General features: G+C 62.7%; 207 protein-coding genes, 3 tRNA genes and 8 pseudogenes (2 of these 218 only partly in view). 89 read left to right on the forward strand and 129 right to left on the reverse strand.

Going from position 1 to position 228,710, the window contains the following annotated elements; genetic code table 11:
* From pheT to rpmI, 5 genes are all read right to left on the reverse strand, one after another.
* Positions 1 to 797, reverse strand: the 5' end (the start) of a protein-coding gene (gene pheT, locus HCN58_RS07930; RefSeq protein WP_171578818.1) for a phenylalanine--tRNA ligase subunit beta. The gene continues 1,612 nt to the left of window position 1, outside the view; 797 of the gene's 2,409 nt are visible here — the first part of the coding sequence; it begins with the start codon at positions 795 to 797; its stop codon lies beyond the left edge, outside the window.
* Positions 798 to 918: 121 nt separating this feature from the next.
* Positions 919 to 1,323 (reverse strand): ASCH domain-containing protein, encoded by a 405-nt coding sequence (locus HCN58_RS07935; protein WP_171578819.1) that lies wholly within the window; start codon positions 1,321 to 1,323, stop codon positions 919 to 921.
* Positions 1,320 to 2,402: a phenylalanine--tRNA ligase subunit alpha gene (gene pheS / locus HCN58_RS07940; protein WP_171578820.1), complete on the reverse strand. Its 1,083-nt coding sequence runs from the start codon at positions 2,400 to 2,402 to the stop codon at positions 1,320 to 1,322. Before pheS ends, HCN58_RS07935 begins: the two co-directional genes overlap by 4 nt.
* A 193-nt stretch (positions 2,403 to 2,595) precedes the next feature.
* A complete protein-coding gene (gene rplT, locus HCN58_RS07945; RefSeq protein WP_171578821.1) occupies positions 2,596 to 2,955 on the reverse strand; it encodes a 50S ribosomal protein L20 in 360 nt (119 codons plus the stop codon).
* 76 nt (positions 2,956 to 3,031) lie between these two features.
* Entirely contained in the window at positions 3,032 to 3,232 is a 201-nt protein-coding gene (rpmI, locus tag HCN58_RS07950; RefSeq protein ID WP_008539890.1) for a 50S ribosomal protein L35, read from the reverse strand.
* 271 nt (positions 3,233 to 3,503) lie between these two features.
* Here rpmI and HCN58_RS07955 point away from each other — a divergent pair, with 271 nt between their 5' ends.
* A complete protein-coding gene (locus HCN58_RS07955) occupies positions 3,504 to 3,929 on the forward strand; it encodes a hypothetical protein (protein ID WP_171578822.1) in 426 nt (141 codons plus the stop codon).
* Positions 3,930 to 4,094: 165 nt separating this feature from the next.
* Here the strand turns inward: HCN58_RS07955 and infC are convergent, their stop codons facing one another.
* Positions 4,095 to 4,634, reverse strand: a complete 540-nt coding sequence (gene infC, locus HCN58_RS07960) for a translation initiation factor IF-3 (RefSeq protein WP_028347926.1) — start codon at positions 4,632 to 4,634, stop codon at positions 4,095 to 4,097.
* A 219-nt stretch (positions 4,635 to 4,853) separates the two neighbouring features.
* On the opposite strand from infC, the gene HCN58_RS07965 reads away from it, so the two are divergent.
* Positions 4,854 to 5,648 (forward strand): alpha/beta hydrolase, encoded by a 795-nt coding sequence (locus HCN58_RS07965; protein WP_171578823.1) that lies wholly within the window; start codon positions 4,854 to 4,856, stop codon positions 5,646 to 5,648.
* A gap of 143 nt (positions 5,649 to 5,791) precedes the next feature.
* Entirely contained in the window at positions 5,792 to 6,262 is a 471-nt protein-coding gene (locus HCN58_RS07970) for a nuclear transport factor 2 family protein (RefSeq protein ID WP_171578824.1), read from the forward strand.
* Positions 6,263 to 6,383: 121 nt separating this feature from the next.
* Here HCN58_RS07970 and HCN58_RS07975 read toward each other — a convergent pair whose 3' ends face one another.
* The 3 genes from HCN58_RS07975 to HCN58_RS07985 all read right to left on the reverse strand — a co-directional run bounded on the left by HCN58_RS07975 (position 6,384) and on the right by HCN58_RS07985 (position 9,185).
* Positions 6,384 to 7,190, reverse strand: a complete 807-nt coding sequence (locus HCN58_RS07975) for an acyl-CoA thioesterase domain-containing protein (RefSeq protein WP_171578825.1) — start codon at positions 7,188 to 7,190, stop codon at positions 6,384 to 6,386.
* A gap of 145 nt (positions 7,191 to 7,335) precedes the next feature.
* Complete coding sequence (gene queG, locus HCN58_RS07980) at positions 7,336 to 8,544, reverse strand: tRNA epoxyqueuosine(34) reductase QueG (protein ID WP_171578826.1); 1,209 nt, start codon at positions 8,542 to 8,544, stop codon at positions 7,336 to 7,338.
* Positions 8,493 to 9,185: a glutathione S-transferase family protein gene (locus tag HCN58_RS07985; protein WP_171578827.1), complete on the reverse strand. Its 693-nt coding sequence runs from the start codon at positions 9,183 to 9,185 to the stop codon at positions 8,493 to 8,495. The genes queG and HCN58_RS07985 overlap by 52 nt, the downstream gene beginning before the upstream one ends.
* Before the next feature lie 290 nt (positions 9,186 to 9,475).
* Between HCN58_RS07985 and HCN58_RS07990 the strand changes: the two genes are divergently transcribed.
* Entirely contained in the window at positions 9,476 to 10,282 is an 807-nt protein-coding gene (locus HCN58_RS07990; RefSeq protein ID WP_171578828.1) for an undecaprenyl-diphosphate phosphatase, read from the forward strand.
* 137 nt (positions 10,283 to 10,419) lie between these two features.
* On the opposite strand, the gene HCN58_RS07995 is transcribed toward HCN58_RS07990, so the two are convergent.
* Entirely contained in the window at positions 10,420 to 11,400 is a 981-nt protein-coding gene (locus tag HCN58_RS07995) for a complex I NDUFA9 subunit family protein (RefSeq protein WP_171578829.1), read from the reverse strand.
* A 149-nt stretch (positions 11,401 to 11,549) separates the two neighbouring features.
* On the opposite strand from HCN58_RS07995, the gene HCN58_RS08000 reads away from it, so the two are divergent.
* Positions 11,550 to 11,636: transfer RNA gene (locus tag HCN58_RS08000), tRNA-Leu, on the forward strand.
* A gap of 87 nt (positions 11,637 to 11,723) precedes the next feature.
* Here HCN58_RS08000 and HCN58_RS08005 read toward each other — a convergent pair.
* Positions 11,724 to 11,966 carry a hypothetical protein gene (locus tag HCN58_RS08005; protein ID WP_171578830.1) on the reverse strand — a complete coding sequence of 81 codons (243 nt, stop codon included), beginning with the start codon at positions 11,964 to 11,966 and terminating at the stop codon, positions 11,724 to 11,726.
* A gap of 169 nt (positions 11,967 to 12,135) precedes the next feature.
* On the opposite strand from HCN58_RS08005, the gene HCN58_RS08010 reads away from it, so the two are divergent.
* The 9 genes from HCN58_RS08010 (at position 12,136) to HCN58_RS08050 (ending at position 20,939) form a co-directional block, all read left to right on the forward strand.
* Positions 12,136 to 12,294 carry a hypothetical protein gene (locus HCN58_RS08010; protein ID WP_171578831.1) on the forward strand — a complete coding sequence of 53 codons (159 nt, stop codon included), beginning with the start codon at positions 12,136 to 12,138 and terminating at the stop codon, positions 12,292 to 12,294.
* Positions 12,295 to 12,490: 196 nt separating this feature from the next.
* Entirely contained in the window at positions 12,491 to 13,105 is a 615-nt protein-coding gene (locus HCN58_RS08015) for a ribonuclease D (protein WP_171578832.1), read from the forward strand.
* A 129-nt stretch (positions 13,106 to 13,234) separates the two neighbouring features.
* Positions 13,235 to 13,966: an LPS export ABC transporter periplasmic protein LptC gene (lptC, locus tag HCN58_RS08020; RefSeq protein WP_311966787.1), complete on the forward strand. Its 732-nt coding sequence runs from the start codon at positions 13,235 to 13,237 to the stop codon at positions 13,964 to 13,966.
* A gap of 5 nt (positions 13,967 to 13,971) precedes the next feature.
* Positions 13,972 to 14,646, forward strand: coding sequence for an LptA/OstA family protein (locus tag HCN58_RS08025; protein ID WP_235983485.1), 675 nt, complete (start codon positions 13,972 to 13,974; stop codon positions 14,644 to 14,646).
* A 195-nt stretch (positions 14,647 to 14,841) separates the two neighbouring features.
* The gene (lptB, locus tag HCN58_RS08030; RefSeq protein ID WP_171578834.1) at positions 14,842 to 15,852 is read left to right on the forward strand and encodes an LPS export ABC transporter ATP-binding protein; all 1,011 of its coding nucleotides are present in this window, start codon (positions 14,842 to 14,844) and stop codon (positions 15,850 to 15,852) included.
* A 206-nt stretch (positions 15,853 to 16,058) separates the two neighbouring features.
* Positions 16,059 to 17,708, forward strand: a complete 1,650-nt coding sequence (gene rpoN, locus HCN58_RS08035) for an RNA polymerase factor sigma-54 (protein ID WP_171578835.1) — start codon at positions 16,059 to 16,061, stop codon at positions 17,706 to 17,708.
* A 129-nt stretch (positions 17,709 to 17,837) separates the two neighbouring features.
* On the forward strand, positions 17,838 to 18,440 hold the full coding sequence (hpf, locus tag HCN58_RS08040; protein ID WP_171578836.1) for a ribosome hibernation-promoting factor, HPF/YfiA family: 603 nt from the start codon (positions 17,838 to 17,840) through the stop codon (positions 18,438 to 18,440).
* Between the two features lie 230 nt (positions 18,441 to 18,670).
* Positions 18,671 to 19,132 (forward strand): PTS IIA-like nitrogen regulatory protein PtsN, encoded by a 462-nt coding sequence (ptsN, locus tag HCN58_RS08045; RefSeq protein WP_028347914.1) that lies wholly within the window; start codon positions 18,671 to 18,673, stop codon positions 19,130 to 19,132.
* 118 nt (positions 19,133 to 19,250) lie between these two features.
* On the forward strand, positions 19,251 to 20,939 hold the full coding sequence (locus HCN58_RS08050) for a methyl-accepting chemotaxis protein (RefSeq protein WP_171578837.1): 1,689 nt from the start codon (positions 19,251 to 19,253) through the stop codon (positions 20,937 to 20,939).
* A 254-nt stretch (positions 20,940 to 21,193) separates the two neighbouring features.
* Here the strand turns inward: HCN58_RS08050 and HCN58_RS08055 are convergent, their stop codons facing one another.
* The 9 genes from HCN58_RS08055 to HCN58_RS08095 all read right to left on the reverse strand — a co-directional run bounded on the left by HCN58_RS08055 (position 21,194) and on the right by HCN58_RS08095 (position 29,399).
* Entirely contained in the window at positions 21,194 to 21,709 is a 516-nt protein-coding gene (locus tag HCN58_RS08055) for a GNAT family N-acetyltransferase (RefSeq protein ID WP_171578838.1), read from the reverse strand.
* Between the two features lie 193 nt (positions 21,710 to 21,902).
* Positions 21,903 to 22,169 (reverse strand): BQ00720 family protein, encoded by a 267-nt coding sequence (locus tag HCN58_RS08060; RefSeq protein WP_057844784.1) that lies wholly within the window; start codon positions 22,167 to 22,169, stop codon positions 21,903 to 21,905.
* Positions 22,170 to 22,221: 52 nt separating this feature from the next.
* Entirely contained in the window at positions 22,222 to 22,647 is a 426-nt protein-coding gene (locus tag HCN58_RS08065) for an Hsp20 family protein (RefSeq protein WP_171578839.1), read from the reverse strand.
* 262 nt (positions 22,648 to 22,909) lie between these two features.
* A complete protein-coding gene (locus HCN58_RS08070) occupies positions 22,910 to 23,992 on the reverse strand; it encodes a sn-glycerol-3-phosphate import ATP-binding protein UgpC (RefSeq protein WP_171578840.1) in 1,083 nt (360 codons plus the stop codon).
* Positions 23,993 to 24,117: 125 nt separating this feature from the next.
* Positions 24,118 to 24,966, reverse strand: a complete 849-nt coding sequence (gene ugpE / locus HCN58_RS08075; RefSeq protein ID WP_171578841.1) for a sn-glycerol-3-phosphate ABC transporter permease UgpE — start codon at positions 24,964 to 24,966, stop codon at positions 24,118 to 24,120.
* The gene (gene ugpA, locus HCN58_RS08080; RefSeq protein ID WP_171578842.1) at positions 24,966 to 25,847 is read right to left on the reverse strand and encodes a sn-glycerol-3-phosphate ABC transporter permease UgpA; all 882 of its coding nucleotides are present in this window, start codon (positions 25,845 to 25,847) and stop codon (positions 24,966 to 24,968) included. Before ugpA ends, ugpE begins: the two co-directional genes overlap by 1 nt.
* A gap of 145 nt (positions 25,848 to 25,992) precedes the next feature.
* On the reverse strand, positions 25,993 to 27,306 hold the full coding sequence (ugpB, locus tag HCN58_RS08085; RefSeq protein ID WP_171578843.1) for a sn-glycerol-3-phosphate ABC transporter substrate-binding protein UgpB: 1,314 nt from the start codon (positions 27,304 to 27,306) through the stop codon (positions 25,993 to 25,995).
* A gap of 297 nt (positions 27,307 to 27,603) precedes the next feature.
* The gene (locus HCN58_RS08090) at positions 27,604 to 28,800 is read right to left on the reverse strand and encodes a CaiB/BaiF CoA transferase family protein (RefSeq protein WP_235983486.1); all 1,197 of its coding nucleotides are present in this window, start codon (positions 28,798 to 28,800) and stop codon (positions 27,604 to 27,606) included.
* A 173-nt stretch (positions 28,801 to 28,973) separates the two neighbouring features.
* Positions 28,974 to 29,399: an organic hydroperoxide resistance protein gene (locus tag HCN58_RS08095; protein WP_171578844.1), complete on the reverse strand. Its 426-nt coding sequence runs from the start codon at positions 29,397 to 29,399 to the stop codon at positions 28,974 to 28,976.
* Between the two features lie 164 nt (positions 29,400 to 29,563).
* Between HCN58_RS08095 and HCN58_RS08100 the strand changes: the two genes are divergently transcribed.
* Entirely contained in the window at positions 29,564 to 30,022 is a 459-nt protein-coding gene (locus tag HCN58_RS08100; RefSeq protein ID WP_171578845.1) for a MarR family winged helix-turn-helix transcriptional regulator, read from the forward strand.
* Between the two features lie 7 nt (positions 30,023 to 30,029).
* On the opposite strand, the pseudogene HCN58_RS08105 reads toward HCN58_RS08100, so the two are convergent.
* From HCN58_RS08105 to HCN58_RS08115, 3 genes and pseudogenes are all read right to left on the reverse strand, one after another.
* Positions 30,030 to 30,268 (reverse strand): annotated as a pseudogene (locus HCN58_RS08105) (GIY-YIG nuclease family protein).
* A gap of 133 nt (positions 30,269 to 30,401) precedes the next feature.
* A tRNA-Ala gene (locus HCN58_RS08110) sits at positions 30,402 to 30,477 on the reverse strand.
* 90 nt (positions 30,478 to 30,567) lie between these two features.
* Positions 30,568 to 30,993 carry a TIGR02300 family protein gene (locus HCN58_RS08115; RefSeq protein WP_171578846.1) on the reverse strand — a complete coding sequence of 142 codons (426 nt, stop codon included), beginning with the start codon at positions 30,991 to 30,993 and terminating at the stop codon, positions 30,568 to 30,570.
* 143 nt (positions 30,994 to 31,136) lie between these two features.
* Here HCN58_RS08115 and aroA point away from each other — a divergent pair, with 143 nt between their 5' ends.
* The 12 genes from aroA (at position 31,137) to HCN58_RS08175 (ending at position 43,651) form a co-directional block, all read left to right on the forward strand.
* Positions 31,137 to 32,474, forward strand: a complete 1,338-nt coding sequence (aroA, locus tag HCN58_RS08120) for a 3-phosphoshikimate 1-carboxyvinyltransferase (protein ID WP_171578847.1) — start codon at positions 31,137 to 31,139, stop codon at positions 32,472 to 32,474.
* Entirely contained in the window at positions 32,471 to 33,103 is a 633-nt protein-coding gene (gene cmk / locus HCN58_RS08125; RefSeq protein ID WP_171578848.1) for a (d)CMP kinase, read from the forward strand. The genes aroA and cmk overlap by 4 nt, the downstream gene beginning before the upstream one ends.
* Before the next feature lie 373 nt (positions 33,104 to 33,476).
* Positions 33,477 to 35,180: a 30S ribosomal protein S1 gene (gene rpsA / locus HCN58_RS08130; RefSeq protein ID WP_171578849.1), complete on the forward strand. Its 1,704-nt coding sequence runs from the start codon at positions 33,477 to 33,479 to the stop codon at positions 35,178 to 35,180.
* 297 nt (positions 35,181 to 35,477) lie between these two features.
* Positions 35,478 to 36,458, forward strand: a complete 981-nt coding sequence (gene sppA / locus HCN58_RS08135; protein ID WP_171578850.1) for a signal peptide peptidase SppA — start codon at positions 35,478 to 35,480, stop codon at positions 36,456 to 36,458.
* 169 nt (positions 36,459 to 36,627) lie between these two features.
* Positions 36,628 to 36,933, forward strand: coding sequence for an integration host factor subunit beta (locus HCN58_RS08140; RefSeq protein WP_057844774.1), 306 nt, complete (start codon positions 36,628 to 36,630; stop codon positions 36,931 to 36,933).
* Between the two features lie 78 nt (positions 36,934 to 37,011).
* Entirely contained in the window at positions 37,012 to 37,404 is a 393-nt protein-coding gene (locus tag HCN58_RS08145) for a LapA family protein (protein ID WP_171578851.1), read from the forward strand.
* Positions 37,405 to 37,466: 62 nt separating this feature from the next.
* Positions 37,467 to 38,222, forward strand: a complete 756-nt coding sequence (locus HCN58_RS08150) for a phosphoribosylanthranilate isomerase (RefSeq protein ID WP_171578852.1) — start codon at positions 37,467 to 37,469, stop codon at positions 38,220 to 38,222.
* 7 nt (positions 38,223 to 38,229) lie between these two features.
* Positions 38,230 to 39,447 (forward strand): tryptophan synthase subunit beta, encoded by a 1,218-nt coding sequence (gene trpB / locus HCN58_RS08155; RefSeq protein WP_171578853.1) that lies wholly within the window; start codon positions 38,230 to 38,232, stop codon positions 39,445 to 39,447.
* Positions 39,444 to 40,280 (forward strand): tryptophan synthase subunit alpha, encoded by an 837-nt coding sequence (trpA, locus tag HCN58_RS08160; RefSeq protein ID WP_171578854.1) that lies wholly within the window; start codon positions 39,444 to 39,446, stop codon positions 40,278 to 40,280. Before trpB ends, trpA begins: the two co-directional genes overlap by 4 nt.
* Positions 40,281 to 40,382: 102 nt before the next feature.
* On the forward strand, positions 40,383 to 41,324 hold the full coding sequence (gene accD / locus HCN58_RS08165) for an acetyl-CoA carboxylase, carboxyltransferase subunit beta (RefSeq protein WP_171578855.1): 942 nt from the start codon (positions 40,383 to 40,385) through the stop codon (positions 41,322 to 41,324).
* Positions 41,321 to 42,661 carry a bifunctional folylpolyglutamate synthase/dihydrofolate synthase gene (locus tag HCN58_RS08170; RefSeq protein WP_171578856.1) on the forward strand — a complete coding sequence of 447 codons (1,341 nt, stop codon included), beginning with the start codon at positions 41,321 to 41,323 and terminating at the stop codon, positions 42,659 to 42,661. The genes accD and HCN58_RS08170 overlap by 4 nt, the downstream gene beginning before the upstream one ends.
* 249 nt (positions 42,662 to 42,910) lie before the next feature.
* Entirely contained in the window at positions 42,911 to 43,651 is a 741-nt protein-coding gene (locus HCN58_RS08175; protein ID WP_171578857.1) for a metallophosphoesterase family protein, read from the forward strand.
* Between the two features lie 135 nt (positions 43,652 to 43,786).
* Here the strand turns inward: HCN58_RS08175 and HCN58_RS08180 are convergent, their stop codons facing one another.
* The 13 genes and pseudogenes from HCN58_RS08180 to ubiE form a co-directional block, all read right to left on the reverse strand.
* Positions 43,787 to 44,248, reverse strand: a complete 462-nt coding sequence (locus HCN58_RS08180) for a DUF2231 domain-containing protein (RefSeq protein WP_171578858.1) — start codon at positions 44,246 to 44,248, stop codon at positions 43,787 to 43,789.
* A 150-nt stretch (positions 44,249 to 44,398) separates the two neighbouring features.
* Positions 44,399 to 45,481 (reverse strand): ATP-dependent DNA ligase, encoded by a 1,083-nt coding sequence (locus tag HCN58_RS08185; RefSeq protein ID WP_283814545.1) that lies wholly within the window; start codon positions 45,479 to 45,481, stop codon positions 44,399 to 44,401.
* A 67-nt stretch (positions 45,482 to 45,548) separates the two neighbouring features.
* Positions 45,549 to 45,869, reverse strand: coding sequence for a thioredoxin (gene trxA / locus HCN58_RS08190; protein WP_016847387.1), 321 nt, complete (start codon positions 45,867 to 45,869; stop codon positions 45,549 to 45,551).
* A 69-nt stretch (positions 45,870 to 45,938) separates the two neighbouring features.
* Positions 45,939 to 49,473, reverse strand: a pseudogene (addA, locus tag HCN58_RS08195) (double-strand break repair helicase AddA).
* The gene (gene addB / locus HCN58_RS08200) at positions 49,467 to 52,613 is read right to left on the reverse strand and encodes a double-strand break repair protein AddB (RefSeq protein ID WP_171578859.1); all 3,147 of its coding nucleotides are present in this window, start codon (positions 52,611 to 52,613) and stop codon (positions 49,467 to 49,469) included. The pseudogene addA and the gene addB overlap by 7 nt, the downstream one beginning before the upstream one ends.
* Positions 52,614 to 52,861: 248 nt before the next feature.
* The gene (locus HCN58_RS08205) at positions 52,862 to 53,584 is read right to left on the reverse strand and encodes a nucleotidyltransferase family protein (RefSeq protein ID WP_171578860.1); all 723 of its coding nucleotides are present in this window, start codon (positions 53,582 to 53,584) and stop codon (positions 52,862 to 52,864) included.
* Between the two features lie 129 nt (positions 53,585 to 53,713).
* A complete protein-coding gene (locus HCN58_RS08210) occupies positions 53,714 to 54,034 on the reverse strand; it encodes a PilZ domain-containing protein (protein WP_171578861.1) in 321 nt (106 codons plus the stop codon).
* Between the two features lie 87 nt (positions 54,035 to 54,121).
* Positions 54,122 to 55,642, reverse strand: coding sequence for a tRNA (adenosine(37)-N6)-threonylcarbamoyltransferase complex ATPase subunit type 1 TsaE (gene tsaE / locus HCN58_RS08215; RefSeq protein WP_171578862.1), 1,521 nt, complete (start codon positions 55,640 to 55,642; stop codon positions 54,122 to 54,124).
* Positions 55,639 to 58,158 carry a PAS domain-containing sensor histidine kinase gene (locus HCN58_RS08220; protein ID WP_171578863.1) on the reverse strand — a complete coding sequence of 840 codons (2,520 nt, stop codon included), beginning with the start codon at positions 58,156 to 58,158 and terminating at the stop codon, positions 55,639 to 55,641. The genes tsaE and HCN58_RS08220 overlap by 4 nt, the downstream gene beginning before the upstream one ends.
* 277 nt (positions 58,159 to 58,435) lie before the next feature.
* Entirely contained in the window at positions 58,436 to 58,894 is a 459-nt protein-coding gene (gene dut, locus HCN58_RS08225; protein WP_171578864.1) for a dUTP diphosphatase, read from the reverse strand.
* Positions 58,891 to 60,318 carry a bifunctional phosphopantothenoylcysteine decarboxylase/phosphopantothenate--cysteine ligase CoaBC gene (gene coaBC, locus HCN58_RS08230; protein WP_210265919.1) on the reverse strand — a complete coding sequence of 476 codons (1,428 nt, stop codon included), beginning with the start codon at positions 60,316 to 60,318 and terminating at the stop codon, positions 58,891 to 58,893. The genes dut and coaBC overlap by 4 nt, the downstream gene beginning before the upstream one ends.
* A 58-nt stretch (positions 60,319 to 60,376) precedes the next feature.
* Complete coding sequence (gene ubiB / locus HCN58_RS08235) at positions 60,377 to 61,951, reverse strand: 2-polyprenylphenol 6-hydroxylase (protein WP_171578865.1); 1,575 nt, start codon at positions 61,949 to 61,951, stop codon at positions 60,377 to 60,379.
* Complete coding sequence (gene ubiE / locus HCN58_RS08240; RefSeq protein ID WP_171578866.1) at positions 61,948 to 62,709, reverse strand: bifunctional demethylmenaquinone methyltransferase/2-methoxy-6-polyprenyl-1,4-benzoquinol methylase UbiE; 762 nt, start codon at positions 62,707 to 62,709, stop codon at positions 61,948 to 61,950. Before ubiE ends, ubiB begins: the two co-directional genes overlap by 4 nt.
* Positions 62,710 to 62,788: 79 nt before the next feature.
* Between ubiE and mutM the strand changes: the two genes are divergently transcribed.
* Together mutM and HCN58_RS08250 are read left to right on the forward strand one after the other, a co-directional pair.
* Entirely contained in the window at positions 62,789 to 63,670 is an 882-nt protein-coding gene (gene mutM, locus HCN58_RS08245; RefSeq protein WP_171578867.1) for a bifunctional DNA-formamidopyrimidine glycosylase/DNA-(apurinic or apyrimidinic site) lyase, read from the forward strand.
* A gap of 35 nt (positions 63,671 to 63,705) precedes the next feature.
* Entirely contained in the window at positions 63,706 to 64,224 is a 519-nt protein-coding gene (locus tag HCN58_RS08250; protein ID WP_235983487.1) for a GNAT family N-acetyltransferase, read from the forward strand.
* Positions 64,225 to 64,475: 251 nt separating this feature from the next.
* Here HCN58_RS08250 and HCN58_RS08255 read toward each other — a convergent pair.
* Positions 64,476 to 65,105: pseudogene (locus HCN58_RS08255) on the reverse strand (nucleotide-binding protein); the annotation flags it as partial.
* A 199-nt stretch (positions 65,106 to 65,304) separates the two neighbouring features.
* Positions 65,305 to 66,684: a serine protease gene (locus HCN58_RS08260; RefSeq protein WP_171578870.1), complete on the reverse strand. Its 1,380-nt coding sequence runs from the start codon at positions 66,682 to 66,684 to the stop codon at positions 65,305 to 65,307.
* Positions 66,685 to 66,923: 239 nt separating this feature from the next.
* On the opposite strand from HCN58_RS08260, the gene HCN58_RS08265 reads away from it, so the two are divergent.
* Positions 66,924 to 67,727: a HesA/MoeB/ThiF family protein gene (locus HCN58_RS08265; protein WP_171578871.1), complete on the forward strand. Its 804-nt coding sequence runs from the start codon at positions 66,924 to 66,926 to the stop codon at positions 67,725 to 67,727.
* 229 nt (positions 67,728 to 67,956) lie between these two features.
* On the opposite strand, the gene HCN58_RS08270 is transcribed toward HCN58_RS08265, so the two are convergent.
* Positions 67,957 to 68,958, reverse strand: a complete 1,002-nt coding sequence (locus tag HCN58_RS08270) for an aldo/keto reductase (protein WP_171578872.1) — start codon at positions 68,956 to 68,958, stop codon at positions 67,957 to 67,959.
* A 120-nt stretch (positions 68,959 to 69,078) separates the two neighbouring features.
* Between HCN58_RS08270 and HCN58_RS08275 the strand changes: the two genes are divergently transcribed.
* Positions 69,079 to 69,990 (forward strand): LysR family transcriptional regulator, encoded by a 912-nt coding sequence (locus tag HCN58_RS08275; protein WP_171578873.1) that lies wholly within the window; start codon positions 69,079 to 69,081, stop codon positions 69,988 to 69,990.
* A 104-nt stretch (positions 69,991 to 70,094) separates the two neighbouring features.
* On the opposite strand, the gene HCN58_RS08280 is transcribed toward HCN58_RS08275, so the two are convergent.
* A complete protein-coding gene (locus HCN58_RS08280) occupies positions 70,095 to 71,096 on the reverse strand; it encodes a 2-hydroxyacid dehydrogenase (protein ID WP_171578874.1) in 1,002 nt (333 codons plus the stop codon).
* Positions 71,097 to 71,443: 347 nt separating this feature from the next.
* Here HCN58_RS08280 and HCN58_RS08285 point away from each other — a divergent pair, with 347 nt between their 5' ends.
* The gene (locus HCN58_RS08285) at positions 71,444 to 71,971 is read left to right on the forward strand and encodes an SH3 domain-containing protein (RefSeq protein ID WP_171578875.1); all 528 of its coding nucleotides are present in this window, start codon (positions 71,444 to 71,446) and stop codon (positions 71,969 to 71,971) included.
* A 129-nt stretch (positions 71,972 to 72,100) separates the two neighbouring features.
* Here HCN58_RS08285 and irrA read toward each other — a convergent pair whose 3' ends face one another.
* The gene (irrA, locus tag HCN58_RS08290) at positions 72,101 to 72,592 is read right to left on the reverse strand and encodes an iron response transcriptional regulator IrrA (RefSeq protein ID WP_171578876.1); all 492 of its coding nucleotides are present in this window, start codon (positions 72,590 to 72,592) and stop codon (positions 72,101 to 72,103) included.
* 337 nt (positions 72,593 to 72,929) lie between these two features.
* Between irrA and fabA (HCN58_RS08295) the strand changes: the two genes are divergently transcribed.
* From fabA (HCN58_RS08295) to fabI, 3 genes are all read left to right on the forward strand, one after another.
* Positions 72,930 to 73,454: a 3-hydroxyacyl-[acyl-carrier-protein] dehydratase FabA gene (gene fabA, locus HCN58_RS08295; protein ID WP_171578877.1), complete on the forward strand. Its 525-nt coding sequence runs from the start codon at positions 72,930 to 72,932 to the stop codon at positions 73,452 to 73,454.
* Positions 73,455 to 73,517: 63 nt separating this feature from the next.
* Positions 73,518 to 74,741: a beta-ketoacyl-ACP synthase I gene (fabB, locus tag HCN58_RS08300; RefSeq protein ID WP_171578878.1), complete on the forward strand. Its 1,224-nt coding sequence runs from the start codon at positions 73,518 to 73,520 to the stop codon at positions 74,739 to 74,741.
* Positions 74,742 to 74,870: 129 nt separating this feature from the next.
* Positions 74,871 to 75,671, forward strand: a complete 801-nt coding sequence (gene fabI / locus HCN58_RS08305; RefSeq protein ID WP_171578879.1) for an enoyl-ACP reductase FabI — start codon at positions 74,871 to 74,873, stop codon at positions 75,669 to 75,671.
* Positions 75,672 to 75,796: 125 nt separating this feature from the next.
* On the opposite strand, the gene HCN58_RS08310 is transcribed toward fabI, so the two are convergent.
* The 4 genes from HCN58_RS08310 to HCN58_RS08325 all read right to left on the reverse strand — a co-directional run bounded on the left by HCN58_RS08310 (position 75,797) and on the right by HCN58_RS08325 (position 78,921).
* Positions 75,797 to 76,393: a glutathione S-transferase family protein gene (locus tag HCN58_RS08310; protein WP_171578880.1), complete on the reverse strand. Its 597-nt coding sequence runs from the start codon at positions 76,391 to 76,393 to the stop codon at positions 75,797 to 75,799.
* Positions 76,394 to 76,581: 188 nt separating this feature from the next.
* Positions 76,582 to 77,451, reverse strand: a complete 870-nt coding sequence (locus tag HCN58_RS08315; protein WP_235983488.1) for a hypothetical protein — start codon at positions 77,449 to 77,451, stop codon at positions 76,582 to 76,584.
* 46 nt (positions 77,452 to 77,497) lie between these two features.
* Positions 77,498 to 77,953 (reverse strand): GNAT family N-acetyltransferase, encoded by a 456-nt coding sequence (locus tag HCN58_RS08320; protein ID WP_171578881.1) that lies wholly within the window; start codon positions 77,951 to 77,953, stop codon positions 77,498 to 77,500.
* Between the two features lie 29 nt (positions 77,954 to 77,982).
* Positions 77,983 to 78,921, reverse strand: a complete 939-nt coding sequence (locus HCN58_RS08325) for a LysR substrate-binding domain-containing protein (RefSeq protein WP_171578882.1) — start codon at positions 78,919 to 78,921, stop codon at positions 77,983 to 77,985.
* 104 nt (positions 78,922 to 79,025) lie between these two features.
* On the opposite strand from HCN58_RS08325, the gene katG reads away from it, so the two are divergent.
* Entirely contained in the window at positions 79,026 to 81,179 is a 2,154-nt protein-coding gene (katG, locus tag HCN58_RS08330; RefSeq protein ID WP_171578883.1) for a catalase/peroxidase HPI, read from the forward strand.
* A 102-nt stretch (positions 81,180 to 81,281) separates the two neighbouring features.
* On the opposite strand, the gene HCN58_RS08335 is transcribed toward katG, so the two are convergent.
* From HCN58_RS08335 to rimP, 9 genes are all read right to left on the reverse strand, one after another.
* The gene (locus HCN58_RS08335) at positions 81,282 to 82,028 is read right to left on the reverse strand and encodes a superoxide dismutase (protein ID WP_171578884.1); all 747 of its coding nucleotides are present in this window, start codon (positions 82,026 to 82,028) and stop codon (positions 81,282 to 81,284) included.
* Positions 82,029 to 82,256: 228 nt separating this feature from the next.
* Positions 82,257 to 84,413, reverse strand: a complete 2,157-nt coding sequence (pnp, locus tag HCN58_RS08340; protein ID WP_171578885.1) for a polyribonucleotide nucleotidyltransferase — start codon at positions 84,411 to 84,413, stop codon at positions 82,257 to 82,259.
* A 319-nt stretch (positions 84,414 to 84,732) separates the two neighbouring features.
* Positions 84,733 to 85,002 carry a 30S ribosomal protein S15 gene (gene rpsO, locus HCN58_RS08345; RefSeq protein ID WP_057854808.1) on the reverse strand — a complete coding sequence of 90 codons (270 nt, stop codon included), beginning with the start codon at positions 85,000 to 85,002 and terminating at the stop codon, positions 84,733 to 84,735.
* Positions 85,003 to 85,004: 2 nt separating this feature from the next.
* Positions 85,005 to 86,141: a tRNA pseudouridine(55) synthase TruB gene (gene truB / locus HCN58_RS08350; protein WP_171578886.1), complete on the reverse strand. Its 1,137-nt coding sequence runs from the start codon at positions 86,139 to 86,141 to the stop codon at positions 85,005 to 85,007.
* Positions 86,141 to 86,554, reverse strand: a complete 414-nt coding sequence (gene rbfA, locus HCN58_RS08355; RefSeq protein WP_171578887.1) for a 30S ribosome-binding factor RbfA — start codon at positions 86,552 to 86,554, stop codon at positions 86,141 to 86,143. Before rbfA ends, truB begins: the two co-directional genes overlap by 1 nt.
* Before the next feature lie 159 nt (positions 86,555 to 86,713).
* Complete coding sequence (infB, locus tag HCN58_RS08360; RefSeq protein WP_171578888.1) at positions 86,714 to 89,365, reverse strand: translation initiation factor IF-2; 2,652 nt, start codon at positions 89,363 to 89,365, stop codon at positions 86,714 to 86,716.
* Positions 89,366 to 89,445: 80 nt separating this feature from the next.
* Complete coding sequence (locus HCN58_RS08365) at positions 89,446 to 90,126, reverse strand: RNA-binding protein (protein WP_171578889.1); 681 nt, start codon at positions 90,124 to 90,126, stop codon at positions 89,446 to 89,448.
* Positions 90,127 to 90,201: 75 nt separating this feature from the next.
* Positions 90,202 to 91,812 carry a transcription termination factor NusA gene (nusA, locus tag HCN58_RS08370; RefSeq protein ID WP_171578890.1) on the reverse strand — a complete coding sequence of 537 codons (1,611 nt, stop codon included), beginning with the start codon at positions 91,810 to 91,812 and terminating at the stop codon, positions 90,202 to 90,204.
* A gap of 3 nt (positions 91,813 to 91,815) precedes the next feature.
* A complete protein-coding gene (gene rimP / locus HCN58_RS08375) occupies positions 91,816 to 92,580 on the reverse strand; it encodes a ribosome maturation factor RimP (RefSeq protein WP_171578891.1) in 765 nt (254 codons plus the stop codon).
* Between the two features lie 335 nt (positions 92,581 to 92,915).
* Between rimP and HCN58_RS08380 the strand changes: the two genes are divergently transcribed.
* Complete coding sequence (locus HCN58_RS08380) at positions 92,916 to 93,986, forward strand: DUF2336 domain-containing protein (protein ID WP_171578892.1); 1,071 nt, start codon at positions 92,916 to 92,918, stop codon at positions 93,984 to 93,986.
* Between the two features lie 201 nt (positions 93,987 to 94,187).
* Positions 94,188 to 95,039, forward strand: coding sequence for a phytanoyl-CoA dioxygenase family protein (locus tag HCN58_RS08385; RefSeq protein WP_171578893.1), 852 nt, complete (start codon positions 94,188 to 94,190; stop codon positions 95,037 to 95,039).
* Between the two features lie 147 nt (positions 95,040 to 95,186).
* Here HCN58_RS08385 and HCN58_RS08390 read toward each other — a convergent pair whose 3' ends face one another.
* The 19 genes from HCN58_RS08390 to murJ form a co-directional block, all read right to left on the reverse strand.
* On the reverse strand, positions 95,187 to 96,947 hold the full coding sequence (locus tag HCN58_RS08390; protein ID WP_171578894.1) for an adenylate/guanylate cyclase domain-containing protein: 1,761 nt from the start codon (positions 96,945 to 96,947) through the stop codon (positions 95,187 to 95,189).
* Between the two features lie 191 nt (positions 96,948 to 97,138).
* Complete coding sequence (locus tag HCN58_RS08395; RefSeq protein ID WP_171578895.1) at positions 97,139 to 97,327, reverse strand: hypothetical protein; 189 nt, start codon at positions 97,325 to 97,327, stop codon at positions 97,139 to 97,141.
* A 153-nt stretch (positions 97,328 to 97,480) separates the two neighbouring features.
* Entirely contained in the window at positions 97,481 to 100,645 is a 3,165-nt protein-coding gene (locus HCN58_RS08400) for an AMP-binding protein (RefSeq protein WP_311966800.1), read from the reverse strand.
* 603 nt (positions 100,646 to 101,248) lie between these two features.
* Positions 101,249 to 102,031, reverse strand: coding sequence for a tRNA (guanosine(46)-N7)-methyltransferase TrmB (gene trmB / locus HCN58_RS08405; protein WP_171578897.1), 783 nt, complete (start codon positions 102,029 to 102,031; stop codon positions 101,249 to 101,251).
* Positions 102,028 to 103,155, reverse strand: a complete 1,128-nt coding sequence (locus HCN58_RS08410) for a M20 family metallopeptidase (RefSeq protein WP_171578898.1) — start codon at positions 103,153 to 103,155, stop codon at positions 102,028 to 102,030. Before HCN58_RS08410 ends, trmB begins: the two co-directional genes overlap by 4 nt.
* A 127-nt stretch (positions 103,156 to 103,282) precedes the next feature.
* Complete coding sequence (locus HCN58_RS08415; protein ID WP_065726270.1) at positions 103,283 to 103,699, reverse strand: helix-turn-helix domain-containing protein; 417 nt, start codon at positions 103,697 to 103,699, stop codon at positions 103,283 to 103,285.
* 248 nt (positions 103,700 to 103,947) lie between these two features.
* The gene (lnt, locus tag HCN58_RS08420) at positions 103,948 to 105,558 is read right to left on the reverse strand and encodes an apolipoprotein N-acyltransferase (RefSeq protein WP_171578899.1); all 1,611 of its coding nucleotides are present in this window, start codon (positions 105,556 to 105,558) and stop codon (positions 103,948 to 103,950) included.
* The gene (locus tag HCN58_RS08425) at positions 105,555 to 106,673 is read right to left on the reverse strand and encodes a hemolysin family protein (RefSeq protein WP_171578900.1); all 1,119 of its coding nucleotides are present in this window, start codon (positions 106,671 to 106,673) and stop codon (positions 105,555 to 105,557) included. The genes lnt and HCN58_RS08425 overlap by 4 nt, the downstream gene beginning before the upstream one ends.
* 1 nt (position 106,674) lies before the next feature.
* On the reverse strand, positions 106,675 to 107,199 hold the full coding sequence (gene ybeY, locus HCN58_RS08430; RefSeq protein ID WP_171578901.1) for an rRNA maturation RNase YbeY: 525 nt from the start codon (positions 107,197 to 107,199) through the stop codon (positions 106,675 to 106,677).
* A gap of 62 nt (positions 107,200 to 107,261) precedes the next feature.
* Positions 107,262 to 108,317, reverse strand: a complete 1,056-nt coding sequence (locus HCN58_RS08435) for a PhoH family protein (RefSeq protein ID WP_171578902.1) — start codon at positions 108,315 to 108,317, stop codon at positions 107,262 to 107,264.
* A 4-nt stretch (positions 108,318 to 108,321) separates the two neighbouring features.
* A complete protein-coding gene (gene miaB / locus HCN58_RS08440; RefSeq protein WP_171578903.1) occupies positions 108,322 to 109,716 on the reverse strand; it encodes a tRNA (N6-isopentenyl adenosine(37)-C2)-methylthiotransferase MiaB in 1,395 nt (464 codons plus the stop codon).
* A 909-nt stretch (positions 109,717 to 110,625) separates the two neighbouring features.
* Positions 110,626 to 111,315, reverse strand: a complete 690-nt coding sequence (locus HCN58_RS08445; protein ID WP_311966788.1) for an HAD family hydrolase — start codon at positions 111,313 to 111,315, stop codon at positions 110,626 to 110,628.
* 4 nt (positions 111,316 to 111,319) lie between these two features.
* Positions 111,320 to 111,769 carry a Fur family transcriptional regulator gene (locus tag HCN58_RS08450; RefSeq protein WP_171578904.1) on the reverse strand — a complete coding sequence of 150 codons (450 nt, stop codon included), beginning with the start codon at positions 111,767 to 111,769 and terminating at the stop codon, positions 111,320 to 111,322.
* A 51-nt stretch (positions 111,770 to 111,820) separates the two neighbouring features.
* On the reverse strand, positions 111,821 to 112,306 hold the full coding sequence (gene rimI, locus HCN58_RS08455; RefSeq protein ID WP_171578905.1) for a ribosomal protein S18-alanine N-acetyltransferase: 486 nt from the start codon (positions 112,304 to 112,306) through the stop codon (positions 111,821 to 111,823).
* The gene (gene tsaB, locus HCN58_RS08460; protein ID WP_171578906.1) at positions 112,303 to 113,001 is read right to left on the reverse strand and encodes a tRNA (adenosine(37)-N6)-threonylcarbamoyltransferase complex dimerization subunit type 1 TsaB; all 699 of its coding nucleotides are present in this window, start codon (positions 112,999 to 113,001) and stop codon (positions 112,303 to 112,305) included. The genes rimI and tsaB overlap by 4 nt, the downstream gene beginning before the upstream one ends.
* Positions 113,002 to 113,091: 90 nt before the next feature.
* Positions 113,092 to 113,661 carry a NifU family protein gene (locus HCN58_RS08465; RefSeq protein WP_171578907.1) on the reverse strand — a complete coding sequence of 190 codons (570 nt, stop codon included), beginning with the start codon at positions 113,659 to 113,661 and terminating at the stop codon, positions 113,092 to 113,094.
* Between the two features lie 115 nt (positions 113,662 to 113,776).
* Positions 113,777 to 114,271, reverse strand: coding sequence for a universal stress protein (locus tag HCN58_RS08470; protein ID WP_171578908.1), 495 nt, complete (start codon positions 114,269 to 114,271; stop codon positions 113,777 to 113,779).
* 92 nt (positions 114,272 to 114,363) lie between these two features.
* Positions 114,364 to 115,416: a tryptophan--tRNA ligase gene (trpS, locus tag HCN58_RS08475; RefSeq protein WP_171578909.1), complete on the reverse strand. Its 1,053-nt coding sequence runs from the start codon at positions 115,414 to 115,416 to the stop codon at positions 114,364 to 114,366.
* Positions 115,417 to 115,483: 67 nt separating this feature from the next.
* A complete protein-coding gene (gene murJ / locus HCN58_RS08480; RefSeq protein ID WP_171578910.1) occupies positions 115,484 to 117,028 on the reverse strand; it encodes a murein biosynthesis integral membrane protein MurJ in 1,545 nt (514 codons plus the stop codon).
* A 154-nt stretch (positions 117,029 to 117,182) separates the two neighbouring features.
* Between murJ and HCN58_RS08485 the strand changes: the two genes are divergently transcribed.
* Positions 117,183 to 118,184, forward strand: coding sequence for an adenosine kinase (locus tag HCN58_RS08485; protein ID WP_171578911.1), 1,002 nt, complete (start codon positions 117,183 to 117,185; stop codon positions 118,182 to 118,184).
* A 160-nt stretch (positions 118,185 to 118,344) separates the two neighbouring features.
* On the opposite strand, the gene HCN58_RS08490 is transcribed toward HCN58_RS08485, so the two are convergent.
* Positions 118,345 to 119,532, reverse strand: a complete 1,188-nt coding sequence (locus tag HCN58_RS08490; protein ID WP_171578912.1) for a serine hydrolase domain-containing protein — start codon at positions 119,530 to 119,532, stop codon at positions 118,345 to 118,347.
* Between the two features lie 338 nt (positions 119,533 to 119,870).
* Between HCN58_RS08490 and HCN58_RS08495 the strand changes: the two genes are divergently transcribed.
* Both HCN58_RS08495 and HCN58_RS08500 read left to right on the forward strand, forming a co-directional pair.
* Positions 119,871 to 120,191 (forward strand): hypothetical protein, encoded by a 321-nt coding sequence (locus tag HCN58_RS08495; RefSeq protein ID WP_171578913.1) that lies wholly within the window; start codon positions 119,871 to 119,873, stop codon positions 120,189 to 120,191.
* A gap of 272 nt (positions 120,192 to 120,463) precedes the next feature.
* The gene (locus HCN58_RS08500) at positions 120,464 to 121,957 is read left to right on the forward strand and encodes an NAD-dependent succinate-semialdehyde dehydrogenase (RefSeq protein ID WP_171578914.1); all 1,494 of its coding nucleotides are present in this window, start codon (positions 120,464 to 120,466) and stop codon (positions 121,955 to 121,957) included.
* Between the two features lie 134 nt (positions 121,958 to 122,091).
* On the opposite strand, the gene HCN58_RS08505 is transcribed toward HCN58_RS08500, so the two are convergent.
* The 3 genes from HCN58_RS08505 to HCN58_RS08515 form a co-directional block, all read right to left on the reverse strand.
* Positions 122,092 to 122,895 carry a crotonase/enoyl-CoA hydratase family protein gene (locus tag HCN58_RS08505; protein WP_171578915.1) on the reverse strand — a complete coding sequence of 268 codons (804 nt, stop codon included), beginning with the start codon at positions 122,893 to 122,895 and terminating at the stop codon, positions 122,092 to 122,094.
* Between the two features lie 334 nt (positions 122,896 to 123,229).
* Positions 123,230 to 124,144, reverse strand: coding sequence for a phosphoribosylaminoimidazolesuccinocarboxamide synthase (locus tag HCN58_RS08510; RefSeq protein WP_171578916.1), 915 nt, complete (start codon positions 124,142 to 124,144; stop codon positions 123,230 to 123,232).
* Positions 124,145 to 124,213: 69 nt separating this feature from the next.
* A complete protein-coding gene (locus tag HCN58_RS08515) occupies positions 124,214 to 125,131 on the reverse strand; it encodes a pirin family protein (RefSeq protein WP_171578917.1) in 918 nt (305 codons plus the stop codon).
* Positions 125,132 to 125,332: 201 nt separating this feature from the next.
* On the opposite strand from HCN58_RS08515, the gene HCN58_RS08520 reads away from it, so the two are divergent.
* From HCN58_RS08520 to HCN58_RS08530, 3 genes are all read left to right on the forward strand, one after another.
* The gene (locus HCN58_RS08520; protein ID WP_171578918.1) at positions 125,333 to 125,935 is read left to right on the forward strand and encodes a GNAT family N-acetyltransferase; all 603 of its coding nucleotides are present in this window, start codon (positions 125,333 to 125,335) and stop codon (positions 125,933 to 125,935) included.
* A 40-nt stretch (positions 125,936 to 125,975) separates the two neighbouring features.
* Positions 125,976 to 127,040, forward strand: coding sequence for a helix-turn-helix domain-containing protein (locus HCN58_RS08525; protein WP_171578919.1), 1,065 nt, complete (start codon positions 125,976 to 125,978; stop codon positions 127,038 to 127,040).
* Positions 127,041 to 127,188: 148 nt separating this feature from the next.
* Positions 127,189 to 128,619, forward strand: a complete 1,431-nt coding sequence (locus HCN58_RS08530) for a serine hydrolase domain-containing protein (RefSeq protein WP_171578920.1) — start codon at positions 127,189 to 127,191, stop codon at positions 128,617 to 128,619.
* A gap of 170 nt (positions 128,620 to 128,789) precedes the next feature.
* Here HCN58_RS08530 and HCN58_RS08535 read toward each other — a convergent pair whose 3' ends face one another.
* Positions 128,790 to 130,160 (reverse strand): MmgE/PrpD family protein, encoded by a 1,371-nt coding sequence (locus tag HCN58_RS08535; RefSeq protein WP_171578921.1) that lies wholly within the window; start codon positions 130,158 to 130,160, stop codon positions 128,790 to 128,792.
* Positions 130,161 to 130,292: 132 nt separating this feature from the next.
* Between HCN58_RS08535 and HCN58_RS08540 the strand changes: the two genes are divergently transcribed.
* Positions 130,293 to 131,408, forward strand: a complete 1,116-nt coding sequence (locus HCN58_RS08540) for an FUSC family protein (protein WP_171579519.1) — start codon at positions 130,293 to 130,295, stop codon at positions 131,406 to 131,408.
* 49 nt (positions 131,409 to 131,457) lie between these two features.
* On the opposite strand, the gene HCN58_RS08545 is transcribed toward HCN58_RS08540, so the two are convergent.
* The 3 genes from HCN58_RS08545 to murA are packed head-to-tail and all read right to left on the reverse strand — an operon-like array spanning position 131,458 to position 134,687.
* Positions 131,458 to 131,931, reverse strand: coding sequence for a DUF2867 domain-containing protein (locus HCN58_RS08545; protein ID WP_171578922.1), 474 nt, complete (start codon positions 131,929 to 131,931; stop codon positions 131,458 to 131,460).
* Positions 131,928 to 133,334 (reverse strand): MATE family efflux transporter, encoded by a 1,407-nt coding sequence (locus tag HCN58_RS08550; RefSeq protein ID WP_171578923.1) that lies wholly within the window; start codon positions 133,332 to 133,334, stop codon positions 131,928 to 131,930. The genes HCN58_RS08545 and HCN58_RS08550 overlap by 4 nt, the downstream gene beginning before the upstream one ends.
* A gap of 54 nt (positions 133,335 to 133,388) precedes the next feature.
* Positions 133,389 to 134,687, reverse strand: a complete 1,299-nt coding sequence (gene murA, locus HCN58_RS08555; protein ID WP_171579520.1) for a UDP-N-acetylglucosamine 1-carboxyvinyltransferase — start codon at positions 134,685 to 134,687, stop codon at positions 133,389 to 133,391.
* Positions 134,688 to 134,974: 287 nt separating this feature from the next.
* Here murA and HCN58_RS08560 point away from each other — a divergent pair, with 287 nt between their 5' ends.
* Entirely contained in the window at positions 134,975 to 135,922 is a 948-nt protein-coding gene (locus tag HCN58_RS08560) for an AEC family transporter (RefSeq protein ID WP_171578924.1), read from the forward strand.
* 191 nt (positions 135,923 to 136,113) lie between these two features.
* Here the strand turns inward: HCN58_RS08560 and gyrB are convergent, their stop codons facing one another.
* Positions 136,114 to 138,549 (reverse strand): DNA topoisomerase (ATP-hydrolyzing) subunit B, encoded by a 2,436-nt coding sequence (gene gyrB / locus HCN58_RS08565; protein WP_171578925.1) that lies wholly within the window; start codon positions 138,547 to 138,549, stop codon positions 136,114 to 136,116.
* Between the two features lie 335 nt (positions 138,550 to 138,884).
* Here gyrB and HCN58_RS08570 point away from each other — a divergent pair, with 335 nt between their 5' ends.
* Positions 138,885 to 140,771 carry an acyltransferase family protein gene (locus tag HCN58_RS08570; protein WP_171578926.1) on the forward strand — a complete coding sequence of 629 codons (1,887 nt, stop codon included), beginning with the start codon at positions 138,885 to 138,887 and terminating at the stop codon, positions 140,769 to 140,771.
* Between the two features lie 7 nt (positions 140,772 to 140,778).
* Here the strand turns inward: HCN58_RS08570 and recF are convergent, their stop codons facing one another.
* From recF to rpsT, 5 genes and pseudogenes are all read right to left on the reverse strand, one after another.
* Entirely contained in the window at positions 140,779 to 141,915 is a 1,137-nt protein-coding gene (recF, locus tag HCN58_RS08575) for a DNA replication/repair protein RecF (protein WP_171578927.1), read from the reverse strand.
* A 47-nt stretch (positions 141,916 to 141,962) separates the two neighbouring features.
* A pseudogene (locus HCN58_RS08580) lies at positions 141,963 to 142,258 on the reverse strand (GIY-YIG nuclease family protein).
* A gap of 37 nt (positions 142,259 to 142,295) precedes the next feature.
* Positions 142,296 to 143,414 (reverse strand): DNA polymerase III subunit beta, encoded by a 1,119-nt coding sequence (gene dnaN / locus HCN58_RS08585; RefSeq protein ID WP_171578928.1) that lies wholly within the window; start codon positions 143,412 to 143,414, stop codon positions 142,296 to 142,298.
* 392 nt (positions 143,415 to 143,806) lie between these two features.
* Positions 143,807 to 145,237: a chromosomal replication initiator protein DnaA gene (dnaA, locus tag HCN58_RS08590; protein ID WP_171578929.1), complete on the reverse strand. Its 1,431-nt coding sequence runs from the start codon at positions 145,235 to 145,237 to the stop codon at positions 143,807 to 143,809.
* Between the two features lie 1,329 nt (positions 145,238 to 146,566).
* A complete protein-coding gene (gene rpsT, locus HCN58_RS08595) occupies positions 146,567 to 146,833 on the reverse strand; it encodes a 30S ribosomal protein S20 (protein WP_171578930.1) in 267 nt (88 codons plus the stop codon).
* 373 nt (positions 146,834 to 147,206) lie between these two features.
* Here rpsT and HCN58_RS08600 point away from each other — a divergent pair, with 373 nt between their 5' ends.
* The 4 genes from HCN58_RS08600 to HCN58_RS08615 all read left to right on the forward strand — a co-directional run bounded on the left by HCN58_RS08600 (position 147,207) and on the right by HCN58_RS08615 (position 150,669).
* A complete protein-coding gene (locus HCN58_RS08600) occupies positions 147,207 to 147,524 on the forward strand; it encodes a hypothetical protein (RefSeq protein ID WP_171578931.1) in 318 nt (105 codons plus the stop codon).
* Positions 147,525 to 147,647: 123 nt separating this feature from the next.
* Positions 147,648 to 148,304 (forward strand): peptide-methionine (S)-S-oxide reductase MsrA, encoded by a 657-nt coding sequence (gene msrA, locus HCN58_RS08605; protein WP_171578932.1) that lies wholly within the window; start codon positions 147,648 to 147,650, stop codon positions 148,302 to 148,304.
* Positions 148,305 to 148,558: 254 nt separating this feature from the next.
* Positions 148,559 to 149,302, forward strand: coding sequence for a polysaccharide biosynthesis/export family protein (locus HCN58_RS08610; RefSeq protein WP_311966801.1), 744 nt, complete (start codon positions 148,559 to 148,561; stop codon positions 149,300 to 149,302).
* A 362-nt stretch (positions 149,303 to 149,664) separates the two neighbouring features.
* Positions 149,665 to 150,669: a Bug family tripartite tricarboxylate transporter substrate binding protein gene (locus tag HCN58_RS08615; protein ID WP_171578933.1), complete on the forward strand. Its 1,005-nt coding sequence runs from the start codon at positions 149,665 to 149,667 to the stop codon at positions 150,667 to 150,669.
* A 131-nt stretch (positions 150,670 to 150,800) separates the two neighbouring features.
* Here the strand turns inward: HCN58_RS08615 and HCN58_RS08620 are convergent, their stop codons facing one another.
* The 5 genes from HCN58_RS08620 to HCN58_RS08640 form a co-directional block, all read right to left on the reverse strand.
* Positions 150,801 to 151,475 (reverse strand): dienelactone hydrolase family protein, encoded by a 675-nt coding sequence (locus tag HCN58_RS08620; protein WP_171578934.1) that lies wholly within the window; start codon positions 151,473 to 151,475, stop codon positions 150,801 to 150,803.
* A 56-nt stretch (positions 151,476 to 151,531) separates the two neighbouring features.
* A complete protein-coding gene (locus HCN58_RS08625) occupies positions 151,532 to 151,876 on the reverse strand; it encodes a hypothetical protein (RefSeq protein ID WP_171578935.1) in 345 nt (114 codons plus the stop codon).
* A complete protein-coding gene (locus HCN58_RS08630) occupies positions 151,873 to 152,661 on the reverse strand; it encodes an alpha/beta fold hydrolase (protein WP_171578936.1) in 789 nt (262 codons plus the stop codon). The genes HCN58_RS08625 and HCN58_RS08630 overlap by 4 nt, the downstream gene beginning before the upstream one ends.
* 219 nt (positions 152,662 to 152,880) lie before the next feature.
* The gene (locus HCN58_RS08635) at positions 152,881 to 153,177 is read right to left on the reverse strand and encodes a YciI family protein (RefSeq protein WP_171578937.1); all 297 of its coding nucleotides are present in this window, start codon (positions 153,175 to 153,177) and stop codon (positions 152,881 to 152,883) included.
* Positions 153,174 to 153,785, reverse strand: coding sequence for a TetR/AcrR family transcriptional regulator (locus HCN58_RS08640; RefSeq protein WP_171578938.1), 612 nt, complete (start codon positions 153,783 to 153,785; stop codon positions 153,174 to 153,176). Before HCN58_RS08640 ends, HCN58_RS08635 begins: the two co-directional genes overlap by 4 nt.
* Positions 153,786 to 153,882: 97 nt before the next feature.
* Here HCN58_RS08640 and HCN58_RS08645 point away from each other — a divergent pair, with 97 nt between their 5' ends.
* The 4 genes from HCN58_RS08645 to HCN58_RS08660 all read left to right on the forward strand — a co-directional run bounded on the left by HCN58_RS08645 (position 153,883) and on the right by HCN58_RS08660 (position 159,179).
* Positions 153,883 to 154,695: an oxidoreductase gene (locus HCN58_RS08645; protein ID WP_235983492.1), complete on the forward strand. Its 813-nt coding sequence runs from the start codon at positions 153,883 to 153,885 to the stop codon at positions 154,693 to 154,695.
* 293 nt (positions 154,696 to 154,988) lie between these two features.
* Positions 154,989 to 155,480: a (2Fe-2S)-binding protein gene (locus HCN58_RS08650; protein ID WP_171578940.1), complete on the forward strand. Its 492-nt coding sequence runs from the start codon at positions 154,989 to 154,991 to the stop codon at positions 155,478 to 155,480.
* Positions 155,477 to 157,759 (forward strand): xanthine dehydrogenase family protein molybdopterin-binding subunit, encoded by a 2,283-nt coding sequence (locus tag HCN58_RS08655; protein WP_171578941.1) that lies wholly within the window; start codon positions 155,477 to 155,479, stop codon positions 157,757 to 157,759. The genes HCN58_RS08650 and HCN58_RS08655 overlap by 4 nt, the downstream gene beginning before the upstream one ends.
* A 322-nt stretch (positions 157,760 to 158,081) precedes the next feature.
* Positions 158,082 to 159,179 carry an HD-GYP domain-containing protein gene (locus tag HCN58_RS08660; protein WP_171578942.1) on the forward strand — a complete coding sequence of 366 codons (1,098 nt, stop codon included), beginning with the start codon at positions 158,082 to 158,084 and terminating at the stop codon, positions 159,177 to 159,179.
* Positions 159,180 to 159,329: 150 nt separating this feature from the next.
* Here HCN58_RS08660 and HCN58_RS08665 read toward each other — a convergent pair whose 3' ends face one another.
* From HCN58_RS08665 to HCN58_RS08675, 3 genes are all read right to left on the reverse strand, one after another.
* Positions 159,330 to 161,036: an amidohydrolase gene (locus tag HCN58_RS08665; RefSeq protein WP_171578943.1), complete on the reverse strand. Its 1,707-nt coding sequence runs from the start codon at positions 161,034 to 161,036 to the stop codon at positions 159,330 to 159,332.
* Between the two features lie 140 nt (positions 161,037 to 161,176).
* Positions 161,177 to 162,757, reverse strand: a complete 1,581-nt coding sequence (locus HCN58_RS08670; protein WP_171578944.1) for an AMP-binding protein — start codon at positions 162,755 to 162,757, stop codon at positions 161,177 to 161,179.
* 211 nt (positions 162,758 to 162,968) lie between these two features.
* Complete coding sequence (locus HCN58_RS08675; RefSeq protein ID WP_171578945.1) at positions 162,969 to 163,388, reverse strand: VOC family protein; 420 nt, start codon at positions 163,386 to 163,388, stop codon at positions 162,969 to 162,971.
* 150 nt (positions 163,389 to 163,538) lie between these two features.
* Between HCN58_RS08675 and HCN58_RS08680 the strand changes: the two genes are divergently transcribed.
* The 6 genes from HCN58_RS08680 (at position 163,539) to HCN58_RS08705 (ending at position 167,076) form a co-directional block, all read left to right on the forward strand.
* Positions 163,539 to 164,516: a Bug family tripartite tricarboxylate transporter substrate binding protein gene (locus HCN58_RS08680; RefSeq protein ID WP_171578946.1), complete on the forward strand. Its 978-nt coding sequence runs from the start codon at positions 163,539 to 163,541 to the stop codon at positions 164,514 to 164,516.
* An 80-nt stretch (positions 164,517 to 164,596) separates the two neighbouring features.
* On the forward strand, positions 164,597 to 164,851 hold the full coding sequence (locus HCN58_RS08685) for a DUF3551 domain-containing protein (RefSeq protein ID WP_171578947.1): 255 nt from the start codon (positions 164,597 to 164,599) through the stop codon (positions 164,849 to 164,851).
* 150 nt (positions 164,852 to 165,001) lie between these two features.
* Entirely contained in the window at positions 165,002 to 165,472 is a 471-nt protein-coding gene (locus HCN58_RS08690) for an ArsR/SmtB family transcription factor (RefSeq protein ID WP_171578949.1), read from the forward strand.
* Positions 165,472 to 165,813 carry an SRPBCC domain-containing protein gene (locus HCN58_RS08695; protein ID WP_311966789.1) on the forward strand — a complete coding sequence of 114 codons (342 nt, stop codon included), beginning with the start codon at positions 165,472 to 165,474 and terminating at the stop codon, positions 165,811 to 165,813. The genes HCN58_RS08690 and HCN58_RS08695 overlap by 1 nt, the downstream gene beginning before the upstream one ends.
* Positions 165,814 to 165,828: 15 nt before the next feature.
* On the forward strand, positions 165,829 to 166,563 hold the full coding sequence (locus HCN58_RS08700; RefSeq protein WP_171578950.1) for a DUF899 domain-containing protein: 735 nt from the start codon (positions 165,829 to 165,831) through the stop codon (positions 166,561 to 166,563).
* 150 nt (positions 166,564 to 166,713) lie between these two features.
* Positions 166,714 to 167,076 (forward strand): DUF1428 domain-containing protein, encoded by a 363-nt coding sequence (locus HCN58_RS08705; protein ID WP_171578951.1) that lies wholly within the window; start codon positions 166,714 to 166,716, stop codon positions 167,074 to 167,076.
* 172 nt (positions 167,077 to 167,248) lie between these two features.
* Here HCN58_RS08705 and HCN58_RS08710 read toward each other — a convergent pair whose 3' ends face one another.
* A complete protein-coding gene (locus HCN58_RS08710; protein ID WP_171578952.1) occupies positions 167,249 to 168,367 on the reverse strand; it encodes an amino acid ABC transporter permease in 1,119 nt (372 codons plus the stop codon).
* A gap of 4 nt (positions 168,368 to 168,371) precedes the next feature.
* Entirely contained in the window at positions 168,372 to 169,559 is a 1,188-nt protein-coding gene (locus HCN58_RS08715) for an amino acid ABC transporter permease (RefSeq protein ID WP_171578953.1), read from the reverse strand.
* 132 nt (positions 169,560 to 169,691) lie between these two features.
* Here HCN58_RS08715 and HCN58_RS08720 point away from each other — a divergent pair, with 132 nt between their 5' ends.
* The 4 genes from HCN58_RS08720 to HCN58_RS08735 are packed head-to-tail and all read left to right on the forward strand — an operon-like array spanning position 169,692 to position 173,636.
* A complete protein-coding gene (locus HCN58_RS08720) occupies positions 169,692 to 170,567 on the forward strand; it encodes a MurR/RpiR family transcriptional regulator (protein ID WP_171578954.1) in 876 nt (291 codons plus the stop codon).
* Positions 170,568 to 170,572: 5 nt separating this feature from the next.
* Positions 170,573 to 171,922, forward strand: coding sequence for an aspartate aminotransferase family protein (locus HCN58_RS08725; RefSeq protein WP_171578955.1), 1,350 nt, complete (start codon positions 170,573 to 170,575; stop codon positions 171,920 to 171,922).
* Between the two features lie 10 nt (positions 171,923 to 171,932).
* Positions 171,933 to 172,943, forward strand: coding sequence for an amino acid ABC transporter substrate-binding protein (locus tag HCN58_RS08730; RefSeq protein ID WP_171578956.1), 1,011 nt, complete (start codon positions 171,933 to 171,935; stop codon positions 172,941 to 172,943).
* 57 nt (positions 172,944 to 173,000) lie between these two features.
* The gene (locus tag HCN58_RS08735) at positions 173,001 to 173,636 is read left to right on the forward strand and encodes an aspartate/glutamate racemase family protein (RefSeq protein ID WP_171578957.1); all 636 of its coding nucleotides are present in this window, start codon (positions 173,001 to 173,003) and stop codon (positions 173,634 to 173,636) included.
* A 124-nt stretch (positions 173,637 to 173,760) separates the two neighbouring features.
* Here HCN58_RS08735 and HCN58_RS08740 read toward each other — a convergent pair whose 3' ends face one another.
* Entirely contained in the window at positions 173,761 to 174,165 is a 405-nt protein-coding gene (locus HCN58_RS08740; protein WP_171578958.1) for a hypothetical protein, read from the reverse strand.
* A gap of 66 nt (positions 174,166 to 174,231) precedes the next feature.
* On the reverse strand, positions 174,232 to 174,528 hold the full coding sequence (locus tag HCN58_RS08745; RefSeq protein ID WP_171578959.1) for a hypothetical protein: 297 nt from the start codon (positions 174,526 to 174,528) through the stop codon (positions 174,232 to 174,234).
* Positions 174,529 to 174,785: 257 nt separating this feature from the next.
* On the opposite strand from HCN58_RS08745, the gene HCN58_RS08750 reads away from it, so the two are divergent.
* Entirely contained in the window at positions 174,786 to 176,483 is a 1,698-nt protein-coding gene (locus HCN58_RS08750; RefSeq protein WP_171578960.1) for a methyl-accepting chemotaxis protein, read from the forward strand.
* A 132-nt stretch (positions 176,484 to 176,615) separates the two neighbouring features.
* On the opposite strand, the gene HCN58_RS08755 is transcribed toward HCN58_RS08750, so the two are convergent.
* On the reverse strand, positions 176,616 to 177,719 hold the full coding sequence (locus HCN58_RS08755) for a transporter (protein ID WP_171578962.1): 1,104 nt from the start codon (positions 177,717 to 177,719) through the stop codon (positions 176,616 to 176,618).
* A gap of 385 nt (positions 177,720 to 178,104) precedes the next feature.
* On the opposite strand from HCN58_RS08755, the gene HCN58_RS08760 reads away from it, so the two are divergent.
* Together HCN58_RS08760 and HCN58_RS08765 are read left to right on the forward strand one after the other, a co-directional pair.
* A complete protein-coding gene (locus HCN58_RS08760) occupies positions 178,105 to 178,623 on the forward strand; it encodes a copper chaperone PCu(A)C (RefSeq protein ID WP_235983494.1) in 519 nt (172 codons plus the stop codon).
* 622 nt (positions 178,624 to 179,245) lie between these two features.
* Positions 179,246 to 179,470, forward strand: a complete 225-nt coding sequence (locus HCN58_RS08765; protein WP_171578964.1) for a hypothetical protein — start codon at positions 179,246 to 179,248, stop codon at positions 179,468 to 179,470.
* A gap of 47 nt (positions 179,471 to 179,517) precedes the next feature.
* On the opposite strand, the gene fabA (HCN58_RS08770) is transcribed toward HCN58_RS08765, so the two are convergent.
* The 5 genes and pseudogenes from fabA (HCN58_RS08770) to HCN58_RS08785 all read right to left on the reverse strand — a co-directional run bounded on the left by fabA (HCN58_RS08770) (position 179,518) and on the right by HCN58_RS08785 (position 181,711).
* Complete coding sequence (gene fabA, locus HCN58_RS08770; RefSeq protein ID WP_171579523.1) at positions 179,518 to 180,048, reverse strand: bifunctional 3-hydroxydecanoyl-ACP dehydratase/trans-2-decenoyl-ACP isomerase; 531 nt, start codon at positions 180,046 to 180,048, stop codon at positions 179,518 to 179,520.
* Positions 180,049 to 180,055: 7 nt separating this feature from the next.
* Entirely contained in the window at positions 180,056 to 180,475 is a 420-nt protein-coding gene (locus HCN58_RS35600; protein ID WP_235983495.1) for a hypothetical protein, read from the reverse strand.
* A 115-nt stretch (positions 180,476 to 180,590) separates the two neighbouring features.
* Positions 180,591 to 180,698 (reverse strand): annotated as a pseudogene (locus HCN58_RS37385) (hypothetical protein); the annotation flags it as partial.
* A 185-nt stretch (positions 180,699 to 180,883) separates the two neighbouring features.
* Complete coding sequence (locus tag HCN58_RS08780) at positions 180,884 to 181,276, reverse strand: MAPEG family protein (RefSeq protein WP_171578967.1); 393 nt, start codon at positions 181,274 to 181,276, stop codon at positions 180,884 to 180,886.
* Between the two features lie 114 nt (positions 181,277 to 181,390).
* Positions 181,391 to 181,711: a VOC family protein gene (locus tag HCN58_RS08785; RefSeq protein ID WP_171578969.1), complete on the reverse strand. Its 321-nt coding sequence runs from the start codon at positions 181,709 to 181,711 to the stop codon at positions 181,391 to 181,393.
* A 90-nt stretch (positions 181,712 to 181,801) separates the two neighbouring features.
* On the opposite strand from HCN58_RS08785, the gene HCN58_RS08790 reads away from it, so the two are divergent.
* A complete protein-coding gene (locus HCN58_RS08790) occupies positions 181,802 to 182,647 on the forward strand; it encodes a TrmB family transcriptional regulator (protein WP_171578971.1) in 846 nt (281 codons plus the stop codon).
* 65 nt (positions 182,648 to 182,712) lie between these two features.
* On the opposite strand, the gene HCN58_RS08795 is transcribed toward HCN58_RS08790, so the two are convergent.
* A tRNA-Arg gene (locus HCN58_RS08795) sits at positions 182,713 to 182,789 on the reverse strand.
* A gap of 71 nt (positions 182,790 to 182,860) precedes the next feature.
* Positions 182,861 to 183,613, reverse strand: coding sequence for a GntR family transcriptional regulator (locus tag HCN58_RS08800; protein WP_171578972.1), 753 nt, complete (start codon positions 183,611 to 183,613; stop codon positions 182,861 to 182,863).
* Between the two features lie 148 nt (positions 183,614 to 183,761).
* Here HCN58_RS08800 and HCN58_RS08805 point away from each other — a divergent pair, with 148 nt between their 5' ends.
* The 4 genes from HCN58_RS08805 (at position 183,762) to HCN58_RS08820 (ending at position 187,374) form a co-directional block, all read left to right on the forward strand.
* The gene (locus tag HCN58_RS08805; RefSeq protein WP_171578973.1) at positions 183,762 to 184,769 is read left to right on the forward strand and encodes a TRAP transporter substrate-binding protein; all 1,008 of its coding nucleotides are present in this window, start codon (positions 183,762 to 183,764) and stop codon (positions 184,767 to 184,769) included.
* 73 nt (positions 184,770 to 184,842) lie between these two features.
* Positions 184,843 to 185,391 carry a TRAP transporter small permease gene (locus HCN58_RS08810; protein WP_171578974.1) on the forward strand — a complete coding sequence of 183 codons (549 nt, stop codon included), beginning with the start codon at positions 184,843 to 184,845 and terminating at the stop codon, positions 185,389 to 185,391.
* 26 nt (positions 185,392 to 185,417) lie between these two features.
* Complete coding sequence (locus HCN58_RS08815; RefSeq protein ID WP_171579524.1) at positions 185,418 to 186,728, forward strand: TRAP transporter large permease; 1,311 nt, start codon at positions 185,418 to 185,420, stop codon at positions 186,726 to 186,728.
* A 169-nt stretch (positions 186,729 to 186,897) separates the two neighbouring features.
* Positions 186,898 to 187,374 (forward strand): universal stress protein, encoded by a 477-nt coding sequence (locus tag HCN58_RS08820; protein WP_171578975.1) that lies wholly within the window; start codon positions 186,898 to 186,900, stop codon positions 187,372 to 187,374.
* 18 nt (positions 187,375 to 187,392) lie between these two features.
* Here HCN58_RS08820 and HCN58_RS08825 read toward each other — a convergent pair whose 3' ends face one another.
* A complete protein-coding gene (locus HCN58_RS08825; RefSeq protein WP_171578976.1) occupies positions 187,393 to 187,800 on the reverse strand; it encodes a YccF domain-containing protein in 408 nt (135 codons plus the stop codon).
* Between the two features lie 206 nt (positions 187,801 to 188,006).
* Between HCN58_RS08825 and HCN58_RS35610 the strand changes: the two genes are divergently transcribed.
* The 3 genes from HCN58_RS35610 to HCN58_RS08835 all read left to right on the forward strand — a co-directional run bounded on the left by HCN58_RS35610 (position 188,007) and on the right by HCN58_RS08835 (position 190,752).
* Positions 188,007 to 188,297, forward strand: a complete 291-nt coding sequence (locus HCN58_RS35610; protein WP_235983497.1) for an LLM class flavin-dependent oxidoreductase — start codon at positions 188,007 to 188,009, stop codon at positions 188,295 to 188,297.
* Positions 188,282 to 188,674: an LLM class oxidoreductase gene (locus HCN58_RS35615; protein WP_235983500.1), complete on the forward strand. Its 393-nt coding sequence runs from the start codon at positions 188,282 to 188,284 to the stop codon at positions 188,672 to 188,674. Before HCN58_RS35610 ends, HCN58_RS35615 begins: the two co-directional genes overlap by 16 nt.
* Positions 188,675 to 188,856: 182 nt before the next feature.
* The gene (locus HCN58_RS08835; protein ID WP_235983502.1) at positions 188,857 to 190,752 is read left to right on the forward strand and encodes a patatin-like phospholipase family protein; all 1,896 of its coding nucleotides are present in this window, start codon (positions 188,857 to 188,859) and stop codon (positions 190,750 to 190,752) included.
* On the opposite strand, the gene HCN58_RS08840 is transcribed toward HCN58_RS08835, so the two are convergent.
* From HCN58_RS08840 to HCN58_RS08850, 3 genes are all read right to left on the reverse strand, one after another.
* Complete coding sequence (locus HCN58_RS08840; protein ID WP_171578978.1) at positions 190,668 to 193,775, reverse strand: EAL domain-containing protein; 3,108 nt, start codon at positions 193,773 to 193,775, stop codon at positions 190,668 to 190,670. The genes HCN58_RS08835 and HCN58_RS08840 overlap by 85 nt on opposite strands.
* A gap of 181 nt (positions 193,776 to 193,956) precedes the next feature.
* Positions 193,957 to 195,732 (reverse strand): putative bifunctional diguanylate cyclase/phosphodiesterase, encoded by a 1,776-nt coding sequence (locus HCN58_RS08845; RefSeq protein WP_171579525.1) that lies wholly within the window; start codon positions 195,730 to 195,732, stop codon positions 193,957 to 193,959.
* A 428-nt stretch (positions 195,733 to 196,160) separates the two neighbouring features.
* The gene (locus HCN58_RS08850) at positions 196,161 to 197,123 is read right to left on the reverse strand and encodes a sensor histidine kinase (protein WP_171578979.1); all 963 of its coding nucleotides are present in this window, start codon (positions 197,121 to 197,123) and stop codon (positions 196,161 to 196,163) included.
* Between the two features lie 190 nt (positions 197,124 to 197,313).
* Here HCN58_RS08850 and HCN58_RS08855 point away from each other — a divergent pair, with 190 nt between their 5' ends.
* On the forward strand, positions 197,314 to 198,156 hold the full coding sequence (locus tag HCN58_RS08855) for an SDR family NAD(P)-dependent oxidoreductase (protein WP_171578980.1): 843 nt from the start codon (positions 197,314 to 197,316) through the stop codon (positions 198,154 to 198,156).
* A 113-nt stretch (positions 198,157 to 198,269) separates the two neighbouring features.
* Entirely contained in the window at positions 198,270 to 198,764 is a 495-nt protein-coding gene (locus tag HCN58_RS08860) for a cupin domain-containing protein (RefSeq protein ID WP_171578981.1), read from the forward strand.
* Between the two features lie 98 nt (positions 198,765 to 198,862).
* On the opposite strand, the gene HCN58_RS08865 is transcribed toward HCN58_RS08860, so the two are convergent.
* Together HCN58_RS08865 and HCN58_RS08870 are read right to left on the reverse strand one after the other, a co-directional pair.
* On the reverse strand, positions 198,863 to 200,239 hold the full coding sequence (locus tag HCN58_RS08865) for a cytochrome P450 (protein WP_171578982.1): 1,377 nt from the start codon (positions 200,237 to 200,239) through the stop codon (positions 198,863 to 198,865).
* Between the two features lie 355 nt (positions 200,240 to 200,594).
* Positions 200,595 to 201,836 carry an LLM class flavin-dependent oxidoreductase gene (locus HCN58_RS08870; protein ID WP_171578983.1) on the reverse strand — a complete coding sequence of 414 codons (1,242 nt, stop codon included), beginning with the start codon at positions 201,834 to 201,836 and terminating at the stop codon, positions 200,595 to 200,597.
* Between the two features lie 250 nt (positions 201,837 to 202,086).
* On the opposite strand from HCN58_RS08870, the pseudogene HCN58_RS08875 reads away from it, so the two are divergent.
* Together HCN58_RS08875 and HCN58_RS08880 are read left to right on the forward strand one after the other, a co-directional pair.
* A pseudogene (locus HCN58_RS08875) lies at positions 202,087 to 203,493 on the forward strand (MFS transporter).
* 126 nt (positions 203,494 to 203,619) lie between these two features.
* Positions 203,620 to 204,831, forward strand: coding sequence for an extracellular catalytic domain type 1 short-chain-length polyhydroxyalkanoate depolymerase (locus HCN58_RS08880; protein WP_171578984.1), 1,212 nt, complete (start codon positions 203,620 to 203,622; stop codon positions 204,829 to 204,831).
* A gap of 35 nt (positions 204,832 to 204,866) precedes the next feature.
* Here the strand turns inward: HCN58_RS08880 and HCN58_RS08885 are convergent, their stop codons facing one another.
* The gene (locus tag HCN58_RS08885) at positions 204,867 to 205,547 is read right to left on the reverse strand and encodes an MBL fold metallo-hydrolase (protein WP_171578985.1); all 681 of its coding nucleotides are present in this window, start codon (positions 205,545 to 205,547) and stop codon (positions 204,867 to 204,869) included.
* 184 nt (positions 205,548 to 205,731) lie between these two features.
* Here HCN58_RS08885 and HCN58_RS08890 point away from each other — a divergent pair, with 184 nt between their 5' ends.
* Complete coding sequence (locus HCN58_RS08890; protein ID WP_171578986.1) at positions 205,732 to 206,547, forward strand: RMD1 family protein; 816 nt, start codon at positions 205,732 to 205,734, stop codon at positions 206,545 to 206,547.
* A 122-nt stretch (positions 206,548 to 206,669) separates the two neighbouring features.
* On the opposite strand, the gene HCN58_RS37780 is transcribed toward HCN58_RS08890, so the two are convergent.
* The 3 genes from HCN58_RS37780 to HCN58_RS37790 are packed head-to-tail and all read right to left on the reverse strand — an operon-like array spanning position 206,670 to position 207,282.
* Positions 206,670 to 206,822, reverse strand: a complete 153-nt coding sequence (locus HCN58_RS37780; RefSeq protein WP_235983503.1) for a hypothetical protein — start codon at positions 206,820 to 206,822, stop codon at positions 206,670 to 206,672.
* Positions 206,819 to 207,136 carry a hypothetical protein gene (locus tag HCN58_RS37785; RefSeq protein WP_235983504.1) on the reverse strand — a complete coding sequence of 106 codons (318 nt, stop codon included), beginning with the start codon at positions 207,134 to 207,136 and terminating at the stop codon, positions 206,819 to 206,821. The genes HCN58_RS37780 and HCN58_RS37785 overlap by 4 nt, the downstream gene beginning before the upstream one ends.
* Entirely contained in the window at positions 207,133 to 207,282 is a 150-nt protein-coding gene (locus HCN58_RS37790; RefSeq protein ID WP_235983505.1) for a hypothetical protein, read from the reverse strand. Before HCN58_RS37790 ends, HCN58_RS37785 begins: the two co-directional genes overlap by 4 nt.
* A gap of 257 nt (positions 207,283 to 207,539) precedes the next feature.
* On the opposite strand from HCN58_RS37790, the gene HCN58_RS08900 reads away from it, so the two are divergent.
* Positions 207,540 to 208,025 (forward strand): MmcB family DNA repair protein, encoded by a 486-nt coding sequence (locus tag HCN58_RS08900; protein ID WP_171578987.1) that lies wholly within the window; start codon positions 207,540 to 207,542, stop codon positions 208,023 to 208,025.
* Positions 208,026 to 208,125: 100 nt separating this feature from the next.
* Here HCN58_RS08900 and HCN58_RS08905 read toward each other — a convergent pair whose 3' ends face one another.
* Together HCN58_RS08905 and HCN58_RS08910 are read right to left on the reverse strand one after the other, a co-directional pair.
* Positions 208,126 to 208,680, reverse strand: coding sequence for an ActR/PrrA/RegA family redox response regulator transcription factor (locus HCN58_RS08905; RefSeq protein WP_057852373.1), 555 nt, complete (start codon positions 208,678 to 208,680; stop codon positions 208,126 to 208,128).
* Between the two features lie 81 nt (positions 208,681 to 208,761).
* The gene (locus tag HCN58_RS08910) at positions 208,762 to 210,096 is read right to left on the reverse strand and encodes an ActS/PrrB/RegB family redox-sensitive histidine kinase (protein WP_171578988.1); all 1,335 of its coding nucleotides are present in this window, start codon (positions 210,094 to 210,096) and stop codon (positions 208,762 to 208,764) included.
* Positions 210,097 to 210,353: 257 nt separating this feature from the next.
* On the opposite strand from HCN58_RS08910, the gene HCN58_RS08915 reads away from it, so the two are divergent.
* From HCN58_RS08915 to HCN58_RS08930, 4 genes are all read left to right on the forward strand, one after another.
* Positions 210,354 to 211,148, forward strand: a complete 795-nt coding sequence (locus tag HCN58_RS08915) for an ABC transporter ATP-binding protein (protein ID WP_171578989.1) — start codon at positions 210,354 to 210,356, stop codon at positions 211,146 to 211,148.
* Positions 211,145 to 211,975 carry an ABC transporter permease gene (locus HCN58_RS08920; RefSeq protein ID WP_235983506.1) on the forward strand — a complete coding sequence of 277 codons (831 nt, stop codon included), beginning with the start codon at positions 211,145 to 211,147 and terminating at the stop codon, positions 211,973 to 211,975. The genes HCN58_RS08915 and HCN58_RS08920 overlap by 4 nt, the downstream gene beginning before the upstream one ends.
* Before the next feature lie 127 nt (positions 211,976 to 212,102).
* Positions 212,103 to 213,431 carry a polyhydroxyalkanoate depolymerase gene (locus HCN58_RS08925; protein ID WP_171578990.1) on the forward strand — a complete coding sequence of 443 codons (1,329 nt, stop codon included), beginning with the start codon at positions 212,103 to 212,105 and terminating at the stop codon, positions 213,429 to 213,431.
* 196 nt (positions 213,432 to 213,627) lie between these two features.
* A complete protein-coding gene (locus tag HCN58_RS08930; protein WP_171578991.1) occupies positions 213,628 to 214,467 on the forward strand; it encodes a M48 family metallopeptidase in 840 nt (279 codons plus the stop codon).
* A gap of 151 nt (positions 214,468 to 214,618) precedes the next feature.
* On the opposite strand, the gene HCN58_RS08935 is transcribed toward HCN58_RS08930, so the two are convergent.
* The gene (locus HCN58_RS08935; RefSeq protein ID WP_171578992.1) at positions 214,619 to 216,841 is read right to left on the reverse strand and encodes a transglycosylase domain-containing protein; all 2,223 of its coding nucleotides are present in this window, start codon (positions 216,839 to 216,841) and stop codon (positions 214,619 to 214,621) included.
* A 144-nt stretch (positions 216,842 to 216,985) separates the two neighbouring features.
* Here HCN58_RS08935 and HCN58_RS08940 point away from each other — a divergent pair, with 144 nt between their 5' ends.
* Positions 216,986 to 217,411 (forward strand): DUF1330 domain-containing protein, encoded by a 426-nt coding sequence (locus tag HCN58_RS08940; protein WP_171578993.1) that lies wholly within the window; start codon positions 216,986 to 216,988, stop codon positions 217,409 to 217,411.
* 216 nt (positions 217,412 to 217,627) lie between these two features.
* Here the strand turns inward: HCN58_RS08940 and HCN58_RS08945 are convergent, their stop codons facing one another.
* From HCN58_RS08945 to HCN58_RS08955, 3 genes and pseudogenes are all read right to left on the reverse strand, one after another.
* Entirely contained in the window at positions 217,628 to 218,854 is a 1,227-nt protein-coding gene (locus HCN58_RS08945; RefSeq protein ID WP_171578994.1) for an ABC transporter substrate-binding protein, read from the reverse strand.
* Positions 218,855 to 219,168: 314 nt separating this feature from the next.
* Positions 219,169 to 220,385, reverse strand: a pseudogene (locus HCN58_RS36725) (ABC transporter substrate-binding protein).
* Between the two features lie 246 nt (positions 220,386 to 220,631).
* Positions 220,632 to 220,993, reverse strand: a pseudogene (locus HCN58_RS08955) (DUF1304 domain-containing protein).
* 90 nt (positions 220,994 to 221,083) lie between these two features.
* Between HCN58_RS08955 and HCN58_RS08960 the strand changes: the two are divergent.
* The gene (locus tag HCN58_RS08960; RefSeq protein ID WP_171578995.1) at positions 221,084 to 221,599 is read left to right on the forward strand and encodes a methylated-DNA--[protein]-cysteine S-methyltransferase; all 516 of its coding nucleotides are present in this window, start codon (positions 221,084 to 221,086) and stop codon (positions 221,597 to 221,599) included.
* Positions 221,600 to 221,940: 341 nt separating this feature from the next.
* Here HCN58_RS08960 and HCN58_RS08965 read toward each other — a convergent pair whose 3' ends face one another.
* From HCN58_RS08965 to HCN58_RS08985, 5 genes are all read right to left on the reverse strand, one after another.
* On the reverse strand, positions 221,941 to 222,138 hold the full coding sequence (locus HCN58_RS08965; protein ID WP_171578996.1) for a hypothetical protein: 198 nt from the start codon (positions 222,136 to 222,138) through the stop codon (positions 221,941 to 221,943).
* Positions 222,135 to 222,299 carry a hypothetical protein gene (locus HCN58_RS08970; protein ID WP_171578997.1) on the reverse strand — a complete coding sequence of 55 codons (165 nt, stop codon included), beginning with the start codon at positions 222,297 to 222,299 and terminating at the stop codon, positions 222,135 to 222,137. The genes HCN58_RS08965 and HCN58_RS08970 overlap by 4 nt, the downstream gene beginning before the upstream one ends.
* A 175-nt stretch (positions 222,300 to 222,474) precedes the next feature.
* On the reverse strand, positions 222,475 to 222,861 hold the full coding sequence (locus HCN58_RS08975) for a response regulator transcription factor (protein WP_171578998.1): 387 nt from the start codon (positions 222,859 to 222,861) through the stop codon (positions 222,475 to 222,477).
* A 93-nt stretch (positions 222,862 to 222,954) separates the two neighbouring features.
* Entirely contained in the window at positions 222,955 to 223,623 is a 669-nt protein-coding gene (locus tag HCN58_RS08980; RefSeq protein WP_171578999.1) for a response regulator transcription factor, read from the reverse strand.
* Entirely contained in the window at positions 223,620 to 225,374 is a 1,755-nt protein-coding gene (locus tag HCN58_RS08985) for a PAS domain-containing sensor histidine kinase (protein ID WP_235983553.1), read from the reverse strand. Before HCN58_RS08985 ends, HCN58_RS08980 begins: the two co-directional genes overlap by 4 nt.
* A gap of 429 nt (positions 225,375 to 225,803) precedes the next feature.
* Between HCN58_RS08985 and HCN58_RS08990 the strand changes: the two genes are divergently transcribed.
* A complete protein-coding gene (locus tag HCN58_RS08990) occupies positions 225,804 to 226,067 on the forward strand; it encodes a hypothetical protein (protein WP_171579000.1) in 264 nt (87 codons plus the stop codon).
* A gap of 984 nt (positions 226,068 to 227,051) precedes the next feature.
* Here the strand turns inward: HCN58_RS08990 and HCN58_RS08995 are convergent.
* On the reverse strand, positions 227,052 to 228,710 hold the 3' portion of the coding sequence (locus HCN58_RS08995; RefSeq protein ID WP_171579528.1) for a [protein-PII] uridylyltransferase. The gene runs 1,140 nt beyond the window's last position; only the last 1,659 of its 2,799 coding nucleotides appear in the window; its start codon lies beyond the right edge, outside the window; the stop codon is at positions 227,052 to 227,054.

Consider the following 228,710-nt stretch of genomic DNA (forward strand, 5'->3'; position numbering starts at 1 on the left):
TGCAGCGGCCGGGCGCGATCGTAGGTCATGAAGTTGGTGATGTCGACCAGCGCGTTGATGGGGCGCAGCCCGATCGAGGTCAGGCGCGTCTGCAGCCATTCCGGCGAGGGACCGTTCTTGACGCCGCGCACCAGCCGCAGGGCAAAGCCCGGACACAGCGTGGCGTCCTCGACGGTTACTTTCACCGGGCAGGGGAATTCGCCCTTGATCTGCTTGATGCCGGGATCGATGAACTTGCCCATATCGGCAGCAGAGAGATCGCGCGCGATGCCGTGCACGCCGGTGCAGTCCTGACGGTTCGGCGTCAAATTGATTTCGAGCACGGGATCGCCAAGCCCGGCCCATTCGGCGTAGCCCTTGCCAATAGGCGCATCGGCTGGCAACTCCATGATGCCGTCATGGTCGTCGGAAATCTGCAGCTCCGCCGCCGAGCACAGCATGCCGCGGCTCTCGACGCCTCTGATGGTGCCGACGCCGAGCGTGATGTTCTTGCCCGGGATGAACGTGCCGGGCGGCGAGAACACGCTGACGAGCCCAGCGCGCGCATTCGGCGCGCCGCAGACCACCTGCACCGGCGCAGCCCCATTGCCGGTATCGACCAGGCAGACCCGCAGGCGATCGGCATTGGGATGCTGCTCGGCCGAAATGACCCGCGCGATCGAAAACGGCGCCAAGGCCTTGGCTTTGTCCTCGATGCTCTCGACCTCGAGCCCGATCATGGTGAGCTTGTCGGCGAGCTTTTCCAAGGACTCGTCGGTGTCGAGATGTTCCTTCAGCCAGGAGAGCGTGAATTTCATGACGATGGTTTCTCTTGTCCCCTCTCCCGCTTGCGGGGAAGGGTTAGGGTGGGGGCTCTCTCCGCAACGGCGGTCGAGAGAGGGGGCGCAACGGTGTCTGATGCTATCTCACAGAGCCCACTCATGACGTCTGCTCTTCCCGCGCAAAAACCTCGACCAGCCGAAACCGTTCGCACATCAGCATCATGTCTTCGCTGAACCGGCCCAGCCGGCCGAAATAAATGCGGTGCGCCTGCCGCCAGTATTGGAGGCTGCGATCGCCTTCGCCTTCCTCGTAGGCAAAGGCGGTATCGACGTCGTTGTAGCGGCGGTAGCTCACTTCGGTGGTTTCAATCACGCAACGCGGTGTGCCGCGGCCGTCGCGCACGATCCAGCGCTCGCCCGGCGTCGACGTGTTCGGCTCATCCTCGGTCGAACAGGTCGCGGTCTTGATGCCCCTGATCACGAGGTCGAGCAATTCGTCAGCCAGTTTCGGGCTGTCGCCGAAGGCGAACGACCGCTGATATTTCGCAGGGACCGCACTCACGTGCTCAATCCTCCCGCCAGCGTCGGGATGTCGAGCGGCTTGAAGCCGTAATGCGACAACCAGCGCACGTCGCTTTCGAACAACTGGCGGAGATCGGCGATGCCGTATTTCAGCATCGCGATGCGGTCGATGCCCATGCCCCAGGCAAAGCCCTGGTAAACATCAGGATTGATGTCGCAGGCGCGCAGCACGTTCGGATGCACCATGCCGCAGCCGAGAATTTCGAGCCAGTCCTCGCCTTCGCCGAAGCGGATCTCGCCCTTGTCGCGGCGGCACTGAATGTCGACCTCAAGCGAAGGCTCGGTGAAGGGGAAGAACGACGGGCGGAACCGCATGTTGATGTGGTCGACCTCGAAGAACGCCTTGCAGAACTCGTGCAGGATCCATTTGAGGTGACCGAGATGCGAGCCCTTGTCGATCACGAGGCCCTCGACCTGGTGGAATTGCGGCGTATGGGTCGCGTCGGAATCGATGCGATAGGTGCGGCCCGGGCAGACCACGCGGATCGGCGGCTTCTGCGACAACATCGTGCGAACCTGCACCGGCGACGTGTGCGTGCGCAACAGCATGCGCGAACCGTCTTCCTTCGGGTTGAAGAAGAACGTGTCGTGCATCTCCCGCGCCGGATGGCCCTCGGGGAAATTCAACTTGGTGAAGTTGTAGTCGTCGGTTTCGATGTCGGGACCTTCGGCGATCGAAAATCCCATGTCGGCGAAGATTGTGTTGACCTCTTCGAAGACCTGGCTCAGCGGATGGATGCGGCCCTGCTCGGCAGCCGTCTCGCGCAACGGCAGCGTGACGTCGATGGTCTCGGAAGCAAGCCGGGCATCGAGCGCAGCAGACTTCAGAACGTCGCGGCGCGCCGAGAGCGCCTGGGTGACCTTGTCCTTGGTGAGGTTGATCGCGGCGCCTTGCGTCTTCCGCTCGTCCGGCGACATCTTGCCCAGCGTAGCGAGCAGCGCGGAGATCGAGCCTTTCTTGCCGAGTGCTGCGACGCGCACCGCTTCGAGAGCGGCCTCGTCAGCAGCGGCTGCGATATCGGCGAGGATCTGGGATTCGAGTTGAGCGAGATCGGACATGGCGACGGGTACCTCTGGGGAACGCGCGCTCGCAGCCCATACGGGGTTGTCATCATCCGCGAGAGCGGATGATCCAGTAACCCCCGGGGTCAAGACGTCGGTCGGTGGTTACTGGATGCCCCGCCCCGGTGCGCAATTGCGCACAAGGCGGGGCATGACACCGGAATTGCAAGACGCCGCAGCGATTGCGAACTTACGCCGCCAGTGCGGCCTTGGCTTTCTCTGCGATCGCCTGGAAGGCCGCCGGCTCGTGGATGGCGAGATCCGACAGCACCTTGCGGTCCACCGTGATGCCCGACTTCGACAGGCCGTTGATAAAGACGCTGTACGTCATGCCGAACGGGCGAACCGCAGCATTGAGACGCTGGATCCAGAGCGCGCGGAAGGTGCGCTTCTTGCGCTTGCGATCGCGGAAGGCATATTGGCCGGCCTTCTCGACGGCGGCTTTAGCGGCGCGGATGGTGTTCTTGCGGCGGCCGTAAAAGCCCTTGGCAGCTTTGTAGACTTTCTTGTGCTTGGCGTGAGCGGTCACACCGCGTTTGACGCGAGACATGACTGATATCCTTGATCAGAAATAAGATGACGGGATCGCCGCGCGGGGCGGCTCGACTGTAATGGCGTGAACGCGATCAGGCGTTCGGCAAGAAATACTTCTTGACGTTGTCGCCGTCGGTCTTGAACAGCACGCGGGTGCCGCGGAGCTGACGAATCTGCTTCTTCGTCCGCTTGATCATGCCGTGGCGCTTGCCGCGCTGCGCGTGCATCACTTTGCCGGTGGCAGTCACCTTGAAGCGCTTTTTAGCGCCTGACTTGGTCTTCAGCTTGGGCATTTGGCTCTCCTGTGGCCGCAACACGACAACGCCCGTGAAGGCGTCCGGCCGGCAAAAATGCTCGTTAGAGCGTTGAAAGTGCTCAGATTTTCCTCAAAAGGAGGCAATCCGCACGGACATCGACACGGCAGCCCTTGATCAGCCGGGCGATGAAGGTCGGGCTTATGGCAGAGGAAACGCCAAATGGCAACGATGAACCGCGAAGATGGCGCAGCTACCTATCGCTGATATCATGAACACCTGAAACATCTGAGCCCGGAACAGGAAGAAAATGACCCGCTTTCATCGACAGATTGCGCCCTTTCCCGCTCTTCCCGGTCGGCGTACCCTGCACTGGTTCCCGATCCTTGCCGTAATCGCCGCGATAGCGGTGCCGCCTTCGGCCGACGCTGCGACCCGCCGCAGGGTCGGGGCCTATGACGGCACCTGGAACGTGGTGTTCGTCACCACCAGGGGCAATTGCAGTTCCGGCTACCGTGTCCCCTTCACCGTGTTCGGCGGCCGCGTTTCATCGGCCGGCGGCGGCAGAGTTTCGGGAGCGGTCAGTCGCGCCGGTGCGGTTGCGGTCAGTGTTTCGGTCGGCGCATCCCACGCGAGCGGCGGCGGCCGGCTTGTGGGCAACTACGGCGCGGGCGCTTGGCGCGGCATCATCACCGGCGATCGCTGCAGCGGCACCTGGCAGGCTACGCGAAGCTGAGCGCGTAGCCTATAGCAGCGCAGCCCGGGTGGAGCGAAGCGAGACCCGGGAGATCTGAGTCCACGGATCGATCTACCCCGGATTGCGCCGCGCTCCATCCGGGTTACAAAAGAAAACGGCCCGCCGGATCGTCCGACGGGCCGCTCTCGATTCCACTAACTCACATCAGCGCGGCGCCAGCACCATCACGACCTGGCGGCCTTCGAATCTGGCGTCCTGCTCGACCTTGGCGAATTCGGCGACGTCGGCCTTCACCTTGTCCAAGAGCTTGGTGCCGATTTCCTGGTGCGCCATTTCGCGGCCCCGGTAGCGCAAGGTGATCTTGACCTTGTCGCCCTCCTCGAAGAACCGCTGCATCGCGCGCATCTTCACGTCGTAATCGTGATCGTCGATCATCGGCCGCAGCTTGATCTCCTTGATCTCGACGATCTTCTGCTTCTTGCGTGCCTCGGCGGCTTTCTTCTGTGCCGAATACTTGAACTTCCCGTAGTCCATGATCTTACAGACGGGAGGATTGTTGTTCGGCGAAATCTCGACAAGATCCATGCCCGCCTCGAGGGCCATCTTGATGGCGACCACGGTCTCGACCGTTCCGTGGTTGGTGCCGTTCTGATCGATCAGCTGGATCTGCGCGTTGCGGATATCATCGTTGGTGCGCGGCCCGTCTTTGGTTGCAGCGGGCGGGGCTCTGTTGGGACGGCGAATGGGTAACTCTCCAAAGTTGTGAAAGAAGGCTCGTAGTTTGAAGCAATACGCTCAAGACAGCAAGCGAACTCGCGGTCTGCGCCCGAAAACCGTCAAATGCGAGGCATTTCGGTCACGTCCGGCAAATATAGCGCGGCGGCCTGATCCGCAAGCGCGGCGGTCGCGCTTGACCGATAGAGTGCGCTCGCGGACAAAGCGGCGGGCGAGAGTGACCGATCCATGACTAATTCAGCAACAATCGACCAGGAACCGGCGTTTATCGAGGTGGGAGAGGGCGATGGCCGTCGCCGAATCGCCGTGCGTGCCCGTGCGGGCAGCGGGCCCGGACTGTTCTGGCTCGGCGGATTCAATTCCGATATGCGGGGCACCAAGGCTCTCGCGCTGGACGCCTGGGCCGCGGAACACGGCCGCGCCTGTATTAGATTCGATTATTCCGGCCACGGTGAATCGGGCGGCGCTTTCATCGATGGCACCATCGGGCGCTGGCTGGAAGATGCCATCGCGGTATTCGAGCAATTCTGCCAGGGTCCGCAGGTCGTGATCGGCTCGTCGATGGGCGGCTGGATGGCGCTCTTGCTGGCGCGCGCCATTGCCAAACACGAGGCGGCAGGCGCGACGTTCGCCGGCCTCGTGCTGATCGCGCCGGCGCCCGATTTCACCGAGCAATTGATGTGGAACAGCTTCTCCGATGAGGTCCGCGAAGAGATCAGGACCAAGGGCGTGTGGATGCGGCCGTCGGAGTATGGCGACGGCACGCCCTATCCGATCACGCGCGCTCTGATCGAGGAGGGCCGGAATCACCTGCTGCTCGGCAGCGCCATCGAGGTCGGATGCCCGGTCCGCATCCTGCAGGGCGCGCAGGATCCCGACGTGCCCTGGCAGCACGCCTTCGCGCTGGCGCACCGACTGCCGGCCGAAGACGTGGTTTTGACCATGATCCAGGACGGCGACCACCGTCTGTCCCGCCCGCAGGACATCGCGCGGATTCTCGCGGCGGTGGCGGAGATGGGGTGAACCCTCACCACTGCTCTCGATATCATCATCCGCGAAAGCGGATGATCCAGTACGCCGCGGCCTATCGATTTATCTGACGCTCTCTGGAATACTGGATGCCCCGCCTTCGCGGGGCATGACAAAGAAAGTCGGGAGGCAGCACCGTGAACACTACTGCCCTGCTTCGCGCTTTCTGCGATGCCGTCGAGCAGCGCAACGGCAAGGCTTTCTCGGAACTGTTCACCGAGGACGGCGTCTACCGCGACGTGTTCTACGGCGCGTTCGTGGGCCGTGCCAAAATCGCTACCATGATCGACGACTGGTTCTATCGCACGGCGACCGATTTTCGCTGGGACATGCATGACCCCGTCAACGACGGCCGCACGCTCTATGCGCGGTATACCTTCAGCTACCGCTCGACGCTGCCGGAAGCGGAAGGCGCGCGGGCGATGTTCGAGGGCGTCGCCATCATGCGGCTGCGCGACGGCAAGATCACCGAGTATCACGAGGTCGCCAACACCGCGCCGGCCTTCGTCGATCTCAAATTTGCGCCGGAGCGGATTGCCAAGATTGTCGCCAAGCAGGGCGCGGCACTGAAGGCGCGGCCGGAAATGAAGCGGCATTTGGAGAAATGATGGCGCCTTGTTGTCATCGTCGGCGAAGGCGGACGATCCAGTACGCCGCGGCTTCTCGATTCTACTTCGCGCCCTACGGAATACTGGATGCCCCGCTTTCGCGGGGCATGACGGGTTTGGGTCACGGCGGCGGCACGTTTGTCATCGACTTGCGTTGCGCCAACGCCGCCACAGTGGACGTCCCGATCGGACCCTGCTCGTCATAGAGCCAGCATTCGCCGATCGCCACGCCGTCGGTGGCATGATGGTTCACCACCTCGAAGCCGATCCATGGCGTCACCGGAAGGCGGTGCAGATACAGCGTGACGTCGCTGTTGATGTAGCCGAGGCCCTGATCGCCGGCATTGGCGAAGGGGCTGGCGAAATCGGCACCTGTGGCGACATGCACGAAGGGCGACATCGGCACGCCCTCGACGAGTTCGCGCACCTCGCGCATCCAAAGACGCCGAGGCCCGAGCGAACCCATGTGGCCGACGATCGGCCGCGTCGTCCATTTGCCGTTCATGCCGAGCCGGGGATCGGTCGGCTTTGGAATCTCTGACGGCTTCGGCGCATCCCAGTTCGGCGGCGACCAGACATTGCCCAGCGCGTTTTCCGTCTTGCGCAATAACTGGCAAGAAGCGCGCGCCATGCTGGTGCCGCCGGAAAAGAACTCGGCTTCGACGACCTTGATGCGCAGGCCGTCGCGCACGAGTTTTGTGGCGACCGCGATCGGTGTGGTGATGTTCGGCAGGCGGAACATGTCGACTGTCAGCCGCGCCGGCACGAACTCGCTGGAGCCGTGGCGCTGCTCGATGACGTGCGCAAGCAGGCCGATGACGACGCGGCCGTGCAGGGAATTGGGGTCCCACGGGCCGTTCGAAACCGGCGTGGGCATGAAGGTGTCGTCGCGGCGATCGTGCGTGAAGAAGGGCTGGTTTTTTGCCATGGCGCGCGACCATGGCGGATTCGCCTGCGCGAAATCAAGGGCCGGAGCCGTGCAGATTCCTCATGGTCAGGAGGCGCTCTTGCGCCGTCTCGAACCATGAGGCCCGGCTGGTGGCCTCGATCCTTCGAGACGCGCTTCGCGCTCCTCAGGATGAGGGTCTTGCAGGGGTGCTCGCGACACGCCACTCCGCTCGAACATCTTCATCCGTCTCCGCGTCGATCGCCTTCGCAGCCAGAGCTTCAAACTTCTCGCGCTTCAACAACTGCGACAGCGCCCATACCGCCGAGCCGCGTACCAGGGGGCTTGCATCGTCCAGCAATCGCTCTGCTTCAACCGCCAGCGCCGCATCGTCCGCATTGCCGATCGCGATCAGCACGTTGCGGACAAAGCGGTCGCGGCCGATGCGCTTGACCGGCGATTTCGAAAACAGCGCACGAAATGCGGCATCGTCGAGCCGCGCCAACTCTCCTAACGAGGGCGCGCGCAACTCCGCGCGCGCGGCCAGTTTGGTTTCGCGGCCTTCTTGCGCGAATTTGTTCCACGGACACACGGCGAGGCAATCGTCGCAGCCATAGATCCGGTTGCCGATGCTTTTGCGGAATTCACGCGGGATCGGGCCCTTGTTCTCGATCGTTAGGTACGAAATGCAGCGGCGGGCGTCGAGCTTATAGGGCGCGGGGAAGGCCGCGGTCGGGCAGATCTCCTGGCAGGCGTTGCAGGAGCCGCAATGATCGGTGTCGGCCGCGTCGCGCGGCAGCTCGGCTGCGGTGAAGATCGCGCCGAGAAACAGCCATGAGCCGAATTCGCGCGAGACGAGATTGGTGTGCTTGCCTTGCCAGCCGAGGCCGGCTGCCTGCCCAAGCGGCTTTTCCATCACCGCGGCGGTATCGATGAACACTTTCACTTCCTCGCCTGATGCCGCGACGAGCCACCGCGCCAACGTCTTCAGGCGCTTCTTGATGACGTCATGATAATCGTCGCCCTGCGCGTAGGCGGAGATCGCGCCGCGCGTGCGCTGCGCAAGAAGCGAGAGTGGATTTTCACGGGGTCCATAGTTGACGCCGAGCATGATGATCGAGCGGACGCCAGGCCACAGCACGCGCGGATCTATCCGCCGCTCGGGCTGCGCCGCGAGCCAGTCCATGTCGCCATGCGCGCCGGAATCGAGAAATTCGCGGAAATATTTTCCGGCGTTGCCGATCGCCTCGGGATCAGTGACGCCGATGCAGTCGAAACCGAGCATCGCCGCTTCGCGCACCAGCGCGGCCTTCAGATCGGCAGCGGAGAGCTTGACGGCCCGGTTCAGAAGTCGAGGTCCACGTAGGTCCGCGACGCCGGCACGCCGGCCAGCCATTCGCTGAGCAGCGGGCGGAACGACGGGCGGGATTTCACCCGTGCGTACCACATCTTTGCCGCTTCGTCCTCGCTCCATGGCACATCGCCCAGATAATCGATCGCCGAAAGGTGTGCCGCGGCGGCGAGATCCGCGTAGGTCAGCCGGTCGCCGGCGAGGAAATTCCGCGTCTGCGCCAGCCAGCCGATATAGGCCAGATGATAGCGCACATTGGCCTTGGCTGCGCGGATCACGTCGGCCGCCGGCGCGCCACCGCCATTCTCCTCGCTCATGAAACGCTTGTAGATGCGCTCGGTTACCAGCGGGTTCGAGGCCTCCTCGAAGAATTTTTCGTTGAACCACGCCATCAGCCGGCGCACCTCAACACGCTCGGCCATCGAGGCCGGCAACAGCCGCCGCTCGCCCGCTTCCAGGCCGTGCGTCTCATCCAGATATTCGGCGATGATTCCCGCGCCGGGGATCGGCGGAAGGCCGTCCGCCATCAATACCGGCGTGGTGCCCGCGGGATTGAGCACGAGAAACCCTTCACGCCGCTCCCAGGCTCGCTCTTCCACCAGGCGCAGGTCGAGGCCGTGTTCGCCCAGCACCAGGCGAATGAAGCGCGAATGCGGACAGAACGGATGATGATAGAGCGTGTACATGAAATCCTTGAACAATTCGCGGCGACGCTCAAGGAACCCGAGCGGTCGAGCCGCGTCATGCGAATCGCGACACTAGAGCCTATTCGGTTCTGCCTGAAATCAGAACCGCAGAGGCTTTAGCCTTTGTTTTGACGCGTTTTGTTTGCGCGAACCGGGATTCAGTTCGCTCGAAAACGCTATAGCCAAGCCGGCGCAAGAGGCAACCTGTCTTTGGCGTTTTTTTGCGATTGCGGCATCGGGATGAATAGGCGAGAAGGACGCGGTTTTTCCAGTCAAAACGGACCCACATCATGATGTCGGATGTAGTGAAGGCGGTGGTTCTCGGCATCATCGAGGGCATCACGGAATTCCTGCCGGTTTCGTCGACAGGCCATATGCTGGTGGCGCAACGATTCTTTGGCCTCGGCGAGGGCGCATTCTGGCAGAGCTTTGTCGTGCTGATTCAACTCGGCGCGATCCTCGCCATCGTGATGCTCTATTTCGCCAAATTGTGGCGCGTCGCGCTCGGCATGTTCACCAACCCCGACGACCGGCGTTTCGTGATCGGTGTATTGCTGGCGTTTCTGCCCGCGGTGGTCATCGGCCTGGTTGCTGGCAAGTACATCAAGGAATTTCTCTTCAATCCGTGGGTGGTGTGCTTCACGCTGATCGTCGGCGGCGCAATTCTGTTGTGGGTCGATCAACTCTATCTCAAGCCGACACAGCATGACGCCACGCGCTATCCGCTATTGATGTATCTGTGGATCGGCATCGCGCAATGCGTGGCGATGATCCCCGGCGTGTCGCGCTCCGGCGCCAGCATCGTGGCGGCGATGCTGCTCGGCGGTGACAAGCGATCAGCCGCGGAGTTTTCGTTCTTTCTCGCCATCCCGACCATGATCGGCGCGTTCGCCTATGATTTCTACAAGAACCGTGCGGAGATGACGACCGATCATATCGGCATCATCGCGATCGGCTTCGTGGTCTCGTTCATCACCGCGATGATCGTGGTGAAGACGTTCCTAACCTACGTCACCCGCCACGGATTCACGTTCTTTGCGTGGTGGCGTGTCCTCATCGGCACGCTCGGCCTGATCGCGCTGGCGCTGGGGAGGTAGGCTCTCTCCGTCGTCCCCACGCACGCGGGGACCCATAACCACCAGTGCACGCGGTGATGCCGAGGTGGAGCTCCAGCGGGTTTAAACAATCATCAATGGTGGTTATGGGTCCCTGCGTTCGCAGGGACGACGAAAAACTACGCGCTCTTCCTTTGAAACTGCCCGGCGGCGCGGAAGCGCCAGAGATATTGCGGGGCGATCGCTTCCATCGCTTCCGGCACAATGCCGAGCCCTTCCAGCGTCAGACCAGCCGACCTGGCGGCGTCCGACACGACATTGTCGACCTTTAGCATCGCCACTTGGTCCGGCGTCAGCTTCAGCGGACCCGGCGCGAATTGAAGAAACAGCGCCTGCAGCTTCGCCAGTCCCCATGGCAGCGAAACCAGCATGCGCTTGCGCTCGGTGATCTTGAGGATGATTTCCATGATCTCGCGCATGGTCAGCACATCAGGCCCGCCAAGCTCGTAGGTCGCGCCCGGTTTGGTCTTGCCATCGGCGGCGTCGGCGACCGCGTTGGCAACGTCGGCGACATAGGCCGGCTGCACCCGCGTCACGCCGCCGCCGATCAGCGGCAGGAAGGGCGATATCCGGGCGAGCGCCGCAAAACGATTGGTGAATTGATCCTCGGGCCCGAACAGCAGCGACGGCCGCATGATCGTGGCCGACGGCGCCGCCGCCAGCACGGCCTTCTCGCCAGCCGCCTTGGAGCGGAAGTAGGCCGACGGCGAATTCTCGTCGGCGGCGATCGCCGACACGTGCACCATCTGCGCGCCGATGGCGCTAGCGGCCCTGGCGATGGTCTCGGCGCCTTTAGTCTGCACCGCGTCGAAGGTCTGCGCGCCACTTTCGGCCAGGGTTCCGACCAGGTTGATAGCGACGCTGCAATCCCGCATCACTGCCTCTACTGAGGCCGGATAGCGTAGATTGGCCTGTACAGCGTGGATCTGGCCGACCCGGCCGAGCGGTTGCAGGTGCCCCGCCAGTTCGGGCCGCCGCACCGCGACCCGAATCCGATAGCCGCGCTTGGCCAGCGCCCGAACCACGTTTCGCCCCAGGAAGCCCGATCCGCCAAAGACCGTGATGAGCGTTTCCAGGTTCGATGCCGCGTGCAATGCCATCGGAGTCAATTCCTGCCGGTCAAATTCGAAGATATCGGTGGGATTTAGCGGATTCGCGATACGCCAACGCGGCTTCGCTGTACAGCGTATTTCGGATGGCACTGAAGCGATTTGACAAGCGCGTGACCGATCCTTACTAACCCGCCCGGGCCCAGGTGGCGGAATTGGTAGACGCGCTGGCTTCAGGTGCCAGTGGCTTCACGGCCGTGAAGGTTCGAGTCCTTTCCTGGGCACCATTGCCCATGCCCAAAGCGAGTTGGGATGCCGGCTGGCGCCAAGCCCGGCAGTGAACCCCACCTGCAGCGGCGATCCATTTGCTGATCTTATGCCGTCGGATCCGAATCGGAGGCCGTCGTGTGTCCGTCCGGACCACGGCTGAACACGCCGTAATTGCTCGACTTCGCCCCGTCGCCATCGGCGGCAGGCGCCGTCAGCCCAAGTTTCAGGAGCTCGCGAACGGCTGCTGCTCGCGTCGGCATTCGGTGTTTGAAGCGGAAATCGTCGATTGCCGTCAGTTCATCCGGCGAAAGCATGACCTGCAATCGTTCATCGCGGCTATCGGACATCGTGTGACCCGGAGTGGATTGAGTAATTTACTCAATGCGCATGGTTGGCGTCGGTTCCGGTAATCGAGACTCAGGCGGCAAATTAGCTAAATACATCAGTAAAAACAAAGTGTTACAGGTTGATTTCGGCGTCTCCGCGGGTGCATAATATTGGGATGGAGCACCACCCATGACCGAGAATATCAAGCTGCCACGCAAGCTGTCCGAAGAGCGGGAGCAGCCGCCACCCCGCCGGCCGAGCCATGCGAACGTCATTGAAAATCTCGACCGCTGGGCCAACAGTCCGGAGCTTCAGCCGCCGAAATCATCCGACGAGAAGACGGCCTGATCGGCGTTGCCTTTTGCCAGCAGGGCGCAGAGGGCAGGTTCGTCTCGCGCGAAGCGGGGAGATGGCCTGATTAGCGGACAAAATCACGGCGAATTCCGCAATTCCCACCCTATAAGCCGTGCCCAGCCGCTCGCCACCCGCGGCTCCGGGCGCTAGTGTTTCAGTCGAATCGACCTGAGACACGAGGCTTTCCTTCATGACCATCCGCCTGCATCGCGGCGATCTGCCCGATCTGTCCCGCTACACGGATTCGGTGGCGATCGATACCGAGACCATGGGGCTCAATCCGCATCGCGACCGGCTCTGCGTGGTGCAGATGTCGAACGGCGACGGCAGTGCCGATGTCATCCAGATCCCGAAGGGCCATACCGACGCGCCGAAACTGAAGGCGCTGCTGGCCAATCCGGCCATCACGAAGATCTTTCACTTCGCCCGCTTCGATGTCGCCGTGCTCTACAACACCTTCGGCGTAATGCCGCAGCCGGTCTATTGCACCAAGATCGCCTCGCGGCTGACCCGCACCTATACCGACCGGCATGGCCTGAAGGATCTGGTGCGCGAGGTGCTCAACATCGATCTGTCGAAGCAGCAGCAGTCGAGCGACTGGGGTTCAGCGAGTCTGAGCGAGGCGCAGCTCGCCTATGCCGCCTCCGACGTGCTGCATCTGCACGCCTTGCGCGAGCGGCTCGATGCCATGCTGACGCGCGAGGGCCGCACGGCGATGGCGCAGGCCTGCTTCGACTTCCTGCCGACCCGGGCAAAGCTCGATCTCGGCGGCTGGGAGGCCGAGGACATCTTCGCGCACTCGTGACCGAGAACCATTTGAAGCTGGGCTAACCTCCTCCGCCCCGTTTCGGACACACTCATCGCGAGTGTCCGGGCTGCATAATCCCGCGATTGCGGGTAGGATGACGCTCTCTTGGGCGTCTTTGGAGCGGCGGTGAACTCGATACAGAACCCAGCCTTTGCCACCGGAATGGAGGCCCGCTTTGCCGCGGCCTCCCGTCACAGCCGGATGGTGCGGGTGCTGCGGGTCGCGGTTCCGGCAGCCGTGCTGCTGGCCATGGCCGGTATCGTCGCGGTCTCGGTCTTCAACCCGTTCCGCATCACGGGGCTCTCGAAGCTGCCGGTCGACATGGGCAATCTCGTCGTATCAGGCACCAAGATCACGATGGAAACGCCGCACCTTGCCGGCTTCTCCACCGACCAGCGCCCTTACGAATTGTGGGCCAAGGCGGCGATCCAGGATCTGTCTGCTCCCGATAACGTCGAACTTCAGACGCTGCGGGCCAAGGTCATGATGGAGGACAAGAGCACGGTAACGATGGATGCCCGCACCGGGTATTTCGACAGCAAGCAGCAGATGCTCGACCTGCGCAAGGATATCTTCCTGCAATCCTCCACCGGCTATGAGGCGAAGCTGTCGCAGGCCTATGTCGACATTAACAAGGGAACGGTGACGTCGGACGAGCATGTCGACGTCAAATTATTGAACGGTACGCTCACCGCCGATCGGCTCAGGATCGTCAACAGCGGCGAGATCGTGCGCTTCGAAGGCAATGTCGTGATGAACCTGATCATGGAAAGCCCTCCGGCACCCGAGCCCGAGCCTGAGCCGCCGCCACAGCCGAAGACGCGGTCCGTCAGCGGCAAGTCCGCCAACACGAAATGATCTCTATGATGCAGTTCTTCTCGCGCAGTCTTGCGGCAGCAGCGCTTGCGCTCGCGTTGACCACCTCCGGTGACGCCTTTGCGCAAGGCGCCATGTCGGGCGTGCCGAATGCGATGCAGGGCTTTTCGCAAAACCGCGATCAGCCGATTCAAATCGAGGCGGCGTCGCTCGAAATGCGCGACAAGAAAAAGGAGGCGACCTTCTCCGGAAACGTGAAGGTCGTGCAGGGCGACACCACCATGACCTCGAAGTCGCTTGTGGTGTTTTACGACTCCGGCCCCGCGCCGGACGCTCCGCCCGCCGCGCCCAAGGGATCGAAATCTGCGTCGATGCAGTCCACCACCCCAGGGCCCGGCGGCAGTTCGTCGATCCGTAGGCTGGAAGCCAAGGGCTCCGTCGTGGTCACGCAAAAGGACCAGGTCGTGACCGGGGAGACCGCGATCTTCGACACGCGGGCCAACCTCATCACCATGGTGGGCGGGGTCGTGCTCACCCAGTGCAAGAACGTGCTGCGCGGCGATCGCCTTAAGGTCGACATGACGACCGGCGTGTCGCGCGTCGAATCCGACAGCGGCAAGGTGCAGGGCATGTTCATCCAGGGAGAGAATTGCGGGTCGGGATCGGGCGGGGCGAAGCCCGCTCCGGTACAGATACCGTCGCTGATCCCCGGTAAAAAATAAGCCAGATCAGCGCCTTAAAGATTAATTGGGGCGGTCACGGTTGAAGCCAGTAGCGCGAGCCTGTATCTACTGGGCAGGGCGCACGGCGGGGTGTTTCGCTGGGCAGGGGACATCCATTCATTCATGGTTCGCTAGCGAAGCGATTCGCCGGCGGGCGCGTCGCGGAATCACCGTGAAAGGCTTAAGCGAAGCGGGATGGTGGATTTATTCGGCATGTTCCGTCGACGCCCCGCCAAACGCGGCCCTGTGGGGTTTGCGCGTTCGCGCGAGGACATCACCGCGGTCGGCGATTCCTTCGGCGACATGCTGACGAGCCCGGTACGCGATGCGCCGCCGATGGCGCGTTCCGCCGCGTTGCCTGGATTGGAATTGCCGCAGCCGCAGTCCGACGGCGAACCGCCGCGCGGTGACAGACCGCGCTCCCGCACGCAGGCACCGCGTCCCAAGGCCAATGGCGGCGAAGCGCCGCGGCTGATCAAGCGGCCCGGCTTCCTCGCTGTGCATAGCGTGGAAAAGAGTTTCGGCACCCGCCAGGTCGTGCGTGGCGTCAGCATCTATGTCCGCCGTGGCGAGGCGGTCGGTCTGCTCGGTCCGAACGGCGCCGGCAAGACCACGGTGTTCTACATGATTACCGGGCTGATCAAGGCGGACCGCGGCGCCATCGAACTCGACGGTCACGACGTGACGCAACTGCCGATGTATCAGCGCGCGCGGCTCGGCATCGGCTACCTGCCGCAGGAAGCCTCGATCTTTCGCGGCCTCACCGTCGAACAGAATATTCGCGCCGTGCTCGAGGTCGTTGAGCCCAACCGGAAGAAGCGCGAGGCCGAACTCAGCTCGCTGCTCGAGGAATTCAACATCACGCGCTTGCGCAAATCGCCATCGATCGCGCTCTCCGGCGGCGAGCGCCGCCGCGTCGAAATTGCGCGCGCGCTGGCGACGCGTCCAAACTACATGCTGCTCGACGAGCCCTTCGCCGGCATCGACCCGATCGCGGTCGGCGACATTCAGGACCTGGTCCGCCACCTGACCAACCGCGGCATCGGCGTTCTGATCACCGACCACAATGTGCGCGAAACGCTCGGCCTGACCGACCGCGCCTATATCGTCTATGCCGGGCAGATCCTGACCGAGGGCAGTCCGGAAGAAATCGTCAACGATCCGGATGTACGCCGCCTTTACCTTGGCGAGGAATTCCGACTCTAGCGCACGACCCGCCAAAGTATCGGTGGTGCGGCCATAAGGTCGTGCAGTTATTTAAGAATTTCGGGCCCGCCCGGAAGCATCTCGACTTCCCGCTGTCGCTCATCGCGCCATAACCCAATTTTCGCGTTCGTCAAGGCGTGTACAAGGGCTTTGGAGTAATATAAGCAAGAATCGGACCAACTTTTCAGTGGATCGGTTCTTGCCTCATGGCGCTGACGCAGAGATTAGAGTTCCGGCAGTCGCAGTCGCTGGTGATGACGCCGCAATTGATGCAGGCGATCAAGCTGCTGCAACTGTCGAATCTCGACCTCTCGGCGTTCGTCGAGGAGGAATTGGAGCGAAATCCGCTGCTGGAGCGCGCCAGCGACGGCCCCGAACCCCCGGTCGCGGGTGAGCCGACCGCCGAGGGTGCAGAGTTCCCGGAGTCCGACAATTATGGCGACGAAGGCGGCAGTGATGCCTTCGATATGAGCGCCGGATCGAGTAACGAGACCTTCGAGCCCGGCCAGGAGGACTGGCTGAACCGCGACCTCGGCAGCCGTGCCGAGATCGAGCGGACGCTCGACACCCCGCTCGACAATGTCTTTTCCGAAGAGCCCGCCGAAGCCGCCGCGCGCGCCGCGCAGGACGCCGCGCCGACCGCCTACACCGAGTGGGGCGGGGGCGCCTCCAACGACGACGAATACAATCTGGAAGCCTTCGTCGCCGCCGAGGTGACGCTGTCCAGCCACCTCGCTGAACAGCTCGCGGTCGCCTTCAGCGCGCCGGCGCAGCGCATGATCGGGCAGTACCTGATCGATCTCGTGGATGATGCCGGCTATCTGCCGCCGGATCTGGGACAGGCTGCCGAGCGCCTCGGCGCCTCGCAGGCCGACGTAGATGCCGTGCTCGCGGTGCTGCAGAAGTTCGATCCGCCCGGCGTCTGCGCGCGGAACCTGAGCGAATGCCTCGCGATCCAGCTCCGTGAACTCAACCGCTACGACCCGGCCATGCAGGCGCTGGTGGAGAATCTCGATTTGCTGGCGCGGCGCGACATCGCGTCTTTGCGCAAACTGTGTGGCGTAGACGACGAAGACATTACCGACATGATCGGCGAGATCCGGCGTCTCGATCCGAAGCCAGGCCTCAAGTTCGGCTCGGCGCGTACGCAGACCATGGTGCCCGACGTCTATGTGCGCCCCGGCCCGGACGGCGGATGGCATGTCGAACTCAACAGCGACACCTTGCCGCGCGTGCTGGTCAATCAGGTCTACTACACCGAATTGTCGAAGACGATCCGCAAGGACGGCGACAAATCCTATTTCAGTGACTGCCTGCAGAACGCGACCTGGCTGGTCCGCGCACTCGATCAGCGCGCCCGCACCATCCTGAAGGTCGCCACCGAAATCGTCCGCCAGCAGGACGGATTCTTTACTCATGGCGTTGCGCATTTGCGGCCGCTGAATTTGAAAGCGGTGGCGGATGCGATCCAGATGCACGAATCCACAGTGTCGCGCGTTACCGCCAACAAATATATGGCGACCAATCGCGGCAGTTTTGAGCTGAAATATTTCTTTACCGCCTCGATTGCGTCGGCCGACGGGGGCGAGGCCCATTCGGCGGAGGCGGTCCGTCACCACATCAAGCAATTGATCGATGCGGAAGCGCCGAGCGCGATACTTTCCGACGATACGATCGTGGAACGATTACGCGAATCCGGCATTGATATCGCCCGCCGCACGGTCGCGAAGTACCGCGAAGCCATGCGCATTCCTTCCTCGGTCCAGCGCCGCCGCGATAAACAGAGTATGCTCGGTAACGCACTTTCCGCTCCCGCCACTTCCTCCGAGCGGTCCCGCGATACGGCGCCAGCCTGATTGCGTTCGCGTCAGATCGCGATAGTGTCAGGTCCCCGACAGAGCGCGGCCCGGGAAGCGCCACTGGTTTTCCCAATGGACCATGCTCCGGCAAGACCAGAGTAGTCGAAGCATCAAGCGAGGCATCCAATGACCCTTCGAATCTCCGGGAAAAGCATCAGCGTCGGCGAAGCGCTTCGTTCGCGCGTCAGCGAGCGCACCGAAGAGGTCTTAAGAAAGTATTTCGACGGCAATTATTCCGGCCACATCACGCTGAGCAAGGATGGCTTCGGCTTCCGCACCGATTGCGCGCTGCATTTGGATTCCGGGATTACGCTGGAGGCCGACTCCAACGCGACCGATGCCTATGCCAGCGCCGACCAGGCATTGCTGATGATCGAGAAGCGCCTGCGCCGCTACAAGAGCCGGCTGAAGGACCGCTCGGCCCGCAAGGCCTATGCGGCCTCGGCGGCGCTGGCGGAGATCGACGGCCCCGTGCTCGATGCGCCGAGCTACGTGATCGAGGCGCCGGCGGAAGGCGACGAGGAAGTCACCTCCTATAGCCCCGTCATCATCGCCGAGGCGACCACGTCGCTGAAGCGGCTTTCGGTCAGCGAGGCTGTCATGGAACTCGACCTGACCGGGGCCGCCTGCATCGTGTTCCAGCATGGCTCCAGCGGCCGGGTGAACATTATTTACCGGCGCACGGACGGCAATGTCGGATGGGTCGACCCCCCGGCGGTTAACGCCTGACGTCCATGGCTAACCGCATTGACGCCCCCGGCCGCCCTCCCTATGGTCCGCCGCCCTTAACGATGGCGGTGCAGGAACCGCTCTCGGGAGTTGGCACCGGCCATGCGTTGGAGTAGAAGCCCAGCAAATCGGGACCCGGGTCTAAGCCCGCCTCCCGCCTCATCTTCTTGACGCCCCGGTTCTAGAACCTATCTCGCAACCTGACGGTTCAATTCACCTCGGAACGCCCCATGACGATTACCGATCTGGTCGCACCCGAGGCCATTCTCCCCGCTTTGAAGGTCATCAGCAAAAAACAGGCGCTGCAGGAGTTGGCGGCGCGCGCTTCCGCACTGACCGGCCAGAACGAGCGCTCGGTATTCGAGGTGCTGTTGCAGCGGGAGAAACTGGGCACCACCGCCGTCGGCTATGGCGTCGCCATTCCGCATGGCAAACTGCCGAAACTGGAAAAGCTGTTCGGGCTGTTCGCTCGGCTGGAGCGCCCGATCGATTTCGAGGCGATGGACGGTCAGCCGGTCGACCTGATCTTCCTGCTGCTCGCCCCGGAAGGCGCCGGCGCCGATCATCTGAAGGCATTGGCGCGGATCGCGCGCCTGTTGCGCGACCAGGACGTCGCCAAGAAGCTGCGCGCCTCGCGCGACGCCCAGGCGATCTATTCGGTGCTGGCGCTGCCGCCGGCGAGCGCGGCGTAGTTCCGGCGAGCGGAACACCGATTCTCCTCGCAGTAGCAGGTCGGTTAAACGCAATTTTAAGCTAAATGGCAGTTATTTCGTCCGCTGGGATTTTTTACTCACCCGGAGAAATATTGCCATGACGCTGCGGCTGACGATTTCGCGCGCGATATTGATTTTTGGATTAGTGACTGCATTGGGTCTCGGTGCGGTGATTGCCACCAGCGTTTACTCGCTGTCACAGCTCAAGGTCGGCGGCCCGCTCTACAACCAGATTAAGCTCGGCAACGACCTCGTCGCCGACATCCTGCCGCCGCCCGAATATGTCATCGAGGCCTATCTCGAGGCTACGCTCGTGCTGCACGATCCGGCGCAGCTTTCATCGCATCGCGACCGTATTGCGCAGCTCAAAAAGGAATACGACGAGCGGCACGATTTCTGGGTCAAATCCGATCTCGATCCGACTCTCAAGACGAAGCTGGTCGAGAAATCCGACGGCGAGGTGCGCCGCTTCTGGACCGCGATACAGGACGGTCTGTTGCCCGCGCTTGCGAAGAGCGACAGCACTGCTGCGGCAAAGTCCTACGCTGAAATCACCGCGCGCTATACCGCGCACCGCGCCATCATCGACGACATCGTCAAGCAAACCAACGACCAGAACGCGGCGACCGAAGTCGCGGCGACGGGACGTGTTAGCACGTTCACCTTCCTGCTATGGGGCGTTTCAGCCGCGGTGTTTCTGGTCATCGGCGCCGGCATTTTCGGTGTGGCGTTCGGCGTCATACGCCCCATTGCGGAAATGACCGACGTGATGAAGGGCCTCGCTGGCGGCGACCTAACCGTGTCCGTTCCGGCGCTCAGCCGCGGCGACGAAGTGGGCGCCATGGCGCGAGCGGTTCAGGTATTCAAGGACAACGCGCTGCGCGTTCAGTCGATGGAGTCTGAGCAGGCAAGCCTGAAGCTGAAGGCGGAAGGCGACCGCAAGGCCGCGATGCAGCAGATGGCCGACGGCTTCGATGCCGCGATTGGAAAGATCATTCAGACCGTATCGACCGCCTCATCCGAACTGGAATCATCGGCGGGACAACTGACCAAGACCGCCGAAGTGACCCAGATGCTCTCGGCGACGGTTGCCTCCGCATCGGAGCAATCCTCCGCCAACGCGCATTCCGCCGCGGCGGCTGCGGAGGAGATGGCCTCGTCGGTGTCGGAGATCAGCCGGCAGGTCCAGGATTCGCACAAGATATCGCGCGAGGCGGTCAGCCAGGTCGAGCAGACCAATGCGCGGATTGCCGATCTCGCCCAATCCGCCAGCCGGATCGGCGAAGTCGTCAAGATGATCAGCGCGGTCGCTGAGCAGACCAACTTGCTGGCGCTCAACGCCACGATCGAAGCAGCGCGCGCCGGCGAGGCGGGACGCGGGTTTGCGGTCGTCGCCTCCGAGGTCAAGGCGCTTGCCGCGCAGACCGCGAAGGCAACCGAGGAAATTAGCGAGCAGATCGGCCAGATGCAATCGGCCACCAATCAGTCGGTGTCGGCGATCCAGGAAATCGGCGGCACGATCGGCCGCATCGCGGAAATCTCGCAGGCGATCGCGGCAGCCGTGGAAGAGCAGGGTGCAGCGACCCAGGAAATTTCGCGCAATGTGCAGCAGGCGGCACAGGGCGCCACGCAGGTCGCGGGCAGCATCACCGACGTCAACCGCGGCGCCACCGATACTGGCGCGGCATCGACGCATGTGCATGGTCTCGCCCGCTCACTACTGGGACAGAGCAATCATCTCAAGGGGGAAGTGGAGAAGTTCCTCTCGACCGTACGCGCGGCGTGAGGCTTGCGCTAGAGCATGATGATCGCTCTTTCCGTGGATCGCTTTCACCTCTCCCGCTTGCGGGGTCGAGACGAGAGAAGCTCGCTCTTAGGTCGCATCGCATCGAAGATGCGATGCGGGTGGGGGGAAACTCTCTCCACACGGACGGTGTCACTCGTGGCGACACCCCCACCCCGGACCTCCCTCGCACGCGGGAGAGGGAGCTCAGCCTCTTCGCGGTCGCAACTCCGCCTAATTTCATCTAGCTCTAACGCTCATGCGGCGTGTGCGACAAATGACAAATAACGAACCGTTCGGCTTCCACCATGGACGCTTGCGGCACCGACCTCGACAAAACCAAGCGCCGCATGGAACGCATCGGATGCCGGGTTCGGAGGGGTCTTGTTGACCTCGCATACAATGCGGTCGTGCCCGGCTCGGACGGCGTGCTCGAACAGGTCGGCGTAGAGCCGTCGTGCGCAACCGCGTCCGCGGGCCGACGGCGCGACCACAATGCGGTCGACATATACAAAGCGCGCATAGCGGTCGCGGAACCAGATGAAATTCGGGCTGTAGTAGCGTGCATCCTGGTCGAATGCGAGCAGGAAGGCGTCCGCCTCGCCAACTTTTCTTGCGAGGAAAGCTTCGCCGACGAGATCCGCGAGTCGTTCCGCCTCCAACCAGGACAGCTCCTGTGCGTGGGCGTTATTGAGCGCGAGCAGCGCCTTCGCAAGCGCCTCGTCCCGCAACACGTCGGCCAATGCGACTGATGTTAGCGCTGAATCATTCATCGACCGGGCTGCCTAATTGGAGACCGTAGCCAAGCATATCAGCAGACTCAGAGCAGCGCGCGCGTGAACAAAAAATACGCGGGCCGATCCCGAAGGATCTCCCGCGTATTCCGAACTCTCGTTACGGCCTCAGTCGGCCGTCAATTCGGCGTTTCTCAATGACCGCCGCGCCGGTGAAGCAGCAAGTGCTGCGTCAGTGCACGCTGACGGCCTGAAGCTCGTTGCTCCATGCGTTGGCGATTGCCGCCTCGCGGCTGTCGGTCAGCATGATCGGGGTGCCGTCAGCGGCGTGCAGCGCAAACAGTTTCAATCCCGGCGCGATTTTCGGCGCCTGCGGAAACAGTCCCGGCACGTCCTCGGAACGGACTTGTTTCACGTAGGCGATGTGGCCTTCACCAAGATGGGCCAGTGCCTCAACGGAAACTTTTTCGGGTTCGAAGGTCACACTCATGTCACTCATGGTCTCGACTCCTCTGGAGACTAAGCGGTCGAGTCCGCTCCTTGTTCCACTATTATTCGTGCTCATTGACAGCGATTGTCTTAACGACCCTTTCAGGCTCCGGCCTGGCAAGATCGATCGACAACAGCCCGTTCTTCAAATCCGCGCCCAGCACCTGCATCCCCTCCGCCAGCACGAAGGTGCGCTGGAAGTGGCGCGCGGCGATGCCGCGATGGATGTATTGCCGGGCCTTGTCGTCCTGCTGGCGCCCCCGGATCACGAGCTGGTTTTCCTCAATCGTCACATCGAGTTGGTCGCGGGTAAATCCCGCCACCGCGAGCGTGATCCGCAGCCGTTCGGGCTGGCCGTTGGCACGGTCACACCGCTCGATGTTGTAAGGAGGATAGCCGTCGGCGCCTTTGACGACGCGATCGAGCGCACGCTCGATTTCGTCGAACCCAAGCAGGAACGGACTTGATAACGAAGGAACACGAGACATCACAAAGTCCTCTCGAAGCGACTTTGAGGGGCCCTTGCGGCGCCCCATTCAACCGGCCGGCCGACATGCCGTCCGGTCACGAGTGAATATGGGGTGATTTGGGGAGGGTTCAAGCACCTCTGAACGCTGCGCAAATCGGCCGCGGCGCTCAATTCACCGTCATTCCGGGGCGATGCGAAGCATCGAACCCGGAATCTCGAGATTCCACGATGCGCAATTGCGCATCTGAGGTCTAGTCCTTCGGACCATCCCGGAATGACGCTCAGATGCGCTTCCTTCCATCGGCGGCAAAGAGATGCAGCTTGTCGGGCGCGGCAACGGCCCTGATTCGCTCGCCGATGGCGGGGCCGATCGCGCCGGGAATCCGCACGATCACCTCTCCCGGCGGCAGTTCGCCCGGCGTGGCGGCTACCCCCTGCATCTCCTGCTGCCGCGTCCCGTAGACGAAGGTCTCGGCGCCGACGCGCTCGATCGCTTCCACCGTGAGGCCGAGCGCTACGCCACCGGACACCGTTTCGTTCGAGATGACAAAGTCCTCAGGCCGGATGCCGATGATGCCGGCTTCGCCAGCGCGGGCATCCCCGGCCAGTTGCGATTTCAATTCGGAGCGCAGTGGCATCAGATTCATCGGCGGGGCGCCGATGAAGGAGGCGACGAAGGTGGTTGCCGGCTTCTGGTAGATATCCAGCGGATTGCCGATCTGCTCGACCTGGCCGCCGTTCATGACGACGAGAATGTCAGCCAGCGTCATCGCCTCGAGCTGGTCGTGGGTGACGTAGATCGATGTCGTAGACAGCCGGCGCTGCAATTTGCGGATTTCGACCCGCATCGCGATACGCAGCTTGGCGTCGAGGTTCGACAGCGGCTCGTCGAACAGAAACACCTTCGGCTGCCGCACGATGGCGCGTCCCATCGCCACGCGCTGGCGCTGGCCGCCGGACAATTGCCGCGGCTTGCGATCGAGCATGGCGCCGAGTTCGAGAATCCGTGCGGCTTCTTCCACGCGCGTCTTGATTTCGTCCTCCGCCATGCGGCGATTGCGCAGGCCGTAGGCCATGTTGTTGTAGACGGTCATGTGCGGATAGAGCGCGTAGTTCTGGAACACCATCGCAATGTCGCGGTCGGCCGGCTCGATCTGGTTGACAACGCGCCCGCCGATATCGATCTCGCCGCCGGTGATGGTCTCCAGCCCCGCGACCATGCGCAGCAGGGTGGACTTGCCGCAGCCGGAGGGGCCGACCAACACGCAGAACTGGCCGTCGCCGACCTCGAAGTCGATGCCCTTGATGGCCTCGAAGCCACCGACATAGGTCTTGCGGACGTTGCGGAGTGTGACGTTAGCCATGGATTGCACCGGCGAATGGCGAATAGGGAGCGAATAGCGAATGGCGAGTGGCGAATAGGGAGGCGCGACGCGCTGGGGGGGTCGCACTGTCTTCCATTCGCCATTGGTTACTCACTATTCGCCCCCTATTTTTCCGTCTGGACCAGGCCGCGCACGAACAGCCGCTGCATAAATATGACGACCGCGACCGGCGGCAGCATGGCGAGGACTGCGGTTGCCATCGCGAGCTGCCATTCGGCGAGCTCGTCTGTCGTTGCCAGCATCTTCTTGATGCCAATCACGATGGTCTGCATCGAATCCTGCGTGGTAATCAAAAGCGGCCAGAGATATTGATTCCAGCCGTAGATGAACTGGATCACGAACAGCGCCGCCATGGTCGTCACCGACAGCGGCAGCAGTGTATCCCAAAAGAAGCGGAAGGGGCCTGCGCCGTCGATGCGCGAGGCTTCCAGCAGTTCATCCGGCACCGTCATGAAGAATTGCCGGAACAGCAGGGTGCCGGTGGCGGATGCAATCAGCGGCAGGATCAGGCCGGCATAGGTGTCGAGCATACGCAAATCCGCGACCACCTTGTAGGTCGGGTAGATGCGCACCTCGACCGGCAGCATCAGCGTGATGAAGATGATCCAGAATGCAGTCTTGCGGAAGGGAAAGCGAAAATAGACCACTGCGTAAGCGGACAGGATCGAGATGAAAATCTTGCCCACCGCAATGCCGATCGCCGAGACGAAGGAATTGATCAACATGTTGGCGACCGGCTCGCGGCTGGTGCGCGCGCCGCCGACAAAGATGGCGCGATAATAATTCTCCAGCGTCTGCGTGCCGGGCGTTGCCGGCATGTGGCCGCCGACCACGGTCGCCGCGTCATGGGTCGAGGCGATCAGCGCGAGATAGACTGGGAAGGCGACGATGAACACGCCAAGCGTCAGGATGGCGTAGGCAATGAAATCGGTGAGCGGGCGATGCTCGACCATCAGTACTGCACCTTGCGTTCGACATAGCGGAACTGGATCGCGGTCAGCGCGATCACGATGACCATCAGCACGACCGACTGCGCCGCCGAGCCGCCGAGATCGCCGCCGAGCCTTCCGTCGGCATAGACCTTGTAGACCATGGTGGTGGTGGCACCGGCGGGTCCACCGCCGGTAACGGCATCGATGATGCCGAACGTATCGAAGAAGACGTAGACGACATTGACCACCAGCAGGAAGAATGTCGTCGGCGACAGCAGCGGAAAGATGATGGTCCAGAAGCGGCGCATCGGACCGGCGCCGTCGATGGCGCCGGCCTCAATCACGCTTTTCGGGATCGATTGCAGGCCGGCGAGGAAGAACAGGAAATTGTAGGAGATCTGCTTCCAGACGGAGGCCATCACCACCAGCATCATGGCGTGGTTCTCGTTAAGCAGCGGATTCCAGTCGAGGCCCATGCCGCGCAGTGGACGCGCCAGCATGCCGAGCGAAGGCTGGAACATGAAGAACCATAGCACGCCGGCCACCGCGGGTGCGACCGCATAGGGCCAGATCATCAGCGTCTTGTAGGCAGACGCCGCTTTCAGGTTCTTGTCGGCCTGGGTCGCAAACAACAGCGCGATCGAGAGCGACAGCGCCGCAACCAGCGTCGAGAAGATCACCGTCGTCAGCATCGAGCGGTAATATTCCGGCTGAGCGAACAGCGCCTGATAGTTTTCCAAACCGACGTATTCGGAGACGAGGCCGAACGCGTCCTCGCGCAGGAAGGACTGCCAGATCGCCTGACTCGCCGGCCAATAGAAGAACACAACCGTGATGACGAGTTGCGGCAGCAGCAGCAGGTACGGCAGCAGGCGGTTGTTGAAGACGGTGGACTTTTCCATTCAGCACTTTCGTCATTGCGAGGAGCGTAGCGACGAAGCAATCCATTAGTCCGTTATGCGGTACTATGGATTGCTTCGCCGAGCCCGTCATCGGGCACGCATTCGCGCGACCCGTTGGCTCGCAATGACGCCCCCCTCGGCCGTCTTACTTTGCAGTCTTCTCGAAGGCGCGCAACATCGCATTGCCGCGGGAGACGGCGGCGTCGAGCGCTTCCTTCGCGGACTTCTTGCCGGCCAGCGCCGCCTCGATCTCCTCGGACCAGATGTCGCGCATCTGCACCATGTTGCCGAAGCGCAGGCCGCGCGAATTCTCGGTCGGCTCCTTGTTGGTGAGTTCCTTCAACGGAGTCTGCAGCGTCGGGTTCTTCTCATAGAAGCCGTCCTTGATCGATTTCTCGTAGGCCGCCTTGGTAATCGGCAGATAGCCGGACTCCTGGTGCAGCTTGGCCTGGCGGCTGGTATCGGACAGGAAGGCGAAGAACTTGGCGACGCCCTTGTACTCTTCCGGCTTCTTGCCACCCATCACCCAGAGCGACGCGCCGCCGATGATCGAGTTCTGCGGGGCACCGGCAACGTCCGGATAATAGGGCATCGGTGCCGAGGTGAAGTCGAACTTGGCCGTGCCCTTGGCGGTGGCATAATAGCCCGACGAGGTCAGGAAGATCGCGCATTCGCCGGAGCCGAAGCGGGCCTCGTTAGTGTTGGTGCGCCCGCCATAGTCGTAGGTCTTGTCCTTCTGCAGATCGACCAGGTTCTGCAGGTGCTTTACATGCAGCGGCGAGTTGAACTTCAGCTCGGTATCGAAACCGTCGAGGCCATTGGCCTTGGTGCCGATCGGCACGTTGTGCCAGGCTGAAAACTGTTCGATATGCGCCCAGGGGGCCCAAGCGTTGGAGAAGCCGCAAGTATCGTGGCCGGCCGCTTTCAGCTTCTTCGCGGCAGCGAACACTTCAGGCCACGTCTTCGGGATTTCGGTGACGCCGGCCTTTTTCAACTCGTCCTTGTTGATCCACATCACCATGGAGGACGAATTGAAAGGAAACGACAGCATGTCGCCCTTTGAGGTCGAGTAGTAGCCGGTGATGGTCGGCAGGTACGCCTTGGGGTCGAACGGCTCGCCGGCATCCTTCATTAGCTGGTAGACCGGCTTGATGGCGCCTTTGGCACTCATCATGGTGGCGGTGCCGACCTCGAATACCTGCATGATGTGCGGCGCGTTGCCAGCCCGGAACGCAGCGATGCCGGCGTTCATTGTGTCGGGATAGCTGCCCTTGTAGGACGGCACGACCTTGTAGTCGGACTGGCTGGCGTTGAACTCTTCGGCGAGCTTGTTGACGATATCGTTGTTGCCGCCAGTCATGGCATGCCACCACTGGATCTCGGTCACAGCGTGGGCAGGCGTTGTGAGCGCCAGCGCAGCAGAAACTGCCGCGGCTGCGCCGAATTGTCGAAATGCCATGTAATTCCTCCAGGTTGGGGTCGTCACCTTCGTTTCGCGCGATAACAGCGCCGGATGACGTGCAAATGACCCTATAAGCGAAAGCATGGTAGTGGGGAAGCGTGCGGCTGGGGAAGCCGGAAAATAGGCGAAGGCGCAATGCGCCTGCGATGAAAAGATGCTCTCGTGCCCCGGACGGCGCAGCACGAAGCGATGCGCTGCAGAGCCGGGGCCTATGAGATGCCAGTACAATTGCAGCCTGGGTCTCGGCTCTGCGGAGCAGCGCTGCACGCTGCACGCGTCCGGGACGCGAGAGCGTCAGCGCTTGCGTTCCGAGCCGCAGACCGCGCCCTTGGCGACCAGCGCCTCGATCTCGCCCTTCGAGTAGCCGAACTCGGCCAGCACCTCGGATGTGTGCTGGCTGAATTTCGGCGGCGTGCGGCGCAGGCTGGGTTTGGTCCGCTCCAGCCGGATCGGGGAGGCGACGCCCTTGTACCAGTCCTTTTCGAGGATATCGCCACGATGCAGCGTGTGCGGATTGGTCAGCGCCTGGTCGATCTTCTGCACCGGGCCGGCCGGCAGTCCGGCCGCCAGCAGGCGATTGCAGAGCGGTTCGGCCTCGTGCTGGCTGAACACGGCTGCGAGTTCGACACGCAGCGCGTCGCGGTTGGCGATGCGGTCCTTGTTGCGGGCAAAGCGCGGATCGGTGCCGAGCTCGGGCTTGCCGATTTCCTGGGCGAGCTTGCGGAAGGTGCCGTCATTGCCGACGCCGATGAAGATGTTGTCGGTCTTGGTCGGGAAGATCGCGTAAGGAACGAGGTTCGGATGCTCGTTGCCGGTGAGGCCAGGCGGCTTGCCGTGCATGAAATAGTTCGCGGTGTGCGGATGCATGATCGCGAGGCCGGTTTCATACAGTGTGGTTTCGAGAAACTGTCCCAAACCAGAACGTTGCCGTTCCGACAGCGCCATCAAAATGCCGATCGTCGCGTAAAGCCCGGTGGTGATGTCGACCAGTGGAACGCCGATCCGCATCGGGCCGCTTTCGGGCGAGCCGGTCGCCGCGATCATGCCGGTCATGGCCTGGATGATCGCGTCATAGCCGGGATTGCCGCCGCGGGGGCCGTCGGCGCCGAAGCCGGAAATCCGGCAATGCACGAGCCTTGGAAATTTCGCGCGCAAGACGTCGTTGCCGATGCCCCATTTGTCAAGCGTGCCCGGCTTGAAATTCTCGATCAGAACGTCGGCGGTCTCCAGCAACTTCATCAGCACCTCGCGCCCGCCTTCGGAGGCGAGGTCGAGCCCAATCGAGCGCTTGTTGCGGTTGATGCCGACGAAATAGGCCGCGTCCTCCTCGTGGAACGGAGGCCCCCAGTCGCGCACTTCGTCGCCGGCCGGTGGCTCGACCTTGATCACGTCGGCGCCGTGGTCGGCGAGGATTTGCGTGCAATAGGGGCCGCCGAGGACGCGCGTCAGATCGATCACGCGCAGGCCGGTCATTGCGCCGGGAGAACTCATGGAGAAGACCTTCGCTCAGGATGAGAATGGAGGCTTTGAGCTAGCGGTCTTCAGGCGCGGCGGCAATGGCGTCTCGCGCACAGGCGCATGACGCGGCCGCCTAGCACCAACTGGAAAATTCCGCAGGGCGAACGGCCCGTCGATATCAGCGGCGGGCCGTTCGTGCATCGTCGTCAGACGACGGTCAGGCGCACGTCGACATTGCCGCGGGTGGCGTTAGAGTAGGGGCATACCTGGTGCGCCTTCGCGACCAGGGCCTCCGCGTCCGCCTTGGGAACGCCGGGCAGTGAGACGGCGAGTTCGATATCGAGGCCGAAACCGCCGGCCGAACGCGGGCCGATGCCGACGGTCGAGGTCACCGAGGCATCCGCCGGCACCTTCGGGCCGCCCTGCGAGGCGACGAATTTCATCGCGCCGATGAAGCAGGCGGCATAGCCGGCCGCGAACAGTTGCTCGGGATTATTGCCGGCACCGCCGCCGCCGCCGAGTTCTTTCGGCGTGGCGAGCTTGACGTCGAGTGCGCCGTCGAGGGTGGCGGCGGTGCCATCGCGGCCGCCGGTGGCCTTGGCGCTGGTCTTGTAGAGTACGTTCACGGACATGTCGGTCTCCCTAGTTTGCCGTTTCGATGGAGCATATATTGCACACAATTAGATTGCGCACAATTTAATTTATTGCAAAGGCCGCGATTTAATTGTATGCAATTGAAATCAAGCGCTTACGCTTCCGGATCGGGGCATGCGCGCCATCCGTTGACGAGGTTGTGATGGCCAGGAAACACGCGGCCGATATATCGCTGAGACTCGATAATCAGCTCTGCTTTGCGGTGTATTCCACCGCGCACGCGTTCAACCGCGTCTACAAGCCGCTGCTCGATCGGCTTGGCCTGACCTATCCGCAATATCTGGTCATGCTGGTGCTGTGGGAGCGCGACGGCGTGCCGGTGAAGGGCATCGGCGAGCGGTTATTCCTGGATTCCGGCACGCTGACGCCGCTGCTCAAGCGGCTGGAGGCGGCCGAACTCATCCAGCGGACACGCAGCACGGAGGATGAGCGCCAGGTGCTGATCGCGCTGACGCCAAAGGGCGAGGCGCTCCGGGAGAAGGCGCGGGCGGTGCCGCAGGCGATCCTGGCGGCGTCCGCGTGCTCGGTCGGCGAACTGGTGGCGATGAAGAACGAGATCGTCGCGCTGCGCGACAAGCTGAACGGGGTATTGGGGGAGTAAGGCGTGCCTAGAGGCGTTTCTTGGCGAAGGCACGACCGGAATGGGGTTTAGATATTTCTCGAATTCCAGCGCTTTGTACTTGTCTGGAACGGCGCAGTACCAGAGTAAATCCCAAGGCCTGAACTTCGCAGTATGCGCTCACCTACCGGCATTATGCTCGGGCAATCGCCGTTTCAAATCTGCAGTAGCACCGATGTATTCCTGTTCAGGGAAGCTGAGGCTACGGATGATGTAGACGTACCACATCGGTCCTCACGCGCGGAAAGCGCGAACTGAAGCCTCTACCAGCCCGTCTTCGCTCTTTGGGCTACGCCGGGCACCACACTTCGCCCTTCGGCCATCACGTGGCTGCGCCACGCGAAGCCCGAAGGGCGAAGCGTGGTGGAGCCAGGCGGGATCGAACCGCCGACCTCTTGCATGCCATGCAAGCGCTCTCCCAGCTGAGCTATGGCCCCGTCACAGTGAAGGCACGGTCTCCTCGACCATCCTCCCGCGAGCCTTGGGCGACTCGCGGGGGAGACCCAGAACATAGTTCTGGGCCGATCTCAAGTCTCTTCGTCGCCTCCGACGTCGCCGATGATGTCGGTAACGTCCTCATCGCCCTCTTCCTCGTCGGGAATGAAGGTGGAATCGTCATCGTCATCGTCTTCGATGGTCTCATCGATTTCGATGTCGTCTTCCGATTCGGGAACCACGGCCTTGACCTTGCCGGTGTTCTCCTCGGCATCGGCCTCCTCGAGCGAGACCAACTCTTCGGCCTCGGCTGCCTCCGGCATATCGGCGGCAGCGGTAGCCGACGCGGCGGCCGCAGCGCGCGCGGCATCGCCACGGGCGGCCCGCGGCGGCGCGATCGGTGCGATCGGAACGACCTCGCCGGTGTAGGGCGAAATCACCGGGGTCTTGTTCAGGTCGTAGAACTTCTTACCCGTCGTCGGGCAAATACGCTTGGTTCCGAGATCGGATTTGGCCACGTGTGGATCCTGGGAAATTCTGAAAAACGGTGCTTCACTTGGCTAGTTGAGGGGCCGGTGTCAATAGCGCTTTGAAGCATTTGAGGGCCGCGTGACGCCGTGTGGTCCATGTGATACTGCCGCCCCCGCAGAGGACCACCATCTTGACCGATTCAACCACCAAATCCCCGCTGGAATCCCGCGCCAGCGGCCCCCTGGCGGGGAAAGTTCGCGTTCCCGGCGACAAGTCGATTTCGCACCGCGCTCTCATTTTGGGGGCGCTTTCCGTGGGCGAAACCAGGATCTCCGGCCTGCTCGAAGGCGAGGATGTTCTCAACACCGCCAAAGCCATGCAGGCGCTGGGCGCCCAGGTCGAGCGAACGGGGCCGTTTGCCTGGCAGGTCAAGGGCGTGGGCGTGGCAGGCTTCGCCCAACCGGTCTCCCCGCTCGATTTCGGCAATTCCGGCACCGGGTGCCGGCTGGTGATGGGGGCTGTGGCCGGCTGCCCGATCACGGCCGTGTTCGATGGCGATGCCTCGCTGCGCTCCCGTCCGATGCGCCGGATCCTCGATCCTCTGGAACTGATGGGGGCCAAAGCCGGTGAAGCCAGGGAAGGCGGCCGCCTGCCGCTGACGCTGCATGGCGCGCGCGATCCCGTGCCGATCCTCTACCGGACCCCCGTGGCCTCCGCCCAGATCAAATCGGCGGTGCTGCTGGCAGGGCTCGCCGCGCCAGGCGTCACCACGGTCATCGAGCAGGAAGCCAGCCGCGACCACACCGAATTGATGCTGAAACATTTCGGCGCCGAAATCGTCTCCGCCAATGAAGGCAGCCACGGCCGCAAGATTGCGCTCACCGGCCAGCCCGAACTGCATGGCGCCGAGGTCGTGGTGCCTGCCGATCCGTCCTCGGCGGCATTCCCGATCGTGGCGGCGCTGATCGTCTCGGGCTCCGACGTGGCCTTCTCCGACGTCATGACCAACCCGTTGCGCACCGGCCTGCTCACGACGCTGCGCGAGATGGGCGCCGCCATCGAGGAAAGCGAGGTCCGCGGTGACGCCGGCGAACCGATGGCGACCTTGCGCGTGCGCGCGTCGAAACTGCGCGGCATCGAGGTGCCGCCGGAGCGCGCACCCTCGATGATCGACGAATATCTGGTGCTCGCGGTCGCGGCCTCCTTCGCCGAAGGCACCACCATAATGCGCGGCCTGCAAGAATTGCGTGTCAAGGAATCCGACCGGCTGGAGGCGACCGCCGCCATGCTGCGCGTCAACGGCGTCAAGGTCGAGATTGCCGGCGACGATCTCATCGTCGAGGGCCGCGGACACGTGCCCGGGGGCGGCCTCGTCGCCACCCACATGGATCACCGCATCGCGATGTCGGCGCTGGTGATGGGACTTGCAGCCGACAAGCCGGTCAAGGTCGACGATACCGCTTTCATCGCCACCAGCTTTCCCGACTTCATCCCGATGATGCGCTCGCTGGGAGCTGAGTTTTCATGATCATCGCCATCGACGGGCCGGCGGCATCCGGCAAGGGTACGCTCGGCAAACGCCTCGCCCATCATTACGGCTACCGCCATCTCGACACCGGCGTGATCTATCGCGCGGTGGCGAAGGCGTTGCTGGACGAGGGTTTTGATCTCACAGACGAGGCGCGAGCGGTCGCCGTTGCGATGGAGCTTGATCCCGAGAAGTTCGGGCATCCCGAGCTCAAGACCCAGCGGATCGGCGATGCCGCCTCGGTAGTGTCGGCGATCCCCAGCGTGCGCGAGGCGCTGGTCAATTTTCAGCGCCAGTTCGCAGCCGATCCGCCGGGCGCCGTGCTCGACGGGCGCGATATCGGAACCGTGATCTGCCCGAATGCCGACGTGAAGATTTTCGTGGTCGCCGATCCGCAGGTGCGGGCCCACCGGCGGACGCTCGAAGCGCGCGCGCGGGGAGAGGAGGCCGACGAGGCAGCGGTGCTGGCCGATATCCTCAAGCGCGACGAACGGGACCGCAATCGCGCCGCCGCCCCGCTCAAAGCGGCCGACGACGCCCATGTCCTGGATAACTCCAATCTCGACATCGAGGCTGGCGTTCGCGCTGCGATTGCCATTGTCGAGGCCGTCCGGGCCCAGCGGAAATAGCCAGGATTCGCCCTCTCACCGTGGCCGGGAGCGCCCGAAAATCAGGCATTTCCGGCTTGCCGAAAATGGCCCGCGGGGCTATATCCACGGCCATCCGGGCCGCCATCGATGAGATCAGGGCTGTCGGAGCGGGCCGGCCGGAGGTTTGAACCTCCCGCCGTCATTGGAGGAAAGTCCGCTCCAGGCTCTTGAAGTCGATACGCTCGTTTCAGGCTCCGGATAGACAATCAACGTATCGAACGTGCAGGCATGCTGCCGGCCCGCTTTTGCGCTACTCGCAAATGCGGTCGTCAGGGTTTGCGGACCCCTGACACTTCACGCGCGACACGCCCTTTAACCCGAACGGCCGGCAAGATCCCGCATTGGAGAACAAATGGCTTCGAATACTGCTGCTTCCTATACTCCTACCCGCGACGATTTCGCTGCGATGCTGGACGAGTCTTTTGCCGGCGGCAATCTGCAGGAAAGCTCCGTCATCAAGGGCAAGGTGGTTGCAATTGAAAAGGACATGGCCGTCATCGACGTCGGCCTGAAGACCGAAGGCCGCGTGGCGCTGCGCGAATTCGCCGGCCCCGGCCGCGAAAGTGATCTCAAGGTCGGCGACGAGGTCGAGGTGTTCCTCGATCGGATCGAGAATGCGCTCGGCGAAGCCGTGCTGTCACGCGACAAGGCGCGCCGCGAGGAAAGTTGGGGCAAGCTCGAGAAGGCCTTCAACAACAACGAGAAGGTTCACGGCGTCATCTTCAATCAGGTCAAGGGCGGCTTCACCGTCGACCTCGACGGCGCTGTCGCCTTCTTGCCGCGTTCGCAGGTCGACATTCGCCCGATCCGCGACGTCGCTCCCTTGATGAACAACTCGCAGCCGTTCCAGATCCTCAAGATGGACCGCCGCCGCGGCAACATCGTGGTGTCGCGCCGCACGGTTCTCGAAGAGACCCGCGCCGAGCAGCGCCAGGAACTGGTGCAGAACCTCGAAGAAGGTCAGGTGATCGACGGCGTGGTCAAGAACATCACCGATTACGGTGCATTCGTTGATCTCGGCGGCATCGACGGCCTGCTCCACGTTACCGATATCGCCTGGCGCCGGGTCAACCACCCCACCGAGGTGTTGACCATCGGCCAGACCGTGAAGGTCAAGATCATCAAGATCAACCACGAGACCCACCGCATTTCGCTCGGCATGAAGCAGTTGCTGGACGATCCGTGGCAGGGCATCGAGGCGAAGTACCCGCTGAACGCGCGCTTCACCGGCCGCGTCACCAATATCACCGACTACGGCGCGTTCGTCGAACTGGAGCCGGGCATCGAAGGCCTGATCCACGTCTCGGAAATGTCGTGGACCAAGAAAAACATGCACCCCGGCAAGATCGTTTCGACCTCGCAGGAAGTCGAAGTGCAGGTGCTCGAGGTGGATTCGGTCAAGCGCCGTATCTCGCTCGGCCTCAAGCAGACCATGCGCAACCCCTGGGAAGTCTTCGTCGAGAAGTTCCCGGTCGGTTCGGTGGTCGAAGGCGAGGTCAAGAACAAGACCGAGTTCGGTCTGTTCCTCGGCCTCGATGGCGACGTCGACGGCATGGTCCATCTCTCCGACCTCGACTGGAAGCTGCCGGGCGAGCAGGTCATCGATAACTTCAAGAAGGGCGACATGGTCAAGGCCGTGGTGCTCGACGTCGATGTGGAGAAGGAGCGCATCTCGCTCGGCGTCAAGCAGCTCGAAGGCGACCCCTTCGCCGAGCCGGGCGACGTCAAGAAGGGCGCGGTCGTGACTTGCGAAGTGCTCGACGTGAAGGAAGCAGGTATCGAGGTGAAGATCTCGGGCACCGACTTCACCACCTTTATCAAGCGCTCCGAGCTTGCCCGTGACCGCAACGACCAGCGCGCCGAACGCTTTGCCGTCGGCGAGAAGGTCGATGCGCGCGTGATCCAGTTCGACAAGAAGGCCCGTAAGGTGCAGGTCTCGATCAAGGCGCTGGAAGTCGCTGAAGAAAAGGAAGCCATCGCGCAGTACGGCTCCTCCGATTCGGGCGCGACGCTCGGCGACATTCTCGGCACCGCGCTCAAGAACCGCGAGAAGTAAGCGTTCGCTTATCTCGCTGCGACATCAGGCCCCGGTTTCGACCGGGGCCTTTTTGTTTCTGTCGTCCCGGACAAGCGAAGCTGCGATCCGGGACCCATCACCACAGGTGGATTGTATTGGGCGCGCTGGAGCCCCATCGAATGCGACAATCACCGCCTGTGGTTATGCGTCCCCGCGTGCGCGGGGACGACGAAGCGGGCCTTGTTTTCTTCATATTGCATCGCAATTGATGTAATCAGGTAACGCTTAGCTCACGCTGCGAGTGCAAAACGCGCTGATTATTTCAGGAGAATTTCGATGTCGCTCGATTCGGACGTGATCATCGATCGCCGCAGGATCCGACGGAAGCTGACGTTCTGGCGTATCATGGCTGGCCTGGTGACGATCGCAGCGATCGTCACCTTTGGCGCAATCGCGACGACGAGCGGGCCGGCTGCCCTGACGCCATCGGGATCGATCGCGCGCGTCAATATCGAAGGGCTGATCCGCAGCGACCAGCAGCGCGTCGAGGCGCTGGAGCGCCTGGAGAAATCGAGCCATGCCGCGGTTATCGTGCACATCAACTCGCCGGGCGGCACCACGGCCGGCTCCGAGCAGCTCCATGAGGCGCTGGTCCGGCTTAAGGCCAAAAAGCCGCTGGTGGTGGTGGTCGAGGGGCTGGCCGCTTCAGGCGGTTACATCGCGGCAATGGCCGCCGATCATATCGTCGCCCGGCAGAGTTCGCTGGTCGGATCGATCGGCGTGCTGTTTCAATTTCCGAATTTTGCCGAGCTTTTGAAGACCGTGGGCGTCAAGGTCGAGGAGGTGAAATCCTCGCCGTTGAAGGCAGCGCCCAATGGGTTCGAACCAACCAGCCCGGAGGCGCGCGCCGCGCTCGATGCGCTGGTGAGGGATTCCTATGCCTGGTTCCGTGGCCTAGTGAAGGAGCGGCGCGGCATGGATGATGCATTACTCGAAAAGGTCGCGGACGGCCGCGTCTTTACCGGCCGCCAGGCGGTCGAGCTGAAACTGATCGATCAGCTCGGCGATGAAAAAGCAGCCATCGCGTGGCTGGTCGCCGAAAAGAAGATCAAAAGCGATCTGCCGGTGCGTGATTACAAGCTGAACCCGCAGTTTGGTGACCTGACATTTCTGCGAACGGCGGCTTCCATCGCGTTCGATGCGCTCGGCTTGAGTTCCATCGCGCGTCAGATCGAGCAAGCCGGCGTGGCGCAGGCGGTCGACCAGCTCTCGCTTGACGGCATGCTGGCGTTGTGGCGCCCCGCAGCCTCCAATTGAACCGCAGCGGTGCCTTTCCGAGGCTCTCCCGCATTGCGGGTGTTGTCACAAACCCCTTCCGGGCGGTTTGTCACGCCATTTCGCGCTGCCCAAAAGTGATTTAGCGTCTTGACAGTTCAAGGCATTTTCACGGAAATGGATATCCGCACGACCCCGGATCCCAACTTCGATGATCAAATCCGAACTTGTTCAGCGCATCGCCGAGCACAACCCGCACCTCTATCAGCGGGATGTGGAGAACATTGTGAACGCGATCCTCGATGAGATCGTCGCTGCTTTGGCGCGCGGCGACCGTGTCGAGCTGCGCGGTTTCGGCGCCTTCTCCGTTAAGCATCGCCCGGCGAGGGCGGGGCGCAATCCACGCACCGGCGCCCATGTGCCGGTCGACCAGAAGAGCGTCCCGTTCTTCAAGACGGGCAAGGAAATGCGCGAGCGGCTGAACCGCGACAACGGCTCGCCCGAGGCCGGCGCTTAAGCAATTTTTCGATCTGACGAGATGTAGCCGTGTTGCGGGCCTGGTGCCCGCCTTTCTCGATCACTACGAGAGATGGTCATGCGAAAGTTCTTCACGGCGCTGGTCGTCATTCCCTTGGGCCTGATCTTCATCGTCTTTGCGGTCGCCAACCGCCATTTCGTGACGGTCTCGTTCGATCCCTTCAATTCGACCGATCCGGCGATCGCGGCGAGCTTGCCGCTGTTCGCGGTGATCATTGCGGTGGCCATTCTGGGGGTGGCGGCAGGCGGCATGGCCACCTGGTTCCGCCAGCGCCACTGGCGCCGGGCGGCGCGCCAGCACGAGGCGGATGCCCGCCGGGCCAGGGCGGAAGCGGCCGATTTACGGGCCGCGGCAGCGGTTTCCCGGGCCGACCAGCAGCGGCTTCCGGCGCCCTCCCAGTACGGTTTCTACGGGGCCGCCGGGCGAGACAAGCAGGGCGCGACGTTGTAGAACCCGCCCCATCAGCCCCGTTCCAACCGGTTAAGGGGCTCTAAATCCGTGCCAGAGAGACCATGTCCCTGCTCGTAAAAATTTGCGGCCTGTCCACGCGCGAGACGCTCGACACCGCGCTTGAGGCGGGCGCCGATATGGCGGGATTCGTGTTCTTCCCCCCATCGCCACGCCATCTCAGTCTCGAGACGGCGCGGGAACTTGGCCGGCGGGCGAAGGGGCGCGCGGCCAAGGTGGCATTGACCGTAGATGCCGACAACGCGACGCTCGAAAATATCGCCGAGACGCTGCAGCCGGACCTGCTGCAATTGCACGGCAAGGAAACTATCGCGCGGGTGCGTGACATCAAACAAAGATTCGGATTGCCGGTCATGAAGGTGATTGCCGTCGAAACCCCGGCCGATCTCGTCGCGCTGCCGGGCTATGCGAGCGTTGCCGATCGCATCCTGTTCGATGCTCGCGCTCCCAAGGGCGCCACCCGTCCTGGCGGGCTGGGCGCCGTGTTCGACTGGCACGTGCTGGAAAAGCTCGATCTCCAACTGCCCTTCATGGTCTCGGGCGGGCTCACCGCCGATAATGTCGCGGAGGCGATCCGTGTCACCCGCGCCGGCGGCGTCGATGTGTCCTCCGGCGTGGAAAGTTCGCCCGGCGTCAAGGATCCCGAGATGATCCGCAATTTCATTCGCGCTGCGCGCGCGGCCGACCTTACTTCACCTCTCTCACCGGATTTGCGGCGACAGCCCCTCACCCCGACCCTCTCCCCGCAAGGGCGGGGCGAGGGAGAAGAGACAGCGCCGCTGAACGACATGAAGAATTGATGGTCCGATGAATCCAAGCCTGCCCAATTCATTCCGCACCGGTCCCGACGAGCGCGGGCATTTTGGCAATTTCGGCGGCCGCTTCGTCGCGGAAACGCTGATGCCGCTGATCCTCGACCTGGAAAAAGCCTATGCGGCGGCCAAGGCCGATCCGGCGTTCCAGACCGAGATGAACGGCTATCTCAAGGATTATGTCGGCCGGCCATCGCCGCTCTATTTCGCCGAGCGGCTGACCGAGCATCTCGGCGGCGCCAAGATTTATCTGAAGCGCGAAGAGCTGAACCATACCGGCTCGCACAAGGTGAACAACGTGCTCGGCCAAATCATGGTCGCGCGGCGCATGGGCAAGAAGCGCATCATCGCCGAGACCGGCGCCGGCCAGCATGGCGTCGCCACCGCGACGCTGTGCGCGCGCTTTGGTCTCGAATGCGTAGTCTATATGGGCGCGGTGGACGTCGCCCGTCAGGCGCCGAACGTGTTCCGCATGGAGATGTTGGGCGCCAAGGTCGTGCCGGTGCAGTCGGGTACGCGCACGCTGAAGGACGCCATGAACGAGGCGTTGCGCGACTGGGTCACCAACGTGCACAACACCTTCTACTGCATCGGCACGGTGGCGGGTCCGCATCCCTATCCGATGATGGTGCGCGACTTCCAGTTGGTGATTGGCGAGGAAACGCGCAAGCAGATGCAGGAGGCCGAAGGCCGGTTGCCGGATTCGTTAGTTGCTTGCATCGGCGGTGGCTCCAACGCTATGGGCCTGTTTCATCCGTTCCTCGACGATCCCTCGGTCGAAATTTTTGGCGTCGAAGCCGCGGGACATGGGCTGACGCAACTGCATGCCGCCTCGATCGCTGGCGGCCGGCCCGGCGTGCTGCATGGCAACCGCACCTATCTGTTGATGGACGATGACGGCCAGATCCAGGATGCGCATTCGATCTCGGCGGGTCTCGATTATCCCGGCATCGGCCCGGAGCATTCCTGGCTGCACCAGACCGGCCGCGTCACCTATCTTTCCGCGACCGACGACGAAGCACTCGCCGCTTTCATGCTGCTGTCGCGACTGGAAGGCATTCCACCCGCGCTGGAATCTGCGCACGCGATCGCCAAGGTTACGGAGCTCGCCCCGAAACGGCCGAAGGATCATCTAATGGTGGTCAACCTTTCCGGCCGTGGCGACAAGGACATTCCGCAGATCACGGAAATCTTGAAAGGCAAGAAGCAGTGACCACCCGCATCGACGCACGCTTTGCCGAACTCGCAAAAGAAGGCCGCTCGGCGCTGGTCACCTTCCTGATGGCCGGCGATCCCGATCCCGCAACTTCGCTCAACATCATCAAGGCTCTGCCCAGGGCGGGCGCCGATATCATCGAGATCGGTATGCCCTTCACCGATCCGATGGCGGACGGTCCGTCGATCCAGGCCGCGGGCCTGCGCGCGCTCAAGGGCGGCATGACCCTGCGGAAGACGCTCGAGATGGTGCGCGGCTTCCGCAACGAGGACAACGCCACGCCGCTGGTGCTGATGGGCTATTACAATCCGATCTATATTTACGGGGTCGACAAGTTCCTGATCGACGCCAAGACCGCCGGCGTCGATGGCCTCATCATTGTCGACCTGCCGCCGGAGGAAGACGATGAGCTCTGCATTCCGGCGCTGAAGGCCGGGCTCAACTTCATCCGCCTGGCGACACCGACGACCGACGACAAACGCCTGCCCGCTGTGCTCGCGAACACCTCCGGCTTTGTCTACTACGTCTCGATCACCGGCATCACCGGCGCTGCGGCTGCCGATTCGAAGGTGGCCGGCGATGCGGTGGCCCGTATCAAGCGCCACACCAAGCTTCCGGTGTGCGTCGGCTTCGGCATCCGCACCCCGCAGGCCGCGCGCGCGATTGCCGAGAAGGCAAATGGCGCCGTGGTCGGCACCGCCCTGGTCGATGCATTGCGCGACAGCCTCGACACAAAGGGGCAGGCGACCACCAAGACGGTGGCCGCGGTGGCCGATCTCGTGGCGTCGCTGGCGCAGGGCGTCCGGGGAGCGAAGCAGGCTGCGGAATAAGCCACAATTTGCGTGGAAATAGGCGTTCAGCGCGGCTTGCCGGGTCCAGGCCAGGCCGCCATATATCCAGCCAATGCGTCCAACCGCATTTCGGAGCGAACCATGAATTGGCTCACCAATGTCGTCCGGCCGAAAATCCGCAACATCCTGCGTCGCGAGACGCCGGAGAATTTGTGGATCAAGTGCCCGGATTCCGGGCAGCTCGTGTTCTACAAGGACGTCGAGGCCAATCAGTTCGTCATTCCCGGCTCGAACTACCACATGCGCATGGGCGCGGTGGCGCGACTGAAGTCGATCTTCGACAACGAGACGTGGTACGACATTGCGCTGCCTGAGGTCACGGCCGACCCTCTGAAGTTTCGCGATGAGCGCAAATACGCAGACCGCATCAAGGACGCCCGTACCAAGACCGGGCTGAACGATGCCATCAAGGTCGGCTACGGCAAGCTGGAGGGCGCCGGCGTCGTCATCGCGGTGCAGGATTTCGATTTCATGGGCGGTTCGCTCGGCATGGCCGCGGGCGAAGCGATCGTGCGCGGGCTGGAGCTTGCGGTCGAAAAGAAGTCGCCCTTCATCGTGTTCGCGGCTTCCGGCGGCGCGCGGATGCAGGAAGGCATCCTGTCGCTGATGCAGATGCCGCGTACCACTGTCGGCGTGCAGATGCTGCGCGAGGCAAAACTGCCCTACATCGTGGTGCTGACCAACCCGACCACCGGCGGCGTCACCGCCTCCTACGCCATGCTGGGCGACGTGCAGATCGCCGAGCCCGGCGCGCTGATCGGCTTTGCCGGCGCGCGGGTGATCGAGCAGACCATCCGTGAAAAATTGCCCGAAGGATTCCAGCGCGCCGAATATCTGCTCGACCACGGCATGATCGACATGGTCGTGCATCGCCACGAGATGCGCTCGACGCTGGCGCGGCTGTGCCGGCTCCTGACCAAATCGCCGCCGCTCGAAGTTGCCTCCAAGCCTTCGCCGCAGGTCACGGATCCCGCCCAGATCGTATCGGCGCCGGAAGCCGTGCCGGCTGCGCCCCACGCGTGAACCTGCCTGCCGCCAGATCCCAGCCGCTCGGTGAATTGATCGCGCGGCTGTCTGCGTTGCATCCGAAGCGCATCGATCTCAGCCTCGATCGCATGCATCGCCTGCTGGCGCGGCTCGATCACCCGGAGCGGCTGCTGCCACCGGTGATCCATGTCGCCGGCACCAATGGCAAGGGCTCCACCATCGCTTATCTGCGTGCGATCCTTGAGGCCGCAGGTCTGCGCGTGCACGTCTACACCTCGCCTTACCTCGTGCGGATCAACGAATGTTTCCGCCTCGGCGAGAAGGGCGGCGGCCGGCTGGCTGATGATGCCGAGTTGCGGCGGGTGCTGGAGCATTGCGAGCAGCTCAACGCGGGCGACCCGCTCACAATTTTCGAGATGGAGACCGCGGCGGCGTTTTGCCTGTTCGCGGAGCATGACGCCGATGTCGTGCTGCTGGAAACCGGTCTCGGCGGGCGGTTAGATGCCACCAACGTCATCGACCGGCCGGTCGCGACCGTGATCACGCCGGTCAGCATGGACCATACCGAGTTTCTCGGTAACACGCTGACAGCAATCGCCGGAGAAAAAGCCGCCATTGTCAAGCGCGGCGCGCCGCTGATTTGCGCGGAGCAGGCGCCGGAGGTGATGTCGGTGATTGAGGTGCAAGCCAACCGTATGCGCGCGCCGCTGCATGCGGCCGGACAGCAATGGCATGTCGGTGTCGAACGCGGGCGGCTGGTCTATCAGGACGAGCGCGGGCTGATGGATCTCGTGGCGCCAAAGCTGTTCGGGCGGCATCAATTCGACAATGCCGGTCTTGCCATCGCAACGCTGCGCGCGATCGAGGCTTTCAGGATCGGAATGCCAGCATTCGAGGCCGGCATCGTTGGCGCCGAATGGCCGGCACGCATGCAGCGGCTGGTTTCGGGCGCGCTGGTCGATCAGGGACCGAAGGGGTGCGAGATCTGGCTCGACGGCGGACACAACGCCGAAGGTGGCCGTGTTGCTGCGGCCGCGCTCGGCGATCTCGAAGAGCGGGTGTCGCGGCCTTTGGTGGTGATCACGGGCATGATGGCGAACAAGGATGCGGCTGCGTTTCTCGCCAATTTCGCAGGACTAACGCGCCACATCGTGGCGGTGCCGATTCCGGGCCGCGCCAATGCGATGCCGCCGGACCGGCTGGCGGATGCGGCGCGCGCGCTCGGCATGCGCGTGGAGAACGCGGCAAGCGTCGAAGCTGCGCTGCACGCGCTCTCGCGCCTCGCTTACGAAGTGCCGCCGCGAATTCTGATTACCGGCTCGCTTTATCTCGCCGGCCATGTGCTCAACATCAACGGCACGCCGCCAGCATAATGTCCCCACAAATTAAATGACCGCTGGAATTGCTTCCAGCGGCCGCCCGGGAAGAAATATCGATTGCTTATGAATTCGCCAGCCCCGGTGTCTGCAAATTCTAGCCAAGACGCCTGGGAGCCGCGAGTCGGAACCTGACTTCGGCAATAAGAAGTAAGGATGATGTTGCAGGCTGGTTTCACCCAAATGAGGTAGATGGCTCAGCATCGTTCTTGCATTGTGAAACTCTATCGGGAGAGCTGGGTCAACATGCGTTTTGCCGCGATTGCCGACGTCCATGGAAATTATCTCGCGCTGGAGGCGGTCCTTGCCGACATCCGCGCGCACGGCATCAAGGAGATCGTCAATCTCGGCGATATGGCGAGCGGCGCGCTCGATGCGCGGCGAACGATGGACGCCTTGATGGCGATCGACGCGGTCCACGTCCTTGGCAATCACGACCGTTGGCTGATCGATCGGCCGTTGGACAAGATGGGCTCGTGGGAGCGCTGCGCGTTTCCGCAACTCGACGGCAGGCATCTCGACTGGCTGCGCCTGGTGCCTCTAACGCACATATTCCAAAACCAGGTCTTTCTCTGCCACGCCACGCCGTCAGACGACAATATCTATTGGCTGGAGACGGTGACCCCAGACGGCTCGGTCAGGATGTCGGCGCTGGAAGCGATCGAGAAGGAAGCGAAAGGGATCTCGCAGTCCCTGATCCTCTGCGGCCACACCCATATCGCTCGTGCTGTGCGGCTCAGCGACGGCCGTCTCGTGGTCAATCCCGGAAGCGTCGGCGGACCCGGCTTTCGCCACAGCGATCCGTATCCCCATTTGATCGAGGCGGGCACGCCCGACGCCCGTTACGCAATCCTGGAGTTGGCGTCGGCAAACTGGCGCGTCACGTTCCGGCATGTGCCGTATGACCACCGCGCGATGGCCGCCCTCGCGCGGCAGAACGGTCAACCGGAACTCGCGAGCGCGCTAGCGACAGGATGGATCAGATAGCCCGGATGGAGCCAACGGGTCGCGCGAATGCGCGCCCGATGACAGGCTCCGCGCAATCCGGGGGGTCGCGCCAAAACGTAGACCCCCGGGTTACGCTTCGCTTCACCCGGGCTACCGGGCTACAGGTGCTTTCGATCAGCGCGGCTGATCGGCGACATCGGACACGCCGACGTGCTCCCGATAAACCATCTCCCAGCCCTTCCAGCCGGTGAAGAGCAGGATGAGCACCACGATCAGCGAAAGGACCAGGCCTGTCGGGACAATGGCCGATGTTCCCTCGGTGTAACGCGAATACCAGTTGTAGAGCTCGATCAAGACCGCAATGACGTTGCCACCGGCGTGAAGCCATGCGTCGTTGAGATTGCGGATGCGATCGTCTCCCATCAGGTCGATCACGCCCATGACAGCCGCGAGCGCCGCCATGATCAGGCCTACTCCCAATAGCCAGAGCGAGGCGGTGGCCCAGAAATCGTTCGAGGTCCTCCAGAATGCAACGTCGGAAAAAAAGGCCAGAACGAAACAGGCGACCGGAAATGGAATGAGCATTGGATGGATCGGGTGACCGGCGATCTGCGCGGTCGATTTGGGGTTTGTCATGAATGCCTCCTGAAGTGGCAGTAAGCATTCAACGGGCCATTTTCGTGCGGGTTCCTGCAATTTTCGGCTCTCAGAGCAGGACGCGGAACAGGTGCGGCGCAGCAATTCATGCTGCCCCGTCTCCTGACGTCGCTGCTCCGTATCACAGCTTCACTTCAGCAGCTTTATCGGGTCGGCGGCCTTCTGCTTGAGCTGATCGAAGGTGCATTGCCGCGGCGCCTTGTCAGGCCGCCAGCGCAGGATGGAGGTGCCGTGGCGGAAGCGCTCGCCGCTGAAATGATCGTAGCAGACCTCGATCACGAGCTTTGGCTTCAGCGGACACCACTTTGCCGATCGCTCGGTCGACCATCGGCTGGGTCCGCCCGGTGCATTGCCGGTGAAGCCGGGCGGCGCGATCAGCGGTTCTAGTTTTGATGTCAGCGCCGGCTTGTCCGCCTGTTTGATCGCAGACGTGAAGCCGACATGGTGCAAAAGCCCTTCGTCATCGTAAAGCCCAAGCAGCAGCGAGCCCACGACCCTGCGGTTCGCAATCTTGTTCGTCGCATAACGGAAGCCGCCGACGACGCAATCGGCGCTGCGGAATTTCTTGATCTTCTGCATGCCGTCGCGATTGCCGGCCTGATAGGGCAGGTCGATGCGCTTGGCAATCACGCCATCTGAACCGCCGCCGGCCTGCTTCAGCCATTTTTGGGCGGTCGAATAGCTCGTGCTGGCGGGAGATAAGCGAAACGTCGGGTTGGATTTGAACTGGGCTTTCGCAAAAGCTTCCAGCGCCGGTCGGCGCAGCCGCAAAGGCGATGCGGCGAGCTTCTTGTCCGTTGGGGTTGCCAGCAGGTCGAAAGCGAGAAACAGCGCCGGTGTTTCCTGCGAGAGCTTTTTGACCCGGCTCGCGGCGGGATGGATCCGCTGCAGCAGATCGTCGAACGAAAACGCCTTGCCATGCGGCACGACGATTTCGCCATCGAGCAGGAAGGTGGTCGCCTTCAATGCAAGCGCGGCGCGGACTAGTTCGGGGAAATAGCGGGCGAGATCCTCGCCGGACTTGGAACGGAGGTCGACCAGGTCTCCCTGGCGGGACAGCAGGCAGCGAAAACCATCCCATTTCGGTTCGTACTGCCATTCGGCCCCGCGCGGGATGGCATCGACCGAGCGCGCCTCCATTGCCGCGAGCGGGGCGTGACGCCGGCGAGCCTTTCCGGATGGCGGGCTCAAGACCTCTTCAACGCGAGACATATCGTCTCAACGCAAACGGCCGGCTATTCGCCGGCCGTCCTCGGAAAAATTGTCATCTAACGGTCGATCAGACCGCCGCGGTGATCCACTGTTGCAGCTTCGCCTTCGGCGCTGCGCCGACCTGGCGCGAGGCCATCTCGCCGCCCTTGAAGATCATCAGGGTAGGGATCGACATTACGCCGTATTTCGAGGCCGTCTTCGGGCTCTCGTCGACGTTCAGCTTCACGATCTTGACCTTGTCGCCCATCGCGCCGGAAATCTCGTCGAGCGCAGGCGCGATCATGCGGCAGGGGCCGCACCATTCGGCCCAGAAGTCGACGACCACCGGCCCGGTCGCCTTGAGCACTTCGGCTTCGAAATCGGCGTCAGAAACCTTGCCAACGGCCATCGGAATTACCTCGTTCGTTAGGAATTAAGGGCGCGGATAAGAATCGCGCCTGGGATCATAACGTCAAACCTATGAACGCGATCCTGCCGGGTCAAGCACGGGTCACGCCGAGATGATAGGACGCCAGCTCGGTCTCCAAGGCGGGGGCTGAAATCTCCATTAATTCAGCGGTTTCGGTCCAAAGCAGCGCTGTGCGAACCGGTCGCTGGGGATAAAGCTTGCCGAGCACCGCCCAATACAGCGCGAGCTGGCGAACATAGCCCCTCGGCGCCTCCTCGGGCCGGCGCGGCGGGGCGTGATTGGTCTTGAAATCGACGATCAGGACCTCGCTGTCCGTGACCACCAGCCGGTCGATCTGTCCGGACACCAGCGCCGGCCGGCCGCCCGGCCGCTCCAGCCGCCCAACGATCGAGACTTCGGCGCGGCTGCCGGGGGCGAATACCTGGGCAAACCGCCTATCTTCAATCAAGGCAAGCGTGCTTTCGGCCAGCACCTGCCGCTCCTCGTCGGTCCAGCCGTCGGCATTGCGGGCCAGATAGGCCAGCGCAGCCTCGCGGCGGCGCTCGGCGGCAACGTCGGGTAGCGACTGCAGAAGCCGGTGCACCAGCGTGCCGCGCTGCAGGGCGCGGGCGCGCTGCATGAGCGATTCGGCCGTCCGTACCGGGTGACTGTCGCTATCCGCGGGGTCCGAGGGCCGCAGCGGGCTTTCCGGGGAAATCTCGGGCTGTGCCGGCGTCAGCAGCCAGTTGGGCAGCACGATTGGGGATGGTGGGGCCGCCGCGGCGGCTGCCGGAGCGGCTGCCGGCACGGCCTCCTCGGGTCGCGTATAGCGGTTCACCCGGCCGGCAGGGGTCTCGATTTCCTGAAGCTGCAGGCCGGAGCCGGCGAGCCCCTTGGTGATCAGATCGTACCAGGACAGCGGCCGGACACTCTTCATGTTGCCGGGCAGGCAGCCGCCGACGATCAGGCGGTCTGCCGCGCGCGTCATCGCCACATAGAGCAGGCGGCGGTATTCATCCTCGGTGTCGTCGATCATCGCCGCGCGGGCCGCGACGACGGCTGAGGGGTCCTCGGCCTTGCGGCCGGCCCAGACCACGACACCGGGCGCATGCGGATCGCCATTGCCTTGCGGCAGGTTGATCAGTTTCAGCCGCTGCGTATCCGAAGGCGACGTCGTGGTGTCCACCAGGAACACGACGGAAGCCTCCAGCCCCTTGGCGCCGTGCACCGTCATGACACGGACCTCGTCACGCGAGATCTCCATGTCGCGCTTCACCTCGAGGTCGGCCGTGCGCAGCCACGCCATAAATCCCTGCAGCGAGGCCGGCGCCTTGCGCTCAAAGCTCAGCGCCAGCTCCAGAAATTCGTCGAGCGCGTCGTTCGCCTCGTGGCCAAGCCGGTGCAGGATTCGCGCGCGGCCGCCGTCGCCGCCAAGCAGCCAGGCATAGAACGCAAACGGCGTCTCGCGGGCAAAGCGGCGTTCGTATTGTTCGAGCCGCCACAGCGCGTCCCGCAGCCGGCCATCGGCCGCGGCGCGCTCAGCCAGTGCCACGCGCAACGATCTCTTGCGGTCGCAGGCAATCTTGAACAGGTCGTCGTCGTCGAGCCCGAACAGCGGGCTCTTCAGCGCAACCGCCAGCGCCAGATCGTCCTGCGGCAGCAGAAGCGCGTCCGCCAGGTTCATCAGGTCGATGATCGCGATGTGCTCGGTCAGCTTGAGGCGGTCGGCACCGGCGACCGGAATGCCGGCGTGCTTCAGCGCCTGGATCACGGCATCGAATGCGTTGCCGCGGCGGCGCACCAATACCAGCATGTCGCCATAGCGCAGCGGCCGGCGGTCACCCCTGCTGCCGGTCATCACGCGGCTAGCGACCAGGGCCTTGATCTCGGCCTGGATGCGCCGCGCCAGCTTCACTTCGGGACTGGTCGCAGACACGCCGTCGAACGGCGCGCGCCAGCCCTCGATGTCCTGCCGGTCGTCGGCTTCCGCAAGCTCCCAGAGATCGATCTGGCCGGGACCGGCGTCGGCCAGCGCGTGATGGATCGGATTGCCGATATCGACCGCATGAATGCTGCGATAGATATCCTGCTCGCGAAACACCTGATCGACCGCATGCAGGATCGCCGGTCCCGATCGGAACGAATAGGTAAAGGACACTGGATCGAACTTCAGGCCGGCGCCCTCGAACTTCCTCTGAAGTGCGCGGCGGCGCAGGTCGAATTCCCGCGGCGCCGCGCCCTGAAACGAAAAGATCGACTGCTTCTCGTCGCCGACCGCGAACACCGTTCGCACCACGCCGTCGCGCGCGCCCGCTCCGGAAGTGAATTCGGAGATGATATGCGCGACGATATCCCATTGCCGCGGGCTGGTGTCCTGCGCCTCGTCGATCAGCACATGGTCCACGCCACGATCGAGCTTGTAGTGCACCCAGCCCGAGGACACTCGATCGAGCATCTCCAGCGTCTTGTCGATCAGATCGTCATAGTCGAGCAGGCCGCGCTCCTGCTTCTCGCGGCGGTAATTGGCCGCCGCGGCGGTCGCGATATGAAGCAGCGCCTCGGTGCGGTCGCGCGCCACCAGGGCGCGGCGGCGTTCGATCAGGGGCAGGACGCGACGGGCTTCCGATTCCAACAACCGTCCAATGGCCGGATTGTTGTCGCAGAACTTCTTCGTCACCACCGATTTGCGCGGCGTACGCTCGGTGTCGGTGAGGAACAGGGTGAGATATTGGTCGACCTGAGCGGCGCCTGTGAACACCATCGCATCGCGCAGCCGTGCCGCCTGATCCTGATCGGACTTGTTGCCGGTTTCCAGAACCAGCGCAATCTCCGGCCATCGCGAGCGCGGAAGATGGGGGCCCTCGACGATGTCGCGCTCGACGTCTTCAATGCTGTCATCGGGAGAAACACCAAGCGCCGCCGAAATTTGCGCTGCCGCGGCCTGCGCGCTGCCGGCGGCATCGGTCCATGCCATGAAATGATCGCGGCTGAGACAGGCCTCGCGCACCACGTCCTTGAAGGTGACGTCGGCGGCGCTCGCCATCGCCGTCATCAGCGCGCGCCCGGTGGCGCTGTCAGGGTTGCGCGACGCCTCGAGGAAAACGCCGAGATTGGCACGCTCCATCATCTCGTTCTGGTCGCGCTCATCGAGCACGGCAAACCGCGCCGGCACGTTGGCCTCGAACGGGAATTGCTGCAACAGCCGCGTGCAGAGCGCGTGGATGGTCTGCACTTTCAGCCCGCCCGGCGTTTCCAGCGCGCAGGCGAACAGCTTGCGCGCCGCTTTTCGCAGGCGGGCGCCGGGATGGGGAATGCCGGCCTCGCGGATAGCGGCGTCCAGTGCGTCGTCGTCGAGCGTGACCCAGTGGCCCAGCGTCGTGAACACGCGCTCCGCCATATTGGCGGCAGCGGCCTTGGTGAAGGTGATGCAGAGGATCTTTTCCGGCGCGACGCCATCGAGCAGCAGGCGGATCACCCGCTGCACCAGCACGTGCGTCTTGCCCGATCCGGCGTTCGCTGAGACGAAGGCGGACGCCGCAGGGTCCGACGCGCGCGCCTGCGTGGCGCGAACGGCATCGGGAATGATGCGGGAAGCCTTCACCATTCCTCGATCCCCAGGCCGCCGGCCGCCGACCATTCCTTGATGCGGGCGAGATCGTCGTAGGCGCCGTAGCGGTTCGACCACATCGAAAGATTCAGTGAGGTGTAGGCCGTCTCTTCGTTCTCGAATTTGCGGATCAGCGCTTCGAGCTGCTCGCGGGCGTAGTCGGCCGCCTCGTCCGGCGGTTGCGGCGTGTCGTTGTTCCTGATCTTCAGCTCCAGCGAGCGCTGCTCGCCGGGCGGATTGTTGCCGCTGAGCCTGACATAGGCAAGCTCGCCAACAGATGATCCAGCATGGATGTTCTCGAAGCCGCCTTCGCGCAGGATCGCGGCCTCCAGCGTCAATTGCGGTGACAGGCCCATCCGCACCTGCTTGCCGGTCGGCGGCTGACCAGTCTTGTAATCCAGGATAGCGAAGCTGCCGTCATGGCGCTGCTCGATCCGGTCGGCGCGCGCGGACAGCGTGAAGATGCGTTCGTTGCCGAGCGGAATTTTGATTTCGCCCCGGATCTCGGCGACAATTTTCTCGATATCGTCGCGCCGTGCCTTTTCCCAATCCGCAAACCAGGCGGCGATGCGCTGAAACCGCGGCCACCACAGTGCCCGCGCTTCGGGGCGCTCCATCAGCGGCGCGAAGTATTTTTCACCGATGCTCCGCAGCGCCGGCGCGGGCTGTTCGGGAAGCGCGTCGGCGAATTTTTGCGTGAACTCGCCGAGCGCGTCGTGGATCGCCGAGCCGCGGTCGGCTGCCGACAGCGGCATGTCCACAGGGTCGAGCGGATCGAGCCGCAGGATATATTTCGCGTAGATCGTATAGGGATCGCGCAGCCAGTCCTCGATCGCCGTGACCGACAGTTTTAGCGGCCGCGTCGCGACGGGCGGCTTCGGCGCGGGCTGCTCGATCGGCTCGACCTTGTCGGGCTGGTCCAGCTCGGCGGCGAAGCGGACGTAATTCTCTCCGGCACTCTTCGCTTCTTCCCAGCGTGTTTCGCCGGCGACTGCTTCCAGCCGGTGCAGAAAACGTGAGGCGACCGCCGGCGCGCCGCCAATCTTGGCCGAATGGCTCAGGATTACATCGTCCGTTCCCAAGAGTTGAGCGAAGTCATGTGCGGAAAGGCCGATGCGCCGTTCCGGCAGATCGAGGCCGAGTTCGTGGCGCATCGGTCGGCTCAGCCACGGATCGACGCGCGGTGCCGGCGGCCATACGCCTTCGACCAGCCCGCCGAGAATGACGCGGTCGGACTCGGTCAGCCGCGCTTCGAGTTGGCCGTAGATCTGCAGCTGCGCGTTGACGGATTCCGGCCGCCGCACCATGCGATCGGCGTAGGCGGTCTGGAACACATCAGGGTAATCGCCGAGCTGGACCATCAGGCCGCTCGGCTTTTGCTCGGCAAGCAGGTCGTCGAACGCCGCTGACAATGCCGAGCCCTGCGCCTCCTCGAAGACGACCGCAATTCCGTTTTGATCTGAAGACAGTGCAATCAGGATCTCACGATGGCGCAGCGCCAGCTCGGCGAAATCGAACGGTTTTGACGAGCCCATGATTTCCAGCGGCGACAGCGCCTTCTGCAACGCCGCGATCAGCGCATGGGCCTGGTCGAGTTCGTCATCCCTCAGTTTCGCGCGCGGCTCCGAGCCGTGGAGTGAGGATGGTTCATTGCGCCGGAGCTTTCCGAGCTCGATGCGGAAACGATCGAAGTCGCGCGCCAGGCCGGCCGTTCCCGCCTGCGGCCGAGTGCCGCGCAGCAGCGCCAGCTCGAGGGTCTCGATGGCATGCTTGAATGCGCCGAACGAGCGGCCAAGCCGAAACAGCGGATGCTTTAGCAGTGCGAGCAACGTGGGTGGCTCCAGCCCTTGAGCGGCGGCTTCCGCGGCGAGGCGGGCAAAAATGCCGCTGGGCGTATCCATCAGCGCGTCGCCGCCGGAATCATCAAATTCGAGGTTCCAGCGTCTCAGCGCCGCCATCACCCGCCGCGCCAGCGCGCGATCCGGCGTTACCAGCGCGGCTGATTTGCCGAGGTGCCGCGCCTCGCGCATCGCCACCGCAATCGCCAGCGCCTCCATCTCCGAGTTGGGCGCTTCGACCACGGCGAGATTTGCCATGCCGGCAGCGATTCGCGCAGCGACCCCCGGCTGCGCCAGCCGGTCGTGCCATTGTTCGGTCGCGGTCGACGGCCGCATCGTCTCTGATATCAGCACCTCGCGCCCGGATGGTGCCGGCGCACCGAGAATTTCGACGTCGCTTCGCTTGATGCCGAAGCGGTCGAGCAAGCCCTGCATCGCGAATTGCGGATGGTTGGAGGCGGGCTGCGTGGTGAATTTGCCCTGCGCGTCCCTGACGCCGCCGATTGTCTGCCAGGACTCCTCATCGAGATCGATGTCGAGCCCCGGCAGCACCACCGCGCCCTGCTTCAGGCGAGCCACGGCGTTGAGGAATTTCGCGGTCGCCGGCATCGAACCGGTCGAGCCTGCCGCAACCACCGGCCCCTCATGATGTGTGGTCAGGCGCGCGGCTTCCGCGTCGATCAGGCGGTCGCGCCGTTCCGCAGGTTCGATCCGGCCAATTTCCTTCAAGTGCTCCGGCCACGCCTTGCGCGCGATGCGCAGGAATTCCAGCGAGTGCTGCCAGTATTTGTCGAACTGGTCGGGCACCAATTGGTCGAGCGCCTCCCAGGCGATGCCGCGCGTCACCATGTCGTCCATCAGCCGCGCCAGATCGCCGGCAAGCGCCAGCGTCGATGCGGGGCCGCCGACCACGAGCGGCGCCGACACCGGGCTTTTCGCCCACGCCGCCACCAGATGCGCCAGCGTCAAGCGACGCGCCAGTTCGCCGAGCCGCGGCGGAATGTCGAGTGGCGCGACGCCACTGAATTGTTCGGAGCCTTCCGCAAAGGCCAGTTCATCCTCGTCAATGTCGCCGAGCGCGACAATGCGCGGCAGGATCGCGGCATCGGTCTTCAGCTCATCGAGAAAGATTTCCCGCGCCAGCCGCCCGGCGCGGCGGGTCGGCAGATAGAGCGTTGCGCGTGCGAGATTCAGCGGATCTTTCCGCGCCTCGAATCCCTCGACCAGCCGGCCATCGACCAACGCCGCGATGACGGTGCGCAGGAAAGGTGCGGAGAGTGGAACGCTGAAAACGCGCATGGGCTTCCTGATTCGAGGTCAGGGGGCAATATAGGGAGGGAATGCGGGTTGGTCATGTGAATGACAGGCCGAATCCTCCCGTCGTCCTGGCAAAGCGAAGCGCGAGCCGGGACCCATAACCACAAATGCTCCGGTTGGGCATGCTGGGGCCGCATCGTTCCACAACCTCAACAACTGTGGTTATGGGTCCCTGCGTTGGTTATGGGTCCCTGCGTTCGCAGGGACGACGGCGGCAGATTGAGTGCGAGCTACGCCACGCTTTCCAGAAACGCCTCTTCCGCCGCCTGCACCGCGTCGGGGGTTCCGACATGCATCCAGACGCCGTCGAGCCTGAGGCCGAACAACCGTTCCTGCTCGTTGGCGCGGTCGAACATTTTGGTCAGCGAAAACTCACCTTTGGGCGCGTCGGCAAACAGCGACGGCGACATGATCGCCGCACCTGCATAGACGAACGGCACCACCTGATGCTCCCGGCGCTTGCGCAATGCGCCATCCGGCAGCATGGCGTAGTCGCCGCGGCCAGCATAGCCGATGCTGCTCGTGGTCGGCGCCATCAAGAGCAGGATGTCCATGCGATCAGGATCGAAGGTTTCGGCAAGCCGCGTCAGATTGGGCCGCACGCCGTCAATCCACATCGTATCGGCGTTGACGTGAAAGAACGGTTCCTTGCCGAGCAGTGGCAGCGCCTTCACCACCGCGCCGCCGGTGCCGAGTACCTGGTCGCGTTCGTCGGAAATGATGATGCGTGGCCGGGTACGGTTCGCGGTGTGCTGGATGATCTGGTCAGGCAGGTAATGCACGTTCACCACGGCCTCGCCGACGGCGGCGCCGGCGAGCTTGTCCAGCACGTGATCGAGCAGCGGTTGGCCGGCGACGCTCACCAGCGGCTTCGGCAGGTGGTCGGTTAGCGGGCGCATGCGCAAACCGAGACCGGCGGCAAGGACCATGGCTTTGGTGGGCGTAACGGACATCTCAGGATTTTTCTCGAACCATCCAAAATCGCGCCGCGGATCATACCACGGCGATTCGCCTGTTGCTGTGTCCGAGAGGCCATAATTGCCGCATGTGACGGCTGTACGACAGCCGTTTGCGCAACCATGTCAGGCCTCGGCGTCCTCGCCACGCTTGGCCGCTTTCTTCTTCTTGTCGCCCTGCTTTAGGAAGTTGACGCCGATCTGATCGCCATTGACCCAGGCCAACTCGCAGCGCCGATAGGCCAACCCCGTGGACGACAGCAGCAGGAAGAACTCCTTCAGATGCAGGCCCTCGACGGAGCCTTCGACCGTCAGCTTGGCGCCGGTCTCGGAGACATCTTCCATCACGCAATCGCGCCGCCAGGTGCCGTCGATTCCCATCATGTGCGCCGCAAAGCCGCGCTCGAATACGACTCGATCTCCCTTGCGCCGTTCCGCCGCAGCCATGGCCGTCTTCCCGTTCAAAAATGCTGGTCCACGCCTGCGCAGCATGGCCGGTTCCAGAGTAAATGCGGGTAGCTAACAGGAGGTAAATCAGGGCAGCGGCGGCGGAACGTTGGCAGCATACCATTCGCGAAACGCCGCCAGTGCCGGATGCGCCAGCGAGCGGTTCAGGTAGGTCCAGATCCGCGGCTGGTGGCATAGATATTGCGGCTTGCCGTCGCGCCGGTTGAGCCGGGCGAAGGTGCCGAGCAGGCGCGTATTCCGCTGCGCCGACATGATGGCGTAGAGCTCGGCAAAGCTGGCCGGATCGAATTGGCTATCGGCCACGCGGCGCGCCTTGATATAGCGGGTCAAGAGCGATAACTCGAGCTGTTCGGGGACATCGATCCGCGCGTCCTGCAAGAGCGACACCAGATCATAGGCGGCGGGGCCGAGCACGGCATCTTGGAAGTCGATGATGCCGACGCGCAAAATCCCGGTGCGATCGCCGAGCCAGATGATGTTCGGCGAATGAAAATCCCGCATCACCCAGGTTCGCGGCGCAGCCGCCGGCTTTTCCAGTAGCGTTCGCCACATCGCGACGAATTCATCGCGCCGTTCTTGGCGGACTTCAGCGCCGCGATCCGGCAGATACCATTCGAGCATCAGACTGATCTCGACCAGCCATCCATCAATATCGTAGACGGGAATTTGGTATGCGCCGTGCGGCGTCAGCGGCGCCGTTTCGGGCAGGGGTTTGCGATGCAGCTCCGCCAGCATGTCGGTTGCCGCCTCATAGCGCTCGGCGATCGGCCGCGGCGGGTCGCCTTCGACGATGCCGGCGCTGCCGAAATCCTCGGTGATCAGGAAACCTGAATCGAGATCGGCGTGGCGGATCGCCGGCGCCGAGAAGCCGTGCGCGCGCAGACCATTGTCGATGGCGACGAACGGCTTGACATCCTCGGCGAGATGAACGGCCGCGCTGTAGGATTTTCCGTCATAGATCGCCGGTCCATCCGGCCGGCGCGGCGAATTCATCAGGATCGATGTGCCGTCGTCGCCGATCAGACGCGCATAGGAGCGCGTCGAGGCGTCGCCGGGCATGCGCTCGCGCGTTGCATCCAGGAATCCCGCCTCAGTGAGAAATTTGCGCAAGCTGCTCAGTCGCGCCACCTGCGCCGCCGCCCTGCCATAGCCGGTGATTTCGGCGGCGCGCGCGGCGGAGCCAAGTGCCGGGCGATGGCTGAGGGCGATGTCGATGCGATCTTCGGGCAGCGCATCGGGGGCGCGCTCCGGCCATTCGATCAGCGCCAGCGTGCCCTCGGGCAAGGGCGATAACCCGATTTCCTCCAGCTCGCTCGAATCGTTGATGCGGTAGAGATCGGCGTGGACAATCGGAAACGGCAGCTCGTAGCTCTGCGCCAGCGTGAAGGTCGGGCTTGGCACTTCCAGCGCGGGATCGTCGGCGAGATAGCGGATCATGGCGCGCGCCGCCGCGGTCTTTCCCGCGCCGAGATCGCCCGACAGCGTAATGACGTCGCCAGGGCCGACCAATAGCGCGAGGTCGGCCATCAGATGGGCCGTTGCCGCCTCGTTCGCCAACGCCACTGTAAATGTCGCAGGCGCGGTCATTCGGCGGCGTTACGGTGCGCGTTCTGGTCGATCGGGAAGTCGCAGGTCACGGCAGTGCCCTTGCCGACGACCGAATCGACGCGCACCTTGCCGCCATGCAGTTCGACAAACGAGCGCACCAGCGACAGGCCGAGCCCGGCGCCGCGGTGGCGCGAACCGTGGGAGTGGCTCTCGAACCAGTCGAATACCTTGTCTTTCACCTCGGCGGGAATGCCAGGGCCGCAATCGGAGACGGTGAAGATCACGCGATGCTCGGTTCGTCGCGCGCTGATCGTGACCGCGGCATCATGCGGCGAGAACCCGACGGCGTTGGCGAGCAGATTATAGAGCACCTGCACCACGCGCCGCTCGTCGCCCGTGAAGTTGCCGATCTCAGGATCGATATCGACCCTGAGTTCGATGCGGTCGGTCGCCAGCCGGTCCTGGATGCCCTCGGCTGCGGCCTGGATGGCTTTTTCGATATTGACCGGGCCGAGCTCGAGCTTCATGGCGCCCGCATCGATGGTGGCGAGATCGAGGATGTTGTTGGTGAGCGCGAGCAGCGCGTTGGTCGATTTGGTGACGTAGTCGAGATACTCGGCCTGCTTTGGCGTCAACGGGCCGGTCGAGGGATCGCTGAGGAAATGTGCAAAGCCGATGATGGTGGTTAGCGGTGCGCGCAGCTCGTACGACACGTGGTGGACGAAATCCACCTTCATCTGGTCGGCGGCTTCCAGCGCTTCGTTGCGCTCGCGCAGCGCGCGCTCGACATTTTCGGTGTCGGTGATGTCCTGGAATGTCAAAAGAGTCGCGCCGTCGGGCAGCGGCATGGTCATGCAATCCAGCACGCTGCCGTCCTTGCGTTCGAGTTTCAGTGCCACCTGCGCCCGGTTCTCGATTCCCGTGATCGCTTCGCGCAGCGCCCGCCAGGTCAGCGCGTCCTCGAACAGCGGCCTGCACCACGCTTCCACGGTCTCAATGTGGGGCTGTTCCTTGAGCGAATCCGCCGAGAGCTTCCACATTTTCAGGAAAGCGGGATTGAACAGCTCCACGCGGCCGTTGCTGCCGAACACGGCGACGGCTTCAGCCAGATTGTCGAGCGTTTCGTGCTGGACCCGGGTCAGCCGGTCGTAACGGCGTGCTAGATCGAGGCTCTCGGTGACATTGTCGAACAGATAGGTGACGCCGCCTTCGAGGTTCGGCGTGGTGACGACGCTGACGGCGCGGCCGTCGGGCAGAAACCAAGTGTAGTTCTCCGGTTCGACCGCGCGGTAGGCTTCGTGGAGCTTGGACTTCCACGCGCGGAAGTCGGGCTGTTCGGGCAGTTTGCGGGCTGCGCGCAGCCGGTCGAGCACGCTTGAATCGTCGGGGTTGGAATCGAGGAAGGCTTGATCGAGGCCCCACAGCCGCCGGTATGACTCGTTGTAGAAGGCAAGCCGCCGCTGGCCGTCGAATACGGCAACCCCCGATGACAACTGGTCAAGGGTGCGCCGATGGGCTTCCGCCATCCGCTCCATGGCATCGCGCAACTGGGTCGCCTCGCTGGCGTCGATGGCAATGCCGGCGCTTCCGCCGCCGAGCTTGAGCGCCTGAACGTCATAGATGCGCCGCTCGCCGCCGACCACGATCGGCAGCCGCGCGGCGTAGTTGGGATTGTCGTTCAGCACCCGGCCCATCTCGGCGCGCTGGTCGTTCTCCAGGAGCTCGAGATTGCGATGAATTGTGTCCGCGACGCTTGCGCCTTCGGTAGCCCGCACGTAGGCCGTGTTCGCGTAACGCAGATTGCCCTCCGCGCTCTTGGCCCAGATCGGCCATGGCGCCGCGGCGGCGAAGTTGCGCAACAACTCGGTCTCCTCCAAAAGCGTCCGATACCGGAGATTGGATTCGGCGAGTTCACGGCGCAAGCCGCCGAGCTCGCGAATCCGCACAATGGCTTGCCCCCCGATGGCGCGGCCCATCGCTTCGATGGCGCGGCCGTTCGAGGTGGAGAGATTGAGCAGAAAACCTTCGCCGGCCTCGCGCAGCGCGTCGACCGCATGGTCCATCTGCAGCGCCGGTTCCGGCGGCAGCCAGGTTCCAAAGGCAAGAATGCGTTGCGGCGAATTCGAGAGCGCGTCCTGTGAGATCAGAAGCGAGGTGTCGCCGCTGATCTGGGGCCGGTTGTCGCCGGCGGCCCAGGCGATCAGGATCTGGGGCTCGGCGAACAAGAGCGCGCGCAGCCGGTCAGCCTGCACCTGCAGATCGGCGATGTCGGAGCGCAGGTCGAGTTCCATCCGGGTGGCCCGAATGCGCGTGCGCATCAGCAGGATCGCCGCCACCACCGTAAAGCCGAGCAGCGATAGCGTCGTGGTCAGCGCCGCGAACTCCTGGTGATTGAGGTCCAACAAGGCGGAAATGGCTTGCGTGATGGTTAATTCGTCGGCCAAAGCGGGGTCCGGCAGCGCGGCGACGACGGTGGCGAGCGCAATCACGCCGTGGCGCGCCAGTGAGGTGCACGACAGCAGGGTTCGACGCATCGCCGCGACTACGCCCGACATTATTTGCCCCAAAAACGCACGACTGCAGGCCCGGCGCAACCCCAGCGCATGATCCGCCAAAACGTAAGCGGTTTGGCGTTGAGATTATGCGCCGACAAATAGGGAAGAGCGCGCCCGGACGCAAAACCGGACCCCACTTTACTGGTCGCGCTCCGCTCGAATCGGGTCGAGAGTATCCCCTTCGGGAGTCGACCGGTAAGAGTCCAGACCGTGAACGCAAAACTGCCTGTGAAAAAATCAAGGCGGCGTCGTTCCGAATCGTTCAAATTGAAACGATTCAGCGGCCGGTCGAGCCAAAACCGCCGCTGCCACGGCCGGTTGCCGTCAATAAGGTAACGGGAACCAGTTCCGCCTGCACCACAGGCGCGACCACCATCTGCGCGATGCGCTCGCCGCGCTTGATCGGAAACGGCGTGTCGCCGTGGTTGATCAGGAGCACGCTGATCTCGCCGCGGTAATCCGCATCCACCGTGCCGGGCGAGTTCAACACCGTGACGCCGTGTTTGGCGGCAAGCCCGGAGCGCGGCCGCACCTGGGCTTCATATCCGGAAGGCAGCGCGATTGTGAGCGCCGTCGGCACCAGGGCGAATTTTCCGGGTGAAAGGATCAGCGGCGCGTCCGCCGGAACCGCCGCGAGCAGGTCGAGCCCGGCGGCATCGGCGCTCTGATAGCCCGGCAGTGCGAGGCCTTCGCCATGTGGCAGTTGGCAGATGTCGACCTTTACCGTCACACTCACGAGCTCTTCTCCACAGTTTTCGCAATCTTCGCCACCAGTTCGGCTGCGACCTGTTCTTTGGTCATTACCGGCCAGGAATCCACGTTGATCTCCTCGCCGTCGTGCGTCAGCAGGTGAACGGTATTGCGGTCGCCGCCCATCACGCCGGTTGCGGGCGAAACATCATTGGCGACGATCCAGTCACAGCCTTTGCGCGCGATCTTGGCTTTTGCGTTGTCGATAAGATGTTCGGTCTCCGCGGCAAATCCGATCACCAGCGGCGGACGCTTCTCCTTCAGCTTTGAGATCGTCGCCAGAATGTCGGGATTTTCCACCAGTTGCAGCGGCGGCATGCCGGCAGACGTCTTCTTCATCTTCTGCTCGCCTTCGTTGGCGACGCGCCAGTCGGCAACGGCAGCGGCAAAGATCGCGATATCGGCCGGCAAGGCGGCCTCCACCCGATGCAGCATGTCACGCGCCGATTCGACCCGGATTACCGTGACGCCCGCGGGATCACGCAAGTCGACCGGGCCGGAGACCAGCGTGACATCCGCGCCCGCGGCCTGTGCCGCGGCGGCGATGGCAAAGCCCTGCTTGCCAGACGAGCGGTTGGCAATATAGCGCACGGGATCGATCGCCTCATGCGTTGGCCCCGCCGTGATCAGCACGCGCTTGCCCGCGAGCGGGCGCGGTTGCGGCGGACGCAGGATGTCGGCGACGGCGGCAGCGATTTCGATGGCCTCCGACATCCGCCCGACGCCGGCCTCGTTGGACTCAGCCATCTCGCCGGCATTGGGGCCGATCATGTGAATGCCGTCGCGCCGAAGCTGCATCACGTTGCGGCGAGTGGCGGCGTTGTTCCACATCAGGGGGTTCATCGCAGGCGCCAGCAGGATCGGCCGGTTCGCCGCCAGCAGGATCGCGCTGGCGAGATCATCGGCATGGCCGTGCGCCATCTTCGCCATCAGGTCGGCAGTTGCCGGCGCCACGATGATCAGATCGCATTCGCGCGCCAGCCGGATGTGGCCGGCGTCGAATTCGCTGCCGGGGTCGAACAGATCGGTGTAGACGCGCTCGTGCGACAGCGCGCTGGCGGAAAGCGGCGTGACAAATTGCTGCGCGGCCCTGGTCAACACACAGCGGACGTCGATGTGTCGCTCCTTCAGCCGCCGGATCAGTTCCAGGGACTTGAAAGCGGCAATGCCGCCGCCGATGATCAGGGTGACATTCCGTTCGCCAGAAGCGTTGATCGTCGGCGCTGCCTCTGCGGGAGCTTCTGCGGAGGACGGTGAAATGGGGGCGCCGGATAATTCGGGACGCCCTTGGATGAGTTCTCCCAAGATGACCCGAACTTCCTCTTCGACGGAGCGGCCATTTCCGGCCGACCGCAGCCGCAGATAGGCTTTGACGGTTTCGTCGAGTTTTCGGATGGTCAGGCTGGCCATAAGCGACCTCCCAGACAGGATTTGCAGTCAATGCTAGCACACCATGCTAGCATTGCAATCACAACTGTCGGATTGCGATCAGAATTCCGATGAAGGTCGCCGCGATGATCCAGAGTGCCACCGTGCGCCAACGGCTCTTGCGACCTTCGGCCCGGCCCAGGGCCGCAATGGTCTCTGGCGACAACACCAGGCCCTCCCGGGTCATCTTCTCCATGTTCTCGAGCACGCTGACCGCCCGCGAGGCGATCGCCGGCAGGCCGATCATCACGCGACCGAGCTCGCCCGCGCCGGACATTGCGCCCTGCACTCGACCTAGCGGACCGAGATTGCGCTCGATCCATTCGCGCACCACGGGATCGGCGACCTTCCAGATATCGAGCTTGGGGTCGAAGCCGCGCGCGACGCCTTCGACCACCACCATCGTCTTCTGCAGCAGGATCAGTTCGGGCCGGGTCTGCATGTCGAACAGGCCGGTGACCTCGAGCAGCAGGGTCAACAGCTTCGCCATCGAGATTTCTTCGGCGGTGCGGTTGTGGATCGGCTCGCCAATGGCGCGGATGGCTTGCGCGAAATTCTCCACCGAATGATGCCCCGGCACATAGCCGGCCTCGAAATGCACCTCGGCGACGCGGCGGTAATCGCGCGTGATGAAGCCCAAAAGAATTTCGGCGAGGAAGCGCCGTTCCTTCAGGCCGAGCCGGCCCATGATGCCGAAATCGACCGCCACCAGCCGGCCGGCGTGGTCGAGAAACAAATTGCCGGGATGCATGTCGGCATGAAAGAAGCCGTCGCGCAGCGCATGGCGCAGGAAACTCTGAATCACCTTGCGGCCAAGATCGGGCAAATCGACCTGCGAGGCTTCGAGGCGCACATGGTCATTCAGCGCGATGCCGTCGATCCACTCCATCGTCAGCACGTTGTGCGTGGTGCGGTCCCAGTCGACCACCGGCACACGGAAATCCGGATCGTCGCGGGTATTCTCCGCCATCTCGGACAGGGCTGCAGCTTCAAGCCGCAGGTCCATCTCCATCGCGACCGAGCGCGACATCGTGTTGATGACTTCGACCAGCCGCAGCCGCCGCGCTTCGGCCGAATGCGCTTCCGCGTTGTGCGCGACGAAGAAGAAATCCGAGAGGTCGCGGCGAAAGCGCGCGGCGACGTTGGGCCGGAGCACCTTTACGGCGACCGGGTGGCGCACGCCGTCGCGCTCGATCTCGCCGCGATGCACCTGTGCGATCGACGCGGCGGCGACCGCCGGGCCGAGGCTGACAAAGGCCTTCGCCAGCGGGCGTTCCAGCGACAATGCGATCACCGCTTCGGCTTCACTTTGCGGGAACGGCGGCAGCCGGTCCTGCAGGCTTTCCAGGTCGCGCGCCATCGCAACCCCGACCACGTCGGGACGGGTTGCCAGAAACTGTCCGAGCTTGAGGTAGGCCGGTCCCAGCCGCGTCAGCGCGCGCGACAGCCGCGGGCCGGATTTGGCGCCGGGCCGCTCGATCGATCGCGCCAGTCGCAGCGCGAGCTGTCCGGGCGCCGGCACTAGGCTCGGATCGACCACGCCGAACACGCCTTCGCGCGCAAACACGTAAGCGGCGCGGACAAGCCGCGCGATGTGGGTCGCCGCAGAAATCACAAGCGCCAGCCTGAATGCAACGCCACGATCCCGCCGGAAAGGCTTTCCCACTTCACCCGCGAAAAGCCGGCGGCGCGCATCATCTCGGCAAATACATTGGGCCGGGGGAATTTCCGGATCGATTCGACGAGATACTGATAGGATTCGGCATCGCCGGTCACCGCGCGGCCGAGCGGCGGGATCACCTTGAACGAGAACTGGTCGTACAGCCAGTCCAGTCCGGGAACGTCGACGGTGGAGAATTCCAGACACAGGAATCGACTGCCCGGCCGCAGCACGCGATAGGCCTCGCGCAGCGCGGCATCGATCCGCGGCACGTTGCGAATGCCGAAGGCGATGGTGTAGGCGTCGAAGGAACGGTCCGGAAACGCCAGCGCCTCGGCATTGCCTTCGACAAAGGACACCTGCTGATCGAGATGACGCGCCATGGCGCGGTTGCGGCCGACCTCGAGCATATCGGTATTGATGTCACAGACCTTGGCGTGGAAGCCCGCGCCGGCGGACTTGGCCGCGCGGAAAGCGATATCGCCGGTGCCGCCGGCGACGTCGAGCAGCGCAAACGGGGCATCACTTTTCGGCGGGTTGAGCGCCGTGATCATGATGTCTTTCCAGACCCGGTGCAGGCCCGCCGACATCAGGTCGTTCATCAGGTCATAGCGCCTTGCCACGCTGTGAAACACGTCGTTCACCAGCGTCTGCTTGTCGCCCAGGGGCACGTCCCTGAAGCCAAAATGGGTGGTTTGATCCGGCCGGTCCATCAGATGTACTCCACTACCGGACCATAGCGCGCCGGCCGCAATGGCGCTATCACGTCACCTCCATAAGGTGAATGCCTGCATGCCTGAATTGCCTGAAGTTGAGACCGTCCGCCGCGGCCTGCAGCCTGCCATGGAGGGGTCGAAAATCCTCAAAGCGGAGGCCCGGCGCAAGGATTTGCGGTTTCCCTTTCAAAAAGACTTTATCGCGCGGCTGGAGGGCCAGACCGTGACCGGCCTCGGCCGCCGCGCCAAATATCTGATGGCGGATCTTACCTCCGGCGACGTGCTGCTGATGCATCTCGGCATGTCCGGCTCATTCCGGGTGCTCGATGGCGGCACCAACAACACGCCCGGCCAATTCCACCATCCGCGCAGCGAGGACCGCGCGCATGATCATGTGGTGTTTCACATGTCGTCGGGTGCGTCCGTCGTGTTCAATGATCCGCGCCGCTTCGGTTACATGAAGATCATCGCCCGCAACGCGCTGGAGGACGAACCACTCTTGAAGGGCCTCGGGCCCGAGCCGCTCGGCAACGAATTCGACGCCGCGATGCTGGCGCGCTCGTGCTTCAACAAGAAGACCAGCCTGAAGGCCGCGCTGCTCGACCAGCGCGTGGTTGCCGGCCTCGGCAACATCTATGTCTGTGAGGCAATGTACCGTTCACATCTGTCGCCGCGCCGATTGGCGGCGACGCTGGCAACCAAGAAGGGCGAGCCCACTGATCACGCCGGGCGGCTAGTGAATGCGATTCATTCGGTGCTGAATCAGGCCATCAAGGCCGGCGGGTCCTCGATCAACGATCATCGGCTGACCTCGGGCGAGCTCGGCTATTTCCAGCACTCGTTCCAGGTCTATGACCGCGAGGGCGAGAAGTGCCAAACTAAAGGCTGCGGCGGTGTCGTGCGACGCTTCGTACAGAACGGCCGTTCGACCTTCTGGTGTCCGAAATGTCAGAAATAACCATCACGCCGACGCTCGAAACGAAGCGACTGATCTTGCGGCCGCTCGCGCTGTCCGATGCGCCGGCAATCCAACGCCATTTCAACAACTGGAACATCATCCAGCATCTCGCATCGGTTGTACCCTGGCCATATCCGGAGGACGGCGCGGAGACCTTTATCAAGCAGGAACTGGAAAGGGTTGCTGCAGGCGAAATTATCTATAATTGGATGCTCGTGCTGCGCGGCGGAGACGGCGAGGCGATCGGGAATATTCGCCTTCGTCCCTGGTCAGACAGCGCGAAAGGCAACCGGGGTTTCTGGCTCGCGGAACGCTATTGGAATCAGGGGCTGATGAGCGAAGCCGTCTCGGCGGTGAACGATTTCGTCTTTCGCGAACTGGATGTCGAGGTTTTCTACGCCTGTAACGCAGTGACCAATGAGGCATCGCGCCGGGTCAAGCAAAAGACCGGCGCCGAACTCGTGGGCTACGTCGAGCTTGCCCATCACAACGGTCAGACGCTAGCCGAACGATGGCGTGTGACGCGGGAAAAATGGCTGCGCCGGGCGAGGTAGGCAGAGCGAAGCAATCCAGCGGGGCTGGTGGGCTGGATTACTTCCGCCTTCGCCGCGGAGCTTCGGCGGACAAGTCCTCGCGATGCTCCGCGCAGTGACCTTGCGCGATGCGGGGTGTCAGGTCGAGCTGGCGCTCTCAGGAAGAGCGCACTGTCGTTTTCGATCGGTGTGAGCGCAGCCATTGCCGGAAGAATCTCCGGCGATACCGCGAACTTCTCGACGACCTGCTCGTCGGCGGCGGTCGCATCCTTCAGCCTGGCTTCGATCCATTGCCAGAGGCCGCGGATTTCCTCGGCGGATTTGCCGCCTGGTGTATATTCGCTGACCGCAAGGCCCGCGCTTAGCGCGTCCTGGTGATCGTTGTGCATCACGATGAAGGGTTTTGCGATGACGTCGGCGATGTCGCGTGCGGCCTCTTCGCTCAGCGCGCTCTCGGCGTTGCTGAGATGCGCGCCCCGGATCGGGGTCTGGTTCAGGACGTAGGCGAACGGCTTGAGGCAAGCCCTGATGACACGCAGCGTCGCAGCGGTCGCTTCGACGTCGGCGAGGCTCGGGCGCGCCGGGATCAGGCACAGATCGGCATAACGAATGGCCGAATTGGTCGTGGCGCTGACGCCGCCGGCAGTATCGATGATCGTCAGCGTGACGCCGTCACGATCGAGCGATTGCAGGCGCTGTTCGACGTCGTTGGCCGCGTAGACCGGCTCAACGATGGGCTCGGCATAGGCGCGCCGGCTCTGCCAGTTCGAAAGGCTGCCCTGCGAGTCGGTCTCGATCCGGCGGACGGTGTGCCCGGCCTGGATGGCCGCAAGCGCGAGGCCGATGGCCAGCGCGCTTTTGCCGGAGCCACCCTTTTGGGTGGCCAATACGATCGTCTGCATTTAGATCCTTTGGATAGCTTTCAGGGGTGCGCCACGCGAGTTGCACCGCATTCTGCGATGCCGAGCTTTCGCCCGCTCAGACGTGCCCAGCCCGATCCAGAGGTCAGTGGATCGCGGTCCGGGGCCCATCTTTCCCCGGCTTAGATCCCGGCTCTGCGGCGCAGCGTTACACGCTGCACCGCGTCCGGGACACGGACGCTTACTTCCTGACGCAGATCACGCGAACAACCGACGTGCTCGCATCCGTCGATCCACCGGCCACATTGACACCGTTGGCCCTAAGGAAGTCGCGCACGGTTTCAGCACTCACCAGCACCGACTGCGCCGCGGGCGCACCATTCGCGGGTCCAGCGATTTGAACCGGCTTCAACAGCGCGATGCCCGCGAACCTGCCGTCGCCGTCCTGCGCGGGCGCGCCGGAAAATCCGAGCGCCGGCGCGGGCGTCAGCCCGTCCTCACTGCCGCCGCCCGGCTGGGCCACCGAAGCCTTGGTGGTGGTCACCGCCGCGCCGCCACCCTGATTCTGCGGATCGGCAATGCCGGTGAGGTCGAGCGCCGTCTTGGTGGCGGCATTGGCGAGGTTGAGCGCCTTCAGCCCGCGGGCGCCATAAATGCGCAGGAGCGCCAGATCGTGCTCCTTGTCCTCGGCGACGCGATCGGCATTGCCGAACCCTGCGATCGCCACCGTGAGGCAACCATCGGTGATCTGGCGATCGGCCAGAATCGCGCCCTCGTCACCGACGACGACACCGGTGCCGTATTCCACGTTTTTGCGCGGGGGCGGCCCGGCCGTTTGCGCCGCAGCCGGAAACGCGTTGAACGCGCTCGACATCGCGATCACGACCGGCTCGACGGTGTTCTCGGTTGCCTGGTCGTACATGATGGTGAGGATGCGGACCTCGTCGCCCTTGAAGGTGCCGCGCATATAAAATTTTTTCAGGCCCTGCAGGCCGGACAGTACGAAGAAATCCGGCTTGACCACCATGTAGTCGACGCTGCGCCCCGGCTCTTTCTTCTCGCGTTCGGCGAGTTTTGCCGTGGTGGGACCGACTTCCTTGCGCCGCGAAAGCTGGATCTGGATCGTGCCGGTGGGAGAGGTCCATTTGGTGCCGTTGGCGTCGCTGGCCTGTTGCGGCACCAGTTTGGTGGGGATCCCCAGCCGCACACCGGTGCCGGGATCGATGGCGATTTTCCAGCCCACGCTGTCCTGCTTTTTCCTGGCGGTATCGGCGAGGGCGCTCCGCTCCTGCGGATTGAGCGCGCCGGTTGGCTTGGCCCCGCGCGATTTCTGGATTTCCTTGATCGCGGTGACCATCCGCTCGCTGACGTCGCCGGTGATGGCGCCGTTATATTGCCCGACCCACGCGAGATCCGACTGCAGCGACAGCCGCTCGGCTTGCCCCATGGCCTTGGCCGTATCCTCCGGCTTCTGCAGCGCGGGGCGGATCGGCACCGTCGTCACCGGCTTTGCCTTGGAGCCTGCCGTGGAGGGCGGCGTCATTTGCGCCTGCGCGGCGGTCCCGGACAGTGCAAAGGTCGAGGCCGCGATCATCAATGTTGCCGAAAGCACCGATCTCATGACAAATCCCGGGAGAATAAGGCGAGTGCGATCATTGAACGCCCGGCCAATTAAGCACATCTGCTTAGTCGGCAACAACCGCGCCCCGGTTCAGTTTTCCCTCATCCCTGAGGAGCCGCGAAGCGGCGTCTCGAAGGATGAAGGCCGGACTGGGGGCCGCATGGTTCGAGACGCGCGTTCCGCGCTCCTCACCATGAGGGTTTGATAGGTGATCCGCGAAGGGAGAAAGCAAAGCGACCATGCTGAGCGACGACGAACTCGAACGCTACGCCCGCCATATCGTGCTGCGCGAAGTCGGCGGCCCCGGGCAGGCCGCCTTGAAACGGGCATCCGTGCTGGTGATCGGCGCCGGCGGCCTTGGCGCGCCGGTCCTGATGTATCTGGCGGCGGCCGGTGTCGGCAGGCTCGGTGCTGTTGATGACGACATCGTCTCGCTGTCCAATCTGCAGCGGCAGATCATCCACACCACGCCGGATATCGGGCGACGCAAGGTCGACAGCGCCGCGGATGCGGTTCACGCGCTCAACCCGCATGTTCATTTCGAAGCCCATGCGGTGCGTCTCGATGCAGGGAACGTGATGTCGCTGATCGACGACTACGATCTCGTGCTCGACGGCTCCGACAATTTCGAAACCCGCTATCTGGTTTCCGATGCCTGCTTCTTCGCCGGCAAGCCGCTGATCACGGGCGCGCTGGGGATGTTCGATGGATCGCTGACCACGATCCGGGCGCATGAACGGGACGCCGACGGCCACTTCAATCCGACCTATCGCTGCCTGTTTCCTGAACCGCCGCCGCCAGGCACCATACCGGCCTGCGCCGAGGCCGGCGTGATGGGCGCGCTTGCGGGCATGCTGGGCTCGATGATGGCGCTGGAAGCGATCCGCGAAATTGTCGGCTTCGGCGAGAGCCTGGTCGGCCGGCTGGTGATGGTGGATGCGCGCGCAATGCGGTTTGAAACTTTGCGCTACACGCGCGATCCGCAAAATCCGCTCAACGGCGATGCGCCCACGATCACTGATTTGAGCGGCTACGCGGCCTAGAATCCCTGCGTGGCTGCGCCCCCACCCCGGCCCTTCCCCGCAACAGCGGGAGAGGGAGGGTTGCATCGCTGGTCTAACGACTGAGTTCAATGGCTAACAGGTTTGAGCTCGTGCTAACCAGTGTGCCGTCGCTCGCCAAGCAACGAACTCGTTCCCCTCTCCCGCTTGCGGAGGAGGGCGGGGTGGGGGTGCCGCCGCAAAGGCAAGCTCAGTTGGATCCCCGGTCCACTCACGCTCCGGCGCGTTTCTCGCTGTCCATATGCACAAGCTGTGACTCCGGGTACCGCGCACCGGCCGCAGCGCCCGGCGGAAACGCTTTGGCGAGCGCGGAAAGATGCTTCTCGGTCAGCTTAACATCGAGCGCGCCGAGCGCTTCGGAGAGACGCTCGCGACGGCGCGCGCCGACCAGCGGGACGATATCTTTGCCTCGCGCCGCGACCCAGGCAATCGCGACCTGTGCGGGTGAGGCGCCAACATCGTTCGCAATCGCACGCAATGCATCCACCAGCGCGAGGTTGGTGTCGAGATTGCTTCCCTGGAAACGCGGGCTCATGGCACGAAAATCCTTGGTCCCGCGATTTGCCGTCCAATGCCCGCTGATCAGCCCGCGCGACAGCACGCCATAGGCGGTGATGCCGATGCCGAGTTCGCGGCAGGTCGGCAAAATGTCGTCCTCGATGCCGCGCGAGATCAGCGAGTATTCGATCTGCAGATCGCTGATCGGATGTACCGCATGGGCGCGGCGGATGGTCTCCGCGCCGACTTCCGACAGGCCGATATGCCTGATCCAGCCGGCTTTCACCATGTCGGCCATCGCGCCGACCGTCTCCTCGATCGGCACATTCGGATCGAGCCGAGCTGGCCGATAGATGTCGATGGTCTCCACGCGCAGCCGTTGCAGTGAATAGGCTAGGAAGTTTTTGATCGCCGCCGGGCGGCTGTCATAGCCGGACCAGCTCTTTGCGGGATCGCGCAGCGCGCCGAACTTGACGCTGATCTGGACATTGTCGCCGTTGCGCGCGGCAAGCGCCTCGCGGATCAGCATTTCATTGTGACCCATGCCGTAGAAATCGCCGGTATCGAGCAGGGTGATGCCCGCATCGAGCGCGGCGTGGATGGTGGCGATGCTCTCGCTGCGGTCGGCGGGACCGTAAAGATCAGACATGCCCATGCAGCCGAGGCCGATGGCGGAGACGATTGGGCCCGTCGTGCCGAGCTTGCGTTGTTCCATGGTGGTTCTCCTCGAAATGGCGGCGGGACTTCCGCGCCGTGGTGACGAGGGTGATATGGACCTATTCAATTGTCACGTTAAGCTGGACAATCGCAAATAGCTTGTTCAATATATCGAACAATGAAGGATTTCGACCTCCGCGATCTCGATGCGTTCGTGGCCGTGGCGCGAAGCCAAAACTTTCGACGTGCCGCGATAGAGCAGGGCGTCTCCGTCTCAAGCGTCAGCCAGCGGCTGCGCGACATGGAGGAGCGGCTCGGCGTGCGCCTGATGAATCGCACCACGCGCAGCGTCGCGCTTACCGAAGCCGGCGAGTTGCTGTTGGCCCGCATTGCGCCTGCGATGCAGGATGTCGGCGATGCCATCGATCAGGTCCGCGGCTTGCGCGGCGTGCCATCGGGCCGTCTGCGCATCAACGCGCCGCCGCCGGCAATCGACCTCGTTCTGGCGCCGATGGTCGCACCGTTTCTCGAGAAGCATCCCAAAATCGAGCTGGAAATCGTCGGCGAGAGTTCGTTTGTCGATATCGTCGCAACTGGTTTCGATGCCGGGGTGCGCTATGGCGAACATCTGGCGCAGGACATGATTGCGGTCTCGCTCGGCGCGCCGCAGCGTTACGCCGTGGTGGCGTCGAAGCAGTATGTTGCTCAGCATGGCCGGCCGGAAGCGCCGAAGGATTTGCTCGACCATGCCTGTATCCGCACCCGCTTCGGCAGCGGCGCGATGCTGGATTGGGAGTTCGAGAAAGCAGGACGCGTCGTGAAGGTCTCGCCGCCTGCCAAGCTGATCGCGACCTATCTGGGGCTAGCCTTGCGCGCCGTCCATGACGGGGTGGGCTTCTGGCTGACGTTCGAAGGTTACGTACGCTATGGCATCAAGTCGGGCGCGCTGGTCAGCGTGCTCGACGACTGGTGCCCGCCGTTTCCGGGGCCGTTTTTGTATTATCCGAGCCGCCGGCAACCGCCGCCGGCACTTGCCGCGTTCGTGGCTTTCGTCACGGAATGGCGCAAGCGGGAGCGGCGGAATAAGTAGCGTCACATTCCCGTAGCGGATGGAACGAAGCGAAATCCGGGATGACACTATCTGCGGATAGAGCTGCTCCGGATTGCGCTGCGCTCCATCCGGGCTACATGTGCTCACAGCATGCTGGGCAGCACGCGATCCGGCGGCTTGTGGTTGTCGAGGAAGGTTCGGATGTTGATGATCACCTTCTCGCCCATCTCGACGCGGCCTTCAATGGTGGCCGAGCCCATATGCGGCAGCAGAGTCACCTTGCCCGCCTTGGCGAGCCGCACCAGTTTCGGGTTGACCGCGGGCTCGTGCTCGTAGACGTCGAGGCCGGCGCCGCCGACCTCACCGGCTTCGAGCAGCTTGACCAACGTGTCCTCGTCGATCACGCCGCCGCGCGCGGTGTTGACGATGTAGGCGTCTTTGCGGATCAGCTTGAGCCGACGCGCTGACAAGAGGTGATAGGTCGCCGGCGTGTGCGGACAGTTCACCGAGATAATGTCCATCCGCGCCAGCATCTGGTCGAGGCTTTCCCAGTAGGTCGCGCCGAGTTCCTCGGCGATAACAGGCGCTACCGGGCGGCGGTTGTGATAGTGGATCTGCAGGCCGAAGGCGCGCGCGCGGCGAGCGACCGCCTGGCCTATGCGGCCCATGCCGATGATGCCGAGGCGCTTGCCGCCGATGCGATGGCCGAGCATCCAGGTCGGAGACCAGCCAGCCCAGTTCTTGCCGTCGGTGAGGATCGAGGCGCCCTCGATCAGCCGCCGCGGCACGGCGAGAATCAGCGCCATGGTCATGTCGGCGGTGTCTTCAGTCAGTACTTTCGGCGTATTGGTCACCGTGATGCCGCGCGCATGCGCTGCCGCGACGTCGATATTGTCGACGCCGTTGCCGAAATTGGCGATCATGCGCAGCTTGCAGTCGGGGTCTTTGAGGATTTCCTCGCGGATCATGTCGGTGACAGTCGGCACCAGCACGTCGGCGGTGCGCACCGCTTCCGCGATCTGTTCCGGTGTCATCGGCGTGTCGTCGAGATTCAACCTCGCGTCGAACAGTTCGCGCATCCGGGTCTCGATCGAGTCCGGCAATTTGCGAGTGACGACGACGAGAGGTTTTTTCTTGACCGACATGTCCTGCTCTCATGAGGGCGTGTGCGCGGAAGCGCGCCGTTCAGACCTCATTAACCCGGTTGTTCGACACTGCGATGGCCACGCGGTTCCGGTATCCGGCTGTTTGCTGAGGTAAGTCCCTTGGGTTCCCCAATACTTGCCTCGGATTTTCGGCAGAAAATTCGGGCGTTCTGGTTCTAGGCGTTCCGTCCTCTCTATCAGAAGGCAGGGCCAAGACAAGAACCCCTCGGCCGTCGCAAGCCGGGTGCGGCCAAAGCGGGGCACAGGGTCTGGAGTTTTTCGGGTATTAGCGGGCGGTTTCAACTCGGAGAATTCGAGTTGGGCGTGGCTCGACAGGAGACGGTTTGATGGCGTTGGGGCGTTTCTGTTCGGTGGCGGTGCTGGCGGCGTGCTGGCTTCTCGTATCGGTCAGCACAGGATTTTCGGCCAAGGATTCGGCCGCCACCACGAGCGGCCTGCCGGTGCCGCGATATGTCAGCCTCAAATCCGATCATGTGAATGTCAGGGCCGGTCCGACCAAGGATAACGATGTCGCCTGGGTCTATACCCGTTCGGGCCTGCCGGTTGAAATCACCGCCGAGTTCGAGAACTGGCGGCGCGTGCGCGATTCCGAAGGCGCCGAGGGCTGGGTCTATCATTCGCTGCTGTCCGGCCGCCGCACTGCGGTCGTCACCATGAAGAGCAAGGACGAGTTGGCGTCGCTTTACGATCGCCCCGATCCGACCAGCGCAGTTGCCGCCCGCCTGCAGGCAGGCGTGGTCGCACAGGTCAAGAAATGCGCCGCTGGCTGGTGCCGTGTCGTCGGCAACGGCTTTGACGGCTGGATCGAGCAGCAGCGCCTGTGGGGCGTGTATGCGGACGAGAGGGTGGAGTGACGCGCAACGTCATTCCGGGGCGATGCGTCAGCATCAAACCCGGAATCTCGAGATTCTCAGGTGCGCAATTGCGCACCATAGTTCACGCTTCGGGAGCCCCGGAATAGCAATCAACCAGTTCGGAGAAGATCAGCGCTTCTTGCGCAGCCGCACGACCATATCGACGCGGGCGATCTCGTAGCCTTCCGGCACGTCGGGCATCTTCGACAGCACCAGGTGCGGATCGGGAATGTCGACCAGCTCGTGGTTGTTCTCGAGATAGAAGTGGTGATGCGCTGACACGTTGGTGTCGAAATAGGTCTTGGTGCCGTCGACCGAGACCTGGCGCAACAGGCCGGCATCGGTGAGCTGGTTGAGCGTGTTATAGACGGTGGCCAGCGATACCGGGACCTTGGCCAGCGTCGCTTCCTCGTAGAGCATTTCCGCAGTGAGATGGCGGGCGCCCTTGCCGAACAGCAGCCAGCCCAGCGCCATACGCTGGCGGGTGGGCCGCAGACCCGCGGCCTGCAGCATTTCGTTGACGTCGTGCCAGGGACAGCCGGTCAACGCCGGCTGATGTCCGGCGGCGCGGGCGGCCGGATCAACACCGTCGTCGTTCAGGGGGGAGGCTTGGTCGTTCATGTCCACTTCGGGCACCACACGCGCTAACTTGGGCAATATTCTTGCCCAATATAAAAGGAAATCAGGTAGATGCAAGTTTTTCGCAACTAGAACCGGCCCAAGCTAAGAGGAACCAGCGCGACTACGCGGCGTTTTAGCCCGTTCCAGCGCTTTGCCGGGCTGCAATGCCTATGTTACAGAGCGCGCGGACCACATATGCGATTTCGGCAGAGGCTAATGCCGATAGCACCCTAAGTAGCGCCAAATTGCGGGGAACAGCGTTCTCCCGTCGGGAAACGGGTCCGGTTCGCTCAAAAGCGCTCCATCGGGACATCTAGGTTAGTAAAGGCTGAATACGATGCTGGATCGGCGCAGCGGTTATGAATACGAGGATTTGCTGGCCTGCGGTCGCGGCGAGATGTTCGGCCCTGGCAATGCCCAGCTGCCGCTGCCGCCGATGCTGATGTTCGACCGCATCACCGAGATCACCGAGAAAGGGGGCGAGTTCGGCAAGGGCTTGATCCGCGCCGAACTCGATGTGAAGCCTGACCTGTGGTTTTTCGGCTGCCACTTCAAGAATGACCCCGTGATGCCGGGCTGCCTCGGCCTGGACGCGATGTGGCAGATGGTCGGATTCTACCTCGGCTGGATCGGCGGTGAGGGGCGGGGACGGGCGCTCGGGCTCGGCGAATTGAAGTTCTCCGGCCAGGTGCTGCCGAACGCCCGCAAGGTTGTGTACAACATCGACATGAAACGCGTGATGCGTTCAAAGCTGGTGCTTGGCGTTGGCGATGGCTGGCTTTCCATGGATGGCGAGATTATCTATCGCGCCAAGGATCTGAAGGTCGGGCTGTTCAAGCAGGGCTCCGCGCCGGGCGGCTGAGCAGCGCGGTTACGTAATCAAAATATCTTCACAGACGAACGGAAACGGTAGGGCGAGGCGATCATGAAGCGGGTTGTCATTACGGGGATGGGCATTGTCTCGTCCATCGGAAACAACACCCAGGAAGTGCTTGCGAGCCTTCACGACGCGAAATCCGGCATCCGCCGTGCGGAGAGATATGCCGAGCTCGGCTTCCGTTCGCAGGTGCAGGGAGCCCCTACGCTCAATCCCGCCGAGGTTATCGACCGTCGCGCGATGCGTTTTCTTGCGGAGGGTGCGGCGTGGAATCACGTTGCGATGGAGCAGGCGATCCGCGATTCCGGACTCGAGCCCAACGAGGTCTCGAACGAGCGCACCGGCATCATCATGGGTTCGGGCGGACCGTCGACGCGAACGCTGGTGGAAGCTGCCGATATCGCGCGCACCAAGGGTCCGAAGCGGGTTGGTCCGTTCGCCGTCCCCAAGGGGATGTCGTCGACCGCATCGGCGACGCTTGCCACCTGGTTCAAGATCAAGGGCGTGAACTATTCGATCTCGTCGGCTTGCGCGACCTCCAACCATTGCATCGGCAACGCCTATGAGACGATCCAGATCGGCAAGCAGGACGTGATCTTCGCCGGCGGCTGCGAAGAGCTCGACTGGACGCTTTCGGTTCTGTTCGACGCCATGGGCGCGATGTCCTCGAAATACAACGACACGCCCGCCACCGCCTCGCGTCCCTACGACATCAGCCGCGACGGCTTTGTCATTGCCGGTGGCGCCGGTGTCGTGGTGCTGGAAGAGCTCGAGCGCGCCAAGGCGCGTGGCGCGCGCATCTACGGCGAGGTGGTCGGTTACGGCGCGACATCAGACGGCTACGACATGGTCGCGCCGTCGGGCGAAGGCGCCGAGCGCTGCATGCGCATGGCACTTTCGACCGTGAAGACGCCGATTGACTACATCAATCCGCACGCCACCTCGACGCCGGCCGGCGATCCGCCGGAGATTGAGGCGATCCGAAAGGTGTTCGGCACCGGCGACAAGTGCCCGCCGATCTCGGCGACCAAGGCGTTGACCGGCCACTCGCTCGGCGCGACCGGCGTGCAAGAGGCGATCTATTCGCTTCTGATGTTGAACAACAGCTTCATTTGCGAGAGCGCCCATATCACCGAACTCGATCCGGTGTTCGCCGACATGCCGATCGTGCGCAAGCGCATCGACAACGCCAAGCTCGGCACCGTGCTGTCGAACTCCTTCGGCTTCGGCGGCACCAACGCCACACTGGTGTTCAAGCGGATGGATGCGTGAGCTTCCGGCCGTCATGCCTCGCGAAGCGGGGCATCCAGTGCGCCGCGGCCTCTCGATTCAATCACCAATATCTCTGGATCACCTGCATTCGCTGGTGATGACGTCGAAGACGATGGGAGTGACCGTACAATGCAGGACCTGATGAAAGGCAAGCGCGGGCTGATCATGGGCATCGCCAATGATCATTCGATCGCATGGGGTATCGCGAAAACGCTTCATGCACAGGGCGCCGAGCTCGCTTTCACCTATCAGGGCGACGCGCTCGGCAGGCGCGTCAAGCCGCTGGCTCAATCGCTCGGTATCGATACGGTGCTGCCGTGCGACGTCGAAGACCTTGCCAGCGTCGATTCGGTGTTCGCAGCGCTGAAGGCCAAATGGGGCGGGATCGACTTTCTCGTCCACGCGATCGCGTTCTCCGACAAGAACGAGTTGAAGGGACGCTATGCCGATACCACGCGCGATAATTTTTCGCGCACCATGCTGATCTCCTGCTTCTCATTCACCGAGCTTGCCAAGCGCGCCGCCGAGCTGATGCCCGAGACAGGCGGATCCATGATCACGCTGACCTTCGGCGGATCGGTACGCGTTATGCCGAACTACAATGTAATGGGTGTGGCGAAGGCGGCGTTGGAGGCGTCGGTACGCTATCTCGCCGCCGATTTCGGTCCGCGCAAGATTCGCGTCAATTCGATCTCGGCAGGTCCCGTGCGCACGCTGGCGGGCTCCGGCATCGGCGATGCGCGTGCCATGTTCGCCTTCCAGCAGAAACACTCACCGCTCGGCCGCGGCGTGACGCTCGATGAGCTCGGCGGCTCGGCGCTCTATCTGTTGTCCGATCTGTCGGGCGGCGTCACCGGCGAAATCCATTACGTCGATTCCGGCTACAACGTCATCTCGATGCCACGGCCGGAAGAATTGAAGGCGGAGTAGCGGCCCGCGCCGTCATGCCCCGCGAAGGCCGGGACATCAGTACGCCGCGGCCTCTCGGTTCGATCATTGGCGTCCCTGGAATACTGGGTCACCCGCCTTCGTGGATTACGACAACGGCGGCGCCTTCACCCCGCCGCGATCTTCTCTGCGCGCTGGAACGCGGAGCGCGCCGCGCAGCGGTCGAGATAGGCATCGAACGACGGCCGCGCCGGCACCATCTTGAACATTCGTACCGCAAAATGCAGCCCGGAACCTATCGTGATGTCGGCGGCGGAGAACTTCTCGCCGAGAATCCATGGGCCCTTCTGCAGGGCGGCATCGAGCACGTCGAACGTCTGCGTTGCACTTCCCCAGGCGGCCGTGCTCGGCAGCACCTCGAGTTTTGTGAAGAGCTGGATCAGCGCCGGCTCGATGCAAGTCGGCGAAAAGAACAGCCACTGCAGGTATCTCGCGCGCAGCGGATCGGTTGCGGCCGGTGCAAGGTTGGTTTCGGGATAGCGGTCGGCGATGTAGGCGCAGATCGCGGCCGCTTCCCCGAGCGCGGCGTCGCCGTCCTTGAGCCCCGGTACCTTGCCCATCGGATTGATCGCGAGATATTCCGGCGCCTTCTGCGCGCCCGTGGTGATGTCAGTTAGCACGCGCTCGTAAGGCAATCCGGTTTCTTCCAGGAGCCATATGGCGGAGAACGAGCGCGAACGCGGCGACCAGTAGAGTTGGATCATGGGACGAACCTTTCGTCGGTGTGGACGAACAGCGCCTGTTCATTGCGCGTCTGCTGCGAATTGGCAACGCACTACGCCTAGAACGAACGAGCCGTGCTCCAGCGATATATTGGTCAACTTTATTCGTGCAGCAGATCGGTTGGCGATTCCAGAGACTCGAACCATCATGGCCCGCTATGCCGGAGTGCTTAATCGTTCTTGAGATAGTCAGGCAGCGTCTGATCGAGCCTTGCCGCAACCAGCGCACGGGTTCTTTCGCGAAGCATCGCATTACCCGGAACGCCTGTCGCCGGTTCGGGAAACAGCGAGTTGTCGAGTTTGGTGAGCGGATCTTCGGTCAATCGCAAGCCTTCGGCCAGTCGCGTACCGAGCCCCGCGAATGGGCGGCTGATAATCTCGTAATTGCGGCCGTCGAGCAGAGTCAGCCCGACATTAGCGAACAGATGCGAGTGCCTGACGAGTGATCCTAGCCCGCGACTATATGCACCGATTCCGTCAAGCAAGAGATTGGTGCCCGGCACCTGCCCTTTGAAGCGGGTTACAACAAGGTAGCGTTCGCAGTTGGCTGCTGACGTGATGCTTCTGACGATCGCCGGCAGGCCCTCGCGCGGGTCGGGCAAGAATCGTGATGTCGGATTATAGAAGGGCTCAAATGCGCCCTTCGGATATGTGATCCTCCGCACTGCTGGATCAGTGCCGCTCGCGGCGCGTACACGCGCGACTACAAGATCATCGATTCCCCATCCCTCGACCGTGACCGCGCTCTCCTCGGTCTCAAATATCGTGAGGCCGAATTTTTGTACAGCAAAGCGGTCCCCGAGCGCCGAGATTACGCCAAGTCGGCAAGGACCCGTTTCCGCAGCAACCGATTGCTTTGCGGCTGTCTTGGCTTTGGGCGCCGTTTTCTTTGTGACGGCCTTTGCGGGTGTCGATGCCGCCGGGGCGTTCGTTGTTGAAGGAGATTGGGCCCATCCATCTGCCGCGAAGCATGACACGAGGATGGCGGCAGCGAAGCTACGGAGCATGGCTGAAGAACGAGAGTTGATGACACTGAGCATCCAAACTAGAGGGTGCAGGCGCCGTTCGCAAGCCGAGCGGTGGCTTTCACGCCGATTTTCTCCATCGATAATATTTCATCGCGAAGCCGGTCGTGGGTTCGGCCTGCTCCTTCTCGAAAGCAAATCCCTCGCGCTCGTACCAGCGCCAGGCTTTTTCGTTCTCTCGCACGCAGCGCAGCCAGATTTCATCCGGCAGATGTTGCCGAGTGAAGGCGAGCAGTCGGCGCCCGAGGCCGTTGCCCTGATATTCCGGCGCGACGAACAACTGGTCGAGATAGCGATCTGAAACATGCAACGCGAGCATCGCCGCCAGTTTTCCGTTGTCGTCGGCGACGTAAAGGCTCCAGCCCTGCTCCACCTCCATCGGGACGCGCGCGCGCAATTTTGCCAGCAGGAAGTTGGAGGCTTCTTCCAGTCCGGTAGACACCCAGCTCTCCATCCAGATCCGGGCGACCTCGTCATATTCGTCCGTACGGGCGAGGCGGATGACGGGTTGTGGCATGGTCAGTATCTCCCGAGACGCCTGACTCGTCAGGCCCGTGATTTCCGTGATGATGATCCCGTCTTGCGCTGTTCGCGCAACGCGTCGGCGGCGAGGCAAACCACCTCAGAGATTTGCTGGAGCTGTCCGGCGAGCGGGCTCGTCTTGCGCCAGACCATGCCGATGGTCCGCGACGGCTGCGGATTGCCGAAGCGGGCCACGGAAACCGGCGCCGAGCGGGTTTCCACCGCGACCGCCATTTCCGGGATCAGGGTGACGCCGATGCCGGCGCCGACCATTTGCACGAGCGTCGACAGCGAGCTCGCGTCGAGGACTTCCCGCGGCGGCGAGGATTGCATGTTGCAGAACGACAGCGCCTGGTCGCGGAAGCAGTGTCCCTCCTCGAGCAGCAAGAGTCGCATTTCGCGCAGCGTTTCATGGCTCGGCACCGGCGTTCCCTCGTCCTCGCCCCGCCGCACCAGCAGGAAATTCTCAGAAAAACACGCAACCTCGGTCAGCGAAGGCTCCGACACCGGCAGCGCCACGATCGCGGTATCGAGCCGGCCCTCCGTGACCTCCTTGATCAGCTTTGGCGTCAGCGTCTCGCGCACGTGAACGTCGAGCTCGGGATGCAGGCGCGCGAGATTCTCGATTACTTTCGGCAGCAGATAGGGCGCAATGGTGGGGATCATGCCGATGCGCAAGCGCCCCGCGAGCCGGTCGCGCGAGGCGCGCGCGAAATCTCCGAGCTCGTCAACCGAGCGCAGGATGTCGCGCACCCGCTGAACGATCTCCTCGCCGAACTTCGTCAGCGTGACCTGCCGCGCGCCGCGTTCCAGCAGCACGCCGCCCAAGACTTCCTCCATTTCCTTGATCTGCATCGAGAGCGCCGGCTGCGAGATCGAACACGCCTCCGCCGCGCGCCCGAAATGGCCGTGACGTGCCAGCGCATCGAAATAGCGGAGCTGTCGGAGCGTCATCTGGATCATCAGAATATCTTATCAGTCCGATCACTAAAATCAACTTCCCCTGATGGAAGGCGCTGCTTAGAGTGCTTGCAATCCGAACAGGAAGCGGACCTCAGGAGGCAATCATGGACGACAAAACCAAATGCCCGTTCTCGGGCGGCAACCGCGCGCGCACGAACCGCGACTGGTGGCCGGACGCGCTTGATGTTTCGGTTTTGCATCGCAATTCCACGCTGTCCGATCCGATGGGCGAGGCGTTCGACTATGCCAAGGAATTCAAGACGCTTGACCTCAATGCCGTGATCAAGGACTTGCATGCATTGATGACGGAATCGCAGGAATGGTGGCCGGCCGACTTCGGCCACTATGGCGGCCTGATGATCCGTATGGCGTGGCACAGCGCGGGCACCTACCGCATCACGGACGGCCGCGGCGGTGCCGGCGCCGGTCAGCAGCGTTTTGCGCCGCTCAATAGCTGGCCTGACAACGCCAATCTCGACAAGGCGCGCCGGCTGTTGTGGCCGATCAAGCAGAAATACGGCCGGAAAATCTCGTGGGCCGACCTGATGATTCTCGCCGGCAACGTCGCGCTCGAATCGATGGGCTTCAAAACGTTCGGCTTCGCCGGCGGCCGCGCCGACGTCTGGGAGCCGGAAGAGCTGTTCTGGGGTCCTGAGGGCACCTGGCTCGGCGACGAACGCTACAGCGGCGAACGTCAGCTCGCGGAGCCGCTTGGCGCCGTGCAGATGGGCCTCATCTACGTCAATCCGGAAGGACCGAACGGCAATCCGGACCCGCTCGCGGCGGCCAAGGACATCCGCGAAACCTTCTTCCGCATGGCGATGAACGACGAAGAAACCGTCGCCTTGATTGCCGGCGGCCACTCCTTCGGCAAGACCCACGGCGCCGGCGATCCGTCGCTGGTGGGGCCCGACCCGGAAAGCGGCGCGCTCGAGGATCAGGGCCTCGGCTGGAAGAGCAAGCATGGCACCGGCGTCGGCGCCGACGCCATCACCGGCGGTCCTGAAGTCACGTGGACGCAGACGCCGACGAAGTGGAGCAATCTGTTCTTCAAGAACCTGTTCGAAAACGAATGGGAGCTGACGCAGAGCCCGGCCGGTGCGAAGCAGTGGAAGGCGAAAGGGGCGGAAGCCACGATCCCGGACGCCTACGACAAATCGAAGAAGCATGTGCCGACCATGCTGACCACCGATCTGTCGCTGCGCCTCGACCCGGCCTATGAGAAGATCTCGCGGCGCTTCTACGAGCATCCGGACCAGTTCGCGGATGCGTTCGCGCGCGCCTGGTTCAAGCTCACGCACCGTGACATGGGCCCGATCGCGCGCTATCTCGGCCCGCTGGTGCCGAGGGAAACGCTGATCTGGCAGGACCCGATCCCGGCGGTCGATCATCCGCTGATCGGCGAGCAGGACATCGCCGCGCTGAAGGCCAAGATTCTCACCTCTGGCCTGTCGGTGTCCCAGCTCGTCTCGACCGCATGGGCGTCGGCCTCGACGTTCCGCGGCTCCGACAAGCGCGGTGGCGCGAATGGCGCGCGGATTCGCCTCAGCCCGCAGAAGGACTGGGAGATCAACCAGCCGGCCGAGCTCAAGACCGTGCTGCAGAAGCTCGAAGCGATCCAGAAGGAGTTTGGCAAGAAGGTTTCGCTTGCCGACCTGATCGTTCTCGGCGGCTGCGCGGCGGTCGAAAAAGCCGCCAAGGACGCCGGACTAGACCTCAAGGTGCCGTTCACGCCGGGTCGCATGGACGCCTCGCAGAACCAGACCGATGTCGAATCCTTCGCCCCGCTTGAACCGCGTGCCGACGGCTTCCGCAACTATATCAACAGCAAGAAGCATCAGTTCATGAAGCCTGAAGAGGCCTTGGTGGACCGGGCGCAATTGCTGCGGTTGACAGGACCCGAGATGACAGTTCTTCTCGGCGGCCTGCGCGTTCTCGGTGCGAATTTCGGCGGATCGAAGCACGGCGTCTTCACCCAAAAGCCGGGCACGCTGACCAACGACTTCTTCGTCAACCTGCTCGACATGGGCACGCAGTGGCAGCCTGCCGGCTCCGAGGGCGTGTACGAGTGCCGAGACCGGAAGAGCAATGCGGTCAAGTGGACCGGCACCCGCGTCGACCTGATCTTCGGCTCGCACTCGCAGCTCCGCGCCTTCGCGGAGGTCTATGCCTGCACGGACTCGAAGGAAAAGTTTGCCAAAGACTTCGTGGCGGCGTGGACCAAGGTGATGAACCTCGATCGGTTCGACATCGCCTGATCTTACGAGCGGCTTTCGCGCCGTTGGGCGAAGCGATTCCTGGAGCAGACTTGGAAAACAAAAGGGCGGCCGAGAGGCCGCCCTTTTCACATCGAATTCGCATCACGCGCCAAGCGTGCCGGCCTTGGCCGCAGCATAGCGCTCGGCGATCTTGGCCCAGTTCACCGTATTCCACCACGCCTTGAGATAATCCGCACGGCGGTTCTGGTAATTCAGATAATAGGCGTGCTCCCAGACGTCGTTGCCCATCAGCGCGCGCCTGCCATCCATCATCGGGTTGTCCTGGTTCGGCCGGGTCTCGATCGCGAGCTTGCCTTCCTTGCTCACCGTCACGAACACCCAGCCCGAGCCGAACTGGCGTCCGCCGGCGGCATTAAAATCGTTCTGGAATTTTTCCATACCGCCGAGATCGCGATCGATCGCGGCCAGCACCTCGCCCTCCGGCTTGCCGCCGTTCGGGCCCATGATTTCCCAGAACATGGTGTGGTTGGCGTGGCCGCCGAGATTGTTGCGGACGGTGAACTTGATACTGTCGTCGAGCGCATTCAGATTGCCGAGCACGTCCTCAAATTTCGCCGTGCCCAATTGCGAATTGGTCTTGGCGACGTTGTTGAGGTTGGCGACGTAGGCGGCATGGTGCTTGCCATGATGGATTTCCATCGTCTTGGCATCGATATGGGGCTCGAATGCATTGGTCGGATAGGTCAGCGGCGGCAGCGTGAAGGGGCCGGTGGGGGCGGCGGCCGGAGCAGGAGCGGCCGCCTGCGCGAAGACGAGACGTGGCGCTGCAGCCACCGCCGCGATACCGGTTGCTGCAAACATCAGATGGCGCCGGGACATGGATGACATCGAATTCTCCTTATCTATAGGTGAGCTTGGTGAATATGTGTGGACGGGACGCCGTAGGCCGCTGCGCGCGGCAAGTTACGGGTGAGGGGCGGGGTCGGGTTTCGTTTTGTTTCCTCATACCCCTGCGACGGAATCGCGCAGGTGCCGCGGTCCTGGCAGTGTAACTCAGGCGGCCAACAAAAAAGGGCGGCCGTTCGGCCGCCCTTTTGTTCACATTTTAGCGATGCCTTACTCGCCGGCTGCTTCGCGCGGCGCCTGGCCTTCCGCCTTCTGCTTGGCCTCGAGGTCCTCTCCGGTCACCTGATCGACCACCTTCATCGACAGCCGGGTCTTGCCGCGGTCGTCGAAGCCGAGCAGCTTGACCTTGACCTTGTCGCCTTCCTTGACGACGTCGGAGGTCTTCTGCACGCGGTTGGCGGCGAGTTGGCTGATGTGGACGAGACCGTCCTTGGCGCCGAAGAAGTTCACGAAGGCGCCGAACTCCATCACCTTGACCACGGTGCCCTCATAGATCTGGCCGATCTCCGGATCGGAGGCGATCGACTTGATCCACTTGATGGCAGCTTTCATCGCCTCGCCGTCATTGGAGGCGACCTTGACGGTGCCGTCATCCTCGATGTTGACCTTGGCGCCGGTCTTTTCGACGATCTCGCGGATCACCTTGCCGCCGGTGCCGATCACTTCACGGATCTTGTCGGTCGCGATCTTGAAGGTCTCTATGCGCGGCGCGTATTCGCCGAGCTCGGCGCGGGCGTTGGTCAGCGCCTTGGCCATTTCGCCGAGGATGTGGACACGCCCCTCTCGGGCCTGACCGAGCGCGACCTTCATGATCTCCTCGGTGATGCCCTCGATCTTGATGTCCATCTGCAGCGAGGTGATGCCCTGGTCGGTGCCGGCCACCTTGAAGTCCATGTCGCCGAGATGATCCTCGTCGCCGAGAATGTCGGAAAGGACCGCAAAGCGCTGTCCTTCGAGAATGAGGCCCATCGCGATGCCCGCGGTCGGCCGCTTCAAGGGAACGCCCGCATCCATCAGCGCCAGCGAGGCGCCGCACACCGAAGCCATCGACGACGAGCCGTTGGATTCGGTGATCTCGGAGACCACGCGCACCGTGTAGGGGAATTCGTGATGCGGCGGCAGCACCGGGTGGATCGCGCGCCAGGCGAGCTTGCCGTGGCCGATCTCGCGGCGCTTGGTGCCGCCGAGACGTCCGGTTTCACCGACCGAGTAGGGCGGGAAGTTGTAGTGCAGCAGGAACGTCTCTTTGTAGGTTCCCGACAGCGCGTCGATATACTGCTCGTCCTCGCCGGTGCCCAGCGTGGTCACGACCATAGCCTGGGTCTCACCGCGGGTGAACAGCGCCGAGCCGTGGGCGCGCGGCAGGACGCCGACTTCGGCGATGATGTTGCGTACCGTCTTGACGTCGCGGCCGTCGATACGCTTGCCGGTGTCGAGGATGTTCCAGCGCACGATCTTGGCTTCGAGCTCCTTGAACACGCCGGCGATGCGCAGCTTGTCGTATTTCGGCTCCTGGCCTTCCGGGAAGTAGTGCGCGATCACCTTTTCCTTGGCCTTGCCGACCGCCGCGTAGCGTTCCTGCTTGACCGGAATCGCGTAAGCCGCGCGCAGGTCCTGCTCGACCAGGCCGAGCATTTCCTTCTCGATCTCGCTGTTGTCGATGGTGGTGACTTCGCGCGGATCCTTGGCGGCCTTCTCGGCCAGCTCGATAATCGCCCTGATCACCGGCTGGAAATGGCGATGACCGAACATGACCGCGCCGAGCATGATCTCTTCCGAGAGCTCCTTGGCTTCGGATTCGACCATCAGCACCGCATCCGACGTGCCGGCGACGACGAGATCGAGCTGCGTGTCGGTCATTTCATCGAGCGTCGGGTTGAGGATGTATTCGTCGTTGCTGAAGGCAACGCGCGCGGCGCCGATCGGGCCCTTGAACGGAGCGCCCGACAGCGTCAGCGCGGCCGAGGCGGCGACCATCGACAGCACGTCGGGATCGTTCTCCATGTCGTGCGAGAGCACGGTGACGATCACCTGCGTCTCGTTGCGCCAGCCGTCTGCGAATAGCGGACGGATCGGGCGGTCGATCAGGCGGGAGACCAGCGTCTCCTTTTCGGTCGGACGTCCTTCGCGCTTGAAGTAGCCGCCGGGAATGCGGCCCGCGGCGTAGGTCTTTTCCTGGTAGTCGACGGTCAGCGGCAGAAAGTCGACGCCCTCGCGCGGCGTCTTGGCGGCAACGACGGTGGCGAGCACGACGGTCTCGCCATAGGTCGCCATCACGGCGCCGTCGGCCTGACGGGCGATCTTGCCGGTTTCCAGCTTGAGGGGACGTCCACCCCAGTCGATCTCGACGGAATGCGTATTAAACATAGTGATCTTTCTTTCATGGGTTCACGAGAGAGCGGAGCCCAAAAACACAAAGACCATGCGCAAGATGGCGGGACGCTGATCGCAATATGCGATCAGCATCCGGCGATCCTGCCATGGTCTTTATCTTTCGGATGGCATCCATCCTCTCGGCAGTCACGGGCACCTTGCCCTGTCCAGCGGCCGGATTGCTGCTGGACGTGTCGAGCACGATCCTTGTCGGATGATGCTCCTTGCGCATGATCGTCTCCAAAAATTGGAGTCCGGTTTCTTCGGAAAATCATGCGAAAACGCGCGCAAACTGCGCGCGCGTACACTCAAATCAACGACGAATGTTATGCTTTTCGAGCAACGCCTTGTAACGTGCCTCGTCCTTCTTCTTGATGTAGTCGAGAAGGGAGCGGCGCGTCGACACCAGCTTCAGGAGGCCGCGGCGGGAATGATTGTCCTTCACGTGGGTCTTGAAGTGGCCCGTGAGATTGTTGATGCGTTCCGATAGGATCGCAACCTGGACCTCGGGGGAACCGGTGTCGCCGGCTTTGGTGGCACTCGTCTTGATGACTTCCGCTTTGCGTTCGGCGGTAATCGACATCGTCAAACTCTCTCATTGCTGCGACCGGGACTGGCAGTCAGCCCGGTCAGGTTGAACACGCGCTTAGGGATGAGTTCGCCATTGCCAATTTCAGCAAGCGCCAAAAGGCGGCCTGCCACCGTGACATAGACTGTGCCGCTACTATTGGGCGCATCCCGTCCGCGCAACAAAACGGCTTGGCCCCTGTGGAGCCTTGCCGCATCAGCCCGTGTGACGGCCAGTGCCGGGATGTCGTCCAGCGCGGTCTCAACGGGCAAAAGCGCGTCGGCGAGGCTTCCCTCGCCAGACGCGGCTCTATTGCACAAAGCCTCCAATTCTTCCAGCGGAATCATGTCCGTCTCGCGGAATGGACCCACAAGGGTCCGCCGCAACGCGCAGATATGGCCGAAACAGCCCAGAATCCGGCCGATATCGCGGGCCAGCGCCCTTACATAGGTGCCCTTGCCGCACTCCGCCTCGAACACGGACTGCCCGTTATCTTCATGTTCTACAAGGGTTAATTCGTGAATCTCGACCGGCCGGGGTTTCAATTCGACGGTTTCGCCGTCCCGCGCCAGATCATAGGCGCGCTCGCCCTGGACCTTGATCGCCGAATATTGCGGCGGGATCTGCTCGATCAGGCCGGTGAACTGGGGCAGCAGGGCGCGGATCGCGTCCGCTGACGGGCGGAACTCGCTGGTCCTGACAACGCGCCCTTCGGTATCGTCGGTATCGCGCTCCTCGCCCCAGGCGACCGTGAAGCGATAGCGCTTGCGCCCGTCCATCACGAAGGGAACCGTCTTGGTGGCCTCCCCGAGCGCGATCGGCAGGCCGCCGGACGCCAGCGGATCGAGCGTGCCGGCGTGCCCCGCACGCTTGGCCTGGAATAGGCGCTTGAGCACAGCAACCGCATGCGTCGAGGTCATGCCGATCGGCTTGTCGAGAATCACCCAGCCATGAACGTCGCGCTTGTCGCGCCGCGGCTGGTTGTTCTGGCGCGGCTGCTTCTTGTGACGCGGATCATTATTGGTGCGGCGTTCGCCTTCGTCGAAGCGTCGCTTGCCGTCGTCACGCGACTCGCCTGAAAAAATATCTTTTTCAGCGTCGTGCGAATCGGCAGTTTGCTGCTCGATCACGCGGTTGGCGGTGGGCAGCGTCATCACTTGTCGTCCGTATCGGGTGCGAGGTCTCTCTGCACCGCAGGTGTTCTTAGTAATTTCTCGATCCGTTCCGCTTCGTCGAATCGTTCGTCGACGCGAAAGCGAAGGTCGGGGACAAATTTTAAGTTAACGCGATGCGCGATCTCGCCGCGCAGGAACTTCTTGTTGCGTTCGAGCGCCGCAATCACGACGTCGATGTCGCGGCCGCCGAGCGGCATCACGTAAATCGTCGCGAGTTTCAGGTCCGGCGACATTCGCACCTCGGGAACAGTGATGATGTGGCCTTCGAGGTCGGGGTCGTGCACATTACCGTGCGACAGAATATCGGCGACCGCATGGCGCACCGTCTCGGCGACGCGCAATTGCCGTTGCGAGCCGCCGGGCGCGGAACTCTTGTTATGGTGGCGGGGCATTGCCGTCCTTCAAAAAAACAAATCGTAATGACCGGACTTTATGCCGGCCATCCACGTCTTTCTCGCTGCTGAATTCTCAGGACGTGGATGCCCGGCATAAAGCCGGGCATGACGTCGAACTAGTTCAATATCCTTCTGACGAAGCCGTAAGGTTCAGACTTACAGGCTGCGCTGGATCGTCTCCACGCGATAACACTCGATCACGTCGCCGACACGCATGTCGCCGTAATTCTCGAACGCCATGCCGCATTCCTGGCCGGACTGCACTTCCTTCACTTCATCCTTGAAGCGCTTCAGCGTCGAGAGCTTGCCTTCATGCACGACGACGTTGTCGCGGATCAGGCGAACGTTGGCGCCGCGCTCCACGGTGCCGTCGGTGACGCGGCAGCCGGCGACCTTGCCGACCTTGGAAATGTTGAACACTTCCAGGATCTGCGCATTGCCCAGCATGGTTTCGCGCAGCGTCGGCGCGAGCAGGCCGGACATCGCCTTCTTGATGTCGTCGACGAGATCGTAGATGATGTTGTAGTAGCGGATCTCGATGCCGTTGCGCTTGGCGGCAGCGGCAGCTTCCTTGTTGGCGCGCACCGAAAAGCCGATGATCGCGGCGTTGAAGCCTTCCGCCAGCGTCACGTCGGATTCGGAGATGCCGCCGACGCCCGCATGCAGGATGCGCGCGGCAACTTCCTCGGTGCCGAGTTTTTCCAGCGAACCCAAAATGGCTTCGAGCGAGCCTTGCACGTCGGCCTTCACGATCAGCGGGAATTCCTTGCGGCCCGCGGTCTTGAGCTGCGACATCATCTGCTCGAGCGAGCCGCGCATGCCGGAAATCGAGGCCGCGGCGTTCTCGCGCTTCTGGTGGGCGCGATAGCTCGTGACCTGGCGGGCGCGGGCTTCGTTCTCGACCACGGCAAGGCGGTCGCCGGCTTCCGGCGGGCCGTTGAAGCCGAGTACTTCGACCGGCACCGAAGGTCCGGCCTCGTCGAGGTTCTCGCCCTGGTCCGAAATCAGCGCACGGACCCGGCCCATTTCGGCGCCGGCCACGATGATGTCGCCAACCCTGAGCGTACCGCGCTGGACCAGCACAGTCGCGACCGGACCGCGGCCACGATCGAGCTTGGCTTCGATCACGGTGCCTTCGGCAGGCCGTTCCGAGTTGGTCTTGAGGTCGAGAAGTTCAGCCTGCAGCGCGATCATCTCGAGCAGCTTGTCGAGATTGGTCTTGTTCTTGGCGGAAACCTCGACGTCGACGACTTCACCGCCGAACGATTCGACCTGAACCTCGTGCTGCAAGAGTTCGGTGCGCACACGTTCCGGCTTGGCGTCGGGCTTGTCGATCTTGTTGATCGCCACGATCATCGGCACCTTGGCCGCCTTGGCGTGGTTGATCGCCTCCACCGTCTGCGGCATGACGCCGTCATCGGCCGCCACCACCAGGATAACGATATCGGTGACCTTGGCGCCGCGCGCACGCATCGCGGTGAACGCGGCGTGGCCGGGCGTATCGATGAAGGTGATCTTCTTGCCGCTCTCCGGCGAGGTCACCTGATAGGCGCCGATATGCTGGGTGATGCCGCCGGCTTCGCCCGACACCACGTTGGCATGGCGCAGCGCGTCGAGCAGCGAGGTCTTGCCGTGGTCGACATGGCCCATCACGGTGACGACCGGCGAGCGCGGCTCGGTATCGGTCGAATCGTCGACGACGTCGAACAGGCCTTCTTCAACGTCGGACGCGGCGACGCGCTTGACGGTGTGGCCCATTTCCTCGGCGATCAGCTGCGCGGTGTCGGCATCGATCACGTCGGTGATCTTGTGCATCGCGCCCTGCTTCATCAAAAGGCGGATGACGTCGACCGCGCGCTCCGACATGCGGTTGGCGAGTTCCTGGATGGTGATCGCTTCCGGGATTGTGACCTCGCGGACCAGCTTTTCCTTCGGTTCGTTCGAGGCATGGCCCTTCAGGCGCTGGGTGCGGCGGCGGAACGAGGCGATCGAACGCTCGCGCACGTCATCGTTGAGCGCGGTGACCACCGTCAGGCGCCCGCGCTCCTTTTGCGGGCCCGGCTTGTGGGTGGTCTTGGGAGCGGCTACGGGGCGCATGGCGCCACCGGGGCCACGCCGAACCTGACGCGGACCTTCGTCTTCATCGGAACCGTCTGCGGCAACACCCGGGGCGCGCACGGGCGGCGCTGCAGCCGGACGGGCGCCGGCCGGACGGGCTGCGGCGGGTCGCGCTGCGGCGGGTGCCGCCGTCGCCGCGGGCTTGGTCTCGGCCTCGCCAAATCGCTTCTTGGCCTCGACTTCGGCCTTGCGCTTGGCTTCCTCTTCCTGGCGGTGCCGTTCTTCCTCGGCCTTGCGGCGGGCTTCGGCGGCCTCGCGTTCAGCCTGCTCAATGCCCTCACGGCTCGCACGGCGCTTGGCTTCTTCCTCGGCCAGACGGCGCTCTTCGATTTCACGTACCTTGGCGTCGGCCAGCGCGCTGGCGCGGGCGGAACGCTCGTCTTCCGTCAGCGTTCGCAGCACCACGCCCGAACCGCCGCGCGGCGCGGCGCCCGGCGTTGCCGCAGGGCGGGAGAGGGGGGCCTTTGCGGCGGGCGCTGCCTTGGCGGCGGCAGGCTCCGGCGCATGCGTCTCCGTGACGGGTGCGTCGCCGCCGACACGGCGCTTGCCGCGCTTTTCGACCACGACCTGCTTGGTCCGGCCATGGCTGAAGCTCTGGCGCACGGTGCCCGTCTCGACCCGCGGCTTCAGCGTCAAGGTCTTGGTCGGGACACTCAGAGTCTTGTCGCCAGGCGTTTTGGTATCAACCATTCAAGCAGTCCTAATCTCGTTAGCGTTGTGCGTTTTCCGCACCGTCATTGAAGCAGGTCTTCGGAACCAATCTTCGTCAGTCAGAATTTCTGGCCGCCATCCCCGGTCCTGTCGTCATCGTCCGTCCGGTATCGAACCAGGATCTGGCAGCGCGACAGGAACGTTTTGCTCGCCGGGCCCGCGAGCAGCGCAGCATGTATCACATTTGACCGGCCCAGTGCCAAATCCAATTGTGCCGAGGTTAAAGCGGTAACGATCGGCAAATCCCGCGATTCACCGATATTTCGGCCCCTTTGCCCGGCGATCGCGTCCAATTTGCGGATTCCGTCGGCCGCGCCGTCGGAAGCGTGGATCAGGACTTCGGCCCTGCCCTGTTCGAGCAGGCCCTCGACCTTGGCAAAGCCGGAAATCACCTGACCGGCCTTGGCCGCCATGGCCAGTGCCTCGGTGCAGCTTCGTTCCAGCAGGGCCTCGGTGTCGGCGGGAAGGGTCGCCGCGACCCGGACGTCGCGCTTGAACCCTCTGCTAAATTGGTGACGCCGCACCGCTTCCGCAACCGTCCGGCGCGAGGCCGATACCCAAAGGCCACGGCCGGGCAGCTTGCGCTTCAAATCGGGAATTACGTCGCCCGAGGGGGTGACAACGAACCGGATCAGCTCGTCGATCGGGCGCACCTCGCGACTGACCGCGCACATCCGCATGGTCGCGGACTTGTCGGTCCGCGGCCCATGGTCGAGATCGGGGTCAGCCAAAGCGAGCATGCCTGTTTGATGGCTCCAGTCATCTGCGCACGGTCTGCGCGCAGAAAGGATATTCGGTTTTGCGGAACACCCGCATTACGCCGTCTGGTCTTCGGTGGCTTCCGCCGCCTCGGATTGCTTGGCGAGTTCGGCCTCGGTGATCCAGCCGGCAATGACGCGCGCCTGCATGATCATGGCTTCCGCGTCCTCGCGCGAGATCTCGTTGGCATCGAGAATGCCGGGATGCTTGGTCGGCTCGCTGCCTTCCTTGCGCTCGGTCCAGCCGACCAGATCGTCGGTGGCGCAGCCCGCCAGATCCTCGACCGTCTTGATGTCGTTCTCGCCGAACTTCACCAGCATCTTTGAAGTCACGCCGGGGACCTTCTTCATTGCATCTTCCACGCCGAGTTCCTTGCGCTTGTTTTCCAGCTCGGTTTCGAGCTGCTCCAGATATTCTCTCGCCCGGCTCTGCAGCTCGTTGGCGGTTTCCTCGTCGAAACCCTCGATGCCGGCCAGTTCCTTGACATCGACCAGCGCCAGTTCCTCCACCGACGTGAAGCCTTCAGACGCCAGCAGCTGGCCGACCACCTCGTCGACGTTCAGCGCTTCCATGAACACGCGGGTCGAGTTCTCGAAGTCGGCCTGGCGGCGCTCGGACTCTTCCTGCTCGGTGAGGATGTCGATATCCCAACCGGTCAGCTGCGAAGCGAGGCGCACGTTCTGGCCGCGCCGGCCGATCGCCAGCGAGAGCTGGTTGTTGGTGTCGGGAACCACGACCTCGATCCGCTCGCGGTCCTCGTCGATCACGACCTTGGCGACTTCGGCAGGCGCCAGCGCGTTGACGACGAAGGTAGCGATGTCGGGCGACCACGGAATGATGTCGATCTTCTCGCCCTGTAGTTCGTTCACCACTGCCTGTACGCGCGAGCCGCGCATGCCGACGCAGGCGCCGACCGGATCCACCGAGGAATCCCGGGAAATCACGCCGATTTTCGCGCGTGAGCCGGGATCGCGGGCCACCGCCTTGATCTCAACGATGCCATCATAGATTTCCGGCACTTCCTGCGCGAATAGTTTCGCCATGAACTGCGGATGGGTGCGGGAGAGGAAGATTTGCGGTCCGCGGGTTTCGCGGCGGACGTCGAAGATGTAGGCGCGGACACGGTCACCGTTGCGGAACACCTCGCGCGGCAGCATCTCGTCGCGGCGGATGATGGCCTCACCGCGGCCGAGATCGACGATCACGCTGCCATATTCGACGCGCTTGACGACGCCGTTGACGATGTCGCCGATGCGGTCCTTGAATTCCTGGTATTGCCGGTCGCGCTCGGCCTCGCGCACCTTCTGCACGATCACCTGCTTGGCGGACTGCGCCGCGATGCGGCCATATTCCAGCGGCGGCAGGGTGTCGGCGATGGTGTCGCCGACCTGGGCGCCCGGATTGGCGCGCTGCGCGTCCGCCAGTGAAATCTGGTTCGCCGAGTTCTCGACCTGATCGACGACCAGCATGTGGCGCGACAGCCGCAGTTCGCCCTTCTTGGCGTCGATCTCGGCGTGAACGTCGGTCTCGCTGCCGTAACGGGCGCGGGCCGCCTTGGCGATGGCGTCTTCCATCGCGGCGATCACGATGCCGCGGTCGATCGACTTTTCGCGGGCGACCGCGTCTGCGATCTGCAGCAGTTCGAGTTTGTTGGCACTGACTGCCATGACCTAGTCTCCTTCGGTAGGATCGATCTCGCCCCTGCGCAGTCTTTCTGCGGCGAGGCGGTGTTTCTTGGTATTCACCGGCTCCGGCTTCTTGCCGGGCTTCGGCTTCGGCTTGTTGCTTCTGGCCGGATCGCTCTTCTTTGCGTGCGGCGGAGGCGGTGGCGCCAACCCGAGATTCTGCTTCAACTCGCGCTCGGCCTGCTTGCCGCGCCGCATCGATTCAGCAATCAGCTCGTCGGTCAGAACCAGCCGCGCATCGGAGATGTCTTCCATCACCAAAAGCACGTCGGCATTTTCGTCGGCGCGTGTGTCATCCCGATGTAGCCGCACGGCATTGCCTTCGACACCGGCGAGGAGCCCGCGGAAACGCTTGCGGCCCTGATGGGCGACCGCCATTTCGATCTTCACGAGATGACCGGCGTAGCGCTCGAAATCCGATCGGCGCACCAGCGGGCGATCGATGCCGGGCGATGATATCTCCAGACGATAGGCGCGGTCGATCGGATCGGCGACGTCGAGCACCGGCGACAGCGCCCGCGAGATCGCCTCGCAATCCTCGATCTGCATCGATCCGTCGGGCCGCTCGGCCATAATCTGGACAGTGCAGCCGGCCTCGGCTGAAATTTTGATCCGGACCAGCCGGTAGCCCATTCCCTGCAGAACCGGTCCGGCCACTGCCGATACCCGCGCCGCCACGCCCGGCTCGACGACGAGACGGGGCTCGGCCAAGAGGTCGGCATCCTCGGAAGCAGCAGTTGGATCGGTCATGTCCAGGGTCAAAAGCGTCTTACTTGCATGGTTTAGGACGGGCCTAACCGGAGGTCCGGCCGGTTCCCCGAACCGCCCTTGAGGCCCGTTCTGGGCAAGGCAGATTCAGGTAATAAAAAAGAGCGGGTCCCGGGGGGCCCACTCTCAATACGCGATCGTATGAGAACCATAAGTTGCCGCGGATATAGCGGTTTTTCCGCAATCCGACAAGGCCCACAATCCCGTTAAGACCGATTTTGCCAAGCTTTGAGGGCGAGGTAAAGTCTAACCATTCATTCACAAACCCTGCCTAGATTTCCCGAAAACCAGCCAATTCGGCCGGTTTGAGTGGATTTATGATTGTTTCACCATCGCTGATCCCGGAACTCGACGACATTGTCAGTCGTGGCGACCCCAAGCGCCGCGCCGATGCCGCGCGGCGCATCAGCGAGCTCTTCCTGCAGGGTGCGGCGAGCTTCCGCGCCGATCACGTCGACCTGTTCGACGGCGTCCTGATCAGCCTCGTTCCGCATGCCGAGATTGATGCGCGCGCCGAGTTGGCCGAGCGTTTGTCGACCCTGGCGAATGCGCCGCGCGGTTTGGTCGGCCAACTCGCCCATGAAGATGAAATTACCATCGCGGGCCCGTTGCTGCGCCGCTCGCCGGTCATCGACGAAAAGATGCTGCTCGAAATTGCGTCCATCAAGGGTCAGGGTCATCTCCTGGCGATGGCGGAGCGGCCGACACTCTCGGCCGATCTTACCGACGTCATGATCGCGCGCGGCGACCGCGCGGTGGTCAGGCGCGCCGCCGGCAATGCGGGCGCAGCGTTTTCGTCAGACGGCTATTCGACGCTGATCAAGCGCGCCGGCCAGGATGGCGTGCTGACGATCAGGCTCGGCCAGCGCGACGATTTGTCACCTACGCAATTGAAAGAGCTGCTCTCCGGCTCCATCGACGTCATCCGTCGCCGCTTGTTTCAGGTCGTCAAGCCCGAGCGTCAGATCGATATCAGGCAGGCGATGAGCGCCATCACCGGCCCGTCCGAACGCGAGGAGCGGCGTGACTTCGTGCCGGCGCAGCGCACGGTGCTGAAACTTCATCGCGAGGGCGCGCTCGGCGAAGGTGCATTGCTCAACTTTGCCAGGGCCTTCAAATACGAAGAATCGATCGCTGCGCTGTCGGCGATGACCGGCGTAAAGATCGATACCCTCGACCGCCTGATCAGCGGCGAGCGCTACGATCCAATCCTGATCGCCGGCAAAGCCATCGATCTCGAATGGGCGACGGTGCGCGCGCTGATTTTGCTTCGGCTCGGTCCGAACCGGACGGCGTCCCCCGCCGACATCGAAAACGCGCGCGTGAATTACGTGCGCCTGATGCCCATGACCGCCCAGCGCGTCGTCGAGTTCTGGAAGACGCGGTAGCGGTCTCGCCGGCTTGGCTCGCTCGTCGTTGCGAGCGAAGCGAAGCAATCCATTTCTCCGCGTGCTGAGAGATGGATTGCTTTGTCGCTGTCGCTCCTTGCAATGTATGAGCGGAAACACCTCCCGAACCTGCAAACGGCGCGTTATGCTGCTGGCTGAAGACGGGGCACAGCGTCAATTTGCAAGCTGCGGGGAAAAGACATGCTGGCAAACGTCCAGGTTCAGGCCCATGCCGATAGGATCCGTGACGACGGCTTCACCGTCATCGAAGCTGCCGCGAGCGCCGAGCTGTCCGAAGGTTTGATCACGACATTGCAGCGCATCGAGCGCGAGCATCATCTTGGCCCAGCCAAGACGTCGTTCGAAGGCTTCAAGACCGTCCGCATCAACAACCTGCTCACCTATGACGAGCTGTTCTGGGAAGTGCCGCTGCACGAGAACGTATTGCCGGTGGTGGAGCGTGTGCTGGACAAAGAATGCCTGTTGTCGTCGTTCTGCTCGCTGGTGCTGGGGCCGGGGCAGGAGGCGCAGCCAATCCATGAGGACACGCAGTTGATCCCGCTGCCGCGTCCGCACATTCCGATAACAGTCAATGCGATCTGGGCGCTGTCGGATTTCAGAGACGATAATGGCGCGACGCGTATCGTGCCGGGCAGCCACAAATATCCATCCTCGCCGGAATACGGCCGGGATTACGATGCGGTCACCGTGACGATGAAGGCCGGCAGTGTGATGCTGTTCGACAGCGCGCTGTGGCGCGGCGGCGGCACCAACGACTCTGGTGAACGGCGTTTCGCATTCTCCTGCGCCTATTGCTGGGGCTGGATGCGGCAGCAGGAAAATTTGCAACTCGGCATTCCCCGGGAAACCGCAAAACGCTTTCCGCGCCGCCTGCAGGAATTATGCGGCTACAGCGTCTATAAGGGACAGTTCGGCCACATTGACAACCACGATCCGATCGAGCTGCTCGGGCGTGAACGCGGCAAGCGCATGGTGTGGGAAGCGACCGACGTGCGCAAGGCGCGGATGATGGGTGAGGCGGCGAAGCCTTAGCTAGCCAGGACGTGGTCTCATGAATCCGATTAATTGGTCCGGCAACCAGATGTCCGATTTTGCCCACGAAAACGGACGTCGCGAAGCAACCCCCGACAGCGGGTAAGTGGCCCTTAGTCAGGAAGGGTCTGGATCGAACCTGATCACTCATGGCGGAAGACCCGCCTTTCGCAGCCCGTCAACCAAGTGCTCCATGTCTTCGGCGCGCTTGAGAACGGATACCCGTTTCTGGGTGCCGCTAATGCTATATGTTGGATTTAGGCGTAGAACCTCAGCCGCCTCTGTATGAGCATCTTCCAATCGTCCCAGCTGAGCGTAGGTCGCGGCCAAGAAGGCATGGCCGTACTGGTGATTGGGTGCGCGGCCAATCGCTTCACTCAACCAGTGTTGCGCATCGTGATACTCTCTGAGGTGATAATGGGCTACGCCCGCGATCAGCGGCGCAAAATGCGGATGGAATGGATCAAGGCGCATTTGCATCTTGGCAATCGCAATTGCCCTGGCCGGTTCTCCTACCGAGTAAAACACTTGCGCCAGGCGATAGTCCGCAAAAGTGGGGTTTAGCGCTATCGCTCTTTCCGCGGCGGCAAGAGCTGCGTCGAAGTCGCGCTTGCGGATTATGGTGTATCCCAACTCCGCATAAGCTTCGGGCAGGCTCGGATTAAGCGTTATGGCCGTGCGCGCCAATTTGATCGCCTGATCAAGGGCCGCTGGACTCAAATACTGGTCGTTCAGGGGATTGAGCCAGGCCACGCGGTGAGTGCTCGCCAGCATCGCATAGCAGCGGGCATATTTCGGGTCGATGGACAGCGAATCCGCAAGATGCTGTCGCGTCTCCAACAGATCCTCCATTTGCCACGACGCCTGGAACGAGATCCAGGCAGCCGCCGCGCGCATGTAATGATCGTAGGCCTGCCAAGTCGCGGGCGGCTTGAGCAACGTGCGTTCGGCTTCCGCCATGTTTACATGCGCGGCAAGAATCGCAGCGATTGTACGCGCGACGTCATCTTGAATTGCAAATACGTCTTTTAATTCCTTGTCATAGCGCTCAGCCCAGCGGTGGACGCCGGTTCCAGCATCGATCAGCTGCGAAGTGATACGGACCCGATCGCCGCCCCGACGAACGCTGCCCTCCAGGACGTACCGAACGCCGAGTTCTCGGCCCACTTGGCGCAGATCAACCGCCCTGCCCTTGTATCGGAAGCTCGAATTGCGCGCGATCACGAACAATTCGGAAAAGCGGGACAATTCGGTGATGATGTCCTCCGAAATGCCGTCCGCAAAGTACTCCTGCTCCGGGTCGCCGCTCTTATTCTCAAAGGCCAGGACGGCAATGGATGGCTTGTCCGGAAGCGCAAGCGCCGGTCGGCTCGGAGCCTCGTCGAGCCGCGCTCGATAGATCCGCACCGGCCGCGCAATGTTCTTCAGCTGTTGCTCGCCACCGTCTTCAAATACTATGTCAACCTTATCCTGCGTGTCTTCTAGCACACGATGCGAGACACAGATGCCGCCGGGATCGCAAAGTGCCTCGAGCCGAGCGGCGACGTTGACTCCATCCCCGAAGATGTCGCCGCCTTCTATGATGATGTCGCCGGCATTGATGCCAATGCGGAACTCCACACGCTTCTCAGCAGGTACGTCGGTGTTTCGTGTGATCATGCCACGCTGGATCGCAATGGCGCATCGGGTCGCTTGAACGACGCTTGCAAATTCCACCAATATTCCGTCGCCGGCACTTCTGATGATCCGCCCGCCGTGTTCCTCGATCTTGGGATAGAGGAGCGCGGACAGATGTTCGTTCAGCCGGGCATGCGTACCCTCCTCGTCAACACCCATGAGGCGACTGTAGCCAGCCACATCGGCCACTAAAATAGCACTCAGTCGCCGCTCAACATGGTCTGCGGCCATAAAAACTAGCCCCGATCCGATCGGATTTCTGGGGTGAAATCTATTGCCGGAAATAGAGCGTGTCTATTGAGCTCCGAGACGCTCCTTCGAGCCGCGCCAGTCCGCGTTCGAAACGGCGAGTTCGACCCCTGGCTTCGATCAGCGTCGCTCACCCTAGCGAGGATGGCGAGAATGAAGATGGTGCCGTCGACTTAGGAGCGGCGCTTCGATTTTTTCGCGACCGCCTTGAGCGCTTGGTTGACATCCTTTAGCGACTCATTGACGCCATCCAGCTGCGCTTCAAGAGCATCCCTGCGCTTCTGCAAATCTTTCAGGAGAGCTTTCTTCTGCGCGACACTCAATTCCTCGAAGTCAATCAGATCTACAGCAAATCTACACATCGCTTCCTCCGGTGGCTAATCAGATTTAATCAATCGCTTGCCGGTGAGCCAGTCATGGAGTGTCGACAATATCGAGCGGATAATCAAGTTGGATGATATCCAAATCATCAAGCATGTCGGACCCTACGCGCGGCCAGACGCACCAATTCTTGTTCACCTACTTTCAAATGTCGACCAACCGCCAAGCTGCACATTGGGGTTTGCGACCACCTTGGCCAGGATCGCCGTGTAATCCGCAATCCAATTCTGGATAGTGTTCGGCTCGAACAGGTCGCTCTTATACCCGCATATGCCGGTAATCCCCAGCGGAGTCTCCTTGAGGGTTATCGAAAGCCAGGCGCGATCGATCGGCATGACCGACCGGCCCTCTTGATAACGGAACGGCCGGACAGTCACATCGGATAGCTTGAGCGATCGACGAAACGCAACCTGGAGAACGAAATAGACTTGAACGAGTGATGCTGGGCACACACCAGTTTCTTCCGCCAGTCGGGCGGCAATGACATCGAAAGGAAGTTCCTGCCTGGCATGGGCAGCTAAGACCGCGTCGCGCACGCGATTAAGCGCTTCGCTGAAGGTCATGTCAGCATCAATTTGGGTCCGGATCAGTGTGGTGTTCGCTAAAGGACCGATCAGGCGTTCTGTCCTGAGTCGAGAGCGATTGGCCATCAGGGTCGCCACGCAAAGATCGCCGCGTCCGCTTCGGAGTAGCAGCAGGGTCTTGAACCCGGTGAGTAAGCTCATGAACAGGGTCACGCCTCGGCTGTGGCTCAAGGCTTTCAAACGTGTCACCAGATCATTCGGCATTTGAAATTGCTCTTGGGCGACGCGCGATGTCAGTTCGCCTCCAACGTTGCTTTTCGGCGCGACAAAGACGGGTGAGACCTTATTCAAGCACCTCTTCCAGAAGGCGAATTGTTTGTTTGCTGCACCGCTGACGGACCATTGACGCTGCCAACGGGCAAAGTCGGAAAACTGAAAGACTCGTTCGGGCAGTTGCGCCTTCTTGCCGGCAATCGAAGCGGAATACAGCTCTGAAAGCTCCTCCATGAAGATTGCCATCGACCAGCCATCAATGATGATATCGTGCAGGACCAGAAGCAAAACGTGGTCCTTGGCATCGAGCCGAAAGAGGTGCGCCCGCAACAGCGGCGCATGGTTCATTTCAATCGGCTTCAAGGATGCCCGCTCCGCTTCCAACTCCGCCTTCATGAGCAGGAGTTCCTTAGCCCGGGCATTTATGGTACCCGCCCGGGCTGAAAAATCCTGCACGGCAAGGATCGATTTGACATTTACGTCCGGCACTACGAGGGCGATCGGGGTCTCGTCACCCCAGGCAAATGCCGTGCGTAGCGAGTCGTGCCGACGCACGACCTCGGCAAGGCTCCGCTCGAGTGCCGGAACGTTTAGCGGGCCCTGCAGCCGATAAGCGAAGGGCAGATTGAACTGGGGTAGTCCGGGGAGCTCCCTCTCGATCCGCAGCATGCGCTCCTGCACTACGGACAACGGTCGCGGGCCATCTCCTTTCTCGCGCACGATTTCCGCCTGCGGATCGCGCGAGCTCAGGAAAGCGCTGGAGCTTTTTTTTGACAACTCGACACGGAGCGCCAGAGCCGCAACGGTCGGTGCGTCGAAGATGTCCTTGAATGAAAAATCGGCGCCAAAATATTCCTCCAGACGCATAATCATCTGCATCATCGCGAGTGAATCAACGCCGAGTGCGAAGACATCCTGGTCAACGCTGATCTGATCAATGTCCAGGATCTCCGCCCAGATCCCGGCCAATCGATGCTCCAACTTCGAGCGAGGCAAAACCATCTTGCTGCCGCGTTCCTCTGCGGCGGGCAGCATCTTGGAAAACTCGGCCGCAAGTTCACTGCGCCTGATCTTTCCGCCGGCGCCCTTCGGGATCTCCGGCACGATCCGAACGAGGCCAGGGACCTTAAAACCAGCTAAGCGTTCTCGGGTGAAATCCCGGAGCATCGCTGCGCTCACCGTCGCATCCTGACGCAGTACTACGGCGGCGGCGACGTCCGCACCAAGTCGTGCATGGCGCACGGGGAAAACGGCGGCTTCGATCACATCCGGGTGGCTTAGCAAAGCCTCCTCTACCTCGGCGGGGGCGACCTTCTGCCCGCCCTTATGGATGATCTCCTTGATCCGACCGACAATGAAGAGATAGCCGTCCGCATCAAGATACCCCAGGTCGCCGGTTCGGAACCAGCCGTCCCGAAATGCGGAGGCGGTAGCGGCGGCATCATTGTCGTAACCCCTGGTTATTGTGGGCCCCCGCAGCGCGATCTCTCCACGTCTGCCGGGTGGCAATCGTCGATCCTGACTGTCCAGAATCACGATCTCGGGTCCCGCCGGCTGCCCGACTGAACCAGGCTTTCGCCGCTGCAAAGGATTTGCGGCGATTTGGGTGGCAGCTTCCGTCATCCCGTAGGTGTCGATAACGGGGACACCAAACAGGGCTTCCAGTCCGCTGAGCACGTCCGGCGCCAGGGACGTAGAAGCCGAACGAATGAGCCGCAAGGAGGACCGCTGTGCGGCCTGCTTGTGGAGATCCCCCGCCGATAACACCGCTCGATGGATCGCCGGCACCGCCGTGTACCAGGTTGGTCGAAACTCCATCAGCCAGTCGAAGAATGCTGTTACATCGAAGCCTGGCGTACAGACCACACTGGAGCCTGCCGCCAGCGCGGCTACAAGCCCCGAGATCAAGCCATGCCCATGGAAGAGAGGCAGCACGCTGAGCAATCGGTCCCGAGACCCAAGTGCCAGGTTGGCGCAAACGTTGTGGGCCGACAGACAGATGCTCGCATGCGTCAGGGGGACGGTTTTGGGCCGCGACGTACTGCCCGAGGTCAAGAGGATGAATGCATCGTCAGCGCTTGACGCAAGCTCGTCGTCGACCGCGCGCTGTGGCGCTTGGCCAACAATCGAGAACGCGCCGGCCCCGTCGTTTGGCCGCATCGATATATTGATGATGGGTATGCCCAGGATGTGGGCGACGCGTCGGCTGGCCGAATCCAGGTCAGCGTGCGTCAACAGTGCAGCCAGGTGCAATTCTCCGAAATAGTGTTGGTATTCGTCGTAGGTGAAACCCGAATTGAGCGGTACACAAACCGCACCAGCTGCAACCGTGATCATCGCTACCGCAGCCTCTGGTCCGTCCGGCAATACTACCGCGACCCTGTCAGTTCGGCCCACTCCGATACTCCGGAGCCCGCGAATGACATCGTTAGCCTGTGTCCACAGCGCGCCATAGGTCATCGGGAGGCGCCCCGAGGCCAGAATAGCGTACCGATCGGGCACGTTTCGCCCATAGTCGGAGAGAAGGTCTGGTAGGGACGAAAAGGGATGTATTCTGACGCTTTTGGGCGCGGATCCGTATGGCAATTCTTTGATGATCTTCGACAAGCCCGCCCCCTTGGTCGTCAGTGCCGGTTCGTATTCCGGCGCCGTTGAGGGTTATCAGGCCGCGTGTATCCACCGTGGCCTGCATGGAATGCGGTTACGTTAGTCTCATCAGTGCTCCGGACAATTAAACAAATTAGTGGGCGTAACTCGGCGATTGCGTCGCGCAATCGACTTCCTGCAGCCCCCATCGGGACCGGGTCGCGTGCGTGAGGCTGTCTCTTCTGACCCGTGATCGCAAAAGGCATCGGCACAAAACGCGCCGGCAACACGGAAGCCGATGTTGTCGTGGCGGTCGTCATTCGCGCGGCTCCAGCGCTCACGAGGCGACATCCTAACGCTCACTTCAACTTTACGAAAAAGGCAAAAGCATGCCAACCCGCGTTGATTTGTAGCAGGAAGTACAAGCGTTACGACGGCGTCGGCTCCGCCCCACATGCGCTAATTAGCGGAGGTTCCGGGACGCGGATTGAACCCGTTCTCCGAGGTGCGAAGTACGCGTCATGATTGATGTGGCGCATTGCCCCGGAACGACGATGATTTCCCTACCCTCCGAAACGTCAAATACGCCGCCACGCGCCCCTCGCGCTCGGCTTTGCGGCCGTAGCGCGTCATGGTGTAGCCGTCCCACGGCTTTTGCCAGTCGGCGGCGCGCTCGGCCGTCCAGACAAAATCGGAGCTGCGCATCAGATGCGCCAGCGTCCAGGCGCAGTAATCGTCGATGTCGCTGACGAAACGGAATTCGCCGCCGCTCTTCAGGATGCGCGCCATCGCCTTTACCGTGGCGTCCTGCACGAAGCGGCGCTTCCAGTGCCGCCGCTTCGGCCAGGGATCCGGATGGATCAGGTCGATCCGCGCCAGCGAATGCGGCGGCGCCCAGGCCAGCAATTCCGCGGCGTCGCCGGCATAGAGCCGGATATTGCCGATGCTGTGCGCCTCGATCTGCGTCAGAATTTTTGCCATGCCGTTGACATAGGGCTCGCAGCCGAGGAACCCGACGTTCGGAAAGGCCTGCGCTTCCGCAATCAAATGTTCGCCGCCGCCGAATCCGATTTCGAGCCTGACATCCTCAGGTTCGCCGTCGAACAGATCGGCAAGCTGCTCCGGCGCCGGCGTTGCGATATTGAGCGCGAGATGCGGCAGCAGATTATCGATCAGGTCGGCCTGGTGGATGCGGAGCTTGTGGCCCTTGCGGCGGCCGAAGAACGAGCCGCGCGCATGCGCAGCCGTACCGTCATCGAGCGGCGTGTCGCGATCTTTCGTATCGTTCGGGGCCGATATCATCGCAGCGTCTGGTACAGCCGGTACAACAGCCGCGCCCGGGACTCGATCGAGGAGATGTACATCTGCTCGTAATGAGTATGCGCGCCCTGGCCGTCGACGCCGAGCCCGTCGAGGGTCGCGGTATGCGGCGCGGTGAAATTGCCGTCGGAGCCGCCGCCGGTCGAGGTGTCGACCAGATCGAAGCCGATCTCCGCCGCAATCGTTCTGGCATGCTCGTAAAGGGCGGCGCCGGCATTGCTCTTTTCGTAAGGCGGACGGTTCAATTCGCCGATCACCTTGACGGTGACGCCTTCGGTGCGCGATTTCAGATTGAGGATTTTTGATGCGAGCTCGTCGGCATCGGACATCGTCGGTACGCGTAAATCGACCTCGGCATAGGCCTCTTCCGCAATCACGTTCGGCCGTGTGCCGCCGCGGACGACGCCGACATTGACGGTAATGCCGCGTGCAAGATCGTTCATCGCCTCCAGCGTCTGGATGACATGGCCGAGTTCGCGGATGGCGCTGCGGCCGTCCTCCGGCCGGGTGCCGGCATGCGAGGGCACGCCCTTGATGAAGACCTCGAAGCGACCGACGCCCTTGCGTCCGGTGACGATCTTGCCGCCGTCGCGCGCCGGTTCGGTGACCAGCACATATTTCGCCTTGCGGCCCTCGGCCTCGATCAGCGCGCGCGAGGTCGGGCTGCCGATCTCTTCATCGGAGACATAGAGCTGGGTGATGCCGAGTGGCGGCCGCGCACCATCGGCACAGACTTGCCGAAACGCATGGTAGGCGAGATAGGCGCCGCCCTTCATGTCGTAGATGCCCGGGCCGAATGCGCTGTCGCCCTCGATCCGGAACGGCAGGCGCTCGATGAAGCCAATCGGATGCACCGTGTCGAGGTGGCTCAGCACCAGGATGCCCGGTTCATCCTGCCCCCATGACGAGCGCGCCATCAGGTGATCGCCGCAGCCGGAGTGCCCGCCGATCCGCTCCACGGTCGCGGGCAGGCCGCGATAGCCTTCAGCGACGAGGCTGGCGAGCTTGTTGACCTGCTCGGGCGCCTCGGTCGGGCTCTCGATTTCGACCCAGCGGCGAATGCCTTCGAGGATCGGCGCGGGGTCGAAGGGATTGGTTATCGTCATGTCTCTTTCGTATCCGATACGGCGTCATGCTCCGATGCGCAATTACATCGTGGGCCCGCGCCAATGCGGGCGCGAAATAACGACATATTCCAGAATACGAAATTCTCAAACCGGTGCGGGATGAAAATCAGCGCGGGTCGGGGCCGTCGCGCGACGCGATCTGCTCGACCAATTCGACGATGGAGCGGCGCATTTTGGAATCGGTGATGCGCGTGAATGCGCGCGTCAGCGCCAGACCCTCTGACGTGGCGAGGAAATCGGATACGTAGGCCGGAGAGGCGCCGTCGCCGAACCCGTCCGCATTGGCTACGCCGCTCGGCCCGCCATCGAACAGAAACGACACCGGCACCTGCAAAATCTCGGAGATCTGCTGTAGGCGGCTGGCGCCGACCCGGTTGGTGCCTTTTTCGTATTTCTGAACCTGCTGGAACGTGAGGCCGAGCGCTTCGCCCAGCTTTTCCTGGCTCATGCCCAGCATGATGCGGCGCATCCGGACGCGGCTGCCGACATATTTGTCGACCGGATTGGGCGCTTTGGTGGACATCTGCATCACTCCTAGGATTGCGCGCCGGGAATGAGGCAGTGGAAGTTCTATGCCTCAGGCGCGCCGGTACCGTCATATCCTGCTCGGAGGATCGGGTAGAATTGCGGACGATCTGAGCAACGGAAGTGACTGGTTGTCGTTTTTGGCTTGCAAGCGCAGAAAGCGAATCGCAGGCTGTCTGTCAACTGGTGGAACCGCGCACGCAGGCTTTTTTAGTAAACTAGTGACAACCCGGTCGTGTGCAAATCTCAGGCAGCGTGCTTTGCAACGCGGCGTCTGACGACGACGAAGAAGGCTGCGGCCACAATGACGGCTGCTGGGATATCTCCAAGGCGAGCATAAACCGTCGGCGGCAGGGCCGCCGGTAGGCTGCCATCCAGCACACCGTCAATGCCAAGATCGAGCCGTGCCACAATTCGTCCTGAAGGATCGATCACCGCCGAGATGCCGGTGTTGGCGGCGCGCACCATCGGCAGCCCTTCCTCGATCGCGCGCAGCCGTGCCTGCTGCAGGTGCTGGTAGGGGCCCGTCGAATTTCCAAACCAGCCGTCATTGGTCAGATTGATGATCCAGCCGGGGCGGTCGTCACGCGCTGCAACATTCCCGGGAAAAATCGCCTCGTAGCAGATCAGCGGTAGCGCGCGCGGCGCATTCGGGATCTCCATCGCGCGGCGTCGCGTGCCCGGAATGAAGCCGCCGTGCACCTTTGTCAGCTGCACAAAGCCGAGCTTTTCCATCCACTCCTGAAACGGCAGATATTCCCCGAACGGCACCAGATGCAGCTTGTCGTAGACCGACAGCACGCCGCCATCATGGTCGATCACATAGATCGAATTGTAGGCGCGGGAGACGCGGGCGCCGGGCGGGCCGTCGGGGGCACGCACCGAGCCGGTCACCAGCACCGTGCCCTTCGGCAACAGCTCGGCGATCTGCGCCATCGCATCGGCTTCGCGCGTCAGGAAAAACGGGAAAGCCGATTCCGGCCAGATCAGGATTTGCACGTCGCGCACGCCGGTGGACTGCGGACCTGAAGCGCGGTCGGACAGAGCAAGGTATTTCTGCATCACCTCCGCTTTGGCGCCATAGTTGAATTTGACGTCCTGCTGCAGGTTCGGCTGCATGATGCGCAGCTTGACCTTGGTCAGGGCCGTCGGCTGCAGCGACAGCCGCACGGCGCCGTAAATTCCCATCGCCGCGAGCAGCAAGAGTGCGGCCACCGGCGCGATCCAGGGCCTGCGGCCGCGCGAACTTCCGTCGATCAGCGTTGCCGGGCTGGCGAAAATCGCGACGCTGAGCAAGGTCATGCCCCACAGCCCGATCAGCGATGCGGTCTGCGCCAGCGCCAAAGGCTCCGACAGCGCGTAGCCGAAGGCATTCCAGGGAAATCCCGATAGCACATAGCCGCGCAGCCATTCGCTGACCGTAAGCCCGACCGCGAGCGCCAGAACCCGCGATGCATCCCGCGTCCAGATCAGCCGCGCTAGCGCGAAGCCGAGCGCCGGAAACAAGGCCAGATAGGCCGGCAGGCCGAGCACCGCGAACGGCATCAGCCAGGCAAAGGTCGGCGCGTCGACCAGGAAGGCGTTGCCGATCCAGTAGAGCCCGGGCACGAAATAGCCGAGCCCGAACCAGTAGCCCGACATCGCCGCCGCCGGCACGCCGCGCCGTTTTCCGGCCGCGGCTCCGTCAATCAGCCAGACCGCGACCGGAAACGTCACAAACAGCACCGGCCAGGCGTTGAACGGCGCCATCGACAGCGCCGACATCGCGCCGGCGACGAGCGCGATCGCGGCGCGCTTCCAGCCCCAGGCCAGGATAATCGAAAGTCCCGCGGCGCGGAATTTGCTGGGTGGGATCACTGCGAGCCGGCTCCATCGCCGGAGGCCGGCGGCGTATTGTCATTGGTCGGCGGCGCGCTGGTGTCGGGCGCGGCCTCGCGGCGGCTCCGCTCGCGCGTCGCGCGCGCTGCGGGGCGTTCTTTCCGAATCCCGATCCGCAGCCGCTTGACCCGCCGCGGATCAGCATCGAGCACCTCGATCTCGAAATTGCCGGGACCGGCAATGACCTCGCCGCGCACCGGCAGACGGCCGACCTGGGACACCAGATAGCCGCCAAGTGTAGCGACTTCCTCGCTCGCCTCGCCGGTCACGAATTCCTCGCCGATCATCTTGCGCGCATCCTCAAGGCTGGCGCGGGCATCCGCGATGAAGGCGTTATCGCCCTGCCGGACGATCGCCGGCGGCTCGTCGCTGTCGTGCTCGTCGTCGATCTCGCCGACGATCTGCTCGACGATGTCCTCGATCGACACCAGCCCGTCGGTACCGCCATATTCATCCACCACCAGCGCCAGGTGGATGCGCGAGGCCTGCATCTGCGCCAGCAAATCGATCGCCCGCATCGACGGCGGCACGTACAGGAGTTTTCGGATGATGTTGGCCTCCGCCAGCGGCATGGCGAGGTCGACCGCGCGCAGGTCGAGCCCTGCCGGAAACGGCTTCTTGCGCTTGGGCTTGGTGGTATCGCCGACGCGCGCCTTCGCCGTCATGAACGCCAGGAGGTCGCGGATGTGAACGATGCCTTCGGGGTCGTCGAGCGTTTCGTTGTAGACCACGAGCCGCGAATGCGCCGCGCTCTCGAACAGGCTCATCAGTTCGCCGAGCGGGATATCCCGCTTCACCGCGACGATGTCGGCGCGATGTACCATCACGTCGGCGATCCGCCGCTCGTTGAGCCCGAGGATGTTGCGCAGCATGGTGCGCTCAATGGCGGAAAAGCCGACATCAGGGGTGGAGGCGTCGAGCACGACCTGAAGATCGGCGCGCACCGATCCCGACTTCCAGCCGAACAGCGTGCGGATCGCCCGCAGCAGCCAGTTTTCGGCGGCGGCCGGGCGCAGCACCTCGCCTTCCTGCACCACCACCGGCAGGTTGCGCGTGTCGCGCGGGTTGTCCTGTATCGGGTCGGAGTCCGGCATTTCAGTCCATCCGCTCCCGGTCCGGATACGGATCGGGAATGCCGAGCTGCGCGAGAATCTCACGTTCGAGACCTTCCATGGCTTCGGCGTCGTCGTCCTTCTCGTGGTCGTACCCGATCAAATGCAGGAACCCGTGGACCGCAAGATGGCTGAGATGATGATCGAACGGTTTTTCTTCTTCATCGGCCTCTTTCCGGGTCGTTTCATAGGCGATGGCGATATCGCCGAGCATGCGCGGCGCATCCGAAGGCGCGTCCGCGGCCGGCTGCAGCGCCGGAAACGACAGCACGTTGGTCGGCTTGTCGATGCCGCGCCAGTTGCTGTTCAGCGTACGGATCCCGGCATCGTCGGTCAGCATGACAGCAAGTTCCGTGTCGCCGACATCGGCATCGGCGATTTCGGCCGCCGCATTGATGGCGCGATGGATCACCGCCTCTGCCTCCGGTTCGGTCTGCCAGCAATCGGCGACGACGAGAACTTCGGTGAGGGGCAGGACGGACGACACGAGCGTTCCAGCGGTTTGCATTGCAATGTTGTGGTTGCGGCCCCGGCCTGCCGGCGGCAGGTCCGGGCGCGAAGAGTTTGCGGTCAAGACTTTCCGGTTGCCGGTTTCTGCGGCAATCCCTCGTAGGCGGCGACGATCCGCGCCACCAGTTCATGGCGAATGACGTCTTCCGCGGTGAATTTCACCTGCGCAATGCCTTCGACGTTGTCGAGCAGCTTGCAGGCTTCGGCAAGCCCGGAAGCCTGTCCGTTCGGCAGGTCGACCTGCGATGGATCGCCGGTGACGATCATGCGGCTGTTCTCGCCGAGCCGCGTCAGGAACATCTTCATCTGCATCGACGTGGTGTTCTGCGCTTCGTCGAGGATGATGACAGCGTTGGTGAGGGTGCGGCCGCGCATGAAGGCGAGCGGCGCGATTTCGATTTCGCCGCCCTGCAAGGCGCGTTCAACCACGCGCGCATCCATTAAATCATACAGCGCGTCGTAGATCGGTCTTAAGTAAGGATCGACCTTTTCGCGGAGATCGCCCGGCAGGAAGCCGAGCCGCTCGCCGGCCTCGACCGCGGGCCGCGATAGGATGATGCGATCGACTTCCTTGCGTTCGAACAGTTGCGCGGCATGCGCGACCGCAAGCCAGGTCTTGCCGGTGCCGGCCGGGCCGACGCCGAACACCAGTTCGTGGCGCTTCAGTGCGCGGATGTAGGAATCCTGCGCCGCGGTGCGGGCGCGCACCGGACGCTTGCGCAAGTTGATGGTCTCGAACGAGGGTTTTGCGGTCTTGGCGTCGAACTCGAACAGCGAGCCCTGCGCGAGCACGGCGCGGATCGCGCCTTCGACCTCGCCCTGCGAGAGGTCGTGGCCTTGCGCGGCCTGTGAATAGAGCGTCTCCAGCACGCGCCGCGCGGCGTCGCAGCCGTCGCGGGAGCCGGCGATAGTGATGTGGTTGCCACGGGAATCGACAACGACGCCGAGCCGCCGTTCGACCATCGCCAGGTTCTGGCCGTAAGGGCCCACGAGGGCCGAAGCGGCGCGGTTGTCGTCGAAATCGATGACGACCTGGGTCTCGGGCGGAATTTGCATGTCGCGATCAAATTTGCGGTTGGGAGCGAGCGAAGATGAATCCGATGCGCTTTTTGGCAAGGGTTCAGGCTCCTGCCGTCAATGAAAGAGAAGAGGCCGGCCGCGCCGGGGAGGTGGCGAGGGTGCCGAGCAGGCTGTAACGCTCCAGGCTCTCGATCTTGACCGGCAGCATCTGTCCAATGATATCGGGCGAGGCAAACACATGCGCGGGCTGCAGATAGGCGGTGCGGCCGACGATCTGGCCGGGATTGCGGGCCGCGCGTTCGAACAGCACATCGACGGTGTTGCCAATCATGGCCCTGTTGAAGGCCGATTGCTGACTGTCGATCAATTCCTGGAGCCGCACCAATCGCTCGTCCATTTCAGCCGCTGAAACCGTCTCCCGCATGTCCGCCGCCGGCGTGCCGGGCCGCGGCGAATATTTGAACGAATAAGCCGCAGCGTATCCGATTTGCATGACAAGTGCGAGGGTCGCGGCAAATTCTCCCTCGGTTTCGCCGGGGAAACCGACGATAAAATCCGATGAAAACGCAATATCTTGGCGGGCGGTACGGAAACGGTCGATGACGCGGCAATAATCATCGGCGGTATGCTTGCGGTTCATGGCGGCCAGGATCCGGTCGGAGCCGGACTGCACCGGGAGATGGACGAGCGGCATCAGGCCTGCGAGGTCGCGATGCGCTGCAATCAGCGAGTCATCGACGTCTCGGGGATGACTGGTCGAGTAGCGTAACCGCACGATACCTTCGATTTCGGCAAGCCGATGCAGCAGCTTGCCGAGCGGCCAGGTCCGTCCGTCGGGGCCCTCGCCGTGATAGGCATTGACGTTCTGCCCGATCAGGGTGATCTCGCGCACCCCGTTGTCGGCCAGCCGCTTCACGTCGTCGACGATCTTTGCGACCGGGCGAGAGACCTCCGCGCCGCGTGTATAGGGCACCACGCAGAAGGTGCAGAACTTGTCGCAACCTTCCTGCACGGTGACGAACGCGGAGATGCCGCGCGCGCGGATCGCATCCGGTTTGGGAGCAGGGAGGAAACCGAACTTGTCCTCGACCGGAAATTCGGTCTCCAGCGCACGGCCTTCGCTCTTGGCGCGCGCCAACAATTGCGGCAGATGATGATAGCTCTGCGGCCCGACCACGACGTCAACGACAGGCGCGCGGCGGACGATTTCCTCGCCTTCGGCCTGTGCGACACAGCCAGCGACCGCGATGCGCATCTCGCGGCCTTTCCGCGCCGCCTCATCCTTGGCGACGCGCAGCCGCCCGAGTTCGGAATAAACCTTCTCGGAGGCCTTTTCGCGGATATGGCAGGTGTTGAGGATAACCAGGTCCGCATCGTCAGCGCTTTCAGTCTCGACAAAGCCCTCGCCCGCCAGCGTGTCCACCATGCGTTGCGCATCGTAGACGTTCATCTGGCAGCCATAGGACTTGATATGCAGCTTGCGCGGCGGCTTCATGGAACCTGGGTGCTGGGTTTGCATAGCGCCAATTCGGCGTCAGGGGTCAATTATAGGCTAAGGAGCCGGAAATCCAGCGTAATAGGCGTTATTTCCAGGGCCGATGCGACAGAACCTACCCGGAATTGCGAGATCCCCCGACGCGCAGGGACACGTCTGCCCGCCGAAGGGACAAAGCAGACGTCACGCCAATATTCAGGCCATGTCGGGAAGGCGACAAACCGCGACGTTGGTCTGGCCGCTCAATGTACCGTCGAAACAGAAGGGGAGCCGTAAAGCCAAACCGGGAACCTGGCGTGCGTGTGTTGCCTCTTTTCCTCGCAATGCAGGTGAAAGGCTTAAGGGAGCGGTTGCGGCTTGAGCGAATGCCGTTACGCCGCCTCGGTTGCATGGATAAACGCATCCAGCGAAGCAATGGTGATGCGAATATTGTCCCTACGGACCCTCAGGCTCCGCGCCAACAGCGGATAGGTTGGATCCGACAGATCGCGAACGCCCGCGCGAGCCTCCTCGTGGTCGATTTCGATGGTGAGCAACTCGACCGAACGCGAGAGGCTTTCGATCAGTGTCCCGATTTGTGGCCGGTTCGATGTTGCGGTTCCCCGGGGCGTCTGAAGTGGATACGAAATTGCCATAGCTAGCCTCTGCGCTGATCTGGTTTGGGACGCGCTCACGGCGCATTCCGGTGTCCAGCAAAGGCGGTGCCAATCAGGACCACCAGAACCTCCGTAGTTCTCCGGCCATCAACATCGTTGCCGTTCCTATACTGCTGCCTTGAGGGGGCGGCTGTCGCCGGGAAAACGGGGGACCGTCATGTGGGGCATTCAGCGCGTCTGTTTTATCGACGCTTACCTTGAGGCTGTCTCAAAATACTACGAAGCGAATTGCTTCGACCTGAAGTCAATTTATCTAGCGAGCCATTAGGCCGACCCGCGCAATCAGGTCGGGCAGTCTGCGCATATCATCGAAGATCACGGCCGCTCCGGCATCGTGCAGCTTCTCGCCATATCCTTGCCGACAATGGCTGCCGCCGTGAAAACCGAGCACGGTCATGCCGGCCGCGCATCCGCCCATGACGCCGGGAACGCTGTCCTCGATCACGATGCAGCGTTCCGGCGCGACGTGCATCTGTTCGGCCGCGAACAGAAACAGGTCCGGTGCGGGCTTGCCGTTAGAGACCTGCGAGGCCGAAAAAATATTCGGCGCAAATCGATCGTAGAGTTTGGTGCGGCCGAGGCTGATTCGCATGCGGGAATGCGAGCCGCTCGACGCCACGCAGATCGGCTGGGCGATGGCATCGAGCGCGGCGTGAATGTGCGGCACGGCCTCCAGATCGGCTTCGAACGTCCGGTACAACTCATCCTGCAACTGCAGATGAAAGTCGTCAGGTAGAGCGCGGCCGAGTTCGGCCTCGATTTCGATATTCGCCTGGCGTGTCGAACGGCCGAGGAAGCGATGAAACACCTGTTCCGATGTGATCGGATAGCCGTGGCGCGTGAGTGTTTGCGCATGCGCACGGCACGAAATGACTTCGCTGTCGACCAGCACGCCGTCGCAGTCAAAAATGACCAGATCGAAGTTCGGATTCAAAATTGGCACGCGATCAGGATTTGTCGTCGTCGAGCGGGACGCAATAAAGCTCCAGCCGGTGATCGACCAGTTTGTAGCCGAGCTTGCGGGCGATCTCGGCCTGCAATTTCTCGATCTCCTCGGAGGTGAACTCGATCACCTTGCCGTCGCGCAGATTAATCAGATGATCGTGATGGCTGTCGGGCATCTGCTCGTAACGCGCCCGGCCCTCGCGGAAATCGTGCCGTTCGATGATGCCGGCATCCTCGAACAGCTTGACGGTGCGATATACCGTCGAGATCGAGATCTTGTCGTCGACCGAGACGCAGCGCCGGTAAAGTTCCTCGACGTCCGGATGATCGGCCGATTCCGCGAGCACACGCGCAATCACCCGGCGCTGTTCGGTCATGCGCATGCCAGTGGCAGCGCAGCGCGCCTCGATGCCGGTATTTTGTTGCGCAGACGGGGATTTCAGTACGGGCATGGTCTCGAGGCCTTGGCGAGCAGGTCGGGGTCTTTTGCCACCCCGCGCATATTACGACAAGTCACGCCGCATCAGAAGCGCATTCAATTGCTCGCCGCCGGGCTGCTGATAGTAGCGTTCCCGGCGGCCGACGACCTCGAAGCCGGCCCATGCATACAAGCGCCGCGCCGGCTGATTATTTTCTTCAACCTCGAGGAACACCTTGCGCGCGCCGCGGCCGGCGAGATGACCGAGATGCGTCAGCAACAGGTTGCGTGACAGGCCACGTCCGCGTTGAGTCGCGTCGATGGCGATCGACAATAATTCCGCCTCATCGGCAGCCATGCGCGAAACGGCAAAGCCGATGATCTTGCGCCCGAGCCTGAGACGATGCACGAGCGTATTGCGCTCGGTCAGCATCACCTCGAATTCGCCTTCGCCCCAGCCGCGATGAAACGATGCGCTGTGCAGTTGCGCCAAACGTGCCGCATCGCGCGGAATGGCCGGTTCGATCACCGCAGTGCCGCCGTCCCACCATTCGGAGAGCCATGTCATCATGATGCCGGCGGCTGCGGTGCGCCGGACAGCGGATTGTTCGGCGGCTTGGCGTCGGGCGCGCGCAGATAATAGGGCCGCGCCGGTGAGCTCTCGGGATTGACCGCAGCGCCCAGCCACGCCACCCAGGCGATGTCGGGCGCTGCCTGCTGATCGATTTTGAAAGGCGGCGGCGCATCGGCCAGCCAGCGGTCGGCCAGAATCTTTGCGGCGTTGCCGACCAAATGCGGCGCGCCGAAGCGCGCCGCTTCAAGCGCTTCCGCGATCGGTGCCACTTTCGGCTTGATCAACGAACGGCCGGCGCCGGCCAGCACCTGGAAATAGACGTGATCATGCCGCGCATCAATCGCGGAGATGACCGGATGCTCGCCATCCTCGCCGACGATAGGAGCGGCAAATGCGGTCAGCGTCGTCACGCCGACAACCGGCTTGCCGGCGGCGAGCGCAATGCCGCGGGCGGCGGAAAGGCCGACGCGCAATCCGGTAAAGCTGCCGGGGCCGGTCGTCGCGGCAATGCGGTCGAGCGCGGTAAAGGCAACGCCGGACGCCTTCATCACGCGTGCGATCAGTGGCATCAAGGCTTCGGCATGGCCGCGTTTCATCGGCTGCGATTCCTGCCCGACGAGCTTGCTCGCGCTGGTGTCGAGCACGGCCGCGGCGCAGGCATCGAGCGCGGTATCGATGGCGAGGATCAGCATCGGGAGAGGGCGAATGGCGAGTGGCGAATAGCGAATAGACTATCGTGGTTCGGCTCTATTCGCCATTCGCTACTCACCATTCGCGCCTTCTCACATCGGCCGGACTTCGACCACGTCGGGCACGAAATGCCTCAGCAGATTCTGGATGCCGTGCTGGAGCGTCGCCGTCGATGACGGGCAGCCCGAGCACGCGCCCTTCATATTGAGGTAGACGATGCCGTCCTTGAAGCCGCGGAAGGTGATGTCGCCGCCGTCATTGGCGACCGCGGGCCGCACCCGCGTCTCGATCAGGTCCTTGATGGTCGCGACCGTGTCGGCATCGGCCTCGCTGAAGAACTCGCCTTCCTCGTCCGCTGCCTCGTCGTTGCCGGCCGTGCCATGCGCCAGCAGCGGCGCGCCGGACATGTAATGTTCCATGATGGCGCCGAGGATCGCGGGCTTGAGATGCTGCCATTCGCCGTCCGCCTTGGTCACGGTGACGAAATCGTAGCCGTAGAACACGCCGGATACGCCGGGCACGCCGAACAGTCGCTCGGCCAGCGGCGAACGGGCGGCGGCTTCGCGGCTGGAGAATTCCATCGTGCCGGTATCGAGCACGGTACGGCCAGGTATGAATTTCAGGGTGGCGGGATTGGGCGTGGCTTCGGTCTGAATGAACATTGGTTTTCTCCGGCGTCGCCGGTTCAAGGCCGGCGCGTGGGTGTCCCATAGCAGATGGCGACCGCCAGCGCACCGTCAAGAGCGCAAACCAGCAATTCTCTAAGCAGATCAAGCCCTAAGACAGCCCGTCGATCTCGGCATCGCTGAGATCGCCGGGCACGATGACGACGGGGATCGGGAAGGAACCGGCGGCCTGGGCCATCATGCTGATCAGCGGGCCGGGGCCTTCGGGGCCCGGGTTTGCCGCCAGCACCAGCATCGAAATGTCGACGTCCTTGTCGATCACGTCGAGGATCTGAGTGGTCGGATCGCCCTCGCGAATTACCCGTTCGGGCGTGATCGCGGCGATGCCGTTGGCACGGCCGGAGGCGCGGTCGAGCGCCTCATTGGCGGCGTCCTCGGCCTCGGCGCGCATGATGTCGGCAACGCCCAGCCACTGCTGGTTCTGGTCTTCGATCGCGATGATTCGCAGCATCACCACGCCGCCGCCGACGCGCACCGCCCAGCGGCTGGCGTAGTACACCGCGCGGTCCCATTCCGCGGTGTCGTCAACGATGACAAGGCATTTTGGCTTGTGACCCGTCTCGTAGCTTCGTCGCTGGGTGGTCATGCATGTCCCGGTGCTGCGCCAAACCGCCGCATGCTGCCACGGCGCAGCCGCTCTCGACAAGCGGCGACGCTGTTGCAGCGCAGTGGCACGAGCTAGCTCTTTCGGATGAAACCGACGATGTCCTGAGCCGCCCGCATGGTTTCGTCGGCGAGAACGCGCGCGCGATCGGCGCCATCGATCAGGATTTTGTCGACATGGCCGGGATCGGCGACCAGCCGCTTCATCTCGGAGGCGATCGGGGAGAGTTTTGCCACGCAAAGTTCCACCAGCGCGTTCTTGAAGCTGGAGAACTGTCCGCCGCCGAATTCGCGCAGCACGTCGGATTTACTCCGGTCGGCTAGCGCCGCATAGATGCCGACGAGGTTGTCGGCCTCGGGCCGGTTCTCCAGCCCCTTTTCCTCTGACGGCAACGGTTCCGGATCGGTCTTGGCTTTCCGGATCTTTTGCGCGATCAGATCGGCGTCGTCGGTCAGGTTGATCCGCGAATTGTCCGAGGCGTCCGACTTCGACATCTTCTTGGTGCCGTCGCGAAGCGACATCACTCGCGTCGCCGGGCCGGTGATAAAAGGCTCCGGCAGCGGGAAGAACAGGCCGTCACTCAAACCGTGGCCGCGAATCGAATCGCCGAAATCGTTGTTGAACTTCTGCGCGATGTCCCGCGAGAGTTCGAGATGCTGCTTCTGGTCCTCGCCAACCGGCACATGGGTTGCGCGATAGAGCAGGATGTCCGCCGCCATCAGCACCGGGTAATCGTACAGCCCGACGGATGCGTTCTCGCGGTCCTTGCCGGCCTTCTCCTTGAACTGCGTCATGCGGCTGAGCCAGCCGACCCGCGCCACGCAGTTGAATATCCAGGCCAGCTCGGCGTGGCCGGCAACCTGGCTCTGGTTGAACACGATGTGCTTCTTCGGATCGATGCCGGCGGCGATGAAGGCCGCGGTGACTTCGCGGGTGTTGCGGGCGAGCTCCGCCGGGCCGCCCCAGACGTCCATGCCTTGCGTGATCGCGTGCATGTCGACGACGCAATAGATGCAGTTATGGGTTTCCTGCATCTTCACGAAGTTGACGATCGCGCCGAGATAATTGCCGAGATGCAGATTACCCGTCGGCTGGACGCCGGAAAAAACCCGTTCAACAAAAGCCATTGTCCGCTTCCCGAGGATGCCTGTTTCGCGCCGTCGTTTGCCACGCAGAGGCTACCAGCGCAAGCGGCTAGGCCTTTGTTTGCCTGATCGCGTTAACCGCTTCGCGCCAGCCGGTGACGCCGAAGAGCCGCAGGAAAAGGCCATAAACCACAATCCCCGCCGATATCAGGAGCAGCAGCAGGACCGCCTGCACGAGGCCGTGTGCGTTTGAGGTGAGGGAAGGCAGCGAGCGCGCCGCAAGCCACAGCGGCGCGCCCATCGCCAATGCCGCCAGCGCGATGCGCGGCAGCCGCCGCTTCGCCTCTCGATCGATGGAAAAGCCGAAGGTTTGCGCGCCGCGGCGGATCAGGCTGAACGCCATGGTCCAGGCGCCAAAAGCTATTGCCGCCGCGATGCCGTCGGCGGCGTACCAATGGCTGAGCAGGAAGGCAGAAGCGATCGCCAGCACCACGCCTTTCAGCGCGGCGACCAGCGGCGTGATCGTATCTTCGCGCGCGAAGAATGCCGGCGACAGCGCCTTTAGCAGCACATGCGCGGGCAACGCCAGCGTCAGCCACATCAACGCGCGGGCGGTGGCTTTGGTGTCATCAGCGGTGAACGCGCCGTGCTCGAACAGCAGCTGTACGATTGGCTCGCTCAGCACGATTAGGCCGAGCGTTGCCGGCAGCGCCAATCCGACGGCGAGTTCGAGGCCGCGGGATTCGGTGTAAGCCATGGCGGTGTGGTCATCGCCGCGCACCGCGCGCGTCAGTTCCGGGATCAGCACCGTTCCCATGGCGACGCCGACGATGCCGAGCGGCAGTTCGACCAGGCGGTTGGCGAAATAGAGCCACGATACCGCCGACGGCGACGAGGACGCGATGATTGCGCCGGCCACCATCAGCAACTGCGGCGTGCTCGACGCCATCATGCCCGGCACCGCTTTGCTCAGAAAGCCGCGGATCTCCTTGTCGAATGAGATACGCAAGGGTGTCGCGAGGTTCTCGCCACGGCGCAGCACCAGCACAGAGAGCTGCAGCAGCCCGGCCACGCCAACGGTGGCGGCGACGACCTGGGCGGCCCGAGTGGCATCCGGCTGCACGGCCAGCAGCACGGCCATAACCGCGATCAGCGCGATGTTGAACAGCAGCGGCGAGAACGCCGTCAGCGCAAATCGCCCCTGTGCATTCAGCAGCGCCATCATCACGGTCACCGGACCTGCGAAGGCGAGGTACGGCAGCATCAGCCGTGCATTGTCGACGGCGAGCTGCAGCGTCTCGCGGCCGGTAAATCCGGGCGCCAGCGCGGTGATTACGAGCGGCATTGCCAACGCGAGCAATGCTGTGGCGACCATCAGCGCTGCGGTGATCGTGCCGAGCACGCGCCCCGCAAACGCCGCCGCCGCCATTGCGCCATCTGTCTCACGCACGCGCAGCCAGGCCGGCACCAGCGCGGCGTTCAGGCCGCCCTCCGTCAGCAGCCTTCTCATGACATTGACCAGTTGAAACGCAGCCAGGAACGCATCTGCGATGGGCCGCGCGCCAAGCAGTGCCGCGAGCAGGGAATCGCGTACGAATCCGAGCAGCCGCGAGGCCAGCGTTCCCGAAGATACCGTGAGGAAAGAGCGGATCATTCGCGGTGTATAGCAGCCAGGTCGCTTGCTGACAGTGCCGTCATCGAGACGCCGCTTCGCGGCTCCTCAGGCATGACGGGGTAGGTAGCCTTGCTGGCGCGGGCTCTGTCGTGGTAGGCCGCAGCCTTCGCAACGCCGTAAACAGGACGGGTGGATGACTGACGCAAAATACGACGTTCTCGGGATCGGCAATGCGATTTTCGACGTCTTTGCGCAAACCGATGAGAAATTTTTGGCCGATCACGGCATGGTCAAAGGCGGGATGGCGCTGATCGACGAAGCCCGCGCCGTGTCGATCTACCGGGACATGGGCCCGGCGACGGAGGTATCCGGCGGCTCGGGGGCCAACACCATCGTCGGTGTCGCCGGCTTCGGTGCGCGCGCGGCCTTCATCGGCAAGGTCAAAAACGACCAGATCGGCGGCCTCTATACCCATGACATTCGCGCCGCCGGCATCGCGTTCGAAACCAGGGCAGCGTCAGACGGCCCCGCCACCGGCTGCTCCTACATTCTGGTGACGCCGGACGGCGAGCGCACCATGAACACCTATCTTGGCGCCGCGCAGGACCTGAGGCCGTCGGATATCGACGAGGCGCAGATCGCGGCGTCGCGCGTCGTCTACCTCGAAGGCTATCTTTGGGATCCGCAGAGCGCCAAGGAAGCCTTCATCAAGGCGGCCGGGATAGCGCATGGCGCCGGCCGACAGGTGGCGCTCACGCTGTCGGACTCATTCTGCGTCGATCGCTATCGCGACGAGTTTCTCGGTCTGATGCGCGAAGGCACGGTCGATCTCGTGTTCGCCAACGAGGCTGAACTGCATTCGCTGTACCAGACCTCGGATTTCGATACCGCACTGAAGCAGTTGCGCACTGATGCCAAACTCGCCGTCGTCACCCGCAGCGAGAAGGGTTGCGTGGTGGCATCGAGGGACGGTGTCACAGCCGTGCCAGCGTTTCCGATCGAAAAGCTCGTCGACACCACCGGCGCCGGCGATCTGTTCGCCGCCGGTTTCCTGTTCGGCCTCGTCCGCAATGCCGGCTATGAAAATGCGGGCCGTCTCGGCGCGCTTGCAGCCGCCGAAGTGATCCAGCACATCGGCGCGCGGCCGCTTGTGTCGCTGAAGGATCTGGCGAAACAGAACGGGTTGCCGGTTTAGGGCCACAAACTGGCTTCACCTCTCCCGCTTGCGGGGGAGTCGCATCGCGTCGATAGATGCGATGCGGGTGGGGAAGCTCTCTCCACACGATCAGCCTAACTCGCGGCACCCCCACCCCAACCCTCCCCCCGCAAGCGGGAGAGGGAGCGCAGTGGTTATCTCACGCCGCCTTCTGCCCGGCATCCAGCCCAGCATAAACCCCGCGCTCAAACCCCGCAAAAGCTTCCAGGCACTTGGCGTCGGCGAACGGCAACAGCTGCATCAGGATTACGCCGGTGACGTCGCGCGCTGGGTCGATCCAGAAATAGGTGTTGGCGAGACCGGCCCAAGCCAAGCTGCCGGCGCTGCGCCTCTCGGCCGTCTGGGCGGTGTTAATGAGGAACGAGAGCCCCCACTTCTTGATGATGTCGGGATAGAGATCGACGTCGTTGGTGTAGATCGGCGCCACCGTCACCATTTTGCCCATCGTGAGGTCGCCGATGTGGTTTTGGCCCATCAGCGCGATGGTCTCGGGCTTCAGCACCTGGTTGCCGTTGCCGCGGCCCTTGTTGAGGATCATCTGGGTGAATTTGATGTAGTCGGCCGCCGTGCCGTAGAGGCCGCCCCCGCCCATGTGAAATTCCGGCTCCTGTTCGAGCTCGAACGGGATCGGAGCCACCGAGCCATCCGGACCGCGCGCGTGCATGCCGACCAGCCGCTGGCGCATAGAATCGGTGATCTTGAAAGCGGTGTCGTTCATGCCGAGCGGCGTGAACATGTTCTCGCGCAAATACGCATCGAGCCGCGTGCCGGTCACAGCTTCCACCGCCTTGCCGACGAAGTCGATATTGGTGCCGTATTCCCAGCGCGTGCCGGGATCGGTCATGATCGGCGTCTTCAGCGCGGCGTTCTGGCAGGTGGTGATCACCGGGGTTCCGGTCTTGTCCAGATATTGGGCGCAGTCGCCATTCCACATGTGGTAGGCGAAGCCGGCGGTGTGGGTCATCAGATGGCGCAGCGTGATCGGTCTCGATGCGGGACGCAGTTTTGGCTCGCCATTGGCGTCGAAGCCTTCCAGCACCTGTGGCGAAGCGAGATCGGGCAGCACTTTTCCGATCGGCTCGTCGAGCGAGAGCTTGCCTTGCTCCACGAGCTGCATGCCGGCGGCCGTCGTAATCGCCTTGGTCATCGAGGCGATCCAGAACACGCTGTCGGCGGTCATGGCATCGTCCTTCGACAGGTCGCGTTTTCCGAATGCGCCCTGGTAGATCACCTCATTGCCGGTCGCGGCCATGGCGACCACGCCGGGAATCTCCTTCGCCTCGCATTTCTCACGCAGAATCTGGTCGATCTCGGCCTTGCCTTGCATGGAAACCTCCCCGTTTGATTTTTATGGAGTGGAACGATCTTCCTCCCGGCTGCGTGATCCCGCAAGCGCGCGGCGGGTGTTGATCTCGTGATGGGCAGGGAGCGTAGGCAGCGGGCGAGCGGGGCCGGCGGCACAAAACTGCAACACCTCGCCACAATTCGCGGTGGATGACGAGCTCGGCCGATGACCGGCCTGGGCGGCCACGATAACGTGATTCCACGGCGATTCCCGGCGCCGATTTTCTGCAGTAAAGCGTTCAGATTCCAGCACAAACGATGCTGGTTGCAGCATTGATTTGATGAAAATCGTTGTAATTTGCGAAGTTGCGAGGCGGCGCGATGATTTCGACCTGGAGCGAGTGGAAGCGGTATCCCCGTCCCGGACGGGGCGAGAACATCGAGGCGCCGATTACGCCCGGGCTCTTTGAGGTCCGCTATGCCGGCACCGGCGCGCTGCACTCCTTCGAGGCAGTCGACAACGTCGCCCAGGCGCTGGCGCAGCTTGCGGTCGGGTCCAAATCCTGGTTCGGCCGCCGTGACACGGCCAAATTGCCCGATCTGGAATACCGGACCTGCGCGACCTCCTCGAAGGCCGATGCCAAGGCGGCGGCGCAACGGATGATCGGCCGCCGCGAAACCTATATGAGCGGCGCGGCGTAACTGATTTCGTCATTCCGGGGCAAGCGATCGTCATTCCGGGATGGTGCGCTAGCACCAGACCTCAGGTGCGCAATTGTGCACCGGGGAATCTCGAGATTCCCAGGGGCGCAAGGGCGCCCCTTAGTTCGATGCTCCGCATCGCCCCGGAATGACGGAGCCCTTCCCTCGCCCTCAACATTCCTTGAAGCAGGGTTGCCTCAGCCGGCGGTGCATTGCTGACGATACAGGCCTATACTCGCACCAATCCTTCAAGAAAATCCGAGGAGTACGCCATGAACCCGCCCGTCGCCGCTCGCGCCCAATCCTCCCAACCCTCGCTCCACGACCGCCTGAAAGATCCCTCGCTGCTGCGCGACCGCTGTTACATCGACGGCGCCTGGGTCGGCACGCCATCGCGCCCTGTCACCAATCCGGTCAATGGCGTGGAGCTCACAAAGGTCCCTGCGTTCAGTACCGCGGAAGCGACACAAGCTGTCGAAGCCGCCGAACGCGCCTTCCCGGCCTGGGCCAAGCTCACGGCCAAGCAGCGCTCCAACATTTTGCGAAAGTGGTTCGACCTAATCATCGCCAACCGCGAGGATCTCGCGCTGATCCTCACTTCCGAGCAAGGCAAGCCGCTGGCGGAAGCGCTCGGCGAAGTCGATATCGGCGGCGCCTATGTGGAGTTCTTTGCAGAGGAAGCCCGCCGCGTCTATGGCGAGACCATTCCGACCCAGCGGCCGGACGCGCGGCTACTCGCCATCAAGCAGCCGATCGGCGTCTGCGGCGCCATCACGCCGTGGAATTTCCCCTGCTCGATGATCACGCGGAAAGTCTCGCCGGCGCTGGCCGCCGGCTGCACCGTCGTCCTCAAGCCCGCCAATGAAACCCCGCTGACCGCGCTGGCTTTGGTCGTGCTCGCCGAAAAGGCGGGCATTCCCAAGGGCGTGTTCAACATTCTCACCGGCAATTCGTCCGCGATCGGCAAGGTGTTGTGCGAGCATCCCGCGGTGCGCTTTATCGGCTTCACTGGCTCGACCGAAGTCGGAAAAATCCTTTATCAGCAGGCCGCGGTCGGCGTGAAGAAACTCGGGCTCGAACTCGGCGGCAACGCGCCATTCGTGGTGTTCGACGACGCCGATATCGATGCCGCGGTCGAGGGCGCCATCGTCTCAAAGTACCGCAACATGGGCCAGACCTGCGTCTGCGCCAACCGCATCTACGCCCAGGACAAGATCTACGATCAGTTCGTCGAAAAACTTTCGAAGAAAGTTGCGGCGATGAAGATTGGCGACGGCACGGAAGCAGGCGTGGTGCAGGGGCCGCTGATCAACATGGACGCGGTGCTCAAGGTCGAGAAGCACATCGAGAATGCGGTGAAGGGCGGCGCCAAGATCGTCACCGGGGGAAAACGTCATTCGCTCGGCGGCAGCTTCTTCGAGCCGACGGTGCTTTCGAATGTGAAGCCGGATGCGCTGGTAGCGCATGAAGAAACCTTCGGGCCCCTGGCGCCGGTCTTCCGCTTCAAAGACGAGGCCGACGTGATCGCGATGTGCAATGCTTCGCCGTTCGGTCTCGCGTCCTATTTCTATTCCCGCGACCTCGGCCGCGTCTGGCGCGTCGCCGAAGCGCTGGAGTCAGGCATGGTCGGCGTCAACACCGGGCTCATCACCACGGAAGTCGCGCCCTTCGGCGGCGTTAAGGAGTCAGGCTTGGGGCGCGAAGGCTCGCATCACGGCATGGAAGAATATGTCGAGATCAAATACGTGATGATGGCCGGGGTGTAGCCCCCTATCCATCGTCGTCCCCGCGAACGCGGGGACCCATAGCCACCGGCTTCAGTTTTGAAAGAAGCTGGAGCCGCAGCGACTGCAAAACGGACATCGGTAGTTATGGGTCCCTGCGTTCGCAGGGACGCCAGTTAGTCGCTCGCGTCACTCGCAAATGCGCCATGACGTCCTATGCCGGAAGCAAACCGCGTTGCGCCCAACAGCGTTTCACCTGATGCGATCACTTCCAGCCCGCCGCGCATTTCGTCGGCGATGGCGTCCTCTTCCTCGAGATCCCATTGCCGCAGCGCCGATAGCCGATCGGCGCGCAGGCATTTTTGCGGAAAGCGCGCGATCTCCCGCGCCAGCGTAATCGCATGTGTGGTCGCCTCGCCGCGGCCGACGACACGATTGGCGAGCCCCATGCGCAGCGCCTCCTGCGCGCCGACCGGCCGTCCGGTGAGGATCAGATCGATCGCCTGCGAATGACCGATCAGCCGCGGCAGGCGGATGGTGCCGAGATCGATCAGCGGCACGCCGAAACGGCGGCAGAAGATGCCGAAGATGGCGTCTTCTGCGACCACGCGCATGTCGGCCCACAGCGCGAGCTCCATCCCGCCGGCCACCGCAAAGCCTTCGACGGCGGCAATCACAGGTTTCGACAGCCGCAGCCGGCTCGGTCCCATCGGCGCGATCGAATTGTGGCCGCCGAGCTCCCGCTTCTTGTTCGGATCGCCCGCCGCCACCGCCTTCAGATCGGCGCCGGCGCAGAAATAGCCGCCGGTGCCGGTGAACACGGCAACGGACGCGCTCTCGTCGACGTCGAAAGCTAGGAAGGCGTCGTACAGTTTTCGTGCGGTCGTTCCGTCGACCGCGTTGCGGCAATGCGGACGGTTGATGGAAACGATGGTCACGGGCCCATCGCGTTCGACGAGCACGGAATTGGCTTCGGTCATGGGGCGCTCCCTGTGTTCTTCTGAAAGCCAGCTTCGCATCGAGGACGAAGTTGAAGCAAGAGATCTGACCGCGTCATTGCGAACGAAGCGAAGCAATCCATAGCGCCGCAGCAGAGGAATGGATTCTTTCTTCATGCGGTGCGATGGATTGCTTCGCTCCGCTTGCAATGACGGTAAGGTCACTATCCTCCACGATTGTCATCGGCCGGCTTGACCGGGCGGCCCAGTATCCCAGAGGCAGTAGTGAATGAATCGAGAAGCCGCGGCGTACTGGATCGCCCCGGGCAAGCCGTGCGATGACAGCATGAGAATGGGCAAGGTCGTCGTTGACGGTCTAAACCGTTAACTCATCCCCCGTCACCCGACGGTACGCTTCGAGATACCTTCTGCTGGTCGCCTCGACCACGCTGGCTGGCAATGGCGGGGGTGGGGCGTCGCCGTTCCAGCGGCCGGCGTGGCGTTCGGCGTCGAGATAATCGCGCAGCGGTTGTTTGTCGAACGAGGGTTGCGGCCGGCCGGGCCTGTAGACATCGGCCGCCCAGAACCGCGAACTGTCCGGCGTCATCACCTCGTCGATCAGGATGATGCGATCGTCCGCTGCGCGGCCGAATTCGAACTTGGTGTCGGCGATGATGATGCCCTGGTGGCGGGCGATCCGCTCGCCGAAATTATAGACCGTGCGGGCCATGCTCTCGAGTTTTTCGGCGACATCGTTGCCGACGATCTCGCGCATGCGCGCGACCGTGATGTTCTCGTCATGGCCGGTCTCGGCCTTGGTCGCCGGACTGAAGATCGGCGGCTCGAGCTTTCCGCTTTCGAGCAGGCCTTCAGCGAGCTCCTCGCCCGCAAGCGTGCCCGACGCGGCATACTCCTTCCAGGCGGAGCCGGAGATATAGCCGCGGATCACGCATTCGACCGGAAATACGGTGGTGCGCCGGCACAGCATCGCGCGCCCGAGAATGTCGGCGCGGTGGTCCTTCAGGCCAGGCACCTTGCGGATGATCTCGTCGGCATCGGCGCTGATCATGTGATGCGGCACCACGCCTTCGAGCTGGCGGAACCACCACGCGCTGATCTGGGTCAGTACTGCGCCCTTCATCGGAATGGTTTCCGCCATCACGACGTCGAACGCGCTGATGCGGTCGGTGGTCAGCAGCAGCACGCAGTCGCTGCCGACGGCATAGATATCGCGCACCTTGCCGCGGCCGATCCGGGGTAGGGGCAAATCGCTGGCGAGCATCGCGTTCATCTGGTCAGGCTTTCGAACAGGCGGCCTCGTGCAAGCGCAAGGCCGCAAATGTGAAAGCGGAGCAATAGCTCACTCCGGCAGCGGAATGAACTCATGTTCTTGCGGAACGGCTGCAAACCGGCCGGTTTTCCAATCCTGTTTGGCCTGCTCGATCCGCTCCTTGCTGGAGGAGACGAAATTCCACCAGATGTGCCGCGGGCCTTCCAGCGCATCGCCGCCGAGAAACATCATCCGCACCGGCGTGACCGCCTTCACCGTGATGCGGTCGCCGGGGCGGAAGATCAGGAGCCGCGGCCCCTCGTAGCGCTCGTTCGCGATCTCGACCTCGCCGTCGACGAGGTAGATCGCACGCTCCTCATGGTCAGGGTCGAGCGGCACGCTGGTCCCGGCCTGCGCCGTCACTTCGGTGTAGAACCACGGCGACACCATGCTGACCGGCGATTGCACGCCAAAGCCGTGGCCTGCGATGATGCGCGCGGTGAATCCGCTCTCCTTCACGGTCGGCAGCGCGTCAGCGGCGTAATGCTGGAACGACGGCGCGACCTCTTCAGAGCCCGCCGGAAGCGCGATCCAGCTTTGCAGGCCGAGCATCTTCTGGCCGTCGCGGCGCTGCACGTCCGGCGTGCGCTCGGAATGCGCGATGCCGCGCCCTGCTGTCATCAGGTTCATGGCACCGGGCTGGATCTCCTGGATGTTGCCCTCGCTGTCGCGGTGCATGATCGAGCCGTCGAACAGATAGGTGACGGTGGCAAGCCCGATATGCGGATGCGGCCGCACGTCCATGCCCTTACCGGCCATGAACTGAACGGGGCCGAAATGATCGAAGAAGATGAAGGGACCGACCATCTGCCGCTTGCCATGCGGCAGCGCGCGCCGCACCACAAAGCCGTCGCCGAGATCGCGGGTGCGCGGCACGATGATGAGATCGAGCGCGTCGCAGCTTTTGGGATCGCCGAGCACGGGATCGTTGGAGGGTTGCCAGCTCATGGGGGCTCCTTGATGTTTGCAGCGATTATAGCAGGTATTTCGGGATCGCGTACAAATGCACAACACGTCGTCCCAGGAACGCGGGGACCCTTACTCCTTGTCCTATTGTTTGGCACCAATGGCAGCTACTCTCTCCAACAATTGACAACGGTGGCTATGGGTCCCGGCGTTCGAAGGGACGACGTAGAGGATGATGAACCAATGATCCCTCCGCTCAAGCCGGGCGCCAAGCTCTTGAAGGTCTACGGTCCCGTCATCGAGACCGCGCGCCTGATCCTGCGGCCATGGCGCAGCGATGACATTGCCGCGAATACGGCGATGCTGTCCGATCCCGATACCGCGCGCTTCATCACGCCCGATGGCAAGGCGATCACGACCGAGATCGGCGGCTGGCGCAACGCCGCCGTAATATCGGGACACTGGGCGCTGTATGGCTTTGGCATGTTCGCCGTCGAGGAAAAATCGAGCCGCCGTTACATCGGCCGCGTCGGGCCGTGGTGCCCACCGGGGTATCCGGGTTTTGAGGTCGGCTGGGGCATCGACCGCGAATACCGCGGCAAGGGCTACGCGGTGGAAGCGGCGCGGGTATCGATCGACTGGGTGTTCGCCACCTTCGAGATCGGCGAGATCATTCATTGCATCGAATCCGTCAACGCGCCGTCGCAAGCCGTCGCGCGGCGATTGGGAGCGAGGAGGGATGGCGAAATTGATCTATTCGGCAAGATCAATGAGCGATGGGTGACGTCGCGCGATCGCTGGAAGGGCTCATCGGCGGAAATTGAACCATGGAACGATTCCCATTAGATTGATCGTGCGGGGATGACCTGCGCGAACGGACCACCCGATGCTGCTAACCACCTTCGACATCGCGTTGCGCGGCGCCACCGTGGCGCTGCTCCTGGTTTTGGCGGCATTGCTGTTTCGCGGTTTTGGAACGGTGCTGGCCGGACGGCTCGCTGCGGCCCTTGCGTTGGGATCGGCGGCGCATGCCGTGATCTCTTCGATCGGCGTGACATCGAAGGTACATCCGGCGCTTGCGCCTGTGATCGCGTTGTCGACCGGCAATGCCGTAGTCTTCTGGCTGTTTACGCGCGCGCTGTTTGAGGAGACGTTCAAATTGCGCTGGTGGCACGCGCTGGTCTGGGCGGCGGTCGCGGCTTTCAGTTTCGTCAACTGCATGTGGCTGGTGCCCGCATCCGGCGTGCAGTTCTCCATCATCGCGATCAACCTGCTCGCGCTCGGCTTCATCGTGCTGGCCGTCGTGCAGACCATCGCGTCCTGGTCGGCCGATCTGGTCGAGGGCCGGCGCCGCGTCCGCGTCTTCATCGTCAGCGCGGCGGCGCTGTATGGCGGCCTGAATGCGGTGCTGCAGATAGCGCTGTCCGGCAGCGGCGCCGCGGAGATTGCCAACACGCTGAATTCGGCGACGTTCGCCGCCGTGGTCGCGGTCATCGCGATTGCGATGATGCGGGTCGATGGCGCCGATCTGTTCCCGGCCGCACCTGTCGTCCAGCCGGATTCAATCGAGGCGGCAGCCGCCGTCGAAGCCAGCGCCGCCGATCAAAAACTCATCGACGCACTGATGCGGCTGATGGCTGACGAGCGCATCTATCGCCACGACAACATCACCATCGGCACGCTGGCAACCAAACTCGGCATTCCCGAATACCGGCTGCGGCGGCTGATCAACCAGCGGCTCGGTTACCGCAACTTCAATGTCTTCCTCAACGAGCACCGGATCGCGGAGGCGAAGGCGGCGCTGGCCGATCCAAGCCAGGCCGAGGTCCCCGTCATTACCATCGCGATGGACGCGGGCTTCCAGTCGCTCGGTCCGTTCAACCGCGCCTTCAAGACCATCACAGGCGTCACGCCGACCGAATATCGCCGGCTCAAGGCGACTGCGGCCTAGACCGCATCGTACTGGTATTGCTGGGTAATTTTGGAATCGGCGAGGCGCATGGAGCATTCGGCCTGCGCGCATTCCAAATCCGGCGAGCGGCGGCGAGCCGCTTCGTCAAGATCCCCGGCACGCGCTGATGCGTCATGCCGGAGGTCTCGTGACCAGTCGAAATCTCATCCTCATCCTCGCCGCCACAACCGCCCTCAGCGCGCTCGCGCTCTCTGCCGCCCGCGCCCGCGACGTGCCGAAGGTCGCGACCGGCTTCGTCGCCAATGTGCTCTGCACCGAGACCTTCGTTTCCGGCCTCGATCCGGCGCGGGTATTCGCCGAGACCACGTCCGCGATGCCGGGCGCCGGCCTGATCGCCTGGGCGCTCGATTATCGGCTAGATCATGCGCGCAAGGACGTCACGGTGACGCTGTTCGGGCTGGACCGGAGTCGCGCCGTCTACCGCGGCGAAGGGCTCGGCTGCTATCTCGATCACGGCGGTGCCGTCGTTGACATTGTGTTGCCGCCGTCGGAGGCGAAGCCGGCGCTGTTGCCGGAGATTGGCGGGCCGTCGATCGTGCTGCCGCAAACGCCGCAACTGGCTCTGGCACTCGACCGCGCCTTCGCCGAGCCGGACAAGTCGACGCCGCGCAACACCCGCGCTGTCGTGGTCCTGAAGGAGGGGCGCATCGTGGCCGAACGCTATGCCGAGGGCATCGGCATCGAGACGCCGGTGCTCGGCTTCTCCGCCACCAAATCGGTCGTCTCGGCGTTGGCCGGCATCCTCGTGCGCAAGCGAGTGCTGAAGCTTCATGAGCCCGTGCCGATCGCCGCGTGGCAAAAGCCTGATGACCCAAGGCGTGCCATCACGCCCGATCATCTGCTGCGGCACACCGCGGGGCTAAAGCTCGGCAGTTCGCTACAGGCGTCGCTGGCATCCGCGCTCGAGCCGGTCAATCGCATGAAATTCATGGAGCCTGACATGGCCGCCTATGCTGCGAGCATGCCGCTGGAGTCGATGCCGGGAGCGGCGTGGAACTACCACGATGGCAATACCATCATCCTCGCGCTTCTGATCCGTCAGGTCACCGGCGGCAGCGCGGCCAGCATGATGAGCTTTGCGCGGCAGGAATTGTTCGAGCCACTTGGCATGCGCAACGTAACGCTCGAATTCGACGCCTTGGGCAATGCGGAAGGATCGAGCCAGTTGCTCGCCAGCGCGCGTGACTGGGCGCGCTTCGGCCAGCTCTATCTGAATGATGGCTTGGCCGGTGGAAAACGTATCCTGCCCGAAGGCTGGGTGAAATATGCGGCGACGCCGACGCCGAACGCCTGGGTCGGCCAGGGCGCCGGCTTCTGGACCAATCAGGGCGATAGCTTTGGCGCAACCTATCGCACCGAGCGCGGCTGGCCGCGCGACGCCATCTTCGCCAAGGGCACGCTCGGGCAATATGTGATCATCGTGCCCTCCGAACGGCTGGTCATCGTCCGGCTCGGGCGCTCACCGAACGGGCCGCCGGAAGCCGACGGCGTATTCGAACTCGTGCGCGATGTCGTCGCGGCGACCGGCAGCAAGGGAAAGCTGGCGGGCGGCGACTGATCAATGTGAGGCGGTGCCGCTTCTCCCTCTCCCCGATCTTCGCGGGGAGAGGGTGGGGTGAGGGGCTCTCGCCGCGAGCAGAGAGCGTCGAGAGACCTGTACCCCTCACCCGGCGCTACGCGCCGAACTCTCGCCGCAAGCGGGGCGAGGTTGGTCGATGCATGCGGCAGCTACTGCCGCCCCAATTGCGTGGCCTTCTCGACGCGATCGAATCGCTCCAGCGACAAGATCGCGTCAGCGAGCTGATCGGCGCGGCCGTTCAGCACGGGGCGGGCGAGCGTGAGGAATTTTTGCTGCATCGCCTGCGCGTCCGGAAACGTATCCGGCTCGCCGGAAGGATCGGCATGAAGCCGCTCATGCACGCCGTCGTCGGTGGTGATCGAGACGCGTGCGCCGAAGGGATGGGTACGGCCGATCTCGAGGCGATCGTCCTGCACCACGTCGAACTTGTCCGCGAGCGCATTGACCGCGGCGTCGCCGAGCCGCTCATAGTCGTCCCAGCCGAAACGGCCCTGGTCGAGTGCCAGCGCGCCGGTGAAGAACATCGAGAACTGTCCGCCGACGATCGAGGTCGGATGCCGCTTGGTGGCGGCGTCGCCGGTCAGCGTAATGCCGTTGCGGTGCAGGCCGATCTCGACCCGCTTGATCTGGTCCGGCGTCAGATTGTGCTCGCGGCGCATCGCGATCAGCGCATCGAGCGCGGCATGGGTATAGCGGCAACTCGGATAGGGCTTCACGCCAATTCGCAGCGTCTCATAGGTTTTGCCCAGGCCGGCCGTGGCCTTGTCGGGATGGGCGTCGTCGCTGTAGCCGATGAGGAGGCCATGCTTGCCCTCAACCGACTCGGTCGAGCCGACAAAATTGTTGCGTGCCAGGGTGGCGGCAATCACGCCGTTCATCGCGGCGGCGCCGACCTGGTAGCGCTTGTTCCAGGCGCCGTTAACGAGGAACTGCAGCGAGCCCGCGGCTTGGCTGCCGGAAACGCCGAAGGCGGAAATGATCTGGTCCTTCGAGAGGCCGAACAACCTCCCTGCCGCGGCTGCCGCACCATAAGTTCCCGCCGTTGCGGTCGGATGAAAGCCGCGCGCATAATGCGAGGTCGGATCGAGCGCGTTGCCGAGGCGGCAGCAGACTTCATAGCCGGCCACGATCGCGGTCAGTACGTCGCGCCCGGATGCATCGACCATTTCGCCGACCGCGAACGCCGCCGGCACCACGGGCGCGCTCGGATGCAGCGAGGAGTCCGCATGCGTGTCGTCGAAATCAAGGGAATGGCCGAGCGCGCCGTTGAGCAGCGCAGCAACCGCGGGCGTCCAGGTCTTCGCGTCCCCGAACACGGTGGCTTCGCCCTTGCCGTCGAGCGCCAGCGCTTCCAGCATCTTCAGCAGCGAGGGCGTGGATTCGGCATCGCGCCGCGCCCGGATCGCGCTGCCGAGAAAATCCAGCGTCAGCACCTTGGCGCGCTCCAGCACCTCCGGCGGGATGTCGGCAAATTTCAGGTCGGCGACATAGGCTGCGAGCGTTGCGGTTTCGTGGGCCATCGTGTTTCCTCGTTTTGCCGGGCAGGGTAGGCGGGCTGAATTGACCTTTCAAGCCGCCTCCCGTCGCGGCACCAGCCGTGCCTGGCGTCGTCTAGCACAGACGCGGTGGTAGATTCCGGAATGCAATGCATGATGGCCTTCGCAAAACGCATGCTTGGAGCGCTCCGGGCGCGGAAGACGCAATTGGCGCTCGCGGTCAGACTCGCCGTCGCCGCGGTCGCGGCCTATGCGATCGCCAAAGCGCTGCATCTGATGCTGCCGCTATGGGCGGTGCTGACCGCGCTGATCGTCACCCAGATGAGCGTCGGCCGGTCGCTGAAGGCGACCCGCGATTACATGCTCGGTACCGTCGGCGGCGCGGTCTATGGCGGCGCAATCGCGGCACTGATCCCGCACTCCGGCGAGGGTGGGTTGCTGGCGCTACTGGTACTCGCGGTGGCGCCGATGGCTTTCATCGGCGCCATCAATCCCAGCCTGAGCGCCGCCACGGTGACGGCTGTGATCGTGTTGCTGGTGCCGGCCATGAACCACGCCAATCCGCTCGATTCCACGATTGACAGGCTGTTCGAAGTGACCGTCGGCGCGATCACCGGGCTTGTTGTCTCATTCCTGGTGCTGCCATCGCGGGCGGTCAGTCAGATCCGCATCAACGCGGCGCAGATTCTGGAACTGTTGGCGGCCGCATTCGCCGAACTGCTCGCGGGGCTGACGCGCGGGCTCGACAATGACGCCCTGCACCGTATCCAGGATGGTATCGGCACGGCGCTGGCCAACCTCCATGCCACCGGTCTGGAAGCCGAGCGCGAGCGCGCGGCGCACCTGTCGTCGGGACCGGACACCGGCCCCTTGCTGCGCACCATCCAGCGCCTGCGCCATGACGTCGTGATGATCGGCCGCGCCAGCGTGGTGCCACTGCCTGCCAACGTGCAGGCAAGGCTGGCGCGACCGCTATCCGATGTCAGCAAGGCGATCGTCGACTATATGCGCGCAGCGGCCGCCTGCTTACGGAGCGGCAGTGGCACAGTTGACATTCGGCCCGTCGATGTGTCGCTGCAGGCCTATGCTGCCGAGGTCGGCGCGTTGCGGAGCGAGGGCCTGATCCGCGGCGTGCCCGTTGACGTCGCCGAGCGATTTTTCGCGCTGGGATTTTCGCTGGAGCAGATGCGGCAGAATCTGAACGATCTCGATCGCTGCCGCGCCGACTGGGGCGAGAAGTCGGCAGCGAAGCCGTCGGGCGCGAAGCCCTAGCGGCCAACAAACCCTGCCGCTTCGCCGCTGCCGCTCCCCGTAATGACGTTCAGGCCGCAACTTGCCGCAGCAGGGCCGGCACGATCAGCCGGTGAAACGGCATGATGATCGCCAGATAAGTGCGACCGAGCCAGTTGTGCGTCTTGACCAGCGTCGTGACAGTAACCTGCCTGACGCTGCCCGGCGCCGTAACGTCGACCACAACGCGAAAGTCGAGATGGCGGTCGTTGAAGCCGGCAATGAGACGATTGGACGTTTCGCTCACGACGGGAAAGATCCCGATCATGTCGCGCGGAGCGTTCGGATTGGCACCCGATGTTTTCAGTCCAAGCGGAGCGACCAGGAGATTGCGCAGCGACAACAGCGCCTCGGCCCATCGCGGCTGACGCGCCATCATCCGCTCGGCGGCACGGCGCGCATCGAGTTCGTGGTCCTTGATTTCAATTTGGAAGGCGTCGGCAAATTGCGCGCCGGCCAGCAGCGTGGCGGCGTCAACGAAAGGCGTGATTTCGCGGACGTTCATTTGAGCGTGAGCTTGCTCGCCAACAAGCGGAAGCGCAGCAGCAGAAGCACGGCGTAAGCCGCGGTTCCCACCGATAGCCCGATCCACACGCCGACCGCGCCTGATAGTGTCCAGAAGCCGAGCCAGCAGGCACAGGCGAAACCGATCAGCCAGTAGCTGAGGATTGCGAACAACAGGGGCACGCGCGTGTCGTTCATGCCGCGCAGCGAGCCGGCGGCAATCGTCTGGATGGCGTCGGCGATGAAGAAGGTCGATCCGACCAGCAGCAGCGTCGCGGAGAGTTCGGCCGTCGCGTCAGTGCTCTCGCCAAGAAAAATCTCCGCAATGCCGAACCGGCTGACGATTACGGCGAGCGTCAGCATCGCGGCGAGCACGATGCCAAGCGAGGTCGCGACGTAGCCGGCACGCCGCACCGCTCCGGCGTCGCCGCGGCCGATGCCATGGCCGACCCGCACGGTGGCGGCCATGCCGATGCCGAACGGCACCATGAACAGGATGGCCGCGACCTGCAGCGCGATCTGATGCGCTGCCAGCGCGGTGGTGCTGATCAGGCCCATCAAAAGGCCGGCCGCGCCGAACAGGCCGTATTCGAGCAGGAAGGAGAGCGAGATCGGCGCACCGATGACGACGAGTTGGCGCATCAGCTTCCAGTCGACACGCCAGAAATGGCCGAGTATGTGAAATTTTCGGAACGGGCGGCGGCGTGCGGCAAACCACAGGCCAGCCAGGAATGAGCCGACATTGACGATGGAGGTCGCGAGGCCCACGCCGAACAGGCCGAGTCCCGGCAGGCCGAACGCGCCATACAGCAGCAAATAGACCAGCCCCGCATTGGCCGGGATCGCGGCCAGCGTGATCCACAGGATCGGCTCGGGGTGGTTGACCGCGCTCATGAAGCCGCGGATGGCCATAAACCACAGCGCAGGCAGAATGCTCCAGGTCAGACCCAACAGATACTGCTGGGCGAGATGGGCAGCCGTCGGCGCCTGGCCCAGCATCAACAGGATCGGTTCGCCGTAGAACGACAGCGCCATCATCGGCAACGACATCAGGAGTGCAGTCCACATGCCAACACGCAGCGACCGCCGGATCAAATGTGGATTGCGTGCGCCAAATGCCTGCGCCGCCAAGGGTGCTACGGCAGACACCAGTCCCATGCCGAAGGTGAAGCTGACAAAGAAGACGGTATGCGCCAGCGCGGCCGCAGCCATGGCCTCGCTGCCGAGCCGGCCGATCAGGGCAATGTCGGTCGTCATCATCGCGATCTGCCCGAGTTGGGTCAGCGCGATCGGCACCGCGAGTTTCAGCGTCTCGGCAAGCTCAATCGCGAGATGACGGCCAGGCACGGCCGCAGAGGCGGGCGGCGCAACGGTTGCGCGTTGAATTTTTTCGAGCGAGGTCATTGCAACAGATTAATACCGGCGAAGGTCAAAAAAGTGACGCCGGGCGTCCGCCGCCTAATGGCCGTCGCGTGCCGGCACTCGGGTAATTCTCGCGCCGAGCGCGTTGAGCCGCTCCTCGATGCGCTCGTAGCCGCGCTCGATCTGGTCGGCATTGTTGATCGTTGACGTGCCCTCGGCTGCGACCGCCGCCAGCAGCATGGCCATGCCGGCGCGGATGTCGGGGGAGGTCATCGGGGCGCCGCGCAGCCGGCTCGGGCCGGCCACGATCGCGCGATGTGGATCGCACAGTACGATCCGGGCGCCCATCGAGATCAGCTTGTCGACGAAGAACATCCGCGACTCGAACATTTTTTCGAACATCAGGATCACGCCGTCGCATTGCGTGGCGGTGACGATCGCAATCGACATCAGGTCGGCCGGGAAGGCCGGCCACGGCTGGTCCTCGAGTTTTGGCACATGCCCGCCGAAATCGTCATGGATTTTCATGGTCTGCCCTGAGGGCACCACGAGATCGTCGCCCTCGATGCCGCAGACGATGCCGAGCCGCTCAAACCCCATCCGGATCGAACGCAGATGCTCGACACCGGCCTTTGCGATGCGCAGCGGCGAGCGCGTCACGGCGGCAAGTCCGATCAGCGAGCCGACCTCGATATGGTCGGGCTGGATCGAATAGCTGGTGCCGCCAAGCGTCGCCGGGCCGTGAACGATAATGGTGTTGGTGCCGATGCCCTCGATTTTGGCGCCGAGCGCGACCAGGAAATGCGCGAGGTCCTGCACATGCGGCTCGGATGCAGCATTGCGCAAATAGGTGGTGCCGTGGGCGGCAACCGCCGCGACCAGCGCGTTTTCGGTGGCGGTGACGCTGGGCTCGTCGAGGAACACATCGGCGCCCTCCAGCCGACTGGCGCGGAATTCCAGCCGATGGGTGGCGGTGACGGCGGCGCCGAGCTGCTCGAAGGCAAGGAAATGCGTGTCGAGACGGCGGCGGCCGATAACGTCGCCGCCGGGTGGCGGCAGCGCCACCTCGCCGCAGCGCGCCAATAACGGCCCCGCCAGCAGGATCGAGGCGCGGATCCGCGCGCAGAGTTCGGGATCGAGATCGGCGGCGCGGACGTCCTTGGCATGGATCGCAAGCCGGTTGCGTGCCTGCCATTCGGCGGAAGCGCCGACCGAGCGGATCAATTCGACCAGCGTTTCGGTGTCGCGGATGCGCGGCACGTTGTCCAACGTGACCGGATGCTCGGTGAGCAGGGCGGCAGCGATGATCGGAAGCGCCGAATTCTTGTTGCCGGACGGCTCGATCGTTCCCGAAAGGCGGTGGCCGCCTTCAACGATGTACTGAATGGGCGGCACGGGCACTGTCCCCAACATCATTCCCAAGCTCCATTCCTCAAAATTCGGCAGCAAGATCAATGGCGGATCCGGGCGCTATAACAGATAAAACCGACTCAAGTAACGCAATTCATTCGGGCTAGGTCCTGCACCCAGCCCTGTCGCAGTCGAATGTCGACCGCAATCCGCATCCCCTCCGCGACGGCCAGGACCTCCACAGAATATCTACGCACCGGCGATGACAGCCGGTGCGGTATACTTCGCTATGACGCGCTTGATCGGACGCGGCGCCGCTGAGGAGAAACGAGATGGAAGTGGCCGACCTGGTCCTGCCCATGTTTGCGATCATCGTCACCGGCTGGCTGGCCGGATGGCTCGGCTACATATCGCGATCACTGGCTGACGGGCTCGTGCACTTCGCCTACAATGTCGCGATGCCGGCGCTGCTGTTCGTTACTATCGCGCAGGAACCGGCGCACAGTCTTCTGGAATGGCGTTTTCTGCTCGCATTCGGAGGCGGCTCAATCTTTTGCTTCATGCTGGTGTTCCTGGCGATTCGCGCCGGATTGGGACGTGACGTCGCCAGCAGCACGATGTACGGAATGACGTCGGCCATGACCAATACCGGCTTCGTGGCGCTGCCGATCCTTCACTCTGTCTGCGGCCAGCCTGCCGTCTTGCCAGCCGCTGTCGCAACCGTATTCGTGGCGGCGGTGATGTTTCCCCTGACAGTCGTCCTCCTGGAAAGCGAAGGAAGCGACACGCACGGACTATCAGCACGTCCGGTTGTTCTGGTGAGGCAGATCGTGCTCAATCCGATGGTGCTATCGACGATCATCGGTCTGGCGTGGGCGATCGCAGGCCTGCCGATTCCGACGCCGATCGCGGCGTACATGAATATCTTCGCGGGCGCGCTCACGCCGTGCGCGCTCTTTGCCATCGGGCTTGGCTTATCGGTCGAAGAAATGCGGTCGAACCTTGCATCGTCCGTCGTGCTCGCGGCCGTGAAGCTCGTGTTCATGCCGTTGATCGTCTACGGTCTGTGTGTGGCTTTGGGCCTCCGGCCTCTCTACACGATCGTCGCCGTCGTCTGCGCCGCGGTACCGACCGCGAAGACGGTGTATATTCTGGCACGGGAACACCATGTGGAGGAGCCGCTGGTAGCGGCCACGGTCTCGGTCACGACGATGCTGTCGGTCGTGACGTTGCTGGGATGGCTCTACGCCCTTTCACGAATTACGACGCAGGCGAGCTAACGCGGGGAGAAGCGCCGGGCATACGTGACGTCCATCGCGATCAGTATGCAGCGGCCGCGAACGAGACGGCGTGGTGGTAATCGCGCAGAATCGCGAGCTCGCACTCGCCATACATTGCGCATCCAAGTGAGCTGGCAGCCCCGCTGCTGGAAGTGGCGGGTAACCCCTTCGTAGGACAGGCGCTCGCTGCCTCACACGTCAACGTTGGCGCTGAGCGAATTATCCTGGATGAATTCGCGGCGCGGCTCGACCACGTCACCCATCAGCTTGGTGAAGATGTCGTCGGCCTCGTCGACCTCCTTGATCTTCACCTGCAGCAGCGAACGCTCGTTGGTATCGAGCGTGGTTGTCCAGAGCTGTTCCGGGTTCATCTCGCCGAGACCTTTGTAACGCTGCAGCGCCACGCCCTTGCGGCCGGCATCGGTCACCGCCTCGAACAGGCTGACCGGTCCATGAATGGTGGTCTCGGCATCCTTGCGGCGCAGCACGCCGGGCTTCGGATAGGCTTCCTGAAGTCTTACGGCATAGTCGTCGAGCTTGCGCGCGTCCGCTGAGCCGAGCAGGGCGTCGTCGATGATGGCGACATCCTTGACGCCGCGGATGGTGCGCTCGAAGAAGAAGCCGTCCCCTTCGGTAAAACGGCCGGTCCAGCCGCGCTCGACCTCATCGGCCAGCGCGTCGAGGCGCTTGGCAATGTAATCGGCGGCGGCATTGGCGGTGGCGATGTCGCTGGTGATCTTCGGGCTCAACACGCCCGCGATCGCCGCCTGTTCGACCACCTTGCGGTTATAGCGGCTGTGCAGATTGTTCAGGATGCCACGGATGACGCGCGCGTCCTCCACCAGCGACAGCAGATCGCGGCCGCCGCGTTCCCCGCCCGACCCGGGCTTGAACACGCAGTCGTCGAGGCCGGTCGCGATCAAATAATCCTCTAGCGCGCGCTCGTCCTTCAGGTATTGCTCGGATTTGCCGCGCGTTACCTTGTAGAGCGGCGGCTGCGCGATATAAAGGTGGCCGCGGTCGATCAATTCGCGCATCTGCCGGTAGAAAAAGGTCAACAGCAATGTGCGGATATGGGCGCCATCGACATCGGCGTCCGTCATCACGATGATCTTGTGATAGCGCAGCTTGTCGGCGGAGAAATCGTCGCTAATGCCGGTGCCGAGCGCGGTGATCAGCGTGCCGATCTGCTCGCTCGACAGCATCTTGTCGGTTCGCACGCGCTCGACATTGAGGATCTTGCCGCGCAGCGGCAGCACCGCCTGGAATTCGCGGTTGCGGCCCTGCTTGGCGCTGCCGCCGGCCGAGTCGCCCTCGACGATGAACAGTTCGGATTTGGCTGGATCCTTCTCCTGGCAGTCGGCGAGCTTGCCGGGCAGCGAGGAGACGCTGAGCGGGCTCTTGCGCGTCAGCTCGCGCGCCTTGCGAGCGGCTTCGCGCGCGGCGGCCGCCTGGATCACCTTGCCGACGATGACCTTGGCCTCGGCCGGGTGCTCCTCGAACCACGCCGCCAGCGCCTCGTTGATGATGTTCTCGACCACCGGGCGCACTTCCGAGGACACCAGCTTGTCCTTGGTCTGCGACGAAAACTTCGGGTCCGGCACCTTCACCGACAGTACGGCGGTGAGACCCTCGCGGCAATCGTCGCCAGTCAGCGCGATCTTCTCCTTCTTCGCGTTGGCCTCGGCATACCCATTGACTTGGCGCGTCAGCGCGCCGCGGAAGCCGGCGAGATGGGTGCCGCCGTCACGCTGCGGGATGTTGTTGGTGAAGCACAGCACGTTCTCATGGTAGCTGTCGTTCCACCACAGCGCCGCCTCGACGCCGATGCCGTTGGCTTCCGACCGCACCATGATCGGGACAGGCACGATCGCCTTTTTGTTACGGTCGAGATATTTGACGAACTCCTCGACGCCGCCGCTGTAATACATCTCCTCGCGCTTCTCGACCGCGTGACGCATGTCGGAGAGGATGATGTGAACACCGGAATTGAGGAAGGCGAGCTCGCGCAGCCTGTGTTCCAGCGTCGCGAAATCATACTCGATGTTCTTGAATGTCTCGCTCGAGGCGAGAAAGGTGACCTCGGTGCCGCGCTTGCCATTGGCCTCGCCGACCACCTTTAAAGGCGCCAACGAATCGCCATGGGCGAACTCGACGAAATGCTCCTTGTCGTCGCGCCAGACCCTAAGCTTCAGCGAGCTCGACAGCGCGTTGACGACGGAGACGCCGACGCCGTGCAGGCCGCCGGAAACCTTGTAGGAGTTCTGGTCGAACTTACCGCCGGCATGCAGCTGGGTCATGATGACCTCCGCGGCGGAAATGCCTTCGCCCTTGTGGATGCCGACGGGAATCCCGCGGCCGTCGTCGCGCACGGTAACCGAATTGTCCGCATTGAGGATCACGTCGACGCGCGTGGCATGGCCCGCGAGCGCCTCGTCGATCGCATTGTCGACGACCTCGTAGACCATGTGGTGCAGGCCGGAACCATCGTCGGTATCGCCGATATACATGCCCGGCCGCTTGCGCACGGCATCGAGGCCCTTCAGCACCCGGATCGATTCCGCGCCATATTCGACCGGAATGGGATGCTCAGTTTCGGCAGGGGTCTGCCGGGCAGGTTCTGTCATGTGAGGCCTTCGAGGATGTCCCGGATCAGCTGCGCAATATGAGGCGCTGATTGATCTATTTGTGCCATGAAAGAGGCATCGCGCCTAGCGCAATCTCTCCGCCGACAAGTCATTGAATAAATGGTGGTTTTTTACTCTTTTTCAAGGTCTCCGAGGGCTGATTCTGGAGGCCTCGAAAAGTGCGATTCGAGAGCTGATTCTGCGCCCTCGATTGCCGGATTTTTGCAGGACCTCGCAGTGGGAAATGGCAGATCGCCGCGGACCTGCTAGAGAAGGCGGCGCGGCAGCCTGTAGTCGTTGTCCGCTGTCCACAGCGATCCCGGGTTAGCCCTTCATTGTCCTCGCCTTCAGCAAAATATCGGCCTGATGTCGACGGCCTCCGGGCCATCGCCGTAATGCTGGTCCTGAATTTCCATGCATTCCCGGACGTCATGCCGGGCGGCTTCATCGGCGTTGATGTGTTCTTCGTGATCTCGGGCTTTCTGATTACCGGGATCATCGCCCGAGAACTGGAGCTCGGCCGCTTCAGCCTGATCGAATTCTACAACCGTCGGATCCGGCGCATCTTCCCGGCGCTGATCGTAGTGCTCTCTGCCACATCGATCCTGGGCTGGTTCTGGATGCTGCCAAAGTCCCTCGCGCAGCTCGGCAGCGACACATTCGCCAGCGCGGCGTTTTTGGCCAATATCGCCTTGTTGCTGCAGTCCGGCTATTTCGATGTCGAATCCGCCAAGAAGCCGCTGCTGCATCTGTGGTCGCTCGGCATCGAGGAACAGTTTTATCTGTTCTGGCCGCTGCTCCTGATGCTCGCAGCCCGGCTGCGAATGAGCATCATGGCGGTGGCCGCGGTGCTCGGCGTCGGGTCCTTGCTGCTCAATCTCGCGTTGATCGGTTCGGATCCCGTTGCGACCTTCTATTTGCCGTTTACCCGGGCGTTCGAGTTGCTCACCGGAGCGGCGCTGGCGTGCGGCTGGAACAAGGTCGGCCACCGCGTCAAAGCGAGTGAGTGGCGCGCCTGGATCGGCGTGGCGCTGATCGCCGTAGCTGCCGTGATCCTCGACAGCCATCGCGCCTTTCCGGGTTGGTGGGCGGTGTTGCCGGTCGCAGGCACCGCGCTTCTGCTGTCATCGCCCGCGGCCTGGGTAAACCGGGTTGTTCTCGCAAGCCCGCCTTTGGCGTGGATCGGGCTGATCAGCTATCCGCTCTATCTCTGGCACTGGCCGCTATTGGTGTTCGGCGGGATTATCAAGTTCGGTCCGCTGACGCTGCCGGAACGCGAATTGATATTGCTTGCGAGCGTGCTGCTGGCCTGGGCGACCTACCGGTTTGTCGAGATGCCGATCCGGTTCGGCGTCCCGAGCCGGCGCAAGATGTTCGGGCTTGGCACCAGCATGGCGATGATCGCGGTCGCCGGCATTGCCGCCATCTGGGGAGGCGGCTTCGACTTCCGGCTGCCGCCGGAAATTCGTGCGATGGCCAATGTGACGACGGAGAGTTTCAAGTGGCGGTTTCACGAATGCCTGCTCGATCTCAGTCGCGAAATGACGTTTGCCGACACGTGCATCGAGCGCGATCGGCGTCCGCTGGTTGTGATATGGGGCGATTCGACCGCCGGCGCGCTGTTGCCGGGCCTGCGCAAAGCGCAGGAGGAGCGAGGCTTCGCCATTGCGCAGCTTACCTCCAGTTCCTGCATTCCGGCGCTGAACGCCGATATTGTGGGTACGCCCAATTGCCGCGCGATGAATGACAAGGTCTTTTCGCTTATCCGGCAGATCAGGCCCGACATCGTGTTGCTGCACGGTACCTGGGAGAAACATCTCGACAACGTAGCTGAGACGGTGACCGCGCTGAAGAAGGAGACGAATGCCCGCGTCGTTGTTCTTGGCGGAGTGCCGTGGTGGCGGCGCGGGCTTCCGTCCGAGGTGCTCAGATATTTCATGCTCCATCGCACGCTGATCCCGCAGCGTTCGCCCGATGCGGCGCCACCCACCGCCTACGATGCCATCATGCGCGCCAGGCTCGAGCCGCTCGGTGCGGAGTTCATCTCGGCGGCGCACGCCCTTTGCAATGTGCAGGGGTGCCTGACACGCATTGGTGATGCGGCAGGCGATCTCACCACGAGCGATCAGGTGCACCTGACCGAAAAGGGATCGGTATTTTTGGCTGCGTCGATTATCGACCGCTTGCTCGGCAGCGAGGCGTCAGAAGGTAAGAGGCGCTGAAAAGCTTCTAGGCGCGGCGGCTCACCTGGCCAGACTCGACGTCAAATATCTCGCCGGTCGCTCCGATACCGACGAACGCTGCCGGATCTGCGCCAGTCATCCAGACCTGCGCGCCGAGCACGGCGAGTTCATCGAACAATGCCTTGCGCCTATTGGGATCGAGATGCGCCACCACTTCGTCGAGCAGCAACAGCGGCACGATGCCGGTCATCTCGGCAACCAGCGTGGCGTGCGCCAGCACCAGCCCGATCAGCAGCGCCTTCTGCTCGCCGGTGGAGGCGTCGCGGGCCGGCATGTTTTTTGGTGCGTAGATCACCTGAAGATCGGTGAGGTGGGGACCATCCAGCGTGCGGCCGGCGGCTGCGTCGCGGGCGCGGCTGGCACGCAGGATCTCGCGGTAGCGATCCTCCACGGATGTCGCGGACTCGTTGAGCAGTGCATTTTCCATCCAGCCGTCGAGCATGATCTGCGCCGATGGAAAGGCGGAAGCCGCGCCGCGTTCGCGCAGCATCGCTGCCAATCTGGTCACGGTCTGGCCGCGCGTAGCGGCGACGGCGACCGCAAGCTCGGCAGTTTCGCGCTCAATCGCGTCACACCAATGGTCGTCATAATTGCGCACTTCAAGCAGACGATTGCGCGAGCGCAACGAGCGCTCCAGCGCCGAGACGCGGCTGGAATGCTCGCTGTCGATCGCCAGCACCAAGCGATCGAAGAAGCGCCTTCGTTCCGAGGCAGCGCCAAGGAACAGCCCGTCCATCGCCGGCGTCAGCCACACCATGCGTAAGTGGTCGCCGAACGCGGTTGCCGAGCTCACCGGTTCGCGATCGATCCGGCACCGTCGGCCTGAGGAGGCATCCGCGGCCGGCGCATCGATGCCGGTGCCGAGGGTAGCAAGCCCGAGTGCGCCCTCGACCTCGGCCGATACCGCCCAGGACCCGTCGCCCTGGTTGTCTGCGACATCCTCCAGCGTCGCGCGCCGCAGGCCGCGTCCCGGCGAGAGAAACGAGATCGCTTCCAGGCAATTGGTCTTGCCCGCGCCGTTCGGCCCCACCAGCACTACCATATCGCCGCGCACCTGCACGCTCGCCGCGCGATAATTGCGAAAATGGGTCAGCGACAGGCGGTGGATGCGAGAGGGGGTCATGGCCAGGTTGTCATTGCCGGGCTTGACCCGGCAATCCATCGTCCGCGCTAGCGGACAATCTCATCATACAAATCCTTCCAATCGGGATTGCCTGCGACAATCAGGTCGATTTTCCACTCGCGAGACCAATGCTTGATGTTCTTCTCGCGTTGAAGTGCGTTCGTAATTCCGTCGTGTGCTTCGAAGTATACCAGCATCTTGATGCCGTATCGCTTGGTAAATCCGTCAGCCAAGCTTTCCCGGTGCTCGTAGACGCGCCTCAGTAGGTTGTTCGTTACGCCGACATACAGCGTTCCGCCTGGTTTGCTCGCGAGGATGACACCCAATAGGCCTTTTTTTTGATGGATTGCCGGGTCAAACCCGGCAATGACAACTGAAGATCACACCCGCATCGGCATCAGCACATAGAGAGCGCCCTTGTTGTCCTTGTCCTGCACCAGCGTTGGCGAGCCGGGGTCGGCGAGGCGCAGCACGGCGACTTCGCCTTCGATCTGGGCGGCGATGTCGAGCAGATAGCGCGAGTTGAAGCCGATATCGAGCGCGTCGGAGGCGTATTCGACTTCCAGCTCTTCGGTGGCGCTGCCGGAATCGGGATTGGTCACCGACAGCACGAGCTTGCCGGCCGACAGCGCCAGCTTCACGGCACGGCCGCGCTCGCTCGAAATGGTCGAGACGCGGTCGACCGCCGCCTCGAAATCCTTCTTGTCGACGATCAGTTCCTTGTCGTTGTTCTGCGGAATGACGCGGCCGTAATCCGGGAAGGTTCCGTCGATCAGCTTTGAGGTCAGCACGACGTTGCCGAGGGTGAAGCGGATCTTGCCCTGCGACAGTTCGATTTTGATTTCGGCTTCATTGTCCTCGATCAGCCGCAACACCTCGCCCACCGTTTTGCGCGGCACGATCACGCCGGGCATGCCGGTGGCGCCGGAGGGCAGCGCCAGATCGATCTGCGCCAGCCGATGTCCGTCGGTCGCCACCCCACGTAATGTCGCAGCCTTGGCGCTGCCGGCCGTGTGCAGGTAGATGCCGTTGAGGTAATAGCGGGTCTCTTCGGTCGAGATCGCAAACTGCGTACGGTCGATCAGGCGCTTGACGTCGGCAGCCGCGAGCGAGAACGAATGCGTCATGTCGCCGGCGGCGAGATCGGGGAAGTCGCTTTCGGGCAGGGTCTGCAGGGTAAAGCGCGAGCGGCCGGCACGGATGGCCATCACCGAGCGGTCGCCGTCGGCTTCCAGCACGATCTGCGCACCGTCGGGCAGTTTGCGGACAATGTCATAGAACATGTGTGCCGGCACCGTGGTCGAGCCGCCGGTTGCCGTCTCCGCCGCCAGCGTTTCGGTCACCTCGAGGTCGAGGTCGGTCGCCTTCAGCGACAGCCTGGCGTTTTCGGCGCGAACCAGCACGTTGCCGAGGATCGGGATGGTGTTGCGGCGCTCGACCACGCGATGGACGTGACCCAGCGATTTCAGCAGTTGCGCGCGTTCGACGGTGACCTTCATTGCAATACCCGCCAGAGATGGAAAAGCCGGGCGGCCCGTCAAGGCAGCGCCGCGGCATTGGAAACCCGAAAAGCCGGATCAGGATCGGATTTGATCAAACCCCCGGGGGGACCGCAAGGTGGCGCGGATGGGGCGCCGGTGCAAGGGAGGCGGGAGCCCGTTCCCCACTTTTGCGGCGAAAAATGCCGGCAGAAAAAAATTCTCCCGCCCTGGGATCGGGGCGGGAGAGGCTGGGGAGGAGGGAGCCAGATCCTGTTCCGGCTGGAGCATCGGTTCTGATCGAATCAGAACCGATCTCTAGATTCTTGTTTTGACGCGTTTTCTTCCCGCGAACCGGTATCCATCCACGGATCAAGTCCGAAGACATGCTTCGCTCGAAAACGCTATAGCCGCTATTCCTGCAATTGCCGCTTCAGCGACTCGACCTCTTCGGACAGCGCGATATCCCGGGCCACCAGTGCCTCGATCTTGCGCACGGCGTGCAGCACCGTGGTGTGGTCGCGTCCGCCGAACCGGCGGCCGATCTCGGGCAGCGAACGCAGCGTCAGCGTCTTCGCCAGATACATCGCCACCTGGCGAGGCCGGACCACGTTCGCCGTTCGCCGCGACGACAGCAAGTCCGAACGGCTGACATTGTATTGCCGGGCGACCACCCGCTGGATGTCCTCGATCTTGATCCGCTTCGGTTCTTGCGGACGGATCAGGTCGCGCACCTCGCGCTCGGCCATTTCCAGCGTCACCGGCTGGGCGTTGAGCTTGGAATGGGCGAGCAGCCGGTTGATGGCGCCTTCGAGGTCGCGGCCGTTATGGGTGATGGTGCGCGCCAGATAATCCAGTACTGCCTCCGGCACGTCGAAGCTTGCGTGATGCGCACGCGCAGCCGCCACGCGCGATTTCAGGATGCCGAGCCGCAGCTCCTCGCCGAGCGAGCCCATCTCGACAACGAGACCGCCGGCCAGCCGCGAACGAACGCGGTCGTCGAGGCTCTCGAGATCGGACGGCGGGCGGTCGGCGGCGATCACCACCTGACGGCCGGCATCGATCAGTGCGTTTAGCGTGTGGCAGAACTCGGCCTGGGTCGACTTGCCCTGCAGGAACTGCAAGTCGTCGATCACGAGCACGTCGATGCCGCGCAATGCTTCCTTGAACGCCAGTGCCGTCTGCGTCTTCAGCGCGGCGACGAAGCCGTACATGAATTTCTCGGCGGTAAGATAGAGCACCTTGCGCTCACTGCCCGAATTGCCCGCCCACGTCACGGCCTGCAGCAAATGAGTTTTGCCGAGACCGACGCCGGCGTGAATGTAGAGTGGGTTGAACATCACGGGATCGCCGCGGCGTCCTTCTGCAACCTGGCGCGCTGCCGCGTGGGCGAGGGTATTTGAGCGACCGATTACAAAACTTGCAAAGGTCAGGCGCGGGTCGAGTGGCGAACCGCCGAGCGCATCATGGCTGGCGGACACCGGCGCAGTGGCAGTCGCGCGCAATTCAGGCGCGGGCCTGCCATTGGTCTGCTCGATACGGCGTTGATCGGCCGGTGCGGTCTGTTCCTTGGCAGGCGCGGCGGATCGCATCGCGGTGCGCACGGTGAGATCGATCCGGTGCACTTCCGGCATCTCGGCCTGCCAACAGGTCAGGACACGATCGGCGTAATGCGCCTGGATCCAGCTCTTGAGGAAGCGGGTCGGCACCGACAGGTGGACGCTTTCGTCCTGCACGCCCTCGAGGTCCATGCGCGCAAACCAGCTCGTATAGACGTCCTCGCCCACACTCGTCCGCAACCGCCCCTTCACGCGCGACCAGCGATCCTGTTCCGTATTTGTCATTGCTTGAGAACTTTTCTGAATGAGTAATGGTGTCTTTGCGAAATCGGCTGGCGGGCACCCCTGCAGGTTTCCTGCCAGACGTGACCTCGGCGCGGCGCTTTCACGGCCACCAGACATGGACCCGGCGTTCGGCGAAATCGCCGTTGCCCAGATCAAAGGCTGGATGGAGTGAGAGAAGCTACCGCGAGGTCAGCGCGTACTCGACGCTCGATGCGGAGTTCGCGCGGGGGGACGGCTAAAAGCGTTGTTCAGGGATTCTGAAGCGGTCTCGATGGCAATGAGCGTGCCGAATGTCGCGTTGATTTCGTAAAGCATAGTACCTCCCCCTCTCGCCGCGACAATGCGCGGCGAGCAACCAGATCACCAGTGTTTCAAAGCCAGTCTGCCGCTACCGAACATCCGCTTGCTCGACCGCTGCGCCGCCGCGTACCTCAGTCTGTCGTCTTCAACACGTTCACGGGCTGCGCGTTCCCAATCGTTGCATCGTCGGCAAGCATCTTATTCCTCTTGTCCGGAGCGCGCTTGAAACATGAGCGCCACGCCGGGAAATTTAGACACAGAACAACCGTCCTCATATTGCTATGAGTTGCCAACTCAGCTTCGCTTGGAAAGCGTCGCTAACGCGCACACCGCCGCCGATTTGCACGTCCGCTCTTGGGTCTCATACCGCGCTGGTCAGGAGAGCCTTGAACGTCGCGAACGAGTAACAAATACACCAAGCGCGATTTCTGACAATCCGTGATTCGACGATGTCGCGTGACTCTTCGGCGGTGTTGCAACACTGCAAATGCGACACTCCACACCAAGTTTTTGAATCAGCGCAGAGAATCACGCGGCGCGAACGCGCGTGACAATTTTCGCCGCACTCGCAAAATTTTTTAAGAAAGTGTTACAATCTTGGTTACCGGAGCCAATTTTCAAAACGCTTGAGCTCGCTATGTGGATAAGTGATTAGCGAGACGAAGTTTTTCGGAATTGTTTTTCAGGGTAACCCGCGCGAGCGATGTGGCGGAAGAGGCAGGTATTGTCTTATCAGGTCAGCCGCCGCGATCGCGCTTCTCGCAAGTGCGCATGGCAACGCTGGTGCAATAAGTTGCACCTCGTAAAACTACGGGTGCTCGAAATATGACACGCAAGCCGGCGGTCGGCAACGAGTTGATTGAATTGTCACGGTCGATCCGGCGCGCGGCTTTCGGTGTGTGCCCGAAATCCCACAGGATGCACGTTCGTGACGAAATGAATTTCGCGCTCGCGCTCACACGCCCGGAACGGCTGAAAAAAGAAAAGCCCGGCGATGCCGGGCTTTGACGAATATCTATTTCTGTCAGTTCACTTCGCGAGCTTGGCGATCGCGTGCGTCAGGCGGGATACTTTCCGGCTCGCATTGTTCTTATGAATGATGTTGCGCTGCGCCGCCTGCATCAGTTCCGGCTCCGCGCGCTTCATCGCTTCCAGCGCCGCATTGCGGTCGCCGATCTTGATCGCTTCCTCGACGGTGCGGACCGCGCCGCGCATCTGGGTGCGGCGCGACTTGTTGACGATGGTGCGGCGGGCAATCTTGCGGGTCGCCTTTTTGGCGGAAGAGGTATTGGCCATGTTCTCAACTATCCTTCGGCTGTCATCGCTCGGGTGGTCGGCCCTTGAGCGCGCCGGCCGTTCAAATTGCGTGATCGCTGGTTGTGTTTTCCAGGGTGTTCGTAACCTAAGCCGTTCTTGAGGATGCCATGGGCGGAAGCCAAAATGCTCCCGCGAGCGGCGCTGCTCAAAGAACAGCGGCGGCGGGATTGCGCCCGCCGCCATTGGGGGTCTTATAGAGGGCGCGCCCTGCACCGTCAACGCTTTCCGACCTCCCCGAAAAGCCGGAAAGACGGCGGAAAAAGGGCGCGTAAGGTGCTGATGAGGTTGAATTTCCGGGGTCCCCCCGGTATTGGCTGACGGCCTCTTGGGGGCGACAGATATAAGGTGACGCATGATCCGCGGCTTTTTCCGACTTATCGGCCTGCTGCTTCTGGCCGGCGGATTCATCTTCATGGTCTATGATGGCGCCCGTTTTGTTGCCGACCAGACCCTGCGGTTTACCCGGTTCGGCCAATTCTGGAATGACGTCCATCAATCCAGCCAGCTTGCGTTCCGGACCTGGGCGGAGGGTACCGCGCCCTGGCTCTGGAACAGTGTCATTAAGGTCCTGCTGGATCAGCCGGTTTTCGCCGTACTGGGCGTGGTCGGCATTCTACTCATGATGCTGTTCCGGCCCCGCAAGCCACTGATCGGCTATTCGCGGGACTGATCGGCCGGCGCCCGCTCGGAGGCCGCGTAACAGGGCTGCGGCAACAGGCGTAAGGACATATATAGAGGCCCAACCGGCCGACGCCGACGTCGCGTCCGCCGATCTTCCGCCTGGAGGTACTCCATGTTGTTCATGCGCAAGACCACCGCATTGCCGAGCGCAGCCGAAGCGCTGCCGGGCCGAGCCGCGCCGATCCCGACCGCCACCACGCATTTCGTCAATGGCCGCAAGCTTCAGCCGCCCTATCCTGCGGGCCTCGAACAGGCGGTATTCGGGTTGGGCTGCTTCTGGGGCGCAGAGCGCAAGTTCTGGGAGCTTGGTGACGGCGTCTATGCGACCGCCGTCGGTTATGCCGGCGGACACACGCCCAATCCGACCTATGAAGAGGTCTGCTCGGGCCGCACCGGTCACACCGAAGTGGTGCTGGTCGTGTTCGATCCGAAGCAGATCTCCTACGAGCAGCTCCTGAAGACGTTCTGGGAAAATCACAACCCGACGCAGGGCATGCGCCAGGGCAACGATGTTGGCACCCAGTATCGCTCGGCGATCTATACTTTCGGCGACGCGCAACGCCAAGCCGCCGACGCTTCGAAGGCAGTGTACCAGAAGGCGCTGGCGGCAAAGGGTCTCGGCGCGATCACCACCGAGATCGCGCCATCGGGCGAATTCTACTTCGCCGAGGACTATCATCAGCAATATCTCGCCAAGAACCCGGCGGGCTATTGCGGATTGGGCGGCACCGGCGTGTCCTGCCCGATCGGCGTCGGCGTGAGTGCTTGATGCTTGCTCGTTCCTAAACCTCGCCCCGCTTGCGGGTAGAGGTCGACGCGCTCTTGCGCGTCGGGTGAAGGGTACAGGTATTTCGGCGATCTCATCTGCGGAGAGAGCCCTCACCCCAACCCTCTCCCCGTGATGAACGGGGCGAGGGAGCTTCGCGTCCTGTCGTCCCACTCCATCCAAAAAACGCTTTATTAACCATAGCCGGTGCAAGACTAGAGCTGTCTCGCTTTGAGGGATGGGCTCCGGTGCGGGTTGTGCGCGCGTTTCGAATACCGATTACTGCGATCATCACCGCGCTCGCGCTGTCGGGCTGCATGCGCACGACCGGACCGGTTGCGGTCGCGCCGCAAGGCGATCTCGACCAGATGGCCTATGGCCAGCCCAACATTCCGCCGCCGCAGGCGGTCGCGGCCGAGCCCGGCGGCGGCGCCATCGGCGCACTTCGCTCCGCCTTTGCTTCGGCGCCGCGCGCAGCATCAGCACCGGCAGTCGTTGCCGCGCCTGTCGCCTATGTCGACCCCGCGCCCGTGCGATACGACCCGGCCTATCATCTCGATGCCGGCGACAAGCTGCGCGTCGTTGTCTACGGTCAGGAAGGTCTTACCAATACCTATGCGGTTAGCGCCGGCGGCTCGATCACGATGCCGCTGATCGGTTCGGTGCCGGCACGTGGCCGCACCACGGCGGGACTGGCGGCGGAGATTTCAGCGAAACTACGCGCCGGCTTTATTAGAGAACCATCGGTCGCGGTAGAGATCGAAACGTACCGGCCGTTCTTCATCCTCGGCGAGGTCGCCGCACCCGGGCAATATCCTTATGTACCCAACATGACGGTCGAAAGCGCGGTGGCGATCGCCGGCGGTTTTTCGCCGCGCGCCCGCCGCGATAGCGTCACGGTCACGCACACCGATGCCGCGGGAACTGCGCGCTTCATCGTTCCGCCCGGCAGCCCGATCAGTCCTGGCGATACCGTGCTGGTCAGCGAGCGCTGGTTCTAAGGCGCAAAGCCTTTTCATCGAATTGCTATCTCGAACGAACTCCTTTCCTGAGCATCTGTGTCAGGCAAATGCCTCGCAGTTGACCAAGAAAATTCACCGTCCGTATCGCGTCAGCGCGGACACAGCGTTCTGCATCATGTTGCGGGACAACTGATCTAACTTGCAGTGGCAGACGTGCGGCTTCGCACGTGGCTGGAGTTCTGTTCAGCAGTGTCGGTTCGGTTCGGTGCGATGAATTGGCGCTATGCGCTGAATGCGCTCGAAACCATGTTCCATCTTGCGCTGCAGCGATGTAGAAAGCCGTCGTTCAATCGAGGCGCGCCGGTTTGTCGGTAGAGTGCCTGCAATCCGGAGGTGTGACCATGAACTATCATTTGCCGGTCCGCGTGGTGCGCGCGGCGACTGCTTTAGCGTTGCTCGCTTCCATCGCCGTGACCGCTTTGTGCGCCTCTTCGCATCAGGCATCGGCCGATTCCTATCCGAGCCGGCGCATCACCTTCGTGGTGCCCTATCCCGCGGGCGGTGCCACTGACGTGCTGGCCCGGTTGCTTGCCAATAAGCTGCAGGAGTCGTGGAAGCAGACCGTCGTCGTGGAGAACAAGTCGGGCGGCGGCGGCGTGGTCGGCAACGATTACGTGGCCAAGGCGCAGCCCGACGGCTACACCGTGCTGGTCGGGATTACGCAAATCATTCAGGCGCCGAGCCTCGTTGCGAAGCTGCCCTATGATGTCTTCAAGGATCTCGCGCCGGTCACCCAGATCGCGCTGTCGACAATCGTTCTGGTGGTGCCCGAGCAGCAGCCGATCAAGTCCGTCAAGGAGCTGATCGATTATGCCAGGGCAAATCCCGGCAAGCCCTATGGCACCTTCGGCAATGCGACGACGTCGCATCTTTACGGCGAACTGCTCAAGAAGACTGCCAATATCGACATGACCCATGTCCCTTATCGTGGCTCGGCGCCTCTCACCAATGACTTGCTTGGCAACACGGTGACCTCGGCTTTCGTCGATCTGACCACGGCCAGCGCGCAGATCAAGGCGGGCAAGCTCAGGGCACTGGCGGTCGGCGGCGAAAAGCGCCGGGCCCAGATGCCCGATGTGCCGACGCTCGGCGAACTCGGCTATCCCGGTTTTGAAATCGAAGGCTGGCTCGGCGTCTTCGTGCCCGCCGCAACGCCCAAGGAAATCGTGACGAAGCTTTCCGACGAACTCGCCCGCATCATCGCCTCGCCCGAGGGCGTCGCCGGGATCGAGGGACTCAGCCTCATACCGGTGGGAGGATCGGCGGAAGCGTTCGACAAAGCCCTGCGCCGCGACTACGCGCGGTGGGCCGATGTCGTGAAGGCAACCGGCGTCAAGGGCGAGTGAGATAAGGGCGCTCTCTCTCCGTCATTCCGGGGCGATGCGACAGCATCGAACTATGGTGCGCTATTGCGCACCTGAGAATCTCGAAATTCCGGGTTCGCGCGAAGACGCGCGTCCCGGAATGGCGACAAGGATCATATCTTCAAATGCTTCGCGAGAAACGCCAGACTCCGCGGCCAGGCGATGTCGGCGCTGGCCTTGTCGTAGCTGGCGCGTTCGTCACAGTGAAAGCCGTGCTGCGCGCCGGGATAGATATGGATTTCGACATCCGGCCGCTTGGCCTTGATGGTCTCGACATCAGTCAGCGGAATGCCCGCGTCCTTTTCGCCGAAATGCAATTGCGTCGGCACTTGCGGCTTGTCGTCTGCAAAGCGGACGACAGCGCCGCCGTAATAGCCGACCGCGGCCGACAGGCCTGACAGTTTGGTCGCGGCGGCATAGGCAATGCTGCCGCCGAGGCAGAAGCCGATGATGCCGACCGAGCCGACATCCTTGACGGCGTCAATCGCGGCTTGCGTATCGCTCAGCATCGCGGCCCAATCCGGATTGGCGATGAATTTTCGTGCCGTCGCAATCTCGTCGGGCGAATAGCCGCATTGAAAATTAGGCTGGGTGCGATCGAAGATCGACGGTGCAATCGCGACGTAGCCCTCGGCCGCGAGACGGTCGCACACCGAGCGGATGTGGTGGTTGACGCCAAAAATCTCCTGGATCACCACGATCGCCGCCTTAGGCGAGCCGGCGGGATCGGCGCGGTAGCCGCCGAGTTTGAATGCGTCCGAAGCCGTCAGTTTGATATCCTGTCCCACGGGTCATCCATTTGCGTTTGAGTTGCACGAAGTCGGTTGGTTCGGCCGTCGGTCGGCTACTGCCACATCCAGTTGTGACCCCAGTCGCCCTTCCAGCCCGCCAGCCTGCCCTTGCGGAATTGCAGATAGAGCCGGTCTTTCTTGTAGAACAATCCGCTGCCGCCGACGTTGCGGAACGCCAGGAAGATTTCATCGCCCGGACGGCCCCTGACGTAATTGAGCGGGACACCGAGCGCGCGCGCCGCATCGTCCGCGTCCATGCCGAATGCCAGCGGGACGTTGTTCGACAGCGTTTCGGTGAAGGGCGGCGGGTAGGGGCCGCCGACCGGCGGCAGCTGTTGTGCAGCAGCTTGCGTGAAGCTGCCTGCGATCAGGGCGAGGACAACAGCGGCTGTTTTCATGACGCGGCTTTCGCTGTCGCCTTGGCATCGAGGCTGTCGAGGAACGGCAGCACGGCGTCGATGAAGGCCTGCGGCTGGTCGATGTTGACGGCGTGGCCGGCGGCTGGAATCACCACCTTCTGCGCGCCGGGAATCTTGGCCGCCATGTAGTCGGAGGCGGCGAGGAACGGGGTGTCGTCGGCGCCGACCACGATCAGCGACGGCACCTTGATATCGGGCAGGGATTCGATCACGCGGGCATCGCGCTGGGTCAGCATGCCGCGCGCGGCGCGTGCCAGGCCCGACGCACCGCGATGAGTGGCGCTGGAGCGTTCCCGGCTGGCTGATTTCAGAACTTCCAGACCTTCGCGCTCGAAGCGGTCGCCGGTGTCATGCGCGCGCTTGTTCCAGACCTCGCGGGCCTCGTCCTTCTTGAAGCCGGGGCCGGTGTCGATGATCAGCAATGCGCGGACGCGACTTGGATGGGCGCGGTAGAACGCCAGCGACATATAGCCGCCGAGCGAGAGGCCGCCGACGATTGCCTTCTCGGCGCCGATGGCATCGAGCAGCGCCGCCATGTCGGCGACCGTCAAGTCTTCACTATAGGCTGCGGGATCGTCGGGATAGTCCGACTGGCCGTGGCCGCGCATATCCCACAGCACGAGCTTGTGATGCTTCGACAGGGCGTCGATCTGGCCTTGCCACATCCCACTGGTCGATGAATAGCCGTGGGTCAGCAACAGCGGTGGGCCGGACCCGTGAACCTCGTAATAGATGCGGACCCCATCGCGGTTGATTGTCGGCATTGCGGCTCCTTGGGAGTTCCGATGCAACTGTCGGCCTTATCCTAGCGCGATCTGATCGCGATTGGGAAATGCGGAAAGCGAGGGTCGCATCAGCACATGGATACGGCCATGACCAGATTGCTGTCGGCAGCCCGCATCGCTCCCGCGCGGCCAATGAGCAAAAGAGCGGCGAGAATCGGCTGGCGTCTCGGCCGCTTTTTCCAAGGAAATCGGATCGCCTTAGCCGCGCGCCCGCAAATGGCGCATCGGATAAATCTCGTAACGTCCGCCGCCACTTTTCACCATGGGATCTTCCGAGGTCATGGCGTTGATATCCTGATCGTCCTCGATCTCGTAGACGGACATCCCCCAGCCGCCGGCGGGATCATCCACCGGTCCGTGGACGACGACCATTCGCTTCTCAAGAAGATCATTCAGGAACATGCCATGCTGCTTCATCAGGCTGCTCTCTTCAGGGGTCATCGTCTTGAGGAAATCAGGGCGGGGCGGAAGGAACTTGCATAGATAGTATTTCATCCTTGTATCCCTTCATGTTGGACAGAACCGTCGGCCAGGCCGGCGAGAGTAGTTGCCGCACGAATGCCCGCAGCAAGCATTGCGTCGGACAACGCCGGGTCATCGACGGCACGCGAAAGCTGAAGCGTTCCGATGAAGACGGCCAAGATCGCGATCGCTGTGTCCTGCGATTCGGGGATGGCGTTGTCTTGGGGCAACCGTCGCGCCAACTGCCTGATGAGAGTGCGTAATCGGGCGGTATAAGCCTTGCGCACGGAGTGGGGCTGGCGGGCAATTTCGGGCAGTAGCGCCGCGGAGGCGCATCCCGTGCCGGGCCGGTCACGATGGTGCTGAGACAAATAAGAACGGATCAGGTGAGCTAATGCCACCGGCTCGGGGTCGGGATCGGCCAGGCTTTGCAGTTGGTCGGCGAGCGCTCGCTCGATGCCTTCCCTCACCAGATCGTTCTTCGAGCGAAAATGCGAGTAGAAACCGCCGTTCGTCAGTCCTGCTTCGGTCATAATCCCGGTCATCCCGGTGGCAGCAATGCCGTCCCGCCTGAATCTTTTCGCTGCGGCCTTCACTATTCGCTCGTGCGAGGTTTCTTTGTGCCCCTTGGCGTAGCGCATGACGGATCCTCTGGCCGAAAGTCTATTGAATTATGATCATAATATGATATTCATATCATAATTTAAGCGACTGTTCAATGCGTCCATGGAGATCCTCATGCTGCAAGACGGTAAAGTGGCGATTGTAACCGGGGCTTCCACGGGCATTGGGCTGGCTTCGGCAAAGGCCCTGCGGGAAGCTGGATTCCGCGTGTTCGGCACCAGCCGACGGATGGCCGCAGGTGGCCCCGACGGCATCACGATGGTCGCCTGCGATGTGACCGATGACAGTTCGGTGAAGCTTATCGTTGACAAGGTGCTCGACACGACGGGCAGGATCGACGTTCTGGTCAATAACGCCGGGACGGGCCTGATGGGCGGAGCTGAGGAATCCTCAATTGCTCAAGCCCAGGCGCTGTTCGACGTAAACCTCTTCGGCGTCATGCGCATGAGCAATGCGGTCCTGCCGCACATGCGAGCCCGGAAAAGTGGAAGGATCATCAACATAAGCTCGGTGCTGGGCCTGATACCGGCGCCGTTCTCGGCGCTCTACGCCTCAACGAAGCATGCGCTCGAGGGCTATTCGGAATCTCTCGATCACGAGGTGCGAAGCTTCGGCATCCGAGTTTGCTTGCTGGAGCCGGCGTATACCAGCACTTCCTTCGAACAGAACATGGTGCTTCCCGATCGGGCATTGGATGCATACGTCGCGGCACGCGCGCGAGCCGTCGCAGTTCTGCAGGAAATAATGAAGACGGCGGACAAGCCCGAGATTGTTGCCAAGAGAGTAGTCGAAGCCGCGACCACCGCATCGCCTCGTCACCGATATACGTGCGGTAAAATGGCCGGCCAGGTGAGCGTCCTGCGCCGTTTCGTTCCTGAACGCATGTTCGACAAGAGCCTCCGCAAGCAATTGGGGCTGCCGGCATAGCCGTTTCACCCGCCATCTCCGGACCCAACGGCGCGGCCCACGCAACGACGTGGGTAATCGCAAGCTGGGCACTGGCCAGCCCCCTCGCGTTGACAAATTCGCGACAAACCGTTCCGCAGCGCAGCAAGGGAAATCTTTGAATTATTATTCTCTTCGAGCAATTCCAAATTGAATTGCCTACAAACTCGATCGGGACCATTCTCGCGCCAACCGGCATCGACCCGGTGGGTGCCGGTAATCCCAAAAAGTGAACCGCCGCCGTAAGCGGCTTCATCGACCGGAAGGGGAGAGCGATGCCAAATCTCAATATCAACGGACGGAATATGTCCGTCGAGGCGTCCAACGATACGCCGCTGCTCTGGGTCATCCGCGAGCAATTGCAGATGACCGGTACGAAATTCGGTTGCGGCGCAGGTCTCTGCGGCGCCTGCACGGTTCACGTCAACGGCGAAGCCGTTCGCTCCTGCCAGACTATGGTCAGCGAGGCCGTCGGCAAGAAGATCACCACCATCGAAGGTCTTTCCGCCAAGGGCGATCATCCCCTGCAGAAAGCCTGGATCGCCGAGCAGGTGCCGCAATGCGGCTACTGCCAGTCCGGTCAGATCATGCAGGCGGCAGCGCTACTGTCCAAGAATTCCAATCCGACCAAGGATGAAGTGGTCGCGCATATGGACGGCAATCTGTGCCGTTGCATGACCTATTCGCGCATTCAGAAGGCGATTATGCGTGCAGCATCCGAAATGCGTACCGCCTCCAACGCCAGCACCGAGCGGAGGGCCACATGAATACGCACGTGAAAATCGCCGTCAGCGCCCCCACCGATCTCAGCCGCCGCTCGTTCCTGGTCGGCTCGGCCGCCACCGGCCTGGTGCTCGGCTATGCCGCAGTCCCCGGCGTCGATCAGGCGCTCGCCGCGCCCTCCAACTTCGAACCTTCGGTGTGGTATTCGATCGCGCCCGACGGCATTGTCACCGTCACCTGCGGCAAGGCCGACATGGGCCAGCACATCGCTTCCACAATGGCGCAGATCGTCTCGGAAGAACTCGGCTCGAACTGGAAGGACATGCGGGTCCAGCTCGCTTCGAACGATCCGAAGTTCAACGATCCCGTGTTGGGGGCGCAGATTACCGGCGGAAGCTGGAGCACAATGATGAACTTCGAGGCGATGAGCCGTGCGGGCGCCGCAGGCCGGATCGCATTGACGGAAGCCGCTAGCGCGGCGATGGGCGTGCCGGCCGGCGAGCTGGTGGTGCGCAACTCCACCGTCTCGCATCCGAAGTCGAAGAAGTCGATGAGCTTCGCCGACATCGTCAAGAGCGGCAAGATCACCAAGACCTTCACGCCGGACGAACTCAAGGCCATCAAGCTCAAGACGCCCGACCAGTACACCATGATCGGCGTCTCGGTGCCGCAGCTCGATATCCCTCCGAAGATCAACGGCACGGCGAAATACGGCATCGACGTGATGCTGCCGGGCATGGTCTACGGCAAGGTCGTCACGCCGCCGGTGCGCTATGGCGCCACGGTGAAATCGGTCGACGATAGCGCGGCAAAGAAGGTGCCGGGCTTCATCAAGGCGGTGACGCTGGACGACAAGACTGGCAGCACGACCGGCTGGGTGGTGGCGGTGGCCAACACCTATGCCAATGCCCGCAAGGCGGCCGACGCGCTGAAGATCACCTACGACAACGGCCCGAACGCCACGCTATCGAGCCAATCGTTGATTGACGAGGCGAAGCGGCTGCAGGCGCTCGACGATGCCGGGCAGTTCTTCGTCAAGGACGGCGATACGGTGGCGGCTTTCGAGACCGCGGCCAAGGTGGTGGAGGCGGAATACACCACCAGCATCAACATCCACGCGCCGCTGGAGCCGATGAACGCGACCGCCGAGTTCAAGGGCGACATCCTGCATATCTATTCCGGCAACCAGTTTGCGACACGCTCCGGCGCAATCGCAGCCGGAGCTGCCGGGATCGATCCAAAATTCGTAGTGATGCACCAGATGTGGCTCGGCGGCGGCTTCGGCCGGCGGCTCGACGCCGACATGATGGTGCCGGCAGTGCAGGCGGCCAAGGCCGTCGGCAAGCCGGTCAAGGTCATCTACTCGCGCGAAAACGACATGACGATGGACTACTCGCGTCCGCTGACCTTCCAGAAGGTCAAGGCGGGTCTCGATGGCGACGGCAAGCTGATCGCGCTCAATCACGACGTGGTCAGCGCGTGGCCGACTCAGCGCTGGGGAATCCCCGATTTCCTGTCGCCTTCGGTCGACAAGAAGGGGCCGCTCGATGCCTTCACGGTGAACGGCGCGGATTTCTTCTATTCCGTGCCCAATCACAATGTCCGCGCGATCAAGAACGAGATGGCGCACAACGCCACCCCGTCGGGTCAGTTACGCTCGGTGGCGCCGGGCTGGACCTTCTGGGCGGTTGAAAGCATGATCGACGAACTCGCTCATGCGGCAGGCCAGGATCCCGCGCAGTACCGCATCGCGTTGCTCGACGGCAAAGGCAAGAACGATGGCGGTGCGCAACGCCTGCGCAATACCCTGCTGGCGGCGATGGGCATGGCCGGCTATGGCACCACCAAGCTGCCGAAAGGCGAGGGCATGGGCGTCGCCTGCGTCTCGTCGCAGGAGCGGGCCACCGCAAGCTGGACTGCCTGCGTGGCCCAGGTTGCCGTGTCGCCGTCCGGCGAGGTCAAGGTCAAGAAATTGACTGTTGCCACCGACGTCGGCATGCAGGTGCATCCCGACAACATCCGTGCCCAGGTCGAGGGCGCGGCGCTGTGGGGCCTTTCGCTCGCCATGTATGAAAAGGCCACGCTGAAGGATGGCGGTATCGAGCAGACCAACTTCGATACCTACACGCCGTTGCGGATGAGCCAGACGCCGGAAGTGGCCGTCAACGTCATTGCCAACGGCGATAAGCCGACCGGCGTCGGCGAGCCGGCGGTGACGGTGATCGCGCCTGCAATCGGTAATGCCATCTTCAACGCCTGCGGCGCGCGCATCCGCTCCTTGCCGATCACGGCAGAAGCGGTGAAGGCTAGCATGAAGGCGTAGGACGCGCGTCATCGATCGGAGCATGATCCGCCGGGGCAAAGCCTCCGGCGGATTTTTTGCCTCTTTCTCGTCATGGCCCGCGCATGCGGGGCATCCAGTACGCCGTGGCCGTGCCGTCTCCACAGCCGTCACGGCGCACCGGATCATCCGCTTCGCGGATGATGACTGCCGTTGGACGTCGTGAGTGCGGCGCATCACGAACCAGATGGCTAAAATTGTAACCTTCACGGTAGTTCGCGTTCAGCATTCCTCTTAAGCCCCGAGGAACTCATTATCCGCTAGCCTTGGTTGCAAGTCGTCATCGTTAGGGGTCTGGGGTTTCATGACATCCGCAATCAACAAAACTTCGACCAGGCGCCGGCTGTTGCTCGCTTCGGATCGGAGCGATCAAAGCAGCGAACTCGCCAGCATTTTGCGATCTGTCGGCCAGGTCGATACCATCGCGACTTCTGACATTCCCGACAGCCCGGAACGCGATCTCGCGGGCATCGTAGTCGACATCAATCTGCGTTCCGCCGAGAGCGTGCAACTGGTGCGCAACAAGCTGCGGGCCGAGGCCTATCGCGAAATGCCGCGGCTGTTCGTGCTGGCGGACGCGCTGCATCACGGATCGATGCAGGCCTGGGCGCTCGGCGCCACCGACACGATCGCGCGGCCGTTCGACGCGCAAGGTATCCTGCAGCGGATCCGCGCCGCGTTTCCGGACAGCGACGGATTCGACGAGACCGATCGCGGCAAGGCACTCAACAGGGGCGTCGAGGCGGCGCATGCCGTAATGGTCAAGATTTTCGAAAAGCTTCCGGCCGGCGTTCCCTTGAAGTTCAGCGACATCGTCGAGGCCGAGAACAAGATTCTCAAGGCAATCAAGCATTCGTCCTTGCGGGAATGGCTGACGACGGTCGGCTGCCACCACGCCGGCAGCTACCGTCATTGTCTCTTTGTCACCGGCTTTGCGGTCGCGTATGCGCAGCATCTCGGCATGCGCGAGGACGACCAGCGCCGTCTCGCCCGCGCAGCCCTGCTGCACGACGTCGGCAAGGCGTTCATTCCGGTGGCAATCCTGGACAAGCCGGGCCCGCTGACGCTGGAAGAAATGGAAGAAATGCGCCAGCATCCGCGCCGCGGCTATGATGCGCTCGCCGCGCAAGGCGGCTTTCCGCCCGAAATGCTCGACGTGGTGCTGCACCACCACGAATTTCTCGATGGCACCGGCTATCCCAACGGCCTGAGCGGCAAGGAGATCAGCGACATCGTGCGGCTGACCACGATCGTCGATATCTACGCGGCCCTCGTCGAAAAGCGCGCCTACCGGCTGCAATTCACGCATGCCAAGGCCTTCGGCATGTTGGAAGAAATGGGCGACAAGCTCGACCAGCATCTGCTGCACGCCTTCCGCCCGGTGGCGTTCGGGTATTATTGAGTTCCAGCACGTCGTCATCGCGAGGAGCGAAAGCGATGAAGCAATCCATCCATCCGTTATGCTGTGCTATGGATTGCTTCGCTTCGCTCGCAATGACGCGGAGAGGGCAGCCGCTTAAATTGCGAGGAACTTGCGCTCACAATGACGAAACTAGCGATCGGGGCCTAGCGCCAATTCCGTAAACGGCTCCGCCGCATGCACCACCTTGCCGCCGACCATGGTGAGCACTGACCTGATCTTTCCAATATCGCTCACCGGCGCGGTCAGATAATCCGCCGAGAGCACCGCAAGGTCGGCGAATTTGCCTGGCTCAAGCGTGCCGCGCTTGTCGTCATCGTTGGCCATGAAAGCCGAATTGCGGGTGTACATTTCGAGGGCCTGCTGGCGGCTTGGGGCCTCTTCATCGCCTCGGGTCTTGGTGCCGCCGATGGTGGTGCCATCGAGATACCATTGCAGCGAGACGAACGGGTTATAGGACGACACCCGGTGCGCATCGGTGCCGCCGGCAACCGTCAACCCCAGCTTCATCGCGGTTGCGATCCTCGGCATCAGCCGGGCCTGATCGACGCCGACCTCGCGCTGCAGCCGCTCGCCGCCAAAATAAAGACCGTCCTGCACGCCCCAGATCAACCCGAGCGACTTCATCCGCTTTAGGCTATCTTCCGAGGCGTTGTACAGATGCAGCACGGTCCAGCGCAGATCGCGCACCGGGTAGTCCTTGTTGATGTCCTCGACCACATCGATCAGGTCGTGGACGGTACGGTCCGGATTCCAGTGCAATTGAATCGTGTAACCTTTCGACGCCGCCCAGCGCAGAAATTCCGCGAGCTTCGCCTTGCCGTCCGGCGTGATGTCACCGTCGGTCCAGTCGGCCCAGATCAGGATCTCGCCAGGGCCGTTGAAGTGGAGCATGGAATCGCCAAACCCCGGCGGCAGCAACTGTGTCAGGTTCTGCACATCGGCGAGCTCGCTGCCCGGCTTCGGCGAGCAGAGGTGATAGGCGACACGTACGGTGAGCTGCTTGTCGCGCCACAGCTTGAACACGGCCTGGTAGCTCGCGGGATACATGCTGACCCCGCCGCCGTCGACAATGCCGGTAATGCCGAGGCTGTTCATCTCGCGGAAGAATTTTTTGGAACCGTCGAGTTGCTGCTCCATGGTGGGCTTTGGCAGCTTGTCGAATATCTTGCCGAGCGCATTGCCATTAGCATTGATCACGCCGGTCGGCTTGTCGGCAGCATCAAGTTCGAGCTTGCCGCCGGGTGTGACGTCCGCATCGCTACGAATGTTCAGCGCCTCAATGGCTTTCGGCGTCAACAGCAGCCAGTCGTAGAGATGCTGGATGTAGACCGGATTGTCGGGCGCAATGGCTGCGACCTCGCTGGGTATCGGCCGGCGCTTTTCCGCAAATTGTTCTTCGGTCCAGCCGCCTGCGACGACGATCCAGGAGCCGGGCTTTTGCGTCTTTGCTGTCGCGCGGATTTTCTCCAGCGCGTCTTTCAAGGTCGGCACGCCGATCCAGTTCACCTCGGTGCCGAACGTCAACGCCGCGCGGATGCCGTGGATGTGGCCATCGGTCAGTCCGGGGATCACGGTGCGGCCACCGAGATCGACCAGCCTTGCCTTGTCGCCGGCAAGCCTCTTCATATCGGCCGAAGGGCCGGTGGCGACGATCCGGCCGTTTTCGATCGCCAGCGCCTGTTGCACCGAAAAATCCCTGTCGACGGTGAGTATCTTGCCGTTGAACAGGATGGTATCGGCAGTTTGCGCGGACGCAATGGTCGCAGACGATGCGGCAACGATAACTGCCGCAAGATAGCGAGCAAATTTGGCAAGCCCTGACCTTGGCAACAGCATCATGCGCTCCCCTGTAATTCTCAATGTTGTTCTTAGACTGCTACCCACGTCATTGCGAGGAGCGAAGCGACGAAGCAATCCATGCTTCCAAGTGTGCGGAACGGTGGATTGCGTCGCTTCGCTTGCAGTGACGGCGGAGCTCACCCCAGCATCTTCCGCAACTCCGCCTTTGCCACCTTCTCCAGCGTCGAGCGCGGCATGTCGTCGACGAAGTGAATTTCGCGCGGCACCTTGAAGTCGGCGAGCCCGTTTCTGCACGCGGCCATCACGGCGTCGTGCAGATCGCGAGGCGCGCCAGCGACACCGGCCTGCGGAATGATAAAGAGGACCGGCACTTCATCCAGCATCGGGTGCTTCTTCGCCACCACCGCGGCCTCGCGCACACCCGGCACCACCGCGACCACCTGCTCGATCTCGGACGCCGCCACGTTCTCGCCGCCGACCTTGAGCATGTCCTTGGCGCGGTCGCCGAATTTGATGAAGCCGTTGTCGAGCAGTGTGACACGGTCGCCGGTGATGAAATAGCCGTGCTCGTCAAAGCTTTCGCGCGTGGCCTTTTCGTTGTGCAGGTACTCGGCAAACAGCGACAGGCCTGGAATGCCCTTGATCAGGAGACTGCCGGTGCCGCCAACTTCTGTCGGCGTGCCGTCGTCCTCGACGACGCGGATCTGGTATTCCGGCGCGGCGCGGCCGATCGACATCGGCGTGTTGGGCTGGTCGACCTCGCCGACGATGCCGTGGGTGATGGTTTCCGTCATGCCCCACCAGCCGATCGTCTTGACGCCGAAGGCGGCGAATGGCGGCGGCTCGGATACCGCGGTGCCCCAGAGCCGGAATTTGTGGCTTTTCGGAATCTCGTGCTCCAGCAGCGCCTTCATGCAGAAGGGGATCGTCGAGGTCCAGGTGCAGTTGTGCTCGATCGCCACGCCCCAGAAGCGGCTCGCCGAAAACCGCGGCTGGATCACGCAGGTCGCGCCGACCCACAGCGATGCCAGCATCGAATAGGCGAGCGCGTTGGTGTGAAACAGCGGCAGATAGGTCTGGTGCACGTCGCCCGCGTGCAGGTCTTCATGCACGGCGTTGATTTTGGCGCCCCACAACGCGTTGGCATGGGTCCATAGCACTGCCTTCGGCCGTGACGTGGTGCCGGAGGTATATTGCACGCTGCACGGCGCGAACGGATCGGTGGCGCGGCGCGGCCGGTCGGCGCTGTCGGCGAAGAGCTGCTCAAAACTGTCGCGGCGCGGCGCGCCTCGCGCCGGCGTACTACCAGCGTCGTGAGAGATGACGGCGATCCAGCGCAGGCCGCGGCAATTGGCCGAGATCAGCTCGGCATAGGCCGGCTGGGTGATGGCGGCGACCGCGCCGCAATGATCGGCGAAATATTCCATCTCGGCTGCCGCCGAGCGGGTGTTGGTGGTGACCGCGATCGCGCCGAGCTCGACGCAGGCAAACCAGGCCAGCATGGCCTCGATGCAATTGTCGAGATGGATCAGAACATATTCGCCGGGCTTGACGCCCCGCTTGACCAGCCCCGCGGAAAGCTGGCCAACCCGTTCGTGGAATTCGCCGTAGGACCAGCTCCGCGCCGGCGCCTCGAATGGCGCCCAGATCAGGAACGGATGGTTGCGGCGGCTCTCGGCGCGCATCCGCAGCAACCATGGCACGTCGAGGCCCGCGAATGGTCCGACAATGCCCGGCGCTGGCTGTGAAAGTGGCATGTTTCCTCCCGTGCAGCTCTACGACCGCTTTGGCTTTTGCTTGGGAGTAGTTCTGCCATCGGATGGCGCGATGGGCAAATAAGGATTGTGCAGGGTTACCTCCCCGTCATTGCGAGGAGCGCCAGCGACGAAGAAAATCCAGACTGTCTCCGCGGTCAGGCTTCTGGATTGCTTCGCTTCGCTCGCAATGACGGGGAGAGGCCGGAGCACCCTAGCCCGCATTCCCTTCATACGACGAAATCTCGATCAAGCTCCCATCCGGATCCCGGCAATAGACGGAGCGCAGCGTGCCGCGGGCGCCTTGCTTCGCGACCGGGCCTTCCTCGATGGCGACGCCATTGGCCTTCAGGTGCGCCACGACTTCGTCCGGCGTGCTCGACGTCAGAAAGCACAGATCGTCGCTGCCTGCGGTTTGGTGATCGGCCGTGAACCACTCGACCTTGTCGGCATCGCGCGGCCGCACGTTGATCCTCTGGTTACCAAACACCAGCGAGGTCCGCGGCTTTTTGCCCGGGCCTGGATCGAACACCTTGACCTCCATGCCGAGTATCTTGCGGTACCACTCGGCGGAACGCGCCACGTTGGACACATTGATGACGAGATGATCGAGAGCGTTAACCCTGACAGACATGCCTTATCCTTTCGTCGCGGTCGAAGACATTGCGCCCCACTGGCCGCACCGGGGTTTGTTTGTTACAACGCGGCCCGCGTTCGGTTCAATAGAACCGCGCCTTAATAGAAACGGACCGGGCCCGAAGCCCGGCCTCCAAGGAGAAGTTTTATGATTTCACGCCGTACCGCGATTTGTCTGGCCGCCATCGGTCTTTCCACTGCCGCTTCGATCGGCAGCGTTTCGGCGGCGGATTATCCGACCCGGCCGGTGAAATGGGTCGTCGGATATCCGCCGGGCGGCGCGACCGATATCATTGCGCGGCTGATCGGCCAGCGGCTCTCCGAGCGGCTCGGCCAGCAATTCGTGATCGAGAACAAGCCCGGCGCCGGCAATAACATCGCCACCGAATCCGTCATCAACGCCGAGCCGGATGGCTATACGTTGCTGCTGGTCAATCCCGCGAACTACATCAATGCCACGCTCTACGCCAATCTGAAGTTCAACCTCGTGCGCGATCTTGCCCCGGTTGCCGCGTTCAATCGCGTGCCGAACGTGATGACGGTCAATAAGGACGTGCCGGCGAAGACCGTTGCCGAGTTCATCGCCTATGTGAAGGCCAATCCCGGCAAGGTGAACCTGGCCTCGTCGGGCAACGGCACCTCCGTGCATCTGTCCGGCGAAATGTTCATGGCGATGTCGGGCGCCAAGATGCAGCACGTGCCCTATCGCGGCGCCGCGCCCGCGATCACCGATTTGCTTGGTGGCCAGGTCCAGGTGATCTTCGACAACATGCCCTCGATCCTTCAACATGTCCGCGCCGGTTCTGCACGGGCGCTGGCGGTCACCAGCACGACGAAATCGCCGCTGTTGCCCGATGTTCCGACGCTTGCCGATACTATTCCGGGCTATGAGGCGAGTGCGCTGTTCGGCATGGGTGCGCCGAAGAATACCCCGAAAGAGGTCATCGCGAAGCTGAACAAGGAGATCAACGAGATCCTCGCCGAACCCACAATCAAGGCGCGCCTGACCGAACTCGGCGGCGAGCCGTTGATCGGCACGCCGGAAGTGTTCGGCGCGATGATCGTGGCCGAGACCGAAAAGTGGAAGAAGGTGATCGAGGAAGCCAAGGTCGAAAAGGTGCAGTGATCTTCCTCACGGAACAATGGCGCAGCCGCGGTGTTTTATGGCAAAGACGACGCGGCTGCGTCACGTGAAGGAGATGGATGATGCGCAATGCACTGGTAGCGATATTGGCGCTGTCGGCGGCGACAGCCGCCTCCGTGGCGGCTACTTCGCCCGCTGCGGCGTATGATTATCCTTATTGCCTCCAGGGCAGGGGCATCGGCATTCCCGGCGATTGCTCGTACGCTAGCTACGGCCAATGCATGGCATCGGCGTCAGGGCGTTCGCTCTACTGCAACGTCAATCCGCGCTTCGCCTACGGACAACAGCGGCGGATGCGGATTTATCGGGATTATTGATCGCGCCTCGTAGCTCTCGCGTATGATGGCCGGGCGAGAGCGCTGTCCGCGCTAACGATCCGGCCATCGGTGTCTCTTCTTTCGCCGCTCCCGATTTCGTGATGCACACGCCGCCTTGACGGCGTTTTGTTTCCGTCTATACTAAACCGTATGGTTAAGTATCAAGAAGGCGTGCTGGACCGCACCTTTGCCGCGCTATCTGACCCGACCCGGCGCGCGCTGCTGGCGCGGCTCGGCGATCAAGACAGCCTGTCGGTCAGCGAACTGGCGCAGCCGTTTTCCATATCGCTGCCCGCGATTATGAAGCATCTCGACGTGCTGTCGGACGCCGGTCTGATCGCGCGCGAAAAGACCGGCCGCACGGTCGCGTGCCGGTTGACCGCCAGCCCGATGGAGCAGGCGATGGACTGGCTCAATCGCTACCAGCGCTTCTGGTCCGATAATCTCGACCGCCTTGCCGCTTTTGTGGAGGAAGATCCATGGCCACCCAGTCATGCCTTGCCAAGCAAGACCCTGCCCGCGAAGCCGAACTCGCCGCGCGGCCCAGCCTCACGCTCAAACGCCGGCTCAACGCGACGCCTGAAAAAGTCTACGCCGCGTGGGCCGACCCGCAAAAGCTAGTGCAGTGGTTCGGGCCTGCCTCGGTCGAGGCCGGCTCGGTCAAGGCCGACATCGACCTGCGCGTTGGCGGCCGCTATCGCCTCAGCTTCAAGGCCAACGGCAGTTACAACGAGGTTGGCGGCGTCTATCGTGAGGTCGTTCCGAACGAACGGCTGGTGTTTAGCTGGGCATGGCATTCGACGCCGGAGCGTGAATCGCTCGTGAGCATTTCGATGAAGCCCGAGGGCGACGGCACGCTCCTCACCTTCCATCACTCGCAATTCGTCGATTCTGTTGCGCGCGACAACCACGAACGCGGGTGGACGGAATTCCTTGTCAAACTCGACAATTATCTGGCCTGAACACGGGAGCCGCCCATGCAGCCGCACAGCGTCGTGACCCGCGAAGAATGGATCGCCGCCCGCAAAGCGCACCTTGCGCATGAGAAGGAATACACCCGAGCGCGCGAGCGCCTGAGCGAAGAACGGCGCGCGCTGCCCTGGGTCACGGTTGAGAAGAATTACGTGTTCGATGGGCCCGACGGCAAGGTCTCGCTCGGCGACCTGTTCAAGAGGCGCAGCCAGCTCGTGGTACAGCATCTGATGTTTGCGCCCGACTGGAACGAGCCCTGCAAGAGCTGCTCGTTCTGGGCCGACGGGTTCGAGCGCATGATCCCGCATCTGGCCGCCCGCGACACCACGATGGTCGCGATCTCGCGGGCGCCGCTGCAAAAGCTCATTGCGTTCAAGCAGCGGATGGGCTGGACCTTCGACTGGCTGTCGTCGGGCGGCAACGAGTTCAATTACGACTACGGCGTTTCATTTACGCCGGAGCAGATCGAGGCAGGCGGCAACTACAATTACGGCACCACCCCGTTCGGAAGTGAGGAAGCGCCCGGGATCAGCGTGTTTTATCGCGATCAAGCGGGAAACATCTTCCACATCTATTCCTGTTACTCGCGCGGCCTCGACATGATGAACGCCGCCTACCACTATCTCGATTTGACCCCGCTCGGGCGTCACGAGGAAGGCCTGCCGTATCCGATGGACTGGGTGCGACTACGTGACCAGTACCAGCCGTCACCGGTTCGGGCATCCTGTTGTCATGGTTAGTCGTCACTAGCGCGCTGCATTCTCAGCCGTCATTCCGGGATGGTCCGAAGGACCAGACCCCGAATCTCGAGATTCCGGGTCTGGTGCTGCGCACCACCCCGGAATGACGGAATCTGCTCGCAATGACTGAAAGTAATGGAGAACAATGCAATGCCCTACGTCGATGGCTTCATCGTCGCCGTGCCGAAGAAGAATCTCGAAGCCTATTCCCGCCTGTCGAAGAAGGCCGGCAAGGTCTGGCGCGAGCACGGCGCGCTGGATTATCGCGAATGGGTCGCTGACGACGTCAAGGTCGGCAAGTTCACGTCGTTTCCGCGCGCCGTGAAGCTCAAGCCGGGCGAGACGGTTGTGTTTGCCTGGATCACTTACAAGTCGCGCGCCCAGCGCGACAAGATCAACGCCAAGGTGATGGCAGACCCGCGGCTCAACGAAATGATGGATCCGAAATCGAAGCCGCCGTTCGACGGCAAGCGGATGATCTATGGTGGGTTCGAGAGCCTGGTGAAGGTGTAGCTCGCAAGGACATCTAGCGAGCCGTATGCCGGGCGTTGAAATTGCTGGCGTCGTCCCACTGCCCCCTTCAGCGAAGATGAGATGCGCCTCAAGGCTGCGGATGGCCGCGGTTGCTGGACGTCTGCCCCCGGCGAGATATTCCTGGCTCACCGAAGCGCGCCACGATCGGCTGTCAGCTCGGACGGGACTGCGTCTCCAGCTGCCGGCTGTAGCGCGACATCGCAAAGCAGAACACGAAATAGATCAGCCCGACGAACACGTAGACTTCGACGCTGAACGGCTGCCAGGCAGGATCGATGATGGAGGTTTTCGCCGTCGTCAGCAGGTCGAAGATGCCGATGATCAGCACCAGGCTGGTGTCTTTGAAGAAGGCGATGAACGTATTCACCAGCGGCGGAATCACATGGCGGATCGCCTGCGGCAGGATGATCAGGCCGTTCTTCTTCCAGTAGGTGAGCCCAAGCGCGTCGGCGGCGTCGTGCTGTCCTCTCGGAATGGCCTGCAGGCCACCGCGGATGACTTCGGCAAGATAGGCGCCGGCGTACAGCACGAACGCGATCTGCGCCCGGAGCAATTTGTCGATGTTGACGCCGTCGGGCAGGAACAGCGGAAACATCACGCTCGCCATGAACAACAGGCTGATCAGAGGAACGCCGCGGATCAGCTCGACATAGAGCACGCAGAGCGATCGGATCGCCGGCAATTTGGAACGGCGGCCCAGCGCCACCACGATCCCGAGCGGAAAGCCGAACGCCAATCCGAACGTCGCGAGAATCAGCGTCACCGGCAGCCCGCCCCAGCGATCCTGAGAAACATAGGAAAGCCCGAACACGCCGCCCCACATCAAGACGCCGATCAGGACCAGCGCCGCCGCCCACACCGCTACCAGCTCCTTGCGCCACCAGTAGCGCCGGCTCGACACCCAGAACAGCACAACGAAGGTGAGGCACGCCAGCGCCGGCCGCCACTGCTCAGCGAATGGATAGGTGCCGAACAGGATGAAACGATATTTTTCGGGGATCACAGCCCAGCAGGCGCCGAGCCCGCGGATCGAACGGCAGGGGCCGGTCTGATTGCCAGAAACGATCCAGATCGCATTCCAGTAGCCCCATAGCACGAGACTGAAGAACGCCTTGGCGAGCAGCGCGATCAGGAGCACCGAGATGACGCTTGATGTGACCGAAGCGAACAGATTCGTACGCAGCCACCGAATGACGCGCCCGGCCGGAGTCCTGCGGGATCGCGTGTTGAAGGGGAGCGGATTTTGCGGAGCGTCCGTTATCGATGTCATGGCATCAGCGCTCCACCAGCGCGATGCGCGCATTGTACCAGTTCATGAACAGGCTGATGCCGAGGCTGATGGTGAGGAACACGGCCATGATGAGCGCGATGGCTTCGATGGCCTGCCCGGTCTGGTTCAGCGTGGTATTCGCGATCGACACCACGTCCTGGTATCCGACCGCAACGGCAAGCGAGGAATTCTTGGTCAGATTCAGATATTGGCTGGTCATCGGCGGAATGATGACGCGGAGCGCCTGCGGCAGCACGATGCGCTGAAGCACGAAGCTGCGCCGCAGGCCAAGCGCGTTTGCCGCGTCCCATTGTCCCCGGGGAACGGCCTGAATGCCGCTGCGCACGATTTCGGCGATGAAGGCCGAGGTGTAGGTGACGAGCGCGATCAGCAACGCAAAGTATTCAGGCGCGAGCGTCAGTCCGCCGACGAAATTGAAGCCGCGCAGTTCGGGCATCGTGATGGTCCACGACGCGCCGAGACCGAACGACACTAGTGCTGGCAACCCGACGAGCAGGGCCAGTGCGTAAGGCCAGAGCGGACGGGCCTTGCCGTCCGCCATCTGCTGCGCCACCAATCGTTGCCACAAAATATACAGCGCGCCGAGCCCGGCTAGAACCGTGACGATCACCCATAGATTTGCCGCCTCGATCGGAATCGACGGCAGCACCAGTCCCCTGTTGGAAAGGAACACGCCTGCAATCGGCTTCCACGCTGCGCGTGCCGCCGGAAGTCCCTGCATCAGCACGTACCAGAACAATAACTGCAGCAGCAGCGGAACGTCACGGAGCACTTCGACGTAGACCGCAGCCAGCCGCGACAACAGCCAGTTCGCCGACAGCCGCGCAATGCCGATCAGCGTGCCGAGCACGGTCGCGAGCACGATGCCGATGACCGCGACGCGCAGCGTATTGACAATGCCGACGATGAAGGCGCGGACGTAAGGATCCTTCGGGGTGTAGGCGAGCCAGCTATCCGCGATCGGCATCCCGGCCTCGCGGCCGAGAAAGGCGAAGCCGGTCGAAATCCGGCGTACCGACAAATTGTGCAGGGCGTTGGACCAGAGCCAGCCAACGATGGCGACCGCGATGGCAACTACCACGATCTGCCAGATGAGACCGTTGACCTGCTGGCGATTGAGCGAGAAGCGCAGCCGCCTCTTGCGAGGGAATTCGGGCGTGGATGTCGTCACAGCACAAGGATCCTCGACTCAAGCGGCGATGACTTTAAGCAATGATGACTTGCAGCAGCGATCTTCGGCGGTGCGTCCGAGAGGCGCATTTCAAATGTTGCACCAAAATAGGTTTTATGCAACATATGTTTCATGGCGCAGCCCCGGCCGAAATCCTCGCCGCTGAACGATTTGTGCAGTGCGCTGCCATCGTTACCGATGCGGCTACAACAGGTCGGCCGGTTCGTTGCCGCCAACGATTATGACGCCACTACGCGCTCGATGCGTGATCTGGCCGCCGAGGCCGGCGCCGATCCCGCTGCTTTCACCCGGCTCGCAAAAGCGCTCGGCTATTCCGGCTGGGACGAATTGCGTGCCGCGTTGACCGAGGCCCGCCGGCCCGCGTCGCCCTCGCCGTTTTCGGGTCGCGCCAAGGGCGGCCGGAAGGGGCCCAACGCCGAGATATCGCTGATCTCCGACAAGCTCGAAGCCGAGGCGGCAGGCCTTGCACGCATTTCGGCCGGCTCGGTGGCCAACGCGGCCAAGGCCCTGCACGTCGCGCGGCGGATCTGGATCGCCGGCTTTCGTAGCTGCCGCAGCGTTGCGGAATTGCTCAATTATCAGCTCCGTTTGTTCCGGCCGGACGCGGTGCACCTGGTCGGCGGCTCCGGGCCTGAGGATCTCGATCTGGGCGCGTTCCACGGCGGCGATGCCGTCGTCGTTATCGGCTTTGCGCCCTATTCCCGGGCGAGCGTCCTCTCGGCAAGGGCGGCGCATGATTCCGGCGCCACCCTGATCGCAATCACCGACACAGTTGCCGCGCCGATGGCGGAGGGCGCCGATCACCGGCTGCTTTACGAAGCGGCCGCGTCGCCCGGATTCTTCCCGAGCCTGACCGGCGCCATCGCCATCGCGCAGTCGCTGGCCGCCGTTACTTTCGTGATGGGCGGCGCTGGCGCCAAGCGGTGCCTCGAGAAGACCGAAAGCCGGTTGGCCGCGCTGTCGCAATATGTCGCGGAGAAAGGTTGATCGTCATGGGAGCCAGCAAAAGCCGGTTGCTGCACCGGAGCCTGCGTGAAACGCCGCCAAAGGCCATCGGCGGGGATGGCGTCTGGCTGATTGCCGAGGATGGAAGGCGGATTCTGGATGCTTCCGGCGGCGCGGCCGTGTCCTGCCTCGGCCACCAGCATCCCCGCGTGCTCGAGGCAATCACGCGGCAGGCATCGAAGCTGGCCTATGCCCATACCGGGTTCTTCTCGTCGGAGCCGGCCGAAGCGCTGGCCGAGGCGCTCGTCGGCGACGAGCCCGGCGGTCTGGCCCACGCCTATCTCGTCAGCGGCGGCTCGGAAGCGATCGAAGCCAGCATCAAGCTGGCGCGGCAATATTTTGTCGAAAGCGGCCAGCCGCAACGGCAGCGCTTCATCGCGCGGCGCCAGAGCTATCATGGCAATACACTGGGCGCGCTCGCCGCCGGCGGCAACGCCTGGCGGCGCGAGCCCTACGCGCCGTTATTGTCGGCGGCCTTCAGCCACGTGACGCCGGCCTTCGCCTACCATGAAAAACGCGACAGCGAATCCGAGAGAGATTTTGTGACGCGACTGGCTGCCGAGCTGGAAGCAGAATTCCAGCGTCTTGGCCCGGATACGGTCGCGGCCTTCATCGCCGAGCCGGTGGTAGGCGCCACCGCCGGATGCGTGCCGGCGCCGGAGGGATATTTCCGCGCCGTCCGTGAGATCTGCGATCGATATGGCGCGCTCTTGATTCTGGACGAAGTGATGTGCGGCATGGGCCGCACCGGCACGCGTCACGCCTGGGAGCAGGAGGGCATCGCGCCCGATATCCAGGCGATCGCCAAGGGGCTCGGCGGCGGCTATCAGCCGATCGGCGCGATGCTCGCCGGCGGGCGCATCATCGATACGGTCCGGAGCGGCTCGGGCGCATTCCAGCACGGCCATACTTATCTAGCGCATCCGCTCGCCTGTGCCGCAGCGCTCGAGGTGCAGCGGGTGATCGATGACGAGCACCTGCTCGATAGGGTCAAGGATCTTGGCCGCCAGCTCGAACGGCGCCTGACCGAGCGTTTCGGCAATCACCGCCATGTCGGCGATATCAGGGGGCGGGGCCTGTTCCAGGCGATTGAGCTCGTCGCCGATCGCACCACCCGCGCGCCATTCGATCCCGCACTCAAGCTCCACCAGCGGATCAAGGCCGCCGCATTCGAGGGCGGCCTTGCCTGTTATCCCGCGGGCGGAACGGTGGATGGCCGCAGCGGCGACCACGTCCTGCTAGCGCCGCCCTATATCGCGACCTCGGGCGACGTCGATACGATCGTCGAGCGGTTGGGTCACGCCATCGACAGCGCCTTGAAGAGTGTTGGTCATTAGGAGGAGCAGAATGAAGAGGGTCATTATCGCTACAGGCTTGCTCGCCGCGTCGAGCTTGATGGCGCAAGCCGCAACGCTCGATACGGTCAAGCAGCGCGGCATGCTGGTGTGCGGCGTCAGCGCCGGCTTCGCCGGGTTCTCCACGCCGGACTCGCAGGGCAATTACAAGGGGCTCGACGTGGACTACTGCCGCGCCTTGGCCGCCGGCGTGCTCGGCGATGCGAGCAAGGTGCGCTATGTCGCGCTCACGGCGCAGAACCGCTTCACTGCTTTGCAGTCGGGCGAGATCGACGTGCTCTATCGCAATTCGACCCAGACCTATCTGCGCGGCGTGACGCTGGGGCTGCGGCAGGGGCCGGTCAATTTCTACGACGGCCAGGGGTTTGTCGTAAGAGCCGACGCCGGCGTGAAGGACCTAAAGAGCCTCAACGGCGCCACCGTCTGCGTCGCGCAGGGCACGACCCATGAGGTAACGCTCGGCGACTACGGCCGTGCCAACGGCATCGAATGGAAGCCGCTGGTGTTCGACCGTACCGATACCATGTACCAGACGTTCTTCGGCGGGCGCTGCGATGCCATGACCCAGGACGCGTCCGCGCTTGCCGGCGCAGTCACCACCGCGGCTTCCAATCCGGCCGATTACACCGTGCTGCCGCAGACCATCAGCAAGGAGCCGCTCGGGCCGTTCACCCGCAACGGCGACGACGTCTGGACCGATATCATCGCCTGGCTGCACTACGGCCTGATCGAGGCGGAAGAGCTTGGCGTCACCGCAGCCAACGCCGATGACATGACGAAATCCGGCGTTCCGGCGGTCCAGCGGCTGCTCGGCACCTCGGGCGATCTCGGATCGCGGCTTGGCCTCGACAACAAATGGATGCTGCAGGCGATCAAAGCGGGCGGCAATTACGGTGAGATCTTTGAGCGCAATGTCGGCAAGGCGAGTCCGCTGAAGCTCGACCGTGGCCTCAATGCGACCTGGAGCAAGGGCGGCCTGATGTACGCTCTGCCGTTCAAGTAGTGAGAAGTGGCGGCGCGGCGGGTTGACACCCTCCGCGGCGCGGCCAGACTGAGCGGCATGCGCATTACCCTGATCCACGCCCTGAAACACTCGATCGTGCCGATCGAAGCCTCCTTCGCCAGGCTGTGGCCGGAGGCGCGCCTGATGAACCTGCTCGACGACAGCCTGTCGGCCGATCTGGCGCGCGATGGCGGCCTCACGGATGCGATGACCGATCGTTTCCTCGCGCTTGGCCGCTACGCCGCCGGCACCGGATCGGATGCAATCCTGTTCACCTGCTCGGCGTTCGGCTCCTGCATCGAAGCGGTCGCGCGCGCCCACGCCCCGATGCCGGTGCTCAAGCCGAACGAGGCGATGATCGAGCAGGCTGCCGCGCGCGGCCGCAGGATCGGACTGTTGTCGACGTTCCCGCCGACGCTCGCCTCGATGCCACCGGAGTTTCCGTCACAGGTTGAGCTGGTGCCGAAACTGGCGGAAGGCGCCATGGCCGCCCTCGACCGCGGCGACCGGGCGACGCATGACCGCCTGGTGGTCGAGGCATCCAGAAGCCTGCGCGAGTGCGACCTGATCGCGCTGGCGCAATACAGCATGGCTCCGACGGCGGACGAGGTCGCCGAAGCGACCGGGCGGCCGGTGCTCACCACGCCGGACAGCGCGGTGCTGAAGCTGAAGAAATTGCTAACACGCCCGTAAATTGGGTTGGCGATGTCAGGCTTGCGCGGCCGCTTCGAGGGCAGCGCCGGCCTTCTTTGAACGTGTCTTGCGTTAAACGTGCCATGCGCGGCCTGTTCGAGGCACGCCTCGCGGCGCTCGTCTGCTACTGCTTTGGTAAAACAGCCCAATATTCTCGTTTGTTTCTGTTGGGGTTCGAGTTGTCGCTCGTGGAAAACAGGATGCCCAGGTCTTTCCAATGCGAATATCGGCCGCCACCGACATATTCGACGTCGTAATGGATGCTGCGGCCGGGTCCTAACGGCTTCTTGTCCTCGTATAATATCACCGGCGATCGTTGTGCTGTTGCCTGATCGTCTTCGAAGGCGCTGAGAGCCGGCATCTGCGTGGCAAAAGCAAAGCCTTCGATATGGTCGAATTTGCCTAACCGCACGACAATTGATCCTGGTGCGGCCGCGGGCCGAGCGTCGATCCACAGAGCGACAGGGACATAAATTGCGTAGACTGCCGCCGCAGCGCACAATACGAAACGCGTTTCCTTGTCCTTCACCTGGCTATTGCCTTCGTTCGAATGCGCCAATCGCCAGGCGCGAAGGTCTGCAACGAGCAGACGAGGTCAGGTTTCTTTCTTTGTTACCGGCTTTATCGGTACTTGCTCGGCATCCCGCTTCACAGCCCTTGCGTAGCTGTCGGCGGCGTTCTCCGCAGAGTTTTGCAGCCGCTTCGCGGTGGCTGCCGCATGTAGCATGGTGCTTTTTGCGATCAGCTTGAACCGCGCCTTGGCCTCCTTGTCCTTTGCCTTGGCGGCTCGGGCCATGTACTGGCCGTGCCGCTTTCTCGCGGCGGCCATCAGGCTCTTGTTCTGCGTTTTTGCGATTTGCCGGATGACGACGTCGAGATCGGCTTCAGCCATTATGAGTCACTCTTGCCGCACCATGCCACCCGTCAGGTGCTGATCCACTGGCGCATTACGGTTAATGAAGGAACAGGCAGCATTGTGTCGCCCTGGCGTGCTGATTTCAAGCGCCATTTGGCAGCCGCGCGGCGTGACGCTTGGCTCCCCTTGGCGCTGCCGCGCAAAGCCGGGCGCCATGTCGGAAAGGGTCCGCCGATAACCGTCGGTTAACGTTGTATTGCTACGCATTCGCAACCAACGGGAAAGACAAGCGGATGCGTAACCTCTCCGTCTATCAGCGGTTTGCGATGGTCATTGCGGCGCTCACGATCGTGCTCGTGGCCGTCTCCGCGTTGCAGATCCTGGTGCTGCGCGATGCGGTCCTGGCCGAGCGGCGCACCACGGTTCGCGATCTTGTCGAGGCCGCGACGAAGGTACTTGCCCACCATGAGGGCGAGGCCAAGGCCGGCAAGATCGAACCGGATAAGGCGCGCCAGATGGCCTTTGCTTCGATCAGCGCCATGCGCTGGGGCGAATACTCGGACTATATCGGCGTGTACGGCACGGGAAGCGCCGACGCCGGCGTCACCTACGTGCACGCCAATCCGAAATACATCAACGTCAACCGCTGGGAGTTCAAGGACAAGAGCGGCAAGCTGTTGATCCAGGACATCGTGCGGACCGCGCGCGCCGGCGGCGGCTTTGTCGAATATCTCGCGCCCCGCTCGGCCGGTGGCGCCGAACTCCGCAAGGTCTCCTATGTCGGGTCCTTTGGCGCCGGCGACAAGCTTCTCGCGATCCAGGCCGGCGCCTATGTCGACGATATCGACGCGGTCGTCTTCAATCGGATGATCTGGGCCGGGACCGCCGGACTGGCCGGGCTGGCAATTGCGGCCTTCGTGGCATTCTGGCTCGGCCGGGGCCTTGTCGTTCCGCTCAACAAGACCTGCTCGGCCATGGACCAACTGGCCAAGGGCAATCTTGCGGCCGAGATTCCGTTCGTCGACCGGACCAACGAGATCGGCCGGATTGCGCGAAGCCTGCAGGTCTTCAAGGATCATCTGGTCGAAACCACGCGGCTACGCACCGAACAGGAAACGATGAAGGCGCGTTCCGCCGAGGAGCGGCAAGCGGTTCTGTCTCGCATCGCCGACGAATTCGAGCGCAGCATCGGCGGGGTGATCCGGGGCACCGCCAGCGCCGCCGACGAGCTGCAGAATTCTGCTTCGTCGATGTCCACGATTGCGGTGGGAACGACGGATCAGAGCGCGAAGGTCGCGGCCGCCGCCGAGCAGACGGCGTCGAACGTCCAGACTGTTGCGGCCTCGGCGGAGGAGCTGTCATCCTCGATCCAGGAGATCGCGCGGCAGGTCACCCAATCTTCGTCAATTGCCCAGAATGCGGTCGGCCAGGCCAACCGAACCGAGGCCATGGTCGGCCGCCTGGTCGAGGCCTCGCAGAAGATCGGCGAGGTTATGGCGCTGATCCAGACCATCGCGGGCCAGACGAATTTGCTGGCCTTGAACGCGACCATCGAGGCTGCCCGGGCCGGCGAGGCCGGCAGAGGATTCGCCGTCGTGGCCAACGAGGTCAAGGCGCTGTCGTCGCAGACTGCCAAGGCTACCGACGAAATCACCAGCCAGATCCAGGAAATTCGCGATGCAACCGGCTCGACGGTCAACGCGATCCGCGAGATCGGCACGACGATCGGGCAGATGAACGAAATCACCGGCTCCATTGCTGCCGCCGTCGAAGAGCAGGGCGCTGCCACCAACGAGATTGCCCGCAGCGTGCAGCAGGCGGCGCAAGGCGCCCAAGAGGTGATGCAAAACATCACGGGCGTGCGCGAGGCGTCGAGCAAGGTCGACGCTGCCGCGAGCCTCGTCCTTAATGCCGCCGGTCAGCTCACGTCGCAATCCGAGCAGCTCAAAACTGAAACCGGCAAATTCCTCGGCAATATCCGCGCGGCGTGATGGTCCAGCACAAAATTCATCGTCATGCCCGGCCTTGTTGCCGGGCATCCACGGCTTCACATTTTCAGCAGAAAAGAACGTGGATGGCCGGGACAAGCCCGGCCATGACGGACAACATAGCAATCCAGGCGTTCAATTCAGCCGCGCGCCGATACCCGTAAGCACGCGATAATCGGGCTTGGACTGAATGCCGTTGTGCTGGTTGATGACCGGCACGCCGACCGAGACGAAGCCCGAGAAGCGATCGAAGCCGACGCGCACGCCGGGCGAGAGATAGACGGTGGTGCCGCCCGAATTGGGGTCCGGAATCCCGGCGATGCGTTGCTTGTCGTGCCACTCGCCATTGAGCTCGAGAACGAGGTCGAGCGTGTAGGGCGTCTTCATCATGTCGCTGTGGTCGTGATTGGCATGATAGAGACAATGCTCCTGTAGCTGGTTTCGCGGCTGCATGCAGTACTCGTGCAGCTCCACCTCTTTCGCCGAGCCGGTGGCGCCGACCAGGCGATATGACACGGCGGTGCCGAACAGGAAGCGGTCGCCCAGATTGGTGTTCTGGGTGCCCGTGCTGATCAGGTAATAGAGGCCGCTCACGTCGAACGACCAGCGGCCCGAGCGCTTGGTGAAGGCGGCGCCGAACAGGCCGTCCCACGAACCCGAGCCCGGCTGAAATTCGGCCTCGAACAGTTGGCCGGCGGCGTCGCGCCGGTCGGTGCTGCCGGTCGGCGCCTTGAAGCCGAACAGCACGGCGGCCGACGTGCCGCTCTGGGCGTTGTTGTGGAAACGATATTGCCCGAGCATGGTGACGTCGCCGAAGCCTGCCGAATTGCCGCGCCGGTTGACGCCGTCGGAGCTCATCAGGCCGCTCATGTCGCTCGCATTCATCATGCCCATATGGCCGCCGCTCAGCATGTCCTCCCCGGGCTCACGGATGTCCGAGCGGCGGACGCCGGCAGCGCGAACGGCAACGGTCAGGTCGTTGGTGATGCCGTAGGCGACCGAAAGCGAGACGCTGTCGATCGAGCGGATCGAATGCGCGTGCGTGCCCCGGCTTGCCGCGGCGAGCAGGTCGGCATCGCTGAGCTGGCCCAGTCTGATGAACTCGTAGCGGATCGATGCGGCGATCAGTCCTTCGGAAAGCGTGTCGGCCGAGATGGTGTTGATAGGCCCGCCGCTGCCGGTATTGCCTCCGCCGCCGGGATGATGTGCCTCGGCGGGAGCCGCGAGAAAAAGCATCATGGATGAAAAGAAGCCGGCCGCAGGCCGTCTAAGATCCGCACACACATACGCCCCCTGTACTTACTGTTTGGCGATTAGCCATTGCAATCGGGCGCGAGATTGACTGGATCGTGGGAGAAGCGCGGCTTGCTCGCGACGGAAGCGAAGCGGAAAGGCGAACACGTCATCGCGGGCGCGGCATCTGCATGGCTGTCGCGTGTTGGACGAAGGGCGAAAACGGCGCGGGCCGCTTGCCGGTTGTATATTCGATTTCTTTCGCGTTGCAACGCAGCGGCCGCAATCACGTCCGGCGCCAGCCGCAATCACGGCGAGCACCAGCCGTAATCGCGTCTGAATGCTTCTCTACATGCCTTGTCTGTCCAGCGCGCATCGGAGTAGGACAATTATGACAACCGTCGTCAGAGATATCTTTGTGTTTGTCACAGCGACCATTTTTGTCGCCGCGAGTTTGCTCATTGCGAGCGGCGCCGGCGCGCACGAGTACAAGGTCGGCGCGCTCGACATCGGTCATCCCTGGTCGCGGCCGACCCCGAAGGACGCCAACATCGCAGGCGGCTATCTCACCATCACCAACAAGGGAAAGACCGCGGATCGCCTGATCGGAGGCACGTCGCCCGCGGCGAGCCAGATCGAGGTGCACGAGGTGGTCGATGTGGACGGTATGGCGAAGACGCGCCCGCTGGCGAACGGTCTCGAGATCAAGCCCGGCAAGACCGTGGAGCTCAAGCCCGGCGCCTATCGCATCCTGCTGATGGGCCTCAAGGAGCCATTCCTGGTTGGCCAGAAGGTCAAGGGCACGCTGGTGTTCGAGAAGGCCGGACCTGTCGACATCATTTACAACGTCGAGGAAAACGCCGGAGCCGCCGTCAGCGGCGTCAATGGTGTCGCGCACAAGCACCATTAGGGTGTGGCTTCATATTCGGTCGGGTGAGACGTCACGGGTACGTCCCCTCCTTGACTGCCGAACATGCGCGCAAGAGATCGCGCGACATCCGCGAAGCTGCGGGCTTCGCCGACTGTCCTCCCACTGGGCTAGCGGCGAGGCTGGCTGAACCGTCATCGCCATGAGCGATGGCCGCAGTCTAACTCATTATTTTCAGATCGAGCGAATGTCAGGCATCACCGCCACCACGCCACGTCCATCGCAAGGAGCGCGGGCACGATCAGCGTCCGTCGCCGCGGTCTTGTCTGTGTCGCTTCTCGGCCTCGGGCTGGCTTACCTTGCCTGCACCCTGCTGATTCCGGCACTCGGGCGCGAGGGCGGCGATGCGTTCGTTGTTTCTGCCGACGATCGTCTGCAGGGGATTATCTGTTCGAGTGGCATTTCTTCGGCCTCGCCGCAACAGCGCGCATGGGCGACGAGTGATGCGGTCGAGCTTACGGACGCCGACGCACCCCTCCCGTCCCTTGAGCGCCCGCCGTCAACCGTCCGGAAACCACGCGCGCTCTCTTCCAGTCCCGCTAACTAATCGAAAATCGTTCTGCCGCAAGTTCGTGGCCGGGGAAAGGAATGGGGAGATCCGAACATGAACGGCCTGGCCATCATGGAAAACGTTCGCCGATACCGCACAATCGCGTCATTGTGCCGCCAAACCGCAGCGTTCCGGCCGCTTCATAGCGGTTCTCTGCTGGCGCAAGCAAGGGAATGGGAGCATCGCGCCGTCGCGGAGCTGGAGGCCTATTTTGAAGCCTTCTGTCAGGCGGCTTCCGGCCATACGCCAACCCACGCCGCACGCTGTGCCGTGAACTGACGGCGGGCGCGCCCAAAAAGGGGGCGCCGCAAGGCCCGGGCTATACATCAGATCGCGGCCGCTATCAGTCCGACCCGCATATCCCTGGCGATATAGACGCAGGTGTCGTCGGCAAAGACACGGCCGTTCGCAATTGCAACAGCCAGTTTGCCGCGCCGGACGTGGCGCATACTGACATCGTACCGCACGCGCTTGACGTCTGGCTTGATGTCGCCTCGCAATTTCACCTCGCCGACGCCGACCGCGCGGCCTTTGCCCGGCGAGCCCGACCAGCCGAGCCAGTAGCCGATGATCTGCCACATGGCGTCCAGACCGAGGCACCCCGGCATCACCGGATCGCCCCGAAAATGACAGTCAAAAAACCAGAGGTCCGGCGCGATATCGAGCTCGACGATGACATGGCCCTTGCCGAATTCGCCGCCGTCAATGCTGATCTCGATAATCCGGTCCATCATCAGCATCCGCGGACCCGGGAGCTGCGCATTGCCCGGGCCGAAATAGCCGCCTTCGCTCGACTTGAGCAGATCCTCCCTTGTGTAGGACGATTGCGGAGCGTGAAAGTCGCGCGGGTCGGACACGGCCATGTCACCTCTGACGATATTTGCCGAGCGGCTGCTGAACGTTCACGGCCGCCGTTTCGGCGCCGGAGCCGTGCGCCAGGCGCAGGGCGCCGGCCATAAAGGTCCAGATTTCATCCGTGAGTTTGCCGGGATTGGGTCGCTGTTTGCTCGTTAACGCGCCAATCAGGGCCTGGCGAACTCCGCCGATCATGAGCGCAATGGTGAGATGAGGATTGATGGGATCGGGAACGATGCCGTCGCGCTGGGCTGCCTGCAGCATCAGCGCGCCGGCGGCAAGCTGCCGTTTGGTGAAGGCGGTCTCGACATCCAGGACTTCGGGCGCGCGGCTCAACGCCCCGATGACGAGCGGCGCGAACGGATGGTTGTAGTAGAAGGCGACATAGGCGGCTATTCGCCTCTTTTCTCTCCGCCCAGCCTTCCGCATGCGACTTGAACCCTTCGAACGCCACCTCGTCGAGCCGGCTGTAGAAGGCTTCGACGACGGCGGCGATCAGGCCGGCTTTCGATCCGAAGCGGTGATAGGCCAGTCCCACCGAAACCTGCGCCCGTTTCGCCACCGCCTGCATTTCCAGATGCCCATGGCTGCGGATCAGCTCCTTTTCGGCCGCCCGGAGCAATCTCTCGCGTGTTCCGATCGTGGTCGTCATCCAGAAGTCCAGTCTTTGAATTGAATTCAATTCAACTTCGGTTTTCCAGGCTCGGCTCAAGTCCGATGAGCGATCTGCGACTAGCTGCGATTCTTCACCACTAGGTTTGCCCTCGAAGCGCGGTGTCGTATCGGGAGATCAGGCAATCGGCGAGCCAGGCCGGGCCGGAGCGAAAATGGTTCGCTTCACTGCAGCGAGAGCATTCCGACAAGCGCGGCGAGACCAAAACCTCCCATCACAGCGAGGGTCAGGATTATGCCGATGGCTCGGCCGACGCCCCAATCGGAGCGCATCAAGGTCGCGAAATGTATCAATCGGCTCGCAAGCAGTACAACACCGCCGCCCCAGAGCAACCACTGCGCCGCGCCGGCCAGCTCGGCGGCAGCCATGGCGAGCAGGCCCATCGGTACGGTCTCGGTGAAATTTCCGTGCGCCCGCATGCGACGCATGAGCGTCTTGTCACCTCCATCAAGGAACGGAATGCGGGTCTGGAAGCGGCGGTATCCGACCATGCCGGTGATCGGAAGCTGCATCACCGCGAAGATGCCGATAAAAAAGGGTGTAACGGTCAACGTCATGGATCGTCCCTCGGCTGGGCCCGGGTTGCGAGCATTACACGATCTTCATTCCTTCCGGAGGCTTCAGCTCGCCCGTCGTCTGATAAAACCAGATCGTGTATCCATACGGGTCCATTACCTTGAATGTACTGTCGCCCCACCATTGGTGATGTTCACTCTCTTCTTCTGCAGTTGCCGGAAATACACTTCGACGTCGCTGACTTCGAGGTAGATCTCGACCAGCCGTTGTGACTGATCGGCCAGGAGCGCTGGTGCCCGCGCGAACATGATGCGCGCCCCGTCCTTGACGACCGTGACGAAATCGAATTCGCCGTCCTTGCCGACCACGCCCATCACGTGATCGAAGCCGAGCTTCTCCACGTAGAAGTTGCGCTCCGTATCGACCGACTCGACCGTGATGATGGGCATGACGGCTCCTGGCGCGATCTTTTTCATAGCACTCTCTCCTCTCCGATGACGTTGCCTTGCAGTCATTCTGATACTGCCGCGCGCGTTTCAACTACTGATGGTAGTAGATAACTCTCCATGCGCATCCCGGACTCAGAGCTTCTTGAGGAGATCGGCCTGACGCTCTATGAGCGCAAAGCCATTGCCGCGCTTATGGTTCTGGGCGTTGCCGACGCCGCCAGCATCTGCCGGCAAGGCGCCATACCGACGTCGAAAATCTACCGCGCCATGGAGAAGCTGGCTCAGCTTGGACTGGCGCAGGTTCAGCCGACCCGACCGAAGATGTATGCGGCACTTCCTGTCGGCACGGTCGTCGACCGGGCGGTCGCACTTGTTCGCGAGCGTGCCGATCGCTTCTCAGCCGCCGGTGAGGAGCTTCGGCGGTTCCTCACGGCATTGACGGGATCGGTGCGCGGCAGGCACCCGTTCGTAGATCTCGCCTTGGGCGCCGAAAGTCATGTTAAACGGCACCTGGTCCAACTTGCGGACGCGAATAGCCGAATCCTCTCCTACATGGAATCCGGCGATCTGGCCGCCATCGAGCAGGCTATCGATGCCGGCTTTCCCATTCTCCGGCGGATTGCGCGCAATGCGGGCGAGCGGATGGTGCGACATCAGGTGTTGTTTGGGTTCTCGTATCGAACCGCACCGCAATTGCTCGCATTTCTGAAAAGGCATCGTGCCGATATCCGCAATCTCACCGGAATACGTTACTCGGGTGAGGTCGGCCATCCCTTTCATGTCGTCGACGAGCGCATCGTCATCCTGCCGCTCGACCATCCTTTCATCCCAGAGGGTCGTTTCGCCTCATTGCTGATCCGCGACGAAGAATTGGCGAAAAACCTGGCCAGTGGTTTCGAGAAGCTCTGGCGCAAGGCGATGCGAAGCCTCCAAGAGGTCAACGCCGATCCCAGGCAGAGCTAGATGCGCTGCGTGACTGCCTCCAGCGCAAAAAAGCCGGGTTTTGGCGTGCCGGTTTTGTACCGAAGTGGCGCACCCGACACGATTCGAACGTGTGACCTTTGCCTTCGGAGGGCAACGCTCTATCCAGCTGAGCTACGGGTGCAACAGGGCTTCATTTAGCCGATTGGCCGGGCAGGGGCAACGGCCCGACGGGAATCGTTTTGGAGTGTTGCGTTAGGTACCTGCGCCGTCCCCGAAACGTTGCCGGTAGGCGCGAATATAGGCCTGCTCCGCCGGTTTGAGATGCCGCCTTGTCAGCATGATCAACTCATCGCGGCGCGAATGCCGCAGCGCCTCGATCATGGCAATGTGGTCCTGGCGCGCCTCATTCAGCGCGCCCGGGTTGGCGTAAGCGTAGGAGCGGATACCGGAGACCTTTTGCGCCAGATTTTCGATGGTCTCGATCAGGCAAGCGTTGCCGCATAGTCCGAACAGGGCGCGGTGGAATTGCACATTGCTGTGGAACACCGCCAAGAGGTCGCCGGCGTCCACGGCCTTGCTGTGCTCGCGCTGCACGGCTTCCAGTCGGACGATGTCCGCAGGCGCCACTGGAAACGGCAGAATCCGCACCGCCATCACCTCGAGTTCCTCGCGAACATTATAGATATCGCTCACCTCACGCGGCTTCAGATCGCGCACGATCGCGCCGCGGTTCGGAATGCGCTCGACGATGCCGCGCTTTTCGAGCTCGAACAGCGCCAACCGGATGTCGCCGCGATGGGTATCGAAGGCCACGCACAGATCCTGCTCGACCAAGCGCTCGCGTGGATGGCGCCTGCCGAGCACGACGTCTTCCTCGAGTTTTCTGGCGATCACATGCGCCACCGGCTCGCGCTCATGGGTCGCGGCCGGGGGTAAGGCAGTCCCGGAAGTTTTCGCAACGTCGCCGCGCGGGGGCGGTCTTTTGGAGGGTTTGGCTGTGGCCATGGCGCCAATCTGCCACCGACGGAAATAGTATACAATCTAAAATACGATCTTGTTAACAGAGCGGCTTCGGTCATAATGACCGTGCTGCTGCCTGTCAGGGCAACGGCGACAACCAGTCCGCAGAAGCGGCAAAGCAGGGAGGAATTCAATGTCCGTTTCACGGTATCTGCCGTTCGCGCGCGGCATTCTGCTGGGCGTTGCCATTGCGATGGTGTCGTCAGCCGCGTCTGCCCAAAAGCGCGAATTCTCGTTTGCCTACGACCAGCCGAAGAACAGCGGCTACGGCATCGGCGCCGAAATGTTCAACAAGAAGCTGATGGAGCTCAGCAAGGGCACGCTCTCGATCAATCAATATCCCGGCGCCCAGCTCGGTACCGAGGCGCAGACCCTGCAAAAAGTCCAAACCGGCGACATCGATTTCGTGATGCTGTCGACCGCCAATGCGTCCACCGCGCAGCCGGAGTCAGGCGTGTTCTCGCTTCACTATATCTTCCGCGATGAAGCGCACGCCATCAAGGTGCTCGGCGATCCCGCGATCATCGCGGCGATGAAGGAATTATACGCGGCCAAGATGAAGGGCGCGCACATGCTGGGGCTCGGCTCGCAGGGCCTGCGGCACATGTACGGCAAGAAGCCGGTGCAGGCCGTCGCCGACCTCAAGGGCGTCAAGGTTCGGGTGCAGGCGACGGTGACCGAAGATACGCTTTTCCCGGCGTATGGCGCCCAGGTCGTGCACATGCCGTTCGGCGAGGTCTACACCTCGCTGCAGACCGGCGTCGTCGACATGGCCGAAAACGGCATCAACAACTATCTCGTCAACAAGCACTACGAACCCGCCCCGGTGCTCTCGCTCACCGAGCACGAAGCGAACAATGCCGCTCTGTTCGTCAGCGACAAGGTATGGAGCAGTCTCACCGACGAGCAGAAGAAGTGGGTGCAGGCGGCCGCCGACGAGGTCAGCAAGAACGAACCGACCCAGGCTTTCAAGCTCGAACACGAGGCGCAGGCGAAGCTCGAGAAGATCGGCGTCAAGGTCGTCAAGAGCGTCGACAAGAGCGGCTTCATGGCCATCAGCAAGCCGATCCAGGACAAGCTGGCGTCTGATCTCGGACCGAACGCCGTCAAAGTCCTCGGCATGGTGCGCAACGTTCAATAGTTTGCGGGTTCGTAATCGCGGGCAGCCGGGCGGCTGCCCGCAGCGCCAGTCCTTTGCGGATCAGAGAATCGACATGCCCGGATTCAATAGCCTCGTCCTGGAGGAGCAGCGTCACCTGAAATGGCGCGCGCTCGACTGGCTCGAACAGGTTCTGATGATTCTCTGCGGCGTCGCCATCACCGGGTTCTCCGTCCTGGTGATGTGCGACATCGTTACCCGCACCATCGGTCATCCCTGGCTCTGGCTCCAGGAAGCGACGATGACGTTTTTTATCTATGGCATCTTCATCGGCGTGGGCGCGGCGACGCGGCGCAACGATCATCTTTATCTTGCCGTGCTGGCGGAATCGCTCACCGGCAACACGCGGCTGTTCTTCGAGACATTCAACCGGCTGGTGGTGCTCGGCGTCGCCCTCTGCATGATTTATTTCGGGTATTTGAATTTTCTGGATGGCTTCAAAAGCCTGCGCATGCCGTCGATGACGCCGTTGGCGAGCCTGTACGCGGCCATTCCGCTGTGCGGTGTGCTGATCTCTCTTTTCACCATCGAGCAGATCGTCAACGGCTGGAAAAACGGCTTCGGCGGCCTGTCGGATGCGGACGAGAAGAGGAAAGCGCTGTGACGACCAATGGCGGGCTCATCTTCCTGATGGGATTTCTCTTTCTGTTTCTCGGCTACATGGGCGTGCCGGTGGCCTTTGCCCTGATCGCGTCCGTGCTCGTGGTGACAGCGTTCACGCCGGTCAGCCTCGCCTCGATGATGGCGCAGCTCTTCAACGGAATGGACACCGAAGCGCTGCTCGCGGTGCCATTCTTCCTGCTGGTCGGCGACCTCATGACGTCGGCAAACGTCACCGTCCGCATGATTACGCTGTCGCAAACACTGGTCGGACATTTGCGCGGCGGGCTGGCGCAGGTGGTGACGATCTTCAGCATGTTCTTCGCGGGCATCTCCGGCTCATCCGCCGCCGACGTCGCCATCCTGTCGCGAACGCTTGCGCCGGAAATGAAGCGGGAAGGTTACAATCTCGCCTTCACGGCGGCGCTGATCGCCTCCGCCTCGACGATGGCCAATCTCATCCCGCCCAGCATCATGGCCGTGGTGTATGGCGCGACCGGCAATGTCTCCATCGGCGGCTTGTTCCTCGGTGGCGTTGCGCCCGGCGTGTTCGTCGGCATCGGATTGATGATCTACAGTCACTTCTTCGGGCCCGTCGGCGTCAAGCGCAAGCGCGCGACGTTTGGCATGTTCGCGACTGCCACGAAGCAGGCGGCCGTGCCGCTGATGATTCCGTTCATCATCATGGGCGGCATCCTCACCGGCCAATTCACGCCGACCGAGGCGGGCATCATTGCCGTGGCCTATATCGTGTTCGTGGCGATCCCGTTGCTCAATCGCCAGCATTACCGGCACTTGCCGCGCGACATGGCGCTGACCGGACTGCTTTATTCCATCCCGCTCATCACCATCGGCGCCGCATCGGTGTTCGGCTGGATGCTGGCCTATCTGCGGGGCCCTGCGGTGGTGTCGGGCTGGATATCGTCGGCGGCCGGCGGCGATCCCTTCCTGATCATGCTCTTGCTGGTCGCGCTGTTCGTCGTGGTCGGCGATTTCATCGATGCGATTCCCGCGATCATCATTTTCATGCCCATCATCGACGATCTTACCAAGAACGCCGACATCAATCCGGTCCATATGGGCGTCGTCATCATCGTCACGCTGGCATTCGGTTTAATTACGCCGCCTTACGGACTTGCGCTGCTGATGGCATCGAAATTTGTCGGGGTGCGCTTCGGCCGAGCGATGCTGGCGTCGTTCCCCATCTACATTGTCTTCTTCGCCGCGATCGCATTCTGCATCTTCTTCCCCGAAATCGTGCTGTGGCTGCCGAAACACCTGCTGCCGGAATCGGTGGGCTGCTTCAAGAATCCGAGCGGTGCCGGCTATATCTGCCCGTGAGGCGTCCGATCTGCCGCAACAATGGTCATCCAGCGGGCAGGCCTGCCGGAGCGACCCCCCATCAGGCCGGGAAACGGGTCGCGCCTCCCAGTCAAAAATCTGATCCGTTCCTGCCAATTGGTGCTAGTCTTGACATGTTGATCTTCTAGACCATGGATGGGGACGTCCGATGTATAAGAAGGTTCTTCTCGCCTATGACGGTTCGGTCGAGGGGCGGCGCGCGTTGCGGGAGGGCGCAAAGCTCGCACAACTCTGCCGTTCCGAGGTGTTCTTGCTCGCCGTCGTCGAGGTCTCCTCGATCATGACGCCCGAAGCCGGGCTTACGATCCCGATCGAACTGCAGACCGAGGATTACAAGGCCATCCTGAACGAAGGCACCGAGCGGCTGAAGGCGCTGGGATTTTCGCCGACGGCGCGGCTCGAGGTCGGCGATGCCGGGCAGAAAATTGCCGAGGTCGCCGAGGAAATCGGCGCGCATCTCGTCGTCGTCGGGCATCGCCCGCAGGGGGCGCTGGCGCGATGGTTCGGCTCGATCGGCAGCTATCTGGTCAAGCGCCTGCGCTGCAGCGTGCTGGTGGCCCAGACCGAGATCAGCGACGCCGAATTCGAGCGGCTGAAACCGGCGGAAACGGCAACCTTGGGATAGCTTGACGCCGACTCGAACCTAGTTCGTGGGAACGATAATCTTGCCGATCGGCCATAGCGCGATTCCGGCAAGCTTCAAGTGCGCCCAGGCGAACGGAATGCCGATAATGGTCACGGCCAGCACGACCGCCGTGACGACATGCCCGAGCGCCAGCCACCACCCCGCCAGCACCAGCCAGATGATGTTGCCGATCACCCCGAGCGGGCCGGTGCCGATATCTTCCTGCCCGGTATAGAAGTCGCGCGATACGGCCCTGAAGCCGAACGGGAACAAGGTGTAGGCCGCGATATTGAACGCGGCGCGCGCCCAGGGAATCCCGATGATCGTGATCGCCATGACGATGGACGCTACCAGCCAGCCAAACGCCATCCACGCTCCGCCGAGAACGACCCAGATCACATTGAGGAGCAGTGAGACCGGCGACATGGCTGCTATTCCTATGTTGACGCAATGCTGGCGAAACCGCGCTGCGGTCGAACCCAATTGCCCCAGGCCCTGTAGACGCTAGACCGATTCCCACGACGATCAAGCAACAAGCGCGCCAACGAACACGTCAAGGAGAAACGTTCACGTGTCCGCTCGAATTCGGCTGGTATCTGCCAACGCATAGCGACACCACGGCCTGTGGCCTGATGGACGCACAGATTCCCGGCTCGCCCGAACTGTGCGACCGGGTGGTGCAGGCGGCGGAGAAGGCCGGCTTCGAATATCTCCTGATCCCGGTCGGTTCGGCGTGCTGGGAAGCCTGGATCACCGGCGCATTCATGGCGGCGCGTTCGTCCTCGATCAAGCCGCTGATTGCGGCGCGTCCCGGCTACATCAACCCGGTGCTGCTGGCAAAGATGATCTCGACCTTCGACCATATGTCGGGCGCGCGCATGGCCGCGAAAACGACATCGGCTTCGGCATGCGCCTTCAAGTGATCTGCCGCGAGAACGAGGCGGACGCCTGGGAGCCGGCGGACCAATTGGTGCGGCACGCGACCGAGCGGCAGAAGCAGGAAATGAAGACGCTCTACAACCGGTCGGAGGCGAACCAGCGCGTGCAGCAGCTTGCCCGTGAGCAGGGCAATCTCCTGCTGCCGCATCTGTGGACCGGCATCACAAAAGTTCGCCCCGGCGCCGGCATTGCCGTCGTCGGCAATCCTGTCCAATGCGCCGAGACCTTGCAGCAATTCATCGACGCCGGCTGCCACTCGTTCTGCCTGTCCGGCTATCTGCATGACGAGGAGGCCGAGTGTTTTGGCCGGCTGATCCGTCCCATTCTTGCCGAGAACAATCGCGGCCGCTGGGCGGCGTAGAGCGGACGGCGGATACGGCCGTATGCTGCAGTGCAGCCGAATGGCCATTGGACGCCGGGGTATTGCTGCGCTCGCCTTTATATCGCTCGCGGTGATGGGTGCCCGGCGCTAAAGTCGGGCCGAATTCAACTGGGTACCGCCAAATGAGTGGATCGAGCTCGGTATTGGCGTGGAGCTCCGCCTTGGAGGACTTCGCGCTGTTTCGAACGCTCAGTTCCGAACAGCGGCTGAAGGCCCTCAACGCCATGGTCCGCCAGGATCTGGTGCGCGGGCAGATGCTGGTCGCCCAAGGCGGGCCGTCAGACTCGCTCTTCCTGGTGCTGCACGGCGCGCTGGCAGTGCGCAAGACCGGCTATCTCGAGCCGATCGCCGAGCTTCGGGCCGGCGAGCTGGTGGGCGAGATCGGCTTCTTCGCCAATGTCCCGCGCACGGCCGATGTGATCGCCATCCGCGACACCAGCGTGCTGGCATTGACGCGCCCGGCCTACCATAAGCTCGTCGAGGAAGCTCCCGCCATCGTCGAGGCGCTGCTGGCTGCGCTGGCGCGGCGGTTCGCCAAGGAGACGGCGCGCATCGCGCCGTTCCGAACCTCGCCGAAGGCACGAACGGTGGCGCTGATCGACGGCGGATTGGAGCCGTTGCCGGGCGCTTTCGATCGCCGGATGCGTGAGGGGCTCGCCGCGATCGAGGCCGAGATCGTCGATGCCGCCCGGCTGCAGGCGATGTTTCCAGGGCGCGCGCTCGATGCGCATGAAGTCACCGAATGGCTCAACAAGCTCGAACACACCGCGCCGCTGGTGGTCTATCTCGGCGGCCGTGAGGCGTCGCCCTGGGCGCGCAAGGCCATCCGACAGGCCGATATGGTCGTGTTCGCGTGCCGCGGGGATGCGCCTGCAGCGACATTGACGGAAATCGAGGCCTTCGCCTGCGAGGTTCATTCGATCTCGGCCAGACGTCTCGTTCGCATTCATGACCGGCGAAGTGGCGAGGTCTCCGGCACCGCCGCCTGGCTCGCCCGGCTGCCGGCCTTCATGCATCACCATGTCGCGCTCGAAGACCAGGTCGATATCGACAGCCTGATCCGCTTTCTGTGCGGACGCGCAATTGGCTTCGTCGCCGCCGGCGGCGGCAGTTTTGGGACCGCGCATGTCGGGATCTACAAGGCGTTTCGCGAGCACGGCGTGATGTTCGACATCTTCGTAGGCACCAGCGTCGGCTCCGCCATGGTGGCCGGCTTTGCCAAAAATCTCGAAGCCGAGGATCTCGAGCGCGGCACGCACGAAATCTTTGTCAGGAGCCGAAGCTTCCGGCGGCCGACCTGGCCGCGCTACGCCCTGCTGGATCACAAGGCGTTCGATCGGGCGCTCGCGCAGCAATACGGGCCCGACTGCCGGATCGAGGATTGCTGGCGGCCTTTTGCGGCCGTCGCCACCAACCTTTCGACGCACAATCTCGAGCTGATCCGCACGGGGCCGCTCTGGCAGGCGGTCCGCGCCTCGAGCGCGATTCCCGGGCTGTTGCCGCCGTTCTACACGAAGGAAGGCGCGATGCTGGTCGACGGATGCCTCATCGACAACGTCCCGCTGACCTCAATGCACCAGCTCAAGAGCGGCCCCAATCTGGTCGTGCATTTCGGCGAGCCCGCGGCGGAGATATTCGATGTCGATTACGCATCGCTGCCGGGACGGCTGGAATTGATCGCCGCCATGCTGACGCCGTTCCGCAAGAAGCTATTGCCCGCGGCGCCGAGCGCGGTGAACGTGCTGTGGCGCAGCCTCGTGGCGCATCAGCGCTATGATACCTTGCCGGTGGGGCCGTTCGATACGGTGATGCGGCCGCCATCTCCGCTCGGGATCGACGTGACCGATTTCGATCGCCACGCCGAAATCTTCGAAGCTTCGTACCTCTGGGCCAAGGAAGCTATCGCGGCGCTGGAGGCGGGCGGTAGTTCGGCGATCGCGGCCATTCTCGACGCCGGCGCGCTCGAACGGCGTCAGGCGACGGCCGTCGCGGCATCCAATCGCCCGCCCAGCAATCGCCTTGCCTCGGCCGCCGGCTTCGGCGCGCTGAACAGGTAGCCCTGCATCTGGGTGCAGCCGAGCTGGCGCAGCATCTCGCGCTGCTGCTCGGTCTCAACCCCTTCCGCCGTTGTGGTCATGTTGCGGGCGGCTGCAATATTCACCACGGCCCGCACGATCGCAGCCGAACCGTCGATCTCGATGTCGCTAACGAAGCAGCGGTCGATTTTGATCTTGTCGAACGGGAATCGCTTCAGATAGCTCAACGAGGAAAAGCCGGTGCCGAAATCGTCGAGCGCGATGCGCACGCCAATGGCGCGAAGCTGATGCAGGATCGCAAGCGCCGTTTCATCGTCATGGATCAGCACCGCCTCGGTGATCTCGATCTCAAGCCGGTCGGGCGGCAGGCCGGAGGCGGCCAGCGCGCCCGTGATCCGCAGCGCCAGCGTCGGCGACTTCAATTGGATCGGAGAAACGTTGACGGCGAGCCTCACGCGGGACGGCCAGCCGGCCGCCTCGGTGCAGGCGGTCTGCATGACCCAGTCGCCGAGTTCGTTGATCAGGCCGGTGTCCTCGGCGATCGGGATGAATTCGGCCGGAGAGACCATGCCGCGTTCCGCATGCCGCCAGCGTAACAGCGCCTCGCAGCCCGTCACCTCGCCGCTCGCGAGATCGAGCAGCGGTTGGTAATGAATTTCGAAGTCGCCGTCGGCCAAAGCCTGGCGTAGATCCTGCTCCATGGCGAGCCGCGCCTGGGCGCGGGCATCCATCGCTGGCTCGAAGAAGCGATGGGTGCGGCGTCCCTCGGCCTTGGCGGCGTACATCGCGAGGTCGGCGTGCTTGATCAACTGGTCGAGTTCGGTGCCGTCCTCCGGGGCGAGCGCGATGCCGATGCTGGCGTCGGTCGAGAGATGATGGCCGAGGCACTGATAGGGCTGCCGTATCGCCTCGTACATACGGGCCACGAACTCCTCGACCTCAGTGCGGCTACCGATCGCGGTCTGGATCACAGCGAATTCATCGCCGCCGAGACGGGCGATCAGATCGCCCGGCTTGATGCAATCCTTGAGGCAGGCTGCGACCGCTTTCAGAAGCTCGTCGCCGACATCGTGTCCGAGCGAGTCGTTGATGCCCTTGAATTCGTCGATGTCGATATAGAGCAGTGCGAATCGCTCGCCGCTAGCTGCCTTCCGAAGCTCGCGCTCGATCTGCTCGCGGAACAGCACCCGGTTCGGAAGATCGGTCAGCGCGTCGTAATGCGCCAGATGCGCGATCTTGTCATTGGCACGCCGGCGCTCGGTCACGTCGTCGACGACGTTGATGATGTAATGCGCCTGGCCGGCTGAGTTGCGGATTCCAAGCCGCATGGAGGTGATGTAGCGCGGGCCCATTCCCTGGGTTTCCCAGACATGCTCGTCCTTGAACAGGCCATCGGGAGATTGCAGCGTTTTCTCTTCATCGGCCGCGATGATCTCGGCGGCGGCTTGCGGAAAGATGTCGGAGGCCGTTTTGCCGATGATGAGGTCGCGCGAAATGCCGAACTGGGCTTCCGCCACGCGGTTGACCAGGAGATAGCGCCGGTCGTGCACGTCCTTGACGGTGATCTGGGAGGGGATGTGATCGATGATCTGACTCAGGAAGGCGTAGTTGCGGTCGCGCTCCTGCTCGAGATTGCGCCGCTCGGTGATGTCTTCCATGGTAGCGACCCAGCCGCCATCCGCTAAGGGCTTTCTCACCGTCAGGAATGTGCGCCCGTCGGCGCATTGGATGACGCTGTGGCCCGCCTGGCCGCGCCCGATGTTCTGCATTACCGAATCACAGAACTCATCGATGTCGCCATCGAACGAGCCGCGATCCTTGCGATGCTGCATCAGGTCGCGGAAATGACAGCCGGGCTTGACCACGTCGGCCGACAAATTGTGCATGTCGAGATAGCGCTGGTTGAAGGTGACGAGGCGAGCCGAGGCGTCGAACGTCGCCAGACCCTGGATCATGTTGTTCAGGGCGGTATCGAGCCGGCCTCGTTCCGTTTCCAGCCGCTGCTGCGCTTCGCGGCTCTGCCGGGTGATCTGCCGGATGATCAGGAACAGGATCAGCGCGACCACCGCAGCCGACAGCGTTGCCGCGATGATCAAGAACCTGGTTTGCTCTTGCCAGTCGGCGAGCGCTGCGGTGACCGTGTTGGTCGCGACCACCACGCCCGCGTGATGCCCGAGCGGCGCCGCAGCTCCCAGTCTAGCCGTCTGGTCGATCGGACTTTGCACGCGCAGCATCTGTGGGCTGCTGCTTTCCCGCACGCGCTGCAGCAGCGGCGCCGACGAAAAATTGTTCCCGATCAATTCGTCGACGCGCGGATAGCGCGCCAGCAGGGTGCTGTCGGCATCAAACATCGAAATGGCGGCGCCGTTGCCGAGCGCGACGGAAGCGAAGAATTTTTCATAGTTGGCAGGATTGATGCGGCGCGTCATCACGCCGAGAAACATGCCGTCTTCACCGCGCAATCGATGGGCGATCACGGAATTTAGACTGCCGGTGAGATAGCTGCGAACCGACTCGGCCAGGATGGACGGCGATCGTGAATCGAATTTGAAGCTCTTGAAATAGGCCCGCTCGGAGATGTTGAGCTTGGGTGCGGGAAGCGGCCGCGACCAGTTGATCAGGTCTCCATTGGAATCGAAGATCGAGATGTCGCCGAGATAGGACAGAACGCCCGCCTTGGATCGCAGGATCTCGTGCGCTTCGGAGCTCGCGACGCTTTGCCGGAATTCCTTCTCCGAGCCGATGCCGGAAATCTGCAGCCGGGAGATCACGTCGTCGGCGAGTGTATCGGAGTCCTCGAACTGCTGGTCGAAATGGCGCGCAACCAGAAGAACGGTGTTCTCCAGTTCGCGCTCGCTGTTGACAAGCGCGCGCTCACGAAATTCGCCGGCCATCATGATGGCGCCGACGAAAATCGCCGCGACCAGCATGCCGCCGCAAAGGGTCAGCCACAACACCGGGCCCCGGATCGTCGCGGCAAGGTGTCGTCCGATGGCCGCGGTCCGGGCCTTCATGCCTCGCAGGTGGTGAAACAGGTCGCGCATTCTCCCTTCTCCCCGGCAACTGCATACGATGCGCGGATGTCATAAGCCGTTAGGAAATCCGGTTACCCAAGGCTTAATCGCGTTGCCCACCGGACGCGATTGCGAGATGAAGCGTACTCTACTGCTTCTGTTGTCGTGTCGGCGGAGAGGAAGCGCCCGTTCGCGACGAGCATCCGCCCTTCTAGCGGCGATAGCTGCCGTTGCGCGAATAGGCGGGGCGGTTTTCCTGTGCCGGCCGGCTGGCGAAGCTGGCGCGCGCCTCGCTGGCGCGCGGCGTCGCCAGCTTGAGGTCTTCCAGGAAGATCGGCTTTGAGAAGTAGTAGCCCTGGGCGTAACGGATCCTGGTCGCGGCCTGCAGATAGGCCAGTTCCTCGAAGTTTTCGAGGCCTTCGGCGATCACGGTCATGCCGAGTGCCTCGCTCAAGGATTCGATTGCATGCAAGATGCCCTGGCTGCGCGGACGCTTATGGATGTCGGTGATGAAGGAGCGGTCGATCTTGATCTCGTCGGCGGTAATATCGGCCAATGCCGACAGCGACGAATAGCCGATGCCGAAATCGTCGATCGAGATCTTGACACCGAGCTTGCGGAAGATCGGCAGGATCTCGTCCTGAAAATGCGTCTTGGTGATGAACGCGTCTTCCGTCACCTCGATCATGAAGCGCTTTGGAAATCCGGTGGCTTCGATCGCCTGGGCGAATAGGCGCATGAATTCGAGATTGCCGGCCTGTTTGGCCGCGACGTTCATGCTGATCGTTGTGTCAGGACCGAAGTTCTCGTTGATCAGGTCGATCGACTTGACGATCTCCGCCAGCACCAGGTGGGTCAGTTCGTCGATCAGGCCGAGTTCGGTGGCGAGATTGATGAAGGTGCTGGGGGCCTGAATCACCCCCTCGTCGTCGCGCAGGCGCACCAGTGCCTCGACGCCAATGATGTCCTGGGTCCGGATATCGACCTTGGGCTGGAAGGCGCAGCAAAAGCGCTTTTCCAGGATCGCCACCCGCAGCGCCTGCTCGACTTTCATCCGCGCCAGGGCTTCGCGTTCCATACCGGCGTCGAAGAACGCCGCGGCGCCCTTGCTGCCGTTCTTAACGCGGTACATTGCGATATCCGCGTTTTGACGCAATTCCTCATAGCTGCACCCGTGCTCGGGATAGAGGCTGACGCCGATCGAGGTCGAGGCGAAGATCTCGGACTGATCGATGAAGAACGGCGACTTCAGCCGCTGCAGGATGAAGCGGATGAACTCCGTGACCTCGCTCTCGCTCTCGATCGGGTTGAGCAGCAGCATGAACTCGTCGCCGCTGATGCGCGACAGGATGTCGGACTCGCGCAGATCGAGTCCCACCCGCCTGGCGATTTCCGCCAGCAGCGCGTCGCCGACCGGATGTCCATAGTAATCGTTGATGTGCTTGAAATTGTCGACGTCAAGAAAGGCCAGTGCGAAACGGCCCTGTCCGTTGTCGTACTTGAGCAGACTGTTGACGCGATGCTCGATCACACGGCGCGTCGGCAGCCCGGTCAATTCGTCGTAATAGGCGGAACGGAACAGATGTTCCTCGAACACCTTCTGTTCGGTGATATCGGCGGAACTCGAGATCAGAAAATTCCGCTCGGCGATCCGGACCGGCCGGTGGGAGGTGAGAAACACCCGTTTGGTCGGGCTGCCGGCAATGGTTTCTTCGAGCACGGCCGGGCGGCCGGTGCGCAGCACTTCGAGGCAGGTTTCGCGGCGATCGTTCAGTTGCGAAGCCGCCGGTGCCATAGCGGCCGTCTGCAGGAGATCCGCGGCGGCTTCGTTCATCAGCACGAACTCGCCGGCTTCGTCCTGAACCGTCACGCCGGCCGGAAGCAATTTGAACACATCGCGCAGAATGTTCAATTCGGATTCAAATATGCTTTCATCGCCGACTTGCGTCGCCGTCGCGTGAAAGTCGCGTTTATTAGAACTATGCATGCCGTGGAGCTTGGCAAAGGCCCTTATAGTATTGGTTAAGTGGAACTGCGAAAAACCGTAACAACCGTACAAGTCGGCGATTTCCAGCCGCATCGGCTCGATCGTCATTAACAGAGTGTCAACGCAAAGCGAGAGAGTGCGCTGACAGTGGGAATGCTTCGCCGAGCCTGTCATCGGGCGCTCATTCGCGCGGCCCGTTGGCCCGCTCTGACGCAGAGGGAGCGACGCAACACAACATCGTCATCTCCCGCTCATGCGGGGGATCCAGTACGCTGCGGCGTTTCGATTCGATCACTGCTGTCTCTGGAATACTGGGTCACCCGCCTTCGCGGGTGACGACGACTGAATATGACTTCGCGAGCGCTGGCTGACATACGTCGGAAGCGCTATGACGAGCTGGCGCGAGAGAAAGTCGACTAGTCGGCGGCCTAGCTCGCCGGGATCTTGCATTGCATCGTGCAATGCACGCCGGTCTTCAGGAAGCGGATCTCGGTCTTGCCGTCGAACGCGCGCAGCGCCGACTGCAACAGCTTGGTGCCGAAGCCCGGCGGGCCGACATTTTCGATCACGGGGCCTTCGGTCTCGTCCCAGGTGAGATTGAGGCGATCATCCGACACCGACCACGACACTTGCAGTAGCCCGCGGGCCGAAGAAAACGCGCCGTACTTGCCCGCATTGGTGGCCAGCTCGTGGAAGATCAGCGCCAGGCTGACCGCCAGTTTGGCCGGCAGAAACAGCGCATCGCCGTTCAAATTGAACCGGACATGGCCGTAGGGCCCGAGCTCGGAATGCAGCATGTCCTTGATGTCGCAACCATTGCCGTCGAGCCGCGCGATCAAATCGTCGGTCGCCGACAGCGCGCGAAGGCGGCGATCGATGCTGCCCCAGATCTGCGGCTGGTCCTGCAGGACCTGGTGCAGCACAGCGTGGATCGTCGATGTCTTGTTTTTGAGCCGGTGCTGCAACTCCTCGACCAGGAGCTTGCGATACTCCTCTTCCTGGATCAGGCGTTGCGAATCTTCCCGTTGTTGGGCGACGATCCTCCGGTAATGCTCGACGCCCCAAATGGCGAAGCCGCAAACTGCCCAGAACATCAATAGCAGCGCAAACCGCGCGGAATCGGCCGTGGCACTGCTGAAATTGACGAGGACGCCGAGTGCGCCTCCCACGATTGCCGTCGCGATCCCGATCCGGGCGCCGCCGACGGCGGCGGCCAGGAACACGGCGGGAAAATAAGGCGTGAAGAATACGTCTGGACGCATATGGGCGATGCCCCACCGGGCGATCGTCGACAAGGCGAGGCAGCCGGCCGCGAACAGCGTGCTGGAAAGCAGGGACGGCTGGGAGATTCCCTGCCAGCCGCGTCTGAGCTCGTCGATCAATTTCTTCATCGGGATTGTCACTTCACGTGATCAGCGCATCCAAAATATGGCCGATCATACCGAAAATCGGGGATTCCGTGGCGCCGAAGGGCAGCAAGCCCAGCCGAACGCCGGCTGATCGCGATGGAACAAGCTCGCTTGCCTTGTCCGCGAGGGGCGGGAATATTGGCGTCAACGAATTTCGACAGGGGATAACACCATGGGACGGCTGGACGGCAAGGTGGCGGTGATCACCGGTGCGACGAGCGGCATCGGATTGCATACCGCGGAGCTATTCGTCGCCGAGGGCGCAAAAATCGTGATCGCCGGGCGCCGCGCGCCGGAGGGCGAGGCGCTGGCCAAAAAGCTCGGCGCCAACTGCGTCTTTCGCCAGACCGACGTCACGGTGGAAGAGCAGATGAAGGCGCTGATCGGACTTTCGGTACAAAAATTCGGCCGCATCGATTGCCTGTTCAACAATGCCGGCGGCCCGGCGCAGACCGGCGGCATCGAAGGCCTCGAGGTCGAGCGGTTTGATGCCGCGATGGCGACGCTGGTGCGCAGCGTGATGCTCGGCATGAAGCATGCGGCGCCGTACATGCGCAAGCAAGGTTCCGGCAGCATCATCAACAACGGCAGCATTGCCGGCCGCCTCGCCGGCTTTTCGTCGTCAATGGTCTACAGCGCAGCGAAGGCCGCCGTCATCCATCTCACCAAATGTGTGGCAATGGAACTCGGCGAAGCCAACATCCGCGTCAATTCGATTTCACCCGGCGCGATCGCGACCGGCATTTTCGGCAAGGCGCTGGGCTTGTCGGTGGAAGCCGCCGAAAAGACCCCGTCCGTGATGCGCGAGGTCTACAAGGCAGCGCAGCCGATCCCGCGCGCCGGTCTGCCCGAAGATATCGCGCACGCCGCGGTATTTCTGGCCAGCGACGAATCCTCCTTCATCAACGGCCACGATCTGGTGGTCGACGGCGCCATGACCGGCGGCCGCAACTGGAGCCAGCAACAGCAGGGTTATGTCACGCTGAAGAGGGCGTTCGATCAGGGCGCGGGATAACCCGTCATTGCGAGCGAAGCGAAGCAATCCATCTTGCCACGCAAGGAATACTGGATTGCTGCGTCGCTTCGCTCCTCGCGACGACGGCTAGAAATTGCAAGGGAAAGACGCAAATGTCCGCAACATTTCATCTGTCGCCATCGGAAGGCCGCCCGTTCTATCTCGCCGTCATCGCCGGACTCGCCTGCGCCTTCGTCATCGGCAAGACGCTGCCATCGACCATGGACGCAGTCTCCGCGATCATCGAGCCGCTCTGCGCCAACAGCGTGAGCGGTTCGATGCAGGATGTCGTCGAGCCGATCAGCTCGCACGCGCTGCCGAACGTGCCGGGCAAGCGCGTCACCATCGTGCGCGTATTCTATGGCCCGGGCGGCTTTACTCCTGCGCACCGGCATGCCGGCTCCGTCACCGCCTATGTCACCAAGGGCGAGATCCGCTCGCAACTGGCCGGCGGCCCGGTCGAGACGTTTGGGGTCGGACAGTCGTTTTTCGAGCCGCCCGGCTCAACCCACCTGGTCTCGGCCAATGCCAGCCTGACCGAACCTGCGGAATTGATCGCGGTGTTCGTCGCCGACGAGGGCGCGCAACTCACAACGCTGGTGAAGTAAGGGCATTCGTGGGGTGGACAATGATCGTAGAGTTGGCAAGGCGCAGCGTGTCCACTAGCACGGGCGCAGTGCTTGATGGTCAACCTACGCACTAAGCCTCACACCGCCTTCACCATCACCCGCAATCCGTCCCGCGGTTTCGGGATTGGCCACATCTGCCAGTCTGGCTTGTAGCCGGGCTCCAGCGACACTTCTAGATTCTGCAGGAAATGTCGCGCAAAGCATTTCGCCTGCATATAGGCGAAGTGCAGGCCGAGGCACATATGGGCGCCGCCGCCATACGGCACCCAGGCGAAACGATGGCGGTTGCGCTGCGCCTCGTCGGTGAAGCGCGTGGGATCGAATTTCTCCGGCTCGGGCCAGATCTCCGGCATGTGGTGCGTGAACAGCGGGTTGACGCCGACCAGCGTGCCGGCGGGAATGTCGTACCCCTTAAACGAAAAATCGCGCACCGCGCGACGCGGCATCGACGGCACCGGCGGCTTCAGCCGCAGCGCTTCCTTGAACGCCATTTCCGACAGCCGCATCTTGTCGAGATTGTCGATGCTGGAGGGATCGTTAGCCTCGATATCGAGGCCTTTGACTTCCTCGCGCAACTGCTGCTGCCATTCGGGGTGGGCGGCAAGCTCGCCGACAAAAGAGGTCAGCGACGATGTCAGCGTGTCGTGCGCCGCCATCATCAGAAAACTCATGTGATCGATGATGTCCTGGGTCGACAACAGCGCGCCGTCCTCGTGCGTCGCCTGGCACAGCTGCGAGAATAGGTCATCGCCGCTGCCACGCGCGCGGCGGATCGGAATCTGCTCGGCGAAGTAGGCAACGATCCGCTTGCGGCCCGCAACGCCGCGGCCCATCTGCGTGAACGGCAGCGGCCGCCGGATCGGCGCCACGGCTGCGGCCACCATGTCGATGAAGGCGCGGGTAATCTCGTCGACCTCAGGCCCGATATCGGCGCCGAGGAACGACGTCGCCGCCAGATCGAGGGTGAGCTGCTTCATCGCCGGATACACCAGCATCTCGCCCGGTTGCGCTTTCCACTGCTTGATCCGCGCGGCAATGCCGCGGTCGAGATCGACGAGGTAGGACTTCATCGGCCCCGACTTGAACGCGACCGACAGCGCGCGGCGGTGCAGGCGGTGCTCTTCAAAATCCAGCAGCATCAGCCCGCGCGGAAACAACAGGCCGAGGATCGGTCCCCAGCCATGGGTGGAGGAGAACAGGCGCGCCTGGTCGAACAGCACGAGCTCGTTGGCCTCGGGCCCGAGCATCGTCACGCTGGTCTCGCCGAACAGATGAGTGCGGTAGATCAGACCGTATTTGGCGGCCGACTTTTCAATCTGTCCTTTGGGGTCGGCCAGCACCGCCAGCGTGTTGCCGATGAACGGCCAACCCTCGTTACCGGGAATGTGCCGTAGCGCCTTGGGGTTCGGCGGCACCGGGATATTGGCGGGGGAAGCCACATTCTGCATCGACATGGCAATTGCTCTGGTTTCCTCGGTTCGAACATTATCCAACGAGACAGCGGCTTTGTCGCGGCCTTAAAACAGTGGCGCTCGCGGGGTCGGATCTAGCCGAGGCAGGTAAATAATCCTTTGTTTTGATACGGCAAAGCGCGCGCTTGGCGGAAGCACGTAGGATGCCGCGCAAGAAGGTCATTTAGGCCTGCTCTCCGGTACGTCAGTAGAGCAGAGCTGCTAACCCCGTTATTGCGAGGAGCGATAGCGAAGACGCAATCCATGTCTCGGCTTGTGGCGATATGGATTGCTTCGCTTCGCTTCGCTCGCAATGGCGGTGAGAGACTTTCCCGTCCCTCACGAAAGCCCTTATGCATCACGCCTTGCGCTTCGCCGCTTCCTTCTGCAGGTCCGGCGCGTTGATGGTCGGGATCGCGACCCGGCCCGGGCCCGTCAGCGGCAGGGCGGCGGCGGCCTTTTCATTCTCCATTATTTTCGCCATCACGGCCTGACCCGCGCGCTCGAACACCGCGCGGTTCTCGATCAGGAATTTTTGCGATTCACGCAGTTTTGCGGCATAGCCGTTGATTTCCGGGACTACGTAGCGGGCGACCATATCCCAGCTACGCCTTGTGTTTTCCGGGTTTGCCCAGTCGTGCACGAAGCCGATGATGGCGCCGACGCCGCCCGAGACGTGCATCAAATTCTTGATGGTTTTGACAAGATCATCCGGCGTGCCGATGGTGGAGGCGGCATTCTCGCCGCCGGCGGTTTTCTCGACCGCGTCCTCGGGCGAGGTGAACGGCTCCAGCCCCGGCCGCTGCAGTGTGCGGACATTATATTCGTTGTGCCAGCGCATCAGGCCGGGACCGGCCTCGCGCTGCGCCTGCTCTCGCGTCTCGGCGATATGCCAGCTTAGCAGCACGCGCCAATCGGAACGGCTCACGGTGGTGCCGGCCTTCTTGGCCGCATCCTCGGCAAAGCCCCATTGCGTCGGCAGCGCCATCAGGCCCTGCGTCGACATCGAGCCGAGCGAGATGATGCCGATGCCGTATTTGCCGGCAAGCGTCATGCCCGACGGCGAAATCTGCGACGCCACCACGCATGGCATCTCTTCCTGCAGCGGCAGCAGTTGCAGTGCGGCGTCCTGCATGGTGAACCAGTCGCTCTTGGCGGTGACGCGCTCGCCCTTGAACAGACGGCGAATGATCGCGAGCGCCTCGTCCTGACGGTCGCGCTGGGTCATCGGATCGATGCCGAGCGTGTGTGCGTCGGAGGCCAGCGCGCCCGGACCGGAGCCGAAGATGGCGCGGCCGCCGGTCATCCAGTCGAGTTGCACCATGCGCTGCGCGACGTTGTAGGGGTGGTGATAGGGCAGTGAGATCACGCCGGTGCCGAGCTTGATGCGCTTGGTGCGCTCGCCGGCAGCGGCCAGAAACATTTCCGGCGAGGCGATCATTTCCCAGCCAGAGGAATGGTGCTCGCCGCACCAGAATTCGTCGAAGCCGAGCGCATCGATCTGCTCGACGAAGTCAAGGTCGCGGCGGAACTGCAGCAACGGATGCTCGCCGATCGGATGATGCGGGGCGAGAAAGGCTCCGAATTTCAGGCGTGCCATGGGTGGTTCTCTCCGGATTTATTTGTTCTTTGGAATTGCTCGGCGCCAAGGGTACGGGGCGAGCCTTGGCAAGGCAATGCTCGTCAGCCCGCCGCCAGCGCATGGATGTCGCGCGATGTTGGCTGACTTGCCGCCGCCCGGAATTATGCACGCTTTCTAGCTGAATTAAGAAAGTTACCCGCCAGGTAATCGCGGACATGACGGCGGCTTGAGATGATCCGGCAAAGATTCCCGGAGAAGGCCCGTTCACATGCATCAGATCGTCTCCCATCCCGTCGACACGTCGCGCCGCTGGCTTGTGCTCGCAACCGTTGTCGCGGCGCAACTCATGTTCGGGATCGATGCCTTCATCGTCAATGTCGCGATCCCGACCATTGCGGCCGAACTTCACGCGAGCGCGGCGCAGATCGAGGCGGTCATCGCGATTTACCTGATCGCCTATGCCACCCTCGTCGTCACCGGCGGACGGCTCGGCGATATCTATGGCACGCGCAACGTGTTCATCGCAGGCGTGGCGGGCTTCACCGTCACCTCGCTGTGGTGCGCGCTCGCGCAATCCGGTCCCGAATTGATCGTGGCGCGGCTGGCGCAGGGCGCCACCGCGGCATTGATGGTGCCGCAGGTGCTCGCCACCATCCATTTGCTGTTTGCGGACGCCTCCCGCGCCCGCGCGTTCGGCATTTACGGCATCGTGCTCGGGCTCGCCGGCGCAGCCGGCTTTCTGGCCGGTGGCGTTCTGGTGACACTCGATCTCGCAGGCGTCGGCTGGCGGGCGGTGTTCTTCGTCAATGTGCCCTTTGGCGCTGTTATCATCGCCGCAGCCTGGAAGCTCCTGCCGACGGCGCCTCGCCGGGCCGGCACGCGGCTGGATATTCCTGGCGCCATTGTGCTGTTTTTCGGTCTGCTGTGCCTGATCGGCCCGCTGCTGTTTGGTCATGACATGCACTGGTCACCATAGGTCTGGCTGGCGATGGCGGTGGGGCTTGCCATCATCGCCGCCTTCCTGCGGCTGGAGGGCGCGGTCGCGCGCCGCGGCGGAATGCCGCTGATCGATCTTTCGCTCCTGTCGGATGCCGCATTCATGCGGGGGCTGGCCGCCGTATTCTTTTTCTTCTTCGCCAACCTGTCATTCTACCTCGTTCTGACAATTTACCTGCAGAAGGGGCTGCACATTCCGCCGCTGCAGGCTGGCCTCATCTTCCTGCCGCTGGCGCTGACCTTCGTGATCGCCTCGCGCCATAGTGGAATACGCGCCAAACATCGCGGCACGCTGGTATTGATCGAGGGCTGCGCGGTCCAGATCGCGGGCCTTGCGGCCGTGGTGGCTGCGGTCGAATGGATCGAGGCGCCGTCCGCGATCGTACTTGCGTTGGTGCTGACGATTTTCGGTTATGGCCAGGGGCTCGTGATGGCGCCGCTATCGAGCGCGGTGCTCTCGACCGTGAAGCCGACAAGCGCCGGTGCGGGCTCCGGCATGTACGGCACGACAGCACAAATCGCCAATGCTGCCGGCGTGGCCGCGATCGGCGCGGTGTTCTTCGCGATCGACTCCATCCAGTCGGCTCGACCGGCGCTGCTCGTCGCGTGCGCGCTGTTTGCGCTGTCGATCATCGTCTGCGCCGTATTCCTGACATGGATGCGTCGGATCACAGGATGACAAATTATCGTCAATTGCCAAAATTTGATTGTGGGGAATGACAGTGCACGGTCTTTTTATTTTGCACTGCAGCAACTATCTGTTCTGGATAGCGTAGGTTAAGAACAATCGCCCCAGGAGCTGTCGTTGTCTCTCGCCAAGAACGTCGAATTCTTGCGCCATTTGCCGAAGCTGAACGGCTTCACTGGCTTGGGAATCTATGGCCGAAGCACGTCGCCCGAGGCCGGCAGTCCGCTCGCCGAAATTAGCGGATTCGGCACCAATCCAGGTGCGCTCAAAATGTTTGCGTTTGTGCCGGAGCAATTGTTGCCCGCGCGCGCCCTTGTCGTTGTGCTGCATGGCTGCGGCCAGACCGCGGCCGGTTACGATTTCGGCACCGGCTGGTCGACGCTCGCCAAACGCTACGGCTTTGCCTTGCTGATGCCGGAGCAGCAGGCATCGAACAACGCCAACACCTGTTTCAACTGGTTCAATCCGGGCGACATCGCGCGCGGCCGCGGCGAGGCCGCTTCGATCCGGCAGATGGTTGCGCGGATGATCGCCGATCACAAGATCGATCCGCGCCGCATCTTCATCACCGGGCTTTCCGCCGGCGGCGCGATGACGTCGGCGATGCTGGCTGTCTATCCGGAAGTGTTCGCGGGCGGCGCCATTATCGCTGGCCTGCCCTACGGTATCGCCAGCAATGTCCGTGAAGCGCTCGGCGGCATGATGCAGTCGACCTCACGCCCCGCCGGCAAGCTGGGCGATCTCGTGCGCAAGGCCTCCAAGCACCGGGGACCATGGCCGAAAGTGTCGGTGTGGCACGGCAGCGCCGACCGCACCGTCAATCCGGGCAACGCCAATGAGATCGTCAAGCAGTGGCTCGACGTCCACGGTTTGCCGGCCGAACCCATGTCGATAGGGGAGGTGGACGGCCATCCGCGCGAAGTCTGGTGGAACGCCGACGGCGAGACCGTCGTGGAGTCGTACACCATCACCGACATGGCCCACGGCACGCCGCTGGGGCTGGCCGGCAATGACGAGCGCTACGGCGCGGAAGGCGCTTTCCTGATCGAGGCGGGAATTTCCTCGTCCTATCACATTGCAAATTTCTTCGGCCTGACCGAGCGCGTCAGTCCGACCAGCGAAGCGGCCAGGCCGGCGCAGGCGCCGAAGATCGTTCCGTCGGCGGCCACGGAATCGTTGCAGTCGTCCGATCTCGCCGCCAGACTCTGGTCGAGGACTCACAAGCCGGTTCGCCAACACAAGCCGGCGCCGCGCGAACCGACGCGTCGCGGCATTGATGTCGGCGGCGTCATCACCCGCGCGCTGACGGCGGCGGGATTGATGAAGTAGCCGGGCTTTACGGCAGTCAGGCGGATAATTTCAGCTCACATCTCGCCGGTAAGGAACGGATTGGTCAGCCGCTCCTGGCCGAGGCTGGAGCCGGCGCCATGGCCGCAGATGAAGCCGACGTCGTCGCCGAGCGGCAATAGCTTTTCCCTGATCGATTCGATCAGCGTGGCGTGGCTGCCGCCGGGCAGATCGGTACGCCCGACCGAGCCGTTGAACAGCACGTCGCCGACATGGGCGAAGCGCAATTCCTTGTTGAAGAACACCACGCTGCCCGGTGAGTGGCCGGGGCAGTGCAGGATGTCGAAGGTAAGTTCGCCGATCGAGACCTGATCGCCTTCGTCGAGCCAGCGGTCGGGCCCGAAATTGCGCACCCCGGTCATGCCGAAGCGCTCGCCGCTCGAGACGACGTTGTCGAGCAGGAATTTATCGGCGATATGCGGACCCTCGATCTTGACCTGCAGCGCGTCGCGCAAGTCGGCGGCGCCGCCGACATGATCGATATGGCCGTGCGTCAGCCAGATCTTCTCGACCGTGACGCCGGTCTGCTTGATCGCTTCCAGAATTTTGGGAACGTCCCCGCCGGGGTCGATCACCACGGCCTTCTTGGAAGGTTCGTGCCAGATGATAGTGCAGTTCTGCTCGAACAGCGTCACCGGCACGATCATCGCGCCGGCCTTTGCCTGGCTCTCCGCCTGGGTATCGGTTTTGTTTTCCATTTGAGGAACATATCCATCCCCGGAAGGTCGTCAACACGGGTTTGCAATCATCGTGTAACCGGCGTGTGATCCACACGGCTCCGTGATAGCGTTGCGCGTCGTGTGACGGGTTGGCGTGCGAGGGCCTGTATCGCCTTCGCCGGACAGTTTCGGATTTCCATCAGGTTCGGCAGTTGGGATTTCCATGGGTCAGGCTTCTGCATCGCCGCTGGTCGGTCCTCGCACCACGGCTCGCGCCTTCTTTGTCGGCGATCGCCTGAATACGTCGGGCCTCGAACGTGGCGATGTCCTTGCCACCACACCGCTAGCATTTCGCGTCAATACCAGTGGCGTCGCGATTCTCTTCCGCTATGGCGTGGTGGTGTTGATCGGACTGAATGCGCTGGAAGAGGAGGAATTCCTTCGCGGCCTGGACCAGCGCATGACGGGAAAGTTTGCACGGCGTGACGAGGAAATCGCCATCATCGAACTGGCCCCCGAAAGGGACGACCAGATTCCACCTGGCGGGCCGATCTGCCTGCAAAGCCTTTCGCCTGAGCGGCTGATCCTGATCGGCGAGGCGTTGGCAAAGAGCGTCGTTCTGGCTCGGCACGAGCGCGAGGTGGCCAGCGTCTTTGACACGACCGAACCGTTCGCGCAGGAACTGGCGCGGAGCGGGCGTATGCGCGGCGGCCGTCGCTCGATCCTGAAAAATATCGGCAACGCGCTTCTGGTGCGGCATCGGGTATCGGGGCCGGTCGAGGTGGAAGAGAAGCCCGACGTGCTCTGGGACAAGCCGCATCTGGAGCGGCTGTATGCCCGGCTGGAGGACGAGTACGAGCTCAAGGAACGCGCGGAATCGCTGAACCGCAAACTCGCCGTGATTGCCGAGTCCGCGCAGGTGTTGACCGATATCATCGACACGCGGCGCTCGCTGCGGCTCGAAGTGATCATCGTGCTGCTGATTTTGTTTGAGGTGATTATGACGATCTACCAGCTCGCCATGGGCCGACAGGCCTGAATGACTCGGTCATTCCGGGATGGTCTGTAGAACCAGACCTCAGATGTGCAATTGCGCATCGCGGAATCTCGAGATTCCGGATTCATCGCTGCGCGATGCTCGGGAATGACGGGTAGGTGATACTACCGCTTGATCTGCGCCTTCAGCGTGTCCTCGACCACGCGGTCGAACGACGACGCTTTCGGCGGCGCCTTGGCGCGCTGATCGGCGACGTATCCGTCGCGCTTGGCCACACGCGCCGTGAGCTTCTCGTTGAGCGCCTTGCGCTGGGTCATCTGCTGTTGACCTCGTCCATGCGCTGCTCGGGCGGCATCGCGCGGAGATTGACGATGATGTCCTTCTGCTTCGCCAGCGACAGTGTGACCGGATATTTGGTGTCCTGCGCGTAATCCATGTGCGGCGGCGCATCGCCGACCAGGAACACGATCCGCCTGGTATCGCCGCCGCTCGTCCATTGCAGCTTGTTGACGGCCACATCGAGCGCCTCATTGACGCTTTCCGGCCAGTCGCCGCCGCCGCACGCTTTCAATTCCAAAAGGCTGGCGTAGAGATCCTGGATATCGGTGGTGAGTTCGACCTTCTTGGTCACGCAGTCGTCGCCGATGTCGCGATAGGCGACGAGCCCCATCCGATGTCGGCGTCGGGATTGGAATCGACGATCGCGGTCGCGATCGACCAGATCTTGCGCTTGGCGCCTTCGATCAGGCCGCCCATCGAGCCGGTGGTATCCAGCACGAAGGCGACTTCGACGGCGGATTTTGCGTTGGCCTGCGACAGGCCGGCGGAAGGGTAGCGAGAGCGAAGGCAAAAGCGGGGGGTGCGATGCGGTGCATCGTTAGATCTCCTTCAGTGTTTTGTCCCTCGGGACCAAAGTTCCCAAGGCTGCGCGGTGCGCAGAGGTCGAAAACAAGGCGGGCCGGGGACAGATTTGCGGCCAGCTCGGCGAGAGGCCGCCTGTTGGACGGCTCGAAATCGGTTAAGGTTCGAGCGCCATGGAATCACCCGCCCGTCAGATCAGCCTCGTACCTGCGCCGGACCGCCGCCAGTCGGAGACGGCACTGGCGATCGCGCGCGGCACCGCGCGGCTGTTGCGGTCGCTGGGGTTTTCCTGCATCAGCGAGTTGCCGCTGCCGTCGGGCCGGCGCGCCGACCTGGTGGCGCTGAACGAGCGCGGCGAAATCTGGATCGTCGAGATCAAGTCATCGGTGGAAGATCTGCGCGCCGATCAGAAATGGCAGGACTACCGGATGCATTGCGACCGGCTATTCTTCGCCTTCACGCAGGACCTTCCTTGCGAGATATTTCCTGAAGATACCGGCCTGATCATCGCCGACGCCTATGGCGCGCACCTGCACTGCGAGGCGCCCGAGCATCGCCTGCCGGCAGCAACGCGCAAATCGATGACGGTGCGCTTTGCGATGGCGGCAGCGCAACGGATCAACCGGTTGATCGACCCGCAGGGGCACGGGGAGTTTTAGCGGGAATCGTAGCCCGGATGGAGCGAAGCGCAATCCGGGTCGGCCACTCCGCTTGCGAGATTCCCCGATTTCGCTGCGCTCCATCCGGGCTACAAGAAAATCACCGCGGCGCGCGCTTCGCCAGAATCCGCTGCAGGGTGCGGCGGTGCATATTCAGACGCCGCGCGGTTTCGGAGACGTTGCGGTTGCACATTTCGTAGATGCGCTGAATGTGTTCCCAGCGCACGCGATCCGCCGACATCGGATTGGACGGCAGCTCGGATTTCTCGGTGCCGCTGGCAAGCAATGCTGCGACCACGTCGTCGGCATCCGCCGGCTTCGAGAGATAGTCTACGGCGCCCATCTTCACGGCGGTGACGGCGGTTGCGATGTTGCCGTAGCCGGTCAGCACAATGGTGCGCGCGTCGGGGCGCTTGCGTTTGAGCGCCGACACCACGTCGAGCCCGTTGCCGTCGCCGAGCCGCAGGTCCACGACCGCAAAGGCCGGGGCCGCCTTGTTGATCTGCGCCAGCCCGTCGGAGACGGTATCACAGGATGTCACCGCGAAGCCGCGGGTTTCCATCGCGCGCGACAGGCGCTCCAGAAACGGCTTGTCGTCCTCGACGATCAGCAGCGAGCGGTCGGCGAGATCGTTCAGTTCGGCGATAGCGTTCAAGGCAGGGTTTCCCGGTTGCGGATGCGGAGCACTATATAGAGCATATGGCGTGGCGATTTTGCACTGCCAAGGGCCCCAGGTCTAATCGGCTGATCCGGCAGCGGTTTCCGAGGGTTCCTCCGCCTCGAAACGTTCGCGCGGCCAGACGATCCGAACTACGGCGCCGTGATCGGGAAACGTCCGGTTGGAGAACGACACCTTGGCGCCGGTGCGCTCCAAGAGCGTACGGGCGATGAATATGCCAAGACCGAGCCCGGCACGCGCGCTTTGGGCTTCATCCGCACTGCGCCGCCGCGATAAATACGGTTCGCCGATCCGTTTCAACATGTCGGGCGGGATGCCGGGGCCGTCGTCGGAGATCACGATTTCAACCGTATCCGCGTTCCACCAGGCGTTAACCTCCACCGTTGTCCGCGCGAAGTCGACGGCATTCTCCAGGATGTTGCCGACGCCGTAGAGAATCGCCGGGTTCCGAGCGCCGACCGGCTCGCGGGTGGCTGCGACAGCAAGCCGCACCTTGATCGCGACGCCGAAATCACGATGCGGCGCCACCACTTCCTCGATCAGCGTCGACAGCGGCATGAGGTCGAACGGCGCTCCAGAGGAGGAAAGCTGGGTGATCTTGGCCAGGATGTCGCGGCAGCGCTGCGCCTGCTCGCGCAGGGTCTTGAGTTCGGCGGCGAGATGGTCGTCGCCATGGACGGTCTTTTCCAGCTCGCGCGAAATCAGGAAGATCGTCGATAGGGGCGTGCCGAGTTCATGGGCGGCGGCAGCGGCGAGGCCGTCGAGCTGAGTCAGATGCTGCTCGCGCGTCAGCACCAGCTCGGCCGCGGCCAGCGCATCGGCAAGTTTTCGCGCTTCCTCGGTCGCCTGGAACGCATAGAGCGAGGTGACGCCGATCGCGAGCACGATCGAGAGCCAGACGCCGAACAGATAGATCGGCGGCAGCACCAGCGGGTCTTCGCTATCCCAGGGCAACTGTAAATGGAAGAACACCAGCGCCGAGGCGCAGGCGACCGCGAGCAGACCGAGCCCAACCGTCATCCGGATCGGCAGAACCGTCGCCGAGATCAAGACGGGGGCCAGGAACAGAAATGAAAACGGATTCTGCAGGCCCCCGGTCAGGAACAGGAGCGCGGCCAATTCGACGATGTTGAGCGCGAGCAGCGCCGCCGCATAGACCGGTTCCAGGCGTTGCATCGGGTTGAAGGCAACCTGCAGCGCAAGATTGAGCAGCGCCGAGATGCCGACGACGGCGACGCAGGCAATGACGGGAAAGTCGAACTCCAGCCCATGCGCCACGATGAAGATCGCGGTGAGCTGGCCGAGCGCCGCCAGCCAGCGCAGCCGGAGAATCGTATCGAGACGGACATAGCGGTGCGGATGACGGAAATCGGAAGCTTCAACATCGGACATTGCTGGAGTTTAGCTGTCGCAGCGCGCGATCACAAATTGGCTGGCTCGCGTGTGGTGCAGGGCCTCATGGTTCTCCCGGCGATGCGAAGCATCGTCCGGAGACGCGCGGCGTTGCCGCGCTCCTCACCATGAGGGGATAGTCTGCCCTCATGGTGAGGAGCCGCGAAAGCGGCGTCTCGAACCATGCAGGCCCGCCCGCCGCCCAGAAGTGCAAAGCCTTGCGCTCACCCCCGCAATAGCTCAATGAACGGGCCATAATGGTCGATAGCGAGGCAGTACCAGCGCAATCACCCGCGGCCGGTCCGCAAGGTCCAGCCGCGATCGAGGTCGCGCACCTCATAAAACTCTACAAGACCACCCGCGCCGTCGACGATATCTCGTTCCGGATCGCGCGCGGCAGCGTCACCGGACTGCTCGGCGGTAATGGCGCCGGCAAGACCACGACCATTGCCATGATCATGGGGCTGGTGCTGCCGACCTCGGGCCACGTCCAGGTGCTGGGACACGCGATGCCGGAACAGAGCGCCGAGGTGCTCGGGCGGATGAATTTCGAGAGCCCCTATGTCGATATGCCGACGCGGCTCACGGTGCGGCAGAACCTCACCATCTTCGGCCGGCTCTATGCGGTCAGGAACCTCGCCGAGCGCATCGAACAGCTCGCATCCGACCTTGATCTCAAGGATTTTCTCGACCGTGCCAATGGCAAGCTCTCGGCCGGACAGAAGACCCGCGTCGCGCTGGCGAAGGCGCTGATCAACCGGCCCGAGCTACTCCTGCTCGACGAACCGACCGCGTCGCTCGATCCTGATACCGCCGACTGGGTGCGGCAGCATTTGCAGGACTATCGCCGGACTCATGACGCCACCATCCTGCTGGCGTCGCACAATATGCTGGAAGTGGAACGGCTGTGCGACCGCGTCATCATCATGAAGCGCGGCCGCATCGAGGATGACGACAGTCCCGACCAGATCATGGCGCGCTATAACCGTACCACGCTGGAAGACGTGTTTCTTGATGTCGCGCGCGGCCGGGTCGCGGAGGGGGCACCATGAACAAGGTCGCCAGCGAAATCGTCACCCATCGTGGCATTTCCTCGCATCGCATCCAGGCGATGGTGCTGCGCTATTGGTATCTCCTGATGTCGTCCTGGCCCCGGCTGCTGGAGCTGATCTACTGGCCGGTGCTTCAGATCATCACTTGGGGCTTTCTGCAGAACTACATCTCCCAGACGTCTGGTTTTTTCGCGCGCGCCGGTGGCTCGCTGATCGGCGCCGTGATCCTGTGGGACATCCTATTCCGCGGCCAGCTCGGCTTTTCGATCTCGTTCCTCGAGGAGATGTGGGCGCGCAACATCGGCAACCTGATGATGAGCCCGTTAAAGCCGATCGAGTTTCTGATCTCGCTGATGGTCATGAGCCTGATCCGGCTTGCGATCGGGGTTATCCCGATGACGCTGCTGGCGCTGTTCTTCTTCGATTTCAATTTCTTCGCGATCGGCCTGCCGCTGATCGCGTTCTTCTGCAATCTGATCTTCACGAGCTGGTCGCTCGGGATCTTCGTTTCGGGCCTGGTGCTGCGCAACGGGCTCGGGGCCGAGAGCATCGTCTGGACGATGATGTTCGGCCTGATGCCGCTCGCTTGCGTATACTATCCGGTCGCGGTGTTGCCCGCCTGGCTGCAATGGATCGCCTGGATGCTGCCGCCGACCTATGTGTTCGAGGGGATGCGCGCGCTCCTGATCGATCACACCTTCAGGAGCGACCTGATGGTGTGGTCGCTTGGCATCAACGCGGTGCTGTTCATTGCCTCCTTTGCGACCTTCCTTGCCCTTTTGCGCAGCGCAAAGCGGGTCGGCTCGCTGCTCGGGGGCGGCGAATAGTCACCATTTTCCCGTGGATTTCCGTCGTTTTTTGCGTTTTGGGCACGTAGATATACGGACGTGTGCATTGACGCTTAATTACGCATTCGGCAGTATGCTGCGTCGCAAAACAAGGATCTGAACTAAAATGCCGATTGGTGAGTTTGGCGGCGCACCGCCGCTGGTGGCCGAAGGCAGTCCGGCGCTCACGACGCCGATGTACTGGATGTACGAAATGGGCCACGCGTCGCTCAATCCGGCACGCGCCGTGACCGACGCCACCAAGATCCTGTTTCAAAACCCGCTTAATCCGTGGTCGCACACGCAGTTCGGCAAATCGATCGCGGCGGCCTGCGAATTGTTCGAGCGCACCACGCGCCGCTACGGCAAACCCGAATGGGGGCTCGACTTCACCGAGGTTAACGGCATCCAGACGCCCGTCGAGGTCCGCTCGATCTGGGAAAAGCCGTTCTGCCGCTTGCTGCACTTCGATCGCAAGCTGACCCGGCCGCTACGCGCACCCCATCCGCGCGTCTTGGTCGTGGCGCCGATGTCCGGCCATTACGCGACGCTGCTGCGCGGCACGGTGGAGGCGTTCCTGCCGACGCATGAAGTCTATATCACCGACTGGTCCGACGCGCGGATGGTTCCGCTCACCGAGGGCCGTTTCGATCTCGACGACTATGTCGATTACGTCATCGAGATGCTGCACGTGCTCGGCGGCAACATGCACGTGATAGCGGTGTGCCAGCCTTCGGTGCCCGTGGTGGCGGCGGTTTCCGTGATGGAAGCCGCGCGCGATCCCTTCGTTCCGCTGTCGATGACCTTGATGGGCGGCCCGATTGATACCCGCCGCAACCCAACTTCGGTGAACAACCTCGCCGCCGAGCGCGGCATCGAATGGTTCCGCAATCACGTCATCACCAAGGTCCCGTTCCCGCATCCCGGAGTGGGTCGTGACGTCTATCCAGGCTTCCTGCAGCTCTCGGGTTTCATCACCATGAACCTCGATCGCCATACCGATGCGCACAAGGCTCTGTTCAACAATCTGGTGAAGGGCGACGGCGACATGGTCGACAAACATCGCGAATTCTACGACGAATATCTCGCGGTGATGGATCTGACCGCCGAGTATTATTTGCAGACCGTCGACCTTGTATTCGTCAAGCACGCGCTGCCCAAGGGCGAGATGACCCATCGCGGCAAGCCGGTTGATCCATCGAAAATCCGCCGCGTGGCGCTGATGACGGTGGAAGGCGAGAAGGACGACATCTCCGGCCTCGGTCAGACCGAAGCCACGCACGCGCTGTGCCCCGCGATCCCCGATCATCGACGGGTCCACTACGTGCAAAAGGGCGTTGGACATTACGGTGTGTTCAACGGATCGCGTTTCCGTTCCGAAATCGTGCCGCGCATCTCCGATTTCATGATGTCGGCGGCCAATACCAAGCTCAGCCTGGTTGCTGCAGCCGAATAGCGACGATTTTGGCCTCCGTCGGGGGCGCCAATAAGCTTTTGAAACGATTCACAGAACGGGATTCGCTCCCGACTCAAGGGGTGAGTTCAGACTCATTCCTTGAACCCGTCCGAAGGCACCGGTTCCATCCAAAAAATCCGGTTCCGGGCCCATCCTATAGACGCATTTTAGCACTTAGCCCCTGTATATTGGGCAAATGATTTGTTTTTGCGCCGAACGATTTCCCTGGCGGCGGATATGGCAGAATCCGGGCGAACTCCTGCTCCCCGGACTCTCAGAAATGGCTACTCGCGCCCTCCTTTATCGGCGGCCCGCCGAACCCGCGACTCTTTTGGTCAAACACTGCTCGCAAGTCTTTGCGATCAGGCTGCGTCGGCATCGCCGGGCGCGGCGATACACCTTGCGCATTCATCCGACGGATCGTGAAGCGATCCTGACCATGCCGCCGCGCGGTACTCTCGCCGAAGCCAAGGAGTTCGCGCAGCTTCACGGCGGCTGGATCGCGGCGCGTCTCGGTCGTTTGCCGAAGGCAGCGCCGTTCCAAGCCGGCACTGTCATACCGCTGCGCGGCGTGCCGCACCGGCTGGTGCATCGCGCGGGTGAGCGCGGCACGGTCTGGACCGAAACCCGCGACAGCGGCGAGAAGATCTTGTGCGTGGCCGGCGGCTACGAGCACATGGACCGGCGCGTCCACGACTTTCTCAAGCGCGAAGCGCGCAAGGAGCTGCACAAAGCATCGCTCGCCTATGCCGCGGAACTTGGCGTGCGGGTCAGGCGCGTGTCGATCCGCGATCAGTCGAGCCGCTGGGGTTCATGCACCTCGGCTGGATCGTTGTCGTATTCCTGGCGGCTGATCCTCGCGCCGCCCTATGTGTTGGACTATCTCGCTGCCCATGAGGTCGCGCATCTTGTGGAGATGAACCATTCGCCCCGGTTCTGGCGGGTCGTCGACCGCATCTGCAACCATGTCGAACGCGCCAAGCGCTGGCTCGACACCTACGGCAACGATTTGCACCGTTATGGGGTCGAGGATTAGCTCTTCGCCACCGCACTTACCGCTGTCGTCACCCGCGAAGGCGGGTGACCCAGTATTCCAGAGACAGTGGTGATCAGCCGAGAAGCCGCGGCGTACTGGATACCCCGCTTTCGCGGGGTATGACGGCTAGGAGTACGTGGCACGCGGATCGTTATCTTCCAAACAGCCGGTCCACCAGCCAGCCATCGAGTCCTGCCGCGGCTTCCGGCCGCGCATTTGGATTGGGTGGCGGCGCGGAGGTTCGTGCCGGCGCAGGCCGGTACGAACCGGCTGACGAGACCGGCGCCGACGGACTCGGCGCTGCACTGACCTGCGACGCCGTCTGGAACATGTTCGACAAAAATCCACCGCGCTGCGAATTCGGCAGGGCCGCCACCGGCACGCCCTGATGCGCCGATCGCATGAAGCGGGTCCAGACTTCCACCGGCAGGCCGCCGCCGGTTGCCTTCTTGGTCGGCGAGTTGTCGTCATTGCCGAGCCAGACGCCGGTGACGAGGTTCGCCGTGTAGCCGATGAACCAGGCGTCGCGGAAATCCTGGCTGGTGCCGGTCTTGCCGGCGGCCATCCAGCCCGGAATCTCCGCTTTGCGCGCGGTGCCCGAGAGCAGCGTCTCCTGCATCATCGTGTTCATCATCGCGACATGGCGCGGCTCGATTACCTGGCCGAGTGGATCGGCCGTGCGCTTGTACAGCACCTTGCCTTCGTTGGTGCGGATCTTGGTCACGACATGCGGGGAGACGCCGAGCCCGCCATTGGCAAACGGCGCATAGGCGCCGACCAGCTCGATGACAGATACCTCGGAGGTGCCGAGCGCGATCGAGGGATTGGCCTCGAGTTTGGATGAAATGCCGAGCCGGTGCGCGGTCCGGACCACATTTTTCGGCCCGACTTCGAGGCCGAGCCGTACCGCCACCGTGTTGAGCGACATAGCCAGCGCCTGCGTCAGCGTGACCGAGCCGAAATATTCATGCGTATAGTTCTCCGGGCGCCAGCCCTTGAGATCGAGCGGCGCGTCCTGCCGGATCGTTTCCGGCGTCAGGCCGCCTTCGATCGCCGTCAGATAGATGAATGGCTTGAACGCCGAGCCCGGCTGGCGCTTGGCCGTGACCGCCCGGTTATACTGGCTCTCGGCATAGTTCCGCCCGCCGACCATGGCGCGCACCGCGCCCTCGGGCGTCATCGCCACCAGCGCGCCTTGCGTGACGTTGAATTTCACGCTCTTGGCCGCCAGCTCGTCGATGATCGCGGCTTCCGCCACGCTCTGCAGCTTCGGATCGATCGTGGTCTCGACCACGATGCTCTGGTCGATCTGGCCGACGAGATCGTCGAGCACTTCGCCGATCCAGTCGGCGACGTAATTGACCGTGCCGGCGCCGGCCGGCTTCACGTTGTAGGAGGAATGTCCGATCGAGGCCTTGGCCTGGGCGTCGCTGATGAATTTGGCCTCCGCCATCGCCGCGAGCACGATCTGCGCGCGCTGCTCGGCTCCTTCAGGATTGCGGTTTGGCGCCAGCCGCGATGGCGACTTGACAAGGCCGGCCAGCATGGCGGCTTCCGCGACGGTTACGTTCTTCGCCGATTTGCCGAAATAGCGCTGCGCCGCCGCCTCGATACCATAAGCGCCGGAACCGAAGTAGACGCGGTTCAGATAAAGCTCGAGAATTTCGTTCTTCGAATGCTTGCGCTCCAGCCACAGCGCGAGTTCCACCTCCTGCAGCTTGCGCGCCATCGTCCGTTCCTGGGTCAGGAACAGGTTTTTCGCGAGCTGCTGCGTCAGCGTCGAGCCGCCCTGCGAAACGCCGCGATGCAGGATGTTGGTAACAGCCGCGCGTGCAATGCCGACGGGATCGATGCCGTAATGCGAATAGAAGCGACGGTCCTCGATGGCGATGAAGGCCTTCGGCAGATAGGGCGGCAGATCTTTCAGTGCGATATTGGAGCCCGGCGCTTCGCCGCGCGAGGCCAGCACGCTGCCGTCAACGCCGACAATCTGGATGGTCGGCGGGCGCTTTGGAATTTCCAGCGACTGGATCGCCGGCAAATGCGCGCCGACCCAGACCACGATGCCGATGATCGCGATTGCCGCCCACAGGCCGAGCACCGCGCCCCAATAGATGAGACGTCCGACCTTGAAGCGGCCGCGCGATTTCGAGCGCCGTTTCGCGCCGCTTTTTGCCCCGCGCGGCTTGCGCTCGCGCGGGGGCGGCTCGTCGTCATCTTCGTCCTTGCGATTCGGCACTGGCTTTTTCGGTTTGTCGTCGTCGGTGGCGTCCGGAATGCGATCCGCTGGCGAGAGACGCAGCTCGGCGAGCGCTGCCGGAAGCCCAAATAACGGCTCCTTGCGCGCGCCGCTCTTTTTCCGTCCCCACGCCATGCCAAACGCCGCTCACACCCGTCCCGACGCACGCTAGCGGTGGCTGTTTAAGGCTCGGTTACGGAAAGGTTAATGCGGGATTAGGAGGTGCGGCGGGGCCATATTAGGATTGGCAAACGACAGCGTTCTTAAGGAGAAAACGGCATGGGCCACATCGATCCGACTAAGGAAGTGTTCGCGCAATTCCGGGCCAACGACCGGCCGGGTCCGATCCACATGCTCAACTTGGTCCGGCTGCGTGCTGAGGCCACCTATCCCGACGGCCGCAAGGCGACCGGCGCGGAAGCCTATGCGGCCTATGGGCGCGAAAGCGGCCCGGTGTTCGAACGGCTCGGAGGGCGGATCGTGTGGCAGGGCGGGTTCGAGCTGATGCTGATCGGGCCGCAGGACGAGCGCTGGGATCATTGCTTCATCGCCGAATATCCAAGCGTCGCGGCGTTCGCCGAAATGATCCGCGATCCCGTCTACCGCGAAGCGGTCAAACACCGTCAGGCTGCGGTCGAGGATTCCCGCCTGATCCGCCACGCCGTGCTCCCGGTCGGCAAGACGTTCGGGGAGCTACCGAAGTGACCCCGCTCGGCCGGGCTTGACCCGGCCATCCATCAAGCGAAGCTTCTCATGAAGAATAATGGATTGCCGGGTTCCGGCTTCGCCAAGGCTACCCGTCCTGGCGCGCCGAAGCTTTAGCGGAGGCGGCAGCCCGGCATTGACGACACGGAAAAATTCGGCGGCCCCGAGGGGCCGCCGATCGCTTCTTCCGCCGATCGTTTAGTAGGTCGTCGAGCTCTAACCCGCCGCGCCCTTGTCCTCCAGGATTGGGCCGAACAATTCCCAGCGCTCTCCGTTGAACTTCATCATCTGCAGCTGCTTGTTGACGCGGTAATCGTCCGGCGTGGTGTTGACGGTGATGCCCGGCAGCAGCAGGTCGAGCTGAACGTTCTTCAGGTTGGTGGCCTGTTTCAACACGTTCTCGCGGGTCAGATTGTCGCCGCACGCCTTGAGCACATGGATCAGCAATTGCGTGGTCATGTAGCCATAGGAGTTGAAGCTCGAGTCCTTGTCGCCGTCAGGATAGTACTTCGCCATGAACTCGAAATATTTCTTCATGCCCGGATCGTCTTTCCACGTCGGATCCAGCGGATCCTTGCCGTAATTGACGCTGATCACGCCTTTGGAAGCTTCGAGTCCGGCCGGCTTCATCACGGCGCCAACCGAGGTCGCGTTGATGTCGAGGATGTGGACCGGCTTCCACGCGAGCTCGTGGATCTTTTTGATCGCCTGCGCCGCCTGTTTCGGCGTCGTCGCCGAGAAGAACAGGTCCGCGCCGGCGTCCTTGATCTTGAGGATCTGCGAATCGATGGTCGGGTCGGAGACTTCGTAGGAAGCTTCCGCCACGATCATCTTCGCGGCCTTGTCGCCGAGGCCAGCCTTGATGCCGTTCAAATAATCCTTGCCGAGGTCGTCGTTTTGATAGAGCACGCCGACCTTGGCGTTCGGATATTCCTTGATGATGTACTGGCCGTAGATGCGCCCCTCGACGAAGTAGTTGGGGTTGAAGCCCATCGTCCACGGAAAATTCTTCGGGTCGGTGAACTTCGAGGCGCCGGTCGCGGCGAACAGTTGCGGCACCTTCTTGGCATTGAGATATTTCTGCACCGCTGCGTTCGAGGGCGTACCGAGCAGCTGGAAGGTCAGCAGCACCTCGTCGCTCTCGACCAACTTGCGCACCTGCTCGACGGCCTTGGGCGGCGAGTAGGCGTCGTCATACTGGACCAGATTGATCTTGCGGCCATTCACGCCGCCCTGCTCATTGATCATCTTGATGTAGGCCGCCTGGGTCTTGCCGATGGTGGCATAGGCGGAGGCCGGTCCGCTGAATGGATTGGTCTGGCCGATCTTGATCTCGGTGTCGCTCGCGCCGGTGTCGTATTTTTTCTGCGCCGACGCCGTGGAGACCGACAGCGCAAGAGCCAGCGCCATGCCGATGGCCAGATGGAAAATACCCTTCCTCATAATGCTGCATTCCTCGTGTGTTTATGATTGAGCTGATGAGCTTGCCCGCTGCCGTTAGCCCGGACCCGCGTCATCGCTGCCACAATAGTGGCGGAAGCCATATTGCAATGCAAGCGTAGCCCATTCGAACGATCCAGGTGGGGTGAACGCGCCTGGGAAAGATAGCAGGTTCCGCCTGCACAAAAAGACTCCACTGCTGCCGAGCGGCGCGTAATAATGCACGATCGAACAACGCGACCTATCGACATCAAATGAAACCGCCGGCCTCGTGCTGAGGACGACACCGGCCGTCATCCGCCGATCGGTAGCTCTGTTTAACCGGCCGGCCCGGTATCCTCTATGATCGGGCCGAACAGCTCCCAGCGCTCGCCGTTGAACTTCATCATCTGCATCTGCTTGTTGATGCGGTAGTCGGTCGGCGAGGTATTGGTGACCATGCCGGGCAGCGACAGGCTGCCGTTTTCAGATTGGCCGCCTGCTTCATGATGTTTTGGCGCGTGAGGTTGTCGCCGCACTGCTGCAGGACCTTCACCAGCAATTCCGCGGTCGAATAACCATACGTGTTGACGGTGTCGAGCTTGTCGCCCTCCGGGTAATATTTGTCCATGAAGGCGAAATAGGCCTGGATGCCGGGATCGTCCTTCCACTGCGGATCGCCGGGGTCCTTGCCGTAGTTGGTCGAGATGATGTCCTTGGAGATGTCGAGGCCCGCGGGCTTTAGCGTGGCCGACACCGGGCTCGCATTGATGTCGAGGATGTGGACGGCTTCCAGCCGAGGTCGGCGACCTTCTTGATCGCTTGCGCTGCAAATTTCGGCGTCGAGGCGTCATAGAGCAGGTCGGCACCGGCAGCCTTCAGCTTGACGATCTGCGAGTCGATGGTCGGATCGGTCAGCTCATAGGAGGTTTCGGCGACGATCATGGAAGCCGCCTTGGCGCCCAGGCCTTCCTTCAAGCCCGTGACATAGTCGCGGCCGAGATCGTCTTTTTGATAGAGAACGCCGATCTTGGCGTTGGGGTGATTTTGCAGAATGTATTTGGCGTAGATCCGCCCCTCGGACTGGTAATTGGGATTGTATCCCATGGTCCAGGGGAAATTCTTGGGATCGGTGAATTTCGACGCCCCGGTCGCGGCGAGGAGCTGCGGCACCTTCTTGGCGTTGAGGTACTTCTGGACGGCGGCGTTGATGGCGTGCCGATGATCTGGAAGGTGAACAATACCTCGTCGCTCTCGACCAGCTTGCGCACCTGCTCGACGGCTTTCGGCGGCGAGTAGGCGTCGTCATACTGGATCAAATTGATCTTGCGGCCGTTGATGCCGCCCTGCTCGTTGATCATCCTGAAATAGGCGGCCTGCGTCTTGCCTATACCGGCATAGCTGAGGCCGGTCCCGAGAACGGAACGGTCTGGCCGTTCTTGATTTCAGTATCGCTCGCGCCGGCGTCGTATTTTTTCTGCGCGCTGGCTGGCGAGGCCGACATCGCGATCGCAATAGCAGTGCCTGCAAGCAGATGAAGAATGCCGCTCCTCATATCGTTGCTCCCGTATGGCCGACGATCCTGTCCGGCAATCGCTTGGGATTGCCGGCGTCATCGTTGTCAGGGAGTTTGGCGGAACGGTTTTGGCAATGCAAGACGATGCTGGGTGGTGAATGACCCGGAGCATGATCCGGAAAAGTGGGTACCGGTTTTCCCTGGGGACAAACGCGAAGCGTTTGCCCGGAGATCATGCTCAAGTAAGAAGCTAGAGCGGGATGACGGTTCAAAGAAACGTTTACTCTAACTCAGCCAGAGCAGGATCAAGGCGAGCGCCGCGGGCGCCGCCTGCACGTACAGGATCCGGCGGCTGACGGTCGCCGCGCCATAGGCGCCGGCCACGATCACGCAGAGCAGAAAGAAAATCTTGATCTGGAACGCGAAGACCGGATTGGGCTGGAGCAGGCCCCAGACGAGGCCCGCGAAGGAAGCCGTTATACAGGCCCCTGATTGGCGGCCAACACCGCGGAATCCCTTGCCTTCTCGATCGGGTTGCGAAAGATCTTCAGGCCCAGCGGCTTGTCCCAGAGAAACATCTCCAGCACGAGAAAGAACACGTGGAGCGCAGCGACCACCGCGACTAGAACGTTGGCGATGAAGATCATGTTGCGGTCCCCCAACCGGCAGCAGAATTCGGGTGGACGCTGACACGCCGCAGGTGAAAAGTGCGGGCACTCACGGATATTTTTCAGGGAATGACGATGCCCGAAAACTTCAACCTTGATTGCCTGCCAACGCCAATCGGCATCGCGCTATTGGTCACCGATGCGGACGGCTTGCTCCGCGCGCTGGACTGGGAAGACTACGAGGCCCGCATGCAGCAATTGCTGCGCCTGCATTATGGCGCGGTGAACCTGAAGAATGCGCGGGCGCCGCGTGATTTGCGCGCCGCATTGACCGGGTATTTCAAGGGTGACCTTGACCGCCTCGCAGCGATCGAATGGCGCGTCGCCGGCACGCCGTTCCAGCAGAAGGTATGGAACGCGCTGCCGAAGATCGCGGCAGGGACGACGATGAGCTATGGCGCGCTCGCCGCAACACTTCGAATGCCGCGCGCCGTCCGCGCCGTCGGCCACGCCAATGGCTCGAATCCAATCAGTGTGGTCCTGCCCTGTCACCGCCTGATCGGTGCCGATGGTTCGCTCGTGAAGTACGGCGGCGGCTTGGAGCGCAAGCGCTGGCTGCTCAAGCACGAGGGTATAGAGATCTAGCCTACGAACGGGCGCAGCATGTAGAGTGGGAAGGCGCAATAGCGCCGCGCCCACCATCAATCGCCGAGCTCGATTCTTGATGTGGGCACGCTTTCGCTTTGCCCACCCTACAAATTAGTGAAAACGTGAAGACGTTGAGATCGAGAACGAGGAGCGGCGGATCAATCAAGCGGGCGTGCAATGGCGTTTGAGGACATTCCGCCGTTTCAAGTCAATCGGGGTCGCGGGGTGCGTTTCGCATGTCCCGAAGGATACAGATGAAAACAATCAGCAGAGGTCCCCACGCCAGCAATGCGCCTACCAGCATCGCATTTGCCATCGCGATGATGGCTCCTCCGCGATCACCGGCACGATAGATGATCCCTGCGCGCCGCGGGCTCCGGCAGCTGGTAGAGCCACTTCCAATAGGTCCGGTTGCGCTCCAGTTGACGCTTGTAGATCTCGCGGCACTTCGCCGAGCAAAACTGCTGGAAGTACCAGCTACGCCGGACCAGCCCGAAGGGGCGCTTGCATTCCGGATTTCCGCAACAATTGTTCATGACGCGACCTCCGCATTGGCACGCCGTATCCAGCGAATGAAACTCTCGTGGCCCTTGTTGAGACAGAAGCGGCCGCAATAGCGTTCGCGCGCTGGATTTCGCAGGGAGATGATTTTGGGGTCTTCGCTGTCACACTCGGAGCAGCGCGGTTCTGTACGCATGGCGACCTCCTTCCGAGGAATTGCCATTTGCCGATCAAAATGTGTGATGCTGTGCGCCCTTCGTTTCTCGAAGGACGATGCGAAGTCTGGCGCGGTCGGGGCTTATCTTCAATTCGTCTAGATGTTTGGCGAGATCATCCTTACGTATGCTGGCTCGCCCGAGGGCCGTATCGGCTCATTTGTTTGCGGCCGCGCCGTTTGGCGCCAGTGCGGCTTCGAGGCACTTGATCAGCGCCTCCCCATCGAACGGCTTGCTCAAAAAGCAGGTCGCTCCCGCCTTCATCGCCCGGGCGCGGTCGCTTTCGACCGAAAAAGCCGTGACGAAGATGAAGGGAAAGCGATGTCCGGTGGCGCGTAAATGATCTTGCAGCTCGAGCCCGCTCATGGCGGGCATTCTGACATCCGTTATCACGCACGAAGTGTCATTCAGATGCGGCGATCGCAGGAAATCCTCGGCCGATGCAAACGAATGGACAGCGTAGCCAAGCGACCTGACGAGATTATGGGTCGCGGCGCGAACCGACCCGTCATCGTCGATGATTGATATGACCCGATTGGACAAAGCGATCCTTTCTGGAGACGACCAGAGGATGTCTTTTACTGTGCCGCCGCGTATCGGGAGAGTGCGCTGCAAATCAGCGAAGGAAAAGCATACTTAGGTTTGCGATCGGTCGGATGCGGGCCCGATCCCAAGTAGCTCGGCCATCCGCACCAGATCGGGCAGCGACTTCGCTCCCATTTTCCGCATGATATGCCCGCGGTGAATCTTCACGGTGATCTCCGCCAGGCCGATTTCGGCTGCGATCTGCTTGTTCATGAGCCCGGACGTCACGAGCGCCATCACCTGCCGCTCACGGGAAGTCAGGGTCGCGAAATGCGCGTGCAGGTCTGAGAGAATCTTGGCTTCATCGCGGCTGTTGCGGTCGCGTTCAATGGCCGCGGTTACGGCATCCAGCATGTCCTGATCGCGGAATGGCTTGGTCAGGAAATCGACGGCTCCGGCCTTCATTGCCCGGACCGTCATCGGAATATCGCCGTGGCCCGTCATGAAGATGATCGGAATATGAATGTCGGCCTTGGCCAGTTCTGCCTGAAAGTCGAGCCCGCTCAGCCGGGGCAGCCTGATGTCAAGAATCAGGCAACTGGGGACATTCGGAAGCTTGCACTGCAGAAACTCGTGAGCCGAACCGAACACCTCGACGCGCAGCCCCACGGATCGAAAGAGATTGCTCAGTGCCTCACGCACCGATGCGTCATCGTCGATGACGAAGACGACCGGCTCCTCGGCGCTTATGAGCGTGGAGGATGCCCGGCGTCCTGTCACGGCGCGCCCTCCTGATCTAACGGCAAGGTGAACTGGAATGTCGCGCCGGGGCCGGCGTTGCCGGACGCGGACAGCCGCCCGCCATGAGCGCCGACGATGGAGCGGCAGATCGAAAGGCCCATTCCCATGCCGCTGGATTTGGTGGTGAAGAAGGCGTCGAACAGCCGGTCAGCATTCTCGGTGCCGAGCCCGACGCCGCAATCCTTCACCGTCACCACGATTTGCCGGGCTTCGTCCTGGCATGTTCGGATCACCAGTTCGCGCGGCCGGTCCGTGACCGGCTGCATCGCCTCGATGCTGTTGATGACCAGGTTGAGAATGACTTGTTGCAACTGGACCCGATCGGCGATCACCAGCGGAAGGTCGGGGGCGAGCTCCAGCCGCAACGATACCTGGTGGTTGAGCAGCTCATGCTGCACCAGGCTGATGACCTCGTTGATGACATCGTTGATGTTAAGCGCTGCCTTTTGATCGGTAGCCTTGTTCACGAGCGCGCGGACGCGCTGGATCACTTCGCCGGCACGATTGCCGTCCTTGATGATCGCCTCCACGGTCCCACGCGCTTCCTTCAGATCGGGAGGCTCACGGTCGAGCCAACGCCGGCATGCGGCGGCATTGGTGACCACGGCGGCGAGCGGCTGGTTCACTTCATGGGCGATCGACGCGGCAAGTTCGCCGAGGGCAGTCACACGCGTGACATGCGCGAGAGTCGCCTGCGCTTCGTGCAATTCCATCTCGGCTCGCTTGCGGGCCGTGATATCAGTTACCGCCCCGACGAATTCGATGCTGCCCGATGCGTCCGTCACCGCATGCGCGGTGGCGTGGACATGTTTGATCGAGCCGTCGGGCATCAGCAATCGATATCCATGCGCGAAGTCCTTGCCGTCGCTGGACGCGCGGTCGATGGTCCGTTGCACGCGCCCGCGATCATCAGGATGAATGCGTTGAATGACGGTGGCATGCTTGATGGAAGGGGCCTTTTCGAATCCGAATATTCTGAAGGTCTCTTCCGACCAGATGATTTCGCCGCTGGCGACGCGCCAGCCGAAGCTGCCGGTGTGGCTTAATCGCTGGGCTTCGGCCAGATACATTTCACTCTGCCGAAGCGCATTTTCAGCCTGCTTGCGCTCGGTGATGTCTTCGCACGCGATCAGGACGACCAATCGGCCGTCCAGCCGCCGCACGGCCTTGGCGTTTTCACGAACCCAGAGCGCTGACCCGTCCTTGCGAACCTTGCATATCTCCCAACTGTGGGTCTGGCCGATATTCTCCAGGCATATTGCAACGTTGCTCTGGGCGACGGGTTGCTCTTCGGCAGGAAAGACCTTCAGCACGGATTTCCCGAGCAATTCGCTGACGGAGTAGCCGAGTTGTGCGGCGCCGAATGTGTTGACGGACAGCACGGTCCCCGTCGCATCAACCATGAAGTACATCACCGGGTTATGCTCGAACACCTCCTTCCATTTCGCCTCGCTGTTGCGCAGCGTCTCGATCGCGCGCGCTTCGCCGCTTACTCGGCCCTGAAGCACGGCTTCCATCTGCCTGCGCGTATGCGCGACCAGGCCCATCATGATCAATGAGGCGGCGATCGAAGCGATGAGCAGCGCGATCGCAATGAAATGAGGGGCGGCCGTCGGCGCCGGGCCGAGCAGCAGCCAGATTCCGGCCACCGCTCCCAACGCCAGCGCCATGCTGCCGAGCAGCCATTGCTCGGCCGAGCGCCGGGACCTTATCGTCGGCTTACGCATCATCAGCACTGAGGCTCGGCCATCCCGAGCGGCGCTGCGTCGCCAGGTGTTCGCTATCATCAGCGGCGACAACGTCGCCCTCCTAACAGGCTGGATATTAGCAGCTTTTCGTAAGGCCCGGAGGGTAAAATCGGCTGGTCCTCCGCGGCCCCTTCCGGGCACGCGATCTTCCGTCGCGGGGCCAGACTGCGATCCTAAACCTCGGTATGATCCGCGCAACCGAATGGACGCTTGGATCAACCTTCGTTCAATGGTCCGTTCCTTCTCGATGACTACGCTGATTGGGTAGCCGGATGGCGGCCGAGCGCCGGTATTGCCATGCGGGAAGAGCGTTACGGAATACCCATCGACCTCATGCCTTGCCGCTCGCAACCGTCGCTGTCGTCGAGCCCGCTCGCCTAAGGGATTGCCGACCGAACTCTGGGGATTGATATGCCGAAAGCACACCTGCATCTGATCCTTTGCTCCGACGATATCGAATCCGAAACAAATCCTCGCGACCGCAGGTTCCAGCCCACCGTTATCTATGGAGGCAGGCGAACAAACCTCGTTCAGCAAGAGAACCCGTGGGAAGATTTACTTGTCCTGTTCGATCTTGGCGTCCTGATTGCGCAGGCAAGCTATCTTACCTTCGTCACGGCGAGCTTGGTTGCGCTTGAGTGTCAAGGTTGGACTGCGGTCGAACGGACCGACTAGACTTGCGAGAGGGCAGCGCGAGTTCGTAGGATGGGTAGAGCGCAGCGAAACCCATCATTGTCTCTCCACATGATTGATGGGTATCGTTTCGGCCTTCGCTCGTTTGAGCTTCGGCGGACAAGTCGCTCCACCCTTCCTACAAAGCTGGTCTGCCTCGCATCGCGCACAAGCGCAATTTCAGTACGCGCCTGCGACCAATTGGCACGACGGGCAAATCAATTCTGATTTTCCGAAATTGCGTCAAGCCCAGGAATCAAAAAGAATCAAAAATATTTCGCTTAACGCGAGAGGCAAATCAGCCGCATAACCCGCCCGTCACACCCGATTGAGAGGCGGCTCGCGATCGTCACGAACGTGCGGTGAGATGCGATGGACGCTGAATGCGCAAGGTGTACGCGCAGGAAGCGTACGGCGAAGTCGTGTGGTCCTGGCGCCGCGGTGCTGGCGCTAACTTTGCGTGGAGTTTCTGCGCAGCGACAGTGGCAAAAGAGCCGTTCACCGGGGAGAGCTCGAAGTAAGCCGTAAAGCCATTGCGCAGGGAAGCCGGGATGCTCCCGCTGTACCTGTATGCTCGTGTGCGTTCTCTTTTGCGCACTTTGCACACGAGACCGCGGGTGCAGCCAGCACCCGGTCTTCCCTGCGCCCTCTGATTGGAGGGGGCGGGAAATTCTCTAATCAAAACTCGCGCAGATGATGCGGCGAGATCGTGTGGTCGTATTTGGTTGCAATGCTATGCACGCCGTCGCCGCACGAAAGGTCCGTTCCCTCCCCCCTTGCGGGGGAGGGTTAGGGAGAGGGGTGGCGGCATCGGCGGTGCTCGTTGTCAACGGGAATCGTGGGCGACACTGTCGGCAATCTGTCCGGTTCGTGGTCGCGGAGAGAACCCTCTCCCCAGCCCTCCCCGGCAAGGGAGGGAGCCGATCGCCGATGCGTCGCGACTGTCGGCTCGCAATCAAACTGGCGCGAGCGGACGATAGTAGTCGATCACGCCGCCGGCTTGGCGACGTTGTCTTCGCTGGCGAGCAGATGAATCAGCGCGCTCTTGATCGCGGCCTGCCGGGTCGGTGCGTTGATCTGGGCGCCGAGCAAATCGGTGACGTAGAACACGTCGCGGGCGCGTTCGCCGAAGGTCGCGACATGGGCGGAGGCGATGTTGAGGTTCAGCTTCGAGATCGCCGTCGTCAGTTGATAGAGCAAGCCCGGGCGGTCGAGGCCGGAGACCTCGATCACCGTGTAGCGGTCTGACCACTGGTTGTTGATGGTGACCTCCGGCTCGACCACAAAGGCGCGCATCTTGCCGCGGTTGGCGGCCTTGCGCGCCACCACTTCGGGCAGCCGCAATTTACCCTCGAGCACGTGCTCGATCATCTCGCCGATGCGGGTCGCGCGCCGGCCCTCGTCCTCGTCGCGGTCGTATTCCCTGGAGATCGCGATAGTGTCGAGCGCGAGGCCATCGGTCGTCGTGTAGATCTGCGCATCGACGATGTTGGCGCCGGCGGACGCGCAGGCGCCGGCGATGATCGACAACAGCCACGGATGGTCGGTCGCCAATATCGTCAGTTCGGTGACGCCGCGCGCCTCATCGAAGCCGACATTGATCGCGAGCTGGTGCCCGGCCTGTTCGCTGGCGCGGATGAAGCGCGCCTGGCGGATCTTTCGCTGCAGGTCGACCTTGAGCCAATAGGCGGGATAATGCCGCCCGATATAGGCATTAAGCTCCTCCTCCGGCCATTCGGTGAAGGCGGCGCGGAATTCCGATTGCGCCACCGCGATGCGCTGCGCCCGGTTCACTTCCGAGAAGCCGCCGGTCAGGACCGGCTCGGTCTCGTAGTACAGCGTGCGCAGCAACTGCGCCTTCCAGCCGTTCCAGACGCCGGGGCCGACACCCCTGATGTCGGCAGTGGTCAGGATGGTCAGAAGCTTCATCTGCTCGACCGATTGCACAACAGCGGCAAAATTCTCGATCGTCTTGCGGTCGGAGAGATCGCGCGACTGCGCCACCGTCGACATCGTCAGATGCTCTTCGATCAGCCACGCCACCAGCTCGGTGTCGCCTGCCGAAAAGCCGAGCCGCGGACACAGCCGGCGCGCCACCCTGGCGCCCGCGATCGAATGGTCCTCCGGCCGCCCCTTGGCGACGTCGTGCAGCAGGGTAGCGATGTAGACCACCGCGCGATGCTCGGGCTGAATCTTCCGGAACAGGTCACTCGCGACCGTGAACTCGTCATTACCGCCGCGCTCGATCTCCTGCAGGAAGCCGATGCAGCGGATCAAGTGCTCGTCCACTGTATAATGGTGGTACATGTTGAACTGCATCATCGACACGATCTTGCCGAAGGCGCGGATGAAGTGACCGAGCACGCCAGTCTCGTTCATCCGCCGCAGCACGGTCTCCGCGTTGTCAGACGTCAGGATCTCCATGAACAGCCGGTTGGCTTCGGTATTTTCGCGAAGCTGGCCGTTCACCAGTTTCAGCGAGCGCGTCACCGTGCGCATCGCGTCGGGGTGGAAGGCGAGGTTGTTCTTCTGTGCCAGATGGAAGATCCGGATCAGGTTCACCGGGTCGTGCTTGAAGACGTCGGGCGCGGCGAGGTTGATGCGGTTGTTGTCGATGATGAAGTCGTCGCTGTCGGGCACCCGCCG

The organism is Bradyrhizobium australiense (assembly GCF_013114825.1).
Lineage (GTDB): Bacteria > Pseudomonadota > Alphaproteobacteria > Rhizobiales > Xanthobacteraceae > Bradyrhizobium > Bradyrhizobium australiense.

Coding starts and splice junctions, on each gene's coding strand:
- pheS (WP_171578820.1), bottom strand. CDS start 2,402: ATGTCCGATCTCGCTCAACTCGAATCCCAGATCCTCGCCGATATCGCA.
- rplT (WP_171578821.1), bottom strand. CDS start 2,955: ATGTCTCGCGTCAAACGCGGTGTGACCGCTCACGCCAAGCACAAGAAA.
- rpmI (WP_008539890.1), bottom strand. CDS start 3,232: ATGCCCAAGCTGAAGACCAAGTCAGGCGCTAAAAAGCGCTTCAAGGTG.
- HCN58_RS07955 (WP_171578822.1), top strand. CDS start 3,504: ATGACCCGCTTTCATCGACAGATTGCGCCCTTTCCCGCTCTTCCCGGT.
- HCN58_RS07965 (WP_171578823.1), top strand. CDS start 4,854: ATGACTAATTCAGCAACAATCGACCAGGAACCGGCGTTTATCGAGGTG.
- HCN58_RS07975 (WP_171578825.1), bottom strand. CDS start 7,190: ATGGCAAAAAACCAGCCCTTCTTCACGCACGATCGCCGCGACGACACC.
- queG (WP_171578826.1), bottom strand. CDS start 8,544: ATGGCTGGCCGGCGTGCCGGCGTCGCGGACCTACGTGGACCTCGACTT.
- HCN58_RS07985 (WP_171578827.1), bottom strand. CDS start 9,185: ATGTACACGCTCTATCATCATCCGTTCTGTCCGCATTCGCGCTTCATT.
- HCN58_RS07990 (WP_171578828.1), top strand. CDS start 9,476: ATGATGTCGGATGTAGTGAAGGCGGTGGTTCTCGGCATCATCGAGGGC.
- HCN58_RS07995 (WP_171578829.1), bottom strand. CDS start 11,400: ATGGCATTGCACGCGGCATCGAACCTGGAAACGCTCATCACGGTCTTT.
- HCN58_RS08005 (WP_171578830.1), bottom strand. CDS start 11,966: ATGTCCGATAGCCGCGATGAACGATTGCAGGTCATGCTTTCGCCGGAT.
- HCN58_RS08010 (WP_171578831.1), top strand. CDS start 12,136: ATGACCGAGAATATCAAGCTGCCACGCAAGCTGTCCGAAGAGCGGGAG.
- HCN58_RS08015 (WP_171578832.1), top strand. CDS start 12,491: ATGACCATCCGCCTGCATCGCGGCGATCTGCCCGATCTGTCCCGCTAC.
- HCN58_RS08025 (WP_235983485.1), top strand. CDS start 13,972: ATGATGCAGTTCTTCTCGCGCAGTCTTGCGGCAGCAGCGCTTGCGCTC.
- lptB (WP_171578834.1), top strand. CDS start 14,842: ATGGTGGATTTATTCGGCATGTTCCGTCGACGCCCCGCCAAACGCGGC.
- rpoN (WP_171578835.1), top strand. CDS start 16,059: ATGGCGCTGACGCAGAGATTAGAGTTCCGGCAGTCGCAGTCGCTGGTG.
- hpf (WP_171578836.1), top strand. CDS start 17,838: ATGACCCTTCGAATCTCCGGGAAAAGCATCAGCGTCGGCGAAGCGCTT.
- ptsN (WP_028347914.1), top strand. CDS start 18,671: ATGACGATTACCGATCTGGTCGCACCCGAGGCCATTCTCCCCGCTTTG.
- HCN58_RS08050 (WP_171578837.1), top strand. CDS start 19,251: ATGACGCTGCGGCTGACGATTTCGCGCGCGATATTGATTTTTGGATTA.
- HCN58_RS08055 (WP_171578838.1), bottom strand. CDS start 21,709: ATGAATGATTCAGCGCTAACATCAGTCGCATTGGCCGACGTGTTGCGG.
- HCN58_RS08060 (WP_057844784.1), bottom strand. CDS start 22,169: ATGAGTGACATGAGTGTGACCTTCGAACCCGAAAAAGTTTCCGTTGAG.
- HCN58_RS08065 (WP_171578839.1), bottom strand. CDS start 22,647: ATGTCTCGTGTTCCTTCGTTATCAAGTCCGTTCCTGCTTGGGTTCGAC.
- HCN58_RS08070 (WP_171578840.1), bottom strand. CDS start 23,992: ATGGCTAACGTCACACTCCGCAACGTCCGCAAGACCTATGTCGGTGGC.
- ugpE (WP_171578841.1), bottom strand. CDS start 24,966: ATGGTCGAGCATCGCCCGCTCACCGATTTCATTGCCTACGCCATCCTG.
- ugpA (WP_171578842.1), bottom strand. CDS start 25,847: ATGGAAAAGTCCACCGTCTTCAACAACCGCCTGCTGCCGTACCTGCTG.
- ugpB (WP_171578843.1), bottom strand. CDS start 27,306: ATGGCATTTCGACAATTCGGCGCAGCCGCGGCAGTTTCTGCTGCGCTG.
- HCN58_RS08090 (WP_235983486.1), bottom strand. CDS start 28,800: ATGAGTTCTCCCGGCGCAATGACCGGCCTGCGCGTGATCGATCTGACG.
- HCN58_RS08095 (WP_171578844.1), bottom strand. CDS start 29,399: ATGTCCGTGAACGTACTCTACAAGACCAGCGCCAAGGCCACCGGCGGC.
- HCN58_RS08100 (WP_171578845.1), top strand. CDS start 29,564: ATGGCCAGGAAACACGCGGCCGATATATCGCTGAGACTCGATAATCAG.
- cmk (WP_171578848.1), top strand. CDS start 32,471: ATGATCATCGCCATCGACGGGCCGGCGGCATCCGGCAAGGGTACGCTC.
- rpsA (WP_171578849.1), top strand. CDS start 33,477: ATGGCTTCGAATACTGCTGCTTCCTATACTCCTACCCGCGACGATTTC.
- sppA (WP_171578850.1), top strand. CDS start 35,478: ATGTCGCTCGATTCGGACGTGATCATCGATCGCCGCAGGATCCGACGG.
- HCN58_RS08140 (WP_057844774.1), top strand. CDS start 36,628: ATGATCAAATCCGAACTTGTTCAGCGCATCGCCGAGCACAACCCGCAC.
- HCN58_RS08145 (WP_171578851.1), top strand. CDS start 37,012: ATGCGAAAGTTCTTCACGGCGCTGGTCGTCATTCCCTTGGGCCTGATC.
- HCN58_RS08150 (WP_171578852.1), top strand. CDS start 37,467: ATGTCCCTGCTCGTAAAAATTTGCGGCCTGTCCACGCGCGAGACGCTC.
- trpB (WP_171578853.1), top strand. CDS start 38,230: ATGAATCCAAGCCTGCCCAATTCATTCCGCACCGGTCCCGACGAGCGC.
- accD (WP_171578855.1), top strand. CDS start 40,383: ATGAATTGGCTCACCAATGTCGTCCGGCCGAAAATCCGCAACATCCTG.
- HCN58_RS08175 (WP_171578857.1), top strand. CDS start 42,911: ATGCGTTTTGCCGCGATTGCCGACGTCCATGGAAATTATCTCGCGCTG.
- HCN58_RS08180 (WP_171578858.1), bottom strand. CDS start 44,248: ATGACAAACCCCAAATCGACCGCGCAGATCGCCGGTCACCCGATCCAT.
- HCN58_RS08185 (WP_283814545.1), bottom strand. CDS start 45,481: ATGTCTCGCGTTGAAGAGGTCTTGAGCCCGCCATCCGGAAAGGCTCGC.
- trxA (WP_016847387.1), bottom strand. CDS start 45,869: ATGGCCGTTGGCAAGGTTTCTGACGCCGATTTCGAAGCCGAAGTGCTC.
- addB (WP_171578859.1), bottom strand. CDS start 52,613: ATGCGCGTTTTCAGCGTTCCACTCTCCGCACCTTTCCTGCGCACCGTC.
- HCN58_RS08205 (WP_171578860.1), bottom strand. CDS start 53,584: ATGTCCGTTACGCCCACCAAAGCCATGGTCCTTGCCGCCGGTCTCGGT.
- HCN58_RS08210 (WP_171578861.1), bottom strand. CDS start 54,034: ATGGCTGCGGCGGAACGGCGCAAGGGAGATCGAGTCGTATTCGAGCGC.
- tsaE (WP_171578862.1), bottom strand. CDS start 55,642: ATGACCGCGCCTGCGACATTTACAGTGGCGTTGGCGAACGAGGCGGCA.
- HCN58_RS08220 (WP_171578863.1), bottom strand. CDS start 58,158: ATGTCGGGCGTAGTCGCGGCGATGCGTCGAACCCTGCTGTCGTGCACC.
- coaBC (WP_210265919.1), bottom strand. CDS start 60,318: ATGGCCAGCCTGACCATCCGAAAACTCGACGAAACCGTCAAAGCCTAT.
- ubiE (WP_171578866.1), bottom strand. CDS start 62,709: ATGGACCGGCCGGATCAAACCACCCATTTTGGCTTCAGGGACGTGCCC.
- mutM (WP_171578867.1), top strand. CDS start 62,789: ATGCCTGAATTGCCTGAAGTTGAGACCGTCCGCCGCGGCCTGCAGCCT.
- HCN58_RS08260 (WP_171578870.1), bottom strand. CDS start 66,684: ATGAGATCGGTGCTTTCGGCAACATTGATGATCGCGGCCTCGACCTTT.
- HCN58_RS08265 (WP_171578871.1), top strand. CDS start 66,924: ATGCTGAGCGACGACGAACTCGAACGCTACGCCCGCCATATCGTGCTG.
- HCN58_RS08270 (WP_171578872.1), bottom strand. CDS start 68,958: ATGGAACAACGCAAGCTCGGCACGACGGGCCCAATCGTCTCCGCCATC.
- HCN58_RS08275 (WP_171578873.1), top strand. CDS start 69,079: ATGAAGGATTTCGACCTCCGCGATCTCGATGCGTTCGTGGCCGTGGCG.
- HCN58_RS08280 (WP_171578874.1), bottom strand. CDS start 71,096: ATGTCGGTCAAGAAAAAACCTCTCGTCGTCGTCACTCGCAAATTGCCG.
- HCN58_RS08285 (WP_171578875.1), top strand. CDS start 71,444: ATGGCGTTGGGGCGTTTCTGTTCGGTGGCGGTGCTGGCGGCGTGCTGG.
- irrA (WP_171578876.1), bottom strand. CDS start 72,592: ATGAACGACCAAGCCTCCCCCCTGAACGACGACGGTGTTGATCCGGCC.
- fabA (WP_171578877.1), top strand. CDS start 72,930: ATGCTGGATCGGCGCAGCGGTTATGAATACGAGGATTTGCTGGCCTGC.
- fabB (WP_171578878.1), top strand. CDS start 73,518: ATGAAGCGGGTTGTCATTACGGGGATGGGCATTGTCTCGTCCATCGGA.
- fabI (WP_171578879.1), top strand. CDS start 74,871: ATGCAGGACCTGATGAAAGGCAAGCGCGGGCTGATCATGGGCATCGCC.
- HCN58_RS08310 (WP_171578880.1), bottom strand. CDS start 76,393: ATGATCCAACTCTACTGGTCGCCGCGTTCGCGCTCGTTCTCCGCCATA.
- HCN58_RS08315 (WP_235983488.1), bottom strand. CDS start 77,451: ATGCTCAGTGTCATCAACTCTCGTTCTTCAGCCATGCTCCGTAGCTTC.
- HCN58_RS08320 (WP_171578881.1), bottom strand. CDS start 77,953: ATGCCACAACCCGTCATCCGCCTCGCCCGTACGGACGAATATGACGAG.
- HCN58_RS08325 (WP_171578882.1), bottom strand. CDS start 78,921: ATGATCCAGATGACGCTCCGACAGCTCCGCTATTTCGATGCGCTGGCA.
- katG (WP_171578883.1), top strand. CDS start 79,026: ATGGACGACAAAACCAAATGCCCGTTCTCGGGCGGCAACCGCGCGCGC.
- HCN58_RS08335 (WP_171578884.1), bottom strand. CDS start 82,028: ATGTCATCCATGTCCCGGCGCCATCTGATGTTTGCAGCAACCGGTATC.
- pnp (WP_171578885.1), bottom strand. CDS start 84,413: ATGTTTAATACGCATTCCGTCGAGATCGACTGGGGTGGACGTCCCCTC.
- rpsO (WP_057854808.1), bottom strand. CDS start 85,002: ATGTCGATTACCGCCGAACGCAAAGCGGAAGTCATCAAGACGAGTGCC.
- truB (WP_171578886.1), bottom strand. CDS start 86,141: ATGACGCTGCCCACCGCCAACCGCGTGATCGAGCAGCAAACTGCCGAT.
- rbfA (WP_171578887.1), bottom strand. CDS start 86,554: ATGCCCCGCCACCATAACAAGAGTTCCGCGCCCGGCGGCTCGCAACGG.
- infB (WP_171578888.1), bottom strand. CDS start 89,365: ATGGTTGATACCAAAACGCCTGGCGACAAGACTCTGAGTGTCCCGACC.
- HCN58_RS08365 (WP_171578889.1), bottom strand. CDS start 90,126: ATGCTCGCTTTGGCTGACCCCGATCTCGACCATGGGCCGCGGACCGAC.
- nusA (WP_171578890.1), bottom strand. CDS start 91,812: ATGGCAGTCAGTGCCAACAAACTCGAACTGCTGCAGATCGCAGACGCG.
- rimP (WP_171578891.1), bottom strand. CDS start 92,580: ATGACCGATCCAACTGCTGCTTCCGAGGATGCCGACCTCTTGGCCGAG.
- HCN58_RS08380 (WP_171578892.1), top strand. CDS start 92,916: ATGATTGTTTCACCATCGCTGATCCCGGAACTCGACGACATTGTCAGT.
- HCN58_RS08385 (WP_171578893.1), top strand. CDS start 94,188: ATGCTGGCAAACGTCCAGGTTCAGGCCCATGCCGATAGGATCCGTGAC.
- HCN58_RS08390 (WP_171578894.1), bottom strand. CDS start 96,947: ATGGCCGCAGACCATGTTGAGCGGCGACTGAGTGCTATTTTAGTGGCC.
- HCN58_RS08395 (WP_171578895.1), bottom strand. CDS start 97,327: ATGTGTAGATTTGCTGTAGATCTGATTGACTTCGAGGAATTGAGTGTC.
- trmB (WP_171578897.1), bottom strand. CDS start 102,031: ATGATATCGGCCCCGAACGATACGAAAGATCGCGACACGCCGCTCGAT.
- HCN58_RS08410 (WP_171578898.1), bottom strand. CDS start 103,155: ATGACGATAACCAATCCCTTCGACCCCGCGCCGATCCTCGAAGGCATT.
- HCN58_RS08415 (WP_065726270.1), bottom strand. CDS start 103,699: ATGTCCACCAAAGCGCCCAATCCGGTCGACAAATATGTCGGCAGCCGC.
- HCN58_RS08425 (WP_171578900.1), bottom strand. CDS start 106,673: ATGCCGGACTCCGACCCGATACAGGACAACCCGCGCGACACGCGCAAC.
- ybeY (WP_171578901.1), bottom strand. CDS start 107,199: ATGCAAACCGCTGGAACGCTCGTGTCGTCCGTCCTGCCCCTCACCGAA.
- miaB (WP_171578903.1), bottom strand. CDS start 109,716: ATGAAGCCGCCGCGCAAGCTGCATATCAAGTCCTATGGCTGCCAGATG.
- HCN58_RS08450 (WP_171578904.1), bottom strand. CDS start 111,769: ATGCCCGTACTGAAATCCCCGTCTGCGCAACAAAATACCGGCATCGAG.
- rimI (WP_171578905.1), bottom strand. CDS start 112,306: ATGATGACATGGCTCTCCGAATGGTGGGACGGCGGCACTGCGGTGATC.
- tsaB (WP_171578906.1), bottom strand. CDS start 113,001: ATGCTGATCCTCGCCATCGATACCGCGCTCGATGCCTGCGCCGCGGCC.
- HCN58_RS08465 (WP_171578907.1), bottom strand. CDS start 113,661: ATGTTCATTCAGACCGAAGCCACGCCCAATCCCGCCACCCTGAAATTC.
- HCN58_RS08470 (WP_171578908.1), bottom strand. CDS start 114,271: ATGACCACCCAGCGACGAAGCTACGAGACGGGTCACAAGCCAAAATGC.
- trpS (WP_171578909.1), bottom strand. CDS start 115,416: ATGGCTTTTGTTGAACGGGTTTTTTCCGGCGTCCAGCCGACGGGTAAT.
- murJ (WP_171578910.1), bottom strand. CDS start 117,028: ATGATCCGCTCTTTCCTCACGGTATCTTCGGGAACGCTGGCCTCGCGG.
- HCN58_RS08485 (WP_171578911.1), top strand. CDS start 117,183: ATGACTGACGCAAAATACGACGTTCTCGGGATCGGCAATGCGATTTTC.
- HCN58_RS08490 (WP_171578912.1), bottom strand. CDS start 119,532: ATGCAAGGCAAGGCCGAGATCGACCAGATTCTGCGTGAGAAATGCGAG.
- HCN58_RS08495 (WP_171578913.1), top strand. CDS start 119,871: ATGATTTCGACCTGGAGCGAGTGGAAGCGGTATCCCCGTCCCGGACGG.
- HCN58_RS08500 (WP_171578914.1), top strand. CDS start 120,464: ATGAACCCGCCCGTCGCCGCTCGCGCCCAATCCTCCCAACCCTCGCTC.
- HCN58_RS08505 (WP_171578915.1), bottom strand. CDS start 122,895: ATGACCGAAGCCAATTCCGTGCTCGTCGAACGCGATGGGCCCGTGACC.
- HCN58_RS08510 (WP_171578916.1), bottom strand. CDS start 124,144: ATGAACGCGATGCTCGCCAGCGATTTGCCCCTACCCCGGATCGGCCGC.
- HCN58_RS08515 (WP_171578917.1), bottom strand. CDS start 125,131: ATGAGCTGGCAACCCTCCAACGATCCCGTGCTCGGCGATCCCAAAAGC.
- HCN58_RS08520 (WP_171578918.1), top strand. CDS start 125,333: ATGATCCCTCCGCTCAAGCCGGGCGCCAAGCTCTTGAAGGTCTACGGT.
- HCN58_RS08525 (WP_171578919.1), top strand. CDS start 125,976: ATGCTGCTAACCACCTTCGACATCGCGTTGCGCGGCGCCACCGTGGCG.
- HCN58_RS08535 (WP_171578921.1), bottom strand. CDS start 130,160: ATGGCCCACGAAACCGCAACGCTCGCAGCCTATGTCGCCGACCTGAAA.
- HCN58_RS08540 (WP_171579519.1), top strand. CDS start 130,293: ATGGCCTTCGCAAAACGCATGCTTGGAGCGCTCCGGGCGCGGAAGACG.
- HCN58_RS08545 (WP_171578922.1), bottom strand. CDS start 131,931: ATGAACGTCCGCGAAATCACGCCTTTCGTTGACGCCGCCACGCTGCTG.
- HCN58_RS08550 (WP_171578923.1), bottom strand. CDS start 133,334: ATGACCTCGCTCGAAAAAATTCAACGCGCAACCGTTGCGCCGCCCGCC.
- HCN58_RS08560 (WP_171578924.1), top strand. CDS start 134,975: ATGGAAGTGGCCGACCTGGTCCTGCCCATGTTTGCGATCATCGTCACC.
- gyrB (WP_171578925.1), bottom strand. CDS start 138,549: ATGACAGAACCTGCCCGGCAGACCCCTGCCGAAACTGAGCATCCCATT.
- recF (WP_171578927.1), bottom strand. CDS start 141,915: ATGACCCCCTCTCGCATCCACCGCCTGTCGCTGACCCATTTTCGCAAT.
- dnaN (WP_171578928.1), bottom strand. CDS start 143,414: ATGAAGGTCACCGTCGAACGCGCGCAACTGCTGAAATCGCTGGGTCAC.
- dnaA (WP_171578929.1), bottom strand. CDS start 145,237: ATGACAAATACGGAACAGGATCGCTGGTCGCGCGTGAAGGGGCGGTTG.
- rpsT (WP_171578930.1), bottom strand. CDS start 146,833: ATGGCCAATACCTCTTCCGCCAAAAAGGCGACCCGCAAGATTGCCCGC.
- HCN58_RS08600 (WP_171578931.1), top strand. CDS start 147,207: ATGATCCGCGGCTTTTTCCGACTTATCGGCCTGCTGCTTCTGGCCGGC.
- msrA (WP_171578932.1), top strand. CDS start 147,648: ATGTTGTTCATGCGCAAGACCACCGCATTGCCGAGCGCAGCCGAAGCG.
- HCN58_RS08615 (WP_171578933.1), top strand. CDS start 149,665: ATGAACTATCATTTGCCGGTCCGCGTGGTGCGCGCGGCGACTGCTTTA.
- HCN58_RS08625 (WP_171578935.1), bottom strand. CDS start 151,876: ATGAAAACAGCCGCTGTTGTCCTCGCCCTGATCGCAGGCAGCTTCACG.
- HCN58_RS08630 (WP_171578936.1), bottom strand. CDS start 152,661: ATGCCGACAATCAACCGCGATGGGGTCCGCATCTATTACGAGGTTCAC.
- HCN58_RS08635 (WP_171578937.1), bottom strand. CDS start 153,177: ATGAAATACTATCTATGCAAGTTCCTTCCGCCCCGCCCTGATTTCCTC.
- HCN58_RS08640 (WP_171578938.1), bottom strand. CDS start 153,785: ATGCGCTACGCCAAGGGGCACAAAGAAACCTCGCACGAGCGAATAGTG.
- HCN58_RS08645 (WP_235983492.1), top strand. CDS start 153,883: ATGCTGCAAGACGGTAAAGTGGCGATTGTAACCGGGGCTTCCACGGGC.
- HCN58_RS08650 (WP_171578940.1), top strand. CDS start 154,989: ATGCCAAATCTCAATATCAACGGACGGAATATGTCCGTCGAGGCGTCC.
- HCN58_RS08655 (WP_171578941.1), top strand. CDS start 155,477: ATGAATACGCACGTGAAAATCGCCGTCAGCGCCCCCACCGATCTCAGC.
- HCN58_RS08660 (WP_171578942.1), top strand. CDS start 158,082: ATGACATCCGCAATCAACAAAACTTCGACCAGGCGCCGGCTGTTGCTC.
- HCN58_RS08665 (WP_171578943.1), bottom strand. CDS start 161,036: ATGCTGTTGCCAAGGTCAGGGCTTGCCAAATTTGCTCGCTATCTTGCG.
- HCN58_RS08670 (WP_171578944.1), bottom strand. CDS start 162,757: ATGCCACTTTCACAGCCAGCGCCGGGCATTGTCGGACCATTCGCGGGC.
- HCN58_RS08675 (WP_171578945.1), bottom strand. CDS start 163,388: ATGTCTGTCAGGGTTAACGCTCTCGATCATCTCGTCATCAATGTGTCC.
- HCN58_RS08680 (WP_171578946.1), top strand. CDS start 163,539: ATGATTTCACGCCGTACCGCGATTTGTCTGGCCGCCATCGGTCTTTCC.
- HCN58_RS08685 (WP_171578947.1), top strand. CDS start 164,597: ATGCGCAATGCACTGGTAGCGATATTGGCGCTGTCGGCGGCGACAGCC.
- HCN58_RS08690 (WP_171578949.1), top strand. CDS start 165,002: ATGGTTAAGTATCAAGAAGGCGTGCTGGACCGCACCTTTGCCGCGCTA.
- HCN58_RS08700 (WP_171578950.1), top strand. CDS start 165,829: ATGCAGCCGCACAGCGTCGTGACCCGCGAAGAATGGATCGCCGCCCGC.
- HCN58_RS08705 (WP_171578951.1), top strand. CDS start 166,714: ATGCCCTACGTCGATGGCTTCATCGTCGCCGTGCCGAAGAAGAATCTC.
- HCN58_RS08710 (WP_171578952.1), bottom strand. CDS start 168,367: ATGACATCGATAACGGACGCTCCGCAAAATCCGCTCCCCTTCAACACG.
- HCN58_RS08720 (WP_171578954.1), top strand. CDS start 169,692: ATGGCGCAGCCCCGGCCGAAATCCTCGCCGCTGAACGATTTGTGCAGT.
- HCN58_RS08725 (WP_171578955.1), top strand. CDS start 170,573: ATGGGAGCCAGCAAAAGCCGGTTGCTGCACCGGAGCCTGCGTGAAACG.
- HCN58_RS08730 (WP_171578956.1), top strand. CDS start 171,933: ATGAAGAGGGTCATTATCGCTACAGGCTTGCTCGCCGCGTCGAGCTTG.
- HCN58_RS08735 (WP_171578957.1), top strand. CDS start 173,001: ATGCGCATTACCCTGATCCACGCCCTGAAACACTCGATCGTGCCGATC.
- HCN58_RS08745 (WP_171578959.1), bottom strand. CDS start 174,528: ATGGCTGAAGCCGATCTCGACGTCGTCATCCGGCAAATCGCAAAAACG.
- HCN58_RS08750 (WP_171578960.1), top strand. CDS start 174,786: ATGCGTAACCTCTCCGTCTATCAGCGGTTTGCGATGGTCATTGCGGCG.
- HCN58_RS08755 (WP_171578962.1), bottom strand. CDS start 177,719: ATGATGCTTTTTCTCGCGGCTCCCGCCGAGGCACATCATCCCGGCGGC.
- HCN58_RS08760 (WP_235983494.1), top strand. CDS start 178,105: ATGACAACCGTCGTCAGAGATATCTTTGTGTTTGTCACAGCGACCATT.
- HCN58_RS08765 (WP_171578964.1), top strand. CDS start 179,246: ATGAACGGCCTGGCCATCATGGAAAACGTTCGCCGATACCGCACAATC.
- HCN58_RS35600 (WP_235983495.1), bottom strand. CDS start 180,475: ATGCGGAAGGCTGGGCGGAGAGAAAAGAGGCGAATAGCCGCCTATGTC.
- HCN58_RS08780 (WP_171578967.1), bottom strand. CDS start 181,276: ATGACGTTGACCGTTACACCCTTTTTTATCGGCATCTTCGCGGTGATG.
- HCN58_RS08785 (WP_171578969.1), bottom strand. CDS start 181,711: ATGAAAAAGATCGCGCCAGGAGCCGTCATGCCCATCATCACGGTCGAG.
- HCN58_RS08790 (WP_171578971.1), top strand. CDS start 181,802: ATGCGCATCCCGGACTCAGAGCTTCTTGAGGAGATCGGCCTGACGCTC.
- HCN58_RS08800 (WP_171578972.1), bottom strand. CDS start 183,613: ATGGCCACAGCCAAACCCTCCAAAAGACCGCCCCCGCGCGGCGACGTT.
- HCN58_RS08805 (WP_171578973.1), top strand. CDS start 183,762: ATGTCCGTTTCACGGTATCTGCCGTTCGCGCGCGGCATTCTGCTGGGC.
- HCN58_RS08810 (WP_171578974.1), top strand. CDS start 184,843: ATGCCCGGATTCAATAGCCTCGTCCTGGAGGAGCAGCGTCACCTGAAA.
- HCN58_RS08815 (WP_171579524.1), top strand. CDS start 185,418: ATGGGATTTCTCTTTCTGTTTCTCGGCTACATGGGCGTGCCGGTGGCC.
- HCN58_RS08820 (WP_171578975.1), top strand. CDS start 186,898: ATGTATAAGAAGGTTCTTCTCGCCTATGACGGTTCGGTCGAGGGGCGG.
- HCN58_RS08825 (WP_171578976.1), bottom strand. CDS start 187,800: ATGTCGCCGGTCTCACTGCTCCTCAATGTGATCTGGGTCGTTCTCGGC.
- HCN58_RS35610 (WP_235983497.1), top strand. CDS start 188,007: ATGGACGCACAGATTCCCGGCTCGCCCGAACTGTGCGACCGGGTGGTG.
- HCN58_RS35615 (WP_235983500.1), top strand. CDS start 188,282: ATGCGCCTTCAAGTGATCTGCCGCGAGAACGAGGCGGACGCCTGGGAG.
- HCN58_RS08840 (WP_171578978.1), bottom strand. CDS start 193,775: ATGCGCGACCTGTTTCACCACCTGCGAGGCATGAAGGCCCGGACCGCG.
- HCN58_RS08845 (WP_171579525.1), bottom strand. CDS start 195,732: ATGCATAGTTCTAATAAACGCGACTTTCACGCGACGGCGACGCAAGTC.
- HCN58_RS08850 (WP_171578979.1), bottom strand. CDS start 197,123: ATGAAGAAATTGATCGACGAGCTCAGACGCGGCTGGCAGGGAATCTCC.
- HCN58_RS08855 (WP_171578980.1), top strand. CDS start 197,314: ATGGGACGGCTGGACGGCAAGGTGGCGGTGATCACCGGTGCGACGAGC.
- HCN58_RS08860 (WP_171578981.1), top strand. CDS start 198,270: ATGTCCGCAACATTTCATCTGTCGCCATCGGAAGGCCGCCCGTTCTAT.
- HCN58_RS08865 (WP_171578982.1), bottom strand. CDS start 200,239: ATGTCGATGCAGAATGTGGCTTCCCCCGCCAATATCCCGGTGCCGCCG.
- HCN58_RS08870 (WP_171578983.1), bottom strand. CDS start 201,836: ATGGCACGCCTGAAATTCGGAGCCTTTCTCGCCCCGCATCATCCGATC.
- HCN58_RS08885 (WP_171578985.1), bottom strand. CDS start 205,547: ATGGAAAACAAAACCGATACCCAGGCGGAGAGCCAGGCAAAGGCCGGC.
- HCN58_RS08890 (WP_171578986.1), top strand. CDS start 205,732: ATGGGTCAGGCTTCTGCATCGCCGCTGGTCGGTCCTCGCACCACGGCT.
- HCN58_RS37780 (WP_235983503.1), bottom strand. CDS start 206,822: ATGACCCAGCGCAAGGCGCTCAACGAGAAGCTCACGGCGCGTGTGGCC.
- HCN58_RS08900 (WP_171578987.1), top strand. CDS start 207,540: ATGGAATCACCCGCCCGTCAGATCAGCCTCGTACCTGCGCCGGACCGC.
- HCN58_RS08910 (WP_171578988.1), bottom strand. CDS start 210,096: ATGTCCGATGTTGAAGCTTCCGATTTCCGTCATCCGCACCGCTATGTC.
- HCN58_RS08915 (WP_171578989.1), top strand. CDS start 210,354: ATGGTCGATAGCGAGGCAGTACCAGCGCAATCACCCGCGGCCGGTCCG.
- HCN58_RS08920 (WP_235983506.1), top strand. CDS start 211,145: ATGAACAAGGTCGCCAGCGAAATCGTCACCCATCGTGGCATTTCCTCG.
- HCN58_RS08925 (WP_171578990.1), top strand. CDS start 212,103: ATGCCGATTGGTGAGTTTGGCGGCGCACCGCCGCTGGTGGCCGAAGGC.
- HCN58_RS08930 (WP_171578991.1), top strand. CDS start 213,628: ATGATTTGTTTTTGCGCCGAACGATTTCCCTGGCGGCGGATATGGCAG.
- HCN58_RS08935 (WP_171578992.1), bottom strand. CDS start 216,841: ATGGCGTGGGGACGGAAAAAGAGCGGCGCGCGCAAGGAGCCGTTATTT.
- HCN58_RS08940 (WP_171578993.1), top strand. CDS start 216,986: ATGGGCCACATCGATCCGACTAAGGAAGTGTTCGCGCAATTCCGGGCC.
- HCN58_RS08945 (WP_171578994.1), bottom strand. CDS start 218,854: ATGAGGAAGGGTATTTTCCATCTGGCCATCGGCATGGCGCTGGCTCTT.
- HCN58_RS08960 (WP_171578995.1), top strand. CDS start 221,084: ATGACGATGCCCGAAAACTTCAACCTTGATTGCCTGCCAACGCCAATC.
- HCN58_RS08965 (WP_171578996.1), bottom strand. CDS start 222,138: ATGAACAATTGTTGCGGAAATCCGGAATGCAAGCGCCCCTTCGGGCTG.
- HCN58_RS08970 (WP_171578997.1), bottom strand. CDS start 222,299: ATGCGTACAGAACCGCGCTGCTCCGAGTGTGACAGCGAAGACCCCAAA.
- HCN58_RS08985 (WP_235983553.1), bottom strand. CDS start 225,374: ATGATGCGTAAGCCGACGATAAGGTCCCGGCGCTCGGCCGAGCAATGG.
- HCN58_RS08990 (WP_171579000.1), top strand. CDS start 225,804: ATGCCGAAAGCACACCTGCATCTGATCCTTTGCTCCGACGATATCGAA.